This window comes from Dietzia sp. CH92 (genome assembly GCF_032248695.1).
Classification (GTDB): domain Bacteria; phylum Actinomycetota; class Actinomycetes; order Mycobacteriales; family Mycobacteriaceae; genus Dietzia.
In genome coordinates, this window is sequence record NZ_JAVHXC010000002.1 from 170,736 (window position 1) to 398,626 (window position 227,891).

Genomic DNA, 227,891 nt, shown 5'->3' on the forward strand with positions numbered 1-227,891 from the left:
AGGGCCGTGGCCGACTCGGCCTGGTTGAGCGTGCCGATGACGTTGACCATCGCCGTCTCGCGGTTGGCGTGCGCCTTGCCGGTACCGATCGAGGCGCCCTTCCCGAGCCCGGCGTTGAGCACGAAGCGGTCGATTCCCCCGAGTTCGGCGTCGAGCTCGCCGAAGACGCGCTCCACCGCGTCACCGTCGGCGACGTCGAGCTCGCGGACCGCGACCGTGATCGACGGATGGGCGGCGGTGAGCTCCGCGCGCAGCTCCTCGAGTCGATCGAGACGACGCGCGCACAGTGCCAGGTCCCTGCCCTGCGTGGCCCAGCGGCGGGCCATGCCCTCGCCGAGGCCGGAGCTGGCTCCGGTGATCAGGATCGTCTTGCGTTCGGTCACGACTTCTCCTCCGTCTGCGGTGCGCCCAGTGTGGCACGGCGCGGCTGGCAGGAGGGGCAACGATAGGCGATGCGGTCCAGCGAATCCTGCGGGTCGTCGGGGTCCGCTCGTCCGCCCAGACGGAACGTCTCCACCTCGGTCCCGCAGCGGCGACAGGGTTTGCCGTCCCGGCCGTAGACCCACAGTTCGCGGCCGCGCCGGGTGTCTCCGGTAGTCACGCGCACTGCCCGGTCGGCGTTGGCCACCAGCATGCGCCGGGCGAGCGTCACCATCGCGCGCAGGTCGGGCACGGCTTCCACCGGATCGCGTGGGTCCACTCCTCGCACGAAGCACAATTCGGCCCGGTAGACGGTGCCGATGCCGGCGAGGTTCCGTTGGTCGAGTAGCGCCTCGCCGATCGTGCGAGTGGGCCGCTCCCCGATGCGACGCACGATGTCCGCGGTGCTGGAGGACGGATCCCAGTCGTCGCCGAGGAGGTCGGGGCCGAGGTGGGCTATCGCCTCGTCGGCCTCCGCGGGGGACAGTGCGCGGAGGAATCCGAGTTCGGTCCCGACCACCTCGACATCGTCGCCCCGCAGGACGAGTCGGGCGGTGTGTGCGGGGAACCGCCACCGCTCCCCCGCGCGGAGCACGTGGATTCGGCCTTCCATCTTGAGGTGGAGGTGGAGGGTGACGGGGTCACGCCCTCGGTCATCGGGGCCGATCTCGATCAGGAGGTGCTTGCCCCGCGCCCGGGCCGCCTCCACGGTCCGGCCGCGCAGGTCGACCGCGGCGAATCTCGGAACGCGCAGCTCGACGCGGTCGAGGGTCCGCCCGGCGAGCGCAGCGTGGACGCGCGCGGCCGCCCGGTGCACGGTGTCACCCTCGGGCACGGGTCACCACCCCAGTTCGCGGCATCCGCCGACGCCTGCGGTCTCGATCTGCACGGTCACGTGCTCGATCCCGTGGGCGTCGAGCAGGACACGCCGGGCGTCGTCGAGCACCTCGGCGTGGTCGGCATCCGGCTCGACGACCAGGTGGACGGTCCCGACGTCCATCCCGGAGGTGAGGGTCCACAGGTGCAGGTCGTGCACCTCCTTCACGTCGCGGAGTCCGCCGAGTTGCGCCTCGACCTCCGCGGGTTCCACGCCTGCGGGGGCGTGCTGGGCGAGGACGGTCAGCACCTGGCGGCCGAGCGCGATCGCACGCACCACGATGAACACCGCGATGCCCACGGCCACCAGGAGGTCCCAGATCGTCGAGCCGGTGGCCCGCATCATCAGCGCCGCCACGATCACGCCGACCGAGCCGGCGGCGTCGGCGAGGACCTCGAGGTAGGCGCCGCGCACCGCCAGACTCTCGTCGGACCCGTCCCGCAGGAGCACCAGGCAGATCAGGTTCACCACCAGGCCGAGCACGCCCACGAAGAGCATGGTGCCGGTGGCGACCGACGCCTGCGAGCCGAGCCGGCCGAACGCCTCGACCAGCACGTAGACGCCCATCCCGAGCATGATGAGGACGGCCAGGCCGGAGGCGAAGATCTCCACGCGGTAGCGGCCGAAGGTCCGGCGGCCGGTGGAGTCGGGGCGGGTGGCGATGACCGTGGCGAGCAGGGCGGCGCCGAGCGCCACGACGTCCGCCCCCATGTGGCCGGCGTCGGAGAGCAGCGCGAGGGAGCCGGAGACCAGGCCGGCGACCAGTTCGACGACGAAGAACGCCGCCGTCAGGACGAAAGCGATCGCGAGCCGTGCCCGATGCCGTCCTCCGGCATGTCCCGCGGGGCGGGCGTGGGTGTGCCCCGGACCGTGACCGCCGTGCGCCCCGTGGGCGTGACCGACCCCCATCCCGCGCCCCCCTTCACAACATATGCACCAATGCGCATATTCTAACTAATGAACCACCGGGCCTCAAGGTGTCAGCGCCGGATCCGCAGCCCCTTGGGCGTGATGCCGAACCCGGCCTCCTCGAAGGCGGCGGCGTGGCGCGAGCCGTGGACGGGCTCCCCACCGAGCGTGGTGACCGTCAGCGGCCCGACGGCGCCGGACCGCACGGCACCGACCAGCGCGCCCGCCGCGAGGGGCACGGCGCCGGCGCGATCGTCGAACACGAGGATCGTCCGCCCCCCGCGTTCGACGAACAGCACGCAGACGCCGTCGACCAGCACGACGAGGGCGCCCGCCTTACGGCCCGGCCGGTGACCCGACCCGCCGCCCGTCGCGATCCCCGACCCGTCAGCGGCGTCTCCGACGGACGCGACGGCGGGCCACGGCAGGGCGGCGCCGTAGGGGTTGGCGGGATCGGTCGCGGCGAGCACCCGCACGGAGGGCTCGTCGGTGCCGGAGGGCCAGTGGGCCTCGTCGGCCGTGTCGTCGAACGTGCGGAGCCGGTCGATGGTGTTGCCCGCCGCGAACTGCGCCGCGCCGAGACCGTCGACGAAGTACCCGCGACGGCACCGCCCGGAGTCCTCCATCTGCGCCAGCACCTTGTAGACGGCGGCGAACCCGCCGGGGATCTCCTCGGCCTCCACGGCGCCCCGGGTGACGACGCCGTGACGGAGCAGCAGCGTCTCGGCCCACGCGTGCGCCCGCAGAGTGGCGTCGGTGACCGGCTCCGGGACGAGGGACCACCGCCCGGCCAGCACGGGGGGCGTCCTCGTGCCCGCGGCGACCGCGCCGTTCAGTTGCGCCATGGCGGTCCGACCGAAACGGGCGCGGCGCGGTCGGGCGGAGGCGCGGGGCGAGCGGTGCGCGGTGCCCGACCCCGACGAGCCGCCGCCGGCGAGCACCGCGCGCAGCGGAGCGAGCGTGTCGTTGGTGACGACGCCGTCCCACACTAGGTCCCACAGCGCGTCGCGCACCGCGGCCTCGGTCACCGCCGGGGTGTCGCCGGTGGCGGACTCCCCCGGCGCACCGCCGGAGGCCGCGCCAGCGGGGGCGGCGGTAGCGGACACGGCGCCGGTGGCGTCCTTGACCCTGGTCACGATGTCGCGGAAGAACAGGGCGCCGCCGCGCAGGGAGTCGACGACGGCGAGGTGCACCGGCCCGTCCGGCTGCGGTCGCTCCAGCGGCAGGGTGGCGCCGGCGGAGTCGGCCGGGTGCAGTGAGACCCACCCGTCGCGGGATCCGGCACGTCCACGCCCGCTCCAGATGACCTCGCCCCCGGCGAGCAGTTCGTCCAGCATCGCCGGGGAGTAGTCCCGCACCCGCGGCGCCAGCACGAGCGGCTCGAGTGCGGAGGCGGGCAGCGCCAGGCCGTCGAGCTGCTCGATCACCGCCAGGAGACCGTCCACCCCGGACTCGGCGCCGCGCGCCGCGCCGGAGCCGGGGTCACCACCCGAGCCGAGACTCTGCCACCCGGGCAGGAAGCGCCCGAGCGCCGAGTGCGACACCGGTTCGATCTGGGAGCGCAGTGCCGCCAGCGAGCGGCGGCGGATGTGGCGTAGCACCTCGGCGTCGCACCACTCGGGTCCGGTCGCCCCGGGGCGGAACTCGCCGGCCAGGAGCGTGCCGGACGAGGTGAGCCGGTCGAGCACGCCGCGCGCCACCGCCACGCCGAGTCCGAACCGCTCGGCCACGGCCTCGACGGTGAACGGGCCGTGCGTGCGGGCGTAGCGGCGGAGGAGTTCACCCAGCGGGTCCTCGACGTCGCCGAGGAAGGCCGACGGCACGCCGGGGGGAGGCGGCACACCGAGGCCGTCACGCAGCCGCGCCACGTCCTCGACCCCCGCCCACCAGCTGCGGCCGGAGTGCTCCACCGGGACGATCCGCCCCGCCTGTACCAGGCCGTCCACCCAGCCCGGTACGGCGTCGGGTTGGGCCGAGCGCGCGGTGATCTCCTCGACGGTCAGCGGGCCGAGGAGCCTGAGCAGGTCGATCACCGCCTCGGCGTCGCGGGCCGCGCGCTCCGGTTCGAGGTGCTGCAGGCGCCGCTCGACCGCGTCGAGCACATCCACGTCGAGGAGTTCGCGGAGCTCGACGCGGCCGAGGAGCTGGCCGAGCAGGCCGGGATCGATGCTCAGTGCGGCGGCCCGCTTCTCCGCCAGGGGCGAGTCGCCCTCGTAGAGGAAGGCGCCGACGTAGTCGAACAGCAGTGACTGGGCGAACGGGGAGGCACCGGGCGTGTCGACCTCGACGATCCGGACACTCCGCGACTCGATCTCACCGAGCAGCCGCTCGAGCGCGGGCACGTCGTAGACGTCCTGCAGGCACTCGCGCACCGCCTCGAGGATCATCGGGAAGTCCGGGTAGCGGCGGGCCACGTCGAGCAGCTGCGCCGACTTCTGCCGCTGCTGCCACAGCGGGGCCCGCCGGCCCGGGTCCAGCCTGGGGAACAGGAGGGCGCGGGCGGAACACTCGCGGAAGCGGGAGGCGAACAGCGCGGAGCCGCCCACGTGCCGGGTCACGAGGTCGACCGCCTCCTCCGCCCCGATCGCGAACGTCTCCGCTCCCGGGCGGGTGCCCGTCTCGCCGTCGTCACCGGTGTCGGGGACCCGCAGGATGATGCCGTCGTCGGACACCACCGGTACGGCGTCGAACCCGTGCGCGGCGGCCAGCCGCGCGCGCACCGCCTCCGCCCACGGCCAGTGCACGCGCGCGCCGAACGGCGAGTGCAGCACGATCCGCCAGTCCCCGACCTCGTCGCGGAACCGCTCCACGACGAGGGTCGTGTCGCTGGGGACGTGGCCGGTCGCCTCCCGCTGGTCCGCCAGGTAGCGGCGCAGGTTCTCGGCGGCGTAGGTGTCCAGACCGGCGGCGTCCAGGCGCGCGGCGACCTCCCGGTCCGAACCGGCCGAGACCTCACGCAGGAACCCTCCCAGGGCGCGGCCGAGTTCGGCCGGCCTGCCCTGGTCGTCACCCAGCCAGAACGGCAGCCGGCCGGTCCCGCCGGGCGCGGGCGAGACGAGCACGCGGTCGTGGGTGATCTCCTCGACGCGCCAGCTCGACGCCCCCAGGGCGAAGACGTCCCCGACCCGGGACTCGTAGACCATCTCCTCGTCCAGCTCGCCGACGCGGGTGGCCTTCTCGCCCACCATGAACACGCCGAACAGGCCACGGTCGGGGATGGTGCCGCCGGAGGTGACGGCCAGTCGTTGCGCGCCCGGGCGGCCGGTCAGGGTGCCGGCGTCGCGATCCCACACCAGCCTCGGCTTGAGTTCGGCGAAGTCCGCGGACGGGTACTTCCCGGCCAGCATGTCGAGGGTGGCCTCGAACGCCGGGCGCGGCAGCCCGGCGTAGGGGGCGGTGCGTCGGACGGCCGAGAACCACTCCTCCACGTCGATCGGCTCGAGCGCGCACGCGGCCACCGTCTGCTGGGCGAGGACGTCGAGCGGGTTGGCGATCACCCTGAGTTCCTCGATCGCGCCCTCAAGCATCCGCTCGACCGTGACCGCGCTGTGCACGAGGTCCGCGCGGTGCTTGGGGTACACCACGGCGCGCGACACCTCGCCGACCTGGTGACCGGCGCGGCCGACACGCTGCAGGCCGGAGGCGACCGACGGCGGCGATTCGACCTGTACGACCAGGTCCACCGCTCCCATGTCGATGCCCAGCTCGAGCGAGGACGTGGCCACGACCGCGCGCAGCCGACCCGACTTGAGCGCGTCCTCGATCAGCGCCCGCCGTTCCTTGGACACCGACCCGTGATGGGCCATGGCCAGCTCCGCCGGCGCACCCCGCGTCACCTCCGACGGCACCATGACCTGCGCGGGCGGCCGGGCCGGGGGCTCGGGCAGCGAGCCGGGCTCGGTGTCCTCGGCGTAGATCTCGTTGAGCCGGGCGGTGAGCCGTTCCGCCAGGCGCCGGGAGTTGACGAACACGATGGTCGAGCGGTGCGCGGTGACCAGATCCACCACCTGCCGCTCGACGTGCGGCCAGATGGACCCCTGGCCCGGGGTGCCGGGCGGCGCGGTGACCTCGGGAGCGGAGGAGGACAGGTCGGCCATGTCCTCCACCGGCACGCGCACCGACAGCTCGAAGCTCTTGTCCGATCGCGGCGCGACGATCGTCACCGGTCGCTCGCCGGCGAGGAACCGGGCGACCTCGGCGTGCGGCCGCACCGTCGCCGACAACCCCACCCGCTGCGCGGGCGCGTCGAGCAGCTCGTCGAGGCGCTCCAGACTCAGCGCGAGATGCGCGCCGCGCTTACTGCCGGCGACCGCGTGGATCTCGTCGATGATGACCGTGTCCACGGCGGTGAGCGTCTCCCGCGCCGCCGAGGTGAGCAGCAGGAACAGCGACTCCGGGGTGGTCACCAGGACATGTGGTGGCCTGGCGCGCTGGCGGCGCCGCTCGTCCGGCGGGGTGTCGCCTGTCCGGATCCCCACGGTGACGTCGCGGGTCGGCACGCCCTTCTCCGCGGCCGCCCGGGCGATCCCCGCCAGCGGTGCGCGCAGGTTGCGCTCGACGTCCACGGCGAGGGCCTTGAGCGGGGAGATGTAGAGCACGCGTGTGCCGGGGCCGAGTTCGTCGGCGGGACCCGCGTCGGCCGGGGCGGGACCGAGCAGCAGCCGGTCGAGCGCGGCGAGGAAGGCGGAGAGCGTCTTGCCCGAGCCGGTCGGGGCCACGACGAGGGTGTGCGCGCCGCCGGCGAGGGCGGTCCACGCCCCCTCCTGGGCGGCGGTCGGCGCGTCGAACGCGCCTCGGAACCAGGAGGCGGTGGCCGGGTGGAACCTGTCCAAGGCGGCGGGCATGCACTCATGATGGCCTACGCCTACGACACCGTCCCCGCGACGACTCCGTCACACGCCGCCGCGCGCCGGACGACGACCTCCCCGGGCCGGCCGCTCCGTAGAGTGAGGGCATGCGCGAACTCGACGACCACGACCTGGCCTATCACCTCGCCACGGGCATCGGGGACATCGTGCGGGGCACCCGGGCGGGCGGACTGCTCCACGGCCGCTCGCTCGCGCGGGTGGCCAACGAGGTCGCCCAGAGCTGGACCGACGAGGTGCTCGCCGTGCACCGGCCGGAGGACGGCACCCTGTCCGAGGGCGTCGCCGACGACCTGAGCCGCCTCGACAGGTCCCGCGTGTGGATCATCGACGTCATCGACGGCACCAAGGAGTTCTCGACGGGCCGCTCGGACTGGTCGGTCCACGTGGCGCTCGTGGAGGACGGCCGACCCACCGTGGCGTCCGTGGGACTGCCCGACTCGGGGCGGGTGTTCCGCTCGGACCAGGTGGACCACGTCGACGGGCCGTGCTCGGGCACGATGGTCATCAGTCGCAACAACCCCCCGGCCGGGGTGCACCGGATCGCCGAGGAGCTGGGGCTGCACGTGCGGCCGATGGGCTCCGCGGGGGCCAAGATGCTGTCGGTCCTGCTCGGGGACGCCGACGTCTACCTCCACGCGGGCGGGCAGTACGAGTGGGACCAGGCGGCGCCCGTCGCGGTCGCGATGGCCTCGGGGCTGCACGCCTCCCGGCCGGACGGCTCGCCGATCCGCTTCAACAAGGCCGACCCGCACTCCCCCGACATCCTGGTCTGCCGCCCCGATCTCGCCGAGCGGGTGCTGGCCGCCACGGCGGGGTGGGCCGCAGCGGCCGGGTGAGGGCGGCGGCGGCCGGGTGAGGGCGGCGGCGGCCGGGGATTGAGGACGACCGCCGGAAAGTCAGTAGACTCCGCCTCATGACCGTCCCCACCCCGTACGAGGATCTGCTCCGTCTCGTCCTGGACGAGGGCACGCCCAAGGCGGACCGGACGGGTACGGGCACCCGGAGCGTGTTCGGCCACCAGCTGCGCTATGACCTGTCCCGCGGGTTCCCCCTCATCACGACCAAGCGGGTCCACTTCAAGTCCGTCGCCTACGAACTGCTGTGGTTCCTGCGCGGGGACTCCAACGTGCGGTGGCTCCAGGAGCACGGCGTGTCGATCTGGAACGAGTGGGCCGACGAGGCGGGCGAGCTCGGCCCGGTCTACGGGGTGCAGTGGCGGTCGTGGCCGACCCCGGACGGCCGGCACGTCGACCAGATCGCGGCGGCGGTGGACCTGCTGCGCACGGACCCCGACTCGCGACGCAACATCGTCAGCGCGTGGAACGTCGGCGAGCTCTCGGACATGGCGCTGCCGCCGTGCCACCTGCTGTTCCAGTTCTACGTGGCGGACGGCAGGCTGAGCTGCCAGCTCTACCAGCGCAGCGCGGACCTGTTCCTGGGCGTGCCGTTCAACATCGCGTCGTACTCCCTGCTCACCCACATGGTCGCCCAGCAGGTGGGCCTCGAGGTGGGCGAGTTCATCTGGACGGGCGGGGACTGTCACATCTACGACAATCACGTGGAGCAGGTCCGCACCCAGCTGAGCCGGGACCCGTACCCCTACCCGGAGCTGCGGCTGCGTCGGGCGGAGTCGATCTTCGACTACCGTTTCGAGGACTTCGAGGTGGTCGGCTACGAGCACCACCCGGGCATCCCGGCCCCGGTCGCGGTCTGAGCCGGCGCGGCGACGAGAGCGGCGAGCGGACGCGCGGTGGCGGTACGGATGGTGTGGGCGCAGGCCCGTGGCGGGGTGATCGGTGACGGCCGGGACATGCCGTGGCACATCCCGGAGGACCTGGCGTTCTTCAAGCGGGCGACGCTCGGTCGTCCCGTGGTGATGGGCCGGGCGACGTGGGAGTCGCTGCCGGAGCGGTTCCGTCCCCTGCCGGGCCGCCGCAACATCGTGTGCACCCGGGACGACGGGTGGTCGGCCGAGGGTGCCGAGCGCGCCGGGTCTGTGCCCGAGGCGGTGGCGTCCGCGGGTCCGGACGCCGTGGTGATGGGGGGCGGTCAGATCTACGCCGCGGCCCTGGAGGCGGCCGAGGAGTGCCTGGTCACCGAGATCGACGCCGACGCCCCCGGCACGGTGCTGGCGCCGGAGTTGGGCCCCGAGTGGGAGCGGGTGGAGGTCGGCGAGTGGCTCACCGACCCGCGGAGCCGCGTCGACGGGTACGACGACGAGGTGCGGCACCGGCACACCGTGTGGCGCCGCCGGGGGCGCTGAACCGGTGGACCGTGCCGGCTAGAACCACTTCCAGGTCGAGGGGACCTTCTCCCCTGCGGCGAGGATCTTGATCTTCGCGGTGCCCATGAAGCCGTTGATCTCGATGTCCAGGTGCGGCCCGCCGCGGACCTCGTAGCGGCCCTCGTCGATCTTGAGGTCGGTCATGGTGCGGTTGCCGGTGATCGTCACGGAGACGCCCGGCGGGAGCAGGACGCGGGCGTTGGCGGCCCACAGGTCCAGCTGGAGGCGGGTGCGGGGGCGGTCGACGACGGCCTCGCGCGCGTCGAGGAAGATGTCGCCCATCCACGAGGTGAGGCGGTAGTCGTCCGGCAGCATCCACCGGCCCTCGCGCTTGAGGGTGTCGAAGACGGAGGTCTTCTTCTGGCTCTCGTCCACGACGATCGCGGTGCCGGGCCGCGCGGCCGGCGGAGCGGCGTGGCGGGTGGCGGGCGGGGTCGCGGGGGACGCGCCGGTGTCGGCGGGCAGGCCGCTGAGCGCGACCTCGAGCTCGGCGGGGCAGGTGGCCGCCCAGATCTTGGCGGCGCGGTCGGAGAACTCGGAGAGCGAGAGCTCACCGCGCCCGACCATCGCCTCGAGGCGTCGTTGCGCCAGTGTTCTGGGGTCGTTGTCGTGCTCCGCGTCCATGGGCTCAGGGTACCGAGCGCCCCAGAGGCTCAGGTCACCACCGCGCCGGGCGGTCACCCACCTAGCCGGACGGTCGACTACCGAGCCGCCTCATCACCGCGCGCAGGTCGGCGGACAGGTCGTCCGCGAGGTCCTGCAACCCTCCGGAGACCACCTGGGACAGCAGTGCCGGTTCTGCGCCTCGATCACGCAGCCGCCGCCGGATTCGCGGACCACGACGTTGCCGGGGAGCAGCAACGCGACGTCCTCGTTGACGGCGTAGGCCGCGGCGGCGAAACCGGGGGCGCAGGCGCCGAGGATGCGGACCCGCTCGACGTCCCCGCCGGCGCGGTCGCGCACGAGGGCCGTGAGGTCGACCGCGTGCGGGATGTCGAACCCGCGCCCGGTCAGCGCGGCACGGGTCGCCGCGAGGGCCTCGTCGAAGTCCCTCTCGGTGAACGTCCCGCTCCCGACGTCCATCGCCGCCTCCCGCTCGCACCCGGCGGGATCCCGCGGTGCGGCCCGCCCGGGTGGGCCCGGGCGGGTGCGGGTCCGCGGGGTCTCAGTCGTCGTGGACGATGATGCCGCGCACCATGCCCTCGCCGCCGGACTCCATCATCTCGTAGCCCTCGTTGACCTGGTCGAGGGTGAAGCGGTGCGTGACGAGCTCGTCGAGCTTGAGCTGCTTCTCGTCCCACAGGCGCAGGATGTTGGGGATGTCGTGGAACGCGTTGGCGGAACCGAACAGCGATCCCTTGATGACCTTCTCGTACTGGGAGACGAACAGGCCGGTGAGGTTGATGGACTGGTTGTCGAGACCGCCCATCGAGGTGAGGACGACGACACCGCGTTTGCCGACCATGTCGACCGCGTCGGCGGTGACCTTGGCGTCGGCCACCCCGATCGTGATGATGGCCTTCTCGGCCATGAGGCCCCAGGTCATACCCGGCAGTTCGGCCTTGGCCTGCTCGACGTCCGTGTAGACGTGGGTGGCGCCGAACTCCCTGGCCTTGTCGAGCTTGGTCTCGTCGGTGTCGATCGCGAGGATGAACCGCGCGCCGGCGTGCTTGGCGCCCTGGATGGCGTTGATGCCGATGCCGCCGATGCCGAAGACCACGACGGTGTCACCGGCCTTGACGTCGGCCGAGTAGACGGCCGAGCCCCAGCCGGTGGTGACGCCGCAGCCGACGAGAGCGGCCACCTCGAACGGGATCCAGTCCTGGACCTTGACCACCGAGTTCATGTTGGCGACGGTGTACTGCGAGAACGTCCCGAGCGTGCACATGGCCCCGGCGGTCTCGCCGTTCTCCAGCGCGAACGGGTAACGACCGTCGGCCATGACGCCGAACGTGCCGTTCAGGCCGCCGTCGCAGAGATTCGACATGCCGCGCGCGCACGCGGGGCACTTGCCGCACGCGGGGATGAACGAGCCCACCACGTGGTCGCCGGGCTGGACATGCGTCACGCCCTCACCGACGGCCTCGACCACGCCCGCGCCCTCGTGCCCCACCACGATCGGCAGGCGACCGGGCAGGTCCCCGGTCCGCATGTGCAGGTCCGAGTGGCACAGGCCGGCGACCTTCCACTTGACCAGCACCTCACCGAAGTGGGGTCCGTCGAGCTCGGCCTCGACGATCTCGAACGGCTTGCCGAGCTCACGGGCGATTGCGGCTTTGGTCTTCAACTGCGACTCCCTCCGGGCGCGACGGGGTGAGCCCCGTCACTGGAACGTGTTCTCGTCACACTAGCCCCGCGGACGAAGTCTGTGGGGTGCCTACAAGAACGTGTTCTCACTCCCGGAGGGAACGCCGCCATGGGTGCGCGGCGCGAGCGCCGCGCGACCGTCAGGGCTGCGCGTCGCCCTGCTGGGCCTGCGCCTCCTCGACGGCCTTGCGGACCTCGTCCATGTCCAGGCCCTTGATCTGCTCGACCAGGTCGTCCAGGGCCTGCTCCGGGATCGCGCCCGAGTGGCGGAACACGGCGATGCCCTCACGGAAGGCCATGAGGGTGGGGATGGACTGGATCTGCAGCATCGCGCCGAGCTGCTGCTCGGCGTCGGTGTCGACCTTGGCGAAGGTCACCTCGGGGTTCTTGCCCGAGACCTTCTCGAAGACCGGGCCGAAGGCCTTGCACGGGCCACACCACTCGGCCCAGAAGTCCACCAGGACGATGTCGTTCTCCGTGACGGTCTTCTCGAACTCGGCGGTCGTGATGTCGACGGTGCTCATACGAATGCCCTCCTTGCGGGTACGGGGCGACTCTCGACCCGTCTTCTCGCCGACAGCCTACGGATCACGTGGTCCGACGACGAGAGTCCCGGCCGCCCGACCCGGGTGGGTACGGGTGGCCGCTCATCCAGGGCAACGTCGACGCGGCGGGGTTATTCCCCCGCCACCCCCGCGACGGGCCTCAGCGCAGAGGCGGAGAACCCAGCACCTCGTCGAGGAACCACTCGAGCTGGTCCAGGAAGACCGCGTTGTCGTCGCCGGCGACCATGTGCCCGGCGTCGGCGACCTCGGTGGTGTGTGCGTGCGGGAGCAGCTCCAGCAGGTGCTGGACGGACTCGTCGGAGACGATGTCCGAGGCCGATCCGCGGATGAGCAGGGTGGGCTGGGTGATCCTGGGGACGAGTTCGGCGAAGAAGGCGTTGCCGATCTCGGTGTTGTCGGCCGAGGCGTTACCCGCGAATCGGGGGTCCCAGTGCCAGTGCCACCGGCCGTCCTCGCGCAGTCGCAGGTTCTTGCGCAACCCCTCGGGGTTCGGGGGGCGCTTGCGCTGGGGCTGGTAGGCCGCGATCGCGTCGGCCGCCTCCTCGAGGCTCGCGAACCCGTCGAACCCCGAGCGCATGAACTCGCCCACCCGCTCGACGCCCTTCGCCTCGAGCTTCGGGGTGACGTCGACCAGGACGAGCGCACGGGCGACGTCCTTGCCGCTCCCCAGCGAGAGCATCGCGGTCATCCCGCCGAGGGAGGCGCCCACGACGACCGGGCGCCGCTCGGGGAACCGCTCCGCGACGATCGCCTCGAGGTCCGCGGCGAGGCGGTGGATGTCGTAGTCACCCTCCGGGTCCCAGTCGCTGTCGCCGTGGCCGCGGGCGTCCATCGCGGTGACGCGGTAGCCCTCGGCGGCGAGGCGACGGCAGGCCCGGGACCAGGCGTGACGGGTCTGCGCACCCCCGTGGAGCATGAGGATCTCCTCCACCGGGTCGGTGGGTCGCCCGTCGAGTCCGTGCGGTTCCCACACCTCCCCGACCAGCCGGACACCGTCCTCGCGGCGCACCGTGAACTGCTGCGGTTCGAGGGTGGTCTGAGTCTCGGGCATATGCGCGCCTCCGGGGCCGTCGCCCACCGCCTGGGTGGAACGTGTTCTCGTCTCGTTCTACCACGCCCGCTCGGCGGCCATCCGCCCGGCGAGGTACTCGGCCACCGCCAGGACCGTGTAGTAGGGGCCGCACCGCGGCAGTACCGGCAGGACCGAGGCGTCCGCCACGCGCAGGCCCCGCACCCCGTGCACGCGCCCCGAGTCGTCGACGACCTCCCCGATCCGCGCCGAACCCGACAGGTGCTGCGAGGTCGAGGGCGTGACGGCCCCGGGCAGGCCCAGCCGCTCCGCCACGAGCGCCGCCGCCCCGGCCAGGGCGGCCGAGTCCCGGGGGTCATGGGGTAGCCGCACGCTGCCGTCCGCGTGGACACGGCCGCGGCCGAGGGGGTTCATCAGCGCCACGCCGAGCCGCTGCGGCACCTGCCCGAGCCCCGGGATCACGCGGTGCAGCGGGACCGCGTACGGGCGGACCTCGATCTCCGGCACCCACCCCGCCGCCGCGTACGCCGGCAGGTCGAGCCGGACGACGTGGGACAGCAGCGGAGGTGCTCCCGCCCGGGCCGCGTCCTGCGCCGCGGAGGAAGAGGTCTCGGCGACGACGTCCTGCGCCCCGCCGCGTGCGGGCACGTCCAGCAGCAGTTCCGGGTGCTCCTGCACCCCGTGGCCGACCGGGAGTCCGCTCCCCGGCCCGAGCCCGGAGCCCATGAGGAGGGTGGCCGTCCCGATGGTCCCCGCGCACAGCACCACCTGGCGCGCGGTGATCTCCTCGTCGTCGTCGAGCACCACGCCCACACACCGCCGGACCCCGCCGGCTCCCCCGGGGCGCGGGCCACCCGCCCACGCCAGTTCCCGCACCGTCGCGCCGGTACGCACGCGCACGCCGGCGCCGACCGGGTCCCACGCGTCGAAGGCCGTCACCCTCCGCGCGCCGCGACGTGCCTGGGCGACCGCCGACACGCGACCGGGGAACGCGGCGGCGACCCGCGCGGCGACCGGGCCCATCGCGACCGTCACGGGTCGCAGGCGCTCGGCCGCCCGCGCCAACCCCACCGCGTAGCGTCGCGGCCAGCCCGGGCCCCACGCCTCGAGGTCCGAGGGCCGGGCCGGCACGCAGTACCCGCCGTTGACCGCGCCCGAGCCGCCCACCGTCCGCCCCCGCGGCAGCTCCAACCTCGCCTCGCCGAGGGTCGCGCGGTGCCGGGACACGACGCGCGAGCCCGGCCCCACGTCGAGCACCCCAGCGCGCGGGGACGCACCCACCGCCCCCGCCTCGAGCAGCAGGACATCGGCGCCGGCCTCGGCCAGGCGCCGCGCCACCACGGAGCCGGCGGTCCCCGCGCCGACCACCACGACGTCGGCGTCCACGCGGGCGGGGCCGGTTCTCATCGCGTGACGTCCGGACGCAGTGCGGCCGTCGAGCGGGCCCGCCACGCCGAGCGCCACACCCCGACGCCGTATGCCAGGTCGTCCAGGCGGTGGACCACGACGTGCCCGATCGGCTCGTCCACCGGCCATCGCCCCGGCTCGCGCGCGTCCCACCAGTGCCACAGTCCCTCCGCCACGGCCGCGAGCGCCACGCGGCGCCGCACTCCCCTCGCGACGGCCGACCGCGAGCGGGCGGTGAGGAGCAGCGCCATTGCGGTGAGCGGCCAATACGGACGTAGTAACGCCTGAGGGAGCTGCCGGATCGAGGCGCCCGCGCCACGTCCCACGAGCACGGCCGCCGCCCGTCCGTCCCCGGTCAGCGCACGCGTGCGCCACCACGCCCTGGTCACCGCCGCCGCGGTGATCACCGCGCCGACCGGCCCGCCGGACCACGCACCCACCGCCACGGCGAGGGACCACGGGGCGGCGACGGCGGGCGCCACGTCGGCGCCGTGCCGCTCCGCCAGAGGGGCGGCTCCACGCCCGTAGAAGGCCCGGCGCACCAGCACGTCGCGTAGGCCGGTGCGGTGACGGTGCGCGACGCGCGCGGCGGGCTCGTACCGGATCCGCCCGCCCGCCTCGTCGAGCCGCCAGCACAGGTCCACGTCCTCGGCGACGTGCATGCGCTCGTCGAACGGGCCCCGTCCCCCGCCGTCGGGGACGGGCGGCAGGCGGTCGGGGCGGACCGCGAGCGCGGCGCTGGGCACGTACGCCACGCGGGTGCGCGGCCTCACCCGGGCCGGTTCGGGGCCCATGTCAAGGGCGGAGCGTGCGGTCTCGTGACCGCGCACCCAGAACCGGCCGGGCTCGGCGGCGACCACGCGGGGCGCCACCGCCGCGACCTGTGGGTCGTCGAGGCGCGCGAGGAGGACGTCGAGCCACCCCGGCAGCGGGACGACGTCCGCGTCGAGGTACACCACCACCTCCGCCCCGGCCGCGACCGCCGCCGCCGTGCCGGTGTTGCGCGCGGCCGCGGGCCCACGGGAGGTCTCGTTGCGCAGGACGGTGACGGGCGCGTCCGCGCCCCCGGGGGCCGCGGTGGGATCCGGCGCGGTGGGGTGCGGCGCGGTGGGATCCGGTGCGGTGGGGACCGTCGGCGTGTCCAGGGGCACGGTCGAGCCGTCGTCGACGACGACGAGGTGGGCACCCCGGGCGAGTTCGGGCGCTAGGGCGTGCGCGAGGGCCGCGACCCCGTCGGCGTCGTCCCGGACGGGGACCACCACGGCGACCCCGTGCAGCGGGCGGTCCGCGGTCACCGGGCCGGCGGGATGCGCCATCCCCCGGTCGGTGAGGGCGCGGGCCAGCGCGGCGCCGGCGGCCGTGTCCGTGGGGATCACCCGGCCGCCGTCGAGCAGGCCCGCCACGGACGGCGCGGGCGTGATGAGGGTGACCGGGTCACCGCCCAGGACCTTCACGACCCCGCCGCGGCGCAGGATCCGCGTGCGGGGGTCGAGCACCACGTGGGGACGGGTGGACGTCACCGCAGCATCCCGTCGTCTCCCGGCCGCCACCGGTCGACGCGCGAGCGGGCGTCGGCGGTGAGCAGGTCCCACAGCCGTTCCCCCTCCGCGGCCGAGGCGGTGGTGGGGTCGCCGAGCACGCCGGAGGGGCTCACGGCGGCCACGCCGCCCTCCCGCATGGCGGGCAGGATCCGCGGCAGCGGCAGGACACAGCCGCGGGCGGCGAGCTCGGGGCGCACGCGGCCCGGGTGCAGGTGCAGCATCAGCGAGGTCTCGGCGTGGCCGGCGTGGGTGTCGCGGTCGTCCTCGGCCGTCCGGCACGACAGCCAGGCGGCGTCACGCCCCTCGTGGCGCAGTCGCGGGACGGCGCGGCGCAGGGCGTCGACGTTGCCTCCGTGCCCGTTCACCACGAGAAGGCGCCCCGCCCACGACGAAACGGACCTGCCCAACTCGAGGAGCGTCTCGGCGAGCGCCGCCGTCCCGATGGAGACGGTCCCGGGGAACGACTGGTGCTCCCCGCTCGAGCCGTAGGCCAGGGCGGGGAGCACGCGGGCGGGCACGCCGGCCGGCGGGGCGACGACGACGGCGTGTGCCGCGGCCTCGGCGAGGAGGGTGTCCGTCTCCGGCGGCAGGTGCGGGCCGTGTTGCTCCGTCGCCCCGAGCGGCAGCACGGCGAGCACGCCGACACCCGGCCCGCCGTCCGCGCCCGTCATCCCCGGTCAGACCTTGATCGCGCCCATGTCGACGGTGAAGGTCGAGGCCGTGATCGTGCGCGAGGCGTCCGAGGCCAGGAACATCACCGAGTCCGAGATGTCGTCGGTGCTGGCCATGCCCATGCCCAGGATCGGCGTGAAGTGCGGGAGGAACTGCGGCATGTTGTTGAAGACGTCGAGCGCATCGGGGTCCTCGGCGCCCATCGGCGTCTGCACACCGTACGGATGGATCGTGTTGACCCGGATGCCGTGCTCACCGAGCTCCTTGGCGGCGGTCTGCGCGAGCCCCACCACGCCGTACTTGGACGCCGAGTACGGGGACTGCACCGGCATCGCCTTGAGACCGGCCACCGAGCTGACCAGGATGATCGAGCCACCGTTGCCCGCGGCGAGCATGTGCGGGATCGACGCGCGCAGCGTCTTCCAGTACCCGGTCAGGTTGATGTCGATGGTGTCCTGCCACTGCTGCTCGTCGAGCTCCCAGACCCGGCCCCAGTTGCAGATTCCGGCATTGGCGATCACCACGTCCAGGCGGCCACCGAAACGCTCCACGCCCCGCGTGACGAGGTCCTGCTGGAACGCCAGGTCACGCACGTCTCCGACCTCGGCGAGGATCTCGCCGCCCTCGGCCTCGACCCGCTCGACCGTGGCGGCCAGGTCCTCCTCGGTGGCGGTCCGGTACTTCACGTACTCGGACGGGGCGGCACACAGGTCCAGCCCGATGATCTTGGCGCCCTCGCGGGCGAACCGGATGGCGTGCTTGCGACCCTGACCGCGGGCCACGCCGGTGATGTAGACGACCTTGCCGTCGAAATCTCCCATGGAGGAGGTGTCCTTTTCTCTGGGTTCTCGTGAGGTGCTGCGGGGTCAGGCGCCGAGGCGGCGCACGAAGTCGTCGGGGATGACGTAGTCGTCGCGGCCGAGCTCGGAGATCGAGGACTTGCTCAGGCCGATGAGGCTGGAGTCGAGGCCGGAGCGCAGGATGTCCAGGACGTTCTCGACGCCGGCCTGGCCGTTGGCCCCCAGACCCCACAGGTAGGCGCGGCCGATCATCACCGCGCGGGCGCCGAGCGCGAGCGCCTTGGCGACATCCGAGCCGCGGCGGATGCCACCGTCGAGCAGCACCTCCACCTGGTCGCCGACCTCGTCGACGATCGGCGCGAGGCACCGGATCGAGGCCGGGGTCGCGTCGAGGTTGTTGCCGCCGTGGTTGGACACCGAGATCGCGGTGACGCCCGCGTCGACGGCCCGCTTGGCGTCATCGATACGGGTGATGCCCTTGAGCATCACCGGCCCGTCGTAGTTCTCCACGACCCACGCGATGTCCTCCCACGTGGCCGGCGGGGTGTTCATCCAGTCGCCGTAGGCACCGAAGAAGGTCGGCCCCATCTCGCCCTGGTTCACCAGGTTGGGGGTCGTCAGATCCGGGAAGCGCTTGTTGACCACCACGTCACGGGCCCACTCGGCCGCCCACCGCGGACGCACCGCGATCTGCGGCGCGAGCGTGACCATGGCCTTGGCGTTGAGGGCCTCCGGGATGGCGGGGCTGCCCCAGTCGCGCCCCATGGAGAACGACCAGTCGGTGGTGAGGATGACCCCGGCCGCGCCGGCGGCCTTGGCCCGCTCGAGACGGGCGAGGACCTGCTCCTTGCCGCCGAGCCAGTACACCTGGAAGAAGGTCTGCGGGTTGGCCGCGATGACCTCCTCGATGGGCTTGGAGGCGAACGAGCTCAGGCCCATGGCCGTGCCGCGGGCGGCGGCGGCGCGAGCGACGTCGACCTCCCCGTCCGGGGTGACGGCCTGGACCCCGGTCGGCGAGATCATCACCGGCATGCTGATGGGCTGCCCCATGACCGTGGTCGCCATCTCGCGGTCCTGCTTGGCGCCGATCACGTGCGGCTTGGGCTCGAGCTCGGAGAACGCGTCCATGTTGTCGCGGAGCGTCACCCCCGCCTCGCTGCCGCCGACGAGCGCCATGTACACGCTCTTGGGCAGCTTCTTCTTCGCGCGACGCTGGGCCTCGGCGACGGACTCGAACCACGGGTTCTGCCGCCAGGGATTGGCCTCGGCGATCTTGGACAGGCGCGACACGGGCGTGCCTCCTTCTTCAGGGGTCTTGCGCTACGAAAGGTCTCGGTGGCGGCACGGCGGACACGTCGACGGTCGACCGGGCCGGGGTGGTGTGTGTGGACGGGCGGCTCGCGCTCTGATCGGCGAGCGGCCTCGCGGGGGACCGCCTAGATCGGCGACTCGTCGCAGAGGCTGGTGGGCCGCCGCGGCGGCGTCGTGACCAGGGTCAGGGGCACCGGGCCCGTCGGCTGCTTCCGGGCCGCCAGGCCCATGGGCCTGGTGTGGTCCTGCGAGGGTGCCGGGATGTTGCGCTCGGCGGCGAGGAGCCCCTCTCCGAATCCCTGGACGCACTCCGGGTCCGGGCCGTCCATGGGCAGGCCGGTGAAGAACTTGGCGGCCATACAGCCGCCGCGGCAGCTGTCGTAGAAGTTGCACGAGGCGCAGGCCCCGGCCGACTGGGGCTCGCGCAGTTCGCGGAACAGCTCGGAGGTCTGCCAGACGGACTCGAAGCCACCGTCGGCCACGACGTTGCCCGCGAGGAACTCCTCGTGGATCGCGAACGGGCACGCGTACACGTCGCCGATCGGGTCGATCAGGCACACCACCCGGCCCGCCCCGCAGAGGTTGAGCCCCGGGAGCGACCCCTGGCCGTCGCCGAACGCCGAGAGGTGGAAGAAGCTGTCCCCGGTGAGGACGTTCTCGCCGTGCGCGACCAGCCAATCGTAGAGGTCGCGCTGCTGCTCGGGCAGCGGATGAAGGTCGTCCCACACGTCGGCACCCCGACCGGACGGACGGAGCCGGGTGATCCGCAGGGTCGCGTCGTACTTGTCCGCCAGCGCCTTGAACGCGTCCAACTGGCTGACGTTCTCGCGCGTGACCACGACCGAGATCTTGGAGTCGCGGAAGCCCGCGTCCTTGAGGTTCTGCAGCGCGCGGCAGGCCATGTCGAACGAGCCCGGACCGCGGACGGCGTCATTGACCTCGGCGGTGGCGCCGTCGATCGAGATCTGCACGTCCACGTAGTCGCTCGCGGCGAGTCGTCGGGCGACCTCCTCGTCGATGCGGACGCCGTTGGTGGAGAACTTGACCCCCACCTGATGGCTCGTGGCGTAGTCGACCAGCTCCCAGAAATCGGAGCGGACCGTCGGCTCGCCGCCGCCGATGTTGACGTAGAAGACCTGCATCTTCTGCAGCTCGTCGATGATCGCCTTGCACTGCTCGGTGCTGAGCTCGCGCGGGTCACGGCGACCGGAGGAGCTCAGGCAGTGCACGCAGGCGAGGTTGCAGGCGTAGGTGAGTTCCCAGGTCAGGCAGATCGGCGCGTCGAGCCCCCGCTCGAACTGGTCGACGAGGCGGCCGACGGGCGCCGGGGCCGTGGTGGTGGTCGCGGTGGACGCCGTTGCGGGACGGTCGAGCATGCTGGTCATGAGGTCTCCTCGATCATGCGCGAGGCGGCGAGCTGGCCGAGCGCGTGCAGGTACAGCCGCGCTGTCGCCGGATCATCGATCGACACACCGGCGGCGGCACAGGCGGCGCGCGCGGTGGGGTGGTCGGCGAGGGTGCGGACCACCTCGACGATGGTCGGCGACTTGAGGAAGCTGAGCTTGCGGGTGTGGAAGTGGTAGAGCAGTGCCCCGAACGGCTCGGGCCGGAGCGCCACGCCGGGGTGCAGGCGCCAGCCGGCGTCGAGGTCGAACTCCGCCGGGGCGGCTTCCTGCTCGGCGCCGGCCGGCGCTGCTGCGGGAGTCATGGTCAGTAGACCCCACACATGCCGTCGATGGAGACCTCCTCGATGAGGGCCTCCTCCAGCACGACCTCGGTGTTCTGCGTGTTCTCCATTGCGTGTCCTCTCGTCTGCGCATGGCGACCCCACCACATCCGGTGAGACCTGAATCATATTGGCACTAGGTGCCACCCGCAATGGTTTCGCCCTATAAGGTCATTTCGCATGGAGCCGCAGGACCAGCCCCCGGGCAACTCACCGGGCCGCACCCCGGGCCGCGCCCCGGGCCGTCGACCGTCGACGACCCGCGGCTCGATCGTGTCCGTCGCGCTCGAGCTGTTCGACCGGCAGGGCTACGAGGCCACGAGCGTCGACCAGATCGCCGAGGCCGCGCACATCTCACGGCGGACCCTGTTCCGCTACTTCCCCGGCAAGGCCGCGATCGCCTGGGGCGAGTTCGACGAACAGATCCACCTGATGCTCGACTACCTGGACTCGGTGCCCGACGAGGTCCCGCTGCGCGAGGCCCTCGCGGACGCGCTCGTGGAGTTCAACACCTTCCCCGACTCGCAGACCGGGGTGCACCGCACCCGCATGAGGCTCCTGCTGGGCGTGGACGAACTGCGGGCCCATTCGACGTTGGTGTACGCGGACTGGCGCCGGGCGGTCGCCGGCTTCGTGGCCCATCGACGCGGCGAATCCGTGGACGACCTCATCCCCGCGTCCACGGCGCACGCCGCGCTCGGGATCGCCCTGTCGGCCTATCGCATCTGGGTCCACGAGCCGGATGCCGACCAGACCCGCCTCCACGGTCTGCTGCGCGACGGGACCCGCATCCTCGCCTGAGGCGGCCCGGTCGGCACGGACGCCCGGCCCGTCCGGATGCACGGTGACCGGAGGGCGCCCGCGCGCACATCCGGGCCTGTGCATACAACTTACCGACGGGTAACCTCGTCGTCGTGACCGACACCACGCCCCCACCCGCCGCCGACACCTCCACCTACCGCCTGTGGAAGACCGCCACCCGCCTCCCGTTCGGATCCCGCCTGTTCAGCGCGGCGGTGAGCCTCAAGGCCCCCTACTTCCGCACCGCGTACCCGCACGTCACCGAACTGCGCCCGGGGCGCTGCGTCGTGCGCGGGCCGGGCTGGTGGGGCAACCGCAACCACATCGGCACCTTCCACGTGATCGCCGCGTGCAACCTCGCCGAGATGGCGATGGGCATGCTCGCCGAGGCCACGGTGCCCGCCACCCACCGCTGGATCCCCGTCGGCATGAACGTGCGCTACCCCGCCAAGTCGACCGGCGGGATCACCGTCACCGCCGAATGGTCCGAGCTGCCCGACTTCGCGTCGATGACCACGGGGCAGGACGTCGAGGTCCCGCTGCGGTTCGTCGACGACGCGGGGGTCGAGCCCGTGGTCGGCAGCATCACCATCCGGGTGTCGCCGAAGAAGCGCGCGTGACGACCACGCACTGACCCCCGGGCGGCACCCGGCGGACACCCGGACGGGAACGCCGGACGAGGCGCTGATTTTCCCTTGCAGAAACGGAAAGAGAGGCCTACCGTTTCCGCTATGGAAAACAACGCCTCGCCCCCGCGTCCCGAGCCCACCGGCGCCTCCTCCCCCGATCCCGCGGCGCCGTACGACCCCGTCGCCGCCCTCGCCGACGTCGACTCGGCCCGACGCTCCGTGGCCGACAGGCTCATCACCCCCTGGTGGTACCACCCCGCGCTCGGCACGATCCTCGCCGCCATCATGCTCGTCGCCGCCCTCGACCTGCACGACGCCGTCCGCCTGACGGTCTCCCTCGCCGGGGCCGTCGGGATCGGCGCGCTCGTGGGCGCGTACCAGCGCCTCACCGGCCTGTGGGTCGACATGCGCAACCTCGGCCCCGTCTCCCGCCGGTGGTGGCTGGCCTACGCCGCGATCGTGCTCGTCGTGACCGCCACCTCGCTCATCCCCACCGCTGCGGACCGGGCCCTCCCCACGTGGCTCGCTCTCCTGCTCGCCGTGACCGCCGTCGCGGCGACCGTCGTGTTGGGTCGCCGCGTGGACAGCGCCCTGCGCGACGAGATCCGCACGGGCGCCGCCGCCCTCCCGCGGGCGCGCCGATGACGGCCCGACGCGCCACCGCCCGGTTCGACGAGATCATCCACGCCCCGCACCGGCTGCGCATCTGCGCCCTGCTCGCCCCCGTCGAGTCGATGGAGTTCGGCACCGTCCGCGACGAACTCGGCGTGGCCGACTCGGTCCTGTCCAAGCAGTTCAAGGTCCTCGCCGACGCCGGGTACGCCACCACCTCCAAGGCCGCCGCCGCCACCGGCCGCGCGCGGACCTGGCTGGCACTGACCCGCGACGGCCGCAGGGCCTTCGCCGGCCACCTCGAGGCGCTGCGCGAACTCGCCGCCGCCGCGGAGGGCCGACCCCCCGCCTGAACCGGCTCAGTCGCGGGTGCGGGCGTCGAACGCCTTGATCGCGACGGGCGCGATGAGCACGGTCAGGCCGACGATCCACAGCAGGGACGACAGCAGCGGGTGCTGGAGCGGGAGCGCCGCCTCAGGACCGACCGCCGGGGCGTTACCCCACAGCTCGCGCATCGCCTGCACCACCGAGGACAGCGGGTTCCACTCCGCGAACACCCGAAGCCAGTCCGGCATCGACTCCGGCGGGGCGAACGTGTTGGCCAGGAACGTGATGGGGAACGTCGTGGTGAACATGACGCCGTTGACCGCCTCGATCGTCTTGAGCCGCGACCCCACGACGATGCCGATCCAGATCATGACGAACCCGAACCCCACCAACACGACATAACCCAGCAGGGCGTCGAGCAGGTTCGAGCGGATCCGCCATCCCACGACCAGCCCGGTCAGCGACATCACCACCACCCCGATCGACGAGTGGATGAGGCTCGACGCGCTGCGGGCGATGAGGATCGAGGCCCGCTGGATGGGCAGGCTGCGGAACCGGTCGATGATGCCCTTGTTGAGGTCGTTGCACAGGCCCGAGGCCACGACGAACGACGAGAACGCCATGGTCTGCGCCATGATCCCCGGCAGCAGCCACTCCCGGTAGTTCACCCCGCCCGCCACGGCGATCGCGCCGCCGAAGACGTACGCGAACAGCAGCACGAACATCACCGGCTGGATGGTCACGTCCGCGAGGTTCTCCGGTTGGCGCCGGATGTGGAACAGGTTGCGGCGCACCAGAGCGGAGACCTGGCGCCCGAACGACGGGCCGTCCGGGCGGGCGGGGACGGAGAACTGCTCGGGGACCGAGCGTTCCGCGGTGGGGTCGGCGACGGTGCTCATACCCGGTACTCCTCATCCATGGTCTCTGTCGCGGTGTCCTCGGGGCGGGGGTCCTCCGCCTTGCGCCCGGTCAGGGAGAGGAAGACGTCGTCCAGGCTCGGGCGTTGCAGGCCGATGTCGTCGAGTTCGATGCCGGCCTCGGTGAACGCCGCGGCGATGCCCGCGAGGGCGGAGACCCCCTCCGACGGCGCCGTGAGCCGGCGCGCGTCACGGTCCACGTGGAAGTCGGTCAGACGGGTCGTCAGGACCCGCGCGGCCTCCTCGACGTCCTCGGGGCGAGAGACGGTGATCACGAGACTGGCGGCGCCCGAGCGGTCCTTGAGCTGCAGCGGGGTGCCCTCGGCGATCACACGTCCGTGGTCGATCACGATCACCCGGTCGGCGAGCTGGTCCGCCTCGTCGAGGTACTGGGTGGTCAGCAGCAGTGTGGTGCCGTCGCGGACCAGGCCGCGCAGGACGTCCCACAGCTCGTTGCGCGACCGCGGATCCAGCCCGGTCGTCGGCTCGTCGAGGAACAACACGGGCGGGGCCGCGACGAGGCTGGCCGCCAGGTCGAGGCGGCGCCGCATGCCGCCGGAGTAGCTCTTGGTCACGCGGGTGGCCGCCTCGGTGAGGGAGAACTTCTCCAACAGCTCGTCCGCCCGGGCTCTGACCGCCCTCTTCGGCAACCCGTAGAGGTCACCGATCAGGCGGAGGTTCTCCCGCCCGGTGAGGAGCTCGTCGACCGTGGCCGACTGGGCGGTGAGACCCATCTTCTTGCGGACCAGCGCGGGCTCGGCGACCACGTCGTGACCGGCCACCCGCGCGGTGCCGGAGGTCGGCGGACTCAGGGTGGTCATCATCCGGATGGTGGTGGTCTTGCCGGAGCCGTTGGGCCCGAGCAACCCGAGCACCGACCCCCTCGGCACGGTGAACGAGATGTCGTCGACGGCGGTGAAGTCGCCGAAACGCTTGACGAGGTGCTCGGCCTCGATCGCCGGCGCGGACGCGGAACGGGTGCTCACCATCAAAGGGTGGCCCCCGCCCGTGGTGTAGTCAACAGCCCGGCGCCGGTATGCGGACAGGATCTGTCACCATCGTCGTGCCCACACCGCGGAACGGATGCCGACGGCCCGCCACGCGCCTACCGTCGACGCATGCCCCGTATCGCCGTCACCTCCGTGCACGTCGACGACCAGTCGCGTGCGCTGACCTTCTACACCGAGGTTCTGGGGTTCGTCCTCAAACTCGACCTCCCCGCCGGGGACTTCCGCTGGCTCACGGTCGTCGACCCCGGCGATCCCCACGGTCCCCAGCTCCTTCTGGAACCCGACGCCCACCCCGCCGCCCGCGCGTACGCCACCGCTCTCCACGCCGACGGCATCCCGGCCGCCCAGTTCGAGGTGGAGGACATCCACCGGGCGCACGACGAACTGACGGAGAGGGGCGCGCGGATCGTGCAGCCGCCCACCGAGATGGGGCCGGTGTGGACGATGATCATCGACGACACCTGCGGCAACCTCATCCAGCTCGCCACGGCCGCGGACCTCTAGGCACGGCTCTCCCGGGGCGCCGCCCCGCGACCGGACGTATCGTGGTGGGGTCCCCGACGCCGTTCCCGCCCCCGCGACCAAAGGATGACCGGTTCCCGTGAGCCCCCAGTCGACCATCCCTCCGACGATCGCCCGTTCGTGGCTCCTCCTGCCCGCGGACAGGTCCGAGCGTTTCGACGACGCCGTGAACTCCGAGATGGACGTGGTGGTACTCGATGTCGAGGACGGGGTGCGCCGGACGGAGAAGGAGCGGGCGCGCCGCGAGGTACGGCAGTGGCTCGAGGCCGGCAACCACGCATGGATCCGGATCAACGACGTCCGCTCCACCGAGTGGGAGAAGGACCTCATGGCGCTGGGCCACTGCCCCGGTCTGGACGGGGTGATGCTGGCCAAGACCGAGAACGCCGAGCACGTGGCCCTCACCGCGGCCCGCCTCGCCGAGAACACCCCGATCGTCGCCCTGGTGGAGTCCGCGGACGGGTTGGCGCAGGCCGCCGAGATCGCCAAGACCGATCAGGTCGTGCGCCTGGCGTTCGGCGTCGGCGACTTCCGGCGCGACACCGGCATCGGCGCCTCGCAGATCGCGCTCGCGTACGCGCGCTCGCAGTTCGTCGTGGCCAGTCGCATCGCGCGCGTGGCGCCGCCGATCGACGGGCCGACGATCTCCAACGACACCCAGGCCCTGATGCGGGCCGCGGAGCACGCGGTCGAGATGGGCATGACGGGCAAACTCTGCCTCCGGGTCGATCAGGCGCCCTACATCAACGAGGTCCTGTCCCCCTCGGCCTCGGACGTGTCCTGGGCCGAGTCGGTGATCGAGGAGCTGGGCATGGACGGCGAGCGGTGCAGCGACGGTTCGGACCTGCCCCGCCTGGCCCGCGCCCAGAAGATCTTCCAGTTGGCGAAGGCGTACTCCGTCACACGCTGAGGCCACGTCCACGACGAGGGCCCCGACCCACGCGGTCGGGGCCCTCGTCTCCTGCGGCGCTCAGCGCGGCGCGTCGCCGGTGACCAGTGGCAGGTCGGGGTCCCGGGACCACGCGGTCATCGACCCGTCGTACACCGCGACGTCCTCGCGACCGGCCAGGGCGAGCGCCTGCGCGACGCCCGTCGCGGCGATGCCGCCCCCGCAGTAGGTGACCACGGTGGTGTCCTCGTCCAGCAACCCCGCGTCCCGGAACTCGCGGCGCAGCTCCTCGATCGGCCGGAGGGTGCCCGTGGCGGGGTCACGCAGACGGGCCACGGGGAAGTTGATGCTGCCCGGGATGTGGCCGGGGCGGCCGTACGTGTCGACGTCCCCGCGGTAGTTCGCCTCGTCGAGGACGTTGACCAGCACGGTCTTCTCGTCGTCGACAGCCGCCGCCACCTCCTCGGTGGACCGGATCAGCCCGGGTCGGCGGGTGCCGGTGAACGTCCGCGGGGTCGGCTCGGGCACCACGTCGGTCACCTCGTACCCCGCGGCCTTCCACGCCGGGAGCCCGCCGTCGAGGACCGTCACGTCGTCGAACCCCTCGTAGCGCAGGTGCCACCAGAAGCGGGTGGCCCAGTAGGCGCCGCCCTGGTCGTAGACCACGACGGTGGCGCCCTCCCCGATCCCCAGGGCGCCCGCGGCGGCGGCGAAGCGCTCGTGATCCGGCGCGGTCCAGGGCTCGTCGGAGTCGGGGTCCGCGAAGTCACCCAGCAGGTCGGCGAACAGGGCGCCCGGGATGTGTTCGGGACGGTAGGTCTCCAGCCCCGACTCCGGGCCGGAGCGACCGTCCGCCGGCGAGGGTAGGTGGTTGGTGGCGTCGACGACGACGAGGTCGGGTTCCCCGAGGCGGTCGTGAAGCCACTGCGGGGTGACCACGGTGGGCGGAGTCTGAGTCATCGGACTCTCCTTTCGACGGGTACACCTGCCGAGGATAGACAGATCTGTTCAGTTGACGCGCTGGAGGCGGACGTTGGCGAACTCCGTCAGTCCCCATCGGCCCAGTTCGCGGCCGTATCCGGAGCGCTTGACGCCGCCGAAGGGCAGCCCCGGGAGGGTGGTGCCGTGCTCGTTGACGTAGGCCATCCCCACCTCGAGCCGCTCGGCGACCCGCGCGGCGCTCTCGGTGTCCGTGCCCCACACCGAGCCAGACAGGCCGAAGTGGGTGTCGTTGGCGATCCGGACGGCCTCGTCCACCGAGTCGTAGGCGTACACCATGGCGACGGGGCCGAAGATCTCCTCGTGGTAGGCGTCCATCTCCTCGGTGATGTCGGTCAGCACGGTGGGCTGCATGAAGGCACCGGGTCGGTCGAGGGCGGCCCCGCCCGTGACGAGAGTCGCCCCCTGCCGAACGGCGGTCTCGACCTGCTCGACGACGCCGTCGCGGGCGTCCTCGGACGACAGCGGCCCGAGCTCGGTTCCCTCGTCGCCCGCGGGCCCGACCCGGATCTGCTCGTAGAGGTTCGTCAACCGCCCGAGGAAGTCGTCGGCGAGGTGGGCGGGGACGAGGATGCGCTTGGGCGAGTTGCACGCCTGCCCGCAGTTCGACAGCCGCGCCCGGCCCACGGTGTCGGTGAGCTCGTCGAGGTCCGCGGTGACCAGGATGATGAGCGGGTCGGACCCGCCGAGTTCGAGCACGCTGGGCTTGAGGTGCTGCGCCGCGACGGTGGCCACGGCCGCGCCGGCCCCCTCGCTGCCGGTGAGGGAGACGCCCTTGATGCGGGGGTCGGCGATCATCTCCGCGACGGTGTCGCTGGAGGCGTAGACGTTGACGAAGGCGTCCTCGGGCAGCCCGGCGGCGCGCTGGACCTTCTCGATGGCCGCGGACGAGCGCGCGCAGATGCTCGCGTGCTTGAGCACGATGGTGTTGCCGAGCAACAGGTTGGGCGCGGCGAACCGCGCGACCTGGTAGTAGGGGTAGTTCCACGGCATGATGCCCACGAGGGGACCGACGGGTTCGCGGGTGACCCGGTTGAGGCGGGCCCCGGGCACGTCCAGTGTCTCGGGCTCCAGCAGGTCGGGCCCGTGCTCGCCGTACCAGCGGTAGATCGACGCCGCGAGCTCCACCTCACCCTGAGCCTGGTCGGGTAGCTTTCCCATCTCGGTGGTGATGGCCTTGCCGAGCTCGTCCCGGTGCTCGTCGAAGGCGTCGGCGATCGCCACGAGGATGCGCGCCCGCTCGGCCACGTCGGTGGCGCGCCAGGAGTCGAACCCCGCGGTGACGGTGTCGAGGACGCCGTCGACGTCCTCGATCTGCTCGTACTCCCGGTCGGTGCGGCCGGTGGACGGGTCGTGCGTGACGTACATGCGGTCCTCCCTCTCCTCGCGGTGACCGGATGGGGTTCGGTCGTGCCGCGACGGTAGGCGGCGGGTGGCACCGGTGCATCCGGTCCGCGGTCCGCGACCCCGCCACGTCGGTCGCGGGGCGGGGTCGCGCGGGGCGGTGGGCACGGCCGGGTCACGGGCGGTGGACCGGTGTGACCGGGCCGGGGTGATCGGGCCGGGGTGATCAGCCCCAGCCCTGGGCGGCGCGGCGGTCCGCGTCGGCCATGCCCTGATTGCCCTGGGCGGCGGCGCGGGAGATCTCGGCGAGCATCGCCTGGAGCGCGGCCGCCGCCTGGTCCCAGTCGTTCTGGTGCGCCTGGTAGGCGATCGCGGCGTCGCCCTCCCACTCGGCGACCAGCGGGGCGAGGTACGCCTTGAGGTCGTCGAGCGTGGTGCGCAGCCCGGTGGAGGCCTGCGCGACCTGCCCGACGAGGGCCTCGATCGGGCCGTGGTTGTAGGTGATCTGTCCAGAGGTCATGACGGTCCCTTCCGGTGGTGGTGTGAGGCGATCAGAGGTTGAGCGGGCCGGTGCCGCCGGCCCGGGTGATGAGGGCGGCCGAGTCCTGGTCCGCGGCGTCGAAGGACGAGCTGTTGGTCCGCATGGTCTCCGAGATCCCGGCGAGCGCGTTGTTGAGCTTGGTGCTCTGCTGCTGCCACTCGGTCATGATCTGGGTGAAGCGGGCCTGCGCGGCGCCGCGCCACACCGAACCGCCGAGCTGGGACACCGAGTCCCGGACGGTGCCGAGTAGCCGGTCGATCTCGAGGTTCACGTCGTCGACCCTCCTGGCCGCCGTGTCCATGGTCCCGATGTGGGTGTTGAACCCGCTCATCTCGTCCTCCCCTGTGCGTCGCTGCGGACTCCCCTTCTGGGTCCGTCACAGTGTTCGACGCACCCGGGAGGGCGTTCGGTTCCACCGGGTCGGGAAATTGCTCGGCGCGGGGGCGCAGCGGGCGGCGCGGGAGGTGCCGACGGCCCCTCAGCCGGTCGCGTACAGGCGGGCCGCCGCCTCGACCGGCGCGACGGCCGGGACGACGAAGGACAGCAGGCGGGCCCGGTCGCACGCGTCCACGACCTGCTCGGCGACGCGTCCCCGGGCGAGGATCTCCGTGGACCCGGTGGACGCCTCACGCCGACCGCGCCGCAGCCCGGTGATCGCGGCCAGGATGCGCGGGACCTCGTCGTCGACGGCGGTGTCGCGGTGCGGGTCGCGGCGCTGCACGACGACGCGGTCGACCAGGGTCAGCCCACCCCGGGCCCGTTCGACGAGCGAGACGACCGACCGGGTGAGGGACGACTCCACGCTCACCGCCCACCGCGCCGACGAGGACGGCAGCGCCTCCGCGGTGACCAGGGCCGACCGGACCACGCGCGCGGTGACCCCCACTCCGTGGGCGGCCGCCACCAGCCGGGTCGTCCGGATCGTCCCCCAGTCGCTGGGCACCACCAGGACCACGGCGTCCCCGTCGCGGGCACCGGCCCAGCGCAGGGCGCGGGCGACGGGGGCCCCGAGCAGCTCGGTGACGGGCACGGACAGCCCGGCCACCTCGACGCGGTCACGGTGTGCGTGGGCGACGGGGTCCGGGAGGCAGCGGTCCGGGTGCCCGGCCGCGGCCGCGTCGGTGCGCTCCGAGCACTCGAGGCGGTCGCCCCCCGGTGGCAGCGCGGAGCCGTCGAGGGCGGCCAGGACCGAGACGGGCGTGACGACCGGTGACAGCACGGCCGAGGCGGATTCCGCCGCGACGGTCAGCCCCGAGCACGACAGGTCCACGGCCAGCGCCGCCACCCGCTCACCGGTCACGGCTCGGCCAGGGCGGTCTGGACGAGTCGCACGCCACCGTCGCGGGTGACGAGCCTGCCCCGCCCCGCCGGCAGCGGGCCGGGCCGCACGCCGCCGAGCAGCGGCCCCTCCTCGCGGCTGCCGGACATGACGAGACCCGCGCCGCCCAGGTCGCGGATGCGGGCGACGAACGGGTCGAACAACGCCCGCGAGGCGCCGGCGCTGCGCCGCGCCAGGACCACCGACAGGCCGATGTCCCGGGCGTGGGGCAGAAAGCGGGTCAGGGGCTGCAGCGGGTTGCCCCCGCCGGTGACGACGAGGTCGAGATCGTCGACCAGGAGGTGGATCCGCGGGCCGCTCCACCACGAGCGCGCGCGCAGTTCCTCGGCCGTGACGTCCGCGGCGGGCATGCGCTCGTCCAGGACCCGCGCCAGGTGGTCGACCATGGGCGCGAGGGCGGTCTCGGTGGGCGCGTAGCCCGCCAGGTGGTCGCCGGTGATCTCGCCGAGCATCGTGCGCCGGTAGTCGACCACGATGAGCTTGGCGTGCTCCGGGGTGTTCCCGGCCACCAGCCCGCGGGACACGGATCGCAGGAGCGAGGTCTTGCCGCACTCGGAGTCGCCCAGCACCAGCATGAGGGGATCGGCCTCGAGGTCGGCGTAGACCACCGTGAGGTCCGCCTCGTCCACGCCGAGCGGGACGCGGGTGCGCCGACCGTCGGCGTCCGGGCGGGCCAGGCTGGCGATCTGCCCGTAGGGCAGCACCTCGGGCAGCATCCGGACGGGGGCCGCGCCGACGTCGCCCACGCGGGCGCGCCACCGCCGCGCGAGATGTCGCGCCGCCTCCGCCGTCGCGTCCGCCATCCCCTCCGGGTCGACCCGGCCGTCGAGTCGGGGCTGGAGGACGAGCATGTGGTCGCGCTCGCGGGTGAGCCCCCGCCCCGGCGCGGTGGGGACCGTCATCGCCGCCCGTCGATCGATCATCGAGTCGGTCGGGTCGCCGAGCCGCAGTTCGACGCGGGTGCCGAGGGCGTCACGCAGCGCGGGCCGCAGGTCCGCCCAGCGCGAGGCGGACAGCACCACGTGGATGCCGTAGGACAGCCCGTCCGCCGCCAGGCCCAGCACCACCGCCTCGAGGTCCTCGAACTCCGTCCGCAACGCCTGCCAACCGTCGACCACGAGCAGCACGTCGGGGTACTCCGTCACGGGCCGCCCGTCCCGGTCGGCCACGCGGCGGCGCGCCCCGTCGACCGAGGTGATGCCGGCCTCGCGGAACGCGGTCTCGCGACGGCGGCGCTCGGTGTCCACCTCGGCGATCGTCCGCCGGATCCTCTCGTCCTCCCCGCGGCGGGCGACACCGCCCACGTGCGGGAGGTCGGCGACCGACTGCAGCAGCCCGCCCCCGAGGTCCACGACGTACACCCACAGCCGGTCGGGTTCGGTGGTGGCGGCCGCCGACAGCACGAGGGTGCACAGCGTCGTCGACTTGCCGGAGCGGGTGCCGCCGACCACGGCGACGTTCCCGTCGGCGCCGGACAGGTCGACGCACCAGGTGTCGCGGCGCTGCTCGAACGGCAGGTCCACCTCGGCGAGCGGGAACCGTGGGCCCGGCGCGTCGCCCCCGGCCGGCTCGGTGCCCACCGCGGCGTCGAGCGGGGCGCCCTCCCCCAGCGGGGGCAGCCACACCTCGTGGGCGGGGCGGCCGTGCCCGGCCAGGCGGCCGACGAGGACGTCGAGCAGGCTCACCGACTCGTCCGCGTCGTCGGTCTCCGCGGGGTCGGTGGGCGGGGCGAACTCGTCGTCGTCGACCCCGGTCACCACCGGTGGCGTCGGCACCGGCATGTACCAGGAGGTGAAGGGGCGCACGACCGCCCGCGCGGCGGGGGTGGTGACGGTCGAGCCGTCGAGGCGTCGGTCCTGCCGGTAGGGCCCGGAGACGTAGGCGGCGTCGAAGCGCACCGGGTCGCCGGCGTCCACCTTGAGATAGCCCGCGCCCGGGGTGGCGGGCAGGTGGTACGCGTCGGTCACGCCCAGGACGGTGCGGGACTCGGTGGCGGAGAACGTCTTGAGCGCGATCCGGTAGGACAGGTGGCTGTCGAGACCGCGCAGGCGTCCCTCCTCGAGGCGCTGCGAGGCGAGCAGCAGGTGGATGTGCAGGCTGCGACCCAGGCGACCGATCGTGAGGAAGAGCTCGGCGAACTCGGGTTTGGAGGACAGCAGCTCGGAGAACTCGTCGACCACGATCACCAGCGCGGGCAGCGGGTCCAGCGGCGCGCCCCTGGCCCGGGCGGCCTCGTACTCGCCGACGTTCGCGTAGTTCCCGGCGGCGCGCAGCACCTCCTGGCGCCGGTTGAGCTCGCCCTCGAGGGCGTCGCGCATGCGGTCGACCATGGTGATCTCGGCCTGCAGGTTGGTGATGACCGCGGCGACGTGCGCGAGCGGTTCGAGCCCGAGGAACGTGGCGCCGCCCTTGAAGTCCACGAGCACGAGGTTGAGCGAGTCGGGATCGTGGGTGGCCACGAGGCCCAGCACGAGGGTGCGGAGGAACTCGGACTTGCCCGATCCGGTCGCGCCGATGCAGAGCCCGTGTGGGCCCATCCCGCCGTGCGCGGCCTCCTTGAGGTCGAGCTCGACGGGCGCGCCGTCCGGGCTGACCCCCACGGGCACCCGAAGCCGGTCGCGCGCCCCGCGGCGTCGCCACGCGACGGCGGGGTCGACCTGGGTCGCCGCGCCGATGCCGAGCAGGTCGGGCAGCCCGGGCGCGCGTCGGGTGGTGGTGGAGCCGTCGGCGTGGGTGACCGTGTCGGCGGGTCGGTAGCGCGCCAGGGCCATGGCCAGGCGTTCGGCCTCGGGCGGGCTCATCGCGTCGACGCGCGCGACGTCCTCCTCCCCGGCCTCGGTGCGGACGCGGGCCACACGGTCGTCACCCACGCGGATACACAGTCCGCGGCGCAGCGCGAGGTCGCGCAGCTGCCCCGCGCGGCTGCCGGAGACCTCCAGGACGGTGACCCCGTCGAGGCCGTCCTCCGCGAGGAGGCGTTCGGCGCCGGTGACACCGACCCCGTCGACGACGACGACGAGGTGGGCCCGCCCCGGGACGGCGGCCGCGCTCGGGGAGAAGGCGGATCGGTCCGAGATGTCGGATCCGAGCATGGACTCGACCCCGGCGAGCGAGAACTCGGTGAGCCGGACCCGCCCGCCGCCGTCGGTGTAGACGGGGTGTTCGTGGTGCGGGAGCCACTTGAGCCACTCCCAGGCCCGGCGGGCGTCGCCCTCGCTCGCGGCCACCGCGACGCGGACCCGGTCCGGGCCGTGGGCCACCACGAGGCCGCCGATCATGGCGCGCACGGTGGCCCGCACCACGTCGACGTCGCCGTCGAGGGAGAGGGCGGCGAACGCGCGCAGTTCCAGCGCGACGGGCAGCTCGTCGACCACGGAGTGCACGCGGACGAAGCGGCGCATGCTCACCACCGACACCGGCTCGAGGTCGTCGACCGGGCCGGTGTCCGGGGCCTCGAGCCGGGTGGCGAGCGACTGCCGGCCGGGGCCCACCCGGATGGTCAGGTCGTCGGGGTCGGAGGCGTCACGTTCCCACATGCGGGGCGTGCCGACGAGCGCGGGCAGCTCGACGGGGTCCGGGTGACGCCACAGGGCCGCCACGCGCTGCGCGGCGGCGGTCTCGCGGACGGCGTCGCGGGTCTGACCGAGGTAGCGCAGGTAGTCCTTGCGCAGTTCGTCGGTCTCGGCGGTCGTGGTGCCGCCGGTGAGCGTGCCGGCGAGCATGCCGACCGCGGAGACGGCCATCATCACCGGGAAGAGCATGAACATGGGGTTGCGCATCATCCCCGTGCGCATCATCACCACGACCATCCCGAGGACGGCCACGACCAGGACGATCGGGAGCACGATCTGGACGAGCGGACGCGGGGTGGGACGCGGCAGCGCGGGCGGCGGCTGCAGGGCGATCGCGCCACCGGGCGTGGGCGGGGCGTCGAGCTTCTCACCCCGCGTGAAGACGACGTCACCCATCACCGGCACCCGTGTGCGTCACCAGCGATCGCTCCCTCCACTGCCACCGGGCGCGGGGCGCGCCGCCGGGAGATGACGCCCCCACGGGCGCCGGTCCGACCCGACAATGATCGGCGTATCGGGTGGCGATGTTAGGACAGTGCACGTCCTGGCGGGGGCCCCATCCGGGAGCGGGCGGGAGGTCGGCGGGTGTCGGCGGACAGTGAGATCAGGGGCGTCGCCGCGGGCGTGGAGCCCCTCGACCAACGCAGGGTGTCGGTCGTGTGCCGGTCCACCCGCGTGGACCTGACCCTGCCGGCCCACCTCGAGCTGGTCGCGGTGATCCCGGAGGTCGTGGACCTGGTCCGCGAGCACATCCGGGCGGTGGCGGGCCCGGCGTCCGGGGTGGACGTCGACGCGCGGATGGGCGGCGGGGCCGGAGGATCGTGGCAGCTGTCCCGGCTCGCCGGGGGCCCGCTGGCGGTGTCGGAGACCCTCGCCCAGCAGCGCGTGCACGACGGCGAGATCCTCGTGCTCGACCACCGGCCCGTGCCGACGCCGGCGCCGCTGTTCGACGACGTCCTGCAGGGGCTGACCGAGCCGGACGTGGTGCGCTCCCCCTCGTGGGACCGGGGTGATGCCGTCACGGCGGCCACGGCGACGGCGGCGGTGGTCGCGGCCTCCGCGGCGGTGGCGGTGACCCGGCAGTGGTGGGTCGGCGGCGGGCTCACGGCCCCGCTGGTGGCGTCCCTGCTGGCCCTGCTCGCCCTGGCTGCGGTCCTCGGTCTGCGTCGCACGGCCGCGCCCGGGTCCGCCCACGCCGTCGCGGGCGCCTGCGCGGTGGGGTTCACGGTGCTGGCCGGGGCCACGGTCGGCGGGCCGCCCGCGGCTGCCGGGCACCTCGTGGGCGGCCTCACCGCGGGGGCGGTCCTCGCCGGGGTGCTGCGGTCCACCGTCTTCCGGCCGGGAGCGGGCCACGGGTACGCCACCGCCGCCGGGTATCTCGCGGTCGGCCTGACGCTGGCGGTGGGAGCCGCCGGGGCGCTGGTCGCCGCGACCTCCCGCACCCCGGCCCACGCCGTGGGGGCGGGCGCGGTCCTCGTCGGGCTCCTGCTGCTCACGGCGGCGCCGCGGATCGCGGTCTGGGCGGCCCGCATCCCCGTCCCGCCCGTCCCCGCCCCCGGCGAGGACGTCGAGGCCGGCGACCTGGAGGACATCGACCACGACGTCAGCGGCCGCGCCAGCGGTCCCTTGCCCACGCCGGACGTGCTGCGGCACCGTTTCCTCACCTCGCGCTCCTGGCTGACGGGCCTGCTCGCGGCGGCCGGGGCCATCTGCACCGCGGGGTCGCTGACGTCGCTGGCCGGGGACGGCGACGCCACCCGCTGGTCGGCGCCGTTGGCCCTGGTGCTCATCGTCGTGCTGGTCCTGCGCGGCCTCGGGTACGCCGACCGGGTCCACACCGCGGTCCTGCTCGGCTCCGCGCTCGCACTGACCGCCGGCGTGCTGGTCGGGGCGGGCGTGACCGTCGCCTCGCCGGTGGGGGTGGTCGTCCCGGCCGCGGTCGCCGTCGCCGCGGCCGTCGTCGTCGCCGTGTCGGTGCTGCCGCACGTCGACCTCTCGCCCGGCGCGCTGCGGGCCGTGGGGGTGGTCGAGGCCGTCGCCCTCTGCGCGATCGTCCCGCTCGCGGTGGGGGCCATGGAGATCTACTCCCTCGTCCGCCAACGATGATGAGTCTGCGACCGACCGCCGCCCGCGCCGTCGCCGCCGGTGCCGTCGCCGTGATCGCGGCCGGGCAGCTGCTCGTACTGCCGGCCGTCGCCCCCGTGGCGGCCGCGGTAGAGCGCCCGTCGATCGACGGCCCGGTCCCGGAGGGCTCCCCGCTGGACTCCGGCCCACTGCGACTCGACGGGCCGTGCCGCACGACGGCGGCCGTGCTCGACCCGACCGCCCCTCCCGCCTCGGCCACGGCCGCCGAACTCGCCGACGCGTGGATCCACGGCCACGGGGAGGGCCAGGTCGTCGCGGTGATCGACACCGGCGTGAACCCCGGCCCCAGGCTGCCGCGGGTCCGTGGGGCGGGCGACGTCGTGCCCGGCCGTGACGGCACCGAGGACTGCGACGCGCACGGCACGCTCGTGGCCGGGGTGCTCGCCGCCACCGCGGACGCCAGCGGTCATTCGGGTATCGCCCCCGGCGTCGAGATCGTCTCGATCCGCCAGTCCAGCAGCGTCCTGCGGCCCGGGAACCGCGAGCCCGACGGGCCGACGGTCGGCACCGGGGTCGGGACCCTGTCGACGCTCGCCCGGGCCATCCGCGCCGCCGTCGACGCCGGTGCGGGGATCATCAACATCTCCGAGGCCGCCTGCGTCCCCGCGACCACCGTGCTCGCCGACGACACCCTCGGCGGGGCGATCCGCTACGCCGCCGTCGACCACGACGTCGTGGTGGTCGCGGCGGCCGGCAACGTCGGCGACGCGTGCGCCGACCAGAACCCGCCCGCGCCGGACCCCGCGGTGCCCGGGGACGACGGCTGGGACGGCGTGACCACGATCGCCTCCCCCGCCTGGTATGACGACCACGTGCTCACCGTGGGCGGAGTCGACGCGGACGGAGCCCCGGCGGAGTTTTCCCTGCGCGGCCCCTGGGTGGACGTCGCCGCCCCCGCCGTGGGCCTGCGCTCGGTGGGCGCCGACGGCGCGGGCGTGTCCGACTACGTCGTGGCCGGCGACGGCTCGCGCACACCCATCAGCGGCACGAGCTTCGCCGCGCCCTTCGTCGCCGGGACCGCCGCGCTCGTCCGCCAGGCCCACCCCGGGCTCACCGCCCGTCAGGTGATCGCCCGCATCGAGGACACCGCGATCCCCGCCGCCGGCGGGCACGACCACGCGATCGGCCACGGTGTGGTGGACCCGGTGGCCGCCGTGACCGGGGTCCGCAGAGCCGGCCGCCCCGCCGCGTCGACCACCACCATCGCGGCTCCCCCGCCCGATCCCGGCCCACCGGGTGCGGGCACCGGCGCGGGCGTGGCGGCGGGCGCGCTGGCCCTGGGGCTGCTCGCCCTCGTCGTCGTCACCCTCCTCCGGCCCCGCGACGGCCGGGGTGGGCACCCGGACCGACGTCAGCCCACCGCACCGACCTGACCCGCGCCGACCTGACCCGTACCGTCCCGACCCGCGCCGGCCGCACCCGCCGGTTCCAGCTCCGCCCCGTCGCGGGCGACCAGCGCCGACGCCCGGTCCAGTCGCGGCCCGGCGGGGAGGCGGTCGAGGATCCCGCCGTCCACCGGCACCGGCACCCCGCCCAGACCGAGGGCCGCCGCGGTCGGCGCGTCGGGGACGTCGAACCGCACCCCCGTGTCCGCTACGACCGTGGTGACCGCGTTGCGTGTCGTCGTGCCCCGTCCGGTAGCGGTGACGAGGAGGCCGCCGCCCGGCACCCCCACCGCGTCGACGGCCGGGCCACCGCCGTCGGCGCCCGCCACCGCGCGGGCCCGGTCTGAGCCCGGCGCCGACGCCCCGGCCACGACCGACACCCGCCGCCCGGCCGATCCCGGGCCGCCCTCGTCACGCACGCACAACACCGGCGAGGACGCGGTGTCGAGGACGGTCGGGCGCTGGCCGGGGAAGGCCTCGGTGTCCAGCGCGACCGACCGCGGCACACCCATCCGGTCCGGGGCGACCGACACCACGGCGCCCACCGTGGCGGTGGACCGGATCACGTCGGCGAGCACCGGCCCGACCTCCTGCACGCCGTCGGCCAGCGCGACGTGGGTGCGCGTGCCAGTGGCGGTCTCCACGGTGAAGACCTGGCCGATCCGCACCCCGTCGAGCCCGTAGTCGACGGGGTCGCCCGCCATCTCGATGACCGGCCGCCGTACCGGGTCCACCTCCGGCAGGGGGTCCACCAACGCCGCGGTGACCGGGCGCGGGTCCACCCCGCCCAGACCGAGGATCTCCAGCAGGTCCCCGTCGTCCAGATCGATACGCGCGCGGGTGCCGTCGCGCAGCAGCCACCCGGTGCCGTCCTGGTCGGCCAGCACGAGCTCGTCCGGGCCCGTCACGCGGCCCGCGTCGTCCCCGGCATCCGCGCCGTCGCGCGCGACGATGCTCGTGCGCGTCAGGCGCGGGCGGCCCCGGTCGGCGTCGGCCACCTCGTCGCACACCGTCCACGACACGGCGGCGGCCGCCTCCGCGTCACGGTGGCCGGGCAACGCCGAGGGCGCGCCCGGGATGCCGAGCAGTCCCCCGCGCCGGGTACCGGCGACGTCCGCGTCCCGCACCGTCCGCGGCTCGGCCGGTTCGCCCAGCACGAGCCGGGCGGAGGCGAGGTTGAGCACGGGGTGCACCGTGTCCCCGGCGCGCACGTACATCTGCCCCGAGTCCCGCCCGACCATGACCGCGGTGCTGCCGACGTCCGGGGCGGGGTCGAGCAGCGCCAGCACCGCGGCGCCGGCCACGCCGAGGACGGCCGCGACCGCGCCCACGGTCAGCCCCGTGGACTGCCGTCTGAGCGGGTCGTGCAGCATCCGGACGTCCCGCGAGACCACGGCGTGGCGGGCCCGGCGGGCGAGGAAACGGTGGCCGTCCACCTGCGCTCGGGTCGTCGGCTTGAGCGGCACCGGCGCGGCCCCCTTTTTCGATGGATGTGACTCCCCCGCGACCGGGGACACCGGGGGTAGGGTACGCCAGGATCCGGCCCCCGTGGCCGGTCATCCGGGGCGTGCGGCACGCGGCGTCAGACGCGCCCCGGGCGGGTCGCGACGGGGCGGGAAGGGGGCGTGGGGATGACGGCGGTTCCCACCCTGGCCGGGCTCGTCGCCGCGATCGTCGCGACGGTCGCGCTCACGCTGCTCTGCCCGCCCGGGGCGCAGCCGTGGGCCCAGTTCGCGGCCGCCGCACTCGTCGCCGCGGTGATCGCCGCGCGACGGAGCGGACGCCCGCTGTGGGCGCGCCCGGGGACCGCGCGGCGGCGGCCGGTCGACGTGGTGGGCCTGGTCGCCCCCGACCGCTCGGCCGTCGGGTGTGTGGAGGGCGAGCGGGTGGTGACGACCGCGGTGGAGGTCTCCGCCGGCGCGCTCGTGGCCACCGAGGTGGGGCGGGACGATCCGGCGGACCACCGGGGCGTGCGGCTCCCGCTGGCGGTGGTGGCGGGCCAGCTCGACCAGGGCGGGGTGCTGCTCGAGGGGATCGACGTGGTGGTCGACGGGCGCCGCGCGGCACCGGGGGACGACGGCGAGGTGTACGACGCCCTCGTCGGCCCGCTGCCTCTCCTGTCGCACCGTCGCGTCCACCTGCTCCTGCGGTTCGACCTGGCCCGGCTCGCCCTCGGGCCGGCGGGGCGGGCCGGGGGATCGCCGGAGCAGGTCGTGACTGTGGCCACCGAGCGGCTCCGCCGCTCCCTGGTGCACCACGGGCTGCCGTGCCGGGTCCTCGACGCCCCGGAGCTCGCGGCGCTCTACCTGGACGCCGAGTCCGACCCCGGGCCCGGCGTCGGACTGGTCCTGCGGCCGACCGCCGATCCGCGGCGGGTGATCGACGGGCTCACCGCCGTACGGGCCGGGCGCGTGACCGAGGTGGTGCGCCTGCGGCGGGTGGCCGGTCGCGACGACGTGGTGGACGTGGTGACCACCGTGGGCCTGACCGGGGTCACCGGGCGGGCGGTGGCCGAGCGCGTCCTGCCGATCACCGCGGGCACCTGCCATCAGCTGCCGTCGGCTGCGGTCCTGCCCGTCCCCGGCGAGGTGATGCCCGTGACCGTGGCCGGATCGTTGGTCCGGCGCGGTGTCGCCGACCTCGCGGCGCTGGCCCCTCCGGCCCACGGATGCGGTCAGATCCTCGGCGCGACCCGCACCGGGGGCGCCTCGGCTGTCCAGCTGGCCGGCCCGCACCTGCGGTCGGTCCTCCTGGCCGCGCGGCCCGCGGTCTGTCGACAGGTCGCGTTCCGGGCGGTCGCGGCCGGCTACCGGGTCGCCGTGGTCACCGACGTGCCGGACCGGTGGCTCCCGTTGACCGCGATCGGTGACGAGACCCGCTACCGGATCGTCGACCCCGACGCCTCCGACGCGGGCGCCCCGGTCGACGCCGTCATGTGGGATGTGGACGGGCCGCTGACCGAGGGGCGGATCGACGCCCTCGCCGGCCCGGGCGGGCCGGATGTCACCCCTCCCACCGTGATCCGGGTCGACGCCGACTGGGAACTGCGCCGGGGGCGGGCCGCGGACACCGCGGCCCCACCGGATCTCGTCCTGGACGGCCGGATCGACGGGTGGATCTCGGTGGAGCCCCGCGTCGGCGAACCGCATCGCGTGGCGGTGGTCGCCGGGCCCGGCGAGGAGGCGTTCGTCGGGCCCCTGAGCGGGCCGGTCGACCTCACACCCGCAGGTGCTGCACCTTCCGCCAGCCCGGATCATCCGTGACCGTGACGGTCACCTCGCCCTGGTCCCAGCCGGACGCGGCCACCCGGAGCTGCTCGTGCGCGGGGGTGGTGGAGTCGACGTAGAAGTGCAGGAGCCGGCGGCCGTCACAGCTCTCCGCCCCCACGCACTCACCGTTGCCCTCGAGCCGTTCCACGAGATGGTCCTCGAGGTCCCGCAGACCCGGCAGGGACCGCGACCCGGGCAGGCCGCCGTCCTCGACGTCCGTGTACGGCACGTGGACCGCGACGTGACGGTCGAACTCCGGCGCCGACAGCGCGACCAGCGGGACCCGGACGACGGCCACGAGCGGGCCGCGGTCGGTGTCCCCGTGGAGGATCTGCCAGGCCGGGTCCCCCAGCTCGTCGGTGTTGTCGGCCGCGAGCTCGCGCAGGATCCCCGGGAGTTCGGCCAACGGGACGGCGTCCACACCGGGGGCGGTGGCGTTGGCCCGGATGAGACCGACCCACGTCTCGACCTGCTCCTCCCCGCACAGCGCGTCGAGCAGCAGGTAGGCGGCGATCGACGAATCGGCCCCGGTCAGCGCGGTGAACGCCGGGTGGTGCACGGTGACGTCGGCCCGGGACAGCCCCAGGTCCACCACGACCTCGGCGTCGTCGAACCCCAGCCGGTGATCGCGGAAGTACATCGCGCAGCCCCGGACCGGCTCACGCAGGTCGGCGAACGACCACGTCTCGTCCGCCCGCGGCGCGGCGGCCAGCCATCGGCGGGCGGCGCCCCGCAGCTCGGGTACCCCCGCCGCGGTAACGGTCAGCCTGTGGGGCAGGTCCTCGCAGCCCGGGACGAACTCCCACGACAGGCCCGGGTCGATGGCCTCGATGAGCGAGCTGATCTCCGGGACCACCCGCCCGGTGTCACCGGAGTCGATCGCCGCGGTGGCGCGGCGCCTGCCGTCGGCGGACCACCAGCGCCAGAACGTGGTGATGGCCCGGTCCGAACGCAGTCGGGCCGTCTCGATGCGCACGCCGGAGAAGTCCAGCGATCGCGAGAGCTGCCGGGGTCGAGCCGCGCGGATCGCCATGTGTTCTCCTCCCGTGGCCGCGGTCCGTGAGTGCCTGTCTCCCCCAGTATCCGGATAACCCGCCGATCGTGCCCGCGTCGACACACCCGGACAGGTCAGACGGGCCGCGGACCGGGCGCCCGCGCGCGGCGGACATGCAGCGGGTGCGGCGACGCGCCCGCGCTGGCAGGGTCGGGGGTATGACCTCCTCACAGGACCTGGCCGGCTTGTCCTCCGGGGCTCCCGGGGCCCCCCGGGGTGCCGGCGCGCACGACCCGGCGTCGCGGGACCGACCCGGTCGCCGGGTGCTCGTGATCGGCGCGACGGGGTACGTCGGATCGCGGCTCGTGCCCCGGCTGATCGCCGACGGCGCGCAGGTCTCGGTCCTCGCGCGCACGCCCGCCCGGCTCGACGACGTGCCGTGGCGGGACTCGGTGACCGTCCACGCCGGCGGCCTCGGGGACACCGACGCGCTCCTCGCCGCCCTGCGCGGGGTCGACGTCGCGTGCCACCTCGTCCACTCGATGGGCGACTCCGCCGACTTCGAACGCGAGGAGCGCGAGACCACCGAGGCGTTCGTCCGCGCCGTCGAGGAGGCCGGGGTCGAGCGCGTCGTCCACCTCTCCGGCCTGCACCCGGACGGCGACGAGGAGCTGTCCCCGCACCTGCGGTCCCGGGCCGAGGTGGCGCGCATCATGCTGGGCTCGTCGGTGCCGGCGCTGGTCGTCCAGGCCGGGGTGGTCATCGGGTCGGGCTCGGCCTCGTTCGAGATGATCCGCCACCTCACCACCCGCCTGCCCGCCATGGTCACGCCCACGTGGGTGAGCAACCGGATCCAGCCCATCGCCGTGCGGGACGTGGTGCAGTACCTCGCCGCGGCCGTCACGGTCCCCCTGACCGGAGAGGCGGCCCACGGCCGGGCGATCGACGTGGGCTCCCCGGACGTGCTCACCTACGGCGAGATGATGCAGGTCTTCGCCGAGGAGGCCGGTCTGCGCCGACGGCTCATGGTCCCCGTCCCGGTGCTCACCCCCCGGCTGTCCTCGCACTGGCTGGGGCTGGTGACGCCGCTCGAGACCGGCCTGGCCAAACCGCTCGTGGAGTCGCTGCGCTGCGAGGCCGTGGTGGGTGTCGACGACGCCGACGAGGTCCTGGGCCCCCCGCCGGGTGGCCGGACGAGCTACCGGGAGGCGCTGCGCGAGGCCCTGCGCGTGCCGCACGGTCCCGCGCGGCCACCGCTGTGGGAGGGCGCCGACCCGCTCGGTGATCCCGCGCGATTGCTGCCCTCCGACGCCGACTGGGCAGGGGTCCGCCCGCCCACCATCGGGCGCGCGCGTTCCCGGCCATGAGGGCCGGGCGGTACGCGGGCGACTCGCCCGCCGGACGATACCGGCGGGCGCTGCGCACCGGTGAGATGGACACCGCGCCGTCGCACCCGTCCCGGCGGCGGGTCCTCGTCGTCGTCGTCACCCTCGTCGTCGGCGCGGCGGTGAACGCGTGGGCCCTCCGGATCCCCGCCGGGGACGCCCTGTTCTACCCCGCCACGGCACTGCTCGCCGCGGTGTGGCTCACCGGCGCCTTCGCCTCGGGGCCCATCCGGGTCGGGTGCGAACCGTACCGACCGCGCCGACCGGTCCTGTCCTCCGTGCTCACCGCCGCCGCCCTCGCGGTGGTGTTCTGCCTCGGCGCGATCGTGGTGGCGCGGATCGAGCCGCTGCGCGACCCCGTCGACGCCCTGCTCGCCCACGCCACCGTCGGCAACCTCGCGCTGGTCGCGACCCTCACGGCGGTCAACGGGGTCGCCGAGGAGTGTTTCCACCGCGGCGCCGTGTACTCCGCCGCGGCGCGGATCCGCCCGATCCTCACGTCCACCGTCGTCTACGGGGCCGTCACCGCCACCACGGGGATCCCGCTGCTGGTGCTCGCGGCCCTCATCCTGGGGTTCGTCACCGCCCTGCAGCGGCGTGCCACCGGCGGGGTGCTGGGGCCGGCTGTCACCCACGTCGCGTGGTCGATGGTGATGCTGTTCGCGCTCGCGCCGATCCTCGACGCGGCGCGGGCCTGAGCCGCACCCCGCCCGGGCCCGCCGGGCCCGCCGGCGCGTGTCTACCCGCCGCAGCAGCCCGCCGCGCCGCCCGGCCCCGCGCCCGGCCCGGGACGGACCTCACGGGTGACGAGGTTGCGCGCGGCGAGCTCGTGGTCCGCCGGATAGTCCACCCCGATCAACGACAGGCCGCACGCGGGCGCCACCGGCACCGCCGACGACCGCTCGGTCTCCGCGAGCAGGCCGCTGATCCACTCCTGGCTGCGCCGGCCCTCCCCCACGGCCATCACGGCGCCGACGAGGCTGCGGACCATCGACCAGCAGAACGCGTCCGCGCTCACCGACGCGGTCCACACCTCGGCCGCGCCGGGCGCATCCGGGCCGCGCGGGTCGGGCTCGGCGCGCCAGTCGAAGCGCTGCAGCTCACGGATGGTGGTCGCGCCCTCCCGGCGGCGGCAGAACGCCGCGAAGTCGTGCAGACCGAGCAGTCGCTGCGACGCCGCCCGCACCGCCCCGAGGTCCGCGGTGCGCGCCCACGCGGCCGTGTCGCGGGCGCGGGTCGGTTCGGCGCCCCACGGCGCGGTGGTGAGGCGGTACTCGTAATGCCTGCGCAGCGCGGAGAACCGGGCGTCGAACTCGTCCGGCACCCAGCGGGCGTCCATGACGGCGATGTCCGCGGGCAGCAGCCGGGCCAGCCGGCGCACGAGCGCCTCCGGGCGTCCGGAGAGCGAGCGCTGGTCGAGCCACGCCGGGTCCACGTCGACGTGGCAGACCTGGGCGCGGGCGTGCACCCCGGCGTCGGTGCGGCCCGCGACGGTCAGCGTGACCGGGTTGCGCAGCACGGTGCCGAGTTCGGCTTCGAGCACCCCGCACACCGTGCGCAGGCCGGGCTGGCGCGCCCAGCCGGAGAAGTCGGTGCCGTCGTAGGCGACGTCGAGGCGGATCCGGCGGGTGCTCACGGCCTACAGACGCTAGACCACGCCCGCGCGCGTCCGCCACACCAGCCCGCCGCCGCCCGTTCCGGCACGATGGGCCCATGCCGTCGCCGTCGTCCCCCACCCCACCGCCGTCCCCACGCCCCGCGCCCGCGCGCCGGTCCTCGCCGACGCCGCGACCCTCACCCCGGGTGCGGAGCCGGGCGCGCGGCGCCGCGTCACTCGCGGTCGGGGCGACCGTCGCCCTCGCGCTGGGGGCCTGCGCCGGGGGCGACGACGACGAGGTCCCGCCCGCCGCGTCCCCACCCGCGTCCACCGACACCGCGGAACCGGGCCGCGCGGCCGTCGCCCGGTACGTGGCGCTCGGTGACTCCTTCGCCGCGCTGGGGCCCACGGACGCCCCCACGAGCGGGCCGGGACCGTGCCTGCGCTCCACCCGCAACTACCCCGCGCTGCTCGCCCGCGACGTCGGGCCCGGCGGGTTCAGCGACGTCACGTGCGGCGGCGCGAGGACGATCGACATGACCGTCCCACAGATCCCCCAGACCCCGCCCCAGTTCGACGCGCTGACGGCCGAGACCGACCTGGTGACCCTGTCGATCGGCGGCAACGACATCGGATTCGGCGACATCGTGGCCTGCGTGGTCCGCACCCCCCGGGTCGAGACCGCGGCCCCGTGCGCCGACCGGCTGGGGGCGGTGACCTCCCGGGCGCTCGAGGGCCTCCCGGCGCGGCTCGACGGCGTGTACGCCGGGATCCGGGAGCGCTCCCCCTTCGCCCGCATCGTCACCACCGCGTACCTCCCGCTGGTGCCCGACGAGGGTGGCTGCGCCTTCGTGGAGCGGATGAGCCCGGGCGACGTGGGGTGGACGCGGTCCGTCACCGCGGACATCAACCGTGTCGTCACGGAGGCCGCGAGGCGCGCGGGCGCCGACGTCGTCCTTCCCGAGGACGCCTCGGACCGCCACGCCTGCGCGCCTCCCGCGGAGCGCTACACCGACTTCACGGGCGTCGAGACCGGTTCCCACCCGATGCATCCCACGGCGGCCGGCCACCGTGCGATGGCGGAGGCGGTGGCCGGCGTCCTGTGACCCGCCCGGGTGAGCTCCCGCGACCGGGCGGCCGGGCCGCGCGCCCGGTGCAGACGAACCGGGGCCCCGTCTCCGCGTGCGCGGTGACGGGGCCCCGGGGCACCTGCAGAGGGGGTCAGGCCTTGTCGGCGTCGCCCTCGGCGTGGGTGGTGTCCTCGGACACGGCCTCGGCCGTCTCCTCGGCGGCCTCGACCTGGGTGTCGTCGGCGGCCTCGACCTGGTCGGCGACCGGGCTGTTGGCCTCGGCCTCGGCGGTCACGTCGTCGCCCGACGCGGCGGCGGGGGCGGCCGCGGCCTTGGAGGCGGCGGCGCGGGTGGCGCGGGAAGCCTCGGCGGAGGCGAGCTCCTCGGTGACGAGCGCGATCATCGCCATGGGCGCGTTGTCGCCCTTGCGGTTCTCGAGCTTGACGATCCGGGTGTAGCCACCGTCGCGGTTGGCCGCGCGCGGGCCGATCTCGGCGAACAGCTTGTGCAGGACGTCCTTGTCGCGGATGACCTTGGCGGCCTCACGACGGTCGGCCAGCGTACCGCGGCGGGCCTTGGTGATGAGCTTCTCCGCGTACGGGCGCAGCAGCTTCGCCTTGGTCTCCGTGGTGCGGATGGCGTCGTGCTCGAACAGCTGGGTGGCCAGGTTCGAGAGGATGAGCCGCTGGTGGGCGGCGGATCCGCCGAGGCGGGCGCCCTTCTTGGGCTTGGGCATCAGATTCTCCTAGGAATGGTGTTCCGGGCGCTCGTCAGAGCTGCTCGGTCTCGGCGTAATCCTCGCCGCCCTCGTCCGTCCACGTACCGGTCTCGGCGTCGTAGCCGGCGACCGAGGCGGGATCGAATCCGGGGGGCGCGTCCTTGAGCGACAGGCCCAGCTCGACGAGCTTGACCTTGACCTCGTCGATCGACTTCTGGCCGAAGTTGCGGATGTCGAGCAGGTCCGACTCGCTGCGCGCCACGAGCTCGCCCACCGTGTGGACGCCCTCGCGCTTGAGGCAGTTGTAGGACCGGACCGACAGGTCCAGGTCGTCGATGGGCATGCCGTAGGCGGCGATGTGGTCGGCCTCGGCCGGGCTGGGCCCGATCTCGATGCCCTCCGCCTCCTCGTTGAGCTCACGGGCGAGGCCGAAGAGCTCGACGAGGGTCTTGCCGGCGGACGCCAGGGCGTCCCGGGCGGTCATCGAGTTCTTGGTCTCGACGTCCAGGACCAGCCGGTCGAAGTCGGTGCGCTGGTGCACACGGGTGGCCTCGACCTTGTAGGTGACCTTGAGGACGGGCGAGTAGATCGAGTCGACCGGGATCCGGCCGATCTCGTGTCCCGCGTCCTTGTTGAGCCCGGCGGGCACGTAGCCACGGCCACGCTCGACGACCAGCTCGATCTCCAGACGGCCCTTCTCGTTGAGAGTGGCGATGTGCAGGTCCGGGTTGTGCACCTCGACGCCGGCGGGGGGCACGATGTCGCCGGCGGTGACGGCGCCCGGGCCCTGCTTCTTGAGGTACATGGTGACCGGCTCGTCCTCGACGGACGAGACGACCAGGCCCTTGAGGTTCAGGATGATGTCGGTGACATCCTCCTTGACGCCCGGCACGGTGGTGAACTCGTGCAGGACACCCTCGATGCGGATGCTGGTAACGGCCGCGCCCGGGATGGACGACAGCAGCGTGCGCCGCAGCGAGTTGCCGATGGTGTAGCCGAATCCGGGCTCGAGGGGCTCGAGCACGAACCGCGAGCGGTTCTCGGACACGACCTCCTCGGTGAGGGTGGGCCGCTGGGAGATGAGCATGTGCTACCTCTTTCGATTCTCGGCGCCCGCTATTTGACGCCGTGGGAACCCACCGTCGCCGGGCGGGCCGCGGTGTGCGGCCCGCCCGGCGACGAGGGAGGACAGATCACTTCGAGTAGAGCTCGACGATCAGCTGCTCCTGCAGCGGCACCTCGATCTGGGCGCGCTCGGGGAGCTGGTGGACGAGGATCCGCAGGGTCGTGGGGACGACCTGCAGCCACGCCGGGACGGGACGCTCGCCGAGCGTCTCCTGGGCGATCTCGAACCAGTCCATCTTGGTGGACTTGGGACGGACGTCGATGATGTCGTACTGCGAGACGCGGTAGCTCGGGATGGTCACCTTCTGGTCGTTGACCAGGAAGTGGCCGTGCGCCACGAGCTGACGGGCCTGGCGGCGGGTCCGTGCGAGACCCGCGCGGTACACGACGTTGTCCAGCCGCGACTCGAGGATCTGCAGGAGGTTCTCGCCGGTCTTACCCGCGCGGCGGTTGGCCTCCTCGTAGTAACGACGGAACTGCTTCTCCATCACGCCGTAGGTGAAGCGGGCCTTCTGCTTCTCCTGCAGCTGGGTGCGGTACTCGGACTCCTTGATCCGCGCACGGCCGTGATGACCGGGCGGGAAGGGCCGACGCTCGAATGCGGTGTCTCCACCCACGAGGTCCACGCCGAGACGACGGGACTTTCGGGTGGCGGGGCCGGTGTAACGTGCCATGATCTAGTGCGTTCCTTCCGGCTCAGACTCGACGCCGCTTGGGCGGACGACAGCCGTTGTGGGGCTGGGGGGTGACATCGGAGATCGTGCCCACCTCGAGGCCGGCGGCCTGGAGCGAGCGGATCGCGGTCTCACGTCCCGAGCCGGGGCCCTTGACGAACACGTCGACCTTCTTGACGCCGTGCTCCTGCGCCTTGCGGGCCGCGTTCTCGGCGGCGAGCTGGGCGGCGAAGGGCGTCGACTTGCGCGAGCCCTTGAAGCCGACGTGGCCGGAGGACGCCCATGCGAGGACGCCACCGGACGGGTCGGTGATCGAGACGATCGTGTTGTTGAACGTGCTCTTGATGTGGGCCTGGCCCAGGGGCACATTCTTCTTATCCTTGCGACGGCCCGTCTTCTTGGGGCCCGCAGCGCGTGACTTGGGGGGCATTACTTCTTCTTTCCGGCGACGGTCTTCTTCGGACCCTTACGGGTACGAGCATTGGTCTTGGTGCGCTGTCCGCGGACGGGCAGGCCACGGCGGTGGCGCAGCCCCTGGTAGCTACCGATCTCGATCTTCCGGCGGATGTCGCCCTGGATCTCGCGGCGGAGGTCACCCTCCACCTTGTAGTTGCCCTCGATGTCGTCACGGAGGACAGTCAGCTGCTCGTCGGTGAGGTCCTTGGTGCGCAGGTCGGGGCTGATGCCCGTACGCTCCAGGATCTCCAGCGACCGGGTGCGACCGATGCCGAAAATGTAGGTGAGCGCGATCTCCATGCGCTTGTCGCGTGGGAGATCGACGCCGGCAAGGCGTGCCATGTGGCGTATCTCTTTCGTCGTGCGGTAGGTCTGCTCCCCGACCGCCCCCGAGCCGGATGGTCATCTCGCGATGAGCAACCGTTCGAGGCCCCGGCCTCCGCAACCGGGGGTGTCAACCCGCCGTCCCGTTCTCACGGGGTCGGCGGCTGGTACGGGGAGTTGAGCGTCTTTACTTGTAGCGGTAGACGATCCGACCCCGCGTCAGGTCGTAGGGCGACAGCTCCACGACCACGCGGTCCTCCGGGAGGATGCGGATGTAGTGCTGCCGCATCTTCCCGCTGATGTGAGCGAGGACCTTGTGCCCGTTCTCCAGCTCGATGCGGAACATAGCGTTCGGCAACGGCTCAACGACACGGCCCTCGACCTCGATGGCTCCGTCTTTCTTTGCCATGCTGGTTACGGTCCTCCACGATTCCCCGGATGACGTCTACCGGATTGTGGTGCACTGGTGGGCACACCGACGTATCAGCCTACGCGAGGTCACTGGTCAGCGCCAATCGCGACGAACCGGCCCGCCCGGCCACCCGTCAGACGTAGCAGGCGCGACCGGCGGGCGCGCCCTCGAACCGCTGCTGCAGCCAGTTCATGGCCGCCGGGAGCTTCTCCACCGCACCCAACAGGTGCTCGGGCGCCAGGCCGGGTTCCCAGGTGACCGGCGCCCCCTCGCGGCAGTACCGCTTCACCGTCTCCTCCGCGTCCCAGAACGGAACGAGAGGGTCGGTGCCGGAGTGCCACATGAACACCGGCACCCGAGGCACGTCCGGACTGAGGCGGACGCTGTTCTCGGCGAACGCGCGCATGAGCCCCTCCTCCGCCATGAGGTCGCCGCCACGCAGGACCATCGGGACCGACCGGAACGCGCCGAAGGTCAGCAGCGTCGCGGTACACCGGCCCTTCAGCTGGTGGTAGAGATTCCAGCCGTCAGGGGTGAGCTTCTCCTCGAGCCGGATCGCTTCCGGGTACTCACGGGCCATCCCCACCGCGGCGGCGAACGCCAACCCGAACGCCGGGTGCGGCTGGTTGCCGATCATCCGCGCCATCGTGGTCATGTCCGTCGGGACGCCGCCCTGCGCCACGCCCACCAGGTTCACGTCGGGGGCGTAGTCGTCGTGCAGCAGCGAGACCCAGGCACTGGCGATGCCGCCCCCCGAGTACCCCAGCGCACCGAACCGGCTGTTCCGGGAATCGAAGCGAGGGTCGTCCCGCACCGCCCGCATGCCGTCCAGGACGATGCGCCCGGACAACTGTCCCCCCGGGTAGGCGACCTTGGGCCCCAGATGGTCCGGGATGATGACGGTCCAGCCCTGGTCCAGTCGGGACCGGAGGAAGACCATGGCGTTGTCCTGCACGGTCTCGAGGGTGGGGTGCACGAGGGTCTCGGTGGGCGCACACCGCTGCCCCAACGCGTTGAGGTAGTGCTGGTAGCTCAGGACCGGACCGTCGGGGCGGGCGTGATGGGGTCGGACCACGGTCGCGGTGGCCAGCAGCGGCCGGTCCCGGGTGTCCGTGGACCGGTACGCGATCTCGGTGACGCCGTACCCGAGGAAGGCCGGCATCGTCACGGTCCTGGAGTTGATGACCCGGCCCGGTGCCGCATCCGCGAGCACCTGCGGGTCGGCGTTGTAGAAGGGCCCGGGCTGCGGGTCCTCCGCGATCGACCCCGCGCCGCCCTCCGCCACGGACTGTGCGGCGGCTCCCTGCGGTACGAGCAGGGCCTGCACCAGGACGAGGGAGAGCATCACCAGAACCGCGACCGCGGGACGCACTGACGAGGAGAGTTCCCGGGGAACGCGGACGGGTGTGGGCATGCCCTGACCTTTCAGGTCGATCTGAACCGAGAGAACATGCTAACCCGCCCGCGGTCGTCCGTGGCCGGCCCCCCGGGTCGGAGCGACGCCGGCCCGCGGGCCGGCCTGCGCCCTGCGGGGCGCGGGGCGTCCCGCGTCAGCCGAGCGGGCGAGGGGTGAGGATCCGGGGCCCGTCCGCTGTGACGGCCACCGTGTGCTCCCAGTGCGCGGCCGGCGCACCGTCCACGGTGACGACCGTCCAGTCGTCCTCCAGCGTGCGGGTGTCGGTCTCCCCGCCCAGGACGAGCATGGGCTCGATGGCCAGCACGGACCCGACCTGCAGCCGGGGACCGCGGCCGGGCTTGCCCTCGTTGGCGAGGAAGGGCCACTCGTGCATCTCACGACCGATGCCGTGTCCGCCGAAACCGTCGACGATCCCCAGCGTCACGCCGTGCCGCTCCTCGGCCCGCCGCGTCGCCACCTCGAGGGCGTGGGAGACATCGGTCAGCTTGTTCCCCGGGAGCATCGCGAGCATGCCCTCCTCGAGGACCTCGCGCGTCGCCTCGTTGAGGGAGGCGACGTCGGGGGCCAACGTCCCGACCCCGAACGTCCACGCCGAGTCGCCGTGCCAGCCGTCGAGGATGGCCCCGCAGTCGACCGACACGAGGTCCCCCTCGCGCAGGACCGTGTCGGGACCGGGGATCCCGTGCACCACCACCTCGTTGACAGAGGAACAGATGGAACCGGGGAAGCCCTCGTAGCCCTTGAAGGACGGTACCGCGCCGGCATCGCGGATGATCTGCTCCGCCACCGCGTCGAGGTCACCCGTCGTCGCGCCCGGCACCGCCGCCTCTCTCACGGCGACGAGGGTGCGGCCGACGATCCGGCCCGCCGCCTCCATCGCGTCCAGCTCCCCCGCGGTGCGGGCGGTGACGGCGCTCTTGCGCGACCGACCGAACACGGCGGACGTCAGCGCCCCAGCGCGGCGAGCGCGCGTGCGTTGATCTCCTCGACCTCACCGACGGCGTCGATGGTCTTGACGTCGCCGGCGTAGTACTCCAGCAGCGGGGCGGTCTCGGACCGGTAGACGGACATCCGGTTACGGATGACGTCCTCCGTGTCGTCCTCGCGGCCGCGGGCCAGCATGCGCTGGACGACCGTGTCGTCATCGACCCGGAACTCCAACACCGCGTCGAGAGTGCAGCCCGCCTGGGAGAGCATCTCCTTGAGGGCGTCGGCCTGCGCGACGCTGCGCGGGTAACCGTCGAGGAGGAAGCCCTCCGCGGCGTCCGGCTCGGCGATCCTGGCCTCGACCATGCGGTTGGTCACCTCGGCGGGGACGAGGTTGCCGGCGTCGATGTAGCCCTTCGCCTCCTTGCCCAGGTCGGTCCCCTGCGAGATGTTCGCGCGGAAGAGGTCACCGGTCGAGATGTGGGGCACGCCGAGCTTCTCCGACAACAGAGCCGCCTGGGTTCCCTTGCCGGCTCCGGGAGGGCCGAGGAGGACGAGACGCATGGTGGGGACCAGCCTTTCTACAGTGTGGTTGCTCGGACGGTGCCGCGGCTACTTGAGGAAGCCCTCGTAGTTCCGCTGCATCAGCTGGGCTTCGATCTGCTTCACCGTATCGAGGCCCACGGAGACCATGATGAGCACGGCGGTGCCGCCGAACGGCATGTTCTGGAGGTCTCCACCCCCGCTGCCCATGTCGAGGAAGATGTTCGGGAGCACGGCGATGAGGCCGAGGTACAGCGACCCGAACAGCAGGATCCTGTTGAGGACGTAGCCCAGGTACTCGGCGGTGGGCCGCCCGGGACGGATGCCCGGGATGAACCCGCCGTACTTCTTCATGTTCTCGGCCTGCTCCATCGGGTCGAACTGGATGGCCACGTAGAAGTAGGCGAAGAAGATGATGAGGGCGAAGTACAGGACGATGTAGCCCCAGCTCGACGGGTTCTGCAGGTACTGCATGACGTAGCGCTGCCAGAAGCCGTCCCCGGACGGCTCCGGCCCCTGCACCAGCTGGGTGATGAGGATCGGCACGTACATGAGCGACGACGCGAAGATCACCGGGATGACGCCGGCCTGGTTGACCTTGAGCGGCAGGTAGGTGGAGGTGCCGCCGTACTGGCGGCGCCCGACCATCCGCTTGGCGTACTGGACGGGGATCCGGCGCTGACCCTGCTCGACGAAGACGACGGCGACGACGATGAGCACGACCGCCAGCATGACGGCCGCGAACTTCATGGTCGACGAGTTCTGGTAGATGTTCACGCCCTCGGCCGGGATGCGGGACGCGATGCCGGCGAAGATGAGCAGCGACATGCCGTTCCCGACCCCACGGTCGGTGATGAGCTCACCGAACCACATGACGAGGGCCGCGCCGGCGGTCATCACGATGACGATCACGACGAGCGTCAGGATGTCGTCGTCCATGAGGACGGACTGCCCGTTGCCGAGGAGCTGGCCGCGGTCGGCGAGCGCGACGATGCCGGCGGACTGCAGCACGGCCAGCGCGATCGTGAGATAGCGCGTGTACTGCGTCATCTTGGCCTGGCCGGACTGTCCCTCCTTCTTCAACTGCTCGAAGTACGGGATGACCACCGTGAGCAACTGGACGATGATGCTCGCGGTGATGAACGGCATGATGCCGATCGCGAAGACGGACAGCTGCAGCAGCGCGCCACCGGAGAACAGGTTGACCAGCGAGTAGAGCTGGGCGTTGTCACCGGTCATCGCGGTGTCGAGCAGGCCGCGCAGCTTGGGATAGTCGACGCCGGGCGACGGGATCTGCGCGCCGATCCGGTAGAGGATGATGATCCCGAGGGTGAAGAGGATCTTCTTCCTCAGGTCCCGGTCCTTGATCGCGGACGCGAGTGCGGAGAGCACATGTCCTCCTGGTCGTGGTCGGCTGTGGGCCGCCGGTCGTCGTAAGCAGATGCGCCGGGCGCGGGACGGGTCGACCCCACGGCGGATGCCGGGCCCGGAGCGCACAACGGGAAAACTCTATCAAGACGGGCGCAGGGGTCGGATCCGAGACTCTCGGACCCGACCCCTGCGCACCTCAGAGGCCCTTCGGGGGCCTACCGGGGATCAGGCCCCGGCCTCCGACACGGTTCCACCGGCGGCCTCGATCTTGCTCTTGGCCGACGCGGACACCTTGTCGACGGTCAGCGTGACGGCGACGGAGATCTCCCCGTCACCGAGCACCTTGACCGGCTCGTTCTTGCGGACCGCACCCGCGCCGACGAGCTCGGCCACGCCGACCTCGCCACCGTTCGGGAACAGACGCTGGATGTCGGACACGTTGACGACCTGGAAGACGACCTTGTTGCGGTTCTTGAAGCCCTTGAGCTTCGGGAGCCGCATGTGGATCGGCATCTGGCCGCCCTCGAACGCCGCGGGGACGTTCTTGCGGGCCTTGGTGCCCTTGGTACCGCGGCCGGCCGTCTTGCCCCGCTTGCCGCCTTCACCGCGACCGACGCGGATCTTGTCGGCGTGGGCGCCCGGCGCGGGACGCAGATGGTGCAACTTGATGGTCATTCTCACTCCGTCTCTTCGACCACGACGAGGTGGTTCACGACGTTGATGAGACCCCGGGTCTGCGCGTTGTCCTCACGCACCACGGACTTCCGGATGCCCTTGAGGCCGAGAGTACGCAGGGAGTCCCGCTGATTCTGCTTCGTCCCGACGGTCCCGCGGACCTGGGTGATCTTGAGGTTAGCCATGATCAGGCCCCCTGTCCGGCACGCGCACGGAGCATCCCCGCGGGGGCGACGTCCTCGATGGGCAGGCCGCGACGAGCCGCGACCTCCTCCGGACGGTGCAGACCCTTGAGGGCGGCCACGGTCGCGTGAACGACGTTGATGGCGTTGTCCGACCCGAGCGACTTGCACAGGATGTCGTTCACGCCGGCGGCCTCGAGCACGGCGCGCGCGGCGCCACCGGCGATCACACCGGTACCCGGGGAGGCCGGGCGCAGCATGACGACACCGGCGGCGGCCTCACCCTGGATGGGGTGCGGGATGGTGGAGCCGATGAGCGGGACGCGGAAGAAGTTCTTCCGGGCCTCCTCCGATCCCTTCTGGATCGCGGCCGGCACCTCCTTGGCCTTGCCGTAGCCCACGCCGACCATGCCGTTGCCGTCGCCGAGGATCACGAGAGCGGTGAAGCTGAAGCGCCGACCACCCTTGACCACCTTGGAGACGCGGTTGATGGTGACGACGCGCTCGATGTACTGCGACTTCTCGTCGTCGTGGCGCCCACGACGATCGTCGCGGCCCCGCCCGCGGCCGCGGTCGCCGCCGCGCCCCTGGGCGTTGTCGTTGGTGTTCTTGTTGTCTGCGGCGGGCCCGTTGCTTCCGCCGTCACGACGCTGACGTCCCGGCATCAGACGGTCCTTCCATTAGCGGTCAGTGCAGTGGTGTTGATCATCAGAACTCCAGCCCACCCTCGCGGGCGGCGTCGGCGAGCGACGCGATACGGCCGTGGTACTTGTTGCCACCACGGTCGAACACGACGGCGTCGATGCCGGCGGCCTTGGCGCGCTCGGCCAGGAGCTGACCGACCTTGGCGCTGCGGGCCTTCTTGTCGCCCTCGAGCGCGCGCACATCCGACTCGATCGTGGACGCGGCGGCGAGCGTGCGGCCCGCCAGGTCGTCGACGATCTGGGCGTGGATGTGGCGTGAGGACCGGTTGACGACCAACCGCGGGCGCTCCGGCGTGCCGGAGACCTTCTTGCGGAGGCGGTAGTGGCGCCGGGCACGACCCTCGCGACGTGCGGTCGAGGCATCGGTTCCCAGCGGGGAACGCTTCTTGGTGCTGCTCATGATCACTTACCCGTCTTTCCGACCTTGCGACGGACCTGCTCGCCGGCGTAGCGGATGCCCTTGCCCTTGTACGGGTCGTGCTTCCGCAGTCGCTTGATGTTGGCGGCGATCTGGCCCACCTGCTGCTTGTCGATACCGGAGATCGAGAACTTGGTCGCGCCGTCGACGGCGAACGTGATGCCGGCCGGGGCCGCGACCGGCACCGGGTGCGAGTAACCCAGGGCGAACTCGAGGTCCGAGCCCTTGGCCACGACGCGGTAACCGACGCCGAAGATCTCCATGTCCTGCTTGTAGCCCTCGGTGACGCCCACGACCATGTTGTTGACCAACGAGCGGGAGAGGCCGTGCAGGGAGCGGTTGTCGCGGTGGTCGTCGGGACGGTTCACCGTGATGGTGCCCTCCTCGACGGTCACCGTGATGGGCGCGGGCAGCTCCTGGGTGAGCTCACCCTTGGGGCCCTTGACCGTGATGGTCTGGCCGTCGACCTTGATGTCGACACCGGACGGGACTGTGATCGGAGCCTTGCCGATACGTGACATTGCGTCGCCCCCTTACCAGACGTAGGCGAGGACTTCCCCGCCCACCTTCTTGTTGTTCGCCTGACGGTCGGTGAGCAGACCCTGGGACGTCGAGATGATCGCGACGCCCAGCCCGCCGAGGACCTTGGGCAGTTCGGTGGACTTGGCGTACACGCGCAGGCCCGGCTTCGAGATGCGCTTGATGCCCTGGATGCTCCGCTGGCGGGAGGGGCCGTACTTCAGGTCGATGGTGAGCTTCTTGCCCACCTCGGCGTCGGAGACGGCGTAGTCGGCGATGTAACCCTCCTGCTTGAGGATCGCCGCGATGTTGCCCTTGAGCTTGGAATGCGGCATGGACACGGTGTCGTGGAACGCCGAGTTGGCGTTACGCACACGCGTCAGCATGTCCGCGATGGGATCGGTCATCGACATGGATGGACCATGTTCCTTTCTCGTAACGGTTCCCATGCAACGCGTCCGCCCGGCGACCTGTGGGCCGCCACGAACGCCGTGGGCCTATCACGAAGAGTGCGAATGTTCTCTTGTGTGGGTCCGGTCCCCCGTCGGGTGGTCCGGGTGCCCGCCGCTCACGGTGCTCTTCTCACCGCTCGCGACCAGACGACTGGGCCGTCTGCCCGTCGCCGGGGACCCGCGATGCGGTGCCCCGGCGAGGACGGCCGGTCCGGCCGGATCGGAGATCAGTTCTCCTTGAAGGGGAAGCCCAGGTGCTTGAGAAGCGCCCGGCCCTCTTCGTCGTTCGTCGCGGTGGTGACGACGGTGATGTCCATACCACGCGGGCGATCGACCTTGTCCACGTCGATCTCGTAGAACATCGTCTGCTCGTTGAGACCGAAGGTGTAGTTGCCGTGGCCGTCGAACTGCTTGCCCGACAGGCCGCGGAAGTCGCGGATACGCGGCAGCGCGACGGTGGTCAGGCGATCCAGGAACTCCCACATGCGGTCGCCACGAAGGGTGACACGCGCGCCGATGGGCATGCCCTCGCGGAGCTTGAACTGCGCGATGGACTTACGGGCCCGGCGGACCTCCGGCTTCTGGCCGGTGATCAGGGTGAGGTCGTTGATCGCGCCGTTGATGAGCTTCGCGTCACGGGCGGCGTCGCCGACACCCATGTTGACGACGACCTTGACGACGCCGGGGATCTGCATGACGTTCGCGTACTCGAACGTCTCGTTCAGGGCCGGCTTGATCTCGCTGCGGTACTTCGCCTTGAGTCGCGGGGTGTAGCCGGCGGGAAGTGCGGTCTCGGTCATGGTCACAGGTCCTTCCCGGTCTTACGCGAGACACGGACGCGCTTGCCGTTCTCGTCGGTGCGGATTCCCACCCGGGTCGGGTTGCCGTCGGCGTCCACGACCATCACGTTGGACACGTGGATCGGGGCCTCCTGGGTGACGATGCCGCCCGAGGAGGCGCCACGCTCGGCAGCCGAGTTGGAGGTGTGCTTCTTGATGCGGTTGACGCCCTCGACGAGGACCTTCTCCTGCGCGGGGAAGGCCTGGATGACCTTGCCCTTGGCGCCCTTGTCCTTGCCGGCGATGACGAGCACGGTGTCGCCCTTGTGAACCTTCATGTCAGAGCACCTCCGGAGCCAGCGAGACGATGCGCATGAACTTCTTGTCGCGCAGCTCGCGGCCGACGGGCCCGAAGATGCGCGTGCCGCGCGGGTCGTTGTCGTTCTTGATGATGACGGCGGCGTTCTCGTCGAACTTGATGTACGAGCCGTCCGGGCGACGGCGCTCCTTGGCGGTGCGCACGATGACGGCCTTGACGACCTCACCCTTCTTGACGTTGCCACCGGGGATGGCGTCCTTGACGGTGGCGACGATGATGTCGCCCACGCCCGCGTAGCGACGCTTGGACCCGCCGAGAACGCGGATGCAGAGAATCTCCTTGGCACCCGTGTTGTCGGCGACCTTCAGCCGCGACTCCTGCTGGATCATGGTTCTCCTGACCAGGTCTGTTCGATGTGTGCCGGATACCGACCCGACACACGCGGTCATGTCGCCCGGACGCACGGGACACGCGCGCCAGCTCGGGCAACTGTTCCAGTGTAGGGTGCTCGGCCCGCGCACCCCAAATCACGCTCAGCTCCCGACCGACCCCGCGATGGCCGGCGATCCCGCGCCGACCGACCGCGCAGACCCGGAGGAGCCGGCCGGCCCGGCGGATCCGGACGACCCGGCCGAACCGGTCGACCCGCCCGCGCTGTCCGCCGGTCCCCCGGCCGCGGGATCGGCGTTGGGCTCGGCCGCGGGCAGGCCCGCGAGGACGGCATCCATGCCGGGCAGCATCTGGGTGACGAACACCGGCCAGTTGTGGATACCCGTCGGCATGTAGTTCGTCGTCAACGTCACGCCCGGCACGTCCTCCAGCGCCGACGCCAGACGACGGGTGCTCTCGTAGGAGCCCTTCTCCAGTACGTGCCCGTCCAACAGCACGAGCTCGTTGCTACCGAAACGACCGAGCTCGCTGGAGCCGACGAGGCCCGTCGCGGCGCTCAGGTACACGGACTTGCCCGCCAGCCCGGACGGGTCGGCGATCGTGTCATGGGCTACCCAGTCGGCGGAGCCCCGGGGACCCCACATGTTCGTCACGTCCCCGTGGCGGGCGTCGACGGTCAGGCGGGCGTACTGGTACCCCAGCTCGTCGAGGGTCGAATACGCGCCGCTCACTCCGGCCACGGCGTCGAACATGTCGTACGAGTTGGCGAGATGGAGCGCGGCGGAGGCCCCCATCGACAGACCCATGACCCCCCAGCTCCCGTTGTGCGCGAGGGGCCCGGCGACACCGTCGAGGCCGGAGCGGAGAAGCGGCGGGAGCTCCTCGGTGAGGAAGGTCTCCCACTTGTTGGGGCCGAGGACGGGGTCGTCCCGCTGCCAGTCCGACCACATCGAGGCCGGGCCGCCGGTGGGGGCGATCACGTTCACCGCCCGGTCCCGCAGCACGGGATCGCCCCATCCCATACCGGTGCTCCAACCCGACGGGATCTCACTGCCCACGCCGTCGAGGAAGTAGACGTTGGGGGCGTCCACCCCGGCCGGGGCCCGGTAGACCTCGACGCGCACCTCACGCTGCATCGACCGCGAGGCGACCGTCCACACCTCGGCCCGTGAGTCGACGGGATCGGTGGACCCGCGGAACAGCGGCTCTATCCGCCGGACGGCCGTCTCGGTGATGGCGTCGTCCCTCACCGCCACGGGTCCCCCCGGGGGCTGCGAACTGCCGGGGCGCGGGAAGTCCCCGGACCCGATCGCTCCGACCGAGCCGAGCACCGAGGTGAGAGGAACAGGCGCACCGAGCTGGGTGAGAGCGGCGATGCTCAGGGAAGGCGTGCCGACCAGACTGCCCGGAGGGAAACTGGGGACGAGCGACCCGGGGTCGACGGACCCCGTGCCCGCGCTCTGGGCCGTCGCCGGGGCCACCGTGCCCGCCAGCATCGCGGAGACGGCGGCCGCAGCGGTGAGCGCACGTGCTCCCCGCCTCAGCGGGGACGCCGCTCCCCCGGTACTGCCGCGATGTGGATCGACTCCCATGTCATGTCCTGTTCTCTCTGACCGCCACCGGCGGCTGACAGGCTACTCGGTCGGGGCCCGGAAAGGTGAACTCAGCTTTAGAACAGGCTCATCGGTGTGAGGGCGTGACACCCGGCACCGGCGCGTCCGAAGCGGCTCGGCCGGGACTGAAATGAGCGAAGCCCGCCCCCGCACTGCGGGGACGGGCTCAGCGATCGTGGCGGAGGGGGCTTACTTCGCCCGCTCCAGCACCTCCACGAGGCGGTACCGCTTGGAGGCGGACAGCGGGCGGGTCTCCATGATCCGCACGCGGTCGCCGACACCGGCGGTGTTCGTCTCGTCGTGTGCCTTGACGCGCTCGGTACGACGCATGATCTTGCCGTACAGCGGGTGCTTCACGCGGTCCTCGAGCTCGACGACGATGGTCTTCTCCATCTTGTCGGACACGACGTACCCGATCCGCACCTTGCGGCTGTTGCGCTCGGCGTTCTCGTTGGACTCAGTCACAACTGCTTCCTTGTCACTCACTTGGCATCACCCGGCGCCGCCGACAGCCCGAGCTCGCGCTCGCGCATGACGGTGTAGATGCGAGCGATGTCGTGGCGGACGACACGCAGGCGACGGTTGTTGGTCAGCTGCCCGGTGGCCATCTGGAAGCGCAGGTTGAACAGCTCTTCCTTGGCCTCGCGAAGACGCGCGGTCAGCGCGTCGGCGTCGAGCTCACGCAGCTCGGGGGCGGTGGTTCCACTAGCCATCAGAACTGCTCCTCCCGGGTCACGATGCGGGTCTTACAGGGGAGCTTGTGCTGCGCGCGGCGAAGTGCCTCGCGAGCGGTCTCCTCGTTCGGGTAGGACATCTCGAAGAGGATCCGACCCGGCTTGACGTTCGCGACCCACCACTCGACCGAACCCTTACCGGAACCCATGCGGACCTCGGCGGGCTTCTTGGTCAGCGGACGATCCGGGTAGATGTTGATCCACACCTTGCCGCCACGCTTGATGTGGCGGTTGATCGCGATACGCGCCGACTCGATCTGTCGGTTGGTGACGTAGGCCGGCTCGAGAGCCTGGATCCCGTAGTCACCGAAGGTCACCTTGTTCCCGCCCTTGGAGTGACCGCTCCGGGACGGGTGGTGCTGCTTGCGGTGCTTGACGCGCTTGGGGATCAGCACGGTCAGGCCTCCTTGTTCTCTGCGGGCGCCTCGGCGGGGGCGGCCGAACCGGCGCGGCCGGTCTCGGTGCTGGTCGCCGTGGTGCCCTGGGCGCCCGAACGACGCGGACGGCCGGCGCCGCGCTCGCGGCGGGGACCGCGGTCGGCACCGCCACGGTTGCTGGACTGGGCGTACTGGTCGGACTCGCGACGGCCGCCGACGACGTCACCCTTGTAGATCCACACCTTGACGCCGATACGACCGAACGTCGTCTTGGCCTCGTAGGTGCCGTAGTCGATCTCGGCACGCAGGGTGTGGAGGGGGACGCGTCCCTCGTGGTACCGCTCCGAACGGGACATCTCGGCACCGCCGAGTCGACCCGAGCAGACGACCTTGATCCCCTTGACCTGGGGCTGACGCATCGCCGACTGGATGCCCTTCCGCATCGCACGGCGGAAGGCCACACGGTTGGAGAGCTGCTCGGCGATCCCCTGGGCGACGAGCTGCGCGTCGGCCTCGGTGTTCTTGATCTCGAGGATGTTGAGGTGGACCTGCTTGCCGGTGAGCTTCTCGAGCTCGCCACGCAGGCGGTCGGCCTCGGCACCCCGGCGACCGATCACGATGCCCGGACGGGCGGTGTGGATGTCCACGTGGACCCGGTCACGGGTCCGCGAGATGTCCACACCCGAGATCCCGGCGCGCTCCATGCCCTTCGACAGGAGCTGACGGATCTTGATGTCCTCGGACACGTAGTCGGCGTACTGCTTGTCCGCGAACCACTTGGACGTCCAGTCCGAGGTGATGCCCAGACGGAAGCCGTGCGGATGGATCTTCTGTCCCATTTAGCGGGCACCTCCCTGGTTACGACGTCCCCGACCGGAACCGGCCTTCTCGGGCACGCTGGTCACCTCGACGGTGATGTGGCTGGTGCGCTTCCGCACGCGGAAGGCACGGCCCTGGGCGCGCGGGCGGAACCGCTTGAGGGTCGGCCCCTCGTCGGCGTACGCCGCGGACACGACGAGGGTCCGGGGATCCAGGTCGAGATTGTTCTCGGCGTTGGCCATCGCGGAGGCGAGGACCTTGGCGACCGGCTCGCTGGCGGCCTGCGGGGCGAACCGCAGGATGTCCAGCGCGTCGGAGGCGTCCTTGCCCCGGATCAGGTCGATCACGCGGCGCGCCTTCATGGGCGCGACACGGACGAACTTGGCGGTGGCACGGGCGGCGAGCTTCTGCTCGGTCTCCGTGCCGTCGGCGGTCTTCTTCGTATCAGTGCTCATCGACGCTTACTCTTCCGATCGTCCTTGATGTGCCCCTTGAACGTGCGCGTCGGCGCGAACTCGCCGAGCTTGTGACCCACCATCGAGTCGGACACGAACACGGGCACATGCTTCCGGCCGTCATGAACGGCGAAGGTGTGGCCGATGAAATCGGGCAGGATCGTCGAGCGACGCGACCAGGTCTTGATGACCTGATGAGTGCCCTTGTCGTTCTGCGCGTCCACCTTCGCGAGGAGGTGTTCGTCGACGAACGGACCCTTCTTGAGACTACGAGGCATCCTAGTTTCCCTCCTTAGCGCTTCTTACCGGTGCGACGGCGACGGACGATGAGGCTGTCGCTCGCCTTGTTGGGCTTGCGGGTCCGGCCCTCGGGCTGGCCCCACGGGCTGACGGGGTGACGTCCACCGGACGTCTTACCCTCGCCACCACCGTGCGGGTGGTCGATGGGGTTCATGACCACACCACGGACGGTCGGGCGGACGCCCTTCCACCGCATGCGGCCGGCCTTGCCCCAGTTGATGTTGGCCTGCTCGGCGTTGCCGACCTCGCCGATCGTGGCGCGGCAGCGCACGTCGACGCGGCGGATCTCACCGGACGGCATGCGGAGGGACGCGTACGCGCCCTCCTTACCGAGCAGCTGGATGCCGGCACCGGCCGCGCGGGCCATCTTGGCGCCGCCGCCGGGACGCAGCTCCACCGCGTGCACGACCGTGCCGGCGGGGATGTTGCGCAGGGGCAGGTTGTTGCCGACCTTGATGTCGGCGTTCACGCCCGACTCGACCTTCATGCCCTGCTTGAGGTTGCGGGGCGCGAGGATGTACCGCTTCTCGCCGTCCGCGTAGTGCAGCAGGGCGATGTTCGCGGTGCGGTTCGGGTCGTACTCGATGTGGGCGACGGTGGCGAACACGCCGTCCTTGTCGTTCCGACGGAAGTCGATGACACGGTACTGGCGCTTGTGCCCACCGCCCTTGTGGCGGGTGGTGATACGGCCGTGGCCGTTACGACCGCCGGTCTTGCTCAGCGGGCGCAGCAGCGACTTCTCGGGCGTCGAGCGGGTGATCTCGGCGAAGTCCGAGACGCTCGAGCCGCGACGACCGGGGGTCGTGGGCTTGTACTTGCGGATAGCCATGAGGTTCTCTCGTCCTTAACTCTTCCCGCCGTCAGGCGGTCAGACCCGGGATCTCGATGGGCTTGCTGTCGGCCGCGAGGGTCACGATGGCGCGCTTGGTGCTCTTGCGCTGTCCGTACCCGGTGCGGGTGCGCTTGCGCTTGCCCTGACGGTTAGCGGTGTTCACGGACTCCACCGTGACGCCGAAGATCTCCTGGATGGCGATCTTGATCTGCGTCTTGTTGGCGTCCGGGGCCACCAGGAACGTGTACACGCCCTGCTCGAGCAGGCCGTAGGCCTTCTCGGAGACGACCGGGGCGAGGATCACGTCCCGGGGATCGGCGACGGTGCTCACTTGTCGGCCTCCTTCGCAGCCTTGCCGGCGAGCGAACGGCTCGCCTGCGTGACGAACGCGTCCAGAGCCTCGACCGAGAACACGACGTCGTCGGCGTTCAGGACGTCGTAGGTGTTCAGCTGATCCGGAGCGATCGGGTGGACATGATCGAGGTTGGCGACGGAACGCCAGGCGGCGAGATCCTCGCGACCGACCACGATCAGGAACTTCTTCCGGTCGGACAGAGCGCCGAGGAAGTCACGGACACCGGAGGTCGACGGCTTCTGGCCCTCGACGAACTCGGTGACGACGTGGATGCGGTCGCTGGCGGCCCGGTCGGAGAGGGCACCGCGCAGAGCGGCGGCCTTCATCTTCTTAGGGGTGCGCTGCGAGTAGTCCCGCGGCTTGGGGCCGTGGACGGTGCCACCGCCGGTGTAGGCGGGAGCACGGGTCGAACCCTGACGGGCCCGGCCGGTCCCCTTCTGGCGGAACGGCTTGCGACCGCCGCCGCTGACCTCGCCGCGCGTCTTGGTCGAGTGGGTGCCCTGACGAGCAGCGGCGAGCTGGGCCACGACGACCTGATGCATCAGGGGCAGGTTGGGCTCGACACCGAAGATCTCGGCGGGGAGCTCGACTGCACCGTCGGTCTTCCCGGCCGGCGTACGGACGTCGAGCTTGAGGTTCACGGTGTTCTCCGTGGTGGTCATGCGCGCGCACCGCCCTTCACTGCGGAACGGACCATCACGAGACCGCCGTTGCGACCCGGGATGGCTCCCTTGATGAGGAGGACGCCGGCCTCGGCGTCGACCTTGTGGACCTTGAGGTTCATGGTGGTGACCCGCTCGTTGCCCATCCGGCCGGCCATCTTCTTGCCCTTGAAGACGCGGCCCGGCGTCGAGGCGCCACCGATCGAACCCGGCTTACGGTGCACGGCCTGGGTACCGTGCGACGCGCCCTGGCCCGCGAAGCCGTGACGCTTCATGGTGCCGGCGAAGCCCTTGCCCTTCGAGGTGCCGGTGACGTCGACGAACGCGCCGTCCTCGAACACGTCGGCGCCGATCTCCTGGCCGACCTCGAAGCCGGCGGCCTGCTCGGCGTTGTCGAGCCGGATCTCGGCGATATGACGGCGGGGCGTGACCCCGGCCTTCTCGAACTGACCCGCCACCGGCTTGGTGACCTTGCGGGGGTCGATCGCGCCGAACGCGATCTGGACGGCGTTGTAGCCGTCGGTCTCTTCGGTACGGATCCCGGTCACGACGCACGGCCCGGCCTTGACGACGGTCACCGGAACCACCCGGTTGTTCTCGTCGAAGACCTGGGTCATGCCGAGCTTGGCGCCCAGGATGCCTTTGATCTCGGTGTTACTCATCTGTTCACTGTCTCCGCTGCACGTTGCTTGCTGACCGCTACGCGGTCGGAGGTCACTGGATGTTGACGTCGACGCTGGCAGGCAGGTCGATGCGCATGAGCGCGTCCACGGTCTTCGGCGTGGGGTCGAGGATGTCGATCAGCCGCTTGTGGGTACGCATCTCGAAGTGCTCACGCGAATCCTTGTACTTGTGCGGCGAGCGGATGACGCAGTAGACGTTCTTCTCGGTGGGCAGCGGCACCGGGCCGACAACACGAGCACCGGTACGGGTTACCGTCTCGACGATCTTCCGGGCCGAGGCGTCGATGGCCTCGTGGTCATAGGCCTTGAGCCGGATGCGGATCTTTTGTCCCGCCACTTCGTCCTCTTCTCCTCCCGCCCGTGAAGGCGGCTGTCGTGAGCGCCCTCGCCTCGCGGGGGACACTGCTGTGTTCGCTTGTCATACGTGACACCGTCAGACCGTCGAACACCCGGTCTCGTGCATCGGTGCCCGTCGTGGAGGGCTCCACCGTGCACACGCACATGACACGACTACGAGACCTCCAGAGGACGGGAGTACCGCATTCTCGCGCGGGGCGAGGATGACGGCGGACCGATCCGCTGCCGCTGTTGACGTGTCACGACGCGTCCACGTGGTCGGGCGTGTCGCCCTCCCACTTTTCCAGCGGGTGATCTCTCACCCGCCACTGTCGTGCTCGCCCGACCAACCCGACGTTCCGTGCGGGCCCCGAAGGACCACATACGGACGCCGCCTTGTCCGGGCAACTTGACCAGTATGCAGTACGCGGTCGCCGTGGGCAAATTCAGCCCCGGCGTGGCCGGCTCGTACACGGCCCCGCTTCCCCGTGGTGCCCCTGCTGCCCTCGCCGACTTCGGTACCGTCGGGGGAATCGATCGCGCCAGCCGGAGGGATGACATCCGTGAACAGTCGTAGCGAACCCCGAGACCCGGTCGCCTACCGTCGGGACCGGCGACAGGCCGTGCTCCGCCACCACCCCGACAAGGGCGGCGATCCGGACGAGCTGCTGCGCGCTCTCGAGGAGGTCGACCGTCGGCACGGGGTCGGCGGCCCCGGACGTGGTGAGCACGGCGCGAGCGCCGAACAGGTCGCGGCCGTGGCGGTCACCGCCCTCGCGGGCGTCGCCGCGGTGGGCCTGTCGGTGGCGATGAGCTTCCTCGGACGCCGCCGCTGACGTTCGTGCCGGCCCCCCGTTCCGCGGCGGGTGGTGCTCCCCCACCGGACGCACGAAGGGCGTCCCACCGCGAGGTGGGACGCCCTTCGTGTGAGGTGCGGGTGGATCACCCGCGCTTCGAGGTCAGCCGATCACTTGATGATCTTGGTGACCTGGCCGGCGCCGACGGTGCGGCCGCCCTCGCGGATCGCGAAGCGCAGGCCCTCGTCCATGGCGACCGGCTGGATGAGCTCGACGGTCATCTCGGTGTTGTCGCCCGGCATGACCATCTCGGTGCCCTCGGGGAGGGTCACGACGCCGGTCACGTCCGTGGTGCGGAAGTAGAACTGCGGGCGGTAGTTGTTGAAGAACGGCGTGTGGCGGCCGCCCTCGTCCTTGGACAGGATGTACGCCTGGCCCTCGAACGTGGTGTGCGGGGTGTAGGCACCCGGCTTGATGACGACCTGGCCGCGCTCGACGTCCTCACGCTTGAGGCCACGGACCAGCAGACCGACGTTGTCGCCGGCCTCGCCGTAGTCGAGGAGCTTACGGAACATCTCGATGCCCGTGATGGTGGTCTTGGTGGCCTTCTCGCGGATGCCGATGAGCTCGACGTCCTCGTTGACGTTGATCTGGCCACGCTCGATACGACCGGTGACGACGGTGCCACGACCGGTGATCGTGAAGACGTCCTCGACCGGCATGAGGAACGGCTTGTCGGTCTCACGCTCGGGATCCGGGATCGAGTCGTCGCAGGCCTGCATGAGGTCGCGAACGGCCTGGACCCACTTCTCGTCACCCTCGAGCGCCTTCAGCGCCGAGATGTGGACGACGGGGGCGTCCTCGTCGAAGTCCTGCGAGGCCAGCAGCTCGCGGACCTCCATCTCGACGAGCTCGAGGATCTCCTCGTCGTCGACCATGTCGCACTTGTTGAGCGCGACGAGGATGTAGGGCACGCCGACCTGACGCGCGAGCAGCACGTGCTCACGGGTCTGCGGCATCGGGCCGTCGGTGGCCGCCACGACCAGGATCGCGCCGTCCATCTGGGCGGCACCGGTGATCATGTTCTTGATGTAGTCGGCGTGACCGGGGGCGTCGACGTGCGCGTAGTGACGCTTCTCCGTCTGGTACTCGACGTGGGAGATGTTGATCGTGATACCACGAGCCTTCTCCTCCGGCGCCTTGTCGATCTCGTCGAACGCGAACGCGTCGTTGAGGTCGGGGAAGGTGTCCGCCAGGACCTTGGTGATGGCCGCGGTGGTGGTGGTCTTGCCGTGGTCGACGTGACCGATGGTGCCGATGTTAACGTGCGGCTTCGTCCGCTCGAACTTCGCCTTCGCCACTTTTTGTCCTCCTGGACTGGTCTGTCCCCACCCGTCGAGGTGAGCACTGCATTGTGTGGGATCTGATCTTACTCATCGTGCCGTGGGGCACGAACCGGCGGCCACCCGGAGGTTCGACCGTGCGCCGCCGGCATCGGCCCCCGTCCGCGGGGTGCGGACGGGGACCGTACCGGTCACTCGCCGGTCGCCTTGGCGATGATCTCCTTGGCCACGCTCGCCGGAACCTCGGCGTAGTGGGAGAAGACCATCGAGTAGTTGGCTCGGCCCTGCGTCTTCGACCGGAGGTCGCCGACGTAGCCGAACATCTCGGACAGCGGCACGTTGGCCTTCACGACGCGGGCGCCGGAGCGCTCCTCCATCGCGTTGACCTGGCCGCGGCGGGAGTTGAGGTCGCCGATGACGTCGCCCATGTAGTCCTCGGGGGTGACGACCTCGACGGCCATCAGCGGCTCGAGGATCACGGGCTGGCACTTGCGGGCGGCCTCCTTGAAGGCCATGGAGCCCGCGACCTTGAACGCCATCTCGGACGAGTCCACCTCGTGGTACGCACCGTCGACCAGCGTCGCCTTGACGTTGACCATCGGGTACCCGGCGAGGATGCCGTACTGCATCGCGTCCTGGATGCCCGCGTCGACGGAGGGGATGTACTCCTTCGGCACGCGGCCACCGGTCACCTTGTCGGAGAACTCGTAGGTCGAGCCCTCCTCGACGGCCTCCTGCTCGAGCGGCGCCAGCGCGATCTGCACCTTCGCGAACTGACCGGAACCACCGGTCTGCTTCTTGTGGGTGTAGTCGTACTTGTCGATCGAGCCCTTGATGGTCTCGCGGTACGCGACCTGCGGCTTACCGACGTTGGCCTCGACCTTGAACTCGCGCTTCATGCGGTCCACGAGGACGTCCAGGTGCAGCTCGCCCATACCACCGATGACCGTCTGACCGGTCTCCTCGTCCAGACGCACGGAGAAGGTGGGGTCCTCCTCGGCGAGCTTCTGGATGGCGGTCGACAGCTTCTCCTGGTCGGCCTTGGTCTTGGGCTCGATGGAGACGTCGATGACCGGGTCCGGGAACGTCATCGACTCGAGCACGACCTGGTTGTTCAGGTCGCAGAGCGTGTCGCCCGTGGTGGTGTCCTTGAGGCCGATGAACGCGTAGATGTTGCCCGCGACGGCCTCTTCGACCGGGTTCTCCTTGTTGGCGTGCATCTGGAAAAGCTTGCCGACGCGCTCCTTCTTGCCCTTGGTCGAGTTGGCGACCTGGGCACCCGGCTCGACACGACCCGAGTAGACGCGCACGAAGGTGAGCTTGCCGAAGAACGGGTGGACGGCGATCTTGAACGCCAGCGCCGAGAACGGCTCGTCCTTGGACGGCTTGCGCAGGATCTCGGTCTCCTCGTCGCCGACCTTGTGGCCGTGGACCTCGCCGATGTCGAGCGGGGTCGGGAGGAAGTCGATGACCGCGTTGAGCATCGGCTGGACGCCCTTGTTCTTGTACGCGGAACCGCACAGGACGGGGTAGACCTCGGAGTTGACGGTCATCTTGCGGATGGCCGCCTTGATCTCGTCAAGGGTGAGCTCTTCGCCGCCGAAGTACTTCTCCATGAGCTCTTCGCTGCTCTCGGCGACGGTCTCGAGGAGCTTCTCGCGGTACTCCTCGGCCTTCTCCTGGAGCTCGGCCGGGATGTCCTGGATCTGCGCGTCGGCGCCGATCTCGGTCTTGCCCGGCCAGACGTGCGCCTTCATCGTGAGCAGGTCGACGATGCCGTCGAACTGGTCCTCCGCGCCGATCGGCAGCTGCAGGACCAGCGGCTTGGCGCCGAGGCGATCGATGATGGTCTGGACCGTGTAGTAGAAGTCCGCGCCCAGCTTGTCCATCTTGTTGACGAAGCAGATGCGGGGGACGTCGTACTTCTCGGCCTGGCGCCAGACCTGCTCCGACTGGGGCTCGACGCCCTCCTTGCCGTCGAACACGGCGACGGCACCGTCGAGCACGCGGAGCGAACGCTCCACCTCCACGGTGAAGTCGACGTGGCCCGGCGTGTCGATGATGTTGATCTGGTTGTCGTTCCAGAAGCAGGTCACCGCGGCCGAGGTGATCGTGATGCCGCGCTCCTTCTCCTGCTCCATCCAGTCGGTGGTCGACGCGCCGTCGTGGGTCTCGCCGGCCTTGCGGTTGACACCCGTGTAGAACAGGATGCGCTCGGTCGTGGTGGTCTTACCGGCGTCGATGTGCGCCATGATGCCGATATTTCGGACCTTGTTGAGGTCGGTCAGCACGTCCTGTGCCACGGATTCTCCCGATTGTGAGTCGTCGGTGGCCCGTGCGGTCGCTGTCGACCGTCCGAACCGGGTCGGTTTTGCTGCCGGTACCCGCACTCGGTGCGGCCGGTACGGGCCTTGTTCAATGATGCCACCCGGCGGGTGACCGCGGGACCCTGGCCGGGGGGGTCGGCTCCGACGCCGCCCCACCAGGGCCCCACCGGATCACCAGCGGTAGTGCGCGAACGCCCGGTTGGCCTCGGCCATCTTGTGGGTGTCCTCGCGGCGCTTGACCGCGGCACCCAGGCCGTTGGAGGCGTCGAGGATCTCGTTGGCGAGCCGCTCGACCATCGTGTTCTCGCGACGCTGCCGGGAGAACGTCACCAGCCAGCGCATGGCCAGGGTCGTCGACCGTCCGGGGCGGACCTCGACGGGCACCTGGTAGGTGGCGCCGCCGACGCGACGGGAGCGGACCTCGAGGGCCGGCCGGACGTTGTCCAGGGCCTTCTTGAGGGTGATGACCGGGTCGGTCCCGGTCTTCTCGCGGCAGATCTCCAGCGCGGAGTAGACGATGCGCTCGGCGGTCGTCTTCTTGCCGTCCAGGAGGATCTTGTTGACGAGCTGGGTGACCAGCGGCGACCCGTAGACCGGATCGTTGATGAGCTGGCGCTTGGGGGCGGGACCCTTACGAGGCATTACTTCTCCTTCTTGGCGCCGTAGCGGGAGCGGGCCTGCTTGCGGTCCTTCACACCCTGGGTGTCGAGCGAGCCGCGGATGATCTTGTAACGGACACCCGGGAGGTCCTTCACACGACCGCCGCGCACGAGCACCATCGAGTGCTCCTGCAGGTTGTGGCCCTCGCCGGGGATGTAGGCGGAGACCTCGACGCCGCTGGTCAGGCGCACACGGGCGACCTTACGGAGCGCGGAGTTCGGCTTCTTGGGGGTCGTGGTGTACACGCGGGTGCACACCCCGCGACGCTGAGGCGAACCCTTGAGGGCAGCCGTCGACGTCGCCGACTTCTTGTCCTGGCGGCCCTTGCGGACCAGCTGGTTGATGGTTGGCATGAACCGTCTTTCTGTAGCTGGCGGCCTCCGTGCGGGGCGACCACCGGTCTGGCGGGACGTTGCTCGTATCCGGGCTCTCGTGCACCTGTCGCCGCGCACGGGCGACCTCGTCAGCCGCTCTCGCTGGCCTACAGGGCACGATCCTCCAGCTCGCATACTGCGAGCACGATGGTCAAGCCTAACCGCCCACCGGAGCAGCGGTCAAAATGGGCCGTTCTCGGCCTCGCCGCCGGGCACCTCGGGAGTGTCGGCGAGCACGGAGTCGAGGGTCTGCGCCCAGAAGCGGACGATCTTGTCGCGCCGCTCCGAGTCGTCGGACAACACGTCCGCGAGCCCCAGCCCGCGCGCGAGGTCGAGGGTGGTCTGGAGGCTGCGTCGCACGCGGACGTCGCCGGCGTCGCGGCGTAGTGCCGCGGCGGCGATCGCGAGGACCTCGCGGGACATGTGGTTCTCGAGGGGCAGGACGCGGTCTCGCAGCACCGGGTCGCTGGCGGCGGCGGTCCACACGTGGAGCGCGGCCTTGAACAGGTCCGAGGTGTAGTGCTGGACGATGAACCTCACCACGGCGACGGTGCGCTCCGGCCCCGGGTCGGGGAGGTCGAGTCCGCCCCGGCGGACGTCGGAGATCCGTTGCTCGATCATGTGGCCGAGCGCGGCGGTGATGAGGTCCTCCCGCGTCGGGAAGTGGTGCTGGGCGGCGCCCCGTGAGACGCCGGCGGCGGCGGCCACCGCGCCCACGGTGGTCGCCGCCCAGCCCTGCGTGGCGAGGAGATCGATGGAGGCACCGAGCAGCCGTTCCCGCGTGATGCGGCTCCGGTCCTGCTTGGGCACGCGCTGCTCTGGTGCCGTCATCCGTCCTCCTGTTACCAGTCCTGCTCGTCGTAGATGATCACACCGCGGAGGTTCTTGCCGTCCCGCATGTCCTGGTAGCCCTGGTTGATCTCCTCGAGCCGGTACGTCCGGGTGATGAGCTCGTCCAGCTTGAGATTGCCCGCCCGGTACTGGTGCAGCAGGTGGGGGATCTGCTTGCGGGGACCGGTGCCGCCGAAGATAGCGCCCTGGAGGGTCTTCTGTTGCATGGCGAGGTCGAGGATCGAGATCTGGGCGTCGACGGCGTTCATGTCGCCGAGGCCCACCACCACGCAGCGTCGCCCCTTGCCCGTGAGCAGTAACCCCGGGAGGAGGTCCTTGCCCTCGACGACCCCCATGGTGAGGATCACGAGATCGGCCATCCGTCCCCAGCTGATCTCACCGACCAGCGCCATCGCCTCGTCCATCGAGGCACACGTGTGCGTCGCGCCGAACTCCAGGGCCTTCTCGCGCTTGAACTCGACCGGGTCGACCGCGACGATCGCACGGGCGCCGGCCGTCGCCGCACCCTGCACCGAGTTGATGCCGATGCCGCCGACTCCCACCACCACGACGATGTCGCCCTCCTTGGCGCCGCCGATCTCGGTGGCCGACCCCCATCCCGTGCAGACGCCGCATCCGAGCAGGGCGGCCTTGTCCAGCGGGATGTCCTTCTCGATCTTGATGACGGAGGACTGGTGGACGGTGACGTAGGGCGCGAAGGTGCCGAGGACGCACATCGTGGCCACGTCGGTGCCGTCCGCGGTGTGGACACGGAATCCGCCGTCGCTGATCGCCCGCCCGGAGAGCAGGCCCGCGCCGTTGTCACACAGGTTCTGCAGCCCCTCCGAGCAGGGCGGGCAGGTGCCGCAGGCGGGGATGAAGGCCAGGACGACGTGGTCGCCCTCCTCGAGACCGATCACGCCCTCCCCCACCTTGGTGATCACGCCGGCGCCCTCGTGGCCTCCCATGATCGGGTACGACTCGAACTGGAGGTCGCCGGTGAGCAGGTGCTCGTCGGAGTGACACAGGCCCGACGCGGCCAACTTGATCTGGACCTCTCCGGCCCTGGGGTCGTCGATGTCGACGTCGACGATCTCCCAGCCGTCCTGCTTCGGCTCCCGGATGATGGCGGCCTTGGTGCGCATTCGCGTCTCCTCGGATGAAAAAGGGTGATGTGACACCGGTCACCTGACCAGTGTCACATTCCAACCTACTCTGACCGGGCCGCCCACGAGGGTGGTCTCCGCTCCAGGAACGCCGTCATCCCCTCGGCGACCTCGGGGGTCCCGAACAAGCGGGCCGTGATGCCGGCCAGCTCGTCACCCCGGGCGTCCAGCTCGGCGAGCACCGGGCCCGCGAGGAGGGCCTTGTTCTCCCTCAGCCCCTGCGGGGAACAGGGTCGGAACGCCGCGACGAGCTCGCCGACGGCGGCGTCGAGGTCCTCGACCGCCTCGGTGAGCAGTCCGATGGACCGCGCGTGGGCGGCGTCGAACTTCTCGCCCGTGAGCAGAGCCCGGGTGAGGTCCCGGGAGCGCACACGCGCGGCGAGCGGTACCGAGATCATGGCCGCGGCGAGACCGAGTCGGACCTCGGTCAGCGCGAACGTCGACGCCGGCCCCGCCAGCGCGAGGTCACATGCCGCGACCAACCCCATCCCGCCTGCCCGGACGTGTCCGTCGACGGCCGCGATCACCGGCTTGGGGTGGGCGACGATCGCGCGCAGGAGGCCGAGGAAGACGCGCGTCCGTTCGGCCGCCTGCTCCTCCGGGCCGGTCTCCGCACCGGCGGTCGAGGCCTCCGAGAGGTCGGCCCCGGCGCAGAACGTCCCGCCCGCGTGCCCCAGCACCACCACGCGTGCGGCGTCCTCGCCCGCCGCGCGGTCGAGTGCGGCGTGGAGCTGTTCGACGAGCGCGGTGGAGATCGCGTTGCGGTTGTGCTGGGAGTCGAGGGTCAGACGGGCCGCGCCGTCCGCGACCTCGTAGCGCACCAGCGTCCGCGCGTCCGTGGTCGTCCCGCCCGTGGGCTGTTCGGTCATGGCGCGCCCCTTCAGTAGCTCTTGGGCAGCCCGAGCGAGTGCTGGGCCACGTAGTTGAGGATCATCTCCCGGCTGACCGGGGCGATCCGCGGCAGCCGGGACGCGGCCAACATGCCCGCGAGGCCGTACTCGACCGACAGGCCGTTGCCCCCGAGGGTCTGGATGGCCTGGTCGACGGTGCGGGCGGAGACCTCGCCGGAGGCGTACTTGGCCATGTTGGCCGCCTCGCCGGCCAGGTCGTCGCGTCCGGCGTCCACCAGGGCGGCGGCCTTCCGCATCATCAGCCGCGCGAGTTCGAGCTCGATCTTGCACTGCGCGAGCGGGTGCGCCACGCCCTGGTGGGCGCCGATGGGGGTCTTCCACACCGCGCGCTCGTTGGCGTACTTCGTGGCCCGGTCCATCGCGAAGCGGGCGGTGCCGCACGCCATGCCGGAGGCCATGATGCGCTCGGGGTTGAGGCCGGCGAAGAGCATGAGCAACGCGGTGTCGCCGTCCCCGATGAGCGCCTCGGCGGGCACGCGGACGTCGTCGAAGTAGAGCTGGAACTGCCGCTCGGGGGTGCGCACCTCGGTGGGGATGTGGGTCTTCTCCAGTCCCGGTGCGTCGGTGGGCACCATGAACAGCGCCGGCTCGAGCCGACCCGAGGTGGAGCCCTCGAGCCGGGCCACCACGAGGATGGCGTCGGCCTGGTCGACGCCGGAGATGTACGTCTTCTGCCCGGTGATGAGGAAGTCGGACCCGTCGCGGCGGGCGGTGGTGGTGATGGCGTGCGAGTTGGACCCGGCGTCGGGTTCGGTGATCGCGAACGAGGTGATGGTCTCGCCCGAGGCGATGCCGGGCAGCCAGCGCTTCTTCTGTTCCTCGGTGCCGAAGCGCGAGATGATCGTGCCGTTGATGGCGGGCGAGACCACCATCATGAGCAGGCCGGCACCGGCGGCCGAGAGCTCCTCCTCGACGATCGCGAGTTCGGTCATCCCGGCGCCGCCCCCGCCGTACTCCTCGGGCAGGTTCACGCCGAGCAGGCCGAGCCTGCCGGCCTCGGTCCACAGCTCGTCGGTGGTCTCACCGGCGTCGGACTTGGCGCGCATGTACTCGATGCCGTACCGGGAGCCCAGGTCGTAGGCGACCTTCCGCAGCTGGGCCTGCTCGTCGGTGTCGATCACGGGGTTGGGGATCTGTGAGATGTCGGTCATCGTGGTCACTCCTGTTCGGTGTCGGTGTCGGTGCCGGGTTCGGTGACGACGGCGAGGACCGTTCCCGACTCGACCTGTGTGCCGACCTCCACGGGGAGCTCGGTGACGATGCCGTCGACGGCCGCCGAGATGGTGTGTTCCATCTTCATGGCCTCCATCCACAGCAGGGGCTGGCCGGCGGTGACGGCGTCGCCGACGGAGACCGCCACCCGGATGACCGCACCCGGCATGGGGGCGAGCAGCGATCCCGCCGCGACCTCGGCGGCCGGGTCGGTGTAGCGGGGCGGCTCGATGAGCGAGACCGGCCCCAGCGGGGAGTCGACCTCGACGACGGTGTCCGCGCCCGGGGTCTCGTACCGCGCGACGGTGAACGTCCGTCGCACGCCCCGGACGGCGAGGACCGCGGAGTCGACCGAGACCTCCTCGATGTGGACGATGTCCGACAGGTCGGCGTCCGGGCGCGGGCCCGAACGGTCCCGCAGGTAGCTCACCTCGACCTCGTCCTCGGCGGCGCGGTAGGTCCGCTTCTGGAGCGTGCGACCGACGTTGCGGAACCCGGGCTGGGCCAGGGCGACGGGTCCGGCGGCGTGGTCGGCGGTGCCGGAGACGACGGCGGCGGCCAGCGCGGAGATCCGCACCGCCTCGGCGTCGGCGAGGGGTGCGGCCAGTGCCGCGGCGCCGTGGTCGTCGAGGAACGCGGTCGACAGGTTGCCGGCGACGAACTCGGGGTGGCGCAGTACGCGGACGAGTTGCGCGCGGTTGGTGGTCAGGCCGTGGACCCGGGCCCGGGACAGCGCCCCGGCCAGGGCGGCACAGGCCTCGGCGCGGGTACGTCCGTACGAGATCACCTTGGCCAGCATGGGGTCGTAGTGCACTCCGACGAGGGCTCCGTCCGGGCCCGGTTCGACGCCGCTGTCCAGGCGGATGCCCGGGCGGTGCGGTCCTTCGAACCGGGACGAGACACCGGGCACCTCGAGCGTCCACAGCGTCCCCGAGCCGGGCGTGTAGTCGTTGGCCGGGTCCTCGGCGTACAGGCGGGCCTCGAGCGACCACCCGTGTGCGGCCGGGGGCTCGGCGGACGGCAGCGGCAGGCCCGCGGCCACGTCGAACTGGAGCGCGACGAGGTCCAGGCCGGTGGTCGCCTCGGTGACCGGGTGCTCCACCTGGAGGCGGGTGTTCATCTCGAGGAAGAAGAACTCGCCGTCGTCGGTGGCGAGGAACTCGACCGTGCCGGCGCCGGTGTACCCGATCGCGGCGGCGGCGTCGCGCGCCGCCTCGTAGAGCTTCTCCCGCATCCCCGGGGTGCGCTCGACGAGCGGACTGGGGGCCTCTTCGATCACCTTCTGGTGGCGTCGCTGGATGGAGCACTCGCGCTCCCCCACCGCCCACACGGTCCCGTGGGCGTCCGCCATGATCTGGACCTCGATGTGCCTGCCGCGCTCGAGGTAGCGTTCGCAGAACACCGCGTCGTCACCGAAGGCGGATGCGGCCTCGCGCCGGGCGGCTGCGATCTCGTCCCGCAGCGAATCGAGGGTGCGGACGACGCGCATGCCGCGGCCGCCGCCGCCGGCGGATGCCTTGACCAGCACCGGGAGCATTCCCTCGGTGACGTCGTCCGGCTCGAGGTCGGTGAGCATCGGTACGCCGGCGGCGGCCATCATCTTCTTGGCCTCGATCTTGGAGCCCATGGCCTCGATGGCGGCGACCGGCGGGCCGACCCAGGTCAGGCCGGCGTCGATCACGTCGCGGGCGAACCCCGCGTTCTCGGACAGGAAGCCGTACCCGGGGTGGACGGCGTCGGCTCCTGCGGCCCGGGCCGCCTCGATGACGAGATCACCGCGCAGGTAGGTCTCCGCCGGGGTGTTGCCGGGCAGGCGGACGGCGGCGTCGGCCTCGCGGGTGTGGGGTGCGCCCGCGTCGGCGTCGGAGAAGACGGCGACGGTGGTCATGCCGCGCGCGCGGGCGGTGTGGTGGACGCGGCGGGCGATCTCGCCGCGGTTGGCCACCAGGACGGAGGTGATGGGTGACGGGGTCGGGGAAGTATGCATGATCGTGTTCCTCACATCCGGAAGACGCCGAAGCGGTCGGTTCCGGCGACGTCTCCGGAGTGGATCGCGGACAGGCTGAGGCCCAGCACCGTCCGGGTGTCGCGGGGGTCGATGACGCCGTCGTCGTAGAGCATCCCGGACAGGAAGGCCGGCAGGGACTCCTTCTCGATCTGGTCGGCGATCGCGGCCTTGAGTCCCTCGACGGTCTCGGGGTCCATCTCCTCGCCGCGCGCGGCCGAGGCCGCGGCCGCGACCGAGGTGACGACGTCGGCGAGCTGCTGGCCGCCCATGACCGCCGACTTCGCGCTGGGCCAGGTGTAGAGGAACCGGGGGTCGAAGGCCCGACCGCACATGCCGTAGTGGCCGGCCCCGTAGGACGCGGCGGTGATGAGGGACAGGTGCGGGACCTCGGAGTTGGAGACGGCGTTGATCATCATCGCCCCGTGCTTGATGATGCCGCCGCGCTCGTACTCCGACCCGACCATGTAGCCGGTGGTGTTGTGCATGAACAGCAGCGGGGTGTCGTAGCGGTTGGCCAGTTCGATGAACTGGGTGGCCTTCTGCGCCTCCTCGCTGAACAGCACGCCGCGGGCGTTGGCGATGATGCCGATCGGGTATCCGTGGATCTCGGCCCAGCCGGTGCACAGACTCGAACCGTAGAGCGGCTTGAACTCGTCGAAGTCCGAGCCGTCCACGATGCGCGCGATGATCTCCCGCGGGTCGAACGGGATCTTGAGGTCCTCGGGGACGATCCCGAGCAGTTCGTCGGTGGCGTAGAGCGGCTCGACGACGTCGGCGCGCGGGGTGCGCCCCGCCTTGGACCAGTTGAGGCGACGGACGATGCCGCGGGTGATCCGCGCGGCGTCGGCCTCGTCGACGGCGAGGTGGTCGGCCAGTCCGGAGACCCGCGCGTGCATGTCGGCGCCGCCGAGCGTCTCCTCGTCGGCGATCTCCCCGGTGGCGGCCTTGACCAGGGGCGGGCCGGCCAGGAAGACCTTGGACCGCTCCTCGATCATGACCACGTGGTCGCTCATGCCCGGGACGTACGCCCCGCCGGCGGTGGAGTTGCCGTAGACGACGGCGATGGTGGGGATCCCGGCCTTGGACAGGCGGGTGAGGTCGCGGAAGAGTGCGCCGCCGGGGACGAACACCTCCTTCTGCGTGGGCAGATCCGCGCCGCCCGACTCCACGAGGCTGATGACCGGGAGGCGGTTCTTCATGGCGACGTCGTTGAGCCGGAGGATCTTGCGCAGGGTCCACGGGTTGGAGGTGCCGCCCTTGACCGTGGGGTCGTTGGCGATGAGCAGGCACTCGACGCCGGAGACGACACCGATCCCGGCGACCACGGAGGCGCCGGTCTGGAAGTCCGAGCCCCACGCGGCGAGCGCGCACAGTTCGAGGAACGGGGACTCCCGGTCGAGGATCATGTCGATGCGCTCGCGGGCGGTGAACTTGCCGCGCTCGCGGTGGCGGGCGACCTTGCGTTCGCCGCCGCCGGCCAGCGCCGGCTCGAGGTCGGCGGCGAGCTGGTCGAGCTTGCCCTCCATGGCCTTGCTCGCCGCGGTGAACTCGGCGCTCGTGGTGTCCAGTGTGGAACGGAGAATCGTCATGCCGTGTACCCCAAACGTCGTCCGGCGAGGGTGGTCAGGATCTCGGTGGTGCCGCCGCCGATGCCGAGCAGCCGGACATCGCGGTACTGGCGGCTCACCTCGGACTCGGTCATGAAACCGAGCCCGCCGTGGAGCTGCACCGCCTGATTGGCCACCCATTCGGCGCATTCGACGGCGGTGTTCTTGGCGAAGCAGACCTCGGCGATGGCGTCGTGGCCGGCCACGGCGAGGTCGGCGCAGCGACGCGTGTAGGTGCGGGCCACGTCGATGCGCCGGGCCATCTCCGTGACCGTGTTCTGCACGGCCTGGCGCGAGAGCAGGGGTCGCCCGAACGTCTCGCGCTCACGGACCCACGCCAGGGTGAGGTCGAGGCAGCGCTGGGCGTGCGAGTAGCCCTGGGCGGCGAGGGCGATCCGCTCCCCCACGAACCCGATCGCGATCTGCGCGAACCCGTCGTTCTCCGCGCCGACGAGGTTCTCGACGGGGACCCGGCAGTCGGTGAAGGTGAGCTCGGCGGTGTCGGAGGCCCGCCAGCCGAGCTTGTCGAGCGGCGCCGAGCGGTGGAAGCCCTCCGTGTCGGTGGGGATGACCAGGAGGCTGACCCCGGCGGCGCCCCTGAGGTCCTCGCCGCCGGTGCGCACCGCGGTGACGACGAAGTCGGCGCGGGTCCCGGAGGTGATGTACGTCTTGGCCCCGTTGACGACGAAGTGGTCACCGTCCCGGCGGGCGCTGGTGGTCAGTCGCCCGACGTCCGAACCGCCGCCGGGCTCGGTGATGGCCAGCGAGCCGATCAGCTCGCCGGCCAGCGTGGGCCGGACCCAGCGGTCGATCTGGTCCGGCCGCCCCGACTGCGCGAGGTGGGGGGTGGCGATCCCGCAGGTGAACAGTGAGGCGAAGACGCCTCCGGAGACCCCGGCCTCGTGCAGGGCCTCGCACACGATGATCGAGTCGCGCATGTCTCCCCCGCCGCCGCCGACCTCCTCCGGGAAGGAGACCCCCAGCAGGCCGAGGTCCCCTGCCTTGCGGTGCAGCTCGCGCGGGATCGAGCCGGCGGCCTCCCACTCGTCGAGGTGCGGCAGGATCTCCCGCTCGGCGAAGCGGGTCGTGGTCTCGCGCAGCGCGAGACGTTCGTCGGTGTACCAGGGGTCCCCGGGTACATGGGGCGGGACGGTGGGGGCGGTACGGCGTGGGGCGGTGGGGGCGGTACTGCGTGGGATGGTCACGCGTTCTCCTCGGTGGCCGCGGGGGCGGCGTCTGCGGTGGCGGTGGGTGCGCCCGTACCTGCGGCGACGGGGGCGGTGACGGAGTCGGGGATCTCGACGTGGCGGGAGCGGAGCCACTCGGCCAGGCCCTTGGCCTGCGGGTCCCAGCGGTACCCGTGGGCCACGCCCTTGCCGAGCAGGCCGTCGACCACGAAGTTCACCGCGTGCATCCGCGGCAACTCGTAGCGTTCGATCGGTAGCCCGGCGGTCTCGGGGAGCAGGCGGCGGAGCTCGTCCACGGTGAGCGTGTCGAGCATCCACCGGTAGGCCTGCTCGTCGCCGGCCCACAGCCCGATGTTGGCCGTGCCGCCCTTGTCGCCTGAGCGCGCACCGAGCACGTCGCCCAGCGGGCGGCGCCGGGTGGTCCCGGCGGGCGCGGTGTACGCGGGCAGCGGTGCCCCGTCCGCGCCGAGTCCGTCGGAGGCGTGGCCGTCGCCCATCTCCTCGGTCCGGGCGGGGGGCTCGATGTCGACGCGGGTGCCGTCGGGCAGCACGGCGACGTGCGGGACCTCGGTCTGGGGCAGGTAGGCGGGGATGTAAACCCCGTAGGGGCCGCCGCGGCCGGGCGGGCCGCTGGGGGTGGCGCCGGGATAGCTCGACAGGGTCATGGCGACGGCGGCGTCGGAGAACGCGCGGCCGACGACGTCGGCGTCGGGGTCCCAGGCGACGATGGTGAGCATCGCGGTCGCCGCGGCCTGGGTGTCGGCGTCGGGATGGTCGGTCCGGTGCAACCGGAAGTCCAGCTCGGCGGGTTCGCGCTCCAGTCCCGCGCGGAACTGCCGTTCGACCAGCGTGGCCTTGTCGGAGATGTCGAGACCGGTGAGCAGGAACGTGACCTCGTTGCGGAAGCCGCCGAGGCACGTGACCGACACCTTGGTGGTGGGCGGGGCCGGTTCGCCGACGACCCCGGAGATGCGGACGCGGTCGGGGCCCTCCTGGTCGAGGACCGCCGTGTCCAGGCGGGTGACCACGTCGGGGCCGCCGTAGCGCGCGCCGGTGACCTCGTAGAGCAGTTGCGAGGTGACGGTGCCGACGGTCACGGCGCCGCCCGTGCCGGCGTGCTTGGTGATGACCGACGTGCCGTCGGCGGCGATCTCGGCGATCGGGAAGCCCGGCGTGACGGGGTCGGCGATCTCACCCCGGTTGAAGAAGGCGTAGTTGCCGCCGGTGGCCTGCGTGCCGCATTCGATCACGTGCCCGGCGGCCGTGGCGCCGGCGAGCGCGTCGAGGTCGTCGCGGCCCCAGCCGAAGTGGCTGATGGCGGGGCCGACGATCACCGAGGCGTCGGTGACGCGGCCGGTCACGACGATGTCGGCGCCGGCGTCGAGGCAGCGTGCGATGCCGAACGCGCCGAGGTAGGCGTTGGCCGTCACGGGCACCCCGGCGTCGGCCGGGACGGCCAGGTCGGAGACCCGGCTCATGAGGTCGTCGCCCTCCACGTGCGCGACGGCCGGCGACAGCCCGAGCCGCGTCCCGAGCTCGCGGATCGCCCCCGCCAGCCCGGCGGGGTTGAGTCCGCCCGCGTTGGCGACGATCGTCACGTTCTTCTCCAGTGCCAGCGCCATGCAGTCCTCGAGCTGGCGCAGGAAGGTCTTGGCGTAGCCGAGCTCGGCGCTTCTCATCCGGTCACGACCGAGGATGAGCATGGTGAGCTCGGCGAGGTAGTCGCCGGTGAGGACGTCGAGCTCGCCGCCCTCGAGCATCTCGCGCATCGCGGAGATGCGGTCGCCGTAGAACCCCGACATGTTGCCGACGCGGAGCGGAGGCACCGTCGACTCAGGGCCGACGCGCAGCGGCGCCGGCGTGGTGGATCCGGTCATGCCCGTGCTCCCTTCTCGCGGCCGCCGCCCGGCAGTCCGGCGAAGGCCTGGGCGATGCGCAGCCATTCCTCGGCGTCCGCGCCGACCGTCTCGAGGGCGGTGTCGTGGCGGTGGACGCGCTGGGTGACCAGCAGACAGAAGTCGAGAGCCGGCCCGGTGACGCGCTGGTCGGCCTCGGCGGGTCCGAACTCGAGGTCGGTCCCGTCGGGCAGTGTCAGCGCCACGTGTACGTCCGAGGCGGGGGCCTCGCGGCCGTTCATGAGGTAGGCGAACCCGCGCGTCTTGAACCCCAGCCGGGCGACGTGCGGGAGCGCCCCGGTGAAGGCCGGGTCGCCGGAGACGTCGACACCGAGCGCGTCGGCCACGTCGATGCCGTGGGCCCAGGTCTCCATGATCCGCGCGGTGACCATCGACCTGGGTCGCATGGGCGGACCGAACCACGGGATCTGCTCCCCCGGATCCGCGGCCTTGAGCGCGTCGGCGAGCTCACCGCGGGCCAGGCGCCAGCGCGCGAGGACCTCGTCGCGGCCGGTGGCCGCGATCTCGGCCGCGCCGGCGTCGACGAACCCGGTCGGGTCGGCCACGGCCTTCTCGACGACGGTCCCGAAGGCGTCCGCGTCGCGGATGGCGGTGACGGACACCTCGTCGGTCCAGGCCAGGTGGGCGATCTGCATGGCGATGTCCCAGCCCTCGGCGGGGGTGTCGGTGTTCCAGCCCTCGACGCCCGCGGCCTCGACGAGCTCGTCCACCCGGGCGCTGAGCGCGGCGAGAGCCGCGTGCGGATCCTCCGTGACGGAGGTCTCAGGGTTGCTCATGTGATCACGATGACACCCCGCCCCAAATAAAGCAAGCATGATTGCTTGCTTTCTCCCGCACCCTCTGCGAGGCTCACCCTACGGTGATCCGCGTCACACAGCCCCGGATCCCCCACCCCTCCCCCGACCCCTGGAGACACCGTGCGCCTCGATCCCACCGGCATCGACCCGACCGACCACGCCCTGGCCCGCCGCTGCTCTGTCGGCGACATCCCCACCCGCGCCGCCGCCACGTTCTCGGACCGCACCGCCCTCACGGACGACTCCGGCGCGTGGTCCTACCGCGAGCTCGAATCCCTCTCCAACCGGTTCGCGCACGGGCTCGCCGCGCACGGTATCCGCGAGACCGAACCGGTCGCGATCCTGTCGCCGAACTGCCGGGAGTTCGTCGCCACCTACTTCGGGACCGCCAAGGCCGGGATGGTCTCCCTGCCCGTCAACCTGCTGTCCGGGCTGGAGAACATCGCGCACGCCCTGAACGACTCGGGGACCCGCATCGTGGTCGTCCACGGCTCACTCGCCGAACTGGTCCTCGGGGCGAGGGCCGCCCTCCCCGGGATCGAGACCCTCGTCGTCGTCGGCGGGGTCCCGGACGGACTCGACGCCGCACCTGACGGCCCCACGCTGATCGGCTGGGACGACCTGCTGGCCGACGACGACTCGAACCCGGACACCGTGATCGGCGACCGTCAGGTCGTCCAGTGCCTCTACTCCTCCGGGACCACCTCCCGCCCCAAGGGCGTGCTCACCTCCCACCTCGCGGTGACCGTCGCCGCGCTGGGGAACGGCGCGGTGTTCGGCTTGAACTGGGGCGCGGAACCGTCGGTGACGGTGTGCCCCCTGCCCCTGTTCCACACCGCCGGTCTCAACGGCGTCCTGCTGTCCGCGATCACCATGGGCGCGACGGTCCACCTCCTACCGGGATTCGACCCCGTCGGGTACGCCGACACGATCGCCCGCGTCCGCGCCACGCACCTCGTGGGACTGCCCCTCATGCTCGAGGCCCTCGCCGACGGCACCGACCGGGGACTCGACCTGTCCTCGGTGCGGTTCCTCCTCTACGCCATGGCACCGATGTCCGAGGAGATGCGCCGGCGCCTCGAGTCCGCGCTGCCCGACGCGCGGATGGTCCTGGCCTCGGGGATGAGCGAGTGCACGCCCGCCACCGTCATGCAGTGGCCAGAGCTGAACCCGGACAAGTCCGACTCGTGGGGTTACCCGACCCCGATAGCCGAGAACCGGATCGCCGAGCCCGGGTCCGACCTGCTCCTGCCGCCCGGCGAGGACGGCGAGATCGTCTACCGCGGCCCGACCGTCATGGAGGGCTACTGGAACAACCCGCAGGCCAACGCCGAGGCGTTCGTGGGCGGACGCCTCCACTCGGGCGACCTGGGGCGCATCGACGCCGAGGGCGTGGTGTGGTTCTCCGACCGCGTCAAGGACATCGTGAAATCCGGCGGGGAGAACGTCTCGTCACTGCACGTCGAGCGTGTCCTCATGGATCACCCGGACGTCGCGGAGGTGGCCTGCGTCGGGCGACCCGACCCGACGTGGGGCGAGGTGGTCGTGGCGGTGGTCGTGCCCGCCGAGGGCGCCCCGGTCGAGGACGAGCTCAAGGCCTCGGTGAGGGAGTTCGGCGCCGAGCGGCTCCCCTCGTCGCACCGGCCGCGCGACGTCGTGGTGGTGGACTCGATCCCCCGCACCGCGACGGGGAAGATCCGCAAGGTCGAACTGCGCGCGCTGGCCTGACCGGCCGGGGCGGGGCGTGTGGGCCCCTCCTCGGGCGCGCCGCGCTAGGGCCCGACCTCGAGGAGCTCGCCCGGGATCTCCAGGCGCGTGGCGGCGAGGTCGGCGCCCAGACCGGGCCGCAGCGCCTCGCCCCGCGGGGGGCGCGCCACGATGTTGACCGCACGGAGGTTGGGCAGCAGGTACAGCCGCGTGTCCATGCCCTCCAGCCCGGGGATCAGCTCGCGGAACCGCTCCGGGGTGAGCGCACCCGCCAGCCAGGCGAACGCCGAGTCGTCCCACGTCCACACCGCGATGTTCACCCCGCGTCCCACCACGCCGCGGCGCACGCTCGCCACCGACCCCAGGCTGGCGGTGACGGGCTCGCCGCCGGGGACGGCCCCCGCCGACCACGGGACCGGCAGCTCCCCCGGACCGATCGGCGCGGTCTCCGGCGGCACGGGGATCCGCACGCGCGCACCGTCGGGCAGGACGACCGTGTGCCCGGCCTCCTCCTGCGGCAGCGGGCGGGCCACGCGGGCGGGCCGCGCGCCGTCGGCGCCCCCGTGGGCGCGGCGGCTCATCCCGACCACCGCGACGACGGGCGGCGCCGACTCCCCGCGGGCGCCGCTGATGCGGACGCGGTCCGTGCCCTCCTGCGCCAGGCGGAGGGAGTCGAGCCGCAGGACGACGTCGGGCGCGGCGTACCGGGCGCCGGCGACGCCGTCGAGGAGCTGGTCGGTGACGGTGCCGACCGTGACCGAGCCGAACGCCGACGGGTGCCGCGTGATCACCGAGCAGCCGTCGTCGGCGATCTCGGCGATCGGGTAGCCGCCGGTGACGGGGTCGGTCGTCCGGGTGACGTCGGTGGTGGAGTCGACGACGCCGGTGGCGCCGGGCCCGCCGGAGAGCACGTGCCCCACCGCCACGGAACCGGCCAGGGCGTCGAGGGCGGACGGTGTCCACCCGTGGTGGGCCGCCGCGGCGCCGGCGACGAGGGCCTCGCGACTGACGCGCCCGGTGACGACGACGACGGCGCCGGCCGCGAGCGCGCGGGCGATCCCGAAGGCCCCGTGTCGGACGGTGGCGACGTCCACCTCCCCGAGCCCCAGTGCGGCCGCCCGGTCCGTCACCTCACCGGGCTCGAGGTGGGCCACGGCGAGCTCCACCCCCCTCTCGGCGGCGAGGGCCCGCAGGTCGCGGGCGAGCCCGGCCGGGTCGAGGGCACCGGCGTTGGTGACGATCCGCACCCCTGTCGACCCGCCCGCGGCCGCGGCGTCCCCGCCCGCGCCCAGCCGGTCCAGGCACTCACCGATCTGCTCGAGGGCCGCGCGCTCGTACCCGGGCCCGCCCGCGGCCCGCTGCTCCGCGAGGTCCAGCATCGCCTCGTCGGAGAGCATGTCCAGCGCGAGGACGTCCAGGGACGCCGCCGCGAGGAACTCCGCCGCCGCGCTGGCGCGGTCGGTCCGCGACGCGGAGACGTTGCCGATGCGTAGGGGCCTCGCGCTGGTGGTCATCAGTCCTCCGGATGCGTCTGTGGGGGCGGTGCTCCTCTACTCCAGCATGCTTCCCGTCGCGGCGAAACGGGTGTGGAACGAGAACGCCTCCTCGAGCATATGCGGGGTGTTCCCCGCGTCGGGCCGCGCGTTCGCCCGGTCGAGGTAGTCGTGGAGCTGCGGCCGGTACGCCGGGTCCGCGCAGTTGTCCACCACGAGGCGGGCGCGCCTGCGCGGGCTGAGCCCGCGCAGGTCGGCCAGGCCGTGCTCGGTGACGATGACCTGGACGTCGTGCTCGGTGTGGTCGACGTGCGGGATCATCGGGACGATCGCCGACACCGCGCCGCCCTTCGCGGTGGACGGGCTGAGGAACATGGAGACGTACCCGTTGCGGGTGAAGTCGCCGGACCCGCCGATCCCGTTCATGATCCGGGTGCCGCACACGTGGGTGGAGTTGACGTTGCCGTACACGTCCGCCTCCAGCATGCCGTTCATCCCGATGATGCCCAGGCGTCGGACGATCTCCGGGTGGTTGCTGATCTCCTGCGGTCGCAGCGTGATGTGGTCGCGGTACAGGTCGATGTTGGCGACGAGCTCCTCCAGCCCGGCCTGCGACAGCGCGAGCGACGTGGCGGAGGCGTGCGCGACCTTGCCCTCACGGATGAGCCGCAGCATCGAGTCCTGGATGACCTCCGAGTAGCAGGTGAGGTTCTCGAACGGTCCGGCCTCCAACCCGGCGAGCACGGCGTTGGCGACGTTGCCGATGCCCGCCTGCAGCGGCAGCAGGCTGCCCGCCGGCATGCGTCCACGCTCGACCTCGTGACGGAAGAACTCCACGACGTGGCCGGCGATGGCCCGGCTGATCTCGTCGGGCTCGGTCAGCGCGCTCGCCGAGTCCTGCCGGTCGGTCGGCACCACCGCGATCACCTTGGCGGGGTCGACCTCGAGGTGGGCCTGTCCGATCCGGTCGTCGGGGCGCGTGAGCATGATCGGCCGCCGCTCCGGGGGCAGGGCCGTGCCGTAATAGATGTCGTGCATCCCCTCGACGTCCAGCGGGACCCACGAGTTCACCTCGAGGATCACCTTGTCCGCGACGTCGAGCCAGGTCTTGTTGTTGCCCACCGACATCGACGGCACCAGCTTGCCGTCGTCGGTCACCGCGGCCACCTCGACCACGGCGACGTCCACGTTCCCGTAGTAGCCCTCCCACACCTGCTGGGCCACGTGCGAGAGGTGGATGTCGACGTAGTCCATGCGGCCGTCGTTGATCGCCCGGCGGGCGGTCGGCTCGCTCTGGTACGGCATCCGCAGGCCGACTCCGTCGACCTCCGCGAGCATCGCCTCCGCCTCGTTGCTCACCGAGGCGCCCGTGAGGAGGTTGACGCTGAAGTCCTCGCCGGTGGCCCGGACGGAGCGGATGCGTTCGGCGAGCGCCGGCGCGAAGGCCTTGGGGGTGCCCGCGCTGGCGAACCCGCTGATGGCGACCGTGTCCCCGTCGGAGATCCGTGCGACCGCGGTGGCGGCGTCGGTGACCAGGTCCCGGAAATGCGGATGACGGATGCGCGCCGGGTCGAACGTCGTTCCCGACTGATGGACGGCATTTCTCATGCGGTGACCATAGCGCCGGTCACACCGGGAACCGTCCTCGCCGGATCGTCGCCCTCCCCCCATGATGGTGGAGGGGCGCGGGCGCTCCCGCCCGGTGCCGCCTCGCCGAGTCGGCCCTGTACAGGGCCGCCGGCCGGATAGACTCGGTGGATCGCCCCCACAGTCGCGCCCCTCAGGAGTGTGCCCTTGCCCCCCAGGACCACCCCGATCCCCGATCGCATCGACCAGGCGCGTGCCAACTGGGAACGCGAGGGCTGGGTCGACGCCGCGCAGGGGATGACCGTCGTGACCTCGGTGATGCGCGCGCACCAGATCCTGCTCGCCCGCGTCGAGGAGACCCTGCGGCCCTGGAACCTGTCGTTCCCGCGCTATGAACTCCTCCGCCTGCTCGCCTTCTCCCGCTCCGGGGCCCTGCCCATCACCAAGGCCTCCGAGCGGCTCCAGGTCCACGTCACCAGCGTCACCAGCGCCATGAAGCGTCTGCTGGACGCGGGCCTGGTGGAGCGGCGTCCGCACCCGACCGACGGGCGGACCACCCTCGTCGAGATCACCGAGGACGGCCGGCGGGTGGTGGCCGAGGCGACCGCCGCGCTCAACGCCGGCGTGTTCGCCGACCCGGGGATGGACACCGAGGAGCAGGTCGCGCTCATCGACGCCATCTCCTCCCTGCGCCGGTCCGCCGGGGACTTCTGACCCGTTCCCGCCGGAGGGGCGCCGGTCCCACGCCGGCGCACCGCGCTCGCGCGACGGGGGCCGCACACACGACACCGCGCCCGACCCCCCTCTCGGGTGGGGTCGGGCGCGGCTGATCGTGTGGCCGGTTGCGGGGACGGGGCCCCGGATCAGCGGGTGCCGGTCACGGCACCTCGGCGGCGATGACGCGGTCGGCGGTGATCGTCGCGTCGGCGTCCATGTCGTTCTTGCTCGACTCCGTCATGGCGATCACGCAGAGCATCGACATGGCGGACAGGAGCGAGAGCATGATGCCCACTCCCAACGTGTTGCCCGCGGCGACCATCGCGGCGGCGGCCAGCGGCGGCAGCGCGCCACCGAGGATGCCGGCGAGGTTGTAGCCCAGCCCGGCGCCGGTGTAGCGGTAGCGGGCCTGGAACAGCTCGGGCAGGAGCGCGCCGGCCGGACCGTACGCGATGCCGAAGATGACGAGGGTGACGAACAGGACCAGGGCGAACGCGATCGGGGATCCGGTGTCGAGGATCGGGAACACGAACAGCGTCCAGATCACGGCCAGGGCGACCGAGGTGCCGATGACCTTCTTGCGGCCGATGCGGTCGGAGTAGATCGCCGAGACCGCGATCGCGGCACCGAAGATCAGGGCGGCGAGCATGCCCATACCCAGCACGAACGGGCGCGGGTGCTCGAGGTTCTTGGTGGCGTAGTTCGTGAGGAACGAGGTGCCCATGTAGAAGAGGGAGAACAGCGAGGTGAGCGCGCCACCGGCGATGAGGATCTCCTTCCACTGGAAGCGGATCGCATCGGCGAAGGGCAGCGTGCGCGGGGCGGTCTCCGTGGCCGCACGGGCGCGGTCCTGCTTGAAGACGGGGGTCTCCTCGACCGAGATGCGGATCCACAGACCGATGAGGACCAGGACCGCGGACAGCAGGAACGGGATGCGCCAGCCGTACTGCATGAACGGGCTGTCGACGTCCGCGCCGTCGCCGGCGATGAGGGAGAACAGCAGGAAGGTGCCGGAGGAGAGGAAGAAGGCGAAGGCCACGCCGAGCTGCGGCCACATGCCCATGAGCCCGCGCTTGCCCTTGGGCGCGTACTCCGCCGTGAGCAGGGTCGCGCCGGCCCATTCACCGCCGACGGCGAAGCCCTGGAAGAAGCGGCACGCGACGAGCAGGGTCGGGGCGAGGATGCCGATCCCGTTCTCGAACGCCCCGAACGCGCCGGTCTCGTATCCGGGCAGCAGGCCGATGAACACCGTGGCGACACCCATGATCATGAGCGTCCAGACCAGGGTGCGCTTGCGGCCGATCCGATCGCCGAAGTGGCCGAAGACCGCCGCGCCCACGGGGCGCGCGAAGAACGCGACCGCGAACGTCGCGAAGGACGACAGGGTCGCAGTGGCGGGGTTCTGATCCGGGAAGAACAGGGTCGGGAAGACCAGGGCCGCGGCGGTGCCGTAGATGAAGAAGTCGTACCACTCGATCGTCGTACCGATCGAGGAGGCCGCGGCGACCTTGGCGAGCGAGGTCTTCTGCGCGACCGGCGGGTTCGGCGACTGTGCCGAATCCCCCGCGGGGAGGTTCGTGGCTGTCAAGACAACTCCAAGTCCTGTGAGGGGCGGCCGGGCCGAGCCCGGGCTGGGTGATCCCCGACGCATGAACGTCGATTGACGCAGAACTTATGTGATGGCCACCACACGCCGATACACCCGAAAGTGGAGGGTGGGTGATCTGCCTCACGCAGACGGCCGACCCGCCGGCGGTGCACGTCCGCCACGGCGGGTCGCCGCGCGGCGGGCTCCACCGGAAGCGCATCGCGGCGGGCCGCTCTAGGGTGGCGGCGAGACGCCGACCGCGAGTTCCCATCCGAGCACGAAGGAGAGCGCCCATGCCCCGACCCGTCCCCCGGGTGATCCGCGACCAGTCCCTCGATTTCCTGCGATCCGGTTACCTCTTCGCCTCCCGGGTACGCCGGCGTGCGGGGGTCACCCCCGAGTCCCAGACACCGGTCCGGCTGCGGCTGATGGGCCGGAGCACGGTGTTGCTCCGGGGAATCGACGGCGTCCGCGCGTTCTACGACGCCGACAAGGTCGCCCGCGACGGAGCGATGCCGGGGTTCATCCGGTTGCCGCTGTTCGGCCCCGGCTCCGTCCACACGCTCGACGGCCGCGCCCACGCCACACGCAAGAACGCGATGGCCGACATGGCCTACGACGACGACCGCGCCGCCCACTTCGGTGAGCTGGTGGCCGAGGAACTCGAGGAGATGCTCGACCGGTGGGCGCGCAGCGGCCGCGGCACCGTCTACGACGACACCTCGACCGCGTTCGGACGGGCGGCGTTCCGCTGGGCCGGCCTGCCCGTCACCCCCGCGGAGGCCGACCGCCGCGCCCGCCAGATGAGCCGCCTTCTCGACACGTTCGGTCGCGTGTCGACCAACCCGATCGCCCAGCTCGAGCGCGTGCGGCTGGACCGCTGGGCCACCGGAGTGATCCGAGCGGTGCGCTCGGGCGACCTGCGGGCCGAGCCCGGCTCCGTCCTGGCGGCCATGGCCGACCTGCGCGACGAGAACGGCGCGCTCGTCGACGACCGCACCGCGGCGGTGGAGCTCCAGAACCTCACCCGCCCCACCGTGGCGGTGGCCCGGTTCGCGGCGTTCGCCGCGATCGCCCTCACCGAACACCCCGAGTGGGCGCACCGGATCCGGGAGGCCGCGTCCGCCGCCGGCCGGCTCTCCGCGATCCCCGAGGCCGTGGCGTTCGCCCAGGAGGTCCGCCGCGTCTACCCGTTCGTGCCCATGCTGCCCGCCCTGGCCACCACGGACTTCGAGGTCCAGGGCTGCCCCGTACGCAAGGGCCAGCGGGTGCTGCTCGATCTCCTCGGGACCGACACCGATCCCGAGCACTGGCCGGACGCCACCACATTCGACCCCGGCCGGTTCATGGGCGTCGACGACGCCGAGGCTCTCGAGGCGTTCATCCCCCACGGTGGCGCCGACGTGCGCACGGGCCACCGCTGCCCCGGCGAGAAGATCGCGGTGGCCGCGCTGTCCGCCGCCGTGGCCGCGCTGTGCCGCCCCGGGGTCCGGGTCAGTCGCGACCCCGACGACCTGACGTTCCCGTGGACCGAGATGCTGACCCGGCCCGCCACCGGCGTCCGGGTGACCTGGCGGGAACACGAGGCCGCGGCGGCGTAGAACCGCCCCGCCGTCGTGACGGCGGGGCGGGGGGCCGGTGATACGGCGGGGCGGGTCAGGGCAGGAGGCCGAGCAGGCGCGCGCGGGCCACCGACTCCATCCGTGAGCGCGTGCCCAGCTTGGTGCCGATGTTGCGCAGGTAGGCCTTGATCGTCTCCGGCGAGAGCGACAACCGCGCTCCCACCTCCGCGTTGGACAATCCGAGGGCCACCTGGGCGAGGACGTCGATCTCGCGCGGTGAGAGCACCGATTTGGCGGCCACCGGGATGTCTCCGGCGTCCGGCGCGCGCCCGACGCCGGCGAGGGCCGAGCCGGCGGCCAACAACCGGTCGCGGAGCGCCGGGTCGCCCAGCTCGGCCGCGATCGCGCGCAGCTCACCGTGCAGCACCCGCAACTGCTCGCGGTCCGACGCCTCCAGGCCGACGGTGTGCTCGGCGGCGGCGACGTCGGCCATGCGCAGGCGACGATCGACCTCGTCACGGACCCGGAACTCCGAGGCCAGATCGGCGGCGACCGAGTTGAACGTCCGCGTCACGTGATCGCCGAGCTGGGTGGCCACGCGCGCCGAACCGTAGAGGATCGTGCGGGCGACCCCGGAGACCATCACCGGCACCGAGATGATGGCCCGGAGCCCCTCCTGCCCCACCGCCTCCGCGTAGTGCCGGGTGATGCCGGAACAGTCCTCGTAGTCGCGGACCGTCGCCGGTCTCCCGGACGCCATCACGTGGCCTCCCAGCCCGCGGCCCTTGGCGACCTGGAGTCCCTGCATCGAGGTGGTGCGGGCGCCGATGAACCTGCTGAGCTGGGCGGTCTCGCCGTTCCCCTCCCCGGCGAAGACCATGGGGAGCCCGGATTCCTGGCGGGCACGGCGCAGTGCGCCCAGGACGGCGTCCGAATCGCTCGGCCGGAGGGTGGTCATCTCAGCTCTCCTGTTACTGACGGGTCAGCCCCGCGCGGAGTCGCGGATGCTGGTGATGATGGCGGAGAAGTCCTTGTCCCCGTGGTCCTGCGCGAACTCGTCGTACAGGGCCGCGGCGGCGGCACCCAGCGGCGCCACGGTGCCGGTGCTCTCCAGGGCGGACAGCGCCAACCCGAGATCCTTGTTCATCAGCGCGGTCGCGAAGCCGGGCTTGAACTCGTTGTTCGCCGGCGACGTCGGGACCGGACCCGGGACCGGGCAGTTGGTGTGCAGGGCCCAGCTGTTGCCGGTGGCGCCGGTGACGACGTCGAACAGCGCCTGGTGCTCGAGCCCCAGCCTCTCGGCCAGCACGAACGCCTCGCCGATCGCGATCTGGTGCACCGCCAGGACCATGTTGTTGCAGACCTTCGCCGCCTGCCCGGCGCCGGCGGCGCCGCAGTGGATGACCTTCCCCGCCATCGGTTCGAGAACCGGCTCGGCGGCGGCGAACGCCTCCGGCTCGCCCCCGACCATGAACGCGAGGGTGCCGGCCGTGGCACCCTTGACCCCACCCGAGACCGGCGCGTCCACCTGCAGCATCCCGGCGGACACCGCCCGCTCGTGGACCTCGCGGGCGTCGTCGACCGAGATGGTCGACGAGTCGATGAACAGCGTGCCCGCCTCCGCGGAGTCGAGTACCTCGGCGTAGGTGGACTTCACCAGGTCCCCGTTGGGCAGCATCGTGATGACCACCGCGGCGCCCCGCACCGCCTCGGCCGGGGACCCACACACCGTGACACCGGCCTCGCGGGCGGCGTCCTGCGCGGCCGGCACGGGGTCGAAGCCGCGGACCGCGTGACCGGCCCCGGCCAGGTTGGCGGCCATCGGGCCGCCCATGTTGCCCAGCCCGAGGAACGCCACGGTCGGCTTGTCGGTGCTCGTGTCCACGTTGCTCATCTACTACGCTCCCAGTCCGCGCGCGGCGACGGCCCGGCCGACGACGACGCGCATGATCTCGTTCGTGCCCTCAAGGATGCGGTGCACCCGCAGATCCCGCACGATCTTCTCGATTCCGTATTCGGATAGATATCCGTAGCCGCCGAACAGCTGCAGCGAGCGGTCCGCGACGTCGAAGCACCGGTCGGTGACGAACAGCTTGGCCATGGCGCACAGCTCGACGTGGTCGGGCTCCTTGGCGTCCAGCGCCGCGGCGGCCCGCCACAGCATCAACCGGCTCGCCTCCAGCTGCGTGGCCAGCTCCGCGAGGGTGAATCGGATGGTCGGCTCGTCGATGAGCGCGCCACCGAACGCCTCGCGGTCCCGCACGTGGGCCACCGCCCGCGAGTAGGCCTCCTGCGCCCCGCCCAGCGAGCACGCCGCGATGTTGATACGGCCACCGTTGAGACCGCGCATCGCGATGGTGAAGCCCAGCCCCTCGCCCCCGGAGTCGGCCCCACCGATGAGGTTGGCGGCCGGCACGCGCACGCCCTCCATGATCACCTGCGCGGTGGGCTGCGCGTTCCACCCCATCTTCCGCTCGTCGGGGCCGAAACTCAGCCCGTCCGAGTCCGCGGGGACCAGGAACGCCGAGATGCCCTTCGGGCCGGCGTCCCCGGTCCTCGCCATGACCAGATACACGTCCGACTGTCCGCCGCCGGAGATGAACTGCTTGGTCCCGGTGAGCACGTAGTGGTCACCGTCCCGGACCGCCTTCGTCCGCAACGCCGCGGCGTCGGACCCGGCGCCGGGCTCGGTGAGGCAGTAACTCGCGAAGGCCTCCATCGAGGCGAGTCGCGGGATCCACTCGTGCCGCTGCTCGTCGGTGCCGAACTCGTCGACCATCCACACGCACATGTTGTGGATCGACAGGTACGCCGCCACCGACGGGCACCCGCGCGCGAGCTGCTCGAAGATCCGCACCCCGTCCAGGCGACGCATCCCGCTGCCCCCGACGTCCTCGGAGACATAGATCGCGCCCATGCCCATCCCCGCGGCCTCGCGCAGGACGTCCTTGGGGAAGTGATGGGCCTCGTCCCACTCCTGCGCCATGGGACCGATCCGCTTGTCCGAGAAATCGCGAGCGGCGTCGACGATGACCTTGTCGTCGTCATCCAGCGTGAACATACAGTTCCTCTCCTACGCCCGGCAGGCGTCAGTCCATCGTGGGGATGACGAACTCGGCGCCGTCCTTGATCCCGGAGGGCCACCGCTGCGTGACCGTCTTGACCTTGGAGTAGAACTTGATCGACTCCGGGCCGTGCTGGTTGAGGTCGCCGAAGCCGGACTTCTTCCAGCCGCCGAAGGTGTGGTACGCGATCGGCACCGGGATCGGCACGTTGACGCCGACCATGCCGACCTCGACGCGGGAGACGAACTCGCGGGCCGCGTCACCGTCGCGGGTGAAGATGGCCACGCCGTTGCCGTACTCGTGGTCGGTGGGCAGCGCGAGGGCCTCCTCGAAGTCCTTGGCGTGGACGACGGTGAGCACCGGGCCGAAGATCTCGTCGGTGTAGACGCTCATGTCGGTGGTGACCTTGTCCAGCAGCGTCGGCCCGACGTAGTAGCCCCCGGAGATGTCCTCCCCGTCGAAGGTGTCGGTGTACGCCCCCACGCCGCGGCCGTCGACGAGCACCTCCGCGCCCGCCTCGGCGCCCTGGGAGATGTAGTCCAGCACGCGCTCCTTGGACTCCGGGGTCACCAGCGGTCCGTAGTCGGACTGCGGGTCGTGGCTGTGGCCGACCTTCAGCGCCTCGACCTTGGGCAGGAGCTTCTCGATGAGCTTCTCCGCCGTGCCCTCGCCGACCGGCACGGCCACCGAGATGGCCATGCAGCGCTCACCGGCCGAGCCGAAACCGGCTCCGACCAGGGCGTCCGCGACCTGGTCCATGTCCGCGTCCGGCATGATGATCGCGTGGTTCTTGGCGCCGCCGAAGCACTGGGCGCGCTTGCCGGTCCGCGCGGCGTTCTCGTAGATGTACTGGGCGATCGGGGTCGAGCCGACGAAGCCGACCGCCTGGATGGTGTCGTTGTTGAGGATCGCGTCCACGGCCTCCTTGTCGCCGTGCACCACCTGGAAGATGCCGTCCGGCAGACCGGCCTCGGTGAACAGCTCCGCGAGGCGGACCGGCACCGACGGATCGCGCTCGGAGGGCTTGAGGACGAACGCGTTGCCGCAGGCGATCGCCGGGCCGGCCTTCCACAGCGGGATCATGGCCGGGAAGTTGAACGGCGTGATGCCGGCGACGACGCCGAGCGGCTGGCGCATGGAGTAGACGTCCACGCCGGTGCCGGCGTTCTCGGTGTACTCGCCCTTGAGCAGGTGCGGGATGCCGATCGCGAACTCGATGACCTCGAGGCCGCGCTGGATGTCGCCCTTGGCGTCCGGCGTCGTCTTGCCGTGCTCGATCGCCAGCAGCTCGGCGAGCTCCTGCATGTTCTGGTTGACCAGGTCGACGAACCGCATGAGCACGCGGGCGCGCTTCTGCGGGTTCTGCGCGGCCCACCCCTTCTGCGCGGCAGCGGCCTTCGCGATGACCTCGTCGACCTCCGCGGTGGTGGCGAGCGGCACGCACGCCTGCGCCTTTCCGGTGCTCGGGTTGAGCACGTCCTGCATGCGTCCGCCGGTCGCGGCGACCCGCTTGCCGTTGATGTAGTGCTCGACCTGCCTGAGATCCGACATGACCGTCCCTTCGTCAGCGGGGACGCCCCGGCCGGTCGGCCGAGCGCCCCTCTCCCGTGATGCCCATCACCCTATACTTGCAACTCCTAGTAATCCATATCCGGGGCGGACCGACCCGCCACCCTCCCCTTTCGGGTGTACCGCCGCGGCCGACGGCGGCCCTACTGTGAGCTGACTCACTACGCAGGAACGTCCGTCGACAGGAGCACCCATGTCCCCGCTGCCCACCGAGGCCACCGTCCGGTTCCGCGCCGCCCGAGACTTCCTCCAGGCCCACGCGCAGGACTACGACGCCGCCCGGGACGGCTTCGCCTGGCCCGAGCTCGACGAGTGGAACTGGGCGCTGAACTGGTTCGACGTCCAGGCCGAGGGCAACGACGATCCCGCACTGTGGATCGTCGAGGAGCACGACGGCGGCGGCGCCCCGACCGAGGCGAAGTACTCGTTCGACGAGATGCGCGTCCGCTCGGACCGCACGGCCAACTGGCTACGCGATCAGGGCGTGGAGCCCGGCGACCGCATCCTGCTCATGCTGGCCAACCAGGTCGAACTGTGGGACGTCATGCTGGCCGTCATCAAGCTGGGCGCCGTGGTCATCCCCGCGACCACGCTGCTGGCCGAGGGCGACCTGCGCGACCGGATCGCCCGCGGCGGGATCAAGCACGTCATCGCGCGTGCCGAGCTGGCCGAGCGATTCGCCGCGATCCCCGGCGACTATCAGCGCATCTCGGTCGGCGGAGCCGGCGCGGGTGACGCCGGCGGCGGAGCCGGCGCGGGTGGCGCGGTCGGCGGCGCCCCGGACGGGTGGACCGACCTGGCGGGCGCGATGGACGCCTCCCCCGACTTCACCCCGAGCCACACCACCCACGCCGACGACACCCTGCTGCTGTACTTCACCTCCGGGACCACCAGCAAGCCCAAGCTCGTCGAGCACACGCACGCCTCCTACCCGGCCGGCCACCTGTCGACCATGTACTGGATCGGCCTGCAGCCCGGCGACGTCCACCTCAACGTCTCCTCGCCGGGGTGGGCCAAGCACGCCTGGTCCAACGTCTTCACCCCGTGGATCGCGGGCTCGTGCGTGTTCATCTACAACTACTCCCGCTTCGACGCCACGGCGATGATGCGGGAGATGGACCGCTGCGGAGTGACGAGCCTGTGCTGCCCGCCGACGGTGTGGCGCATGCTCATCCAGGCCGACCTCACCCAGCTGCAGGTGCCGCCGCGACTGGCGGTGGGCGCCGGCGAGCCGCTGAACCCCGAGGTGATCGGCCGCGTCCGCGACGCGTGGGGCGTGACCATCCGCGACGGGTTCGGCCAGACCGAGACCACCGTGCAGATCGCCAACACCCCCGGTCAGCCCATCAAGGACGGCTCCATGGGCCGCCCGTGCCCCGGCTTCGACGTGGCGCTGGTCGACCCGGCCACCGGGCAGGAGGTCACCGGCGACGGGGCCGAGGGCGAGATCTGCCTGCGCCTCGACCCGCGTCCGCTCGGCCTCATGGTCGGCTACCACGGCGACCCCGAGCGGACCGCCGCCGCCTACGCGGACGGTTTCTACCACACCGGCGACGTGGGCTCGCGGGACGCGGACGGCTACATCACCTACGTGGGCCGCACCGACGACGTGTTCAAGTCCTCGGACTACCGGATCTCCCCGTTCGAGCTCGAGTCCGTGCTGCTCGAGCACCCGGCCGTGGCCGAGGCGGCCGTCGTCCCCTCCCCCGACCCCGTCCGGCTGAGCGTGCCCAAGGCGTTCGTCGTCCTCGCCGGCGACTGGCAGCCGAACGAGGACACCGCGCGGGAGATCTTCGAGTACTCGCGCACCCACCTGGCCGGCTACAAGCGGATCCGCCGACTGCAGTTCACGGATCTGCCCAAGACGATCTCGGGCAAGATCCGGCGCGTGGAGCTGCGCAGGGCCGAGGTCGACAACGGGCCGTCGGTGGACTTCCCCGGCGAGTTCCGCGAGGAGGCGCTGCGCTGACCACGGCGTGACCGGCGGGCGTCCCCCACGCGGGCGGCGCCCGCCGCGGGCGTGTCAGGCCCGGATGAGGCCGTCGATCTCCTCCGGGGTCCACGGGGGGTTGTCGTGGAAGTCGCGGTACGCGAGGATCTGCGCCTCGGGTGTCGGGAAGCGGCCGATGAACCCGCCGGAGCCGGCGAACACGCCCCCGGTGACCCCCTCGGACAGCTCCGAGACCAGATAGGTGTAGAGGGGCGCGACGTACTCCGGTCCCGCCGGGTCGAGCGCGCCCGCCACGCTGAGCTCGTCGAGCATGCCCCGTCGCCCGAGCTCGCGGATCTGCTCCTCGTACCCGTCACCGCTGGACAGTCGTGTCCGCGCGCCCGGGCAGACGACGTTGGTCCGGATCCCGTACTCGGCCAGCTCCGCGGCCAACGCCATGGTCAGCGACGTCACCGCTCCCTTGCCGGCCGGGTAACCGGTGCCACCGTAGTCACCCTTCCACGCGAACGACGACGTGGTGACGATCGCCCCCGATCCCGCCTCCACGAGGTGGGGGGCGAACACCCGGCACGGGGCGAACACGGTACCCAGGTGGGCGTCCATGAGATCGGCGAACTCGGAGTGGGAGACGGTGAGGATCGAGGAACCGGCGGGTTCGGCCACCCCGGCGCAGGTGATGAGGCCGAGCACGGTCGAGTCGCCCTCGCGGGCCCGCGCGAGCATCTCCTCGGCGACCTCGGGGGCGTGCGCGGGTCCGGTCACTCCTGTGATCCGGCCCGTCGACCGCGCGGCGAGGTCGTCGACCTGTTCTGCCAGCGCTGTCGCATCCCGCCCGTTGAGCACCACGTCCGCGCCGCGGGCGGCGAGGTCCTCGGCCACCGCGGCCCCGATCCCCCGGGACGAGCCGGTGACGGCGACGACCCGTCCGTCCAGCCGGAGTCCCGGGTCCCGACCCTCCCTCGTCATGACCGCGAGCCCACCGGGTCGGCGCGGCGGTCGTGATCGGGGGCCCGGGCGGCGAGGACCCGCTTCGCCCAGCCGTAGTCGGTCTTGCTGCTGGGGTGGCGCTCGACCGTCTCGACCACCCAGTAGGCGACGGGGACCTTGAAACCCGCCAGGGTCCCGCGCAGGTCCTTCTCGAGGGCCTCGAAGTCCCCCACGTGCCCCTCGGCCCACTCGATCACGGCCCCGACCCGGTGCCCGAACCTCTCGTCGGGTACCCCGAGCGCCACCGCGTCCTGCACGCCGTCGGCCGCCTTGAGCGCGGACTCGACCTCCTCGGCGAAGATCTTCTCCCCGCCGGAGTTGATGACCTGGCTGCCGCGTCCGAGCATGATGATGGAATCCGGGCCGTCGTACCTCCCCCGGTCCCCGGTGAACACACGTCGGACGCCCGCGATCTCGCGGAAGGTCTCGGCGGATTTGGCCTCGTCCTTGTAGTAGCCGCTGGGCTGGTAGCCGGACTTGACGATCCACCCGATCTCCGTGGAGTCGTCGGGGAGGAGCTCGTCGAAGTCGTCGACCAGCTGCAGGTGGGCTCCTCGCGGGATGCGGGGACCGCGGTCGGCGAACAGCGAACCGTCGTCGAGGTCGGCCCTGGTGGCGACCCCGAGCCCGCCGAAGCCGCTCTCGGACGACCCGAACGCGTCCATGATCATGAGATCGGGCCGCAGTTCGAGCAGCTCGGCCTTGACCGACGGGGAGAACAGCGCGGCCCCGGAGCTGACCATGAACACGCTCGAGGTGTCCGCGCCGGTCTCGCGCATGTGCGCGAGCATCGGCCGCACCATGGCGTCCCCGGCGACGATCACGATCTGGATCTTCTCGCTGACGATCTCTCCCACGACGTCCGCGGCCCGGAAGTGCGGCAGATAGTGACACGTGCCGCCCGAGAACAGGGCGGTGAAACTGGGCATCAGCCCGGACGTGTGGATGAGCGGCAACAGGACGAGGTATCGCGCCGGGTCACCACCCAGTCCCGAGCGGGACTGGTGGAACTCGTCGGGCACGGGCTCACCGGTGTAGTAGTCGGCGCCTCCGGCCAGGCTCCGCCACAGGTCCTCCTGACGCCACATCACCCCCTTCGGCTTGCCGGTGGTGCCGCCGGTGAAGACCAGGAACAGGTCGTCGGCGCTGCGGTCGGCCGGGACCCGTTCCGGGGAGGCCGCCGCGAGGGCCTCCCCGGCGTCGAGCGCATCGTCGGGCAGGTCCGGAACCCCGGAGCCGTCGTCCACCGCGATGAGGAGCCGCAACGTCTCCAGTCCCTCCGCCGCCGCCGCCACGGCCGGCGCGAACTCGCGGTGGAAGACCAGAGCGCACGCGTCCGAATAGTCGTAGAGGTATCGCAGTTCGGATCCCGCGTAGCGGTAGTTGATGCTGATGGGGACCGCGCGGAGCTTGAGGACGCCGAGGAAGAGCGCGATGCAGTCGACGCCGTTGCGCAGGTGGATCGCGACGTGCGCCCCGGCACCCACCCCGCGGGAGGCGAGGACGTCGGCCCACCGGTTGGCCTCGGCGTCCAGGTCGGCGTAGGTGAGGCGGCGCTCGTCCTCCACCACCGCCAGTCGGTCGCTGCCGTACGCGTCCGCCGCGTGCTCGAACAGGTCTGCGAAGTTGTGTGCCATGACTGGTCCTCCGGAGTGTGACGGCGGGTCGGGCGCTCAGACGGGGGTGATGGGAAGTGCGTTCCGCCTGGGTCCGAAGTCGAAGGCCGCGCCGGTGCTGATGCGGGTCACGGCCACCTCCTCGAACTCCTCTGCGGGCCGGTCCCCCATCCGCAGGACGGCCTCGACTCGTGTGCCGCCGGTGGGGACGCGCTCGACCGTCCAGTGCGGGTCCACCGCCCGGGCCGCGGCGGCGAGCGGCCGGAGTCCGTCGCGGGCGAGCAGGGGTAGCCAGGTGTCGTCGGCGAACCCGTCCGCGGTCGTGTCCCAGTGGACGGTCAGCCCGGTGCCGTCGGCGGACACCTCGGACGAGTACCCGGTGTAGGCGGTGGGGCCGGCGAGCGGGTGCACGTCGAGAACCGCCGCGAGCCCCGGGGCGTCCGCGGCGACACCCAGGACGTCCCGGATCCGGCCCGCGGCGACCCCGGCGATCCCGGTGGCCTGGTAGGCGAGCAGTCGGTCGGCGACCCCGGCATCCGAGCGACGTCGGACCGACTGGTGGAATCCCACGGCGAGCAGGTGCATCTGGAGGTAGACCTCGCGGATGATCCTGATGAGTGCGGCGGAGGTGAACTCCGTGAAGACCAGGTCGCTGAGCAACGGCCCGGCGTAGTCGTCGCGCTCACCCTCCCCCGTGGTGTCGCGGGGTGCCGGCGGGTCGAACCGGAACCCGACCACGCGGCTCGACGCCGACTCGACGGCGGGCTCGGGGAACGGGAACGGCTCCGCGTCGGGATCGATCCGCACCCGCCAGTGGCAGTGCGGCGTCCGGCCCTCGGGGCTGCGGGGCGGCCGATGGATCGGCTCGACCACGGCCAGCGGGTTGGTGGCCAGGGCCGTGGCGGGGAACGTGGGGTCCTCGATGTCGTGACACATCGTCGTGACCAGGCGGTCCCCCATCGGCTCGACGTCCATGAGCGCGCCGCAGTGGTCGAGCCAGAACTCCCCGTTGTCGTGGTCGCTCACGGCATAGCGGAAGTCCATGAACTCGGGCGGGGCACCGACGTCGAGCTGGAACCCCTTGAAGATCTCGGCGACCCCGTCGCCGGTGATGGACAGCGCCTCCTTCATACGCTTCGCGTAGTGCGGGCTGGCGGCCTGCCACTCCTCGATCGCGACGTCACGCATGCCGTCGACGCCGAACTCGCCGAGCAGGGCCGGCATCCCGGCCCGGTCGATGAGCTGCCCGATGAGGAGCAGGTCCGGCAGGAGCCGGGCGAGTGTCGGGTGGGACAGGGACTCGAGAGGATCACGCGGTGACGGGGTGGCCATGGGGATCAGACCTCGTCCGGCGAGGAGACTGGCCACAGCGGGGCCGGGCTGTCCTCGAGGCGGTACCAGCCGGCCGGCTTGCCGCCCGCGCCCTCGAAGCGCTTCTTCATGGACGGGGTCAACGCGTCCGCCTCGTACATGCGCATCATCAGGTCCACGACGTTGCCGAAGTCGAAGAAGTCGCGCTGCCAGGCCCACTGCTGGTTGCCATTGTAGAGGAACCACGAGCCACCCAGACCGTGCACCTCGTAGGGCTTGCCGGTCTTGGGGTCGACGGTGGCACGGGCGATCTGCTTCCACAGGCACAGCACGTCGCCGGTCTCGGGGTCGATGATCGTGCGGATGTAGGGGTACTCCCAGCCGTCCAGCCCCTCCATCTCCTGGCCGAGGGCGATGTCGCGGATCTCGTCGCGACCGACGGCCATGAAGTCGTCCTTGGTGCCGTAGTTCCAGCCGTAGGTCGCGTCCTCGGCGAAGAACTCGGCGAGGGGCTTCCAGTCCCTGTTGCGCTCACATTCGGCGTTGGCCTCGATCCATCGGTCGACGAACTCGGCGATCTCGGCGCGGTCGAAACGGGTCACGTCATTCACTCCTGGGTGTGGGTTCCGGAGGTCCCCGGTCCGGCACGTACCGGCCGGGGGTCACTCCTCCGGGTCTGCAGGTGGGGAATCTGTTCTCGGGACGGTCACTCACCGACCAGGCGCAGGGCCTGGGTCGGGCAGTACTTCACGGCGTCTCTGACCGCGTCGAGCTGGTCGTCGGGGATGTCCCCGCGCTTCGCGCGGGCCTTGGCCTCGGAACCCTTGCCGACGGTGAACCAGTCGGGGGCCTCGGCCTGACATTCGGCGTGGCCCTGACACAGGTCGAAGTCGACCTCGACGCGCATCACAACACCCGCCTCCGGTAGCGGACCTTGCAGGGCTGGGCCAGCTGGACGACCATCTTCGAGTGGTCGTTGTGGTAGCTCTCCTCGGGCTGCGCGAGCTCGAACTCGAACTCCCGGAGCAGGACCGAGAAGATGGCCTTGATCTGCAGCTGGGCGAACGCCGCGCCCACGCAGCGGTGCCGGCCCGCACCGAACGGGATCCACGTCCAGCGGTTGACGATGTCCTCCTGCCTCGGCTCGAAGTAGCGGTCCGGGTCGAAGGAGTCGGCGTCGGGGAAGTCTTCCGGGAGCCGGTTGGACACCGCCGGCGAGGCGGCGACGGTCTGGCCGGCCCGGACCACGAAGTCGTCGATCTTGACGTCCTCCTGCGCGACCCGCATGAGGATGATGAGCGGCGGGTGCAGCCGCAGGGTCTCCTTGAGCGCGTTCTCGACCTTCGGCATCTGGCGGAGCGCGCCGAAGCTGTACTCGGCCCCGTCGGCGTAGATCTCGTCGAGCTCGGCGAGGACCTGCTCCATGTACTCCGGGTGGCGCAGGAGCTCGATGAGCATCCAGGCGCTGGTGCCCGACGTGGTGTGGTGGCCGGCGAACATCATGGAGATGAAGATCCCGGTCACCTCGTTCGGGGTGAACCGGTGGGTGCCGTCCTCGTCCTTGATCGACACCAGCACGTCGAGGAGGTCGCGGTCCTCCTTGTCGGCCGGCGGATTGGCGATCCGCTCGTCCATGATCGCCGAGACGAGCTCCACGAGTCCCTCGCGGGCGGCGTCCCGTCGACGGAAGGATTCGATGTCCGCGTACGGGTCGATGTACGCGTGGGGGTCGGTCCCCTGCTCCAGATCGTGGTACAGGTGCGCGAACCGGGCGTCGAGCTGTTCGCGGAACTTCGGCCCGATGAGACAGGCCGACGAGGTGTAGATGGTCAGCTCGGAGAACCACTCGAGCAGGTCGATTTCGCCCTCGTCGCCCCAGTCCGCGACCATCCGCTCGACCTCGCGCGGGATGGTGACGGCGTGCTGACGCATGTGCTCCCCGCGGAGGGCGGTGTTGTGCAGCATCTCCGACCGCCGCTCCGGGCTGGCGTCGAACACGACGCCCTCCCCGAACACCGGCGTCATGAACGGGTAGGCGGCCGCCTGGTCGAGGGCCTCGTCCGGGGCGCGGAAGAACGCCTCGTTCGCGGCGGCCCCGGACGCGAGGCAGATGTCGCGGTCGGCGATCCGGAAGATCCCCAACTCACCGCATTCCTCCCGGACCCGCCAGAACAGACTGATGGGATCGGTGCGGAGCTCGTCCATGTGGCCGAGGTCGCCCTCGCCCCCGGACACGCGGGTCGGCTCTCTCAGGGACGAGAAGTCGACCGGGTTCTCTGTGCTGGTCACGAGTAGTCCTCCTCGATGGGGGCCTCCGGCTGGATCTCCAGCTCGGTGATCTGGGCGCCTCGGGGCATCGACACCATGGCGGCGACTCCCCGGGCGAGGTCGGCGGGCTTGCACATCCGTGGGTGACGACCGAACCCGTGCCTGACCCATTCGTTGATGACGGCCTCGGCGGTGTCCTGGTCGAACTCGGTGCCCATCTCGGTCATCACCGGGCCCGGGCGGACGACGCCGAGCCGGACGCCCGTGCCCTCGAGCTCCCGGCGGGCCTGGGTGGCCATCGTCTCCAGGCCCGCCTTGGCGGCGACGTACGCACCCGACCGGGGCCGGGCCGTGTAGGCGACGTCGGAGCCGATGAGCACGACGTCCCCGCGGCGGCGTCCGATCATGCCGGGCAGCACCGCGTGCAACAGGCGGTGGACGGCGAGCAGATGGATGTCGATCTGGGCGGCGAAGTCCTCCGGGGACAGCTCCCAGACCCGGGCCATCTTCAGGCTTCCCGCGCTGGACACCAGCACCTCGGGCTCCCCGTAGGCCTCGGTGGCCGCGGTGACGAACCCGGTGACGGAGTCGGCGTCAGTGACGTCGACCGCCCGCGCCGTCGCCTCGCCACCGGCCTCGCGGATGGATCGGACGAGGTCGTCGAGGCGGTCGGCCCGGCGGGCGCCGACGACGACCGGGTGGCCGAGCGCCGCCAGGGCCTCGGCGGACGCACGGCCGATGCCCGAGGAGGCCCCGGTGACCAGCGCGGGCCTGGCCGAGGCCTCGGGATGCGGCGGGAACCTCAGGCTCATCGCGCCGCCACCTCGACGCGCATCGGCAGGTGGGCGAAGCCGCGGACGTTGGAGGAGTGGACGCGCTGGGCACCGGGGAGCAACTTGTACCCCGAGATCGACCGCGAGATCATGTCCAGTGCGATCCGGCCCTCGAGCCGGGCCAGGTGCGCGCCCAGGCAGAAGTGCGGGCCCTGGCCGAAGCTCAGGCTCGCCGAGGTGTCGCGGGTCAGGTCGAAGGTGTCACCGCGGTCGAACACCTCCTCGTCGCGGTTGGCGGAGCCGATGAGCAGCAGCACCTTCTGGTCGGCGGGGATCGTCACGCCGCGGATCGAGGTCTCCTGCGTCGTGGTGCGCAGGACCATCTGGCTGGAGGTGTCGTACCGCAGCGTCTCCTCCACCCAGGCCGGGGCGAGCTCGGGGTCGGCGAGCACCGCGCGCGACTGGTCCGGGTTCTCGTGACCCCAGAACAGCGCGTTGGCCAGCAGCTTGGTGGTGGTCTCGTTGCCGGCGACCACCATGAGGAAGAGGAAGGACAGGATCTCGTCCTCGTCGAGCTTCTCGCCGTCGATCTCGGCGTCCAGCAGCGCGGAGGTGAGGTCCTCGGTCCGGGCCCTCCGACGCTCGGCGACCATGCCCTGGTAGTAGGTGATGAGGTCGAGGGCGGCGACCATCGACTCCTGCGGGACGTCCTCCACGCCCTCCTCGCGGTGCATGACCAGATCGGCCAGGCGGCGCAGCTCGGCACGGTCGGCCTCCGGGACCCCCATGAGATCCGAGATGACGTCCATGGGCAGCTTGCCCGCGTAGTCGTCGACGAAGTCGAACGCCTCGCCGTCGCGGGACCGCTCCAGGCACTCGTCCCAGTACTGGCGGGAGATGGCCGCGATCCCGTCCGACAGCGCGTCGACGCGGCGGGAGGTGAACCCCTTGCTCACGAGCTTGCGCAGCCGCGCGTGCCGTGGGTCGTCCATCGCGAGGAAGGACATCGTCTTGTAGGCGTGGGGTCCGTAGGCCGCCGGATCCAGAGAGACGCCCATGGCGTTGGAGAACACCTCCGGCGCCCGGAACGCCTCCCGCACGTCGGCGTGCCTGCTCAGTGCCCAGAAACCCAGCTCGGGGTTGTGGTAGACGGGCGCCTCGGCGCGCAGACGCGCGTAAAACGGGTACGGGTCCTCGTGCACCGCATAGTCGTACGGGCTGAAGACGAGTGGAGCGGGAGCGCTGGTGGTCATGGCCGGTGTCACCTCAGGATCAGTCGAGCTGCGGATTCGATCGCGTCTGCCATGTCCGAGTAGGAGCCGTAGCCCATCCCCGCCCGGACGAGTGCGCCGGCGTAGACCATCTCCAGCGCACTGACGACCTCGTCGTCGTTCTCCTCCCCCAGCGCCGTCACGAGGCGGCGGCGGATGTCCGCGCCGATCCGGACGCGCAGGTGGGACACCTCCGGGTCGTCACCCAGCAGCGCGGCGGTGACCGCCGACGACAGTTCGGGCTCGTCGGCCAGCAGCAGTGCCACGTCGCGCAGTACGGCGACCACCCTGTCGGCGGTGGAGCCGCCCTCGGGCCGCTCCGTCACGTGCTCGCTCAGCCGCCGCCAGAACACCTCCGCGATGAGATGCCCCTTGGAGGAGAAGTAGGTGTACGCGGTCGCCGGGGCGACCCCCGCCTTGGCGGCGACACCGCGCACGGCCAGGCCCCCCGGGCCCTTCTCGCGCAGCACCTCGACCGCTGCGCTGGTCAGGCGGTCGACGGTCTCGGCCTGCTGGCCGTTGAGCCTGCGCCGCGTCGATTCGAACCGGAGATCACTGGACATGTGTCTGGACATTACACCACCGTCGGACTACCGTCTAGACAGCTGTCCACCCGACCGACGCCCACCCATTCCGACGAAAGGGCCCACCGTGACGACGAGCATCACCGACACCGCCCCCCTGCTCATCGGCGGCGAGCTCCGCCCCGCCACCGGCGGCGCCACGTTCGACGTGCTCAACCCCGCCACCGAGGAGGTCATCGGCCGCGCCTCCGACGCCTCCGCAGAGGACATGGACGCGGCCATCGCCGCCGCACGCGACGCCTTCGACACGACCGACTGGTCGACCGACCACTCGTTCCGCGCTCGGTGCCTCCGCCAGCTGCGCGACGCCCTGCAGGCCGAGATCGAGGAACTGCGGACGCTGACGATCGCCGAGGTCGGCGCACCGCGGATGTTCACCGCCGGCCCGCAGCTCGAGGGCCCGGTGGCGGACCTGGGCTGGCTGGCCGACCTCGTGGACTCGTACCAGTGGGTCACCGAGCTGGGCGAGTCGGAGATCATGGGCGTGCGCTCGAACCGGTCCACCCGCCGTGAGGCGATCGGCGTGGTCGGCGCCATCACCCCGTGGAACTTCCCCAACCAGATCAACCTCGCCAAGATCGGCCCCGCCCTGGCCGCCGGCTGCACGGTCGTCCTCAAGCCCGCACCGGACACCCCGCTCATCGCGGCCGCGGTGGCCCGGATCGCGGCCGAGCGCACCGACATCCCCGCGGGCGTCCTCAACGTGGTGACCGGCACCGATCACAGCCTGGGGGCGCAGCTGGTCGAGGACCCTAGGGTCGACCTCGTCTCGTTCACCGGCTCCACGGCGACCGGCAAGAAGATCATGGCCTCCGCCGCGGAGACGCTGAAGAAGGTCTTCCTCGAACTCGGCGGGAAGTCGGCGGCGGTCGTGCTCGACGACGCCGACCTGGGTACCGCCTGTTTCATGACCGCCCTCAACGCCTGCACCCACGCCGGCCAGGGCTGCGCGCTCACCACCCGGCTCGTGGTGCCGCGGTCCAGGTACGCAGAGGCGGTCGAGGCCGCCAAGGGCGCCATGGCCTCGTTCGCCCCCAAGGACCCGAACGACCCCGGCGCGTTCTGCGGTCCGGTCATCTCCGCGGCCCAGCGCGAGCGCGTCGAGGGGTACATCGAGCTCGCCCGGCAGGAGGGCGGGACCATCGAGACCGGCGGCGGGCGTCCCTCCGACCCCGACAAGGCCCGCGGGTTCTGGGTCGAGCCCACGCTCATCTCCGGCCTCGACAACTCCGCGCGCGTCGCGCAGGAGGAGATCTTCGGCCCCGTCCTGGTGGTGATCCCCCACGACGGCGACGACGACGCGATCCGGATCGCCAACGACTCGCCCTACGGCCTGTCCGGCGCGGTGTGGGGCACCGACCCCGAGCGCGTCGAGAAGGTCGTCGCCGGCATCCGCACCGGCACCCTCGGCGTCAACGGCGGCCAGTGGTACGGCGCGGACGTGCCCTTCGGGGGCTACAAGCAGTCCGGCATCGGGCGCGAGATGGGGCGCGAGGGTTTCGAGGAATACCTCGAGATCAAGTCCGTCGCCACCCCGGCCTGACCGGCGACCACCCGGCATCCACCTACAGGAAGAGACACACGACATGGGACGTTTCGACGGGAAGACCGCCATCGTGACCGGGGCCGCCGGTGGCATCGGCGAGGAGTACGCCAGGGCGCTGGCCGCCGAGGGCGCGAACGTGGTGGTGGCCGACGTCTCGGCCGAGGCCGGGGAGCGCGTGGCGGCCGAGATCTCCGCCGCGGGCGGGAGTGCGCTGTTCCAGCACACGGACGTCTCGGACCCGGACTCGGCGAACGCCTGCGCACAGGTGGCCGTCGACACGTACGGCCGGCTCGACCTGCTGGTCAACAACGCCGCGATCTTCGGCGGGATGAAGCTCGACTTCCTCATCACCGTCCCCTGGGACTACTACGAGAAGTTCATGTCCGTGAATCTCAACGGGCAGCTCCTCATGGTCCGCGCGTGCTGGGAGAAGATGGCCGCGGGCGGCGGCGGCGCGATCGTCAACCAGTCCTCCACCGCGGCCTGGCTGTACTCGGGCTTCTACGGCCTGGCCAAGGTCGGGGTCAACGGCCTGACCCAGCAGCTGGCCACCGAGCTGGGCGGGTCCAACATCCGGATCAACGCGATCGCGCCCGGCCCCATCGACACCGAGGCCAACCGCACGTCGACCCCGCAGTCGATCGTCGAGGAGATGGTCGGCAGGCTCCCCCTCAAGCGCATGGGGCAGCCGGAGGACCTGGTGGGGATGCTGCTGTTCCTGCTCTCGGATGAGGCGTCGTGGGTGACGGGGCAGATCTTCAACGTCGACGGCGGACAGATCATCCGCTCATGACCGCCGACGCCTCCCCCCACACCGCCGGCGCCCCGATCGGCCCCGGATCGCCCGACGACTCCCCCGCCCCGGTCGGCTTCATCGGCCTGGGCAACATGGGCGCGCCCATCGCGCGCCGCCTCCTGGCCTGGCCCGGCGGGCTGGTGGTGTGCGACGTGCGCGCCGAGGCCACCGAGCCCTTCGTCGCCGAGGGCGCGACGGCCGTGGTCACCGGCGCCGAGGTCGCGCGGACCGCCCGGCTGGTGTCGGTGACGGTCCTCGACGACGCGCAGGTCCGCGAGGTCGTCGACGGGCCCGACGGGATCCTGCGCACGGCCTCCCCCGGCACGGTGATCGCCGTCCACTCGACGATCTCGGACTCCACGGCCGTGGAGCTGGCCGAGGTCTGCGCGGCCTCCGGTGTGCACCTGGTGGACGCGCCGGTCTCCGGTGGCGCGCAGGGCGCGGAGTCCGGTCAGCTGGCGGTGATGGTCGGCGGGCCGCGCGAGGTCTACGAGGCGTGCAAGCCGGTCTTCGCGCTGTGGGCGGGGATGCCCGTCCACGCCGGCGAGGTGGGCGCGGGCACGCGGATGAAGCTGGCGCGAAACCTGCTGCACTTCATCTCCTTCACCGCGACCGCCGAGGCGTCCCGACTGGCCGAGGCCGCGGGGATCGACATCGCCAAGCTGGGACGCGTGGTGCGCCACACCGACGCCATCACCGGGGGCGCCGGCGCGGTGATGTTGCGGGAGACGACCGCGCCGATCGCCCCCGACGACTTCTGGCACGGCGTGTTCACCCACGTGCGGGCGCTGGGCGAGAAGGACCTGTCCCTGGCGTTGGCGTTGGGTGACCGCCTGGGGGTGGACCTGCCGCTCGGCGACATCGCGCTACGGGACCTGGGCGCCGGGTTCGGCGTGGGACCGGGTGAGATCGCGCGCGCCGCGGCGGGTGGCGCCGCCGCCGGGGCCGGCACCCGTGGGCGCGCCGGACGCCCCGGGGATGACGACGACGACGAGGAGGAGCAGTAGATGAGCGGGACCGCTGACTCCGGGATGAGCCCGGAACGTGCCCACGGACTGTCGATGATGTCCGAGGTCTACGGCTTCGATATGACCGACGGGCCGGGTGACTACTTCGCGGAGACGGCCGATCACCTGTTCGGCCGGATCTGGTCCCGCCCGGGCCTGACCCACCGCGACCGCCGGCTGCTGCTGCTCGGCGCGCTCACGGCGCAGGGCAACACGGACGTCGCGGACATCCAGGTGGGGGCCGCCCTGGGCAACGGGGAGCTGACCCCGGAGGAGCTCGAGGAGATCGTGCTGTTCCTGTGCTACTACGCGGGGTGGCCCAACGGGACCAAGCTCGGCAACGTGGTGGGTCCGCACGTGGCGCGCGCCCGCAAGGCCGCCCGCCGGGCCGAGGGGTGAGAGGTGGACGCTAGGTTGACTGTCATGACCGCACCCGAGATCGAACCCTCGCTGCTCGCCGTGGCGCTCGCCGCCCCCGGCTTCATGCCTCTGGAGGAGGGCACGACCCTCTACGAGATCGCCTGCGAGTACCTGGGCGACGGCGTGGGCGTGGAGATCGGCACCTACTGTGGCCGCTCGACCGTGTTCCTCGGCGCGGCCGCCCGCGTGACCGGGGGCAGCATCGTCACCGTCGACCATCACCGCGGCTCCGAAGAACACCAGCCGGGCTGGGAGTACCACGACACCTCGCTCGTCGACCCGCACACCGGGCGACTGGAGACCCTGGTCGCCTTCCGTCACACGATGTGGGACGCGGGTCTGGACGACGTGGTGACCGCCGCGGTGGGCACGTCCCGGCAGGTCGCCCGGGTATGGGGCACACCCGCGTCGTTCGTCTTCATCGACGGCGGCCACTCCTCCGAGGCCGCGCAGGCGGACTACGAGGGCTGGGCCCCGTGGGTGGAGATCGGCGGGGCGCTGCTCATCCACGACGTGTTCCCGGATCCCGAGGACGGCGGCCGCCCGCCGTACGAGATCTACTGCCGCGCCCTGGAGTCCGGGCAGTTCACCGAGGTGGCCGCCGTGGACTCGCTGAGGGTGCTGCGGCGCGACTCCGGCGAGGTCGGCGCGCCGATGCCCTGAGAGAGGTCACACGGCCCAGCGGCCGCCCGCGCTCCACGCGTCACCGGAGCCCGGGCGGCCGCGTCGTGTATGCAGGAACCGGCCCACCACGGCCGCCCCGAGATCGTCGACCTCCGGTGCCACCACGGTGCCCTCGACCCGCCGCGCCAGCGCGTCGAGGAACCGCGAGAGGCCGGGGTCCGAGCCCAGTCGGAAGAACGTCGTCTGCGCGCCGAACCGGGCGACACGGTCGAGCTCGTCGACGGTCGTGCGGATGGTGTCCGGGTCCGGCGGATAGGCGAACCAGGGCTCGCCGCCGCTGAGCAGGTGCGCGGTGGGTTCACCGTCGGTGACGACGAGCAGGACCGGCTGCATGGTCGGGTGCTCGCGGAAGAAGCGCCCCGCGAGCAGCAGCGCGTGGTGCAGGTTCGTGCCGGCCTCGTACTGCGCATCTAGAGACAGCAGTGAGTCGATCGTGCGCGTCTGGGCGAACCGCCCGAACGAGATGAGCTGGAGCCGGTCCTGCCGGAAGCGGGTGCTCACCAGGTGATGCAGGGCGAGCGCGGTGCGCTTCATCGGCACCCAGCGGCCCTCCATGGCCATGGAGAACGAGGTGTCCACCAGCAGCGCCACCGCGGCCTGCGTGCGGGCCTCGGTCTCGCGGACCTCGATGTCCTCGGGCAGGAGCCGGACGCCGGCGGCGGGCTCGCCGCCCTCGGCGGCGACGCGGGAGATCGCGTTGCCGATCGTCCGGGGCACGTCCCAGGACTCGACGTCACCGAACTCCCACGCCCGACTCGACCCCGTCTGGTCGCCCGCCGCCCCCGACGCCCGGGTCTCCCGCGCGCCCGAGCGACCGGACAGCCGACGGGCGGCGTCCCGCAGGAGCGACCTGCCCAGTTTGCGGAGCGCGGCCGGGGACAGTCGCAGGTCCCCGTCGGACCGGCGGCTGAGGTAGCCCGAGTCCCGCATGGCCTGCTCGAGGCGCGCCAGGGTCTGGACGGACACCGCCGCCTCGCGACCGAGCGTCCGGGCGACGGCCTCGAGGTCCAGCTCGGACAGCGGCGACCGGTCACTGCGGGACAACTGCTCGGCCAGGCGGTCGAGGTCGCCGAGCTCGGCCATCGCGGCCGTCCCCTCGGACACGCCCAGACCCTCGGAGCCCTCGAAGTCCTCGGAGCCGTCCCAGTTCTCCCCCGGCCGCAGTGCCTGCAGCAAGCCGTCGAGCCTGCCGAGCTGTTCGGAGAGTTCGGGAGAGCCGAACGCCTGCTGTGACAGGGCCATGAGCTCCTCCCGCTGCTCCGGGGTCATCGACCGCATCATCCGCTGCGCGGCCGCCGCGCGCGCGGCGAGGGTGTCGATGAGCTCGTCGATGTCGCGCGGCTGCTCGGGGAAGGCGTCGCCGTGCTTGTCCATGAACTCGCGGAAGTCGTCGTCGGTGTCCTCCCCGCGGGCGTGCTTGTCCAGCAGGTCGGTGAGGTCGGAGAGCATCTCGGACACCGCCGCCCGGTCGGCGTCGGTGGTGTTCTCCAGAGCCTGCTTCATGCCGGCGAACCGCGCGTCCAGCGCCTCGGCGCCCAGCAGGTCCTGGATCCGCTTGTACGCCTCGCGGGCATCGGACGACGCCCAGTCGTAGTCCTTCAGCTCCCCCACCGCGGCGGCCGGGCTGTCGGGGAGGTTCTCGATGGTCATCTCCCGCAGCGTGCGGTCCATGGGGTCCATCTCGGTGTCGCGGGCGAGTTGCCCGCGTTCGGCGAGCAACGCCTCCTCGAGGAGCTTCGAGACCTCGTCGAGCGTGCCGCCCAACCGGTGACGCTGGAGCAGCTCGCGGCGCCGGCGCTGGACGCGCCCGGCGAGTTCGTCGAGCCCGGTGTGGACGCGGCCGCCGGTGCGGAGGAACTCCCGCATCGACTGCTCGGGCGAGTAGCCGGCCATGACGCCCTCGGACACCGCGTCGAGGGCCTCGGACAGGTCGAGCGGGGGCGCGAGCGGGTCCGGCCCGCCGACGTAGCGCCCGTAGCGGGCGCGGGGTTCCGGTCGCGACATCGCGCACCTCCTGCTCCGGCGGCCGGGCGGCCGCCGTGGGATTCTCAGCCGTAGACGGCGGCGCCGTCCCCGGTCTCCTTGGACAGGCGCCGCGAGAGGTACAGCCCCTCCAGCGCCAGTTCGATGGCGCCGGCTCGCTGGCCGGCGTTCGTCGCGCCGACCCGGTCGGCGATCTCGTCGTACAGCCCCGGCACGGACAGCTCGGGCAGGGCGGCCAGGAACTCGGCGGCGGTGACGCTCGCCCCCGTGGTCAAGGTCACCGAGCCGTCGAACGCCTCGACGAGCGGGGCCATGTCGAGGCCGCGGAACAGCCCGCGCACCACATCGACGGTCGCGGTACGCAGCAGGTATCGCAGGATCTCGGATTCGCGGCCCTCCTCGCCGGGCTCGAACTCGATCTTGCCGCGCAGGACCTCGACCGCGGCGTCCACGTCGACCAGCCGCGCGACCGCCTCCCCGGGGTCGTCGGCCCCGCGGACGGCCGCGCGCCGTCGGGCCGCGGCGGCGACGGTCTCGGCACCGGCGATCGCGAAGCGTGCCGAGACCCCCGAGGCCTGGTTGATCGCGTCGGAGGTGCGCAGTTCGCGGGTGAACCGGGCGAGCAACTCCATGAGGGGGTCGGGCACCTCGGCGGTGAGCTCGGCCTCCTGCCGCACGACCTCGATCTCGTCGGCCAGGTCGAGCGGGTAGTGGGTGCGGATCTCCGCGCCGAACCGGTCCTTGAGCGGGGTGATGATCCGTCCGCGGTTCGTGTAGTCCTCGGGGTTCGCCGAGGCCACGACCAGCACGTCCAGCGGCAGCCGGAGCACGTACCCGCGGATCTGGACGTCCCGCTCCTCCATGACGTTGAGCAGCGCCACCTGGATCCGCTCGGCCAGGTCGGGCAGCTCGTTGAGGGCCACGATCCCGCGGTTGGCGCGGGGGACGAGCCCGTAGTGGATGGTCTCCGGGTCGCCCAGGCGGCGACCCTCCGCCACGCGCATCGGGTCGACGTCGCCGATCATGTCGGCCACGGACGTGTCCGGGGTGGAGAGCTTCTCGACGTACCGCTCGGTGCGGTGACGCCACTCGACGGGCAGCGCGTCGCCCTCGCGGGCGATCCGCTCGCGGGTAGGGTCGGTGATGGGGGCGAGCGGGTCCTCCCCCAGCTCGGAGCCCGCGACGACGGGCGACCACTCGTCGAGCAGCCCGACGAGGGTACGCAGCAACCGGGTCTTGCCCTGCCCGCGCTCACCGAGCAGCACGATGTCGTGTCCGGCGATGATCGCGCGTTCGACCTGCGGGATCACGGTGGTGTCGAAGCCGTGCATCCCGGGCCACGGATCACGCCCCGCGGCCAGGGCCGCGAGCAGGTTCTCGCGCAGCTCCTCACGGAGGGTGCGGCTGGTGTAACCGGCGGCGCGCAGCTCGCCGAGGGTCCTGACGTCCGGCTTGTCGCTCACATCGCCCACCGTAGCCCCGTCACGCGACTTCCGCTTCCGACCTACAGTGACGGCATGCGTTCCGTGCTGACCGTGGTCCTCAACATCGTCTGGCTGCTCACCGCGGGCGTGTGGTTGTTCCTCGGCTATGTGCTCGCCGGGATACTCGCGTGCCTCCTCGTCATCACGATCCCGTTCGGGGTCGCGAGCTTCCGGATCGCCGCCTACGTGCTGTGGCCGTTCGGCCGCGAGGTCGTCGACCGGGGTCGGCCCGGCGGGGTGAGCACGGTCGGCAACGTCCTCTGGTTCCTGGTGGCCGGGCTGTGGCTGGCGATCGGCCACGTGGCCACGGCGCTCGCGCAGGCGGTGACGATCATCGGCCTGCCGTTGGCGTGGGCGAATCTCAAGCTCATCCCCGTGACGTGCTTCCCGTTCGGCAAGGAGATCGTGCGCTCCGACCGGGCGGCGATGGTCCCGGTCGCGTCCCGCTGACCGTGTGCGGGGCGGGCCGGCCCGGGGTCAGCGGCCCGCGCGCGGTCCCCGTTGTCAGTCCTCGATCCGAGGCTGGTGGTGACTGGCGATCGAGACCCGGTTGAAGGCGTTGATGAGCACGATCGTCCACTCCAACGCCGAGAGCTGCTCCTCCGAGAAGTGGTCGGCCGCGGCCGCCGTCGCGGCAGCGCGTTCGTCGCCGTCGTCCAGGCGTGTCAACGTCTCGGCCAGCCGCAACGCCGCCCGCTCGGGGTCGCCGAACGCGTCCAGTTCGCGCCACGCGGGCAAGAGGTCGAGTCGCTGCTGCGACACCCCGGCGTCGCGGGCGGCCGGCACGTGGGTGGCCAGGCACGCCGCGCACCCGTTGATCTGCGACACCCGCACGTTGACCAGCTCGAGTAGCGCGTCCTCTAGCCCGGCCTCGCGGGAGGCCTCCCGCGACGCGACGGCGGTGCGGACGAGCTGCTTGTAGACCTCGCGCTGGGTCCGGTCGAGCTGAGGGGCGCCCACGTCAGCCCTCCTCCGCGCCGACGCGGGCGCGGTCGGCGGCGGTGGCGTCGCGGTACGCCCCTGCGAACTCGTCGGCGTTCTTGCCGAGGAACCCCTCCACCATCGAGCAGACGGGGACGATCGTCACGCCGTCGGCGCGGGTCGCCTCGACCGCACCGCGCACGAGCGCCGTGCCGATCCCCCGTCCCCCGAACTCCTCGCCGACCACGGTGTGGTGGAAGATTCGCTCCCCGTCGATCTCGCGGAAGTCGGCGTGGCCGGCGAGCTCCCCGGAGGCGTCGCGGATCTCGAACGCCTCGCGCGATCCGGAGCGCTCCACGGTCACGGTGGCGCCGGTCTTGTCGGTGTACTCGGTCATCGGTGTCTCCCTACTCGACGGTACGGGCGCGTGGGTCGGGGTTGACCCGCGGTCTGAGCGTGGTGGTGGGCAGCGTGGGCGCGGGTAGTCGGGTCAGGCCCTGCGGGTCGTGGCCGATGTAGCCGTCCACGCGGCCGAAGCGGTCGGAGCCGGCCTCCCACTGTTCGCGGTAGAGGGCAATCTCCTCGTGCGTGCGCCCGATGAAGTTCCACCACATGATGATCTCCTCGGCGAACGGCGTGCCGCCGATGAGGATCGCGCGCCCGGCGGTGGTGCCGGTGTTGCGGAGGGTCAGGGTGGTTTCGCCGACGCCCGTGTAGGCGAGTTCGGTCACCGCCACGCGCACCCCCTCGAGCGTGAGCTCGCCGGCGTCGGCGAGCAGCCCGTGTTCGAACTCCGGGTCCACGTCGAGCGTCAGTTCGGCGCCGGGGTCGAGCCGGATCTCCGCGGCGACGAGGGGGGTGTAGGTGGGGACCGACGACGACGAGCCCATCAGTGATCCCATGAAGACCTGCATGGATCCGCCCGGGAAACCGGTGGTCGGGGGCACGAAGTGGTCGAACCTGCGGCCTCCCGTGTCCCGATGGGATTCGGGGAGCACGGTCCAGAGCTGCACTCCGTGCAGCACGGTGGTGTCCTGGGTCGACACCTCGGTGTGGCAGATGCCGGACCCGGCGGTCATGAGGTTGACCTCGCCGGGGCGCACGACGGCGTGGTTGTCCCCCGAGTCGTGGTGGGTGATGTTGCCCTCGAACAGCCAGCTCACGGTCTGCAGGCCGGTGTGCGGGTGGGAGGGGACGTCCATGCCGCCGCTCACGGAGACGTCGTCCGGTCCGTAGTGGTCGACAAAGCAGAAGGCACCGATGAGGGAGCGCTGGCGTTGGGGCAGAGTGCGGCGGACGGTCATCGCGCGGGGCCCGCCGAGCGGGACGCCGCGCGAGGTGATGATCTCCACCGCCGCGCCGCCGGGCCGGGGGCCGCCGGGTGCGCCGCCGGCCTCGCACCCGATCTCCTCGGGCCGGGGGTCGAGGTTGGTCATTCGGCCACCTCCCTCATCTGCTCACGGGCGTCGGCGGTCTGGCGCCGCATCTCGAGCTTACGGGCGTTGATCTTCCCGCCCAGCGCGAGCGTGAGAGCCGTGTCGACCAGCGGCACGGGCAGGTGGTCCAGCAGACGTCGTCCGAGGTCCCACCGCACGGCGTACCGGTGGCGCGGCCGGGCGGTGGTGCCGGCCCGCCACACGGCCTCGGCGAGCACGGTGGGGTCGGTGGCCTTGTCGTCCTCCCCCGCGGCCATCTCGCCCATCACCGCGGCCATCGCGGCGAACGGCGATCCGGGGACGGTCGATTCCTGGAAGCGCCGCCGGATGGAGGCGGTCATGCCGGTGCGGAACGGGCCGGGCTGGACGAGGACGACGTCCATCCCGAGGAACATCAGTTCCCGCCGCAGGGCGTCGCCGTAGGCCTCGATCGCGTGCTTGCTCATGGCGTAGGCGCCGTTCATCGGCATCCCGTGCTGCGGGCCGGTCTCGGAGCTGATGAGCACGACCCGTCCGCCCGTCTCGCGTAGCAGGTCCCACAGGGCGTGGACGGTTCGGACGGTGCCCATGACGTTGACGTCGAGCACGTGCTGCACCCGCTCCGGGTCGGTCTCGGCGAGCGGGCCGATACCGAGGACCCCCGCGAAGGTGACGACGAGGTCGAGTCGACCGTGCTCAGTCCGGACGTGGTCGGCGACCGCGGCCAGCGAGGCGGAATCGGTGACGTCCGCGGCCAGGGAGGAGATGCCGGTGCCCCCGGGTGGTGCGGTCAGGTCGACCGCGACCACCCGCCAACCGCGGTCGGCGTAGAGCGCGGCGGTGGCGGCGCCGAGGCCACCACCCGCCCCGGTGATGACGACGACGGGGGCGGCGGGATCACTGTGTTCCATGCCACGACGGTACCGGCGGAACCGACCCGGATGGGGCCCTACCGATCGCGGCCGGCCCCGGCCCGCGGCCGGCCGCTCAGACCGTGGCCCCGAGGCCGAGCTTGCCGGCCAGGCGGTCGATGTAGGCCAGTACCTCCTCCTCGGACCGGTCCGGGGTGCCGTACACGAGCTCGTGCACGCCGAGTTCGCGGTAGGCCTCGATCTTCTCGGGGACCGGCTTGCCGTCGAGTACGACGATGTACGGCTCGCCCTCGCGTCCGGCCTCCGCCCACAGCTCGCGCAGCCGCCGCACGCTGCCGGAGATGTCCTGGGAGATCGGGGTGGTCATCCAGCCGTCGGCGCTCCGGCAGATCCACTTGAGGTTCTTCTCGTTCCCCGCCGCGCCGACCAGGGTGAGCGGTCCGGGCGTGCGGGCGGTCTTGGGCCACGCCCAGCTCGGACCGAAGTCCACGAACTCACCGTGGTACTCGGCCTCCTCGTGCGTCCACAGCTCCCGCATGGCCTCGAGGTACTCGCGCAGCATCGTGCGTCGTCGAGCCGGCGGGACGTTGTGGTCCGCCATCTCGTCGAGGTTCCAGCCGTAGCCCACGCCCAGGACGGTGCGGCCGTCGGAGAGGTGGTCGACGGAGGCGATGGTCTTGGCCAGCGTGATGGGGTCGCTCTCCACCGGGATCGACACCGCGGTGCCGAGACGGATGGTGGAGGTGACGGCCGCGGCCGCCCCCAGGGCGACCCACGGATCCAGGGTCCGGCTGTAGCGCTCGTCGGGCAGCTCCGCTCCCCCGGTGCCGGGGTGCGCCGCCTCGCGCCGCACGGGGATGTGCGTGTGCTCGGGGACGTAGAAGGCGGAGAACCCGGCCCGCTCGGCGGCGAGCGCGGCCGTGTGGGGCCGGATACCCCGATCGCTCGTGAACAGTGTCAGGCCGAATTCCATGCGCGCTCCCTCGTCTGCGTCCGCCACCTGCACCGACACCTGATCAGACAGGTGTCCAGCGCGGGCGTGCGGTCAGACTAGCGCACGGAGACGGCTGGCGGGCAGGCCTCGCCCGGCACGCAGTTCGCCGGGTCGCCCGGCTGCGCCCGCAGACGCTGCACGGTGTGGTCGGAGACGTACCGGAAGATCTCGTTGCCCGGCGTGGTGCGCGACAGGGCGTCCGCCGCCAGCAGCATCACCGCCGCGGTCCACGTGCTCAGCTCGACGGGCCACCGCTTGCCGTCCGCGAAGACGAGGCCGGTCCAGTACGAACCGTCGTCGTCCCGCAGGTGCTGCATGGCGGTGAACTGCCGCAGGGCCTGGTCGTGCCGACCCGCGGCCTCGAGCGCGAGCACGAGCTCGCAGGTCTCGGCCCCCGTCACCCACGGTCGGTGGTCGACGCAGCGGATGCCGAGGCCCTCCACCACGAAGTCCTCCCACCGCGAGTCGAGCCGCGCCTGGGCCTGCTCCCCCACCATGACGCCGGCCAGGACCGGGTAGTACCAGTCCATGGAGAACTCGTCCTTGGGCGTGAACAGTTCCGGATGCGCCCGCAGGGCGTGACCCAGCCGATCGGCGGCGGCGTCCCAGTCCGGCGCCGTCAGGCCCAGCTCCTCCGCGATCGCGACACCGCAGCGCAGCGAGTGGTGGACGCTCGAGGACCCCGTGACCAGGGCCTCCTCGCAGAAGCCCTCGGGGCCGGCGCCCCACCACATCTGCCCCTCCGGGCCCTGGAACGTCAGCACCAGGTCGAGCGCGCGCCGTACGGTCGGCCACATCGACTCCAGGAACCCCGGGGTGCCGGTGACCAGGTGGTGGTGCCAGACCCCGACCGCGACGTAGGCGCAGAAGTTCGAGTCGACGTCGCCGTCCACGATCCGGCCGTCCTGCCACTTCACCGGCCACGACCCGTCGGCGCGCTGGGTGTCGCGGAGGAACCCGTAGGCCCGCTCGGCGGCCTCCCACTGGCCGGCGACGGACAGGCCCATCGCCGACTCGACGTGGTCCCACGGGTCGGTGTGCCCACCGGTGAACCACGGGATCTCACCGTTCGGCTTCTGGACCGAGGCGATCCACTCCCCGGTGGCCCGGACCGCGTCGGCGTCGAGCACGCCCGGCACGCTGGGCACCGGCCGGTCACCGGCCACCACGGTCACCGGCCCCGGGCGGGACACGCCGTTGTTGTGTGACTGCACGGACGATCAGGCCTCCACGGGCTTGCGCAGGTAGAACACGATCGACTTGCCCATGACCGGGTTGAGCAGCTTCTCGGCGGTGCGTGTGACCCACGGGCCCTTCATGAGGTCCCACACGAGCAGCTTGTGGTACGCCTTCGGCAGAGGATGATCCTCGTTCTCCGTCCCGACCGCGCACTTGAGCCACCAGTACGGCGCGTGCAGCGCGTGCGCGTATCCGGTGCCCGTCACCTCGAGGCCCGCGGCGCGCAGCTTGTAGCCGAGTTCCTCGGCCGTGTAGATCCGGCAGTGCCCGCCCGGGTTGGAGTGGTAGGCGTCCGACAGCTTCCAGCACAGCTTCTCCGGCCACTCCCGCGGCACGGTCACCGCGGCGACCCCGCCCGGCTTGAGGATCCGGACCAGCTCCGCGATGGCCTTCGTGTCCTCCGGCACGTGCTCGAGGACCTCGGAGATGAGCACCAGGTCGAACGTCGCGTCCTCGTACGGCATGGCCAGGGCGTCCCCTGTGACGGCCTCGCCCTTCGACGTGGGCAGGCCCTCGCCCTCGGCCTCCATGGCCGCCAGCATGTCCGCGACCTGCTGCATCTCGTCGGCGTTCTGGTCGAACGCCGTGACGTCGGCCCCACGCCGGTAGAGCTCGAACGTGTGACGGCCGAGCCCGGCCCCCACGTCGATGGCTCGCATGCCCGGGGTGACCCCCAGACGGTCGAAGTCAGCGGTCAGCATGCGGCGTCCTCCTGCTCACGGATGTCGTACTCACCGGATTCCGGGAGCACCTCGGGCGCGTCGTCGGTGACGTGCTCGTCGATCTCGGTCTGATCCGGCCCGAGGACCGGCCCCGCCGACAGGTCCGGCAGCGTCTCGCCGCGGACCCGGGCGATCGCCGCCTCGTAGACCTCGACGGTCCGGCGGGCGACGGCCGCCCAACTGTAGCGCTCCATCACCCTCTGGCGGCCACCCTTCGACAGCCGGTCCCGCTCGGCGGGATCGGCCAGCAGCGCGCTGATCGCCCCGGCCAATGCGTCGACGTCACCGGGCTCCACCAGGCGGGCCGCCGAGTCGTCCGTGCCCACGACCTCCGGCAACGCCCCGGCCCGCGTCGCGACGAGCGCGCATCCGCTCGACATCGCCTCGACCGCCGGGAGGGAGAACCCCTCGTACATACTCGGCACGACCGCGATCTCGGCAGACCCCACGAGGCGGGCGAGCTCGTCGTCGTCGACCCCGGACACCAGGTCCACCGCATCGTGTAACCCCAACCGGTCCAGCAGTCGCGCGGCCTCGCCCTTCGGCTTGAGCTTGGAGATCAGCGTCAGCCGGACGCCCGGGTGCTCCTCGCGGACGCGGGCCAGCGCACGCAGCAGGACCGGCACGCCCTTGAGCGGCTGGTCGGCGCTGGCCACGCACACCAGACGACCGGCCTCGCGCTCGCGGCGGTCGTGGAACCGGTCCGTGTCCACCCCCAGCGGGATGGTGACGATGCGGTCCGGGTCGACGCCGAAGTCGGAGGCGATGTCGTCGGCGGAGTTGCTGGAGACGGTGATGATCTCCTCCAGCCTGCGCGCGACCCGCATCTGCATGCCGAGGAACCCGAACCACCGCCACGTGGTGATCTTCTTGCGCAGCGGCGCCTCGCGCATCGCGAGCGTCCGGTCCCGGGTGATCGGGTGGTGCACCGTCGCCACCACCGGGAACCCGGCCTTCTCCAACTGCAGGAGGCCCGAACCCAGGCACTGGTTGTCGTGGACCACGTCGAAGTCGCCGAGTCGCCGCTCGAGCGTGCGGGCGGCCCGGAGGCTGAACGTCCGCGGTTCCGGGAACCCGGCGGTCCACATGGTGACCACCTCGAGCACGTCGATGAGGTCCCGGATCTCGCGGGGGCGCGGCGTGCGGAACGGGTTCGCGTCGTTGTACAGGTCCAGGCTCGGGACCTTGGTCAGGGTGGGCCCGGGGTCGAGCTCGGGGTACGGCTGACCGGAGAACACCTCGACCGTGTGGCCGAGCGCCGCGAGCTCCCGGCTGAGGTGGCGTACGTACACGCCCTGACCTCCGCCGTGGGGCTTGCTCCGGTACGAGAGCAACGCGATCCGCACGATCGATCGCCTCCTTCTACGGTCATCGGCCCCGACGCCGGCGGTTGCCGGGAAGTGGCGCCGGGCACATCGGGCAAGTCTAGAACACGTTCTCCACGGGTCCGGACGCGGCCGGACCCGGGCCCCGCAGAGCACCGGACCCCCGGCACGCGGGGTGCTCGGGGGTCCGGTGAGGGCTGCTGCGCGCGACCAGGTGCCGGTCGCGCGCCGCCTGTCAGTAGCCCAGGTCGTCCAGACGGACGGAGGCTCCGGTGGCGTCGCCGAAGCCGTCCTCGGGGCCGTAGAAGCCGTCGCCGTAGTCCGGGATGGAGTACGCGGCGGCGCGGGCCTCCTCGGTGGGCTCGACCGTGGAGTTCCGGTAGCGGTTGATACCGGTACCCGCGGGGATGAGCTTACCGATGATGACGTTCTCCTTGAGGCCCACGAGCTTGTCCGACCGCTTGTTGATGGCGGCGTCGGTGAGCACGCGGGTGGTCTCCTGGAAGGAGGCCGCCGACAGCCACGAGTCCGTGGCGAGCGAGGCCTTGGTGATACCCATGAGGACCGGGCGCGCCGAGGCCGGCGACCCGCCCTCGGTGAGCACGCGACGGTTCTCCGCCGTGAGCTCGGCACGCTCCACCAGGGCACCGGGCAGGAACTCGGTGCTGTTGGACTCGTTGATCGCGACGCGGCGCATCATCTGGCGGACGATGACCTCGATGTGCTTGTCGTGGATCGACACACCCTGGGAGCGGTAGACCTTCTGCACCTCGTCGACGAGATGCTTCTGGACACCGTTCGGCCCGAGGATCGCCAGCACCTCGTGCGGGTCGGCCGGGCCCTCCAGGAGGGCCTGACCGCGCTCGAGGTGGTCGCCGTCGGCGATCGGCCGCGAGGAGCCGTCGTCGAGGGTGACGTGAGCGAGACCCTGACGCTTGGACAGCTTCTCGTACACGATCTCGTCCGCACCGTTGTCCGGCACGATCGTGATGGTGTAGAAGCGCTCCTCCTCGTCGATACGGATCCGGCCCGCCTCCTCGGCGATCGGCGCCTTGCCCTTCGGCACGCGGGCCTCGAACAGCTCCTGCACACGCGGCAGACCACCGGTGATGTCGTCACCGACGCCACCCTGGTGGAACGTACGCATCGTGAGCTGGGTACCCGGCTCACCGATCGACTGGGCGGCGACGATGCCGACGGCCTCGCCGATGTCCACCAGCTGGCCGGTGGCCATCGAGCGGCCGTAGCAGGTCGCGCACACGCCGGTGCCGGTGGTGCAGGTCAGGACCGAACGGACCTTGACCTTCTCCACGCCGGCGGCGATGAGCGCCTCGATCGTCGGGTCGCCCAGGTCGGTGCCCGCGGACACGATGACCGTGCCGTTGGCGTCGACGGCGTCCTCCGCGAGCGTCCGGGCGAACGTCGAGGTCTCGACGTGCTCGTCGCGCTCGAGGACACCGGTGGAGTTGCCATGGGCGTCCATGATCGGGCGGGCGATGGTCGTCTCCACGCCCTTGCTCGTGCCACAGTCGGTCTCGCGGACGATGACGTCCTGGGAGACGTCGACCAGACGACGGGTGAGGTAGCCCGAGTCGGCGGTACGCAGGGCGGTGTCGGCCAGACCCTTACGGGCACCGTGCGTGTTCATGAAGTACTCGAGCACCGTCAGGCCCTCGCGGAACGAGGACTTGATGGGCTGCGGGATGAACTCGCCGTTCGGACGGGTCACCAGGCCCTTCATGCCGGCCAGCGACCGGATCTGGGTCATGTTGCCCGCCGCGCCCGACTTGACGATCGTCGGGATCGGGTTGTCGTCCGGGTAGTTGGCCTCCATGGCCTGGCCGATCTCGTCGGTGGCCTCCTGCCAGAGCTTGACCAGGTCGCTCTTGCGCTCCTCGTCGGTGATCTTGCCGAGGTCGTACTGCGACTCCAGGCGGGCCGCCTTGGCGTCGTACGAGGCGAGGATCTCCTTCTTGGCCGGCGGGACGAGCACGTCGGACATGGCGATGGTGACACCCGAGCGGGTGGCCCAGTAGAAGCCGGTGTCCTTGAGCTTGTCCACCGTCTGCGCCACGACGATCATCGGGTAGCGCTCGGCGAGGTCGTTGATGATCACGGCCTGACGCTTCTTCGGCATCTGCTCGTTGACGAACGGGTAGTCCGCCGGGAGCAGCTCGTTGAACATCACACGGCCGAGGGTCGTCTCGGCGATCCACTCCTGGCCGGCGGTCCAGCCCTCGGGGAACTGCTCCGCCTCGACCTCGGCGGTGGGACGCTGCGTCGTCATCCGGACCCGGATCGGGGCGTGGATGTCGAGCACACCCAGGTCGACGGCCATGATGGCCTCGGCCGGGGTCGAGTACACACCGGTCGCCGGGGCGTCGTCGGTGGCGGGCGCGTAGGCGCCGGTGGCGTCCTCGTCCAGACGGGTCAGGTAGTACAGCCCCGTGACCATGTCCAGACGCGGCATGGCGAGCGGGCGGCCCGACGCCGGCGACAGGATGTTGTTCGACGCCAGCATCAGGATGCGCGCCTCGGCCTGCGCCTCCGCGGACAGCGGCAGGTGCACGGCCATCTGGTCACCGTCGAAGTCGGCGTTGAAGGCCTCACACACGAGCGGGTGCAGCTGGATCGCCTTACCCTCGACGAGCTGCGGCTCGAACGCCTGGATACCGAGGCGGTGCAGGGTGGGCGCACGGTTGAGCATCACCGGGTGCTCGGCGATGACCTCTTCGAGCACGTCCCACACCTGGTCGCGCTGACGCTCGACCATCCGCTTGGCGGACTTGATGTTCTGCGCGTGGTTGAGGTCCACGAGGCGCTTCATGACGAACGGCTTGAACAGCTCGAGAGCCATGAGCTTCGGCAGACCACACTGGTGCAGCTGGAGCTGCGGGCCGACCACGATGACCGAACGGCCCGAGTAGTCGACGCGCTTGCCCAGGAGGTTCTGACGGAACCGGCCCTGCTTGCCCTTGAGCAGATCCGACAGGGACTTCAGCGGGCGGTTGCCCGGCCCGGTGACGGGGCGGCCGCGACGGCCGTTGTCGAACAGCGCGTCGACGGACTCCTGCAGCATCCGCTTCTCGTTGTTGACGATGATCTCGGGCGCACCGAGGTCCATCAGTCGCTTGAGGCGGTTGTTGCGGTTGATGACGCGACGGTAGAGGTCGTTCAGGTCCGAGGTGGCGAAGCGGCCACCGTCGAGCTGGACCATGGGACGCAGCTCCGGCGGGATCACCGGGACGGCGCCGAGCACCATCGCGGCCGGGTGGTTGCCCGACTGCAGGAACGCGGAGACGACCTTGAGCCGCTTGAGGGCACGGATCTTCTTCTGGCCCTTGCCGTTGCGGATGATCTCGCGCAGCGACTCGGCCTCGGCCTCGAGGTCGAAGTTCAGCAGCAGCTGCTGGATCGCCTCGGCGCCCATGCCGCCCTCGAAGTACTCGCCGAAGCGGTCCTCGAGCTCACGGTAGATGCCCTCGTCGACGATGATCTGGTTGATGTCGAGCTTGACGAAGGTGTTCCAGATCTCCTCGAGGCGGTCCAGCTCACGCTGGGCGGCCTCGCGGATCTTCTTCATCTCCTTCTCGCCGCCGTCCTTCACCTTGCGGCGCTGGTCGGCCTTGGCACCCTCGGCCTCGAGCTCGGCGAGGTCGGCCTCGAGCTTGCGGGCGCGGGCCTCGATGTCCGAGTCGCGCTCGTCCTCGATGATCTTGCGCTCCTCGAGGACCTGGGCCTCGAGGGTGCTGAGCTCGTTGTGCCGCAGCTCGGTGTCGACGCCGGTGATGACGTACGCGGCGAAGTAGATGATCTTGTCGAGGTCCTTGGGCGCGAGGTCCAGGAGGTAACCCAGACGCGACGGGACGCCCTTGAAGTACCAGATGTGCGTGACCGGCGCGGCGAGCTCGATGTGGCCCATCCGCTCACGACGCACCTTGGCGCGGGTCACCTCGACGCCGCAGCGCTCACAGATGATGCCCTTGAAGCGCACGCGCTTGTACTTGCCGCAGTAGCACTCCCAGTCCCGGGTGGGGCCGAAGATCTTCTCGCAGAACAGGCCCTCCTTCTCCGGCTTGAGGGTGCGGTAGTTGATGGTCTCCGGCTTCTTGACCTCGCCGTAGGACCAGTTACGGATGTCCTCGGCGGTCGCGAGGCTGATGACCAGCTCGTCGAAGTAGTTGACGTCCTGCACGTAGGCGTCCTTTCCCGGGTGGGATGATGGCGGGCCCTCGCGGGGTCGGGCCGGGGGCCCGCCGTGGTGGAACTGAATTCTTCGGGTGCGGGGCGGACGGCAGATTCTGCCGCCCGCCCGCCTACTTACTGCGCCAGCTCGTCGGCCGCCGAGGACTCGTCGCGTGAGAGGTTGATCCCGAGGTTCGCGGCGGTGCGGTCGAGGTCGTCGTCGTCACCCTCGCCCAGGGAGACCGCCTGCCCGTCGCTGGAGAGCACCTCGACGTTGAGGCACAGCGACTGCAGCTCCTTGAGGAGGACCTTGAAGGACTCCGGGATGCCCGGCTCGGGGATGTTCTCGCCCTTGACGATCGCCTCGTACACCTTCACGCGGCCCACGACGTCATCCGACTTGATCGTGAGCAGCTCCTGCAGCGTGTACGCCGCACCGTAGGCCTGCATCGCCCAGCACTCCATCTCACCGAAGCGCTGGCCACCGAACTGGGCCTTACCGCCCAGCGGCTGCTGGGTGATCATCGAGTACGGGCCCGTGGAGCGGGCGTGGATCTTGTCGTCCACCAGGTGGTGCAGCTTGAGGATGTACATGTAGCCCACGGCGACGGGGTACGGGAACGGCTCGCCGGAGCGGCCGTCGAACAGGGTCGCCTTGCCGTCGCCCTTGACCATCCGCTCACCGTCACGGTTCGGCAGCGTGCAGTCGAGCAGACCGGTGATCTCGGTGTCGGCCGCGCCGTCGAAGACGGGGGTGGCGGTGTTGGTGCCGGGCTCGACGCTGTGGATCTCCTCCGGCAGCTTGGACGCCCACTCGGGCAGGGAACCGTCCGCCTCGCGCGGCACCTCCCAGCCCGCCTTGGCCAGCCAGCCGAGGTGGGTCTCCATGATCTGACCGATGTTCATACGACGCGGGACGCCGTGCGTGTTGAGGATGATGTCCACGGGCGTGCCGTCGGGCAGGAACGGCATGTCCTCGGCGGGCAGGATCTTGCCGATGACGCCCTTGTTGCCGTGGCGGCCGGCGAGCTTGTCGCCGTCCTGGATCTTGCGCTTCTGCGCCACGTACACGCGGACCAGCTCGTTGACGCCCGGGGGCAGGTCGTCGTCGTCGTCACGCGAGAACACGCGCACGCCGATGACCTTGCCCGACTCACCGTGGGGCACCTTCAGCGAGGTGTCGCGCACCTCGCGCGCCTTCTCACCGAAGATCGCGCGGAGGAGACGCTCCTCGGGCGTCAGCTCGGTCTCGCCCTTCGGGGTGACCTTGCCGACGAGGATGTCACCGTCACGGACCTCGGCGCCGATGCGCACGATGCCGCGGTCGTCGAGGTCCGCGAGGACCTCGTCGGAGACGTTGGGGATGTCCCGGGTGATCTCCTCGGCGCCCAGCTTGGTGTCGCGGGCGTCGATCTCGTGCTCCTCGATGTGGATGGACGTGAGCACGTCCTCCTCCACCAGGCGCTGCGAGAGGATGATCGCGTCCTCGTAGTTGTGGCCCTCCCACGGCATGATCGCCACGAGCAGGTTCTTGCCGAGCGCCATCTCACCGTTCTCGGTGCAGGGGCCGTCCGCGAGGACCTGGCCGGCCTCGACGCGGTCACCCTCGTCGACGATCGGCTTCTGGTTGGAGCAGGTGCCCTGGTTGGAGCGCGCGAACTTGGACAGGCGGTAGGTCTGGCGACCCCCGTCGTCGTCCATGACGGTGATGAAGTCGGCCGAGACCTCCTCCACCACGCCCGGGTTCGAGTTGACGATGACGTCGCCGGCGTCGACCGCCGCACGCAGCTCCATGCCGGTGCCGACGAGCGGCGCCTCGGAACGCACGAGCGGGACGGACTGACGCTGCATGTTCGCGCCCATGAGCGCACGGTTGGCGTCGTCGTGCTCGAGGAACGGGATCATCGCGGTGGCGACGGAGACCATCTGGCGCGGCGAGACGTCCATGTAGTTGACGTCACCGGGCTCGACCATCTCGACGTCACCGTGCTTCTTGCGCACGAGGACGCGGTCCTCGACGAAGCGGCCCTCGGCGTCGATCTCCGAGTTGGCCTGGGCGACGACGTAGCGGTCCTCCTCGTCGGCCGTCAGGTAGTCGACCTGATCGGTGACGACGCCGTCGACGACGCGACGGTACGGGGTCTCGATGAATCCGAACGGGTTGACCCGGGCGTACACCGAGAGCGAACCGATGAGACCGATGTTCGGACCCTCGGGGGTCTCGATCGGGCACATGCGGCCGTAGTGCGAGGCGTGGACGTCGCGGACCTCGAGGCCGGCGCGCTCACGCGAGAGGCCGCCGGGACCGAGCGCCGACAGGCGACGCTTGTGCGTCAGGCCCGACAGCGGGTTGTTCTGGTCCATGAACTGCGACATCTGGGAGGTTCCGAAGAACTCCTTGAGCGCCGCGGTGATGGGCCGGATGTTGATCAGCGACTGCGGGGTGATCGCCTCGGAGTCCTGCGTGGTCATGCGCTCGCGCACGACGCGCTCCATCCGGGACAGGCCGACGCGGACCTGGTTCTGGATGAGCTCGCCGACGGTGCGCAGACGACGGTTGCCGAAGTGGTCGATGTCGTCGACCTCGACCGGGACCTCGCGGCCGCCGGCGACCTGCATGCTGCTCTCGCCGGCGTGGAGCCGGACGAGGTATTCGATGGTCGCGGCGATGTCCTCCCGGGTGAGCGTGGTGGTCGCGTCGCCCTCGGGATCCGGCAGGCCGAGCTTGCGGTTGACCTTGTAGCGGCCGACGCGGGCCAGGTCGTAGCGCTTCTCCTTGAAGAAGAGGTTCTCCAGGAGGGCCTCGGCGGACTCGCGGGTGGGCGGCTCGCCCGGACGCAGCTTGCGGTAGATCTCCAGCAGGGCCTGGTCGGTGTCCTCGACCGTGTCCTTCTCGAGCGTGGACATCATGATCTCGGAGAAGCCGTAGCGCTCCTTGATCTCGGTGGTGGTCCAGCCGAGGGCCTTGAGCAGCACGGTGACGGACTGGCGACGCTTGCGGTCGATGCGCACGCCGACCGTGTCGCGCTTGTCGACGTCGAACTCGAGCCACGCACCGCGCGACGGGATGACCTTGACGGAGTGGACGTCCTTCTCCGTCGACTTGTCGCGGGACCGGTCGAAGTACACGCCCGGCGAGCGGACGAGCTGGGAGACGACGACCCGCTCGGTGCCGTTGATGATGAACGTGCCCTTGTCTGTCATCATGGGGAAGTCACCCATGAAGACGGTCTGGGACTTGATCTCGCCGGTCTCGGTGTTCTCGAACTCCGCGGTGACGAACAGGGGCGCCTCGTAGGTGCGGTCCTTCTCGCGGCAGTCCTCGAGAGAGGCCTTGACCTCTTCGAAGTAGGGCTCCGAGAACGAGAGCGACATGGATCCGGAGAAGTCCTCGATCGGGGAGATCTCCTTGAGGATGGACTCCAGGCCTCCCTCGAGGTTGGTGGTACCGCGCGAGGCGGCCCTCTTCTGCCACTCCTCCGAACCGATGAACCACTCGAACGACTCCGTCTGGAGGTCGAGCAGCCCCGGGACCGGCAACGGCTCGGTGAGCTTCGCGAACGAGACTCTCCGGGGCGCACCGGGAACGGTGGAGACTGACGTGGTCTGGCGGGAGACTGCCAAGATGGGTCCTTCCAGCACCTCACGTGATCACCACGGGCGGTGACCACAGATGTATCTGCGAGCGGTCCGCCGACGGTTATCCCCCCAGGTCCGCGGCCGGATCGAAGGCTCGGGAACCACCCGGTGGAACCGGGGACGAGCCGTCACGGACGAACGAGTGGGCAAATAGCAGCCAGCGCAACGACCTAATCTAGCGGAAGGCGGCGACAAAGTCCAGCCTTCGACGGGAGACCCCCGGAGGCTGCTCATATCCGTGGCGCGGCGTCCGTCTCTGCGCTGGTTGCCCTCGTGGCTCTCGCCTCATCGGCCCCCGGTCGGGACGTCGCACCCGGGCGGTGTGGATCACGCCCGATGCTTCTAAAGGGTGACGGGTGAAACCCCGTTCGTCAAGGATCCGACTCGGTCAGGTCCCGGATCGGTGCTGCCACAGCCCCCGTCAGGAGGGCAGATCCGGGATCCTCGACAGCTTCCACACCCCGTCCACCTTGTCCAGACCGACGAGGTAGGTCCCGCTGGTGCTGCCCGCGGCCACGCCGTCACGACTCATCGACACGTCCTGGACCAGCAGCACCTCGGCCTTGTCGCCCTGCAGGTACGACAGGCCGGCCTCGCGGACGACCGCGTCGACGGTGGTGGCGGTCTGCTCGTAGCTGTCGCGCAGCGCCGGCCAGTTCCGGTCGAGCTCCTCCACGAGCTCCGGGGTGAGGAACTCCCCCAGCGAGTCGTGGTACTGGTCGAGCTCGCGGTGGTCGATCGCGACGAGTCGCTGCACGCTGGTCGTGGCGGCGGCGAGGACCTCGTCGGTCCCCTGCTGGTCGACGAACGCGCGGTTCTCCACCGTCACGCCGGGGCCGGTCGCCAGGAAGGCCCCCGCGCCGCCGGCGATCAGGCCGACCGCCACCGCGGCCGTGGCGAGGGCGACACCCGAGGGACGACGACGAGGGACGCGCCCGCCCGGGTCGTCGCCCGTCACCGCGTCGTCCGCGCGGTCCTCGCCTGGTCCGGCGTCGAACGCGCGGTCCTCGCCTGGTCCGGTGTCTTCGGGGCCGGCGTCTTCGGGGCCGGGCGCGGGCCGGGTCGGCCCACCGTGGCCGGCGAGGCGTCGCCTGGCCTGCGGGGTGGCCTGCTTCTGGGTTCTCTTGATGGGTGGCATCAGCTCGTCCCGCCCTTCGTCATCGTCCGGCGGTCGTGGTCGGCGCCGGTGTGGTCTGGCCCGCCGCCGGCGCGTCGTCGGACTCCTCCGCCGCGCCTGCGCCCTGCTCCCCGGTCCCCCGACCCTCGGTCTCCTGGCCGGCGGACCCCTCCTCGGGCACCGCGAGTTCCTGCACCGAGCGGCTGGACTGTCCGACGGGCACGGTCACCCCGACCTGGTTGACCGCGTCGGCCTTCCACCGGCCGTCCACGCGGGTGAGGTCGACCCGCATGGCCTGACGGCCGGTGATGTCGTCCTGACCCTCGCGCTCGGAGTGGGCCGTGAACACGACCAGCACCGCGGCGTCCCCGGCGTCCCGGTCGAGGGACTTCACCGCGGTGTGGGAGACGGTGGCCGTGGTGACCGCCTTCTGCTCGAGGACGCGCGTGCGTACGTCCTCGGCCCACTGCTCCTGCTCGGCGAGGAAGTCGCCCGTGGACGCCTCGGCCAGCTGCGCCAGCGAGTCGTCGACGTCGCGGTGGTCGAAGCTGAAGGCGTTGATGATCACCTGCGCTGCCGCCTCGGCGACCTCCTCGCGGTCCTGCGCCACCTGGTGCGCGGCCCGCGCCTGCAGGTAGCGCGTCCCTCCGACCCCCAGCACCGCGAGGCCGGCCACCAGCACGATGACGGCCACGACGGCCAGCCACCTGGGGACGCCGCCCCGGGTGCCCTCGACCGCGGGCTCCGTGTCCCCGTTCGTCTCCTGCGAACTCATGGCGGCGACGGTACCGGACGGGCGTCCTGACGGGTGATCGCCCGGTCTGCCCGTCACCGTGGGATCAGCCCCTGCAGGACCGCCAGCTGCTCGGCGGCCACGGACAGGTTGAGGCGGTCCGGGTCGATCTTCGGCGTGGCGTCCCACGGCTGCGGGACGTCGGGGTGCGCGTACTCGACCCGGTCGGCGCCGCGGACCGCCGTGGGGCTGCCGAACGGCACCGTGCAGCGGGCCTCGTAGTTGGGCGGGAAGTTCTGCTCCTGCGGGTCGAAGGACGGGTCCTGGGCCTTGAGCTGCTCGATGATCTCGTAGGTCCCCTCGTAGCCCTGGGTGCACGGTGTGGGGTTGTCCATCTCCAGCACCAGACCGAAGTGGATGGTGCCGTCGCCGGGCGCCACCGACAGGCCACCCGCGGACAGCGCGGGCAGCAGCTGCAGCAGGACGACGAACGACGGAGCCAGGGGGTCGACGGTCTTCATCGTGGTGGACAGGTTGCCCACCGCCCGCGTGAGTGGCTCGCCGGAGTTCTCGACCAACGCGCGGGTCTCGTCGGCGAACTCGGGCGCGGTGGTGATGAGTCGCTCGAGGTCGGAGTCGGAGTCGCGCAACGCCTCGGCCACGGTGCGCAGGTCCCGGGAGAAGCTCACGATCTCGCCGGACTGGTCGGCCTGGGTGTCGAGGACGGTCGCCCCGTCCCGGATCAGCGCCTGCAGCTGCGGCATGGTGCGGATCCCCTCCTCGGAGAGGCGGATGAGCGAGTCGGACAGCTTCTGGAGCTGCGGGCCGCGCCCCTCGAACGCGTCGCCGAGTTCGTCGACCATCACCTCGAGGTCGTCCAGCGGGACCGAGCGCGTGAGATCGTCGACCGAGGCCAGGAGGTCCTCGACACGCACGGGCAGCGCCTCGCGACCGCCGGAGATCACGTCCCCGTCCTGCAGGTGGGGTTCGGTGTAGCTGTTGGGCCTCAGGTCGACGTACTGCTCGCCGATCGCCGAACGGTTGGCGACCACGGCCACCGTGTCCGCGGGGATCGACGGGGCACCCGAGTCCAGGTCGAGCTCCACGCGCACCCCCTGCTCGGTGAGGGTCAGCTCCCCCACCCGACCGACGGGCGTGCCGCGGTAGTTGACGGCCGCGTTGGTGAACACGCCGCCGGTGTCGGGCAGCTCGAGATACACCTTGTACTGCCCGATCCCCAGCAGGGAGGGGAGCCGGACGTAGTTGGCGCCGACGTAGGTGATGCCGAGTGCGGCGATCACGCAGAAGGCGATGAGCTGGGTTCTCAGTGTCTTGCTCATCGGTATCCCGGCTCCCCTGGTTCAGGCAGGTAGTTCTCGGAGAACTCCGAGGTCCCCGGCGCGGGCCGGGGCACGACGGCCCGGTCCATGACGGGCGGGACCGGGAGGAGCGGCAGGACGATGGTCGTCCGCCGGTCGGGACCGTTGTCGCCCTCCCACGGGTTACCCGGGTCGACGTTGTAGGGACCCCGGGTGGTGGTGGGCCGCAGCGGCACCGGGTCGCCCTGGTTGGCGCCGAGGTTGCGGAGGGTCTCCGAGATGGTCGCGTCGATGGACAGGAAGACGTTGGCCGAGCCGCCGATGGTCGAGCGGATCGACGAGTCGGGGAACGGGAACGTGGGCACGAACCCGGTGAGCTCGATGAGGTCGGGGGTGGACTCCCCGAGGTACTGCAGCACCGGGCGCAGGGCCCGCAGGTCGGCGATGAGATCCTCCCGGCTGGTGAGCAGGATGTCGGAACCGACCTCGCCGAGGGCGTCGATCCGCCGCAGCATCTCGACGAACTGGGGGCGCTGCTCCTCGAGGACCGCCACCCCGGCGGGGAGTTCGTCGAGCGCGGCCTGGATCTGTTGACGCTGGTCGTTGGCGCGCGCGGTCATGAGGTTGACGCCCTCGAGCGCGGCGGTGATGCTGTCGCGTTGTCGGTTGAGCCCGGCGATGAGTTCGTCCGCCGATCGGAGCGTCTCGGTGAGTCCGTCCTCGCGGCCGTCGGTGGCCTTGCGCAGTTCGGCCACGATCGGCTGGAGCTGGTCCACCCCGCCGCCGTTGAGCAGCAACGACAGGGCGCCGAGGACCTGTTCGATGTCGGTGGCGGTGCGGGTGTTGGACGTGGCGATGACGTCGCCGTCCGCGAGCCGGCCGGTGGGCGGCTCGTCCTCCGGCGGGGTGAGCTGCACGAACTTCTCCCCCAGCAGGTTGGTCTGCTGGATCGACGCCTCCGCGTTGGCCGGTATCTCCAGGTCGTCGCGCAGGACGACGTCCACCTGCGCGGTCCACCCGTCCTCGGCCAGCGAGATGCCGGTGACGCGACCGGCGTCGAGCCCGTTGACCTTGACGGTCGACTGCAGCACGAGGTCGAGAACGTCGTCGAACCGGATCGAGACCTCCATGGGGTCCTCGCCGACGTCGGCGCCGCCCGGCAGGGTGTAGTCCTCCAGGTTCATGGAACAGCCGGCGGCCACGGCCACGACGAGCGCGGTGGCGCCCAGCGCCCGGGCGGCGCGGACGGCGCGGGCCGTCCCGGCCACGGCGGTGGTGTGTCGCCTCATCCCCGTCCCCCTTCCGAGGCGGGGGTCATGGGCCACCCGCGGTTGCCCTCGACCGTCCCGGGCACCGGGATGGACTGCTTCATCTCCCCCTCGAGGATCCCGAGCGGCAGGTCGGGGTTCGACGTGCGCAGTTCCTGGTTGCGCTGCGGGGCGAGCGCCTCGCACGCCTCGATGTCGGCGCGCCGCATGTTGTCGAGCTCCTGGAAGAGCTCGTTGCCCGGGTTGAGCCGGCCCAACCGCATGATCGTGCACAAGATCCCGGCGGGGTTCTGCTTCTCGGGGATGTTCGGGCGCATCGACAGGGTGCCGGACTCCGCGTCGTAGGCGTTGATGAGGTTGGCCAGCGCCAGTGGCGCGGTCTTGAGGATCTCCTCGAGGTCGTCGCGCTGGTCGGCGGTGATCTGGCTGAGTGTCACGAGGCGGTCGGCGTTGCTGCGGATGACGTCCTGGTTGTCCCGGACGAGTCGCGCGACGTCGGCGAGGGCGTAGCTCAGCTCGCCGAGCGCGCCCTGGAGGTCCTCGCGCTGCCCGGCGACGGTCTGGTTGAACGAGGCCATCTGGGAGTTGAACTCGCGGACCTGGGCGTCGTTCTCGGCGAGCATGGTGACGAAGGACTGCAGGTTGATGACGGTCTCGCTGATGTCCTGGCTGGAGTCGGCCAGGGTCGTGGCGGCGCGGGACAGTTCGTCGATCGAGCGTCCGAGGGCGGCGCCGTTGTCGGCGAGGGTGTCCGCGGAGGTGGTGACGAACCGGTCGAGCGCGCCGTCCCGGTTCGCCCCGTCCGGGCCGAGGGCTTCGGTGAGGTCCCGGACCGACGCGTACAGCCGGTCCACTTCGACGGGGGTCGCCGTGCGTTCGATCGGGATGTGCGCGCCGGACTCCATCGTCGGTCCGCCGGAGTACGCGGGGACGAGTTGGATGTTGCGGTCCGGGATGACGGACGGCGTGACCTGGACGGCCTTGGCGTCGGCGGGGACGTCGACGCCGCGGTTCACGTACAGACGCACCTCGACCGTGTCCCCCATGGGCGTGACCTCCTCGACGGATCCGACGGTGACGCCGAGGATCCGGACGTCGGTGCCCTCGGAGACCCCGACCGCGGACGGGAAGGTGGCGGTGATGGTGGTCCGACCGAGTCGGGTCACGGCGAGGTAGGTGACGGCCACGACCGCGACGACGACGACGAGGAGCAGCGCCACCAACCAGTACGGCAGCTTCTTGTGCATCACTTGATCCCACTCTGTCGGGCCGGCGTCCGGGCGCCCGGGTAGAAGGGCGGTTCCGGCGCTCCCGGCGGGATGAGGTTGGTGACCACGGAGTCGAACCAGCGTCCGGTGCCGAGCATGTTGGCGTACAGCCGGTAGAAGGGCGCCAGGTTGTGGATGGACGTCTTGAGTTCCTCCTCGTGGTCGGTGAGGATCTCGAGGGCGGAGTCGAGGCTGTCCAGCGTCGGCCCGAACTTCGCCTCGTTGTCCGCCACCAGCAGTCGGAGTTCAGCGGACAGGCCCCTCGTCGACGCCAGGACCAGCTTGAGGGTCTCGGCGCGGTCGTTGAGCTCGCCGAGCAGCTGGCCGGTGCCGATGATGAGTCGACGGAAGTCGTCGTTGCGCTCGGCGAGGATCTCGGAGCTCGTCCGCGTCGCCTCGAGCAGTTGGCGCAGCTCGGTGTCGCGGCTCGAGATGGTCTGGGACAGTCGCGCGACACCGTCGACCGCGCTGCGGAACTCCTCGGGCGAGGCCTGCATGGCCTCGGTGAGGGTGTCCAGGCTCCGCGCGAGGGCGACGTCGTCGATCTCGTCCAGCGTCTCGGCCGCCGAGGAGAACGCGGTGACGACGTCGTAGGGGGCGACCGTGCGGTCCAGCGGGATCGGCTCCGACCGGTCGAGCTCGCCCGTGCCCGCGGGGTCGAGCGCGAGGTACTTCTGCCCCAGGACGGTCTTGACCTGGATGCTCGCGCGCGTGTCGTCCCCGAGCCAGGCGTCCTTGGCGCGGAAGCCGACGAGGACCTTGTCGCCGTCGAGCTCGACGTCCGTGACAACGCCCACCTTGATCCCGGCGACGCGGACCTCGTTGCCCCCGGTGAGACCGGCGGCCTCGGAGAAGTACGCCTCGTACTTCGGACCCGCACCCACGACGGGCAGGGCGTCCAACCGGAAGGAGCCGAGCGTGAGCACGAGGATCGTGATCACGCCGATCGCCCCGATGGTGGCGTTCCCGAATCGTGGCTCACCCGGCCTGCGCCTGCTCACGGGATCCCTCCTTCATGGCATCGCGGTGCGACGTTGGTGTAGAGCACGTGGTTGAGCGTGGCTCCTCCGCTCGGGAGCAGGTTGGGCACGTTGTTGCCCGGGCCGTGGACGATGTCGGCGCCGCAGAGATAGAACTGGAACCACGAGCCGAACGAGCCCATCCGGATGAGGTTGTCGGTCTTGAGGGGCATGTTCGTCAGGACGTCGCTGAGTTTCTCCTCGTTGTCGGCGAGATTGTCGGTGACGAGTTTGAGGTGGTCGAGCGATTCGGTGACGGCCGGACGCGTCGCCGTGACGACGTTCTCCGCTGAGGACGTCAGGTCCGCCATCGAGTCGAGCGAGCTGCCGACGGCGTCGCGCTCCGCGGCCAGACCCTCGACGAGTTGCCGGGTGGTCACCACGAGTTGCTGGAACTGCACGTCCCGCTCGTTGATGGTCTGCAGGACCCGGGTGAGGTTGTCGATGACCTCCCCGATGACCCGGTCGCGGTCGGCGAGGTGGTTGGTGAGCTGCCCGGTCTGGCGGACGAGGCTCGTCACGGTTCCGCCCTCACCCTGCAGGACGCGGACGAGCGAGTCGGCGAGGGCGTTGACGTCCTCCGGCTGCAGGGTGGTGAACAGCGGGCGGAACCCGTTGAACAGGGCCGTGAGGTCGACGGCGGGTGAGGTCTTCTCGATCGGGATCGTGGTCCCCTCGGGGAGGGTGGGCTGCACGGGACCAGGCTCGCGCGCGATGTTCATGTACCGCTGGCCGATCATGTTGCGGAACCGGAGGCTGAGGTGCACGTTCGCGGGCAGGGTCCGGTCCCCGGAAAGCGTGAAGTACACCTTCGCCTGGTCACGCTCGTGGATCTCGAAGTCGGTCACGTGGCCCACGACCACGCCCGCGATCCGGACGTCGTCGCCCTTCTCCACCATCGTGGCGTCGGAGAAGATCGCCGAGTACTCGGTGCCCTCCTCGCGGGTGCCGCCGCGGATGGTGGTGGCGAGGATCGTGGACAACAGGCCGGTGACGACGATGAAGATGACGAGCTTGACGAACGAGGACAGCAGCCCCCCGCGGAACAGCGCCCTGAGTCGGGTCCTCACCTGAACTCCACCTCCGTCCCGCGCAGTGCCGGCGCACCGATGGCCCCGATCCAGGCCGGGATCTCGGCCGCGTCACGGGAGGTGGCGACACCGTAGACCGTGCGCACGGTGTCGGTCTCGAGCGGCGACCCGGCGTAGGCCATGGCCATGACGCCCGCGTCGCGGCCCGCGGTGACGGTCGACGGGAACGGCAGGTTGGGCTGCTCGGGGACCGCGCGCCCGGGCGCCGCGGGGACGGAGCCACGGACCCGCAACGGCGGCACGGGGCCGTCGAGGTCCAGCGGGTTGGGCAGCGTGGGCATGCTCTGCGGGCCGGGGTTACGGGACGGCGGCTGGAAGGAGCCGTCGGCGATCGCCCCGCCCGGCGCCATCGGGAAGATGTCGGGCTCCTGGACGGGTTCGTAGCAGCGGGGCCCGCGCGTGTCGAAGAAGCGGGGTTCGTCCTGGTTGGGCACGTACCGTCCCTTGGGGTTGACCACCTCGATGGTCACGCGGATACCGGGGTGCGGGTCGCCGACGCCGAGGATCGCATCGGAGCGGTCCAGGGCGAGCATGAAGTTCTCCACCGTGCACGGCAGAGCCGGCGAGTACTCGGCGAGGTACTCCAGCGAGGTGCGCGAGTCGGCCGCCAGGGCGATGAGATCCGCGCGGTTGTCGGCGAGGAACCCGGTGACCACGTCGGCCGAGCTGCTGATGCGCTGCAGCCCGTCGGCGATGTCGGTGCGGCGCTGGATCACCGTGTCGCCGGTGGTCCGCAGGGCGTCGAGGGCGTGGATGAGGTCGGGCAGCGCCTCGGAGTAGGTCTGGGAGAAGGTCGCCAGGTCCTCGAGGCCGGCCTCGAGCGCGGGCATCTCCTGCGTGATGCCCTCGAAGACCTGCCCGATCTCCACGAGGCTCGCTCCGATCTCGTCGCCGCGGCCGGCCAGTGCCTGGTTGAGGGCGCCGAGGGTGCCGGCCAGCTTCTCCGGGGGCACGGCCTCGAGCACGGGCAGCAGCCCGTCGAGGACCCGGCCGAGCTCGACGGCGTTGCCGCGGGTGTCCTGCTGGATCGTCGCCCCCGGTTCGAGCGCGCCCGCGGGCGCGTCGGGGAAGCCGAGGTCGACGTACCGCTCGCCGAAGAGGGTCTTGGGAAGGAGGCGGCCGCTGATGTTCCCGGGCAGCTGGCCCATGAAGTCCGGGTCGAACTCCATGTTGACGCGGACCTGTTCACCGTCGGGCTCGACGCCCGAGACGCGACCGACGAGGACTCCCCGCGCCTTGACATCGGCGTCCACGGGCAGGGAGTAGGCCATGTCGTCGGTGACCATGGTGACGGTGTCGGAGGAGGTGAACGCCCGGTTGTAGACGGCGATGGTGGTGGCGACGAACGCGACCGCGATGACGATGAACAGGGCCGCCAGGAGCCGCTTCCGGGTCGGTGACAGGTCGTTCATCCGGCCACCCGCACCGTCGTGGTGGTGCCCCAGAGGGCGAGTCCGACGAAGAAGTTGAGGATGGCCACGACCACGATCGTGGTGCGGACCGCGCGGCCGACCGCGACGCCGACGCCCGCGGGACCGCCGGTGGCGGTGAACCCGTAGTAGCAGTGGATCATCACGAGCACGAAGGCGAAGATGATCACCTTGACGAAGGAGTAGATCACGTCCTCCGGTGGGAGGAAGAGGTGGAAGTAGTGGTCGAACGAGCCCGTGGACTGCCCCTGGACGAGCGTGTTCACCCCCCTCGTGGCGAGGTAGGACGACAGCAGGCCGACCACGTACAGCGGGATGACCGCGATGAACCCGGCGATGATCCGGGTGGTGACGAGGTAGGGCACGCTGGGGATCGCCATCACCTCGAGCGCGTCGATCTCCTCGGAGATCCGCATGGCGCCCAGCTGCGCGGTGAATCCGCATCCGACCGTGGCCGACAGGGCGAGAGAGGCGACCAGCGGCGCGACCTCACGGGTGTTGACGTAGGCGGAGAGGAAGCCGGTGAGCACCGAGCTGCCGATCTGGTCGAGCGCGGCGTATCCCTGCAGGCCCACGACCACGCCGGTGAAGCCGCTCATCATGACGATGACGCCGATCGTCCCGCCGAGGACGGCGAGCACGCCCACGCCGAAGGTCACCTCGGCGATGAGCCGCAGGACCTCCTTGCGGTAGTGGACGATCGTCTGCGGGATCCACCGGATCGCGCGGAGGTGGAAGGCGAGTTGGTCGCCGAGGGAGTCGAACGCGGCGACCGGGCCGCCGATCATCGCCCGGATACGGGCGCGGGTGGGGCCGACGTCGGTGTGGATCGCCATCTACGACCCCTTCGGCGGGACGATCTGCAGGTACATCGCCGTGAGGATGAGGTTGGCGAAGAACAGCAGGAGGAAGGTGAGGACCACGCCGAGGTTGACGGCGTCGCCGACACCCTTCGGGCCGCCCTTGGGGTTCATGCCGCAGTAGGAGGAGACGACTCCGGCGATGAGGCCGAAGACGAGGGCCTTGAGCGAGGACATGATGAAGTCCGGCAACTGCGCGAGCGCCCCGAACGACATCAGGTAGGCGCCCGGCGTACCGCCCTGCAGGAGGATGTTGAACACGTAGCCGCCGGCGATGCCGACGATCGAGACGAGCCCGTTGAGCAGGACGGCGATGAGCATCATGCCCAGGACGCGGGGCACCACGAGCCGCTGGACCGGGTCGATGCCCAGCACCCTCATGGCGTCGAGCTCCTCCCGGATGGTGCGGGCGCCGAGGTCGGCCGCGACCGCGGAGCCCGCGGCACCGGCGATGAGCAGGGAGGTCACCAGCGGCGCCCCCTGCTGCACGACGGCGAGGACGCCGGTGGCCCCGGTGTACGCCTCCGCGCCGAGCTGCTGGACGAGCGACCCCGTCTGCATCGCGACCACCGCGCCGAACGGGATCGCCACCAGCGCCGACGGCAGGATCGTCACCGACGCGATGAACCAGGACTGCCCGATGAACTCACGGAACTGGAACGGCCGCCTGAATATGCCCCGCAACACCTCGAGGAACAACCGGAACACCTTGCCGGCCTCGCCGAACGCGGTGCGGACGCCACCGCCGACGTCCGACGGCGACACCCCGGTCCTCTCCTCAGGCTGCTGGGTCGCACCCTCCGCCATCTACTCTCCCCCGGCCTCTCCCGCCTTCAGCTCTGGTCAGAACCGTAGTGGTCGTCGAGTCCTGACGGGCTCGCGCCTCCCGGCGTGGCGGCCGGAGCGGGGGTCGTGGCGGGCTGCGCGGTGGCGGCAGCGGGGGTCGTGGCGGGCTCTGCGGCCGGTGCGGACTCGTTCCGCGCCGACCCCGGGACCCCGGACGCGGCGGCCGGGGCCGGGGCGGACCGCCCGTTCCCGTGCCCGCGGGCAGCCCACTCTGCTCGGATCGCCTCCTGCGCCTCGGGCGGAAGGGTGTCGAGCATCTCGGCCACCCGCTTCTCGCGGCGCAGCTCGCCCTGACGCTCCGGGCCACCGGGGGTGGGCTGCATCTGCGGCGGAACGCCACGCAGTTCGTCCTCGCCGGGGGAACCGTCGTTGTGGCCGGCCTCGGCCTGCTCCATCTCCGCGCGCATCTGCGCGTCGTCCTTCTCCTCGGACATGCCGATGGGGCCGAGCTTCGATCCGCGCAGGAACTGACGGACCGACGGTTCCTCGCTCGTGAGCAGCACCTCCCGCGGGCCGAACATCACGAGGTTCTTGCGGTAGAGCATGCCCAGGTTGTCGGGCACCGTCCGGGCGAGGTTGATGTTGTGCGTCACGATGAGGATGGTGGCGTCGATCTGCGCGTTGATGTCGATCAACAGCTGCGCGAGGTAGGTGGTGCGGACGGGGTCCAGGCCCGAGTCCGGCTCGTCGACGAGGATGATCTCGGGGTCGAGGACCAACGCGCGGGCGAGGCCGGCCCTCTTGCGCATACCGCCGGAGATCTCGCCGGGCAGCTTGCCCTCCGCGCCCATCAGACCGGTCAGTTCCAGCTTCTCCATGACGATGTCACGGATCTCGGATTCCGACTTACGGGTGTGCTCCCGCAACGGGAACGCCACGTTGTCGTAGAGGTCCATCGACCCGAACAGGGCGCCGTCCTGGAAGAGGACGCCGAACAGCTTCCGGATCTCGTAGAGCTCCTTGGCGGTGCACTGCAGGATGTCCGTGCCGTCGATGATGATCTTGCCGCGCTCGGGGCGCAGCAGTCCGATGAGCGACTTGAGGAAGACGGACTTGCCGGTACCCGACGGGCCGAGGAGCGCACTGACCTCACCCTCGGGAAGGGTGAACGTGACGTCCTCCCAGATCTTCTGCGAACCGAAGGACTTGGTCAGACCCTCGACGGAAACCTCGACACCCACGTCAACCACTCCTCACTGCAGCCATCATCTGTGGCCACGGTCACTGTAAACTACCGTCTCCCGCGCATGCTTTGTTACATGCCCGGGAAAAGTGTTCCGCCGGGGTCGCCCGGAGCGCGTGTGGGCGTGCAGGACCGGCGGCCGGTGAGCGGGTCGGGAAATGACCGCAGGGGCGGCCCGGCGGTGTGCCGGGCCGCCCCTGTGGAGCGGTGGTGCGTCAGGTCACTTGAGGGTGACGGTGGCACCGGCCTCTTCGAGCTTGGTCTTGGCGGCCTCGGCGGCCTCCTTGTCGACCTTCTCGACGATCGCCTTGGGGGCGGACTCGACGAGGTCCTTGGCCTCCTTGAGGCCCAGGCCCGACACGATCTCGCGCACGACCTTGATCACGCCGATCTTCTTGTCGCCGGCCGACTCGAGGACGACGTCGAACTCGTCCTGCTCGGCGGCGGCCTCGCCACCGGCAGCCGGGGCGCCGGCAGCGGCGACGGCGACCGGAGCGGCCGCGGTGACCTCGAAGGTGTCCTCGAACAGCTTCACGAACTCGGAGAGCTCGAGAAGAGTCATCTCCTTGAAGGCCTCGAGCAGCTCGTCGTTGCTGAGCTTCGCCATGGTGGCGTCCTTTCTGTTGGTCCCGGTGCCGTCAGACGGCCCGGAAGCATGTGGGGTGTGTCAGTTCTTCTTGTCCTGGAGCGCCGCGAACAGACGTGCCAGCTGCGAGGCGGGCGCGTTGAACAGGCCGGCGGCCTTGGCCTGGTTGCCCTTGAGGGCACCGGCCATCTTCGCGAGCAGGACCTCGCGGGACTCGAGCTCGGCGATCTTGTCGAGCTCGTCGGCGGACAGCGGGGCGCCGTCCATGACGCCGCCCTTGATGACGAGCGCCTTGTTGTCCTTGGCGAAGTTCTTGAGCGCCTTGGCGGCGTCCACGACCTCACCGGTGACGAACGCGATGGCGGTGGGGCCGGACAGGAGATCGTCGAGACCCTCGACTCCGGCTTCCTCGGCCGCGCGCTTGACCAGGGTGTTCTTGGCCACGGTGTACGTGGCCGCGCCACCCAGCGTCTTGCGCAGCTCGGTCACCTGGGGAACGGAGAGTCCGCGGTACTCGGTGACCACGGCGGTGGAGGAGTTCTGGAAGTGCTGCTTGATCTCCTCGACGGCCTGGACCTTTGCGGGCTTTGCCATGTTTCGCCTCCTTTCTGCATCATCTCGCCCGGGAGAGACACGAACGCCCCGTGCGCAGGCGGCACGGGGCGTGGAGGAGGCGGCCCGAGGGCACGCCGTCTACGCTGACCGGTGTTCTCCTGCGCGGGCCGTCCGGGCGCTCCCGGACCCTTCGACCACTCCCGGCGGGAATGGCGACCTGCGGTCTTCGGTGAAACTTGATCAGGCGCCCGGGGGCCTGGACCTCCGGGCGTTCAAACTTCGGCCCCAAGGGTATAGGCGGCGGACCCCGCTCACCAAATCGCCCCGGCCGGCGAATGGCGGCAGGATCGGCTTTCTGACAGATTGGTCCCGTGTCCCCAGCCTCCTCCCGCCTCGCCGTCGTCTACAACCCCACCAAGGTCGGCATCGACGAGGTGCGCCGGCGCGCCACCGCGCGGGCCTCCCGGCACGGGTGGACCGATCCCCTCTTCTACGAGACCACGGAGGACGATCCGGGCACCGGTCAGGCCGCCGAGGCGGCGGCGCAGGGCGTCGGTCTGGTGATCGCGTGCGGCGGCGACGGTACGGTCCGCTCGGTCGCGCAGGGACTGCTCGGCACCTCCGTGCCCATGGGCGTGGTCCCGCTCGGCACGGGCAACCTCCTGGCCCGCAACCTCGACATCCCCCTCGACGACGTCGACCGCGCGCTCCGGGTGGCCATGACCGGCCGCTCCCGCGGCATCGACCTGGGCGAGGTCCGCTACACCGACGGCGAGGGCGTGTCCCACGACGACGTGTTCCTCGTGATGCTCGGCGCGGGGATGGACGCCGACATGATCGCCGGGACCGACGACGACCTCAAGGCACGTGTCGGGTGGTTCGCCTACGTCGGCGCGTTCGCCTCCACCCTGCTGCGCGGCCACCGGATCCGGGTGGACTACTCCCTCGACGACGGCCCGCGGGTCCAGACCCGGGCCCGGACCCTGCTCGTGGCGAACTGCGGGATGCTGCAGGCGGGGATGGTGTTGTTGCCGGACGCCGTGATCGACGACGGGCTGCTCGACGTGATGGCACTGCGGGCGAAGGGCGCGATCGGGTGGGTGCAGGCGGGCGCGGTGCTCGCGCAGCACACCGTCCGCCACCGCGTCAGCGCCCTGCGGCGCAGCGGCGGGGCCGCCCCGGAGCCCGAGCGTCACGAGACCCGCCCCGTGGACTTCCGTCAGGGGGTGGGCGTGTCCGCACGCATCCTCGAGAAGCCCGCGGCGTTCCAGATCGACGGCGAGGACTGCGGGAGCGTGACCGAGTTCTCCGCCCGGATCAAGCGGAGGGGTCTGACCGTCCGGGTCGCGCACTGATCCCGCCCGACGGGGGTGCTGCCGCGCGTCAGGCGTCGCGGCGGACCAGGAGCGCGAGCACGTCGTGGATCTCCTCCACGGTCGGCACCGGCAGCGCCGAGCGTCCGTAGACGAAGCCGATCCCCGCGTACACCAGGACGCCCGCCCGGATCCTCGCCTCGCGCTCGGAGAACCCGAGTTCGACGAACGCGTCGTGGACGACCCGGAGGATTCGCCGGTCCAGCTCCGCCACGGCCTCGGCGACGGTCTCGTCGGCGCGGGCCCACTCGCGCACCGCCGCCTCGCCCTCCCAGGCGCGCGACTCGACCAACATGGCGCTCATCGTCTCCAGGCGCTGGTCGGGCGGCATCTCCTCCATGGAGACCAGTCCGCGCGCGGCGTCCATCTCCTGGGAGAAGTAGAGCCGGGCGATGGCGGCCATCAGGGCGTCGAAGTCGGAGAAGTGCCAGTAGAAGCTGCCCTTGGTGACGCCGAAATCCGCGCACAGTCGGCTGATCTTGACGGCGGACCGGCCCTCGGTCATGAGCAGGTCCAGGCCGGCGCGGGCCCAGTCCTCGGCGGAGAGGCGCCCGGTGCGCGGCGCGCTCGGGCGGGCCGACCAGGTCGATCCCTGGGTCATCCGTGCGTCCTGCCGTGTCGCGTCATCATCTCGGCCAGCCTACGTCGGACCGAGGGCGTCCACGACGAGACGGCGCGACCCGGGGTCGCGGCCGAGTTCACCGTGCCACACGGCGGGTCCGTGGTCGGCCGTCCCGAGGACGTGCACCCGCGTGCCCGGCGGGGACTGCCCGAGCGGCGGATGGATCAGCAGGTCGCCGGGAGAGACGATGTCGGTGTACGTCACGCCCGGCGTGCGGACGCCGTCGGCATGGAGGCGGGTCAGGAGCTCCGAGCCGCGGACGGCCTCCCGACAGCCCTCGCAGAGCGGATCCATCCACGTCCGCTCCCAGGCCAGGATCGCGTCGAACGTCCCCAGCGCCCGGCTGAGGTCCTCGATGTCGGCGAGGCCGAGCACGTTGGTCCCGTTCCACACCGGGCCGATCGTCACCAGCGCGCCGACCGGGGACGGACCGGGCTCCGCGAGGTGGATCGCGCGCTGGACCACGAGGCCGCCGACCCCCTTCGCCACGACCGGCACCGGCTCCGCGCCGGTCCCCCACCCCGCGACGCGGGAGAGCTCGGCCGCGCCCGTCTCCACGCCGGTCAGGCCGCCGAGCGGCAGGGGCACGTCCCGCGGACGCGGTCGCCCCCACTCGAACGCGACGGGACACCACCCCGCGGCCCGCAGGTCGGCGGCGAGCGGCTCCCAGTCGGCGGCCGTGCCGGCCAGATCGTGGACGAGTACGACCTCCGCGCCCCGGCACCGCCGCGGGTCACCCGGGTCCGCGGCGGCGAGACCGGCCGGTCCCGCCAGGACCGCGGCAACTGTGACCCCGGCCAGAACGCGCCGGACGACTGCTCGGAACACGTGCCCTCCCCGATCGGTCGACGAACCCCACCGTCCAGACCATACCGTAGGGTATTGTGACTCGCGTCATAGTCCAAGGAGGTCTCGATGCCCCAGTCCGAGGTCCCCGGGCGCGGGCCGGTACTCAACCGGCGCCGCCTGCTCGGCACCGCCGCCGGCGTCGCGGGAGCGGCCCTGGTCGGCGCCGCCGCGACCCGCGCCCAGAGCGGCCCGGGCTCGCTCGGCCCCAGTCCCCTTCTCTTCCACTCCCCCGATCTCGAGCCGTACGTCGACGAGCTCCCCCGCCCGGACGTCATGCGTGGCGAGAGCCTCGAGTTGGCCGCGCGCACGGGCACGCATCGTTTCCACCGGGACCTGCCCCCGGCGATGACCCTGGGTTACGGAGCGGCGGGCTACCTGGGGCCGGTGATCGAGGCACACTCCGGGGTACGCACCACCCTGACGTTCCGCAACGAGATCACCACGCACCCGCACGCCGCGGACATAGACACGAGCCTGCACGGGCTCTCGGAGTCCGTGCGGACCCGGGTCCCCACCTCCCTGCACCTGCACGGCGGCGTCACCGAACCGGCGAGCGACGGCCACCCCGAGCAGCTGTCCCTGCCCGGACAGGGTCATGTGCACCACTTCGACAACCGCCAGGACGCGGCCGGGCTCTGGTACCACGACCACGCCATGGCCATCACCCGGCTCAACGTGTACGGCGGCCTCGCGGGCGGCTACCTGCTACGCGACCGGTACGACACCGGCCGGGCCGACAACCCCCTCGGCCTGCCCGCCGGCGACTTCGAGATCCCCCTCGTCCTGCAGGAGAAGATCGTCCGACCCGACGGCTCGGCCTCCATGCGCTCGACCCCGATCGTGCCGGAGGGCCACTGGGAGGGCGGCGCGGTGGGGGACGTGGGCCTGGTCAACGGGGTCATCTGGCCGACCGCGGACGTCGCGCGCGGCCTGTACCGACTCCGGATGGTCAACGCCGCGTCGTTCAGCAACTGGATGCTGCACCTGTCCCGCCCCCTGGACATGTGGGTCATCGGGATGGAGGGCGGCCTGCTGCCCGCGCCGGCGAAGGTGGACCGCTTCCGGCTCGGCCCCGGTGAGCGGGCGGACGTCCTCGTGGACTTCTCGGCTCTCGCCCCCGGCGAGACCGTCGAACTGCTCAACGCCGAGGAGGCGGCCCCGCAGGCCGCTCAGATCGGCGCCGTGCGGCTGGAGCGCCTGATGCGCTTCCGCGCCCTCGCCGCCCGTGGGCACTCCGGTCCCGTGCCGGAGACGCTCCGCGGCGGGGCCGGGCAGCCGGCCGCGCTGCCCCCGATCGTCGCGGCCCCGGCGGTGCGCAACGTCTCGCTGAGCCAACCCAGCGACATCCGGATCCCGCCGTCCATGATGAGCCTGAACAACCTGCGCTGGTCGAGTGAGCAGATCGAGATGCCCCGCCAGGGCTCGGTGGAGATGTGGAACATCGTCAACGCCACGCCGGACCCGCACCCGATCCACCTCCACCTGGTGCACTTCCGGGTGCTGTCGCGCCAGGCGATCGACACGATCGCGATGTGCCTGCGGCAGCCGCAACCACCGACGGGTATCAAGTGGACCCCCGATCCGGACCCGTACGTCGTGGGCCCGGTGCGCGCGCCGGAGCCGTGGGAGACGGGGATGAAGGACACCGTCATCGCCGACCCCAACTCCGTCACCCGGGTGCTGGTCCGGTTCCCCACCGCCGACGAACTCGGCTTCGACCCCGACGGGACCTTCTCCGCGACGGTCTCACTGCCCGGTGGCCCCGCCGGCGGAGACGGCGGCCAGGGCGGCCACGGTCTCACGGGCCACGGCCACGGCCTCGGCCACGGCCACGGCCACGGGCACGGCGGAGGGCATGGCGCAGCGACGCACGGTGGCCCCCACGGCGGCACCCACGACCTCGCCCAGAAGACGCCCCACGACGCCCACGACGGCGCGCCGACGATCGACCGCCTCGGCGGGGACTACATCGGCTCCGTCGCTCCCCCCGCCGCCCATCACCGCAGCGGAACGCTGCAGGGATACGTGTGGCACTGCCACATCCTCGACCACGAGGACCACGACATGATGCTCCGCTACAGGACGGTGATCTGATGCCCGGCGCGCCCACCCCGGTCGACCACTTCCAACGCATCCCCTACGAGCCGGCCACCGACGGCCGGATCGAGATGCACTCCGGTCTGTCCCGCCACTACCCCACGCTGCACGCCAACCTCGTGGAACTCCCCGGGTCCTCCCGCCGACGCGGCGTGATCATGTGCCACCCCGCGTCCAACTTCCTCAGCCACTTCCTCCTGGGCGCCCTCGCACGGGCGGGCCAACCCGCGATGGGGCTGAACACCCGGTACGCCAACAACGAACCGGCGCTGCTCATGGAGCGGGCGGCGGCCGATCTCGGCACGGGGATCCGGTGGATGCGGGAGGAGCTCGGCTTCGACCAGGTCGTGCTCCTCGGATTCTCCGGCGGGGGTTCCCTGGCGACGTTCCACCAGTCGCGCGCCGAGGGCGCCGAGGCCGCCGACGCCCTCATGCTCGTGGGTGCGCACCCGGGCCGGGCGCGGGTCCTGCGCCACTGGATCGACCCGTCGGTCACGGACGAGGACGACCCCTGGTCGGTCGACCCCCGCCTCGACCTCTACGCCCGGGGACGCACCGCGCCCTTCGACCCGGACTGGGTCACCGAGTACCGGACGGCGCAGGCGGAACGGATGCGGCGGATCGACCTCCGGGCGTTGGACGCGCTCGAGCGACTCGAGGCCGAGGGCGGGTCCGACCGGGGGTTCGTGGTGCACCGGACCACCGCCGACCCGCGCTTCCTCGACCTCACCCTCGATCCCAGTGACCGCGAGGTCGGATCGATGTACGGCGATCCCCGCGCCGCCAACACCGCCGCCGGGGGTCTGGCCCGCTTCGTCACGGCCCGCAGCTGGCTGAGCACGTGGAGCCCCGACCACACCTCCGCCGACGCGCTCACCGACCTGCCCCGCATCACCGACCCGACGCTGGTGATGAGCCTGCTCGGGGACCAGGCCGCGTTCGCGGAGGACTCCCGGCTCATGGCCGGCCGCTCGGGCGACCCCGGGGTCGAACTGGTGGAGATGCGCCACCTCAACCACTACCTCGTCGACCAACCCGCCGGGCTCGATCAGGTGATCGGTGGGCTCGTCGACTGGATGGACCGGCGCCTCGACGGCGCGGGCGCGGCCACATCCCACGCACCGCAGGCCGAGAAAGGACTGTCATGACCCGCACCACCGATTCCGTGACCATCGAGGTGGGTGACGACGTCGGCATCCGCACCGACCGGCCCGCCGTCCCCGAGGGCGTTCGCTGCCCGACACGGTTCGCCTACTGGGAGGGACGCGAGAACCCCGCGTTCCGACGGATCCGCTCGGCCCTGCTCCGGTTGACCGGATTCGACCTGCTGCCCACCGACGAGCAGGCCGCCGCTGTCTGCGCCGACCTGTTCTCCGGTGATCCCGTCGCCGAGCGGTTCGTCGACGAGGTCTACCACGGCGAGACCGGGCCGGTCCGCGCCCGCCAGATGCTCGACACGGCGCTCACGGAGGGCATCGACGCACTCGACGAGGTCCCCGACTCGATGCGCGAGTTGTTCGCCGAGTTCGAGACCGTGCCCGACTGGGTCGATCCCGAGCTGATCGAGGAGGGCGCCAGGATCTGGCGACGCTGGGGCACCATGCTGTTCAGCTTCGCCGGCGCCGAGACTCTGGAGATCTACACCGAGTCCGCGGTCGCCACGCCGCTCTCCCTGGCCGGCGGGTACGCGGGGGACAACGCCCTGCGCCGCTTCCTCGAGACGTGCAGGTTCTGGATCGACGTCTCCGAGCCCGGCGCCCTGCTGCGGCCCGGTTCGCAGGGGCGCGCCACGGCGATGAAGGTCCGGGTCATGCACGTCTCCGTCCGCTCGCGCGTCGCCTCCCACGGCGAGTGGGACATCGAGAAGTGGGGCCTGCCGATCAGCCAGACCTACATGGTCCTCACCCTCATCGCCGGATCCGTTACCCCGGGGATCGCGCTGTGGGCCCTCGGATACCAGACCAGCCCGCGCGAGATCCGGGCCCTGATCCACTTCCAGAAGTACATGGGCCACCTCCTCGGCGTCCGGATGCAGTGGTACCCCGAGACCATCGCCGACAGCGTCCGGATGCTGCTCATGACCGTGCTGTCCCGCTCCCACGACTCGGGCGAGCACGGTCGCGAGCTCATCGAGTCCTACCCGCAGGCGTTCGCGCCGCGCGACGGCCACAGCGGGCTGCAGCGGCTACGCGAGCACTACAACTTCCGCATCAACTCGGTCTACTCCGCGATGTTCATGGCCCCGGGCACCCGCCGGAGGTACCGGATGCCCGCCGCCCTGCCGTGGGCGCTGATCCCCGTGGCGCGTTTCCCGCTCATCACCGCCATGGAGATCGCCCGACGGGTCCCGCCGGTCGGGCGGGTACACGAGCGCGTCATGTGCTGGCACCGCGAGAACTGGTACCGGGCACAGATGGCCGGCCGCGAGGCCGCGTTCGACGCCTCGGGGGCGCTGCGCCGCTGAGCGCCGCGCCCGCCCCACCACACCTACGCCCGCACCGGGCGGCCGACAGAATCGAGGAACGATGACCCTCCTGCAAGGACCGTCCCTGAACATCGTCGAGGCCTGGAACGGCCCCGGGCGGAGGGACGGCGTGATCACCGAGGTCACCCCGGCCGACAACGCCGCCCACCTGGACCACGACAAGCAGGCGTTCGAACACTGGTACTTCGACGCCCACCTCGACGACGGCCGGATCGTCGTGGTGATGCTGCAGAGCCGCGAACTGGTCCGCCGCAGGCCCGGCGTGGAGATCCACCTGTACACACCGGACGGCCGCCGGCGCGAGTCCAACCGCCACCACACCGACGCCGAGCTCACCGTCTCGACCGAGAAGGTGGACGTGACGATCGCCCACCACAGCGCCGTGCTGATCGACGAGGTGGACGGGCTGCCCGTCTACCGGGTGCAGGCCGACCAGGACGGCCTCGGTGTGGACCTGACGTTCCACGCCGAGGTGCCGCCGTGGATGCCCGGGCGCGGCCAGACCCGCTACACCAGCCGCGAGTACTTCGCCTGGTGCGTCGGCGCACCCCGCGCCCGGGTCGAGGGCACCGTGACCGTCGACGGTGAGACCGCCCGGGTCACCGGCCGCGGGTACCACGACCACAACTGGGGCGTCGGCGACATGAAACGCATCATCGCCAAGTGGTACTGGGGCCGCCTCTACACGGACGAGATCTCGCTGATCTACGCGATGGTCGAGACCACCGAACGCTACGGCTCCCACTGGTCCCAGCCGATCATGGTGGCCCGGGGCCGCGAGGTGCTCCTGTCCGAGGGCGAGGTGGAGATCACCGAAGGGCCCACGGTGTTCAACCCGATCGCCGACCGGTCCTACCCGTCCTTCCTCCGGCTGCAGGTCCCCGGCACGATCGACCTCACGCTGACCCCGAAGGAGATCGTCCACGCCCACGACCTGCTCTCCGACATCCCGGTGGCCGGCAGGCCCCCGCTGAACAGGCTGGTCAAGAAGCTGGTCGGGCACCCCGGTTACTTCCGGTTCCGCTCCGACTTCGAGCTCACCCTCACCCTCGACGGGCGGGAAGAGAGGCACACCGGCGAGACCCTCCACGAGATGGTGGCTCTGTCGTGAGTGGCGCCGCCGTGAACGACCCCGCCGTGAACGACGCCGCCCCCGACCGGCCGTCCGGGGCCGCGGGCGTCCCGCGGCTCAACTACCTCCACGGGTTCGCCGGCCACCACCAGACGGAGGCCGAACCCGGGGCGCTGCCCCGTCGGCAGAACTCCCCACAACACGCCCCGCTGGGCCTGTACGCCGAACAGCACTCCGGTTCGGCGTTCACCGAACCCCGTGAGAGCACCCGCCGCACCTGGAGCTACCGGATCCGGCCCTCCGTCACGCACACCGCTTTCCGCGAACGGCCCGAACAGGTCGGCTGGGAATCGGCGCCCCTGCGGGGCGGCGTCACCAGTCCCAACAGGCTGCGGTGGAACCCGCCGCCCGCCCCCGCCGCCGGGGTCGACTTCCTCGACGGGGTCCGCACCTACGCCACCTGCGGGGACGTCTCCCAGCGCACCGGGGTGGGTATCCATTGGTACACCGCGACCGCGTCCATGACCGACCGCTACATGGTGGACGCGGACGGGGAGCTGCTCGTCGTGCCCCACCAGGGGCCGCTCCTGCTCCTCACCGAATTCGGCCGGCTGGTCGTTACCCCCGGGGAGTTCGCCGTCATCTGCCGGGGGGTGCGCTTCCGCGTGGAACTGCTCGCCGACGCGGCCTCCGGCTATCTCCTGGAGAACTACGGCGCCACCCTCACGCTGCCCGAACTCGGCCCGATCGGCGCGAACGGCCTGGCCGACGCCCGGCACTTCCGCTACCCCACCGCCTGGTACGAGGACCGCGAGGAACCCGTCGAGCTGTGGCAGCGCTTCGGCGGACGCTGGTGGTCCACCGAACTCGACCACTCACCCCTCGACGTGGTCGCCTGGCACGGCAACCACGCCGCGTATGTGTTCGACCTCGACGACTTCTGCCCCCTCAACACCGCCCTGTGGGACCACCCGGACCCGTCGGTGTTCACCGTCCTCACCTCCCCCGGCCCGGTCGCGGGCCAGGCGAACGTCGACTTCGCCGTCTTCGGCGACCGCTGGGTGGTGGCCGAGGACACCTACCGGCCGCCCCACTTCCACCGCAACCAGATGTCCGAGTTCATGGGCCTGGTGCGGGGCTCGCACGACTCCAAAGCCGAGGGGTTCGTGCCCGGCGGGGCGTCCCTGCACAACCAGTGGTCCGCGCACGGAGCCGACCGCGAGACGTTCGACCTCGCGACCGGCGCCGACCTGCGGCCGCAGAAACTCACCGGCTCGTTGCCGTTCATGTTCGAGACCCGCCTGGCCCTGGCGGTGACCGACTCCGCCATGACCGCGGGCCACCGCCAACCCGACTACGACTCCTCGTGGACCGGGATCGAGCGCCGGTTCCGCCCCTGACCGACCTCGTCGTCGTCGCCCCCACACCCACGTCGGCCCGGGCCGACGCCACGACACCCGCACCACCTCATCACCCTCGTCCGACAGGAGACCCCACCATGACCGCAACGTTCCCCGAGGTAGCGCCGCTGATCCTGCCCGACACCGGGCTGCGCATCGGCGGCCGGACCGTCGCACCCGCGTCCGGGCAGGCGATCGACGCCCTCAACCCGGCCACCGAGGAGCGGATCACCGAGCTCGCCGCCGGCGGCCCCGAGGACGTCGACCGGGCCGTCGCGGCCGCGCGGGAGGCGTTCGAGTCGGGCGTGTGGTCGCGGATGCCCGGCGCCGAACGCGGCCGGATCCTCATGCGGGCCGCCGACCTCATCGAGGCCCACGCCGCCGAGCTGTCCACCCTCGAGACCACCGAGATGGGCAAGCTCTACCTCCACACCGTGGGCGGGGACGTGCCCGCCGCGGCCGCGGTGTTCCGGCACTACGCCGGCTCGGCCGACAAGATCTACGGCCAGAGCGCCCAGCTGCCGAACGTCGGCGACCAGCGGCGTTTCGGCTTCACCCTGCGCCAACCGCTCGGCGTCGTGGGTGCCATCACCCCGTGGAACAACCCCACCGTGGTGGCCTCGTGGAAGGTCGCCCCCGCGCTGGCCGCGGGCTGCTCGGTGGTGCTCAAGCCCGCCGAGGACGCCTCGCTCGCTCCCCTGCGCCTGGCGGACCTGCTCGCCGAGGCGGGCGTGCCGGACGGTGTGTTCAACGTCGTCACCGGCCTCGGCGCGACCGCCGGCGCCGCCCTGGCCCAGCATCCGGGTATCGACAAGATCACCTTCACCGGCAGCCCCCGCGTCGGCCGGCAGATCCAGTCGCTGGCCGGAGAGAAGTTCCGCAAGGTGACCCTCGAACTCGGCGGCAAGGCGCCGCAGCTGGTGTTCGGCGACGCCGATCTGGAATCCGCGATGCCCTGGATCGCGATGGGCAACTTCTACCACCAGGGCCAGGTCTGCGCCGCCGGCACGCGCGTGGTGGTGCACGAGTCGATCGCCGACCGGGTGGTCGACGGGCTGGTCGACTTCGCGCGTTCCTCGGTGGTCGGCGACCCGTTCGACCCGGCCAGCACCCAGGGCACGATCGTCAACGCCCGGCAGTTCGACCGGATCATGGGCTACATCGAGAAGGGCCGCGCGGAGGGCGCCGAGCTCGTCACCGGCGGCGGCCGGGTCGGCGATCGCGGCTACTTCGTCGAGCCGACGGTGTTCCGCGGCGACAATTCGCTGACCATCGCGCGCGAGGAGATCTTCGGCCCCGTCGCCACCGTCATCACGTTCTCGGACTCCGACGAGGCGATCCGCATCGCCAACGACACCCCGTACGGGCTCAACGCGTTCATCTTCTCGCGCGACCTGTCCACCGTGCACTCGGTGATCCCGCAGCTCAGGGTGGGTACGGTCTGGGTCAACGGGTGGGGCGTTCCGGATCCGTCGCTGCCGTGGGGCGGCCGCGAGGCCAGCGGGATCGGGCGCGAGCTCGGGGTGAGCGGACTCGAGGCCTTCACCGAGGAGAAGACCGTCCACCTAGGGTTCTAGGGGATCGGACCGAGAAGAACGAGTCAGACGAGGCCGCGCGGCCCGGCGCCGGAAGGCGACCCGGGCCGCGCGCCGCCGGAAGGGAGCCGGGCGTGGCGGCGACGACGGAGGAGCACCGGGCGACCGGGCCGCTGGCCGGGATGCTGGTGCTGGAACTGGGCACCCTCATCGCCGGGCCGTTCGCCGGCCGCCTCCTCGGCGACATGGGCGCGCGCGTGGTCAAGATCGAGGACCCCGGCCGCCCGGACCCGCTGCGCACGTGGGGGCAGGGTGAGCGCGACGGCCGGCGCCACTTCTGGACCGTCCACGCCCGCAACAAGGAGTCCGTCACGCTCGACCTGCGCAGCGAGGACGGCGGAGCGCTCTTCCTGGACCTGGTGGCCCGGGCCGACGTCGTGGTGGAGAACTTCCGCCCCGGCACCCTGGAGAAGTGGGGGCTGGGCCCGGACCGCCTGCACGAGGTCAACCCGGGCCTGGTGATCGGCCGCGTCTCGGGCTACGGCCAGACCGGGCCGCAGGCCACCCGCGCCGGGTACGCCTCCGTCGCCGAGGGCGTGTCGGGCCTGCGCCACCTCAACGGCTTCCCCGACCAGCCGCCGCCGCGCATGGCCCTGTCGATCGGCGACACGCTCGGCGGGATGTTCGCCGTGCAGGGGATCCTCGCCGCGCTGCTGGCCCGCACCACCACGGGGCGAGGTCAGGTGGTGGACGTGGCGCTCACCGAATCGTGCCTGGCGGTGCAGGAGTCGGTGATCCCCGACTATGACGCCGCCGGCGTGGTGCGCGGCCCGTCCGGCACGCGGCTGGAGGGGATCGCGCCGTCGAACCTCTACCGCGCCGCCGACGGGCCGTGGGTGATCATCGCCGCCAACCAGGACACCGTGTTCCGGCGGCTCTGCGCCGCGATGGGTCGGCCGGAGCTGGCGGAGGACCCGCGCTTCGTGGACCACTCCGCCCGCGGGATCCACCAGGACGAGATCGATGCGATCATCGCCGACTGGGCCGCCGAGCGCACCGCCGAGCAGATCCGCGAGACCCTCGACGCCGCCGGCGTGGTGGTGGGCCCGGTCAACACCGTCGCCGACGTGGTGCGCGACGAGCAGTTCCTGGCGCGCGAGATGATCGTGCCGCACACGGTGCCGGGGGTCGACGACACCGTCCTGGGGCCGGGCGTGGTGCCCGTGCTCGCGGACACCCCCGGCGCGGTGCGTCGCGGCGGGACGCCCGAGCCGGGGTTCGACAACGTCGCCGTCTACCGCGACCTGCTCGGCCTGGACGCCGCGCGCCTGGCCGAGCTGTCCGACCGTGGCGTCATCTGACCCGCCGGGAGGGCGGTGGGGCGGGAAGCGGTCCGGAGGCCGGCGCGGGCGGCGGGCCGGGCGGCGGGGCGCGTGGCTCACCGTCGCGCTCGTGCTGGCGGCGGTGGTGGCCGCCGGGGCGGCCGTGACGCCCGCGACGTCGCTGTGGGCGCGCCGCACCGCGGACGCCGACCGCGAGCGCCTGACCGCCGTGGCCACCGAGGTCGCGGTCCTGTTGTCGTCCCTGTCGGGCCCCGACGCCGAGGCGTCCCTGGACCGGCTCGCCGCGCTGAGCACCGGTCCGCTGCGCGAGGAGGTCACCGCGCGGCGGGCGGAGGTCCTGCGCCTGGTCGACGCGCGCGACGGCGACGCGGGTGACGGCGACGCAGGTGACGGCGACGCGGGTGACGGGGGCGACGACGACGAGGTGCACCCGCGCGCGTCCGTGGTCGCCTCCGGGATCGAGCAGGAGGACCTCCCCCGCGGGCTCGGCCGCGGGGACGGACCCGCCCGTGCCCGCCTGCTGGTGGCCGTGAGATCCGGTGCCGGGGAGGGCACCGGGGAACGCCTGTGGCGGTGGCGGATCGAGGCCGGGCTCCACGGCGACCGGGCGCTGGCGTCGTCCGCCGAGGTGGCGGTGTGAGCGGCTCAGTCCCGCGGCAGGGTCCAGGCGAACCGTCGGCCGTTGCCGTGCGCCCCGGCGGACGCACGCGACCGCGAGGCCTCCCCCAGCTCGGAGAGCATCCGGTCCGAGGCGGCGACCAGCTCGTGGAAGCCCTGCGGCCCCAGCCACCCGGGCCGCAGCGCGAACAGGACGTCCTCGGTGGCGGTGTTGCCCGAGGCGCCGGGGGCGAACGGGCAGCCACCGAGCCCGCCGAGCGCCGCGTCCACCATCTGCGCACCGGCGTCGACCGCGGCCAGGGTGTTGGCGACCCCCATCCCCCACGTGTCGTGCCCGTGGAAGACGATCCGTCGCTCCCCCGCCGGCTCCGCGGCGGCGGCGACGAGGTCGCGCACCTGCCCCGGGTGCGCCTGCCCGAGCGTGTCGGCGAGTACCACGTCGACCGTGCCCGCACCGCGCGGGTCGGCGACCAGACGCAGCACCCGCTCCGGGTCGACGGGCCCGGTGATCGGGCAGGTGAACGTGGTCGCCAGGCACAACTGGACGGTCCCGCCGACCGCCGCCGCGGCCTCGAGCGCGTCGGGCAGCGCCGCCATGCTGGTCTCGGTGTCACGCCCGATGTTGGCCGTGTTGTGCTCGTCGGTGACCGACAGGCAGTACTGGAAGCGGCGGACGCCCGCGTCGGCGGCGCGGCGCACGTGGCCCGGAGTCGCCACCCACACCCAGCAGCGGTCGCGCTCGTCCTCGTCGAGTGCGGCGATGACGTCGAGGGTGTCCGCGAGCGCCGGGACCAGGTCCGGCCGGGCCATGGAGCCCACCTCGAGCTCCGGCACGCCGAGCCCGAGCAGCGTCCTCACGAGCGTCACCTTGGACGCCGTGGACAGGCGGCCGTCGGTGAGCTGCAGGCCGTCGCGCAGGGCCACGTCGCGGACCGCGACCGTGCTCGTCGGGCGTTCGGTGGAGGGGCGCGCTGGTGTCGGCGTCGTGCTCATGGGGCCATCCTCCCGCATCCGGACGCTGTCAGGGGGCGGGCGTGACCGGTATCGACGGGGACGGCGAGCACCGGACGGGCGCGGCACCGGGCTCACGGCGCGGAGCGCGGCGGCTCCGGGTCCTGCTCGTGCTGGTCGTCGTGCTGCTGGCGGTGTCCGCCGCGGTTCTCACGCTTCTCGAGCGGCGCGTCGACGAGAGGGACCACCGCGCGGCGCACGCGGTGGTCGCCGCCGAGACCGCGGCGCTCGCCGTCCTCGACTACCGGCCCGGGACGGTGGCCGAGGACCTGGCGGCCGCGGAGGAGCTCCTCGCGCCCCCGTTCCTCGACCGGTTCCGGCAGCAGAGTCGCGAGGTCACCGTGCCGCGGAGCAGGTCCGGGCAGGTGGCGTCGTCGGCCCGTTCCGCCGGCTCGGCATTGGCCGGGCTGGACGGGGACGAGGCCCTCGTCGTCGTCTACCTCGACCGCCACACCGTGGGCGCCGACGGCATCCCCCACGTGCTCCAGACCGTCGTCGAGGTGGGCCTGGTCCGTGACGGCGACCGCTGGCTGGTCGCCGAGTTCACGCCCCGGTGACCGGCCCGCGATCGTCGGGGGGGCTACCCGAGTGGATACTCCCGGCTGACGCCCACACCCTCGACGCGGACGACCAACGGGGCGGTGCCGTCCCAGGTGCTCGCAGCGACCGAGGCCGACGCACCGACGGGTATCGTCACCGGCCCGGGAGTGCGGACGAGGTGGTCGCGCTCGACATCCCGGCGCAGGACGACGATCTCCGTCGACCCGTCCGGGCCCTCGCCGTCGAGTGCGAACACGAAATCCCCGTCGAGCTGCCGCTGCACGGAGGCGCCTGTTCCGGGTGCCAACGACAGACCTCGGGCCACAGCTGACACCGACCAGTCCGCCTGCTCCTCCGCGATGGCGAGCACCGGTTCCAGTCGGGCGGTGCTCCGCAGCCCGAGCCGGCGCTGGTCCGCCGAGACCGAGATGGTCGCCGAGTCGCCGGAGCCCAGTGAGATGCCGTCGACCTCGTTCGTCCAGCCGTCACCGAAGAGGGTGACATCCCAGACGGCCGCGGGCCCGGAGCCCGCGTTGCCCAGCGTGATGTCGAACGCGGCGTCCTCGGGGACCACGGCCGCGACACTGTCCATGGTGCTGATGAACTCGAGCGGCGTGAGACCCGGGACGGGCCCGCCGGCCGGGGTCGTCAGGCGGATGGCGGGCTGGTCCGAGGTCTCGTCGCCCGTGCCCGGCGCCCGCTTGACCAGGACCGTGACGGAATCGTCGCCGGCATCGGCACAGACGGGACACTCGTGGATCTGCGTGGTCGCACGCAGCGGGGTGAGGTGGAGCCGGTTGGCCCGCGATCCGACGTAGAGATGGGCGGGCTCGGACGGGGTGGTGGCGGTGGTGTAGTACCACGAGTCGGTGACGGGGTCGGTGACGAAGATCTTCTCCACGCCGGGGAAGTTGTTGTCATAGACGACGATTCCGATCCGCCCCGCCCCCAGGTCGCGCAGGGCGATAGGGGTGACCGCGTGGCCGCCCGCACCCTCGGCGTCGAAGAACGAGAGGATGAAGTTGTCGCCGCGAGCCCACGCCGAGATCAGCGTCCGCACCGTCTGGGCGACCGAGTTCTGGGTGGTCGCGGTGCTGCTGGGACTCGAGATCTGGGCCGCCCAGTAGCGGGAGATCAGTCGGTCGAGCGCGTCGGAGGGCTGGGCCTCGAACACGGTCTGGCCGGGCGGCAGGTAGTCGGCCTTGTCGAGACCGCCGGTGTGGAAGAGCCCCGCCAGAGCGGCCATCCCGTAGCAGTGGCCACCGGCGGCCATCTCGTTCGCCGCCGATTCGAGCGCGGCGCCGGGAGCGCTCAGCACACACTCGCCGTTGACTATCCGCGCGCAGATGCCGTCGCCGAACAGCGACTGCATGGCCGCGGGGGTCAGGCTGCGCCGGTGCTCGTCGCTGCCGGGGCCCCAGTTGTCGAAGGAGAATCCGTCACGCGTCACGTCGAAGCCACTGGAGGCGATCAGTCTTCCGCTGCCGGGATCGACCGGGTCGTAGTTCGGCTCCGGTGTAAGCGAATCTGAACCTGACGACAGCGACACGCTCCCGGACGCGAGCGAACCGCCCGGCAGGCCCGCCAGCGGCGACGCCCCGGCGGCTGCCGGGGACGCGGCGAGCAGCAGTAGGACCAGCATCGATAGGAACCGCGCGAGCATGTCGCCTCCCGGTGGTCGCGGACGCGAGGGGGCGGCCGCTGGAGAAGATGACGATACTCGGGACTTTGACAATTCTCAGAAATTACGGCGGAGAGAGGAGATCCCCCACGTCGACCGGGCCGGTCGGGCGGTCGAGGACGGACACGCCCGCGTCGCCGACCGCAGGCGGACCGGTCGGGTACGCGCCGGTGCCGGGATCATAGGTGCGCGGCGCCGCGACCATCGCGACCCCCGCCGCGCCGGCCTTCTCGCGGCACAGCGCCACCGTCGCCGCGCGCAGGCCCGGGTATTCCATGCACGGCATGTTGCGGGCACCGCGCACCGCCACGGGTGAGTCCTCGGGAACCTTGCAGTACAGGTCCGGCGGGGTGTCGGGAACGTCGAGCTCGGTGGGCGAGCGCCGCTGCTCCGGCGGCAGGAATCCCGTGGTGCACGGTGGCGGATCGTTGTAGCTGTTGACGAAGAAGGTGTTCTGCGCGGGCATCGCGTCGCCGGCGTTGGGCAACGCCGCCGACTGCGTGGAGTCCATGATCGCCGGGAACAACACGAGGATCTGCTCGAGCGACGGCGTATAGACGGCCGCCACCTGCTCCACGGTCACCAGGTTCGCCAGGAGGAGCGGCCACGTCGGCGAGAGTTCGCGGAACAGCAGGATCGTCTCGGCGGCGGCCGCCGGCGCACCCTCGATGACCCCGCGCAGCGCGGGGTCGGCCGCCGCCACCTCGGCCGCCACCCGGTTCGTGGCCCCGGCCCACTCGCGCAGGTCCGCCGAGGACGCGGCCTGCGCCTCCAGCAGGGGCGCGGACCGCCGCAGCAGCGACGCCCACTGTTCGCGGTCCCGGCCCATCTCCCGGGCGAGCCCGGTGAGCGCGTCCACCGAGGCGGCCAGGTCGTCGCCCGCCCCGCCGACCGCGCGGGCGGACTCGTCGACGAGCGTGGTCAGGCGTTCCGGTCCGACCGAGTCGAGGGTGGCCTCGAGCATGTCGACCGTCTCGGCGACCGGCACCGGCGGGCGGACGCGGTCGGCGCCGATGACGTCGCCGTCGGCGAGGAACGGGCCGGTGGGCTCGGCCGCCGGGGATGCCGGGGCGGGTCCGGAGCCGGGTGCCGCGGCGACGCCGGGCGTCTCGGGCACGAGGTCGACGATCAGCTCCCCCACCGCCGACATCGCGCCGACGTACGCAGTCGGGTCGGCGGGGATCCGCGCCTCGCGGTCGAGCAGGAGCGTGGCGCGGGCACCCGAGGGGGTCATCTCGACGTGGCGCACCCGGCCGACCTCGACCCCGCGGTACAGGACGTTGGCGCGTGGATACAGACCCGAGGCGTCGCGCATCTCCAGGGCGACCTCCATGCGGCCCCACCCGAGGTGCTGCGGGATGCGGGCGAACGAGAACACCACGAGGACGAACGCGATGGTGCCGACCAGCACGAACGCCGCGAGCTTCAGCGCGATGCCGCGGGTGGCCTCGCTCGTCTCCCGCCACCGCCGCCTCATGCGCCGCCTCCTGCGGCCGGGGGCGCGAGGGTGTCGCCGAGTCCCACGCGGGCGGGTTCGACGGGCGGTGCGGGCACCCCGAGGATCGTGTCGAGCGAGGCCAGCGACCCCTCGAGGGGCGTGCCGATGAGCAGGGCGGTGTCCAGGACGGGCAGTCGCAGATCGAGGATCACCGTGCCGTTGGCGTAGTCGCCGCGCACCGCGTTGCGGTAGGTGTCCAGCGGGAACGGGAACGTCGCGAGGTAGCGCAGGGATTCGGTGAGCGCGTCCCCCGACTCCGCGAGACCCTGCAGGACCGGGTCGAGCGCGGCGAGGTCCGCGCGGATGTCACCGCCGGATACCTCGACGACGCGGCCGGCGGTCGCGGTGACCGTGTCCACGGCGCGGGTGGCCTCGATCAGCCGCTCCCGGCGCTGCGCGAGCACCTCGAGTGCGGGACCGAGGTCGGCGACTCCGCCCTCGACCTCCTCGCTGCGGACCGCGAGCTCGGCCGACAGCCGCTCGAGTGCCTCCAGGGCCACGACGATGTCCTCCTTCTGGGTCTCCAACCCGGCCAGGAGCTCGCTGACCCGGCCGACCACCGCGCGGGTCCGGTCGGTGCGGCCGGTCATGGCGGTGTCGAGTTCGCCGAAGACCTCCGCGGCCTGCGCGAGGCCGCTGCCGCCCAGCGCCGCGGCGAGCGTCGCGAGGGTCTGCTCGGTGGTCGGGTACCCGCCGTTGCGTTCGAGCGGGATGAGGTCGCCGGCCGAGAGCGTGCCCTCGGCCCGCTCCTCGACCGGTGCCGCCAGCTCGAGGTGGGAGGCGCCCAGCAGGCTGCTCTGCCCCACCCGCGCGACGGCGTTGCGGGGCAGGGCGACGTCGCCGTCGAGCTCGACCGTCACCTCGGCGCAGCCCGGGCCCACGGCGATGTCGGCGATCCGGCCGACGGTCACGTCGCCGACCCGGACACGGGCGTTCCGGTCCAGGGTGGTGACGTCCGCCAGCTGCACCGTCACCGAGTAGCCGCCCGGCCCGCCGCCTGCCGTCCCGGGCAGCGGGAGACTGTTCAGCCCCTTCCAGTCGCAGCCGGTCATCGTCGTCGTCGACACCAGGACCAGCGCGGTCGCCACCGCGCGGCGCCGCATCACCGCACCCCCTCGGTGAGCAGGTCCGTCACATCGGGCGCGGCCGCCGGTCGCAGGTGGTCGTGGGTGTAGTCGAGCTGGTGCGGCAGCGCGCCGACCCCGCGGCTGGGGTTGATGGCGACGGGCGGATAGTCCACGGCCATCGCGGACAGGGTCGGCCCGAGGAGGCGCACGCATTCCTCGGAGGCGGTGTGCACGTCGGTCTCCTCGGCGGCGGCCAGGGCCGAGCAGATGAACTGCATCGGGTTGGCGAAGTTGGTCAGCGCGAGCGCGGAGATCACCGCGTTCTGCGACGGCTGGTAGATGCCCTGAAGATTGGACAGGGCCGTGGGCGCGACGTGCAGGATCTGTGCGATGTCGTCACGCTGCTCGGCCAGCACCCGCACGAGCTCGGCGGTGGTGCGGGCGGTCCCGGTGCTCACCTCGCGGTTGTCGCGGACGAAGTCGCGGACCTCGTCCACCGCCGCGTCGAGCTCGGTCAGCGCCGGCCCGATCTCGCCCCGTCCGCGGTCCACCGAGACGGTCACCGCCGCCATGACCTCGTTGAACGAGGTGATCTGTTCGCCGGATCCCTCCATCGCCGCGGTGAACGCCTCGAGGTTGCGGACGGTGGCGAAGAGATCGTCGCGGCCGTCGGAGACCGTCTGCAGCGCCGAGCGCAGCTGCCGCACGGTGTCGCGGACGTCGTCGCCGCGTCCGGACAACACGGCGTCCGCGGCGGCCACCGCCCGGCCCGCGGGACCGGTCTCATCGCCGGGGCCCGGCCCGAGTGTGCCTGACAGGCGGTGCAGCTGGGTGACGAGTTCGTTCCACTCCACGGGCACCGCGGTGTGGTCGAGGCCGATCGTGGCGCCGGGCTCGGTGACCGGCCCGCCGGTGTACGGCGGGCTGAGCTGCAGGAAGCGCGCCGCCACCAGGGTCGGGGCCATCACGACGGCGTCGACCCCCGCGGGCAGGGGTTGGTCGCGCTCGACGAGGAAGTCGACGACCACGCGGTCGCCCCGCGGCTCCACCGCCGTGACCCGCCCGACCGGCACGCCCATCACCCGGACGTCGTCACCCACGTAGAGGCCGCGGGCCGAGACGAACTCGGCCGTGTAGCTCTCGTACGGACGCCACGGCACCCGCAGGTCCACGAGCCCGGCGGCGAGCAGGAGCACGAGCAGCCCCGCCACCCAGGGGGCGACGGCAGTGAGGACCCGGCGCGTCATCGCGGGCCCCCGGCGAGCGGCTCGGGGCCGGCCGCGGGCGCTGCGGCGGCGGGCGGCGCCGCGGGCGGGGCCGCCACCGGTGGGGCCGCGGGTGGGCCCGCGGGTGGGGCCGCGGCGGGCGGGACGCCGACCCCCGCGCGGGTCAGGGCGTCGTTGAGGGCCGGCTCGATGACCTCCGCCGGCAGCAGGTTCTGGATGTAGGAGTTGAAGAACGGCCCCGACGCCACGGCCTCGCCGAGTTCGGTGGCGTACGGCCCCAGCCGCTGGATCGCCAGGGCCAGCCCCTCGCGGTGCTCCAGCACCAGCTCCTGCAGCCCCTCGACCCGCTCCAGGGTCGGGGTGAGAGTCCGGTCGTGGTCGCTGATGAGCCCGCGGATCTGGACGGTGAACGCCCGGAGCGTGCCGGCCAGCGTCTCGAGCGACTCCTGTTCCTCGCGCAGCGCCGCGAGCAGCACGCGGGCGTCGCGCAGGAGGGTGTCGATCTCGTCCCCGCGGCGGGCCAGCAACTCCGAGAGGACCTCGGCGTCGGCGAACAACTCGCGCAGGGCGGCGTCCCGTTCGGCGATCGACGTCGACAGCCGGCCGACCCCGTCGAGGGCCGCGTCGACGTGCTCCGGGGCCTCGTCGAGGGTCGAGGAGACCGTCTCCAGCGCGACCGCGAGTTGCTCCATGTCGATCTCCTCGCCGGTCCGCCCGAGCCGGCCCAGGGTCTCGGCGAGGTTGTACGGCGCGGTGGTGCGGTCCAGGTCGAGGACCGCGCCGGGGTCGAGCCGTCCCGGGCCGGCGGGCAGGACGCGCAGTTCGCGGGCCCCGAGTGCGGTCGCGGTCGCGATCTCCGCGCGGGTGTCGGACCCGAGCCCGATCCGGCCGTCCACGGTGAAGTCGATGCGCACGGCGTCTCCGTCGATCCGGATGTCGGTGACGCGGCCGGCGTCCTTCCCGGCGATCCGCACCGGGTCCCCCACGCCCAGACCGCCGGTGTCGACGAACCGGGCGGTGTAGCCCTCGGTACGGTCCACCCCCGGCAGGGACCGCAGGTTGAGCGCGCCCAGCACCACCAGGGCGATGACGATCGTGCCGATGACGCCCACGACGAGGGGGTTGCGCTCGCGCAGGCGCACGGCTCGACGCGGCCGCACGGGGCGCCGCCGGCGCACGGGATCGCTCATGCCGGCGCACACCTCCCGCCCTGCTGGGTGAACAACGGACTCGTGGTGGACCCGCCCCGCAGGTCGGAGACCCGGATCTGCAGACCGCACAGGTAGTAGTTGAAGAACCCGCCGTACGCGCCGAGTCGGGTGAGCGAGCGATACGTCTCCGGGAGCTCGGTGAGCAACTGCGTGAGCGTGTCCCGGCGGGAGTCCACCTGGCGGGCGACCGCGTCGACGCCGTCCATGTCCGCACGCAGGTCCGGCCGGACGTCCGCGGCGAGCAGTGCCAGCTCCGCGGCGGTGTCGTCGAGATGACGGGTCGCCGACGCGACCGTCTCGGCGTCCGCGGCGAGCGCCGAGGTCAGCTCCCGGGCGTGGACGAGGGACCGCTCCAGCGCCGGTTGCTGCCGCTCGAGAGTGTCGAGCACCCGCCCCAGGTGGGTGATGACCGACCCGATCACCCGGTCCCGGTCCGCCAGGTGACCGGTCACCTCGCCGATCGAACGGACGATCACCCCGACGTCGTCCTGCTGTCCCTGCAGGACCGCGATGAGCTCCCCGCTGAGCCGGTTGACCTGCCCCGGCTCCAGAACCCGGAACAGCGGCTGGAAGGAGCCCACGAGCGCGTCCAGGTCGAGGGCCGGGGTGGTGCGGTCGAGGCCGATCGTCGCGCCGGCGGGCAACTCGGCGGCTGCGGGCGTGGCGGCGGACGAACCCGCGTCGGCCGCAGGGGCGTCGGTGAGCTCCAGGTAACGGTCGCCGACGAGGTTGAGGTACCGGACCGTGGCGCCGGTGCCGGCGCGGGGCCGGTAGGCGTCGTGCACGCTGAACCGCACCGTCACGGTCGGCGCGCCCGTCGCGGCCCCGCCCGTGGCGGGATCGGGGTCGGGAACGTGGAACTCGACCGCGTCGACCCGCCCCACCTCCACCCCGTGGACGCGGACGGTCTCGCCGGCCTCGAGACCGGAGACGTCGGTGAACTCGGCGGAGTACGAGACCGACTCGCCGAACCGCACCTGCGCGAACACCACCCAGAGGCCCGCCAACACGAGCAGCATGACGACCGTGTAGACCGCCGCCGGCAGCGCCGCGCGTGTCCGCCGCCGATGCGGCCGCGGCGCCCGGTGCGCAGCGGCGCGCGGGGCGGGCGTGGACGCCGGGTGCCGGCTCATCCCATCCCCTCCGTGAGCAGTACCCACAGCGGGGCGGCGTCGAACTCCGGCGAGGTGTTGCCCCGCTCGAAGGGGTTCATCCCGACGTCGGCCACGAGATACGAGGCGTTGCCGTCCTCCGGCGTGCGCACGGGCAGCTCCCCGCAGCGCGGCCCCCCGCCGGCGCGCACGACCGGCAGGTCCTCCGGGTAGCGGTACGGGTCCACCCCCAGCAGCAGGGTCGAGTTGAGCACCATCGAGTACCCGTTGGCCCCCGACGCCGGCTCGGCCAACCGCCGCGCCCGGTCGGCCCCCTGCAAGAAGCACGGGATGGCCGGTGAGTACCGATCGAGCAGTTCCGCGGTGGGCCGGAGCAGGCCGAACACGTCCGCGAGTTCCTGCTCGTGCGGCTCGAGCAGGGCGTTACCCTCCACCGCCACCCCGGCGATGGCCGGCAGCAGCACGTCGAGGGTGGCAGCCTGCTCGGTCACCGTCCGCGCCGGCACCCGCAGTCCCGACAGCGCCGACACCAGATCCGGTGACGCCGCCGCCAGCCCGTCCGCCGCCGCGGCCCCCGCCCGCAGGTCCTGCCGCAGCATCCCGAGTTCCGGGTTGACCGCCCCGGTGAACTCCGAGACCGCCACGGTGGCCCGCCCGATCTCCTCGCCACGCCCACGCACGCCGCGCGCGAGAGCCCCCGTCACCGCGGCCGCCTTCTCCGGCTGTACGGCCGTCATGACCTCGGTCAGCGACTGGAACACCGTCTGCGTCTCGGTCGTCACCGACTGCGCGCCGAGCGCATCCCCCGAGGCCAGCACGCCCGTGGAGCCGCCGACCTCGTCGTCGTCGCCCCCGGACAGCACCACGCGCTTGGCGCCGAACAGGGTGCTCGCGGTGATGTCCGCGGTGGTGTCGGCCGGCAGCGCCGACGAGTACTCCCGGTCCAGTTCCAGCTCGATGCGCGCGCCGTCGCCGTGGGGGTGGACCGACGCCACGCGTCCGATCTGGACGCCGTGCCGCATGACCATCGCGCCCGGCTCCAACACCAACCCCGACCGGTCCGCGTGGAGGGTGAGGTCCATCGTGCGCGCCCACCCGCCCCGGAACGAGATGGTGACGACGACGAGGGCCGCCACCGCCAGGAGCACCGCCACCAGCACGGCCAGCCGACCCTTCCCCGTCGCCGTCACGTCAGCCCGCCAGCCTCACGGTCGGCGCGTCCCCGTACAGGGCGAGCGAGATGAGCAGCGTCACCAGGACCACCGCCGTGAGCGACATCCGGACCGCCCGGCCCGTCGCCATCCCGACCCCCGCCGGTCCGCCGGCGGCCGTGAACCCGTAGTAGGTGTGGATGATCATCACCGTGAGCGCCATCGCGACGGCCTGCGCGAACGACCACACCACGTCCACCGGGTTGAGGAACGTGGAGAAGTAGTGGTCGTACACGCCCGGCGACTGGCCCAGCACCGCCACCGTCGCGACTCGGCTGGCCAGGAACGACGCGAGCACGGACAACGAGTACAGCGGGATGACCGTGAGCAGTCCCGCGACGATTCGCGTGCCCACGAGATAGCGGACCGGGTCCACGGCCATCACCTCGAGGGCGTCGATCTCCTCGCTGATGCGCATCGCGCCCAGCTGCGCCGTGGTGCCGGCGCCGATCGTCGCGGCCAGACCCACCCCGGCGGTGACCGGCGCGACGACACGGATGTTGACGTACGCGGCCAGGAAGCCGGTGAGCGCCTCCACGCCGATGTCGCCGAGGGAGTTGTAGCCCTGGACGGCCACCGTGGCGCCCGCGAAGAGGGTGATGAAGCCGAGGATGGCCAGGCTGCCGCCGAACATCGCGAGCACGCCCGTGCCCAGGCCCACCTCGGTGGTGACGCGTAGCGTCTCGCGGCCCTGGCGCACGGGCGCGGTCGCGGCGGCCCGCAGGGCGTGCGCGACGAAGAGCAGGGCAGTCCCGAGCTCGTCCACGGCATCGAGCACACCCCGCCGCCGCGCACCGGGCGCCGCGCCCCACCGCCTCGCACCGGACGCCGCGCCCCACCGCCGCGCACCGGACGCCGCGCCCCACCGCCGCGCACCGGACGCCGCGCCCCGCGTCTGCAGGCCCCGGCCGCTCATCCGCCCGTCACCTGGATGCCGATCGCGGTGAGGACGAGGTTGGCCAGGAACAGGGCGACGAACGAGAACACCACGGTCTCGTTGACCGCGTCGCCGACGCTCTTCGGCCCGCCCGTGACGGCGAGGCCCCGATAGCAAGCGACCAGCCCGGCGATGAGCCCGAACAGCGCGGCCTTGACCTCGGAGAGGACGAGTTCCGCGGGGCCCACGAGAAGAGTCACGCCCGCGGCGAACGCCCCGGGGTCGACGTTGCCCAGGTAGACGGAGAAGACGAACCCGCCGGCCAGCCCGATCGCGCAGACCGCTGCGTTGAGCGTGGCGGCCACGAGCGCCGAGGCCAGTGCGCGGGGCAGGACGAGATGCGTTGCCGGATCCAACCCCAGGACCTCGAGCGCCGAGATCTCGTCCCGGATCGTGCGGGAGCCCAGGTCGGCGGCCACGGCGGTCGCACCCGTGCCTGCCACGACGAGGACGGTCACGAGCGGACCGATCTGGGTGACCGCACCCAGTCCCGCGCCGGCGCCTGCCATGTCGCTGGCGCCGATCTCGCCGAGGAGGGAGTTGAGGGTGAACACCACCAGGACCGTGAACGGCAACGCCATGAGCACGGTCGGGACCAGCGAGACGCGGGCGATGAACCAGTACTGTTCGACGAATTCGCGCCAGCGCCACGGGCCGGTGAACAGCCCGGCCATCGCGTCGACGGAGAGGGCGTAGAGGTCGCCGACGGATCGGACCGCGGTCGTCACCCGACTCGCCATCTCCCGCCCCCTCCCCCTGTGCGACTGCTGAGCGCTGGCCGAACCATACCCCAGGGTACTGTCCTCATGGTGACCTAGAGCACAGTGTGCGCCGGGCGGGCGCGCCCGGGGTCGGGTTCGCCGGGATGGGTGGGCCTCGCCCGCGTGGGGCGGTCCGGCATCATGCGCCCCACAGCCGCACGCCAACATGGCGTCTCGCGCGCCCCGAAGTGAGGGCGAGACGCCACCCCGGGGAGCGGCTGCGGGCTGGACGGGCAGGCCGGGGAGCGAGACGCCTTCACCGAGAGCGTATGCAGCCCCGGGCGCGCCCGGGGACGGGTTCGCCGGGCTGGGTGGGCTTCTCCGGCGTGGGCGGTCCCGCCTCAGTTCCCCCCACAGCCGCACGCGAACAGGGCGTCTCGCGCGCCCCGAAGTGTGGGCGAGACGCCATCGCCGGGAGCGGCTGCGAGACCGGCGGGCAGGCCGGGGAGCGAGACGCCATCACCGAGAGCGGATGCAGCCCCGGGCGCGCCCGGGGACGGGTTCGCCGGGATGGGTGGGCTTCTCCGGCGTGGGCGGTCCCGCCTCAGTTCCCCCCACAGCCGCACGCGAACAGGGCGTCTCGCGCGCCCCGACGTGCGGGCGAGACGCCATCGCCGGGAGCGGCTGCGCGACCGGCGGGCAGGCCGGGGAGCGAGCCGCCCACACCGCGCGGGGATGCAGCCCCGGGCGCGCCCGGGGCCGGGTTCGCCGGGATGGGTGGGCGTCTCCGGCGTGGGCGCTCCCGCATCAGTTCCCCCCACAGCCGCACGCGAACAGGGCGTCTCGCGCGCCCCGAAGTGAGGGCGAGACGCCATCGCCGGGAGCGGCTGCGAGACCGGCGGGCAGGCCGGGGAGCGAGACGCCATCACCGAGAGCGGCTGCAGGCCCGGGCGCGCCCTGGGTGGGTTCGCCGGGATGGGTGGGCCTCGCCCGCGTGGGGCGGACCGGCATCATGCGCCCCACAGCCGCACGCCAACAGGGCGTCTCGCGCGCCCCGACGTGCGGGCGAGACGCCATCGCCGGGAGCGGCTGCGAGACCGGCGGGCTGGCCGGGGAGCGAGACGCCACCACCGAGAGCGGATGCAGCCCCGGGCGCGCCCGGGGACGGGTTCGCCGGGATGGGTGGGCTTCTCCGGCGTGGGCGGTCCCGCATCAGTTCCCCCCACAGCCGCACGCGAACATGGCGTCTCGCGCGCCCCGACGTGAGGGCGAGACGCCATCGCCGGGAGCGGCTGCGGGCCCGGGCGGCCAGGCCGGGGGCCGAGACGCCAACGCCGGGGGCGGCTGCGGGCCCGGGCGCGCCCGGGGTGGGTTCGCCGGGATGGGGGGGCATCGCCGGCGTGGGCGGCCCGGCATCAGGCGCCCCCCAGCCGCACGCGAACATGGCGTCTCGCGCGCCCCGAAGTGAGGGCGAGACGCCATCGCCGGGAGCGGCTGCGGGCCCGGGCGGACAGGCCGGGGAGCGAGACGCCATCGCCGAGAGCGGCTGCAGGCCCGGGCGCGCCCTGGGTGGGTTCGCCGGGATGGGTGGGCCTCGCCGGCGTGGGCGGCCCGGCATCAGGCGCCCCACAGCCGCACGCGAACATGGCGTCTCGCGCGCCCCGAAGGGTGGGCGTGACGCCATCGCCGGGCGCGGCTGCGGGCCCGGGCGGACAGGCCGGGGAGCGAGACGCCATCGCCGTGAGCGGCTGCAGGCCCGGGCGCGCCCGGGGTGGGTTCGCCGGGATGGGGGGGCATCGCCGGCGTGGGCGGCCCGGCATCAGGCGCCCCCCCGCCGCACGCGAACATGGCGTCTCGCGCGCCCCGAAGTGAGGGCGAGACGCCACCCCGGGGAGCGGCTGCGGGCTGGACGGGCAGGCCGGGGAGCGAGACGCCATCACCGAGAGCGGCTGCGGGCTGGACGGGCCGGCCGGGGAGCGAGACGCCATCACCGAGAGCGGCTGCGGGCTGGACGGGCCGGCCGGGGAGCGAGACGCCATCACCGAGAGCGGCTGCGGGCCCGGACGGGCGGGCGCGGGCTGGACGGGCGGGCGCGGGCTGGACGGGCGGATGCGGGTGGCGCGGGCGGGTGGCTGGCGGGCGGGCGCGGGCGGGCCCGGAAATGCACGAGGCCCCGCGCCCGGATGTCCGGACGCGGGGCCTTGCCGTTGCTGGCTTCTCAGGCCAGCCGGCTGCTCAGCCCAGCGGGCGTCTCAGCCCAGCCGGCTGCTCAGCCGAGTGGGGCGGCTCACTCGGAGTCGGTGCCCGCCTCGAGCAGCTTGGAGATCGCCGACGAGTCGACCGGGATGCCCGGGCCGGTCGTGGTGGAGATGGTGACCTTCTGCAGGTAGCGGCCCTTGGAGGAGGACGGCTTGAGACGCATGATCTCGTCGATCGCGGCCTGGTAGTTCTCCGTGAGCTGCTCCGCCGTGAACGACGCCTTGCCCACGATGAAGTGCAGGTTGTTCGCCTTGTCGGTGCGGAAGGTGATCTTGCCGCCCTTGATGTCGTTGACGGCCTTGGTCACGTCCATGGTGACGGTGCCCGTCTTGGGGTTGGGCATGAGACCACGCGGGCCGAGCACGCGGGCCACGCGGCCGACCTTGGCCATCTGGTCCGGGGTGGCGATCGCGGCGTCGAAGTCGAGCCAGCCGCCCTGGATGCGCTCGATGAGGTCCTCGGAGCCCACGGCGTCCGCGCCGGCGGCCTCGGCCTCGGTGGCCTTCTCGCCCGCGGCGAAGACGATCACGCGGGCGGTCTTACCGGTACCGTGCGGAAGGTTCACGGTGCCACGGACCATCTGGTCCGCCTTGCGGGAGTCGACGCCAAGTCGCATGGCGACCTCGACGGTGGCATCCATCTTCGTCGAGGACGTCTCCTTGGCCAGGGCCAGGGCGTCCAGAGGCGAGTACAGCTTGGTGCGGTCGACCTTTTCAGCGGCGGCCTTGAAGGCCTTGCTGTTCTTGCTCATGAGATGTCCATTCCTGCCGCGTCATCCACGCGGCGGTCGGGTGTGGTCCGGGCCTGAGCTGCCCTCCCACAGGTGTTTCTGGGAAGTGGAGGTCAGCCCTCGACCGTGATGCCCATGGAACGGGCGGTGCCGGCGATGATCTTCGCGGCCTGGTCGATGTCGCTGGCGTTGAGGTCCTCCAGCTTGGTCTGCGCGATCTCACGGACCTGGTCCATGGAGACCTTGCCGACCTTGGCGGAGTGCGGGGTGCCGGAGCCCTTCTGCAGGCCGGCGGCCTTGAGCAGGAGCTTGGCGGCCGGCGGCGTCTTCAGCTTGAAGTCGAACGACCGGTCCTCGTAGACCGTGATCTCGACCGGCACGACGTTTCCGCGCTGGTTCTCGGTGGCGGCGTTGTAGGCCTTGCAGAACTCCATGATGTTGACACCATGGGCACCCAGAGCCGGACCGACCGGCGGGGCCGGGTTGGCAGCGCCGGCCTGGATCTGGAGCTTGATGAGCCCTGAGACCTTCTTCTTCTTCGGAGGCATCGTCTTCCTGATTCTTCGACTGGATCTCGGCTCCGCGCTGTACACGCGGGAGGCCGACTGTCGTGTGCGCCCGCCCCCGCCGCCCCACCGTGAGGCGGGCATGCGGCGGCACAAGCGCAACCTGGGAGAGTTTACGTGCTCGGCGCACCCAACGACTAATCGTGGGCGCGGACCGCCCCCCGCACCGCCCGCGGACCGGCGACGGTGCACAGACGACGAACCCGCCCCACGCCGGGCGCGGGACGGGTCGGTCGGGGACGCGTGCGGGTCAGTCGATCTTCTCGACCTGGTTGAAGCCGAGCTCGACGGGGGTCTCGCGGCCGAAGATCGACACGAGCACCTTGAGCTTCTGCGCGGCCGGGTCGACCTCGGAGATCGACGCGGGCAGGGTGGCGAACGGGCCGTCCATGACGGTGACCGACTCGCCCACCTCGAAGTCGACCTCGACGTTCTGCGGGACCAAACCGGCCTCGCCGTCGGCGGCGGCCGCGGCCGCGGACTTCTTCTCCGGCTTGGGCGCGAGGAACTTGGCCACGTCGCTCAGGGAGAGCGGGGTGGGGGTGCCGCCCTGGCCGCCGGTGGCGCTGACGAACCCGGTGACGCCGGGCGTGTTGCGCACGACGCCCCACGACTCGTCGTCCAGCTCCATGCGCACCAGGACGTAACCGGGCAGGACCTTGCGGTTGGCGGTCTTCTTCTGGCCGTTCTTGACCTCGGTGTACTCCTCGACCGGGACCTCGACCTGGAAGATCTTGTCCTCCGCGCCGAGGGTGACGGCGCGGGTCTCGAGGTTGGCCTTCACCTTGTTCTCGTACCCGGCGTAGGAGTGGATGACGAACCAGTCGCCGGGCAGCTTGCGCAGCTGCCGCTTGAACGCGATGACCGGGTCGATCGCGGGCGCGGCGGGCGCCTCCTCGGCGGGGGCGTCCTCGGCGGCGGTCTCGTCGATCACGTCGTCGGTCTCGGGGGCCGACTCGTCGAGCTCGGCCTCGGCGACGTCCTCGTCACCCTCCTCGACGATCTCGCCCTCGACGTCCTCGTCGAGCTCGGTCTCCTCGGCGTCGGTGGCCGCGTCCGCGTCGAGCTCGGCGCCGGCGGCGAGGGTCTCCTCCTCGGCCGCGGCCTGCTCGGCGGCGGCCTGCTCGGCGTCCTCGGCCCCGGGGCTCTGATCGATGTCGCTCACGGAAATGCGGTCCTCTCGAAGTCGGCGGTCCGGGTCTCACCCCGGACCTTCAGGCGGCAGGTCTCTAGCGGTCGAAGACGAGCTCGACGAGCTTGCCCGCGCCGAAGTCGACGCCCGAGACGAGCGCGGTCATGAAGATGAGGAACAGGAACACCACGATGGTGTAGGTGACCATCTGGTTGCGCGTGGGCCAGATGACCTTGCGCAGCTCCTCGGCGACCTGCTTGAGGTACTGGAAGGGATTCGCGCGGGTGGTCCGCGTGTCCTCCGGCGTGTCCGCGTCCGTGCGGACCCGGCCCGCGAGGGCCGTGTCGCCACGACCCGCCTTACCCGTGGGAACGGCGGCGGCCTCGGAGTCGCGGGCGCCGCGGGTGTCGACGTCGTCGTCGCGATCCTGGCTCACGCGGCTACCTCCGGGTCGTCTGGCTTGCGGGGAAGTGCAGGGGCGACAGGACTTGAACCTGCAACCTGCGGTTTTGGAGACCGCTGCTCTGCCAGTTGAGCTACGCCCCTTCGGCCGGTTTCCCGACCACCCGTACCGTCTCGCGTAGCGGACCGCACGAACGCCTCGACTCTACAGTGTCGGCGACTGCCCGGGGGCAGCGCGGGTCGCGACCACGTTCGGTCGGGCATCCCAGTGTACGTCAGCGACCCCGGCGCCCTGAAATCGCCTGCAGAGGGCGCCCGCCGCGGGCGGTCATCCCGACAGTGCGACCGTGACGATCGCCTTGCCGAACACCTTCGCCCCGTCGCAGGTCACGGCGAGTGCGATGTCGGCGCTCGAGCCGTCCTCGGCCACCTTCTTCACCGTCCCCGCCACCTCCAGCAGCGCGGGCCCGTCGGCCGGCACCACGACGGGTGCGGCGAAGCGGAACGAGGTGGCCAGGACGCGGTCCGCTCCCCCGGCCCACTCGGCGGCGACCCCTATCGCGAGCGCCGACGTCAGCATCCCGTGCGCCACGACCCCCGGCAGGCCGAGGGCGCGGGCGGCGTCGTCGTCGAGGTGGATGGGGTTGTGGTCGCCGGAGGCCTCCGCGTAGCGACGCACGTCCTCCCGCCGGATCGGCAGGGTCCGCGGCGGCAGGACGTCCCCGGCCGCGGGACTCGTCGTCGTCGTCATCTCCGTCCTCTCCCCCGACTCCCCGGGCCCGGTCACCGCGCCACCTCGGCGGTGAGCAGCGCGGTGGTCAGGGTCTGGACCGGCTCGCCGGCGGCGTCGCGCAGCACGGTGTCGAAGCCGATCATGCGCCCGCCGCGTGCCGACCGCACGCCGGTGACCGTCGCGGTGGCGGTGAGGACGTCGCCCACCCGGATCGGCCGGTGGTGCTTGCTCGACTGGGCGGTGTGGAGGGTCCGCGCGAGGTCGATGCGCAGCGTCGGGTGCTCCATCACCGCGCGTTGCACCGGCGCGGTGAGGGCGGCGGCCAGCGTCGCGGGGACCTGACCGGCGGGCGCGCCGACGGCCTCGGCGAAGCGTGACACCACGGCGTCGGTCACGGTGACGGGATCTCCGACGACGACGAGGTCATCAGCGTTGTCTGTGCTCACAGCCCTCGACGCTACCCGAGGGCGCGTGCGCGGAACCGCCCCTGCGAGCGGGTGTGGCCTCCTACGGTGAGGGCAGTCCAGCAGGAGGTGCGGCGTGAGCCATGACGAGTCGAGCGAGCGGACCGGACGGGTGCCCGGTGCGCCCACGCCGGTGGAGGGTCACGGTGGCTCGCACGCCACGGCCGTCGCCGCAGCCCACGGGGTGCGCACGATGTTCACCCTCTCGGGCGCGCACGTGTTCCCCATGTACGACGCGGCGGAGAAGGAGGACCACGGCGTCGCCCTGCTGGACGTGCGACACGAGCAGACCGCCGCGTTCGCCGCCGAGGCCACCGGCAAGCTCACCCGCTCCCCCGGGCTGGCCGTGCTCACCGCCGGGCCGGGCGTCACCAACGGGGTCTCCGCGCTGGCGCAGGCGTCGTTCTCCGGCGCCCCCATGGTGGTGATCGGCGGGCGGGCCCCGGCCGGGCGCTGGGGCACCGGCAGCCTCCAGGAGTTCGACCACGTGCCGGTCGTCGCGCCGGTGACCGTGTCCGCGGAGACGGCACGCGACACCGCCGACATCGCCGCGGCTACGCACCGCGCGTTCACCGCCGCCCGCACCGCGCACCGCGGGCCGGCGTTCCTCGACGTGCACATGGACCACTTCTTCGACCGCAGTGCCTCGGTGCGGCCCGGGCCCGGGTACGCGGACGACGGCACGCCGCTCGGCCCGCCGCTCGGCTCGACCGGTGACTCGGAGGGCGCCTGGCCGGGCCGCCCCGCCGGCGCCGACCGCCTCCCCGACACCGACGCGGTCGACAGGATCGCCGACCTGCTGGTCCGGGCCGCGCGGCCGGTGCTCGTGCTGGGCTCGGACGTGTGGGCCGACGGCGCCGAGGACGCCGCGCTGCGGTGCGTGGAGACGCTCGGGCTGCCGGTGATCCCCAACGGGATGGGCCGCGGGATCGTGCCGGCCGGCCACCCGCTGCTCGTGGGCAAGGCCCGCGGCATGGCGTTCGGTACGGCCGACGTGGTGATCGTCGTGGGCACGCCCCTCGACTTCCGGCTCGGCTACGGGATGTTCGGCGGCAAGGAGGGCGCCACGCCCGCGACCGTGGTGCACATCGCCGACTCCCCCGCCCAGCTCAGCCATCACGCCTCGCCCGCCGTCGCGACCGCGGGGGACCTGGAGCTCGTGCTGGACGCGCTGATCGACTCCGTCGAACGCAGGCTCCGGACAGGCGCCGGCCGACCGGACTGGAGCGGGTGGGCGACGTCGCTGCGGGAGAAGGCCGAGGCCGCCCACGCCGCGGACCTCGAGCTGTTCTCCGCCGCCGCCGACCCGATCCACCCCGCGCGGATCTACGGCGAACTGCTGCCGCGGCTGGCCGAGGACGCGGTCGTGGTCGGCGACGGCGGCGATTTCGTCTCCTACGCCGGGAAGTTCATCGAACCCGCCCGCCCGGGAAACTGGCTCGACCCGGGGCCGTTCGGCTGCCTCGGGGCGGGACTGGGGGCGGCGATCGCGGCCCGGATCGCCCGTCCGTCCAGCCAGGTCGTGCTGCTGCTCGGCGACGGCGCCGCGGGGTTCTCGCTCATCGACGTGGACACCCTCGTCCGGCACCGGCTCCCGGTGGTGATGGTGATGGGCAACAACGGCGCCTGGGGTCTGGAGAAGGGGCCGATGCAGATGCTGTACGGCTACGACGTGATCGCCGACCTCGCGCCACGGACCCGCTACGACGAGGTGGTGCGCGCGCTCGGTGGCGCGGGCGAGATGGTCACCGACCCCGCGCAGATCGGCCCCGCCCTGGACCGCGCGTTCGCCAGCGGCGTGCCGTACCTCGTGAACGTGGTGACCGACGTGGAGGCGATGTACCCGCGGTCGACGTTCGGGGTGTGAGCTTGGGGGGGTCCGCGCCGGGAGAGGCTCCAGCCCGGGGTGTGGGCCCGGCTGGCCCTTCAGAACACGACGAGTCGGTAGAGCAGCTCCGGGCGGCCCCGGCCCCCGTAGCGGTGCGAGACGTCGACGGCGCCGCTGCGGTGCAGGTGGTCCAGGTAGCGGCGCACGGTGGCGCGCGAGGCACCGCTGGCGCGCGCCACCTCCACCGCCGTGTGGCCGGCGCCGTCCTCGAGGGCTCCAAGCACCGCCGCCAGCGTGGGCTCGGCCAGCCCCTTGGGCAGGGGCGTCGGGGCGGGACCGGCCGGCTCCAGCCCGGTAGGGGCGGGCCGGGATCCGCGCCGGAGCAGGGCATCGATCTCGCCCTGGCCGAACGTGTCCAGCTCCTCCGGTGGCCCGGCGGCGATCTCGGCGCGGAAGCGCTCCAAGCGGTCGATCATCGCCGCCCGCGTGAACGGCTTGACCAGGTACCCCACGACCTGGCCGGACAGGGCCTGCCGCACGGTGACGCGGTCCCGCAGGGAGCTGACGACTATCACGCTGACCTGGCGCCGGGCCACGGTCCTGATCCGGTGCAGCACCTCGATGCCGCTGAACCCCGGCAAGCCGATGTCCAGGAGAACCAGGTCGATCCCGCCGCCGGCGACCCAGCCGACGGCCGCGTGTCCGTCGCCCACCGCGGCGGCGACGCTGAACCCGGGGACGGCCTCGACGTACCGGCTGTGCAGCCGCCGCGCGACCGGGTCGTCGTCGACGATCAGCGTCCGGATGCTGCGCTCACCCCGGCCCCCGTCGGGGCCCCGACTCGGTGTGGTCACGACCTGTCCTGTCCGCCCGGGCCGACGCGGGAGGCGGGCAGCCGCACGGTGAACAGCGCCCCGCCCCTCGAGGAGCGCCCGAGCTCGATCTCCCCGCCCCGGTCCCGCACGATCTGCCGGACCACCGCCAGGCCCACCCCGCGCGGCGCCGTCGCCCCGGACGTCTTGGTCGAGTACCCGTGCTCCATCACCGCCGCCATCATCTCCGCCTCCAGCCCGGGACCGTCGTCACCGACCGCCACCTCCGTCCCGAACTCGTCCGCGTGCACCAGAACCACGACGTGCCCGCCGGGGCCGGCCGCCTCCGTCGCGTTCCGGACGAGGTTCGCGACCAGCGAGAGGTCGTCGTCGCCCAGCGTTCCGGCGCTCGTCGAGGTGAGCGGGTCGATCTCCACCCGCCCACCCTGCGAGCGGTACTCGGCACCGATCTCGCCCAGGACCGCCCGCAGTCGTGGATCCTCGACGGCGCCGTCGTCGCCACCACCCGCCGAGCCGGTGATCGGGGCGAGCTCGCCGAGGTAGTCCAGCGCGGCGTCGATCTCGCCGCCCTCCACCAGCCCGTACACCGCGTGGATCCGGGTCCTGAACTCGTGCGTCTGCTCCCGCAGAGCCCTGGTGAGCCGGCGCTGCTCGTCCAGCTCGGCGTTCTCCGCCTCCAACCTGCGCACCCGGAACCCGATCGCCCCGGACACCCCTGCGGCCCCGACCAGCCCCACCACCACCGCCAGCAGAACCCACGGGACCATGGCGTCGAGGCTGGACCGCAGGTCCTCGGTGATCTCGGACTCGAGCACCCCGACCGACGCCGCGCCGATCACCACGCCGTCGCGGTAGACCGGCACCTTGGCCCGCAGGGTCCGGCCGAGGGTCCCCTCCTCGGTACCGACGAACGTCTCGCCCGCCAGGACGCCCTCCGGGTCGGTGGAGACCGGCAGACCGCGCCTGTCCGGCTCCGGGTGGGTGATCCGGATGCCTTCGGCATCGCTGATCACCACGTAGTCGACACCCGAGGCCTGACGGATCAGCTCGGCCACCGGCTGCAGCTGCTCCTCCGCGTCGCCCTCGCCGATCGAGTCGCGGACCTGGTCGAGTTCGGCGAGGCTGGTGGCCACGGCGAGCACCCGCTCGGTCATGGCGTCCCGCACCTGCCGCTCCTGGACGCGGGACGCGGCGTAGACCGTCAGACCCACGCAGGTCAGCACCAGGGCGCACTGGATGAGCAGGACCACCACCAGGCGGAACCGCCTCCTGAGCAGCCACTCCGAGTACCGCGCCATCTCCCCTCCGTCCCGTCCGACGCGCCCACCGCGGTGAGCATCAATGAGCACAAGCCGAGATTGTGCCCCACCTCACAGGAATCGGTTCCATGCTGGGCCGATCCCCGGGCCGACCATGTGCACCGGGCACCCGACATAAGGACCATCGATGCGACAACACCTCTCCCGCGTCGTGACCCTGGTACTCGCCGCCGCGCTCGCCACGGTCGCGGCGGTCGACGCCAGCGGATCAGGCGGTGGAGACAATCCACGAACACAACTGAACATCGTCGCACCCGCCGCCCCGGGCGGCGGGTGGGACACCTTCGGCAGGGAGGCGCAGCAGGCCCTCATCTCGGGCGACATCGTCAACGCCGTTCGGGTCCGCAACGTCCCCGGCGCGGCCGGGACCATCGGCCTGACCCAGTTCGCCCAGCTCGCCGGGCGGACCGACTCGCTCCTCGTCACAGGCGGCGTGATGGTGGGCGGGGTGATCCTGCAGGACTCGGACGTCACGCTCCGCGACACCACGCCGATCGCCCGCCTCGCCGACGACTACAACGCGCTCGTCGTGCCCGCGAACTCCCCCTTCCGGACCCTGGACGACTTCATGGCGGCGTGGGCGGACCATCCGGGGATGGCGATCGCCGGCGGCTCGCTGGGCAGTATCGACCATCTGCTGACCGGCATGCTGTCGGATGCGGCCGGGATCGACCCCGCCCAGACCAACTACATCGCCTACGCCGGGGGTGGCGAGGTCGTCCGCGCCATGATCAGCGGGTCCGCGGTGGGCGCGATCTCCAGCTACAACGACTTCGCCGCCCAGATCGAGGCGGGCGAGCTGCGTGCCCTCGGCATCTCCTCCGCCACGCCGCTCGAGGAGATCCCCACCCCGACGTTCGTCGAGCAGGGCGTGGAGGTGTCCATGTCGAACTGGCGGGGGCTTGTCGCCCCACCCGAGATACCGGACGAGGTGCGGGACGAACTGATCGCGATCGTCACCGAGATGCGTGACACCGAGCAGTGGCGCAGCACCCTCGACCGCAACGACTGGACCGACGAGTTCATAGCCGGCGAGGAGTTCGAGGCATTCCTCGACACCGAGATCACCTCCACCGAAGAGATCATCAGGGAGTTGGGTCAATGAGTATCTCCACCACACCGGGGCGCACGGCGGACAGTCCCGCGCCGCCCGCGCACCGCGCGTCCGCGCGGGCCTGGTGGCGCGCGCGGACCGAACTGGGCTTCGCCGCCGGCATCCTGGCGATCGCGGTCTTCATGACGGTCCAGACCCTCCGGATGGAGGTCCCCGAGGGAGCGGGTACCCCGGGGCCACAGTTCTTCCCCGGCCTGGTCGCCGGGTTCCTGCTGGTGGTCGGGGTGGCGCTGGCGATCAGCGTCATCCGCTCCCCACGACACACCACCAGCGCGACATCGGGTCAGGTCTCGACCGACATGCTCGAGGACCTGGGCGCGATCGACCACGCGCAGCACGCCTCGCCTGAGGCCGGAGGCGGTGCGGACCCCGCGGTGGCGGGCGGGCCCGCCACGGACGGCGACGCCGATCCCGACTCCGCTCCCGCCCAGACCCACGTGTCCCCCGACCCGGGGTACGTCCCCGTCGACTACCGCACGACCGGGATCGTGCTGGCCGGCCTCGTGGGGTTCGCCCTGCTGCTGCAGCCCGTCGGATGGCTGGTCACCGCCAGCGCGCTGTTCTGGGTGGTCAGCCACGCGCTCGGCAGCAAGCGCCCCCTGTTCGATGTCGCCGTGTCGGTGATCGTCGCCTCCGTCATCCAGATCGCCTTCTCCGCCGGGCTCGGTCTGGGTCTTCCCCCCGGCATCCTGGAAGGAGTCCTGCCGTGGAACAACTGAGCCTTCTGGGCGAGGGCATGGCCGGGGTGCTGACCCCGATGAACCTCGCACTGCTGGTGATCGGCGCCGTTCTCGGCACCGCCGTGGGCGTCCTGCCCGGGCTCGGGTCCGCGATGGCGGTCGCCCTGCTCCTGCCCGTCACCTTCACCCTGGACCCGACCGGCGCGTTCATCATGTTCGCCAGCATCTACTTCGGAGGTCTGTTCGGCGACTCGACCTCCGGGATCCTGCTCAACACCCCCGGGAACTCCTCGGCCATAGCCACGACGTTCGAGGGCCACAGGATGGCCCAGAACGGCCGCGCGGCCAAAGCCTTGGGGATCTCGGCGCTCGGCGCGTTCACCGGCGGCATGATCGCCTGCGCCTGCGTGGTCATGTTCTCCCCGTACCTGATCCTGCTGGCCCGGGCGTTCTCCTCGCCGGAGTACTTCGCGCTCGCCGTGTTCGCGTTCGTCGCCATCTCGGCGGTCGTGGCCGAGTCCGTCGTCCGGGGGCTCACCGCCCTCGGGTTGGGGCTCGCGTTCGCGCTGGTGGGCACGGATTCGATGACCGGCACCGAACGCTTCACCATGGACAATCCTGCCCTGTTCGAGGGGATCTCGATCGTCGTCATCACCGTCGGCCTGCTCGCCCTCGGCGAGGTCCTGCACCAGGCCTCGCGGATCCACCGCGAGACCCGGACCGGCGGACCGGTGAAGACCGAGGGCTCGCCGTTCCCCTCGCGCAAGGAGCTCCGGGAAGCCGTCCCCGCGTTCCTGCGCGGCACCGGGTTCGGCCTACCGTTCGGCGCCATCCCCGTGGGCGGGTCCGAGGTCCCGACCTTCCTCGCCTACGGCACGGAGAAGACGTTGGCCAAGCGGCGTCACGACCCGGACTTCGGGACCCGCGGCTCGATCCGGGGTGTGGCCGCGCCCGAGGCCGCCGGCAACGCCACCGCGGGCAGCGCCATGGGCGCCCTGCTCGCGCTGGGGCTGCCCACCTCCGCGACCGCCGCGATGATGCTAGCCGCGTTCCAGCAATACGGGATGCAGCCCGGCCCCCTCCTGTTCGAGACGAGCGCCGCGCTGGTGTGGCCGCTGCTGGCCAGCCTGTTCGTCGGCCTGGTGATCCTGCTCGTCATCAACCTGCCGTTCGCGGCCGTCTGGGCGAAGCTGCTGCTGATACCCCGGCACTACCTCTACGCCGGGGTGACCGTCATCGCGATGCTCGGAACCTACGCGATCTCGTCCTCGACGCTGGACCTGTGGCTCGTGATCGCGATCGGCGTCCTGGGATTCCTCATGCGCTGGTTCTCGATCCCGCTCGCGCCGATCCTCATCGCGGCGATCCTTGGGCCGCTGGCGGAGATCGAGCTGCGCCGCTCGCTCGCCCAGTCCGAGGGCGATGTGACGATCCTGTTCTCCTCGACCATCACGATCGTGCTGTACGCGCTGCTGGCAGCGGCGGTGGCCGTGAGCATCATCCAGCACACCCGGCACCGTCGGCGCGCGAAGGAGAGCGTGTACGCATAACGCTCACCCCCCACGGCCTCGGGCTGTGGGGGGTGACGTCCCCACAACCTCCGGCCGGGAATGACCCCCCGGAGACCCTGGGGGAACGAACGACGAAAGCCGCCCGCGGAATCCGCGGGCGGCTTTCTCGGTGTACCGGTGGGGGGACTCGATCCCCCGACCTCACGATTATGAGTCGTGCGCTCTAACCAGCTGAGCTACACCGGCATGCTCTGCTAGTCGGACGATCAGGTCGCCCGCACAGTGCGAGCCCCCTGTCGGAATCGAACCGACGACCTTTTCCTTACCATGGAAACGCTCTGCCGACTGAGCTAAGGGGGCGGGCTGCGTAGGACTTCCGGTTTCCCGGCCGCTCTGCGCTGAAGCCTTTAGCAGATTACACACACGGCGGAACGCCGCACAAATCGGCCGGTGAGGGGGCTGATTTCCGGCGCCGCTGGCAGGATGGTCGGGTGCGCATCTCCGTGGTGATCCCCGTGCTCGACGACGCCCGTGAGCTCGAGGGCTGCCTGGCCGCTCTCACCGAGCAGACGCGAACCCCGGACGAGGTCGTGGTGGTGGACAACGGCTGCTCGGACGACAGCGTCGCGGTGGCGCGGTCCGCAGGCGCCCGCGTGGTCGACGAGCCCGTGCGCGGGATCCCCGCCGCCGCGGCCGCCGGGTACGACGCCGCGACGGGTGATGTCATCGCCCGCCTCGACGCCGACTCCCGACCCGGCCCGGACTGGGTGGCCCGTATCGAGTTCGCGTTCGCCGCCGACCCCGAGCTGGTCGCGGTCTCGGGGCCGGGCGAGTTCATCGGCCTGTCCGGCTGGCGGGCCCGGGCGGCGAAGCTGCTCTACATGGACGCGTTCTTCCTGTCCGTCGGCTCCGCGATGGCCCACCCGGTGTTGTTCGGCTCGAACCTGGCGATGCGCCGCAGCGCGTGGGAGCGGGTCCGTGATGGGATCGACCGCACCGACCCCGAACTGCACGACGACATCGACCTGTCGTTCCAGTTCGGCGCCCGCGATCGGCTGTGGGTGGACCGGTCGCTCGCCGTGGGGATCTCGGCCCGGCCGTTCGACGACCCCGCGGCGATGCGTCGACGTTTCTCGCGGGCGTTCCGGACGATCTTCCGGAACTGGCGCACGAGCCCGCCGTCGCAGCGGTGGCTGGAGCGCGTCCAGCGCTGAGCTTATGCGCCGGGCGATCAGCGGACGCGCCGGGCGATCGGCGGGGCACCCGGACCGGCGGGAGCGAGCATCGAGCCAGCGCGACCCCCTCCGGTTACGCTGGCGCCCTGACCCGCGCTGGCTCAGTGCCCGCTCGAGCCGGGGTTGCGCTGCCGATATGGACCACAGCCGCAGCGCGAGCCGCCGAGCCAGCGCATCTGGCGGCCGATACGCTGGCCCGCTGCTCGCCCGCCCCGCGGAGACGGCGATTCAACCGCAGCCAGCCCGCCCCGGCGCCGGAGTCAGCCGCAGCCCCGCCGAGGCGCCGGGCCCGGCCTCAGCCAGCCCGACGCCGAGCCCGCCGAACGCCGCGACGGCGCGGGCTCGCGGGCTCGCGGGCTCGCGGGCTCGCGGGCTCAGGGCTCAGGTCCAGACGAGCACCGACCACAGGATCAGCTGCGTCACGCAGAAACCCGCCAGCATGTTGAGCACCAGGAAACGCTTCCAACCCTCGTTGGTCGCCTCGGCCGTGGCGTCCGTGACCCGCACGTATGCGGCCACGGTCGCGAGGTACGGCAGGATCGCGAACGCCGCCCCCGAGGCCGGCCACGGCGCGGCGACCAGAAGCACCAGCACGGCGGCCGCGTAGCACGCCAACGCGAACCACACGGCCGACCGCGCCCCGAGCACCGTGGCGACCGACTTCAGCCCCGCCTCCCGGTCGAAGCGCACGTCCTGTACCGCGCCGAACGCCTGCGACGCCGCACCCCACAGCATGAACGCGATAAGGCACGCCCACACCCCGCCCGTGAGGTCCGAGCCGGCGATGGTCCACCCGACGATCGCCGGGGAGACGAAGTGGAACGCCGACGTCACGGAGTCCAGGAACGGGATCTCCTTGAACCGCAGCCCCTTGGCGCTGTAGGCGATCACCGCGAACGCGCTCGCCGTCAGCCACAGCGACGACTCGAGCGTCCCGACCACCGCGAGGTAGACCAGGAACGGGACGGTCGTCACGGCCGACGCCACCAGGGTCGGCCTGTGCAGCGACCGGTCGAGCACCGCCCCCTCGACCCCGCCCTTGCGGGGGTTGCGCAGGTCGGACTCGTAGTCGAAGACGTCGTTGATCCCGTACATCGCGAGGTTGTACGGCACCAGGAAGAAGATCGTCCCGATCACGCCCACCACGTCGAACCCGCCGGTGGCCAGGAAGTACGCGAGCGCGAACGGGGCGGCGGTGTTCACCCACGAGACCGGGCGGGACGACCAGAAGAGGGTCGTGAGCAGACCCGGCGGTGCGGGCCGGTCGGGGCTGTGGACCTCGTCGTCGTCGCCCCCGGACCCCGGGGCACCACCCGCCGACGCCGCACCCACCGGGGCGCCACCCCCCGGCCCGCCCCCGGACCCCGGGGCACCGCCCACCGGTGCGCGACCGGTCGGCGCAGCGCCGACCGGCCCGCCACCCACCGACGCGCCCCGCGCGCGCTCCGCGGCCACCGACCCGTCACCGCGCCCCGACACCGTCGGGTTGGCGCTCGCGGCGGCCTCGCCCACGGCCACCGCGCGCGGCCGGGCGGTGAGCGTGAACCACACCGACGGCACGAACACGGCCGCGGCGACCGCGTAGGAGAAGTCCTCGATCGGCGCCACGCCCAGGCGGATGCCGCTGGTGAGGGCGTCATCGTAGGCCACGAGGCCGGCGGCGATCATGACGTTGTCGAAGATCGCCGTGAGCACGAGCAGCACCACGAGCGAGCCGCCGACCCCGATGAGCCAGCGCCGTCGGTCGTCGCCGCGCAGACGCCACAGCGCGATGAGGGCCGCCGCCACCACCGGGATGGCCATCGTGAAGTTGATGGTCGAGTAGATGCTCACGGTCGCTGCTCCGTCCGCCGGGCCGAGAGATGCTCGACCGCCGCCGCCACGCCCGTCGCGCACACCAGCGCGAGGTGCGACAGGAACGCCAGGAACACGACCTCCTCGAGCGGGATCTCCGGGGCCACGAGCAGCCCGGTCATGAAGTCGGTCTGTCCGCGGAAGAACACGCCGCTGCGCACGCCCAGCACGTCCCAGGTCAGCAGCAGCGCCACGGACGCGGTCACGGCGAGCGCGGTGGCCGCCGGGGCGCGGAACGCCGCGAGCTTCCAGCGGTGGTCGATCACCAGGATCCCCGCGAACGAGACCGCCTGGACCGCGAGATACGCCAGCCCGATCACCGGTCGAACACCGTGCCCCCGCCGGGCTCGGCGACCGGCGCCGTGCTCGTGTCCCCCCGCACGTGCTTGAGCACCAGCTCGGCGCTGATGAGGCACATCGGCAGCCCGATGCCGGGGATGGTCGAGGCGCCCGCGTAGTACAGGCCGTCGACGTGCTTGCTCACGTTGCGGGTGCGGAAGAACGCGCTCTGGGCCAGCGTGTGGGCGGGCCCCAGGGCGGTGCCGCGCCACGCGCCGAGGTCGGCCTCGAGGTCGGCGGGCGCGATGGTGCGCCGCACGACGATCCGCTCGGCCAGGTCGGGGGTGCCCGTCCAGTCGGCGATCTGGGCGATCGCGCGGTCGGCGGCGGCCTCGATCGCCGCGTCCCCGGCCCCGTCCACGCCGCCGTGCCCGAGGGTGGGGTCGGCGGGGATGGGCACCAGGACGAAGAGGTTCTCGTGGCCCTCGGGGGCGATCCCGGCGGCCGGGTCGGTGTCGGTGGCGCTGGGTCGGCACACGTAGAGCGAGGCCGGGTCGGGGATGTGCGGGTCGTCGCCGAAGATCGCGTCGAACCCCTCCTCCCAGCGGTCGGTGAACAGCAGCGTGTGGTGCGCGAGCCGCGGCAGCTCGCCGCGCACGCCGAGCAGGAGGAGCAGCGCGCCCGGCCCGGGGGTCTTGGAGTCCCAGTAGGACTGTGGGTAGGTGCGTAGGTGTTCGGGGAGCCACCGGGTCTCGAGGTGGTGGAGGTCCGCGGCGCCGACGACGAGGCCGGCCGGCAGCGTCCGCTCGGCCCCCGCCCGGTCGCGCACCCTGAGCCCCTCGACGCGGGCCCTGCCCGGGGCGGACCCGCTGCCGCCGGGCCCGTCGGATGTGGTGACGAGTGCGATCGCCTCGGTGCCCGTGTGGATGCGCACCCCCTGCTCCTCGGCCACCCTGCGCACGGCGGCGATCACCTCGGTGAACCCCCCGCGCGGGTAGAGGACGCCGTCGGTGAGGTCGAGGTGGCTCATGAGGTGGTAGATCGACGGCGCCAGGTACGGCGAGGACCCCAGGAACACCGCGGGGTAGCCGAGGATCTGCTGGATGCGCCGGTCCTTGAAGCGCTGCGAGACGTACGAGTGCAGCGGCTGGACGAGCCGGGCCACCAGGCTGCCGGCGCGGGCCACCACGTCGGGGCGGACGATCGGCAGGTACGAGGTGAAGTTGGTGTACAGGAAGCGCGTGAGCGCCAGGTCGTACGTCGTGCGGGCCGAGTCGAGGTATTTGCCCAGGACCCGCCCGGCGCCGGGTTCGAGGGACTCGAACAGGGCCGTGGACGCCGCCCGGTCGGACCGGATGTCGACGGGGTCGGGGCGGTTCTCGAAGTACACGCGGTACCCGGGGTCCAGGCGCACCAGGTCGAGCTGCTCGTCCGCGGAGGTGCCGCACAGGCGGAAGAAGTGGTCGAACACCTCGGGCATGAGGTACCACGAGGGCCCGGTGTCGAAGCGGAACCCGCCTGCGGACCAGCTGCCCGCCCGGCCGCCGACGGTGTCGGTGGCCTCGACCAGGGTGACGTCGCGTCCCTCACGGGCGAGCAACGCGGCGGTCGCCAGGCCGGCGATGCCGCCGCCCACCACCACGACGGGCCCGTCCGGGGCGTGCCGGGGGCTCATCGCGCCACCGCCCCACCGCGGGCCGGACCGCCGTGCGCGGCGCCGCCACGCCCGGCACCGGCCCGGCCGCGACCGGCGGCCGCCCGCCCGAACACCATGAGTTTCACCGGGTCCGGCACCCGCACCCGGCCCGCGCTCACCCCCGCCGCGCCCGCCGCGCGGATGCGGTCGTTGAGCTCGGCGAACAGGTCGTGCGCCGCCGCCACCGCCAGGCGGTCGCGGCCCGGGATCCGGTCGATCGCCGCCCGCGCGAGGCGCAGGTCGGCGTCCACGTCATCGGCCAATTCGCGCACGTCCTCCTCCGTCAGTGCCCGCGGGTCACGGCCCGGCAGGTAGTTGCGACCGAGTTCCAGCGAGTCCTCCCGGATGTCCCGCAGGAAGTTCACCTTCTGGAACGCCGCACCGAGTGCACGCGCTCCCGCCGCCATCTCGTCGTCGTCCCCCAGTCCCCCACCGGCGAACGTGCGCAGGCACATCTCCCCGATCACTTCCGCCGATCCGTGGATGTACCGGCGCAGCGACTCCTCGGTGTGCTCGGTGACCTCCAGGTCGGCCTCCATCGAATCGTAGAACGGGTCCACCAGACGCGCGTCGATCCCGTACCGGCGCGCGGTGTCCGCGAACGCGTGGGTCACCGGATCCGGGTCCAGGCCCCGGTCGATCGCGCGGTGCGTGCGGCGCCGCGCCTCGGCGATGAGCTCCCGCGCGGCGACCGGGTCGTCCATCGCCCCGTCGACGACCTCGTCGCCCACCCGCGCCCACGCGTAGATGGCGGCGACGTGCGGGCGGGTCGCGGGCGCGAGCAACCGGCAGGCCAGCGCGAACGACGTCGAGTACCGGCGCAGGATCACCTCGCTGCAGCGGCGTGCCGCCTCGGTGAACTCCGCGTGCGGGCTCTGCTGGGTCATCGGGTCCTCTCCAGGGCGGTGGCCAGGTGGGGTTCGAGTGCGGCGCGGACGGCCGCGGGTATCGCGGGCGAGTCCAGGGCCGCGCGGGCGGCGGTGACGAGGTCCTGGGCGATGCCCAGGGCGTACTCGCGGGCCCCGCACTCACGCAACGCCTCGCGGGCGGTGTCCGAGTCGGGGTCGGTGCGGTTCAGCGCGGCGTCGATCCGCGGCCACGCGTCGGTGGTGCGGGCGTGGGCCAGCAGGACGGTCGGCGCCCGGCGGATGAGGTCGCCCGAGTTGGACTTGCCCGTCACGGCCGGGTCCCCGAACACCCCCAGCACGTCGTCGACCACCTGGAACGCGGTGCCGAGGTGGCGGCCGGTCTCCCGCAGCGGGTCGATCATCTCCTCGGGCGCCCCGGCGAGGATCGCGCCCAGGACGAACGGCAGGCACACGGAGTAGGCCGACGTCTTGGCCGCGCCGATCGCCAGCGCCCGCTCGCACCCGACGGGGGCGTCCTCGGTCGAGCCGTGCACGTCGGCGTACTCCCCGGCCACGGACGCGACGACCGCGCGGTGCACCTCGTCCACCACCCGGTGCAGGACCGGCGCCGGCACGGGCAGGCGCGCGAACTCCGACATCGCCGCCACCAGCAGCAGGTCCCCGCCGAGGAGCCCGCCGACCATGCCGAGGTGCCCGGCGGGCCCGGGGGGCAGGCCCCGCTCGGCGGCCCGGGCGGTGGTGCGTCCCTGCAGGTTGGGGTGGCCGCGGCGGTGATCGTCCCCGTCGGCGAGGTCGTCGTGCACGAGGAACGCCTCGTGCAGCAGCTCCAGGGCCTGGCAGGCGGCGGTCCGCAGGGCCTCGTCGCGGCCCCCGGCGGTGGTGTACACGGCGTCGAACAGGGTGGACCTCATACCCTTGCCGGACCGGGTGGTGCGGCCCAGGTCCCCGAGCCAGTCGTCCACCCCCTGCCCCAGGCCGGGGGGCAGTGCGCGCGCGGTGATCCGATGGGCTGAGGTCATCGAAACGAGTGTCATGTCCGGTGGTTCGGAGCCGGGGGCCTCGTGGATACGTCTCACCTCGATTCTTGTCGACGAGATGCGGCGTGACAGGTCGGGCGGGACATGACACTGGGTGCCGCGCGTGCCCACATTTTCACGCATGGCGGCGTCAGGTGCCCAGAAATGCACGAAGACCCCCGCTTGTGGCAGGGGTCTCCGAGTGCCAGATGATGGATTCGAACCAACGTAGGCTAAGCCGACGGATTTACAATCCGCTCCCTTTGGCCGCTCGGGCAATCTGGCGTGCACCCTTGTGGGCGCTACGACACGATACAACGCCCCCGCCCCCCGGTGCCAAATCGGGGTGGTCAGGGGTGGTCCGACGGGGCGGGTAGCCTGGGCTGGTCGGTTCACCACCCCCTACGTCAGGAGTGCGCCCATGGCCTCGGAGTCCTCGTTCGACATCGTCTCGGAGTTCGACCGCCAGGAGGTGGACAACGCCCTCAACCAGGCCGCCAAGGAGCTGGGCACCCGCTACGACTTCCGCGGTACCGACGCGGCGATCGAGTGGAAGGGCGAGGACGCGGTGGAGATCACCGCGAACTCGGAGGACCGGGTGTTGGCCGCCAAGGACGTGTTCATCGAGAAGCTGGTGCGCCGCGGGCTGAGCATGAAGGCCCTCGAGGTGGGCGAGCCGATGGCGTCCGGCAAGGGGTACCGCCTGGTCGGTTCGCTCAAGCAGGGCATCGACAAGGAGAACGCCAAGAAGATCACCAAGCTGCTGCGCGACGAGGGCCCCAAGGGGGTCAAGGCGCAGATCCAGGGCGAGGAGATCCGGGTGTCGTCCAAGAAGCGTGACGACCTGCAGGAGTGCATCTCGCTGCTCAAGGGCGCCGATTTCGACGTGGCGCTGCAGTTCACCAACTACCGCTGATCCGCCGACGGTGACCGCAGCTCCGCGCGGCGGGCGCGTGGGCGGGCGCCGCGGGCGCGTGGGTGGGCGCCGCGGGCGCGTGGGTGGGCGCCGCGGGCGCGTGGGCGGGCGCCGGCTCCGCGCCGCCGCGGTGGTCGCCGTGGTGGGCCTGTCCCCGCTCGCGGGATGCGCGTCCGGGGGCGACGACGACGAGGGCCGCCGCGTCCTGACGGTGTTCGCGGCCGCGTCGTTGAGCGGAGCTTTCTCGGAGATCGCGGCGGATTTCGAGGCCGCGACGCCGGGGGTGTCCGTCCGGCTGAGTGTCGACGGCTCCCGCGGCCTCGTCGACCAGATCGTCGGCGGCGCACCGGCGGACGTGTTCGCGTCGGCGGATGTGCGCACGATGGACCGCGTCGCCTCCGCGGGGCTGCTCGTCAGCGAGCCGGTCCCCTTCGCGACCAACGTCCTCACCCTCATCACCCCTCCGGGCAATCCGGCGGGCGTCACCGGGCTCGACTCGTCCCTGGACGGGGTCCGGCTCGTGACCTGCGCGGACGGCGTACCGTGCGGGTCGGCCGCCCGCGAGCTCGCCGGGGCAGCCGGTGTCGAGCTGCGGCCCGTGAGCGAGGAGTCCGCCGTGACCGACGTGCGCGGGAAGGTCACCTCCGGGGAGGCCGATGCGGGGATCGTCTACGTCACCGACGCACTCGCGGTCGCCGACGCGGTCGAGCAGATCCCTATCGCCGGTGCCGACACCGCGGCCACCGTCTACCCGATCGGTGTCCTCGACCGCGCCACCGATCCCGGGCTCTCGCAGCGCTTCGTCGACGCGGTCACCGGGCCGGCGGGGCGCGAGGTCCTGGCCGCGTACGGGTTCGGCGCGCCATGACCCGGCCACCCCTGCCACGCTGGCTGATCGTCGCGGCCGTGATCGCGGTGCTGCTCGCGGCCCTGCCGCTGGCCGGGATGGCGGTGCGGGTCCCCTGGTCTCAGGTGCCGGAGTTGTTGGCCTCCGAGTCCGCCCGCGACGCCGCGTGGCTCAGCCTGCGTACGTGTGCGGTCTCCACCCTGCTGTGCGTCGTGCTCGGGACCCCGCTGGCCGTGGTGTTGTCCCGCGGTCGCGGCCCGCTGGCGGCGGCGGCCCGCACGGTCACGGCGTTGCCGATGGTCCTGCCGCCGGTCGTGGCGGGCCTGGCCCTGCTCATCACGTTCGGCCGCGCCGGCGTCCTCGGCCGGCACCTGTCCGTGCTGGGCGTCGAGGTCGGCTTCACGACCGCGGCGGTGGTGATCGCCCAGACCTTCGTCGCGATGCCTTTCCTGGTGGTGGCGCTCGAGGGCGCGCTGCGGTCGGTGGACGCGCGGCTCGAGCGGACGGCGGCGTCGTTGGGCGCCTCACCCTCCCGCGTCCTGACGACCGTGACCCTGCCTCTCGTCCTGCCCGCCCTGGTGGCCGGTGCGACGATGTCGTTCGCCCGGGCGCTCGGCGAGTTCGGCGCGACGCTGACCTTCGCCGGCTCGCTGCAGGGCACCACCCGGACGCTCCCGCTGGAGATCTACCTGAGCCGCGAGACCGACACCGAGGCCGCCCTCGCCCTGGCCGTCCTGCTCATCGCGGTGGCGGCCGTCCTCATGGCGGCGTCGGCGCTCGTGGCCCGCCGGGCGGTGGCGGGCCGTGACTGACCGCTCGCCCGCTGCCGGGCCGTCCCCCGCTGCCGGTCCGTCCCCCGCTGACGGTCCGTCCCCCACTGACGGCGTTCTCCCGCCTGTGGCGCCCGCCGCCGAGCTCGACTGCCGGGTCACCGCCCGCGACGTCGACCTCCGCCTCGGCGTCCCCGCCGGCCGCCGACTGGCGATCGTGGGCCCCAACGGCGCGGGCAAGTCCACGGCCCTGGCCCTGCTCGCCGGGCATCTGCGTCCCGACTCGGGCGAGGTCCGCCTCGACGGGCGCGTCGTCAGTTCGCCCCGCACGCACATGCCCGCGTACCGCCGCCGCGTCGTCGCGCTCGAACAGCGGCCGGGCCTGCTGCCGCACCTCACCGCCCTGGACAACGTCGCCTACGGCCCGCGTGCCCGGGGCGAGCGCAGGCGGGACGCTCTCGCCCGTGCCCGCACCGAGCTGGAGGCCGTGGGCTGCGCCGACCTCGCCGGCCGTCGACCGCACGAGTTGTCCGGCGGCCAGGCTCAGCGGGTCGCGCTCGCCCGCGCGCTGGCCGTGGACCCGGACCTGGTCCTGCTCGACGAACCGCTGGCCGCGCTGGATATGGAAGTCGCCCCCGCGATCCGCCGACTCCTGGCCGATCGGCTCACCGGCCGGACGGTGGTCCTGGTGACCCACGATCCGCTGGACCTGTGGGCGTTGGCCGACGATGTCGTCGTCGTCCTCTCCGGCCGCGCCACCCAGGCCGGCACGGTCGAGGAGGTCTTGTCCCGCCCCGCGTCGGACTTCGCCGCGCGGTTGGCGGGCGTCTCACTGCTGGAGGGGATCGTCGACGACGACGAGGTGCGCACCCCCGCAGGCGATGCCGTGGCCGGGATCCGCGCAGACGCCGCCGCGGGCTGGCGGAGCGGGGTGCGGGCGGTGGCGACGGTCGATCCGCGGGCGGTGGCCGTGCACGCCGCCCCCGCAGACCCCGCGTCCTCGTCCCCGGACCCGCGCTCCGCCCACGCGCCGAGCCCGGAATCCGCACGTGCGCCGGCCGCGAGCCCGCGCAACGCGTGGCCCGCGCGCGTCGTCGCACTGGCACCTGCAGGAGCGCTGACCCGCGTCACCGCGGAGCTCCGCGACGGGCAGCGGGTCGATGCCGAGATCACGACTCGATCGGCGGCCGAACTCGCGCTGGCGCCGGGCGTGCCCGTCACGTTGGTCGTCAAGGCCACCCAGGTGGTGCTCTACCCGCGGGGCTGACCCGGCCCGCCCCTGCCGCAGCGCTCCCGCAGCCGCCCTGGCCCCAGCCCATTCGCAGCCGCCCCGCCGCCCGGGGCCCGGCCCTTTCGCAGCCGCCCCCGCAGTAGCCGCCCTGGCCCCATCCCTTTCGCAGCCGCCCCTCGCGATGGCGTCTCGCGCGCACCGCGGGGCGGGCCAGACGCCATGTTCGCGCGCGGCTGTCTGCGGGGACGTGCATCAGCGAGAGCGAGACGCCAGGCACAGGAGCGGCTGGCCGGGGACGGCTGCCGGGGGCCGGGGCCGCGACACGGAGTCGCCGGCCGCAGGCGCTCAGCCGACGCGGTCGACCGTGAAGCGCACGAGCCGGCGCAGCGCCTCGTTGGCGGGACCGGAGGGCAGTGCGTCGAGCTCGGCCATGGCGTCGTCGACGTACTTCTCCAGCGTGGCCCGCGCGCGCCGCATACCGTCGGAGGCCCGGAGCAGATCGAGGGCCTCCGCGACTTCGGCGTCGTCCGTCAGCGGCTCGGCCAGCAGTTCGCGCAGCCGCGCGCTGTCGGGCGACCCGGCCTCCATCGCGTAGATCATCGGCAGGGTGTGCACGCCTTCGCGCAGGTCCGTGCCGGGGGTCTTGCCGGAGTCGGCGGACGGCGACGCGATGTCGATGATGTCGTCGGCGATCTGGAACGCGATCCCCACGGCGTCTCCGAACCGGCGCAGTCGCGCGACCTGCTCGTCGGTCGCGCCGGAGTACTCGCCACCGAACTGGGCGGCGGCGGCGATGAGCGATCCGGTCTTCTCCCAGATGACGCGAAGGTAGTGCTGGGCGGCGTCGTCGTCGCGCCCGCCGACGCCGGGGCCGACGGTCTCGCGCATCTGGCCGGTGACGAGTTCGGCGAAGGTCTGGGCGATGAGCTGCACGGCGGCGGGACCGAGATCGGCCAGCAGCATCGAGGAGTGGGCGAAGAGGAAGTCGCCGGCGAGGATGGCGGTGGAGTTGTCCCACTTGCTGTTCGCGGACTCGACGCCGCGGCGCATGCTGGCCTCGTCCATGACGTCGTCGTGGTACAGGGTGGCGAGGTGGATCATCTCGCAGACGACGGCGGCCTTGACGAGGCGCTCGTGGTCGGGCCGGGGCCCGAGTTCGCCGGCGAGCAGGGTGACGATGGGCCGGAAGCGCTTGCCGCCGGCGGTGACGAGGTGCAGGGCGACCTCGGAGAGGAAGTCCTCGCCGCTCTCGAGACGGCTGACCAGCAGCTTCTCGACCTCGTCGAGGCGCCCGCGGAGGGCGGAGGCGAGGTCTGCGTCACCGACGTCCACGCCGGCCACCACGTGGTCGGTCGCCGTGTCCGCGGTGCCGGTCGTCACTGATTCGCTCGACATCCCCACTCGTCCTCGTCGCCTGTGCGGTCCGGCATCGACCGGCCCTCCCGACAGACTACGGTCCCGGCTCGGCGGCTGCGGCACCCCACCCCGCCCGAGGTGCCGGCGACCGTCGCGCCGCCGACCTGCCACCATGGTGCGTATGGAGTCCCGGCGGCGTCTTCCCTCTTCGACCGATGTCCTCGTGGTGGGCTGTGGCCCGGCGGGGGCGGCGACGGCGACGTGGTTGGCGCGGGCGGGCCGCGAGGTGACGGTGCTGGACGCGGCGGAGTTCCCGCGGGACAAGACGTGCGGGGACGGCCTGACGCCGCGGGCGATGCTCGAGGTGGATCGGCTGGGCCTGGGCGGGTGGGCGCGGGAGCGCATCACGATCGAGGGCCTGGACCTGCGCGGGTTCGGGCACCGGCGGCGGGTGCCGTGGCCGGCGGGTGAGCACGGCGGGACGGGGTCGGCGGTGCGGCGCACGGTGTTCGACGACCGGCTGCGTCGGACGGCGGTCGAGGCGGGCGCGGTGGTGCTCGACGGCGTGCGGGTGACGGGCGTGGAGAGGGGCGACGACGACGAGGTGTCCGCCGTCCGGGTCGGGGACGATCGCATCGCGTGCCGAACCGTCGTGGTGGCCGATGGCGTGCGGTCGCCGGTGGGCCGACTGCTGGGTCGCACCTGGCATCGCGACACGGTCTACGCGGTGGCGGCGCGGTCGTATGTCAGATCGTCTCGGCATGATCATCCGTGGATCGGCTCCGATCTCGAGCTGCGCGACGAGGCGGGCGCGATCCAGCCGGGTTACGGGTGGGTGTTCCCGCTCGGGGACGGCGAGGTCAATCTCGGGGTGGGGGCGTTGGCGACGTCGGCGCGGCCGGCGAACGTGGCGGTGAAGGAGCTGCTCCAGCACTACGCCCGTAGTGTGCGCGGCGACTGGGCGTTGGAGGGTGAGCCGCGGGCGGTGACGTCGGCGCTGCTGCCGATGGGTGGTGCGGTGTCGGGGGTGGCGGGTCGCAACTGGGCGGCGGTGGGTGATGCCGCGGCGTGCGTGAACCCGCTCAACGGCGAGGGCATCGACTACGCGCTCGAGGGCGGTCGGCTGCTCGCCGAGTTGATCCTGGCCGGCCACGGCACCGGGCCCCGCGTCCGCCCCGAGCCGCTCACGCACGCGTGGCCGGAGGTGTTGCGCAGGACGTATGGCGAGGCGTTCACGGTCGCCCGCGACGCCGCGCGGTTGCTGACCTACCCGCGGTTCCTGCCGATGGCCGGGCCCGTCGGGATGCGCTCGCAGGTGCTGATGACGGCGGCGGTGCGCTGCATGTCCAACACGGTGGCGGACTCGGACCGCGACGTGGTGGCGCGGGCGTGGCGTGCGGCGGGGGCGGTGGCCCGCAGGCTCGACCGGCGCCCGCTGTTCGCCGACTGACGGCGCACCCCGCTCCCCTGCCGGCGTGCAGAGACGCAGCGCGAGTGGCCCGAGGTGCGCTGCCGAAACGCCAGGCACCGCCGGAATCTGACAAAGAGCCAGCGCGACCCTCCCCGCTTACGCTGCCCCTTTGACCCGCGCTGCCGCTCTGTACGGAGAACCGCGGGTTGCGCTGGCGGAATGGACCCGTCACGCATCACAAGCCGAAGACGCAGCGCGCCTGGCCCGAGGTGCGCTGTCGGAACGCCCGCCATCCCGGATTCTCACGACAAGCCAGCGCACCTCGGGCGAGCGACCTCGGCAGCACGCCGCGCCTCGGGCGGGCCGACCCGGCGGCGGGCCGAGTGCGCGGGCGCGTCAGGCGGGGCGGCGGGCCATGTGGATCGCGGCGATCCCGCCCGTGAGGTTCGTGACGCTGCAGCGCTCCCAGCCGCTGGCCTCGACCATCTCGAGCAGCGCCTGCTGGTCCGGCCAGTCGCGGATCGACTCCGCCAGGTAGACGTACGCGTCCGGGTTCGAGGACACGCTCGTCGCGATCTTCGGCAGCGCCCGCATGAGGTAGTTCATGTACAGCGCGCGGAACGGCGGGAACACGGGCGTGGAGAACTCCACCACGGCCAGCCGCCCGCCGGGCTTGACCACGCGCGCCATCTCCCGCAGACCGGCCGCGGTGTCCTGGACGTTGCGCAGCCCGAAGCTGATGGTGGCGGCGTCGAAGGAGGCGTCGGCGAACGGCAGTTTCATGGCGTCGCCCGCGACCTTGGGCACGTCCCGCCCCGCTCCGGCCCGCAGCATGCCGAGCGAGAAGTCTGCGGCCACGCACCACGCGCCGGACTTGGCGAGCTCGACCGTCGACACGGCGGTACCGGCGGCGAGGTCGAGGATCCGCTCCCCGGGCCGCGGCGCGAGCAGTGACCGGGCCCGGCGCCGCCACACGTGGTCCATGCCTCCGGACAGGATCGTGTTGGTCAGGTCGTAGCGCTTGGCGACGCCGTCGAACATCGACGCGACGTCGCGGGGCTGCTTGTCGAGATTGGCGCGGGACACGCCCCCGACGCTACCCGGCCCGCCGGACACCCACGCCGACCCGGCCCGCGGAGGAGGCCGTTCGACCCGTCGACGAGCGGGCGCCGGCGGCGATGTAGTGGTCGAACAGCTGCCCGCAGACGGCGTCCCAGGTGCGGCCCGCGACGGTGGCGCGGGCCCCGGCGGCCAGCCGTTCGCGGTCGGCGAGCACGGCGTCGACCGCGCGCGAGACCTCGGCGGCGTATCGGCGGGGGTCGAGGAGGATCCCGTTGACGCCGGCCCGGACGAGGTCGCGGGGGCCGCCGGCGTCGGGGCCGATCACGGGCACCCCGGACGCGTGGGCCTCCTGGACGGACTGGCAGAACGTCTCGAACTCGCCGGCGTGACAGAACACGTCGAGCGTGGCGTAGGCCCGGGCGAGGGCCTCGCCGTGGAGCTCGCCGGTGAAGATCGCGTGGGGCATGGCCGCCCCGAGTGCGGGGCGTTCGGGTCCGTCGCCGACGACGACGAGCTGCACGTCCCCGTCCGGGCCGGAACGGTCGGCCAGTGACCGGAGGCGCTCGACGTGCTTCTCCGGGGCGAGCCGGCCGACGAATCCGACGACGGGCCGCCCGTCCGGGGACCACAGTCGGTGCAGGGCGGCGCTGCGCCGGGTGGGCGAGAAGCGTTCGGCGTCGACGCCCCGCCCCCACCGGTACAGGCGCGGGATGCCGTGGGCGGCGAGGTCGGCCATCGCGGCCGTCGAGGGGGCGAGGGTGCGGTCGCAGGTCGCGTGGATCGCCCGCGTCCAGGCCCAGGCGGCGTCGGACAACACGCCGATCCCGTAGGCGTCGGCGAATCCGGCGACGTCGGTCTGGTACACCGCCACCGACGGAACCCCCAGGGCGCGGGCGGCGGCGGCCCCGGCGGCGCCGAGCACGAACGGCGACGCGAGGTGGACGACGTCGGGGGCGAAATCGCGCAGCGCGTTGTACACGCTCGGACTGGGGGCCCCGACGGGCAGGGACGACACGACCGGCACGCGTACGGCCGTGACCCGGTGGACGGGGTAGCCGAGGTGGTGGTCGGGGCCCTCGGCCGGGTCGGCACCGAGCAGGTGCCCGCCCGCGAGCGGGGCGACCGCGCTGACGAGCGGGTGCGCCCGGACGGCGTCGGCCGCCCCCTGCCAGAGCCCGACCTGCCCGGAGGGCGCCACGACGAGGCAGTCGTGACCGTGCCGTCGCGCGTACTCCAGCACGCGCAGGACCGAGTTGGTGACGCCGTTGACGTTCGGCAGGAACGATTCGGTGACGATGGCTACGCGCACGCCTTCACTGTCGCCCGCCTGGGCGACGCGCCGGTGATCAGCGTGAGACGGTCCGGGCAAATCGTGGTGCCGCCCGGTGAACCCGGGGTGACGCCGCGGCATAGGCGAGCGCGGCCAACGGCACCACCACCGCCGGGACGGAGAGGGCGGGCACCACGGCGACCGTCCAGCTGCGGCCGGAGACCCGTACGAGATCGGGGTTGGCGCGGCGGAACTCGACCTGCACCCGCTGCCCCTCGACCAGCCCCGTCGGGTAGAACACCCCGGTCACCGGCCGAACCGTACGCCCGCCCCCGGCGTCGAACTCCACCGCGGCCCGCCGGTCGGTGACCTCGGTGACGGTGGCCGTGGCGCTGCCCATGTCCCGGTCGATGCGCTGGTCGTTGACCACGCACGCCAGCAGGATGAGCACCGCCGTGAGCGCGGAGAACACGGCCGCGAGGACGGCGACGGCCCGCACGACCCGCCGGGTCAGGGCCGCGCGCCGGGCCCGCCGCGCGGCGACCGTGGGCGCGGTCATCCGCGGTCCGGGGCCCCGGGCGCTGCGGTCCCGGACCGGACGGCCTGCGACCGCAGCGCCGCGTGCAGGTCGCGCAACCCCTGCCGGTCGGTGCCCACCCGCACCACGCGCAGGCCCTCGGGCACGATGTCGTGATGCGCGACGGGCACCGACGGCTGCGCGAGGATCGCCTCCAACCCGGCGGGATCGGTGTCGGTGAACGGCACTCCGGCCCCCGCGCAGAGCGCACCGAGGTTGGCGCCGTGCGGGGTGCCGAAGACCCGCTCGAAGTCGGCCGCCAACCGCGGGTCCCCCTGCTCGAGCAGGGAGAAGATGCCGCCGCCGTCGTCGTCGGCCACCACGATGAGCAGGTCGGAGGGGTGCCGCTCGCGGGGCCCGAGCAGCAGGCCCGAGAGGTCGTGCAGGAACGTCAGGTCACCCAGCAGCGCCACCGTGCGCCCGGGCGCCGACAGCGCCACCCCGATCGCCGTCGACACCGTGCCGTCGATCCCCGACGCCCCGCGGTTGGCGTACATCGCCACGTCCGGGTCGATCGGCCCCACGAACGACAGGTCCCGCACGGCGTTGGAGGCGCCCACCACGAGGTTGTCCCCGGCCCGGACGCCGCGGGCCACGGCGCGGGCCACGTGCAGTCCCGTCGGGGCGCCGGTGGTCAGGTGCTCGTCGAGCAGCCGGTCGACGGCCGCCCGGGCGTGGGCGTCGGCGCGGGCGGTGGTCTCGATCCACTCCTGCTCCACCCCCCACCCGGTCAGGACGGAGTCGGCGAGCTCGGCGGCACTACCCGTCGGGTTGGGCGAGCGCGGACCGGCGTCGAGGATCACCAGGTCCACCTCCGGATCGGCGAGCAACCGGGTCACCGCACGGTGCAGCGTCGGCCGGCCGGTCACCACCACCTGCTCGGGCCGCAGCGACGGGATCGCCAACGGGTGCACCGGATGCAGCGGCACCGGCGCGCCCGGCTCCGCCACGGTCGGCACGCCCACCAGACCCGACACCGGGGCCGCCCCCACGCCCGAGACGACCAGCGTCGGGCGCGTGAGGTCCACCGCCACCGCCGAGGCCGCGGGCGCCGAGTCGACCCCCGCGCCCGCCCGCTGCACCCACGGACGACCGCCCGGGCGGCCCTCCGGCAGACCGCCGGACCCGTCGCCCGGGCCCACCTCGTCGTCGTCGTACCCCCCTGGGCCGCCACCGAGGACGAACTCCTCGTCGCCCTCGCCCGGCACCAGCGGCTCGCGGAACGCGATGTCGACCTGCACCGGGCCCGGGTCGGCCGGCGCCGTGGCGGTGAGGATCGCCCGACCGATCGCCGACCGCCAGTGACGGTGCTCCGCAGCGGCGTCCCCGGCCGCGCCCAGCTCCACCACCGCACGCGCGTGCGGGCCGAAGATCCCCACCTGGTCGATGGTCTGGTTGGCGCCCGTGCCCCGCAGCTCCGGCGGGCGGTTCGCCGTCAGCGCCAGCACCGGCACGCCCGAGTGCGCGGCCTCGACCATCGCCGGATGGAGATTGGCCACCGCGGTGCCGGAGGTGACGACCACGGGGACCGGCCGCTTCGACCCCAGCGCCAGCCCCAGTGCCGTGAACCCGGCACCGCGCTCGTCGATCCGCACGTGCAACGCGATCCGCCCCGCCCGCTCCGCCGCGGCCAGCGCCAGGGCCAGCGGCGCGCTGCGCGAACCGGGGCACAGGACCGCGTCGGTGATCCCGTGGCGGACCATCTCGTCCACCAGGACGCGCGCCTGCGCGGTGCTGGGATTGCTCGGCGCGGTACCGGCGTCGCTCGACGACGCGGCGCTGGGAGTGCTCGGCGTGGGATTCATCGACCCCAGCCTAGTCGCGCGCCGCCGACCGCCCCGCCGCATCCGTGAGCCGCCCACCCATCGCCGCCAGGCGATCGCGCAGCGCCTCCGGCGACTCCACCTCGAACCGGCCCGGCAACCGCGCGAGGAACCACGCCAACACGTCCAGGTCCGCCGCCCCCGTCTCCAACCGGCACGCCGGCCCGTCCACGTGGCCCGCCCCGCGCAACTCGGTGACCGCCCCGAACGTGGGCGGGAACAACTCCACCACCTCCTCCGCCGGCGAGAACACCAGCACCCGCGCCACGTGCTCGTACGGCGCGGCGGTGACCGCGTGCTGGACGTGCGACGCGGGATCCGGGACGTCCGCCCTCGGGGTGAAGCGCCACCGGCTGCGGTGCACCGCCCGGATCCGGTCCAGACGGAACGTGCGCCAGTCCGAACGCTCCAGGTCGAAGCACAGCAGGTACCAGCGGCGACCCAGCACCACGATCCGGTACGGCTCCACCCGACGCTCCGTCTCCCTCCCCGCGCGGTCCCGGTACTCCAGACGCACCTGCTCCGTGCCGCGCACCGCGTGCCCCAGGTCGAGCAGCAGCTCCGGCTCCACCGCGGCGTCCGCCCCGGCGACCGCGACCATCGACTCGGTCACGTCGGCCACCCGCTCCCGCAGGCGACCCGGCATCACCTGGTCCAGCTTCGTCAGCGCGCGCAGGGCGTGCTCGCCCACGCCGGCCACCGCACCGCCCGCCGCCAGGCGCAGGGCGATCGCCACGGCCACCGCCTCCCTGTCGTCCAGCAGCAGCGGCGGCAGACGCCGACCCGAACCCAGGCGGTAACCACCGCCCGCACCGCGCTCGGACTCCACCGGGTACCCCAGATCGCGCAGCCGGTCCACGTCACGGCGGACCGAGCGGGTCGTCACGCCCAGCTCCGCCGCCAGCTCCTCACCCGTCCACACCGACCGCCGCTGCAGCAGGTCCAGCAGGCACAGCACGCGCTGCGTCGTGGGCATCCGGTCGTCGCTCATCTCACGCCCCCGTTCGTGGCCGGTCATCCCTCTGGGCGGAAGTGTTCCACGTCCAGCGGACCGATCCTGTCCGCATGCGGTGCGAGGCTGTCCGCAGTCGACCTCAGAGGAGAGAACCATGACCGCCACCCACACCCTCGACTGGACCGCCCAGCTCGTCGAGCAACTCGACCACCACTGGACCACCCAGCTCCGCCCCCGCCTCGAGGGGCTCACCGACGCCGAGTACCACTACTCCCCCGCACCCGAGGCGCGCACCTGGGACGTACGACCGCGGGGCACCAGCCGGGCCCAGATGCAGGGCGGGGCCGGGGACCACACCATCGACTTCGCCTACCCCGAACCCGTGCCCGCGCCGCTGACGACCATCGCGTGGCGGATCGGCCACGTCGTCGTCGCCGTCCTCGGGGCCCGGTGGCACTCCCACTTCGGCGGACCCGCGCACGACTACATGAGCCACACCTACGCCGGCGACGCCGCCGGCGGGCTCGCCCAACTCGACCGCGTCTACGCCGGATGGATGGACGGCGTGCGGGGGCTCGACCCCGACGCGCTGGGCCGACCGATCGGCGAGGCCGAGGGCCCGTGGGCCGACCACCCCATGGCCGCCCTGATCCTGCACATCAACCGCGAGGTCATCCACCACGGCGCCGAGATGTGCCTCCTGCGCGACCTCTACGCCACCACGCACTGATCCGCTCGTTTCGCCGCCTGAACCCGCGGCCCCGCCGCGTCGGTCCACCGTCTCGACCCACCGCCCCACCTCACCGCCCCATCTCACCGAGGAGTCGTCATGCCGCTGTTCCCCGCCACCTGTCCCACCGAGCGCGAGAACCTGCTCGAGTGGATCGACACCGCGCTCGTCAACGCCCGGTCGATCGTCCACGGCCTCACCGCCGATCAGCTCCGTGCCCGACCACTGCCGTCCAGCGAGCTGACGCTCGGATGGCTCCTGCTCCACATCGGGGAGGTCGCCGAGGGCTGGCTCGGCCGCGCCGCCGCCGCGCCGCACGCACCCGAGACCGGACGGTCGCTGCCCGAACAGTTCGCCTGGGCCGAGGAGGTCAACCGCGTCGACCCCGACGCCACCGCCGAGGACATCCTCGCCGAATACGACCGCCGGTGCGCGGCCGCGCTCGACCACCTGCGCGGGGCCGACCTCGACGCCGAGGTCCCCGTGCCCACCGAGATGCCGTGGTTCCCCCTCGGCATGCCGGCGTTCAACGGGCGGTGGGCCGCCCTGCACACGCTCAACGAGATCGCGCGGCACTCCGGGCACGCCGACATCCTGCGCGAGGCGATCGACGGGCGGACGATGTACGAGCTCATCGCCGAGGCGCAGAGCATCGACATGTCCTACATCGGTCAGTGGTTCGCCGCGCATCCGGAGGTGCCCGCGCCGCAGTGGTGAGCGGGGTCGCGGCGGTCGGTGCCGGGGGCGGTCAGGCCGGCGGGGCTGGGCCGCGGCTGGCGGCTCGGGCGGAGGGTCACTCCGGCAGGGCGTCCTCCGCCCATCCCTCGAAGACCTCGAACTGCTCCTCGATCCGTCCCGCGACCTCGCCCGGGTCGGGGATGAGTTCGGCGTCGGTGGCGATCCCGACCGTCACCGTGCCGTCGTAGCTGAAGATGCAGATCCCCAACGCCTGGTCGCCGCTCATCGGCACCCACCCCAGCATGCCGTCGACCGTCGCCCCGCCCAGGGTCACCGGCCCGGACGGCCCGGGCACCGAGGTGAGCTGACCGACCGTCTTGTTGGCGAACAGGTCGATCACCGCGCGCGCCACCGGGCCGGGCGCCGCGGCCACGGTGAGAATCGTCGCGAACGTCACGTGGGGCTCCAGCGAATACCGCACCCGCGTCATCGAGGTGGTGATGGCGTCGAGCAACTCCCCCGGGTCGTCGATCCCCAGCGGCAACCGCATGAGCACCAGGGTGATGTGGTTGCCCAGCTCACCCGCCTCGTCGTCACCCGATCCCACCGACACCGGGACCATGAGGTTGATGTCCGAGACACGGCGGTCACCGTGCGCGTCCAGATAGCCGGTCAGCGCCTTGGACACCGCCGCGATCATCACGGGTGTCACCGTGCTGTCGTGCGCCTTCGCGACCCGCTTGATCGCCGCGAGGTCCAGTCCCGAGACCCACGCGACCTTCTTCTCGCGGTGGACCTTCCCGCTCCACGGCAGCCCCGTCGACCGCGGTTCGAACAGCAGACGGAACACCGAGCGGTAGGTGTTGGCGGTGAGATTGGTCGGACTGATGTCCTCGGTGAGGGACTCGACGGCCCGCGTGGGCACGCGCGACAGGGCGTGCCCCGGCGCGAGCACGTCCCGGGTGAGCCTGGAGAGGGTCTCCGGAAATCTCAGGGCGGCGCCGGTCAACCCGCGTGCGATCCCGAACGAGTCCTTGACCACCTCGGCACCGGCCTCCCCGGCCGCCTCCACCGCGCCGAGCACGCCCGTCGTCCTCCCGGACAGGTCGCGGCCCACCGACGGCGGCGGCACGTCGTCCTCGTGGTCGCACAGGTCCAACACCAGCCGGGTGAGCCGGACACCGTCCACGATCCCGTGCTGGACGCGGAACAGCAGGAGCGCCCCCTCCTCCTCCGCGCCGTCGCGGTGATACCCCTCGATGAACTCGGCGCGCCACAACGGGCGTCCCCCGGGCAGCGGTACACCCATCTGCTCGGCGACGTGCGCCTCGGCCTCCGCGCGCCCGCCCGGCGCGGGCAGGCGCCGGTAGATCAGGTGGTTCGAAAGGTCGAAATCGGGATCGTCGACCCAGTACCACCGCCGGCCCCTCCGCTCGGGGACCCGACGGAACACCGGGTATGGCTCCACCATCCGGGTGCCGATCGCCTCGGTCACGGCATCCCAGTCCGGGACGCGGGAGAACCACAGCAGAGAGTTGATGTACATGAGGTTGTCCGGACGGTCCATGAGCAACCAGAGCTGGTCCCGCAGCGGGATCCGTACCCGGTCCGCCGTCGCGCCCGTCGCGTCGCCTGTAGCCGCCATGACCTCGCCCCTCCCGCCCGCCGCCCCGCAGGTGGTGTGCCGCGCGCTTCTCGGCCCAGGCTAGAACAGTGCTGACATCCGCCACCGCGCAATGCGCGGACCCGGCGGCACAATGGACCGATGCGCATCGTGCACACCCCGGACGACCCGCCCGCGAAGGGCTTCTACGCCCTGCTCACCGCGTCGATCACGCCCCGACCGATCGCGTGGGTCTCGACGATTTCCGCCGACGGCGTGCTCAATCTCGCGCCGTACTCCTTCTTCACCGTCGCGTGCGCGGATCCGGCGATCCTGTCCGTGACCTCGGTGGGCCGCAAGGACACGTACCGCAACGTGATGGACACCGGCGAGTTCGTGGTGAACATCGGCACCGAGTCGCTCATGGAGACGATGAACGCCACGTCGGCGCCCGTCGGGCCGGAAGTCGACGAGTTCGAGATGCAGGGACTGACCCCCGACCCCTCGGATGTCGTCTCGCCGCCACGCGTGGCTGAGGCGCCGATCGCGTTCGAGTGCGTGCGGCACGACGTGATCGACCTGGGCACCAGCGCGATGCTGCTCGGCCGCGTGGTGAGCGTGACCGTCGACGAGGAGATCATGGCCGACGACGGGCTCCCCGACTTCGACATCCTCCTACCGCCCTCGCGACTCGGCCGGCACCAGTGGGGTTACGCCCCGCGCACGCGAGAGCTGCCGCGGCCACGGAAGTAACCGGCACCGCCTCGGCCCCTCGGCCGGCCTGCTCCCAGCCGCCCGCTCCCGCGGCAGCCGACCGTTCAGCGTCCGCCCCCTTCAGCACCCGCCCCCTTCCGCGACCGCCCGCTCAGTAGCCGCCCCCTCCAGCACCCGCCTTCAGCAACCGCCCCTGCCGATGGCGTCTCGCGTGCACCGGGGGATGGGCGAGACGCCATGGCGGCGCGCGGCTGTCAGAACTCGCGCGTCCGGGCCCCTGCCCGCCACGGATTCCACAGCCCCGGCCCTCTCCACAGGCCCCGTCGGAATCGGTCTCCGACCCGGTGATCCCCGCCTCCTGCGCCGCAATACTGCCTGGGCATGAGCATCGATCACTCCCGCCCGGTCATCATCAGCGCACAGGAACTCCTCGCCCGCGGCTACAGTCGCCGCGCCCGGGAACACGCGGAACGCACGGGTCAGCTCTACCGCGTGCGCCACGGCGTCTACGCGCTCGCCTCAGATCTGCCCACCGGCCCGAACCAGGCCGAGGCGATGCTGGAGATACGGTCGAGGGCCGCCGCGGGAAGCATCAGCCCCGGCACCGCGCTGTCCCACACGTCCGCTCTCGTGCTGCACGGCCTCCCCGTCCACGACCTGGACACCCGACGGGTCACCACCACCCGGCACCGGCCCGGCAGCGGGAGCAGACGCGGCAGGTCGTCGATATGCCACAACCTCGATCTCGCGGACGCCGTGACCGAGGTGGACGGGATACCGGTGACGACCCCGGCGCGGACGATCGTCGACGTCGCGCGGTCGAGCCCGTTCACCGGAGCCGTCTGCGCTGCCGACGAAGCGCTGCGTCGCGAACTGTGCAGCCCGGCTGAACTGGCCGACGAGCTCGACGCCGCCGCCGGCCGGGTGGGGATCGCCAGGGCCCGGGCGGTGGTGGCGTTCGCGGATGCGGGTGCGCAGTCGGTCCTCGAGTCGGTCAGCAGGGTCGTGATCAGCCGCGCCGGCCTGCCGATGCCGCAACTGCAGCGGGAGTTCATCCTGCCGGACGGGACGTCGGTGTTCGTGGACATGTATTGGGAGGAATGGGGTCTCGTCGGTGAGGCCGACGGCACGGGCAAGTACGGAATCGACGACGGCGAGGAGTCCGTCCGCCAGAAACTCCGCGACGAGAAGAAGCGGCAGAACGACATCGAGTCCTTGGGCAACATCGTCCGACGGTGGCAGTGGGAGGACTATCAGCGCGGCCGGATCGTGCCCGTCATCCGCGAGGCGATGAGAATTCAGGAGTCCCTCGGTCGGGGGCCGGGCCGCGCCGCGTGACCTCGACAGGCGGCCGCTGCGGGCGGCGCACCCGCAACCGCGCCCGCAACCCCCACAGCCGCTCCCGGCCATGGCGTCTCGCCTCCCGCCATGGCGCCTCGCCCCAGACCGCGCCACGCAACCGCGCCCGCCACCCCCACAGCCGCTCCCGGCCCTGGCGTCTCGCCACCCGACATGGCGCCTCGCCCCAGACCGCGCCGCGCAACCGCGCCCGCAACCCCCACAGCCGCTCCCGGCCATGGCGTCTCGCCTCCCGACATGGCGCCTCGCCCCAGACCGCGCCACGCAACCGCGCCCGCAACCCCCACAGCCGCTCCCGGCCATGGCGTCTCGCCTCCCGCCATGGCGCCTCGCCCCAGACCGCGCCACGCAACCGCGCCCGCCACCCCCACAGCCGCTCCCGGCCCTGGCGTCTCGCCACCCGACATGGCGCCTCGCCCCAGACCGCGCCGCGCAACCGCGCCCGCAACCCCCACAGCCGCTCCCGGCCATGGCGTCTCGCCTCCCGACATGGCGTCTCGCTCCCGCGGATGCCCTGCGATTTCTACAGCCGCTCCTCGCCATGGCGTCTCGCCCGCCCCGCGGTGCGCGCGAGACGCCATGCCCGGGAGCGGCTGTGGGCGGGGCCCGTCAGAGCAGCCCGTGGCAGCGGCGGATCCGGTCGAGCCACCACCCGCGGCGAGCGCCGTCCACCTCCAGCCCCTCGAGCCGCGCCGGGTCCGGAGCCACCGGGCGGACCGGGAGATAGCCGTCCTCCAGCGCGAACGTCCCCGGTTCGACCACGTCCTCGACGAAGAACCCGCCGGTGCCCAGGCCGGCGGCGGGGACCTCGTCGTCGTCGCCCCCGGACCCACCATGCCCACCCGCACCGCCGGACACGCCCCCGGACCCGCCAGGCCCACCCGCGCCCCCGGGCCCGCCATGCGCACCCGCACCGCCGGACACCCCACCGGCCGCTCCCCCACCCCCGCGCACCGGCGGCAGCGCGGCCGCCGTCGCGACACCGGCGGCGACCCCCACCGCCGAGTCCAACGCGCTCGACACCGTCACCGGCACGCCGAGCTCGGCGGCCACCGCCAGCAGACGCCGCGGCCCGCCGAGCGGGGCGACCTTGACCACCGCCCGGTCGGCGCCACCGGCGCGCACCACGCGCAGGGGGTCGTCAGCGCGGCGGATCGACTCGTCGGCGGCCACGTCCACGGACACGCCGTCCGCGGCGAGGCGTTCGCGCAGCTCCACCAACTCCTCCACGGTCGCGCAGGGCTGCTCCACGTACTCCAACCCCGGCCCGTCCAACGACACCGGCCCGGTGCGGGACACATCCGCGGCGCGCACCGCCTGGTCGAGGACCCGCACGGCATGCGCGGCCTCGGCGACCGACCACGCCCCGTTGGCGTCGACCCGCACCCGCGCCCCCGGGCGGGCCTGCAGGACGGCGGCGACGCGGGCGACGTCGTCGACGAGCTGCTGCCCGCGCTCGGCGACCTTGACCTTGACGGTCGTGCAGCCCGGGAAGCGGTCCAGGATCGCGGCGACCTCACCGGCCGGGACCGCCGGGACCGTGGCGTTGACGGCCACGCGCGACCGGAGGGGCGCCGGCGGACCCTGCCACGCCATCTCGATCGCGGAGGCGAGCCAGTGCGCGGCCTCGGGATCGTGGTACTCGCCGAACGGCCCGAACTCGCCCCACCCGGCCGGCCCCTCGAACAGCACCACCTCCCGCTCGGTGATCCCGCGGAACCGCACCCGCATCGGCAGCGCCACCACGCGCGCACGGCCGAGCAGATCGTCGATCGACTCGGGGCCCGGTACGGATGTCATGGGTCCACGCTAACGTCGACGCCATGACCGAGCAGAGCAACGCCCCTTCCAGCAGTGCCGCGCAGGACCAGGCCGCCGGCCCCTTCGATCCGTCGCAGTGGCGCGAGGTGGAGGGGTTCCGCAGCGGTGTGGACCTGACCGACCTGACGTACCACCGGCACGTCGGCGAGGGCCGGGCCAACGGGATCGTGCGGATCGCGTTCGACCGCCCCGAGGTGCGCAACGCGTTCCGCCCGCACACGGTGGACGAGCTCTACCGGGTGTTCGACCACGCGCGTCGCTCCCCCGACGTGGGCACCGTCCTGTTCACCGGCAACGGGCCCAGCCCCAAGGACGGCGGCTGGGCGTTCTGCTCGGGCGGCGACCAGCGCATCCGCGGCCGCTCGGGATACCAGTACTCCACAGAGCATGACTCGGACGTCGCCGGCGCCACCGCGGACAAGGTGGACGAGGCGCGCGTGAAGGCCGAGGGCGGACGCCTGCACATCCTCGAGGTGCAGCGGCTGATCCGCACCATGCCGAAGGTCGTGATCTGCCTGGTCAACGGCTGGGCGGCCGGCGGCGGGCACTCCCTGCACGTGGTGAGCGACCTGACCCTGGCCTCCCGCGAGCACGCCCGGTTCAAGCAGACCGACGCCGACGTGGGCTCGTTCGACGCCGGATACGGCAGCGCATACCTGGCCAAGCAGGTCGGCCAGAAGTTCGCCCGCGAGATCTTCTTCCTCGGCCAGCCCTACACCGCCGAGGAGATGTTCCAGATGGGCGCGGTCAACCGGGTGGTGGACCACGCCGAGCTGGAGAACACGGCCATCGAGTGGGCGCGGCTCATCAACACCAAGTCCCCCACCGCGCAGCGCATGCTGAAGTTCGCGTTCAACCTCACCGACGACGGCCTCATGGGCCAGCAGGTCTTCGCCGGTGAGGCCACGCGCCTGGCGTACATGACCGACGAGGCCGTGGAGGGCCGCGACGCGTTCCTGGAGAAGCGCGAGCCGAACTGGGACGACTTCCCCTACTACTACTGACACGCGCGGACCGTCGACATGGCCGACTCCCGCGAACTGCGCATCCTGCCCGTCCCCGGAGGCGCGGCGGTCGGCGAGATCTTCCCCGCCCTGGAGGAGATGCTCGCCGACCGGGGGCCCGCCCTGCTGCCGGTGCCGGCCGACGACCCCGCGCGCACCCGGATCCTCGTCGACAGTCAGCGTCCGGGTGAGCCGATCGCCGAGCGCGTCGCCCTGGTGGTGAGCACGTCCGGGTCCACGGGCACCCCCAAGGGCGCGATGCTCTCCGCCGGGGCGCTCGCTGCCTCGGCCGCTGCGACCGACGACGTGCTCGGTGGGCCGGGCCGGTGGCTGCTGGCGTTGCCCGCGCACCACATCGCGGGACTTCAGGTGATCCTGCGGTCCCTGCGCTCCGGGTTCGAGCCGGTGGTGGTGGACGTGACGCGCGGGTTCGACCCCGAGGAGCTGCCCGCGGCGGTGGACGCGTGCCGGTCGGGCGGAGCCGGCGGGGGCGCGGCGACGAGCGCGGCCGGCGCGGCAGGGGTCGCGGGAGGCGCGGCGGCGCGGGCGTACACCTCACTCGTACCGGGCCAGCTGGCCAAGGTCCTCGACGAGGGCTCCCCCGCCGCGGTGGCCGCCCTCGCCGCGCTGGACGCCGTGCTGCTCGGCGGCGCGGCGGCCGCGCCGGAGCTGCTCGCCCGCGCCGCCGACGCCGGCGTCCGCGTGGTCCGCACGTACGGGATGAGCGAGACGGCGGGCGGCTGCGTGTACGACGGCGCGCCGCTGCCGGGGGTGAGGATCGAGGTCGACGACGACGAGGGCCGCGTCTGGCTGGCGGGGCCGCAGCTCGCCGAGGGATACCGCAACGCCCCCGATCATCCGGCGTTCGCGAGGGCGGGATGGTTCCGCACCGACGATGCCGGGCAGGTCGGCCCGGACGGCAGGCTCCGGATCCTGGGCCGGCTCGACGAGGCGTTGAGCGTGGGCGGGCTGACGCTCCTGCCGCAGACCGTGGAGGACGCCCTGCGTGGGCATCCCGCTGTCGTCGACGTCGTCGTCGTCGGGATCCCCGACGCCCGGCTGGGGACCCGGCCGGTCGCGGCGGTGACCCTGCGCGCGGCGGCCACCGCCGACGAGCTGCGGCAGCACGTGACCGGCGAGCTCGGCGAGCACGCCGCTCCTGCCCGGGTGGCGGTGCTCGACGCGCTGCCGCAACTGCCCGGCGGCAAGGTCGACCGGCGCGGCGTCGCGGCGGGCTTCGTCGATGGGACAATCGGGGAATGAGCCGCGAGACCGATCCCGCACCCTTCGCCGCCGACCGCGCCGAGCCCACCGCCACCGGAAAGGGCGGCGCCACGCTCGCCCACTGGCTGGAGGGGGCACGCCCCCGGACCTGGCCCAACGCGTTCGCACCGGTCCTCGTCGGATCGGCGGCCGCGGCGCTGGCGGGCGGGTTCGTGTGGTGGCAGGCGCTGCTCGCGCTGGTGGTGGCGTGGTCGTTCATCATCGGCGTCAACTACGCCAACGACTACTCCGACGGCATCCGGGGCACGGACGAGGACCGCGTCGGCCCCCTTCGGCTGGTGGGCTCGGGGCTGGCCCGCCCCGCGTCGGTGAAGCGGGCCGCGTTCGGCTTCCTCGGCCTGGGAGGCCTGGCGGGCCTGGTCCTCAGCGCGACCTCCCAGCCGTGGCTCATCCTCGTGGGCGTCGCGTGCGTGCTCGCCGCCTGGTTCTACACGGGCGGAAAATCGCCGTACGGGTACCGCGGCCTCGGCGAGGTGGCCGTGTTCGTGTTCTTCGGCCTGGTCGCGGTGATCGGCACGCAGTACACGCAGCTCGGGTCGGTCACCTGGTACGCGGTCGTCGCCGCGGTCGCGGTGGGCAGCTTCTCGTGCGCGGTCAACGTCACCAACAACCTGCGGGACATCCCCTCGGACACCGAGGCCGGCAAGATCACGCTCGCCGTCCGCCTGGGTGAGTCGCGGACCCGCGGCCTGCACGCGCTGCTCGAACTGCTGGTCCCGCTGCTGGCGACCCTCGCGCTCATCCCGGCCACCTGGTGGGCGCTGCTCGGGATGCTCGCCCTGCCCGTGGCGTGGAAGGCCAACGGTCCGGTTCGCGCTCGGGCCACGGGGGCCGACCTCATCCCCGCGCTCGCGACGGCCGGGCTGGCGATGCTCGCGTGGAGCGTCCTGGTGAGCGCGGGTTTCGTGATCGCCTCGCTGTAGACGCCCCTCCCGCACGGACGGCGACGGCGGCCGGCCCCCTCAGGGACCGGCCGCCGTCGCCGTGTGTGCCGGTGTACGACCGGCGGCCGGTTACTTGCCGAGCGAACCCTCGGGCACGGCGCTCCAGGCGTTCTGGATGCCGTCGTTGATCGCCAGAGCGGCCCCGCGGAGGGCGTCCTTGACGGGCTCGGGCAGCGGCAGACCGTCGATGTCCGCGATGGCGATGGTCCCCGGCGCGGGCGGGACCGACGGGGCGACCGGCGCGGGGGCCGGGCGCGGGGCCGGAGCAGGCGCGGGTGCGGGTGCGGGTGCGGGCGCGGCGCCGCCTCCACCGCCGGTGACGGTGACGGTGGTCGTCTCGGTGCGGACCGGGACGCCGAAGATGAAGGCGGTGGCGACGGGCTGGTAGACGCCCGCGGTCGTCGGCGTGCCCTTGATCGCGGTGGTGACCGGGTCGTAGGTCAGCCCGGGGGGCAGGCCCTGGAACTGGATCGAGGCGCCGGGGGGCGGGGTGACGTAGTCGCTGACACGCCGCTCCATGTACTCACCGACCCGCAGGGTCAGGGACGGGAGCGCGGCGGGCGCGACGTCGGTGGCCTCCACCACGACCGGCGCCCGGTCGGGTGCCTCCACCTGTCCTGACGCGACCCCGACCGCGGCCATGGCGGCGAGTGCGACAGCGGAGGCGATGACGGGACGGGAGATACGCATACAACCCTTTCGTGGGATACCGTCGCGGACCCGCGACCGCCCCACGGTATCCCACCAAATCACGTCACCCCGGCGGCATCTCACGATGTGAGAGGCCCACCGGGGTGGACGTGGTCACCGACGGCCTACGCGACCGCCGGGAGTACTGCGGTCAGCCGCGGCCGTTCGCGACCGTCGGGCCGGGGGCCTGAGCGGTACGCGGGGCACCGGCGGCCACGGTCGGGGCGACCGAGCCGGACGACCCGCCGTTGGTGGTGGCGCCCGTGGTGGTGGAGCCGGGCAGCGCGGGCAGCGCCATCGTGGAACCCGGGGTCGAGGACCCGCCGTTCAGGGCCATGGTCAGCCCCGCCAGGCCCAGCATGGCCGCGCCGGTGAGCGCGATCCCCGGCGCCAGGGCGCCGAGCGAGCCGGTGTCGGCAGGGAAGGACGAGCCGGGGACGGTGATCTCGCCGCCGCCGGTCAGCTCCGCGGCGGTGGTCAGCCCGCCCTCGGTGGTGGTGCCGCCCGTGGTCGTGGAGCCGGTGGGCTGGGTGCCGCCGTCGGTGGTCGACCCGGTCTCGGCGCCGCCGTCGACGAGCGAACCGAGCGGGGCCAGGGGGCCCAGGCTCTGGGTGTCCAGGCCGCCGTCGGCGCCGCCGGTCACCTCGCCGGTGGCCGAGGAGCCCGGGAGGCCGAGCGAGCCGGTCTCGGGCGCGGGGTTCTCCGGCTGGTCCGGCGTGCCGGGGGTCTCCGGGGTGGCGCCGGTGCTGCCGAGGCCGAGTTCGCCGCCCGCGAGGCTGCCGAGCGGGCCGGTCGGGTTCTCCGGGGCGTCGGGGTTGACGGGGGTGGGCCCGCCCTGGCCGGTGGAGCCGGTCGCGAGCTCGGTGACCGAACCCGCGTCGCCGCCGAGGGCGGAGACGATGCCCGCCACCACGCCGAGGATCGCGTCGGTGCCGTCGGAACCGGTGGTGACCTGGCCGCCGGCCTCCGCCTGGCCGCTGAGGCTGCCCTCGACCCCGGCGGTGGACCCGCCCGAGACACCGGCGGGCGCGGTGCCGTCGGCGTTGGCCACCACGAGCGTGGCGGGGATGCTCACGGGGGCGCCGTTGACCGTGCCGATGACGGTGACGGTGTAGCTCCCGCCGACCGTCGGCTGGCCGGAGATCACGCCGTCGGCGTACGTCAACCCGTCGGGTAGCCCCGCGACCTCCGTGATGACGATCCCGGCCTGCACGGCGTTGGCCGCGCCCTGGATGTCGAACGAGAAGTCCGCGCCGGCGGTGAAGCCGGCCACGGTCAGCGGGGTCGCGGAGGACGACGAGCCGGCGACCGTCTGGACGTCACCGTCGACGGTCGGGGCGTCGGGAGCGGCGACGACCACCCCGCCCACGAGCGCCACGGCGGCGGCGGCTGCGACGGGGGCGACGAGGCGACCCCGGACGATACGACGAGGGCGGGCGAGGCGAGCACGCATCGGCTGGTTCCTTCCGGAGGGGTTCACGATCGCTCACTCCCCGGAACGGGAGCGCAGACCATTACGAGGTGCCACTCTAACCACATGCACACCAGTTGTCTACTGGTGTCACATGCATCACTTACGTACCACTAGTCACACCAGTCACACGGTTCCCGGCGCCCTCCCCGCGCGATGGGCGAACGCTTATCTCCAACGCCGGATCGCCAGCGGGACACGGCAAATGACGAGCGGCCCGACCCCCGGGAGGGGTCGGGCCGCCGTGGACCGAGCGGGGGTCGGTCCTGACGTCAGGGCGTCGGCACCGAGGTCGGGGCGGGCACGTCACCGTCAGCGTCGGCGTCACCGTCAGCCTCGGCGCCGAGAGCGCCGCCGGAGGCCTGACCCTCGGAGTCCCCCGACCCGGACCCGTCACCGGTGTCCGCGGCGGTCGTCAGCGTGGAGGTGATGGCCGAGCTGCGCGGGGTGGCGGTCCCGGTGACGGTGCTGACCGGGACCCCGTCCTCGTCGACGATCACGGTGACGGGCGGCAGGACCAGCTCGCCGCCGAGGAAGGTGTCGCACAGGCCGTCGGCCAACGAGCCGGCCTGCTCGAGCGACGCCGCTCCGCCGCCCTCGCCACCGACGATGTCGAGGAGGTTGGGGAAGGAGTCCAGCGCGGTGGTGATGAGATCGAGGACGCCCGTGGGGACCCCGTCGATCCCGAGCAGCGGGTAGAACTTGGCCACCGAACCCCCCAGGCCGGGCAGCTCGCAGACGGCACCGGACTCCGGGGTCAGTTCACCGAGGCTCGACTCCTCTCCGGTGACCGCACCGAGGCTGCCGAGCGAGCCGCCGTCGAGCGAGCCGGCGTCGCCGCCCCCACCGTCGCCGTCGACATCTCCGTCAGCGGAGTCGTCCCCTGCCCCGTCGGCGGATCCACCGGGCAGGCTGCCGGCGCCGAGGCCGTCGGCCTCGAGGCTTCCGAGCGACAGGCTGCCCGCGCCCGGGTCGCCGGGGTCCGTGGCGCCGTCCTGGGCGTTGACGACCGGGACGGAGAGCGCGACGAGCGCGAGCGCGGCGGCGGAGGCGGTGACGACTGTGCGGGTGAACATGTGTGGTGAACCCTCTTCGACGACGACGGACGGGGTCGAGCCACCGCACCCCGCACGAGGGGTCGCCGGACGTCGACGGGAGAACTCTAACGCGGTCGGCCGCGCGCGGGGTGGAGATTCCCCCGCGCGCGGCGGGGGCTCACCGCCCCGGAGCGCCGGCCGCGGCGGGGCTCACTGCCCGAGGCTGCCGGCCCCGGTGGTGAGCAGCCCGAGCAGGGCCGCCGGATCGCCGGCGAGGCCGGCCGCCCCGGCCGGGGCGGTGGTGGTCGCGCCACCCGTCGCGCCCCCGGTGGTGGCGTCGACGCCGGTGGTGGCCTCGGCGCCGGCGGCCTGGCCGCCGAGCAGCGTCGGGGAGATCGTGCACAGGAGCTGACCGGCCGAGCCGATGCTCTCGAGCGAACCGCTGTCGCCGAGGACGGACGGAAGGAGCCCCACGACCGCGTTGACCAGCATCATCACCAGGCCCGACGAGGCGCCGTCCTCGCCACCGGTCACCAGCGGCAGCAACTGCGTCAGCGAGGCACCGTCCAGGTCGCCCTCGCCGAGGACCGAACACAGGTCCGGGCCGGTGCCGACCTCGTCGTCGTCGCCCTCGTCGCCCTCACCCGGCGCGGCGTCGCCACCGGACTCGGCGTCGTCACCCGGCGCGGCGTCGGCCAGGCCCGGGTCGCCGGGGGCCGCGGAGAGGGTGGGGTCGGGCTGGCGGTCGGTCGCGGAGGGCTCGGTGGCGGAGGTCTCGGTGGCGGAGGGCTCGGTGGCGGAGGGCTCGGTGTCACCCCCGGCGCCCGCGCCGTCGACGACGGTGATGGCGACCTTCTGCGACTGCGAGAGGGCGCCGTTGGACACGGTCACGAGGACCTCGTACTCGCCGGCGCGGGTGGGCGTGCCGGAGATGACCCAGCCGTCCTGGGTGAGGCCGTCGGGCAGGCCGGTGACCTGGATGGAGGTGCCCGGCGGGATGGTGCCGCCGGCGGCGCGGGCCACGACGGGCTCGAGGTCGAGGTTCACGGGCGTGCCGAGCGGCATCTCCTGCGCGGCGGCCTGGTCGGCGGCGTTCTGGGTGAGGGCGATGTCGCCGGCGTCGACGGCGCCGGGGTCGGTCACGGCCACCACGGTGCCGCCGCCGACCACGGCGAGCGCGGCGAGGGCGCCACCGAGAGTGAGCGTGCGGGAGCGGGGGGCGGTGCGGTGCGAGCGTCGCTGGAACATGAGGTCACCTTGTCGTCCGGGAGGCGGGAGGCTGGAGCCGGGAGGGAGCTGGCACGACCGGGCGCAGCCCAGTCACACCGGCATCGTACGTCACACCAGTCACACGAGCCACAGTCGTTCTCGGCGCGCCCCGGTGATCCCTACACTCACCTCTCGGACGCCACGCCCCGACGGAAGGACCCCCGTGACCCCACCCCCCGAGATCGCGATCCGGGCCAAGGGCCTGCGCAAGACCTACTCCCACGGGCGGGTGACGGTGCGGGCGCTGGACGGCGTCGACGTGGCGATCGACAAGGGGCGCTGGACCGCGGTCATGGGCCCGTCCGGCAGCGGCAAGTCCACCCTCATGCACTGCCTGGCCGGCCTCGACACCCCCGACCACGGCACCGTGACCATCGGGTCCACCGAGGTCACCCGCCTGCGCGACGCCGGCCGCACCCGCCTGCGCCGCACCCGCGTGGGCTTCGTGTTCCAGTCCTTCAACCTCGTCCCGTCGCTGTCGGTGCGGGAGAACATCGTGCTGCCCGTGCGGATGGCGTTCCGCCGGCCCGACCGCGCGCGCCTGGACGCCCTCGTCGGCGAACTGGGCATCGGGGACCTCCTGCGGCGCCGTCCGCACGAGCTGTCGGGCGGCCAGCAGCAGCGGGTGGCGATCGCGCGCGCCCTGCTGCCGCGCCCCGACGTCGTGTTCGCCGACGAACCCACCGGCAACCTCGACTCCGAGTCCGGTGAGGCCGTACTCGGCCTGCTCGGCGCGTGCGCACGCGAGACCGGGCAGACGGTCGTCATGGTCACCCACGACGCGCACGCCGCCGCGCACACGGACTCGGTCCTGGTCCTGGCCGACGGCCGGATCGCCGACGAGGTGGACTCCCCCACCGTCGAGGCCGTGGACGCCGCCATGCGCGCGATCGCCGCCCGCCGGTCGGCCACCGCGTGAGCGCCCGACTGGTCCTGGGCCAGCTGCGCGCCCACGCTGGCCGCTACCTGGGCACCGTGCTGGCGATCGCCGTGGCCGTGGCGTTCGTGCTGGCCTCGGTGGGCGTCCTGCGGACGATGTCCGCCAGCGCCGACGCCTCCTTCGGCATGCGGTACGCCGACACCGCCGTGCTCGTGCAGCACCTCGGGGACCGGACCTCCGCGGGCACCGGGGCCGCGCGCGAGGAGGCGGCCGAGGCGCAGCGGCTCGGCCTGGAGGCCATCGCCGCCACACCGGGCGTGCGGGCGGTGACGGTCGACGCGCAGACGTGGGTGCGGGTCCGGGTGGACGGACGCGCCCAACGGATGACGACGACGACGACCCTGGCCACCGATGACGGCCTGCGGTGGCAACCCCTGGCGGACGGGCGGCTCCCCGCGGGCCCCGGTGAGGTCGCGGTGCGCGCGGACGCCGACCTCCCGGTGGGCGCCACGTTCGAGGTGCAGCCGAGCAGCGACGCCGATCCCGTGCCCGTGACGGTGGTGGGGCTGTTCGACCTGGCGGGGCAGCCGGACATGACGACCGCGTTCCCGCTGTACGCGACCGACGAGCAGGTGCAGCAGTGGGCCGACTCCGGCGCCGGCGGGGACGTGCGCGTGGCCTCCGACGGCACCGTGTCCGACACGGCGCTCGCCGAGGAGATCGGACGCCGGCTGGCCGAGGTGCCCGGCACGTCGGCGGTCGAGGTGTCCACCGGCGCGGCCGAGGCCGACGCCCTCGCCGAGTCCTTCATGGGCGGCCGCGAGGTCTACACGCGCGCCCTGCTGGCGTTCACCGTGCTGGCGGTGGCGGTGGCGGCCCTGGTGATCGGGACGACGTTCGCGGTGGTGTTCGCGGCCCGCGTGCGCGAGACGGCACTGCTGCGGTGCCTGGGCGCCTCCCGGCTGCAGCTGCGGGTGTCGGGGATCGCCGAGGCCCTGGTGGTGGGCGCGCTGGCCACGGCGGCCGGCCTGGCGCTGGGCCGGTTCGCGGTCTCCCTCGCGTCCCGGGAGGCGCCCCGCCTCGGGGTGACCCTGCCCCTGCAGGAGGTGAGCGTGCCCGGCCGCGCCTACCTGCTCGCCGCCGCGGTCGGCCTGGGCGTCACCCTGCTCACGGCCCTGCCGTCCCTGTGGCGCGCCACCTCGGGCAGCCCCCTCGAGGCGATGCGCCCCGCGGATGTGCGGCCCGACCCGTGGTGGCGGCGCCTGACGATGGTCGTGGTGGGCGCCGCGGTCGCGGCGTTCGGCTGGCACTCGATGTCGGCCGCGGTGGCCGCTCGGGACGTGGTCTCCGCCGGCGCGTGGGGGGTGCTGGCGTTCACGGGCCTGCTCGCCGTGGCCGCCGGGGCGCTGCCCACCCTGCTCGGCGCCCTCGGCACGGTCGTCGGCGCGGCACTCGGACCGGTGGGGCTGCTCGGCGCGCGCAACACCGCCCGCAGCCCGCGGCGGACCGCCGCGACGTCGTCCGCGGTCCTGGTGGGCGTGACGCTCACCGCGACGATGGTCACCGGCATCGCGCTGCTCGGCCCCGCGATCCAGAACCGCCTCGTCGACCGCGTCCCCCTGGACGTCGCCGTGACCGGAGCGAACGGCGTGCTGCCCGCCGGGCTGCCCGAGACGCTCGCCGGTACCCCGGGCGTGGCCGCCTCGCTCGTCGTCACGGACATGTACGCCGAGGACCCGCAGGGCAGGCGGACGGTCCTGCGGGTCGCCGAGCCGGACCGCGTCCGCGACGTCATGCGCCGCGACGTGGTCCTGCCGGGGCCGGGCGAGATCGTGCTGCCCGAGTCCTCCCCCGTCGCCGCGGACGCCCGCGACGGCGACGTGGTCCGGTTCACCTTCTTCTCCGAGGACGACGGCCGCGACCTCGTGGTGCGGCGGACGGCCGACCAGTGGGCCCTGGCGGCCCCGGGCAGCGTTCCCGCCTGGCCGGTGGCCGAGCTGCCCGACGGCTCGCCGTGGCCCGAGGGTGTGGAGGTGCCTCGCCAGTTCGTCCCCCGCGCCGAGCTGTGGCTGCGCATGGACGCCGCCCTCGAGGGTGAGCGGCTCGACGCCGCGCTGCAGGACGTGCGCTCGGCGGTCGTGGACGCCGCCCCGGACCTGGCGGTGACCGAGAGCTTCGCCTCCCGGGAGCAGATCGCCACGTCCGTCCGCACGGTCCTCACGTCGAGCTCACTGCTGCTCGCCGTGGCCGTCGCCCTGGCGCTGGTCGGGGTGGCCAACACGCTGACGCTGGCGGTCCGCGAGCGCACGCGGGAGATCTCGCTGCTGCGGGGCGTGGGCGTGACCCGCACCGGCGTGTGGCTCATGCTGGTGCTGGAGACGCTGCTGGTGGCGGCGTGCGCCGCCGCCCTGGGTGTCCTCCTGGGCTCGGCCTTCGGGACGGCGGGCGCGGAGGCGCTGACCGGCGCGGGCGCATCCGGCGCGAGCAGTGGCGTGGGCGGCGGTGTGGGCGGCATCTTCGCCGACCTGACCGGGGCCGGGGCCGAGGGCGGTAACGGCGGCCCGCCCGTGGCCGATCTGGTGATGGTGGGCGTCGGCGGGGCCCTCGCCGCCGTCCTCGCGGCGGGGATCGCCGGCATCGGTGCGGTGCGCACGCGGGTGACGACGAGCTGACTACCAGCGGATTCGATCCCCTCGAAATCATTCGGTGGCCATCCTTTGACAGAACTGAGACACTATCGTTATGCGAAATCGGGTGCTCCTCTCCGCCGGCGCGTTCGCGCTGGTGGCCGCGTCGTGCGCGCAGCCGGAGCCGCAGGTGCTCTCCGAGGCGCCGCGCTCCGCGTCCTCCGCTGCGCTGGCGTCGCCCACCGCGACCACCGAGCGTGAGGAACAGCAGGGCAAGTTCATCGCCCGGTGCGCGACCGAGGCCGACGGGGGCACCCCGGGGATGACCATCTTCACGGACGGCTCCCAGAACGTCACCGACCACTGCCTGAGCCGGTATTACATCGGGGTGCAGCCCGCGCCCGGGGCGTTGTACGTCCCCGACGAGGAGGCGGGCACCTACGCGCCGCCGGCCGAGACGACGACCGTCCAGCCGACGGGCGAGCAGTGGACCCCCGCCCAGCCGCGCACCGACATCGACCCGCGCGAGCCCGGGCTCACCGGTGACGACGAGACCCTCGCCGACGAGACGACCACGGACCGGCCCGACGAGCCGGGCGGGGACGACACGGACCCCTCCACCCCGGGGTCCGGCGAGCCCGGCAGCACGACACCCGGGACGACCCCCGGCGAGACCACCCCCACCTCGCCGTCGCCGACCACCCCCGGCGGCGAACCGGGTCAGACCGAGCCCGGACTGCCGGGCCTCGACGACCCGAGCACGTCCACCCCGTCGCCGGCGGGGTCGACCGAGGCGACCTCCGTCCCCACGGGCGCGGACACGCGGCAGCTGCCGGCGCCCGCCCCGCAGGCCACCGCCACGCCCACCCAGGACGCCGGGTCGTTGGGATCGGCGGGACCGGACGCGTCCGGGGAGTCGCAGACCTCCGTGCGGATACCGGCGTTCCGCTGGCCGGCCTCGTTCTGGCCGGGCGGCCCGCCGGCGAGCTGACCGACGCGGTCAGATCGCGGCCGCCGTCATCGGCCCCGCGCCCCCGACACCACGACAGCCGCGCGCCCCGGTGACCTCCCCGCGGACCCCTTCCGGTCCGGGACGTCACCGGGGCGCGCGGCTGTGGCGCCTCCCCGTGGGAGTGTTCAGGCCTCGTTCATCCGGCGGCGCAGGTCGTCCCGCTTCTCGCGCCGCCCGGAGTCGACCGCGGCGATGTCGGAGTTGATCTGCGCCCGCATCCGGCTGAACAACACCATCGACAGCGGGAGCGCGATCACCACGGAGATGATGGCCGCGACCAGCACCGGTACCTGCACCCCCGCGAGGCTGCCGATCCCGATGATGACCAGCGTCAGCGCCAGCACCAGCAGCAGGCGGACGATCGTGTAGAAGACCATGTTCCGGGCCAGACGTGCGCCGGGCGAGCCCGCTCTCGGCGTGGTCGCCGGGAGGGTGGACCCGTCCGTGGGGTGTGTTGATTCGTCTCGCTCGCTCATGGTCCCCAGGATACGTATCGTGGTGGAAAGGAGGTTCGAGTGATCTGGCTCTTCGCACTCATCGGGGTGGTGACGGTGGCGATCCTGCTGTGGCGGGCATTCGGCCCCGGCTCACGACCGGCGCCGCCGCGCGTCATCGCCCCCGACGACGATCCGGAGTTCCTGCGGGAGCTGGACCGTCGTAAACCGCTGGACCCCTGACCCGCGGGCGCGGGCGGGCGTTCGGTCCTCCCGGTCCCCCGCGGCCGAGAGGGCGGGGCGGCTCAGCTGCGCGCTCCGTGAGGGCGGGTCGGCTCAGCTGCGCGCCAGCAGGCGGACGACGGAGTCCACGGCGTCGCTGATCTGCGCCCCCGTGCGGTCGAACACCTCGGGCTCGCGCCCGATCGGGTCCTCCACGTCGAGTGCGGGATCGTCGGTGTCGATGTCCAGCCGCGCGCGGGACAGGCCCGCCAGGGTGACGGCCGGGTCCGCATCGGCCAGCGCCGCCGCCTCGAGGAGCGTGTAGGTCTTCTTCCACAGCAGCGGCGCCAGCTCCTGGACGGCGTCCCGGTGCGCGCGGGTCGCGGTGAGCACCAGATCCTTGCCCGCGAGCAGTCTGGCGGTGAGCAGCCGCGAGGCGAACCCGCCGCCGTCCCCGCCGTAACCCTGCAGCACCCGCAGGGTCTCGCGATGGATCTCCACGCCGTTGGCGGCGCGGGTCCCGGCGGAGTCCACCGTCACGTCGAGACCAGCCTCGGCGGCTCGCGCGGCGAGCAGCCGCTCCGCGAGCGGTGAGCGACACATGTTGCCTGTACAGACCGTCATCACGGAGAGCGCCATGCCCCGATCCTAGTCAGCGGCCGGGCCGGCCCCGAGCTCCCCCGACCGGGCGGGCGGCAGTCCACGGCAGCCGCTCCCGCCGACAGCGTCTCGCCCGCCCTCCCTCCACAGCCGCTCCCGCCGATGGCGTCTCGCCCTCCCTCCCTCCACAGCCGCTCCCGCCGATGGCGTCTCGCCCTCCCCGCGGAGCGCGCGAGACGCCATCCCGAGGGGCGGCTGCAGGCGCGGTGCGCATCGAGACGGGCGAGACGCCATCGCGACGAGCGGCTGCACGGATCCGCAGCGGCCGGACGGGCCCGCGGGGCAGGACGGGCTGCAGCGGCCGGACGGACCGCCGCGGCGAGTTGACCCGCCGGGCGCGGACGCCTCGGGGGCACGGCCGCTACGGGCTCACTCTCCGCGCCACTGCGGGGTGCGCTTCTCCAGGAACGCGCTCATCCCCTCCTGGGCGTCGCACGTCACGGCGTTGGTGGCCATGGTCTCGGCCATCTCCCGGTAGGCCTCTGCCTGCGGCAGGTCGATCTGCCGGTAGAAGGCCTGCTTGCCGATCTCCAGCGTCAGCGGGCTCGCGTCGGCGATCTGCGTGGCCAACTCGTTCACCCGGGCGCGCAGCCGGTCGGCGGGGACCGCCTCGTTGATCAGGCCCCACTCGACGGCGGTGGCCGTGTCGATGGTCTCGCCGGTCAGGAGCATCTGCATGGCCCTCTTCCGACCGATGTTGCGGGAGACCGCCACCATCGGTGTCGAGCAGAACAGTCCGATCTTCACGCCGGGGGTGCCGAAGCGAGCGGTGTCGACGGCCACGGCCAGGTCGCAGGTCGCGACGAGTTGGCAGCCCGCGGCCACGGCGTGCCCCTGGACCTCGGCGATCACGGGCTGGCCGATGGCCTGGATGCTCTCCATCAGCTCCACGCAGGTCGTGAAGACCTCACGCTCCTGCTCGAGGGTGCGTTCGACCATCTCGCCGATCTCGTGTCCGGCCGACAGCGCCGGTCCGGAGCCGGTGAGGACGACGACCCGGCAGTCGGGGTCGTCCCCGAGTGACCGGATCGCGGCGGTGGCCTCGCGCATCATCTGCAGGGACAGCGGGTTGCGGCGCTCGGGCCGGTCGAGGGTGACGCGGGCGATCGGGCCGGTGCGCTCGACGAGGACGTACGGGGTGGTCACTGGGGCCTCCGGGAGGGATGAGGGGTAGCCTCCCCTGGTTCTACCGTCCGCGGGGCCCGCCCGGGGCCGGACGCGCGCTGCTGCCCCCGCGTGAAGTCCCCGACGCCGCGCTGCTGCCCCCGCGTGAAGTCCCGACGCCGCGCTGCTGCCCGGCGTCAGTTCGCGGCGGCGCGGTGCTGGCCGTCGCACCACTGCTCGGCGGGCACGGCGGCCTTGACCTGGTCGACGTGCTCGCCGCAGCCCTCCCAGGTGGTCTTGCCGCAGACGGGGCAGGTGACGGGGTAACACATGGGGATCTCCTCGGGTGTCGGATGGATGTCGGTACGCCGCGCCGGCGGCCGCGGCCGGCTCGCCGGGCACGGGCGGGCGACGTTCGGCGGGCAGGTCGCCGAGGGTAGGTCAGCCCTGCGCGGGGCGCCACTCGGCGTCGACCCGGGGGGTGGCCTCCCGCAGCCGGTCGGTGTGCGACCGGCACGCGTCCCACTGCGGCAACCGGCCGGCGGCGGCCACGTCGAGCAGGCTGGGGGCGTCCCGGTCGCGCTCGCTCATGACGTGCTCGATCGCGGTGCCGTCGAGGGCCACGTGCGGCCAGTCGATGGCGATCTTGGGGTCGAAGGCGTCGATGACGTGCTCGGCCCCGGGCCGCCAGCCCTCGGAGCAGAAGTACATCACGGTGGACTGCGGTTCGAGCGCGAGGAAACCGTGGGCCACGCCCTCGGGGATGTACACGGCGCGCTGTTCGACGGAGTCGAGGATGACGCCGGCCCACTCGCCGAAGGTCGGCGAGCCCACGCGGACGTCCACGACCACGTCAAAGACCGTGCCGGAGGGGCACAGCACGTACTTGGCCTGCCCGGGCGGAACCTCGGCGTAGTGCAGGCCGCGCAGCACGCCCTCTCCGGAGACGGACACGTTGACCTGGGCGAGGTCGAAGCGGTGGCCGGTCATCTCGCGGAAGGCGGGGTCGGTGAACGCCTCGTGGAAGACCCCGCGGTCGTCGGAGATCTGGCGCGGGGTGATCTCCCACGCCCCCGTCACACTGAGCTCGCGCAGCTGCACGCTCGTCCCGCCTTCCTGAGAGTCCGTTCCCGGCCCCCGCGGGCCGCCGCCCGCCGGCGGCGGGTGCCCGTCCCGGGGCGCCGACAACACTAGCCGCGCATCGCGTCGACGATCTGCCCGGCCGTCCACTCGCCGATGAGCAGGCAGCTCATCGCGTCGTCGTGGACGGAGGTGTCCTCCCGCCACCCGGTGACGACGAACTGGAAGACGTAGGTGGCCTGGTCGTCACTCCATCCCACGATGAGGCTCGAGGTGGCCATCGCGCCGGGTTCGGCGGTGTAGGTGCCCCGCAGGTAGCGGTAGATGCTGGTGACGGCGCCGGCGTCCTCGTCGCCCTCGCCGGCCACCTGGTCCTGCAGGGTCCAGTCGGCGAGCGCGTCGGCGGTGGCGACGATCATCTCCACCGCCTGTTCGGTGTCCATCGCGGGGGCGACGCGCGCGCAGGTGGCCACGGCGTTGGGCGAGAACCCGTCGCGGTGGGCGCCGGGGTCGACGTAGATCACCGCGGACGGCTCGGGCGATTCGATGCGCTGCCACGGCGGGCTGTCCACCCACGTGAGCGGCTGGGCGGCCACGGCCATCGGCGGGGTCGCCTCGAGGGCGCGGCCGGTGGAGGCGCAGTACTCCTGGATCGAGGTCACGTCTGCGGTCCCCCTCAGCCCTGCAGTCCGGCGCCGACGATGTGGGCGCCACCGTCCACGACGAGGGTCTGGCCGGTGATCCAGTGCGCGTCGTCGGACAGCAGGAACGCCACGGGGCCGGCGATATCGTCGGGCACGCCGAGCCGGCCGGCGGGCAGGGCCGCGCCCATGGCCTCCTCACGGCCGGAGTAGAGCGCCTCGGCGAAGCGGGTCTTGACCACGCCCGGGGCGACGGCGTTGACGCGCACCGCGGGGCCCACCTCCACGGCGAGTTCCTGGGTCAGGCGCATGACGAGTGCCTTCGTGGCGCCGTACCAGCCGATCCCGGGTGAGGGCGCGAGGCCGGCGATGGAGGCGATGTTGACCACCGCGCCGCCGCACTCGCCGAGGCCCGAGTGGTAGACCTTCTGCGTCCACGAGAGCGTGCCCAGGGCGTTGACCTCGGTGATCTTGCGGGCGGCCGCCAGGTCGATGTCGACGGTGCGGCCGTAGGCGGGGTTGATACCGGTGTTGTTGACCAGCAGATCGATGGGCCCGAACGCCTGCTCGGCGCGGGCGACGACCTCGCGTTGGTGGTCCTCGTCGTCGCTCTTGCCCGCCACCGCGAGGACCCGGTCGGGCGCGTCGAGCTCGGTGAGGGCGGCGTCCAGGCCCTCCTGCCCGCGCGCGGTGATGACCACCGAGGCCCCCTCCGCGAGGAGCCTCCGGGCGATGCCCAGGCCGATCCCCCGGCTCGCGCCGGTGACGAGGGCGGTGCGGCCGGCGAAACGCTCGGGCACGACGGGGCCGGTGCGGGGGGCGGTGTGGGGGGTGGCGGTCACGGCCGTCTCCTTGGGGTTCGGGAAGCGTCTGGCGTGCTCGGCCCAGCCTAGAGGCACCGGCGGTGTCGGACGTTCATGGGATTTCCTCAGCGATCACTCCGTCTTTTCTTCACCGGGGCGCGGCCGCGCGATAGAGTCTGCGACAGGTCCCATCCGGCCGCCCCCTCAGGCGGCGTCACTACCCCGGGGTGTGTGCATGTCACCACTAGTTCCACGCGGTACGGCGGACTCGCCGGTGTGCTCGATCCTCGACATCCCCGGCCCCCGCTGGTTCCAGCCCGGTGACCCCGTCTGGCGGGTCCACGGCGACGCGTCCACGCCGATCGGCATCACGACCGGCCTGCTCATGCTGGCCGCCGACCCCGCGTACGCCTCGATTATGACCGCGTGTGGGGCGGACGAGGACCCGTGGACGATGGACAATTACCTGCACGATCTGGTGGAGATCTCGACGTTCGGCACGGTCGACGACGCGATGGTGACGATCGAGCACGCGCACCGCGACCGCGGGTCGTTCACCGGCACCACCGAGCACGGGAACTACTACTACGGTTCGGACCCGGCGTTGGTGGAGTGGGCGCAGGCCGCGCTGGCGTGGGCGTTGCTCGCGGCGTTCCAGCGGTTCTCGGGTCGGCCGCTCACCTCCGCCGAGTCGGATCGGTACGTGTGCCAGTGGGCGGGTCTCGCCCGGTTGCAGGGTGCCCGCACCTTTCCCACCACCGTCCGTGAGCTCGAGCAGCTGCTGCGGGGTGCCCGCGGGCGGGCGCGGGTGACGGCGGCGGGGCGTCAGGCGGCGCGTCGGCTGCGGGAGACCGCCCGAGCGTGCCGGGGCGTGTCGGAGAACTCGGTCACCGCGCACCGGTCGTGCACGACGGTGGTCGACGCGGCCGCGAGTCTGGTGCCGTCGGACGTGCGGCGGGCGCTGGACCTGCCGCACCGGCCGATGGACCGGACCGCCGTGTTCGGCCGGATCGCCCGCGCGCACGAGGGGCTGACCTCGCCGCGGCTCACCACGCGCGCCCCGATCGCGGTGCCGTCGGCGATGCGGACTCAGTCGGCCTGACCTCCCGTCCGGGCGGCCACCTGCGCTACGCGGACCCCGCCCGGCGGGCCGCCTGGCCCCGCGTCACCAGTGGCCGTTGACGCGGCCCTTGATCCAGCCGGCGATCTCCCACACCAGGTGCACGGGCAGCATCACGCGGTCGACCCGGTCGATGGGCGTCATCCGCACGTCGAGGTCCGTGGCGTTGCGCATCCACGTCCCCGCCCGCAGCGTGTGGGGGCGGTTGGTCACCACCAGCACCCGCTCCCAGCCGCGCGCGCGGGCGATGGCGTCCACCGCGAGCGCCTCGCCCCAGGTGGTGCGCGGGTCGGGTGAGAAGCACACGACCTCGGCGTCTGCGGGCCGGGCGATGCCGGTGCACAGGCGCCGCGCCACGAGTTCGGAGGTGCCGCCGGGGTTGCTGACGAGGAGCGTGTCGGCGTACCCGGCCTCGACGAGGTCGCGGGCGTGCAGGTGTCGGCCGTCGTCGGCGCCGGCGAGCATGACGACCGCGTCAGCGCGTACCGGTTCGTCGCCGTGCGGACGGAGGAGGAAGGCGCCCCAGGCGGTGAGCCCGAGGGCGGCGACCAGTACCGCCGCACCGAGGCCCGTCGCAACCCGGCGCAGCGCGGTCCCGCCGGGGGCGGACCGGCGGGAGGCGCTCCGGGTTCGGCGCGGCGAGGCCGGGGTCACCGGGGCGAGCGGGACGACGACGACGAGGTGTCCACTCCCCCGGCGCCCGTTCCCGTGTCGAGTGCCGCGCGCAGGCTGTCGTCCCAGTCCGGCAGCGGCGTCAGTCCGGCGTCGGCCCAGGCCCGCCCGGACAGCACGGAGAACGCGGGTCGCGGGGCGGGCCGGGGGAAGTCGGCGGTGGTGCAGGGACGGACACGGGCCGGGTCGGCGCCCAGGTACGCGAACGTGCGGCGGGCCACCTCGTACCAGGTGGCACGGCCGGAACCGGCGACGTGCAGGACGAGGCCACGGGTGTCGACGGCGGCCGCGGCAGCGTCCCGGGTGGCACCGTCGAGCGCGGCGGCCTCGCGGGCGAGCATCTCGAGGATCGCCGCGGCCAGTGTCGGCGCGTGCGT

Annotated in this window: 217 protein-coding genes and 4 tRNA genes (2 of these 221 cut by a window edge); 58 read left to right on the forward strand and 163 right to left on the reverse strand. The window is 72.3% G+C overall.

The features are described from left to right. The 4 genes from RWK90_RS04160 to RWK90_RS04175 form a co-directional block, all read right to left on the reverse strand. Positions 1-383, reverse strand: the 5' portion of a protein-coding gene (locus RWK90_RS04160) for an SDR family oxidoreductase (RefSeq protein WP_314035043.1). The gene continues 373 nt to the left of window position 1, outside the view; 383 of the gene's 756 nt are visible here — the first part of the coding sequence; it begins with the start codon at positions 381-383; its stop codon lies off the left edge, out of view. Further along, positions 380-1,255, reverse strand: a complete 876-nt coding sequence (locus tag RWK90_RS04165) for a DNA-formamidopyrimidine glycosylase family protein (RefSeq protein WP_314035045.1) — start codon at positions 1,253-1,255, stop codon at positions 380-382. Before RWK90_RS04165 ends, RWK90_RS04160 begins: the two co-directional genes overlap by 4 nt. A 3-nt stretch (positions 1,256-1,258) precedes the next feature. Further along, entirely contained in the window at positions 1,259-2,206 is a 948-nt protein-coding gene (locus tag RWK90_RS04170) for a cation diffusion facilitator family transporter (protein WP_314035046.1), read from the reverse strand. Between the two features lie 71 nt (positions 2,207-2,277). After that, a complete protein-coding gene (locus RWK90_RS04175) occupies positions 2,278-7,050 on the reverse strand; it encodes an ATP-dependent helicase (protein WP_314035048.1) in 4,773 nt (1,590 codons plus the stop codon). Positions 7,051-7,160: 110 nt separating this feature from the next. Between RWK90_RS04175 and RWK90_RS04180 the strand changes: the two genes are divergently transcribed. The 3 genes from RWK90_RS04180 (at position 7,161) to RWK90_RS04190 (ending at position 9,337) form a co-directional block, all read left to right on the forward strand. After that, complete coding sequence (locus RWK90_RS04180; protein ID WP_314035050.1) at positions 7,161-7,910, forward strand: 3'(2'),5'-bisphosphate nucleotidase CysQ; 750 nt, start codon at positions 7,161-7,163, stop codon at positions 7,908-7,910. Between the two features lie 77 nt (positions 7,911-7,987). Further along, the gene (locus RWK90_RS04185) at positions 7,988-8,788 is read left to right on the forward strand and encodes a thymidylate synthase (RefSeq protein WP_314035052.1); all 801 of its coding nucleotides are present in this window, start codon (positions 7,988-7,990) and stop codon (positions 8,786-8,788) included. 36 nt (positions 8,789-8,824) lie between these two features. Further along, the gene (locus RWK90_RS04190) at positions 8,825-9,337 is read left to right on the forward strand and encodes a dihydrofolate reductase (RefSeq protein ID WP_314035054.1); all 513 of its coding nucleotides are present in this window, start codon (positions 8,825-8,827) and stop codon (positions 9,335-9,337) included. An 18-nt stretch (positions 9,338-9,355) separates the two neighbouring features. Here the strand turns inward: RWK90_RS04190 and RWK90_RS04195 are convergent, their stop codons facing one another. From RWK90_RS04195 to mftA, 13 genes are all read right to left on the reverse strand, one after another. Then, complete coding sequence (locus RWK90_RS04195; RefSeq protein ID WP_314035056.1) at positions 9,356-9,982, reverse strand: DUF1707 domain-containing protein; 627 nt, start codon at positions 9,980-9,982, stop codon at positions 9,356-9,358. A 93-nt stretch (positions 9,983-10,075) separates the two neighbouring features. Continuing rightward, positions 10,076-10,441 (reverse strand): DUF302 domain-containing protein, encoded by a 366-nt coding sequence (locus RWK90_RS04200; protein WP_314035058.1) that lies wholly within the window; start codon positions 10,439-10,441, stop codon positions 10,076-10,078. Between the two features lie 82 nt (positions 10,442-10,523). Beyond that, a complete protein-coding gene (locus tag RWK90_RS04205) occupies positions 10,524-11,645 on the reverse strand; it encodes an NDMA-dependent alcohol dehydrogenase (protein ID WP_314035060.1) in 1,122 nt (373 codons plus the stop codon). A gap of 160 nt (positions 11,646-11,805) precedes the next feature. Next, entirely contained in the window at positions 11,806-12,189 is a 384-nt protein-coding gene (gene trxA / locus RWK90_RS04210; protein ID WP_314035062.1) for a thioredoxin, read from the reverse strand. A 181-nt stretch (positions 12,190-12,370) separates the two neighbouring features. Further along, on the reverse strand, positions 12,371-13,282 hold the full coding sequence (locus RWK90_RS04215) for an alpha/beta hydrolase (RefSeq protein ID WP_314035064.1): 912 nt from the start codon (positions 13,280-13,282) through the stop codon (positions 12,371-12,373). A 57-nt stretch (positions 13,283-13,339) separates the two neighbouring features. After that, positions 13,340-14,668 carry a mycofactocin system GMC family oxidoreductase MftG gene (gene mftG, locus RWK90_RS04220; protein WP_314035066.1) on the reverse strand — a complete coding sequence of 443 codons (1,329 nt, stop codon included), beginning with the start codon at positions 14,666-14,668 and terminating at the stop codon, positions 13,340-13,342. Beyond that, a complete protein-coding gene (gene mftF / locus RWK90_RS04225) occupies positions 14,665-16,188 on the reverse strand; it encodes a mycofactocin biosynthesis glycosyltransferase MftF (protein WP_314035069.1) in 1,524 nt (507 codons plus the stop codon). The genes mftG and mftF overlap by 4 nt, the downstream gene beginning before the upstream one ends. Further along, positions 16,185-16,880 (reverse strand): mycofactocin biosynthesis peptidyl-dipeptidase MftE, encoded by a 696-nt coding sequence (gene mftE, locus RWK90_RS04230; RefSeq protein WP_314035071.1) that lies wholly within the window; start codon positions 16,878-16,880, stop codon positions 16,185-16,187. Before mftE ends, mftF begins: the two co-directional genes overlap by 4 nt. Before the next feature lie 6 nt (positions 16,881-16,886). After that, positions 16,887-17,702 carry a mycofactocin-coupled SDR family oxidoreductase gene (locus tag RWK90_RS04235; RefSeq protein WP_314035073.1) on the reverse strand — a complete coding sequence of 272 codons (816 nt, stop codon included), beginning with the start codon at positions 17,700-17,702 and terminating at the stop codon, positions 16,887-16,889. Between the two features lie 45 nt (positions 17,703-17,747). Then, positions 17,748-18,971, reverse strand: coding sequence for a pre-mycofactocin synthase MftD (gene mftD, locus RWK90_RS04240; RefSeq protein WP_314035075.1), 1,224 nt, complete (start codon positions 18,969-18,971; stop codon positions 17,748-17,750). A 146-nt stretch (positions 18,972-19,117) separates the two neighbouring features. Continuing rightward, on the reverse strand, positions 19,118-20,377 hold the full coding sequence (gene mftC, locus RWK90_RS04245) for a mycofactocin radical SAM maturase (protein ID WP_314035077.1): 1,260 nt from the start codon (positions 20,375-20,377) through the stop codon (positions 19,118-19,120). Next, the gene (gene mftB, locus RWK90_RS04250; RefSeq protein ID WP_314035079.1) at positions 20,374-20,700 is read right to left on the reverse strand and encodes a mycofactocin biosynthesis chaperone MftB; all 327 of its coding nucleotides are present in this window, start codon (positions 20,698-20,700) and stop codon (positions 20,374-20,376) included. Before mftB ends, mftC begins: the two co-directional genes overlap by 4 nt. Before the next feature lie 2 nt (positions 20,701-20,702). Beyond that, positions 20,703-20,789, reverse strand: a complete 87-nt coding sequence (mftA, locus tag RWK90_RS04255; RefSeq protein ID WP_067716580.1) for a mycofactocin precursor MftA — start codon at positions 20,787-20,789, stop codon at positions 20,703-20,705. A 109-nt stretch (positions 20,790-20,898) separates the two neighbouring features. Here mftA and RWK90_RS04260 point away from each other — a divergent pair, with 109 nt between their 5' ends. The 4 genes from RWK90_RS04260 (at position 20,899) to RWK90_RS04275 (ending at position 23,113) form a co-directional block, all read left to right on the forward strand. Then, the gene (locus tag RWK90_RS04260; protein ID WP_314035081.1) at positions 20,899-21,519 is read left to right on the forward strand and encodes a TetR family transcriptional regulator; all 621 of its coding nucleotides are present in this window, start codon (positions 20,899-20,901) and stop codon (positions 21,517-21,519) included. Between the two features lie 113 nt (positions 21,520-21,632). After that, positions 21,633-22,139, forward strand: a complete 507-nt coding sequence (locus RWK90_RS04265) for a hotdog fold domain-containing protein (RefSeq protein WP_314035083.1) — start codon at positions 21,633-21,635, stop codon at positions 22,137-22,139. A gap of 111 nt (positions 22,140-22,250) precedes the next feature. Continuing rightward, positions 22,251-22,793 (forward strand): hypothetical protein, encoded by a 543-nt coding sequence (locus RWK90_RS04270; protein WP_314035085.1) that lies wholly within the window; start codon positions 22,251-22,253, stop codon positions 22,791-22,793. Continuing rightward, a complete protein-coding gene (locus tag RWK90_RS04275; RefSeq protein ID WP_314035087.1) occupies positions 22,790-23,113 on the forward strand; it encodes a transcriptional regulator in 324 nt (107 codons plus the stop codon). Before RWK90_RS04270 ends, RWK90_RS04275 begins: the two co-directional genes overlap by 4 nt. Positions 23,114-23,119: 6 nt before the next feature. On the opposite strand, the gene RWK90_RS04280 is transcribed toward RWK90_RS04275, so the two are convergent. Continuing rightward, the gene (locus RWK90_RS04280; RefSeq protein ID WP_314035089.1) at positions 23,120-23,986 is read right to left on the reverse strand and encodes an ABC transporter permease; all 867 of its coding nucleotides are present in this window, start codon (positions 23,984-23,986) and stop codon (positions 23,120-23,122) included. After that, a complete protein-coding gene (locus tag RWK90_RS04285) occupies positions 23,983-24,993 on the reverse strand; it encodes an ATP-binding cassette domain-containing protein (protein WP_396230265.1) in 1,011 nt (336 codons plus the stop codon). Before RWK90_RS04285 ends, RWK90_RS04280 begins: the two co-directional genes overlap by 4 nt. A gap of 129 nt (positions 24,994-25,122) precedes the next feature. On the opposite strand from RWK90_RS04285, the gene RWK90_RS04290 reads away from it, so the two are divergent. Next, positions 25,123-25,518, forward strand: coding sequence for a VOC family protein (locus RWK90_RS04290; RefSeq protein ID WP_314035093.1), 396 nt, complete (start codon positions 25,123-25,125; stop codon positions 25,516-25,518). Positions 25,519-25,615: 97 nt separating this feature from the next. Then, positions 25,616-26,446, forward strand: coding sequence for a CoA ester lyase (locus RWK90_RS04295; RefSeq protein WP_314035095.1), 831 nt, complete (start codon positions 25,616-25,618; stop codon positions 26,444-26,446). A gap of 60 nt (positions 26,447-26,506) precedes the next feature. On the opposite strand, the gene RWK90_RS04300 is transcribed toward RWK90_RS04295, so the two are convergent. From RWK90_RS04300 to eccCa, 6 genes are all read right to left on the reverse strand, one after another. Beyond that, on the reverse strand, positions 26,507-27,385 hold the full coding sequence (locus RWK90_RS04300; RefSeq protein ID WP_314035097.1) for a sulfurtransferase: 879 nt from the start codon (positions 27,383-27,385) through the stop codon (positions 26,507-26,509). Between the two features lie 48 nt (positions 27,386-27,433). Further along, positions 27,434-28,792 (reverse strand): NAD-dependent succinate-semialdehyde dehydrogenase, encoded by a 1,359-nt coding sequence (locus RWK90_RS04305; RefSeq protein WP_314035099.1) that lies wholly within the window; start codon positions 28,790-28,792, stop codon positions 27,434-27,436. A 202-nt stretch (positions 28,793-28,994) separates the two neighbouring features. Beyond that, complete coding sequence (locus tag RWK90_RS04310) at positions 28,995-29,288, reverse strand: WXG100 family type VII secretion target (protein ID WP_314035101.1); 294 nt, start codon at positions 29,286-29,288, stop codon at positions 28,995-28,997. A gap of 31 nt (positions 29,289-29,319) precedes the next feature. Further along, positions 29,320-29,640: a WXG100 family type VII secretion target gene (locus RWK90_RS04315; RefSeq protein ID WP_314035103.1), complete on the reverse strand. Its 321-nt coding sequence runs from the start codon at positions 29,638-29,640 to the stop codon at positions 29,320-29,322. Positions 29,641-29,787: 147 nt separating this feature from the next. After that, on the reverse strand, positions 29,788-30,609 hold the full coding sequence (locus RWK90_RS04320; protein WP_314035105.1) for a hypothetical protein: 822 nt from the start codon (positions 30,607-30,609) through the stop codon (positions 29,788-29,790). Beyond that, entirely contained in the window at positions 30,606-34,616 is a 4,011-nt protein-coding gene (gene eccCa, locus RWK90_RS04325) for a type VII secretion protein EccCa (protein WP_314035107.1), read from the reverse strand. Before eccCa ends, RWK90_RS04320 begins: the two co-directional genes overlap by 4 nt. 189 nt (positions 34,617-34,805) lie before the next feature. On the opposite strand from eccCa, the gene eccD reads away from it, so the two are divergent. Together eccD and mycP are read left to right on the forward strand one after the other, a co-directional pair. After that, the gene (eccD, locus tag RWK90_RS04330) at positions 34,806-36,326 is read left to right on the forward strand and encodes a type VII secretion integral membrane protein EccD (protein ID WP_314035109.1); all 1,521 of its coding nucleotides are present in this window, start codon (positions 34,806-34,808) and stop codon (positions 36,324-36,326) included. Next, positions 36,326-37,738, forward strand: coding sequence for a type VII secretion-associated serine protease mycosin (mycP, locus tag RWK90_RS04335; protein ID WP_314035111.1), 1,413 nt, complete (start codon positions 36,326-36,328; stop codon positions 37,736-37,738). The genes eccD and mycP overlap by 1 nt, the downstream gene beginning before the upstream one ends. Here mycP and eccB read toward each other — a convergent pair. Continuing rightward, positions 37,717-39,216 carry a type VII secretion protein EccB gene (gene eccB, locus RWK90_RS04340; RefSeq protein WP_314035113.1) on the reverse strand — a complete coding sequence of 500 codons (1,500 nt, stop codon included), beginning with the start codon at positions 39,214-39,216 and terminating at the stop codon, positions 37,717-37,719. The two genes, mycP and eccB, sit on opposite strands and share 22 nt — an antisense overlap. A 165-nt stretch (positions 39,217-39,381) precedes the next feature. Here eccB and RWK90_RS04345 point away from each other — a divergent pair, with 165 nt between their 5' ends. Beyond that, positions 39,382-41,013 (forward strand): type VII secretion protein EccE, encoded by a 1,632-nt coding sequence (locus tag RWK90_RS04345; RefSeq protein ID WP_314035114.1) that lies wholly within the window; start codon positions 39,382-39,384, stop codon positions 41,011-41,013. Here the strand turns inward: RWK90_RS04345 and RWK90_RS04350 are convergent. After that, complete coding sequence (locus RWK90_RS04350) at positions 40,967-42,052, reverse strand: DUF695 domain-containing protein (RefSeq protein ID WP_314035116.1); 1,086 nt, start codon at positions 42,050-42,052, stop codon at positions 40,967-40,969. The genes RWK90_RS04345 and RWK90_RS04350 overlap by 47 nt on opposite strands. Positions 42,053-42,231: 179 nt before the next feature. Here RWK90_RS04350 and RWK90_RS04355 point away from each other — a divergent pair, with 179 nt between their 5' ends. Both RWK90_RS04355 and RWK90_RS04360 read left to right on the forward strand, forming a co-directional pair. After that, on the forward strand, positions 42,232-43,380 hold the full coding sequence (locus RWK90_RS04355) for an NAD(P)H-binding protein (protein WP_314035117.1): 1,149 nt from the start codon (positions 42,232-42,234) through the stop codon (positions 43,378-43,380). Then, a complete protein-coding gene (locus tag RWK90_RS04360) occupies positions 43,377-44,096 on the forward strand; it encodes a CPBP family intramembrane glutamic endopeptidase (protein ID WP_314035119.1) in 720 nt (239 codons plus the stop codon). Before RWK90_RS04355 ends, RWK90_RS04360 begins: the two co-directional genes overlap by 4 nt. Before the next feature lie 41 nt (positions 44,097-44,137). Here the strand turns inward: RWK90_RS04360 and truA are convergent, their stop codons facing one another. Then, positions 44,138-45,034, reverse strand: coding sequence for a tRNA pseudouridine(38-40) synthase TruA (gene truA, locus RWK90_RS04365; RefSeq protein WP_314035121.1), 897 nt, complete (start codon positions 45,032-45,034; stop codon positions 44,138-44,140). A gap of 167 nt (positions 45,035-45,201) precedes the next feature. Here truA and RWK90_RS04370 point away from each other — a divergent pair, with 167 nt between their 5' ends. After that, positions 45,202-46,101 (forward strand): SGNH/GDSL hydrolase family protein, encoded by a 900-nt coding sequence (locus tag RWK90_RS04370; protein WP_314035123.1) that lies wholly within the window; start codon positions 45,202-45,204, stop codon positions 46,099-46,101. 115 nt (positions 46,102-46,216) lie between these two features. Here the strand turns inward: RWK90_RS04370 and rplQ are convergent, their stop codons facing one another. The 31 genes from rplQ to rpsJ form a co-directional block, all read right to left on the reverse strand. After that, entirely contained in the window at positions 46,217-46,801 is a 585-nt protein-coding gene (rplQ, locus tag RWK90_RS04375; protein ID WP_314035125.1) for a 50S ribosomal protein L17, read from the reverse strand. Positions 46,802-46,835: 34 nt separating this feature from the next. Beyond that, the gene (locus RWK90_RS04380) at positions 46,836-47,870 is read right to left on the reverse strand and encodes a DNA-directed RNA polymerase subunit alpha (RefSeq protein WP_007628082.1); all 1,035 of its coding nucleotides are present in this window, start codon (positions 47,868-47,870) and stop codon (positions 46,836-46,838) included. A 106-nt stretch (positions 47,871-47,976) separates the two neighbouring features. Next, positions 47,977-48,582: a 30S ribosomal protein S4 gene (rpsD, locus tag RWK90_RS04385; protein WP_314035128.1), complete on the reverse strand. Its 606-nt coding sequence runs from the start codon at positions 48,580-48,582 to the stop codon at positions 47,977-47,979. A 22-nt stretch (positions 48,583-48,604) separates the two neighbouring features. Next, the gene (gene rpsK, locus RWK90_RS04390; protein ID WP_043566757.1) at positions 48,605-49,012 is read right to left on the reverse strand and encodes a 30S ribosomal protein S11; all 408 of its coding nucleotides are present in this window, start codon (positions 49,010-49,012) and stop codon (positions 48,605-48,607) included. Continuing rightward, positions 49,012-49,380 (reverse strand): 30S ribosomal protein S13, encoded by a 369-nt coding sequence (gene rpsM / locus RWK90_RS04395; protein ID WP_007628088.1) that lies wholly within the window; start codon positions 49,378-49,380, stop codon positions 49,012-49,014. Before rpsM ends, rpsK begins: the two co-directional genes overlap by 1 nt. Positions 49,381-49,549: 169 nt before the next feature. Beyond that, positions 49,550-49,771, reverse strand: coding sequence for a translation initiation factor IF-1 (gene infA, locus RWK90_RS04400; RefSeq protein ID WP_005140011.1), 222 nt, complete (start codon positions 49,769-49,771; stop codon positions 49,550-49,552). Between the two features lie 136 nt (positions 49,772-49,907). Then, positions 49,908-51,188: a lipase family protein gene (locus RWK90_RS04405; RefSeq protein WP_314035152.1), complete on the reverse strand. Its 1,281-nt coding sequence runs from the start codon at positions 51,186-51,188 to the stop codon at positions 49,908-49,910. A 136-nt stretch (positions 51,189-51,324) separates the two neighbouring features. Beyond that, a complete protein-coding gene (gene map / locus RWK90_RS04410) occupies positions 51,325-52,128 on the reverse strand; it encodes a type I methionyl aminopeptidase (protein WP_314035154.1) in 804 nt (267 codons plus the stop codon). Between the two features lie 8 nt (positions 52,129-52,136). Continuing rightward, entirely contained in the window at positions 52,137-52,682 is a 546-nt protein-coding gene (locus tag RWK90_RS04415) for an adenylate kinase (RefSeq protein WP_314035156.1), read from the reverse strand. 48 nt (positions 52,683-52,730) lie between these two features. Then, a complete protein-coding gene (gene secY, locus RWK90_RS04420; protein WP_314035157.1) occupies positions 52,731-54,053 on the reverse strand; it encodes a preprotein translocase subunit SecY in 1,323 nt (440 codons plus the stop codon). A 204-nt stretch (positions 54,054-54,257) separates the two neighbouring features. After that, the gene (rplO, locus tag RWK90_RS04425; protein WP_314035159.1) at positions 54,258-54,707 is read right to left on the reverse strand and encodes a 50S ribosomal protein L15; all 450 of its coding nucleotides are present in this window, start codon (positions 54,705-54,707) and stop codon (positions 54,258-54,260) included. A 2-nt stretch (positions 54,708-54,709) separates the two neighbouring features. Further along, complete coding sequence (gene rpmD / locus RWK90_RS04430) at positions 54,710-54,892, reverse strand: 50S ribosomal protein L30 (RefSeq protein WP_314035162.1); 183 nt, start codon at positions 54,890-54,892, stop codon at positions 54,710-54,712. Positions 54,893-54,894: 2 nt separating this feature from the next. Then, entirely contained in the window at positions 54,895-55,554 is a 660-nt protein-coding gene (rpsE, locus tag RWK90_RS04435) for a 30S ribosomal protein S5 (protein WP_063971886.1), read from the reverse strand. A gap of 43 nt (positions 55,555-55,597) precedes the next feature. After that, positions 55,598-55,993 (reverse strand): 50S ribosomal protein L18, encoded by a 396-nt coding sequence (rplR, locus tag RWK90_RS04440; protein WP_314035165.1) that lies wholly within the window; start codon positions 55,991-55,993, stop codon positions 55,598-55,600. 2 nt (positions 55,994-55,995) lie between these two features. Next, complete coding sequence (rplF, locus tag RWK90_RS04445) at positions 55,996-56,532, reverse strand: 50S ribosomal protein L6 (RefSeq protein WP_314035167.1); 537 nt, start codon at positions 56,530-56,532, stop codon at positions 55,996-55,998. 12 nt (positions 56,533-56,544) lie between these two features. Further along, positions 56,545-56,943 carry a 30S ribosomal protein S8 gene (rpsH, locus tag RWK90_RS04450; RefSeq protein WP_007628106.1) on the reverse strand — a complete coding sequence of 133 codons (399 nt, stop codon included), beginning with the start codon at positions 56,941-56,943 and terminating at the stop codon, positions 56,545-56,547. 266 nt (positions 56,944-57,209) lie between these two features. Next, positions 57,210-57,782 (reverse strand): 50S ribosomal protein L5, encoded by a 573-nt coding sequence (gene rplE / locus RWK90_RS04455; protein WP_314035170.1) that lies wholly within the window; start codon positions 57,780-57,782, stop codon positions 57,210-57,212. A gap of 2 nt (positions 57,783-57,784) precedes the next feature. Further along, positions 57,785-58,099 (reverse strand): 50S ribosomal protein L24, encoded by a 315-nt coding sequence (rplX, locus tag RWK90_RS04460; RefSeq protein ID WP_314035172.1) that lies wholly within the window; start codon positions 58,097-58,099, stop codon positions 57,785-57,787. A 1-nt stretch (position 58,100) separates the two neighbouring features. Continuing rightward, complete coding sequence (gene rplN, locus RWK90_RS04465; protein WP_007628112.1) at positions 58,101-58,469, reverse strand: 50S ribosomal protein L14; 369 nt, start codon at positions 58,467-58,469, stop codon at positions 58,101-58,103. Between the two features lie 144 nt (positions 58,470-58,613). After that, positions 58,614-60,062, reverse strand: coding sequence for an alpha/beta hydrolase-fold protein (locus RWK90_RS04470; protein ID WP_314035174.1), 1,449 nt, complete (start codon positions 60,060-60,062; stop codon positions 58,614-58,616). Between the two features lie 210 nt (positions 60,063-60,272). Then, positions 60,273-60,569, reverse strand: coding sequence for a 30S ribosomal protein S17 (gene rpsQ, locus RWK90_RS04475; RefSeq protein ID WP_314035181.1), 297 nt, complete (start codon positions 60,567-60,569; stop codon positions 60,273-60,275). After that, the gene (rpmC, locus tag RWK90_RS04480; protein ID WP_314035185.1) at positions 60,566-60,796 is read right to left on the reverse strand and encodes a 50S ribosomal protein L29; all 231 of its coding nucleotides are present in this window, start codon (positions 60,794-60,796) and stop codon (positions 60,566-60,568) included. The genes rpsQ and rpmC overlap by 4 nt, the downstream gene beginning before the upstream one ends. Further along, a complete protein-coding gene (gene rplP / locus RWK90_RS04485) occupies positions 60,796-61,212 on the reverse strand; it encodes a 50S ribosomal protein L16 (RefSeq protein ID WP_314035186.1) in 417 nt (138 codons plus the stop codon). Before rplP ends, rpmC begins: the two co-directional genes overlap by 1 nt. Positions 61,213-61,214: 2 nt before the next feature. Beyond that, positions 61,215-62,033, reverse strand: a complete 819-nt coding sequence (gene rpsC / locus RWK90_RS04490; protein ID WP_007628122.1) for a 30S ribosomal protein S3 — start codon at positions 62,031-62,033, stop codon at positions 61,215-61,217. Beyond that, the gene (rplV, locus tag RWK90_RS04495; protein WP_314035189.1) at positions 62,034-62,468 is read right to left on the reverse strand and encodes a 50S ribosomal protein L22; all 435 of its coding nucleotides are present in this window, start codon (positions 62,466-62,468) and stop codon (positions 62,034-62,036) included. Continuing rightward, complete coding sequence (rpsS, locus tag RWK90_RS04500; protein ID WP_017838195.1) at positions 62,465-62,746, reverse strand: 30S ribosomal protein S19; 282 nt, start codon at positions 62,744-62,746, stop codon at positions 62,465-62,467. Before rpsS ends, rplV begins: the two co-directional genes overlap by 4 nt. A gap of 14 nt (positions 62,747-62,760) precedes the next feature. After that, a complete protein-coding gene (gene rplB, locus RWK90_RS04505) occupies positions 62,761-63,597 on the reverse strand; it encodes a 50S ribosomal protein L2 (RefSeq protein ID WP_314035192.1) in 837 nt (278 codons plus the stop codon). Between the two features lie 31 nt (positions 63,598-63,628). After that, entirely contained in the window at positions 63,629-63,931 is a 303-nt protein-coding gene (gene rplW / locus RWK90_RS04510) for a 50S ribosomal protein L23 (protein WP_007628130.1), read from the reverse strand. Further along, on the reverse strand, positions 63,928-64,617 hold the full coding sequence (rplD, locus tag RWK90_RS04515; RefSeq protein ID WP_314035195.1) for a 50S ribosomal protein L4: 690 nt from the start codon (positions 64,615-64,617) through the stop codon (positions 63,928-63,930). The genes rplW and rplD overlap by 4 nt, the downstream gene beginning before the upstream one ends. Beyond that, on the reverse strand, positions 64,614-65,279 hold the full coding sequence (gene rplC / locus RWK90_RS04520; RefSeq protein ID WP_314035197.1) for a 50S ribosomal protein L3: 666 nt from the start codon (positions 65,277-65,279) through the stop codon (positions 64,614-64,616). Before rplC ends, rplD begins: the two co-directional genes overlap by 4 nt. A gap of 52 nt (positions 65,280-65,331) precedes the next feature. Further along, a complete protein-coding gene (rpsJ, locus tag RWK90_RS04525) occupies positions 65,332-65,637 on the reverse strand; it encodes a 30S ribosomal protein S10 (RefSeq protein WP_003938093.1) in 306 nt (101 codons plus the stop codon). Positions 65,638-66,190: 553 nt separating this feature from the next. Between rpsJ and RWK90_RS04530 the strand changes: the two genes are divergently transcribed. Beyond that, positions 66,191-66,472, forward strand: coding sequence for a hypothetical protein (locus RWK90_RS04530; protein ID WP_314035216.1), 282 nt, complete (start codon positions 66,191-66,193; stop codon positions 66,470-66,472). A gap of 131 nt (positions 66,473-66,603) precedes the next feature. Here RWK90_RS04530 and tuf read toward each other — a convergent pair whose 3' ends face one another. From tuf to RWK90_RS04595, 13 genes are all read right to left on the reverse strand, one after another. After that, a complete protein-coding gene (gene tuf, locus RWK90_RS04535; RefSeq protein ID WP_314035218.1) occupies positions 66,604-67,794 on the reverse strand; it encodes an elongation factor Tu in 1,191 nt (396 codons plus the stop codon). Positions 67,795-67,967: 173 nt separating this feature from the next. Continuing rightward, complete coding sequence (fusA, locus tag RWK90_RS04540; RefSeq protein ID WP_314035220.1) at positions 67,968-70,079, reverse strand: elongation factor G; 2,112 nt, start codon at positions 70,077-70,079, stop codon at positions 67,968-67,970. Positions 70,080-70,274: 195 nt separating this feature from the next. Further along, entirely contained in the window at positions 70,275-70,745 is a 471-nt protein-coding gene (rpsG, locus tag RWK90_RS04545) for a 30S ribosomal protein S7 (protein WP_007628146.1), read from the reverse strand. Further along, on the reverse strand, positions 70,745-71,116 hold the full coding sequence (gene rpsL, locus RWK90_RS04550; protein WP_007628148.1) for a 30S ribosomal protein S12: 372 nt from the start codon (positions 71,114-71,116) through the stop codon (positions 70,745-70,747). Before rpsL ends, rpsG begins: the two co-directional genes overlap by 1 nt. Before the next feature lie 201 nt (positions 71,117-71,317). Continuing rightward, on the reverse strand, positions 71,318-71,968 hold the full coding sequence (locus RWK90_RS04555; protein WP_314035223.1) for a TetR/AcrR family transcriptional regulator: 651 nt from the start codon (positions 71,966-71,968) through the stop codon (positions 71,318-71,320). 11 nt (positions 71,969-71,979) lie between these two features. After that, complete coding sequence (locus tag RWK90_RS04560) at positions 71,980-73,113, reverse strand: NDMA-dependent alcohol dehydrogenase (RefSeq protein WP_314035225.1); 1,134 nt, start codon at positions 73,111-73,113, stop codon at positions 71,980-71,982. Between the two features lie 65 nt (positions 73,114-73,178). Further along, positions 73,179-74,003, reverse strand: a complete 825-nt coding sequence (locus RWK90_RS04565; protein WP_314035227.1) for an enoyl-CoA hydratase family protein — start codon at positions 74,001-74,003, stop codon at positions 73,179-73,181. 11 nt (positions 74,004-74,014) lie between these two features. Continuing rightward, entirely contained in the window at positions 74,015-75,196 is a 1,182-nt protein-coding gene (locus RWK90_RS04570) for an acyl-CoA dehydrogenase family protein (RefSeq protein ID WP_314035229.1), read from the reverse strand. Between the two features lie 5 nt (positions 75,197-75,201). After that, positions 75,202-77,244 (reverse strand): biotin carboxylase N-terminal domain-containing protein, encoded by a 2,043-nt coding sequence (locus RWK90_RS04575; RefSeq protein ID WP_314035231.1) that lies wholly within the window; start codon positions 77,242-77,244, stop codon positions 75,202-75,204. A gap of 11 nt (positions 77,245-77,255) precedes the next feature. Further along, on the reverse strand, positions 77,256-78,854 hold the full coding sequence (locus RWK90_RS04580; RefSeq protein ID WP_314035233.1) for a carboxyl transferase domain-containing protein: 1,599 nt from the start codon (positions 78,852-78,854) through the stop codon (positions 77,256-77,258). Beyond that, positions 78,851-80,077, reverse strand: coding sequence for an acyl-CoA dehydrogenase family protein (locus RWK90_RS04585; protein WP_396230266.1), 1,227 nt, complete (start codon positions 80,075-80,077; stop codon positions 78,851-78,853). The genes RWK90_RS04580 and RWK90_RS04585 overlap by 4 nt, the downstream gene beginning before the upstream one ends. Next, positions 80,074-81,936 (reverse strand): acyclic terpene utilization AtuA family protein, encoded by a 1,863-nt coding sequence (locus tag RWK90_RS04590; RefSeq protein ID WP_314035235.1) that lies wholly within the window; start codon positions 81,934-81,936, stop codon positions 80,074-80,076. Before RWK90_RS04590 ends, RWK90_RS04585 begins: the two co-directional genes overlap by 4 nt. After that, positions 81,933-82,751, reverse strand: coding sequence for a TIGR03084 family metal-binding protein (locus RWK90_RS04595; RefSeq protein ID WP_314035237.1), 819 nt, complete (start codon positions 82,749-82,751; stop codon positions 81,933-81,935). The genes RWK90_RS04590 and RWK90_RS04595 overlap by 4 nt, the downstream gene beginning before the upstream one ends. Before the next feature lie 141 nt (positions 82,752-82,892). Here RWK90_RS04595 and RWK90_RS04600 point away from each other — a divergent pair, with 141 nt between their 5' ends. Beyond that, positions 82,893-84,500, forward strand: a complete 1,608-nt coding sequence (locus tag RWK90_RS04600; protein WP_314035239.1) for a class I adenylate-forming enzyme family protein — start codon at positions 82,893-82,895, stop codon at positions 84,498-84,500. A 44-nt stretch (positions 84,501-84,544) separates the two neighbouring features. On the opposite strand, the gene RWK90_RS04605 is transcribed toward RWK90_RS04600, so the two are convergent. Further along, positions 84,545-85,993 carry an acyclic terpene utilization AtuA family protein gene (locus RWK90_RS04605; protein WP_314035241.1) on the reverse strand — a complete coding sequence of 483 codons (1,449 nt, stop codon included), beginning with the start codon at positions 85,991-85,993 and terminating at the stop codon, positions 84,545-84,547. Positions 85,994-86,029: 36 nt separating this feature from the next. Next, complete coding sequence (locus RWK90_RS04610) at positions 86,030-87,580, reverse strand: succinate CoA transferase (protein ID WP_314035243.1); 1,551 nt, start codon at positions 87,578-87,580, stop codon at positions 86,030-86,032. Between the two features lie 186 nt (positions 87,581-87,766). On the opposite strand from RWK90_RS04610, the gene RWK90_RS04615 reads away from it, so the two are divergent. Further along, positions 87,767-88,273: a MarR family transcriptional regulator gene (locus RWK90_RS04615; RefSeq protein ID WP_314035245.1), complete on the forward strand. Its 507-nt coding sequence runs from the start codon at positions 87,767-87,769 to the stop codon at positions 88,271-88,273. Between the two features lie 163 nt (positions 88,274-88,436). Here the strand turns inward: RWK90_RS04615 and RWK90_RS04620 are convergent, their stop codons facing one another. Beyond that, entirely contained in the window at positions 88,437-89,864 is a 1,428-nt protein-coding gene (locus RWK90_RS04620) for an MFS transporter (protein ID WP_314035247.1), read from the reverse strand. A gap of 293 nt (positions 89,865-90,157) precedes the next feature. Between RWK90_RS04620 and RWK90_RS04625 the strand changes: the two genes are divergently transcribed. Beyond that, entirely contained in the window at positions 90,158-91,465 is a 1,308-nt protein-coding gene (locus RWK90_RS04625; RefSeq protein WP_314035249.1) for a cytochrome P450, read from the forward strand. A gap of 55 nt (positions 91,466-91,520) precedes the next feature. On the opposite strand, the gene RWK90_RS04630 is transcribed toward RWK90_RS04625, so the two are convergent. The 4 genes from RWK90_RS04630 to RWK90_RS04645 are packed head-to-tail and all read right to left on the reverse strand — an operon-like array spanning position 91,521 to position 96,042. Next, on the reverse strand, positions 91,521-92,384 hold the full coding sequence (locus RWK90_RS04630) for a LuxR C-terminal-related transcriptional regulator (RefSeq protein WP_314035251.1): 864 nt from the start codon (positions 92,382-92,384) through the stop codon (positions 91,521-91,523). Positions 92,385-92,408: 24 nt separating this feature from the next. Next, the gene (gene mmsB / locus RWK90_RS04635) at positions 92,409-93,320 is read right to left on the reverse strand and encodes a 3-hydroxyisobutyrate dehydrogenase (RefSeq protein ID WP_314035253.1); all 912 of its coding nucleotides are present in this window, start codon (positions 93,318-93,320) and stop codon (positions 92,409-92,411) included. A 3-nt stretch (positions 93,321-93,323) separates the two neighbouring features. Continuing rightward, a complete protein-coding gene (locus RWK90_RS04640; RefSeq protein ID WP_314035255.1) occupies positions 93,324-94,487 on the reverse strand; it encodes an acyl-CoA dehydrogenase family protein in 1,164 nt (387 codons plus the stop codon). 28 nt (positions 94,488-94,515) lie between these two features. Beyond that, complete coding sequence (locus tag RWK90_RS04645; RefSeq protein WP_314035257.1) at positions 94,516-96,042, reverse strand: CoA-acylating methylmalonate-semialdehyde dehydrogenase; 1,527 nt, start codon at positions 96,040-96,042, stop codon at positions 94,516-94,518. A gap of 211 nt (positions 96,043-96,253) precedes the next feature. Between RWK90_RS04645 and RWK90_RS04650 the strand changes: the two genes are divergently transcribed. Continuing rightward, the gene (locus RWK90_RS04650) at positions 96,254-98,029 is read left to right on the forward strand and encodes an AMP-binding protein (RefSeq protein WP_314035259.1); all 1,776 of its coding nucleotides are present in this window, start codon (positions 96,254-96,256) and stop codon (positions 98,027-98,029) included. A gap of 54 nt (positions 98,030-98,083) precedes the next feature. Here RWK90_RS04650 and RWK90_RS04655 read toward each other — a convergent pair whose 3' ends face one another. The 9 genes from RWK90_RS04655 to RWK90_RS04695 form a co-directional block, all read right to left on the reverse strand. After that, positions 98,084-98,977 carry an SDR family oxidoreductase gene (locus RWK90_RS04655; protein WP_314035261.1) on the reverse strand — a complete coding sequence of 298 codons (894 nt, stop codon included), beginning with the start codon at positions 98,975-98,977 and terminating at the stop codon, positions 98,084-98,086. Beyond that, positions 98,974-100,635: an AMP-binding protein gene (locus RWK90_RS04660; RefSeq protein ID WP_314035263.1), complete on the reverse strand. Its 1,662-nt coding sequence runs from the start codon at positions 100,633-100,635 to the stop codon at positions 98,974-98,976. The genes RWK90_RS04655 and RWK90_RS04660 overlap by 4 nt, the downstream gene beginning before the upstream one ends. Before the next feature lie 36 nt (positions 100,636-100,671). Next, entirely contained in the window at positions 100,672-101,946 is a 1,275-nt protein-coding gene (locus tag RWK90_RS04665; protein WP_314035265.1) for a hypothetical protein, read from the reverse strand. A 5-nt stretch (positions 101,947-101,951) separates the two neighbouring features. Next, on the reverse strand, positions 101,952-102,527 hold the full coding sequence (locus RWK90_RS04670; RefSeq protein WP_314035266.1) for a nuclear transport factor 2 family protein: 576 nt from the start codon (positions 102,525-102,527) through the stop codon (positions 101,952-101,954). Between the two features lie 104 nt (positions 102,528-102,631). Next, entirely contained in the window at positions 102,632-102,832 is a 201-nt protein-coding gene (locus RWK90_RS04675; protein ID WP_314035268.1) for a ferredoxin, read from the reverse strand. Beyond that, on the reverse strand, positions 102,832-104,130 hold the full coding sequence (locus RWK90_RS04680; RefSeq protein ID WP_314035922.1) for a cytochrome P450: 1,299 nt from the start codon (positions 104,128-104,130) through the stop codon (positions 102,832-102,834). Before RWK90_RS04680 ends, RWK90_RS04675 begins: the two co-directional genes overlap by 1 nt. Before the next feature lie 80 nt (positions 104,131-104,210). Next, the gene (locus RWK90_RS04685) at positions 104,211-105,005 is read right to left on the reverse strand and encodes an SDR family oxidoreductase (protein WP_314035270.1); all 795 of its coding nucleotides are present in this window, start codon (positions 105,003-105,005) and stop codon (positions 104,211-104,213) included. After that, the gene (locus RWK90_RS04690) at positions 105,002-106,219 is read right to left on the reverse strand and encodes a cytochrome P450 (protein ID WP_314035272.1); all 1,218 of its coding nucleotides are present in this window, start codon (positions 106,217-106,219) and stop codon (positions 105,002-105,004) included. Before RWK90_RS04690 ends, RWK90_RS04685 begins: the two co-directional genes overlap by 4 nt. A gap of 8 nt (positions 106,220-106,227) precedes the next feature. After that, positions 106,228-106,800, reverse strand: a complete 573-nt coding sequence (locus RWK90_RS04695) for a TetR family transcriptional regulator (RefSeq protein ID WP_314035275.1) — start codon at positions 106,798-106,800, stop codon at positions 106,228-106,230. Between the two features lie 88 nt (positions 106,801-106,888). Here RWK90_RS04695 and RWK90_RS04700 point away from each other — a divergent pair, with 88 nt between their 5' ends. From RWK90_RS04700 to RWK90_RS04720, 5 genes are read left to right on the forward strand one after another with little or no spacing between them, the layout of a single operon-like run. Then, the gene (locus RWK90_RS04700) at positions 106,889-108,364 is read left to right on the forward strand and encodes an aldehyde dehydrogenase (protein WP_314035277.1); all 1,476 of its coding nucleotides are present in this window, start codon (positions 106,889-106,891) and stop codon (positions 108,362-108,364) included. Positions 108,365-108,407: 43 nt separating this feature from the next. Beyond that, on the forward strand, positions 108,408-109,160 hold the full coding sequence (locus tag RWK90_RS04705; RefSeq protein WP_314035279.1) for an SDR family oxidoreductase: 753 nt from the start codon (positions 108,408-108,410) through the stop codon (positions 109,158-109,160). Next, positions 109,157-110,170, forward strand: coding sequence for an NAD(P)-dependent oxidoreductase (locus tag RWK90_RS04710; protein WP_314035281.1), 1,014 nt, complete (start codon positions 109,157-109,159; stop codon positions 110,168-110,170). Before RWK90_RS04705 ends, RWK90_RS04710 begins: the two co-directional genes overlap by 4 nt. After that, complete coding sequence (locus RWK90_RS04715; RefSeq protein WP_314035283.1) at positions 110,171-110,569, forward strand: carboxymuconolactone decarboxylase family protein; 399 nt, start codon at positions 110,171-110,173, stop codon at positions 110,567-110,569. 24 nt (positions 110,570-110,593) lie between these two features. Next, a complete protein-coding gene (locus RWK90_RS04720; RefSeq protein ID WP_314035285.1) occupies positions 110,594-111,253 on the forward strand; it encodes a class I SAM-dependent methyltransferase in 660 nt (219 codons plus the stop codon). A 6-nt stretch (positions 111,254-111,259) separates the two neighbouring features. On the opposite strand, the gene RWK90_RS04725 is transcribed toward RWK90_RS04720, so the two are convergent. Together RWK90_RS04725 and RWK90_RS04730 are read right to left on the reverse strand one after the other, a co-directional pair. Continuing rightward, entirely contained in the window at positions 111,260-113,278 is a 2,019-nt protein-coding gene (locus RWK90_RS04725) for a VWA domain-containing protein (RefSeq protein WP_314035287.1), read from the reverse strand. 44 nt (positions 113,279-113,322) lie between these two features. Further along, positions 113,323-114,729 carry a sigma 54-interacting transcriptional regulator gene (locus tag RWK90_RS04730; protein WP_396230267.1) on the reverse strand — a complete coding sequence of 469 codons (1,407 nt, stop codon included), beginning with the start codon at positions 114,727-114,729 and terminating at the stop codon, positions 113,323-113,325. 45 nt (positions 114,730-114,774) lie between these two features. On the opposite strand from RWK90_RS04730, the gene RWK90_RS04735 reads away from it, so the two are divergent. Then, entirely contained in the window at positions 114,775-115,191 is a 417-nt protein-coding gene (locus RWK90_RS04735; protein ID WP_314035292.1) for a YccF domain-containing protein, read from the forward strand. Positions 115,192-115,245: 54 nt separating this feature from the next. Here RWK90_RS04735 and RWK90_RS04740 read toward each other — a convergent pair whose 3' ends face one another. The 23 genes from RWK90_RS04740 to rplJ form a co-directional block, all read right to left on the reverse strand. Beyond that, entirely contained in the window at positions 115,246-115,701 is a 456-nt protein-coding gene (locus tag RWK90_RS04740; RefSeq protein WP_314035293.1) for a carboxymuconolactone decarboxylase family protein, read from the reverse strand. Between the two features lies 1 nt (position 115,702). Further along, the gene (locus RWK90_RS04745) at positions 115,703-116,059 is read right to left on the reverse strand and encodes a GNAT family N-acetyltransferase (protein ID WP_314035295.1); all 357 of its coding nucleotides are present in this window, start codon (positions 116,057-116,059) and stop codon (positions 115,703-115,705) included. 10 nt (positions 116,060-116,069) lie between these two features. Continuing rightward, a complete protein-coding gene (locus RWK90_RS04750; protein WP_314035297.1) occupies positions 116,070-117,098 on the reverse strand; it encodes a pirin family protein in 1,029 nt (342 codons plus the stop codon). Further along, positions 117,095-117,988, reverse strand: a complete 894-nt coding sequence (locus RWK90_RS04755; protein ID WP_314035299.1) for an SDR family NAD(P)-dependent oxidoreductase — start codon at positions 117,986-117,988, stop codon at positions 117,095-117,097. The genes RWK90_RS04750 and RWK90_RS04755 overlap by 4 nt, the downstream gene beginning before the upstream one ends. Positions 117,989-118,064: 76 nt before the next feature. Then, complete coding sequence (locus tag RWK90_RS04760; protein ID WP_314035301.1) at positions 118,065-118,922, reverse strand: LLM class F420-dependent oxidoreductase; 858 nt, start codon at positions 118,920-118,922, stop codon at positions 118,065-118,067. 77 nt (positions 118,923-118,999) lie between these two features. Beyond that, positions 119,000-120,118 (reverse strand): prenyltransferase, encoded by a 1,119-nt coding sequence (locus RWK90_RS04765; RefSeq protein WP_396230272.1) that lies wholly within the window; start codon positions 120,116-120,118, stop codon positions 119,000-119,002. 45 nt (positions 120,119-120,163) lie between these two features. Beyond that, positions 120,164-120,883 (reverse strand): class I SAM-dependent methyltransferase, encoded by a 720-nt coding sequence (locus RWK90_RS04770; RefSeq protein WP_314035303.1) that lies wholly within the window; start codon positions 120,881-120,883, stop codon positions 120,164-120,166. After that, positions 120,877-122,250 (reverse strand): glycosyltransferase family 4 protein, encoded by a 1,374-nt coding sequence (locus RWK90_RS04775; RefSeq protein ID WP_314035304.1) that lies wholly within the window; start codon positions 122,248-122,250, stop codon positions 120,877-120,879. Before RWK90_RS04775 ends, RWK90_RS04770 begins: the two co-directional genes overlap by 7 nt. A 214-nt stretch (positions 122,251-122,464) precedes the next feature. Then, complete coding sequence (locus RWK90_RS04780; RefSeq protein ID WP_314035306.1) at positions 122,465-126,424, reverse strand: DNA-directed RNA polymerase subunit beta'; 3,960 nt, start codon at positions 126,422-126,424, stop codon at positions 122,465-122,467. A gap of 125 nt (positions 126,425-126,549) precedes the next feature. Further along, a complete protein-coding gene (locus RWK90_RS04785; RefSeq protein WP_314035308.1) occupies positions 126,550-130,038 on the reverse strand; it encodes a DNA-directed RNA polymerase subunit beta in 3,489 nt (1,162 codons plus the stop codon). 436 nt (positions 130,039-130,474) lie between these two features. Next, positions 130,475-131,191, reverse strand: coding sequence for a hypothetical protein (locus RWK90_RS04790; RefSeq protein ID WP_314035310.1), 717 nt, complete (start codon positions 131,189-131,191; stop codon positions 130,475-130,477). A gap of 19 nt (positions 131,192-131,210) precedes the next feature. Then, positions 131,211-131,945, reverse strand: coding sequence for a hypothetical protein (locus RWK90_RS04795; protein ID WP_314035312.1), 735 nt, complete (start codon positions 131,943-131,945; stop codon positions 131,211-131,213). Between the two features lie 53 nt (positions 131,946-131,998). Beyond that, positions 131,999-133,243 (reverse strand): MCE family protein, encoded by a 1,245-nt coding sequence (locus RWK90_RS04800; protein WP_314035314.1) that lies wholly within the window; start codon positions 133,241-133,243, stop codon positions 131,999-132,001. Continuing rightward, positions 133,240-134,511 (reverse strand): MCE family protein, encoded by a 1,272-nt coding sequence (locus RWK90_RS04805; protein ID WP_314035316.1) that lies wholly within the window; start codon positions 134,509-134,511, stop codon positions 133,240-133,242. The genes RWK90_RS04800 and RWK90_RS04805 overlap by 4 nt, the downstream gene beginning before the upstream one ends. Further along, the gene (locus tag RWK90_RS04810) at positions 134,508-135,737 is read right to left on the reverse strand and encodes an MCE family protein (RefSeq protein WP_314035926.1); all 1,230 of its coding nucleotides are present in this window, start codon (positions 135,735-135,737) and stop codon (positions 134,508-134,510) included. The genes RWK90_RS04805 and RWK90_RS04810 overlap by 4 nt, the downstream gene beginning before the upstream one ends. Further along, positions 135,737-136,759, reverse strand: coding sequence for an MCE family protein (locus tag RWK90_RS04815; RefSeq protein WP_314035318.1), 1,023 nt, complete (start codon positions 136,757-136,759; stop codon positions 135,737-135,739). The genes RWK90_RS04810 and RWK90_RS04815 overlap by 1 nt, the downstream gene beginning before the upstream one ends. Beyond that, a complete protein-coding gene (locus RWK90_RS04820) occupies positions 136,756-137,847 on the reverse strand; it encodes an MCE family protein (RefSeq protein WP_314035320.1) in 1,092 nt (363 codons plus the stop codon). The genes RWK90_RS04815 and RWK90_RS04820 overlap by 4 nt, the downstream gene beginning before the upstream one ends. Then, positions 137,844-139,280, reverse strand: coding sequence for an MCE family protein (locus tag RWK90_RS04825; protein WP_314035322.1), 1,437 nt, complete (start codon positions 139,278-139,280; stop codon positions 137,844-137,846). The genes RWK90_RS04820 and RWK90_RS04825 overlap by 4 nt, the downstream gene beginning before the upstream one ends. Beyond that, positions 139,277-140,086: an ABC transporter permease gene (locus tag RWK90_RS04830; protein ID WP_314035928.1), complete on the reverse strand. Its 810-nt coding sequence runs from the start codon at positions 140,084-140,086 to the stop codon at positions 139,277-139,279. The genes RWK90_RS04825 and RWK90_RS04830 overlap by 4 nt, the downstream gene beginning before the upstream one ends. Before the next feature lie 48 nt (positions 140,087-140,134). Continuing rightward, positions 140,135-140,965, reverse strand: a complete 831-nt coding sequence (locus tag RWK90_RS04835; RefSeq protein ID WP_314035324.1) for an ABC transporter permease — start codon at positions 140,963-140,965, stop codon at positions 140,135-140,137. 26 nt (positions 140,966-140,991) lie between these two features. Then, positions 140,992-142,185 carry an ATP-binding cassette domain-containing protein gene (locus tag RWK90_RS04840; RefSeq protein WP_314035326.1) on the reverse strand — a complete coding sequence of 398 codons (1,194 nt, stop codon included), beginning with the start codon at positions 142,183-142,185 and terminating at the stop codon, positions 140,992-140,994. 222 nt (positions 142,186-142,407) lie between these two features. Further along, entirely contained in the window at positions 142,408-142,794 is a 387-nt protein-coding gene (gene rplL, locus RWK90_RS04845) for a 50S ribosomal protein L7/L12 (RefSeq protein ID WP_314035328.1), read from the reverse strand. Positions 142,795-142,854: 60 nt separating this feature from the next. Next, entirely contained in the window at positions 142,855-143,367 is a 513-nt protein-coding gene (gene rplJ, locus RWK90_RS04850; RefSeq protein ID WP_314035330.1) for a 50S ribosomal protein L10, read from the reverse strand. A 332-nt stretch (positions 143,368-143,699) separates the two neighbouring features. Between rplJ and RWK90_RS04855 the strand changes: the two genes are divergently transcribed. Next, entirely contained in the window at positions 143,700-144,683 is a 984-nt protein-coding gene (locus RWK90_RS04855) for a diacylglycerol kinase family protein (protein WP_314035332.1), read from the forward strand. Positions 144,684-144,711: 28 nt separating this feature from the next. On the opposite strand, the gene RWK90_RS04860 is transcribed toward RWK90_RS04855, so the two are convergent. Both RWK90_RS04860 and RWK90_RS04865 read right to left on the reverse strand, forming a co-directional pair. After that, positions 144,712-145,302: a TetR/AcrR family transcriptional regulator gene (locus RWK90_RS04860; RefSeq protein WP_314035334.1), complete on the reverse strand. Its 591-nt coding sequence runs from the start codon at positions 145,300-145,302 to the stop codon at positions 144,712-144,714. A 39-nt stretch (positions 145,303-145,341) separates the two neighbouring features. Beyond that, on the reverse strand, positions 145,342-146,151 hold the full coding sequence (locus tag RWK90_RS04865) for a lipase (RefSeq protein WP_314035336.1): 810 nt from the start codon (positions 146,149-146,151) through the stop codon (positions 145,342-145,344). A gap of 87 nt (positions 146,152-146,238) precedes the next feature. On the opposite strand from RWK90_RS04865, the gene RWK90_RS04870 reads away from it, so the two are divergent. From RWK90_RS04870 to RWK90_RS04905, 8 genes are all read left to right on the forward strand, one after another. Beyond that, on the forward strand, positions 146,239-148,266 hold the full coding sequence (locus RWK90_RS04870; protein WP_314035338.1) for a multicopper oxidase domain-containing protein: 2,028 nt from the start codon (positions 146,239-146,241) through the stop codon (positions 148,264-148,266). After that, complete coding sequence (locus RWK90_RS04875) at positions 148,266-149,417, forward strand: alpha/beta hydrolase (RefSeq protein ID WP_314035340.1); 1,152 nt, start codon at positions 148,266-148,268, stop codon at positions 149,415-149,417. The genes RWK90_RS04870 and RWK90_RS04875 overlap by 1 nt, the downstream gene beginning before the upstream one ends. Continuing rightward, on the forward strand, positions 149,414-150,733 hold the full coding sequence (locus tag RWK90_RS04880) for an oxygenase MpaB family protein (protein WP_314035342.1): 1,320 nt from the start codon (positions 149,414-149,416) through the stop codon (positions 150,731-150,733). The genes RWK90_RS04875 and RWK90_RS04880 overlap by 4 nt, the downstream gene beginning before the upstream one ends. Before the next feature lie 61 nt (positions 150,734-150,794). Further along, entirely contained in the window at positions 150,795-151,865 is a 1,071-nt protein-coding gene (locus tag RWK90_RS04885) for a lipocalin-like domain-containing protein (RefSeq protein WP_314035344.1), read from the forward strand. Continuing rightward, positions 151,862-153,226, forward strand: coding sequence for a homogentisate 1,2-dioxygenase (gene hmgA / locus RWK90_RS04890; RefSeq protein ID WP_314035346.1), 1,365 nt, complete (start codon positions 151,862-151,864; stop codon positions 153,224-153,226). The genes RWK90_RS04885 and hmgA overlap by 4 nt, the downstream gene beginning before the upstream one ends. A 98-nt stretch (positions 153,227-153,324) precedes the next feature. Continuing rightward, the gene (locus tag RWK90_RS04895; RefSeq protein WP_314035348.1) at positions 153,325-154,803 is read left to right on the forward strand and encodes an aldehyde dehydrogenase family protein; all 1,479 of its coding nucleotides are present in this window, start codon (positions 153,325-153,327) and stop codon (positions 154,801-154,803) included. Positions 154,804-154,943: 140 nt separating this feature from the next. After that, positions 154,944-156,122 carry a CoA transferase gene (locus RWK90_RS04900; RefSeq protein ID WP_314035930.1) on the forward strand — a complete coding sequence of 393 codons (1,179 nt, stop codon included), beginning with the start codon at positions 154,944-154,946 and terminating at the stop codon, positions 156,120-156,122. Between the two features lie 91 nt (positions 156,123-156,213). Next, the gene (locus tag RWK90_RS04905; protein WP_314035350.1) at positions 156,214-156,744 is read left to right on the forward strand and encodes a hypothetical protein; all 531 of its coding nucleotides are present in this window, start codon (positions 156,214-156,216) and stop codon (positions 156,742-156,744) included. A 5-nt stretch (positions 156,745-156,749) separates the two neighbouring features. On the opposite strand, the gene RWK90_RS04910 is transcribed toward RWK90_RS04905, so the two are convergent. After that, entirely contained in the window at positions 156,750-157,715 is a 966-nt protein-coding gene (locus RWK90_RS04910; protein ID WP_314035351.1) for a hydroxymethylglutaryl-CoA lyase, read from the reverse strand. A gap of 41 nt (positions 157,716-157,756) precedes the next feature. On the opposite strand from RWK90_RS04910, the gene RWK90_RS04915 reads away from it, so the two are divergent. Next, complete coding sequence (locus RWK90_RS04915; RefSeq protein ID WP_314035353.1) at positions 157,757-158,290, forward strand: hypothetical protein; 534 nt, start codon at positions 157,757-157,759, stop codon at positions 158,288-158,290. A gap of 23 nt (positions 158,291-158,313) precedes the next feature. Here the strand turns inward: RWK90_RS04915 and RWK90_RS04920 are convergent, their stop codons facing one another. The 16 genes from RWK90_RS04920 to hadA form a co-directional block, all read right to left on the reverse strand. Next, positions 158,314-159,936 carry a hypothetical protein gene (locus RWK90_RS04920; protein WP_314035355.1) on the reverse strand — a complete coding sequence of 541 codons (1,623 nt, stop codon included), beginning with the start codon at positions 159,934-159,936 and terminating at the stop codon, positions 158,314-158,316. Positions 159,937-160,018: 82 nt separating this feature from the next. Continuing rightward, positions 160,019-161,431: an MlaD family protein gene (locus RWK90_RS04925; protein ID WP_314035357.1), complete on the reverse strand. Its 1,413-nt coding sequence runs from the start codon at positions 161,429-161,431 to the stop codon at positions 160,019-160,021. Next, complete coding sequence (locus tag RWK90_RS04930; protein WP_314035359.1) at positions 161,428-162,555, reverse strand: MCE family protein; 1,128 nt, start codon at positions 162,553-162,555, stop codon at positions 161,428-161,430. The genes RWK90_RS04925 and RWK90_RS04930 overlap by 4 nt, the downstream gene beginning before the upstream one ends. Then, positions 162,555-163,766 carry an MCE family protein gene (locus RWK90_RS04935; RefSeq protein WP_314035361.1) on the reverse strand — a complete coding sequence of 404 codons (1,212 nt, stop codon included), beginning with the start codon at positions 163,764-163,766 and terminating at the stop codon, positions 162,555-162,557. The genes RWK90_RS04930 and RWK90_RS04935 overlap by 1 nt, the downstream gene beginning before the upstream one ends. Then, entirely contained in the window at positions 163,763-164,935 is a 1,173-nt protein-coding gene (locus RWK90_RS04940) for an MlaD family protein (RefSeq protein ID WP_314035362.1), read from the reverse strand. The genes RWK90_RS04935 and RWK90_RS04940 overlap by 4 nt, the downstream gene beginning before the upstream one ends. Next, positions 164,932-166,002, reverse strand: a complete 1,071-nt coding sequence (locus RWK90_RS04945; RefSeq protein ID WP_314035932.1) for an MCE family protein — start codon at positions 166,000-166,002, stop codon at positions 164,932-164,934. Before RWK90_RS04945 ends, RWK90_RS04940 begins: the two co-directional genes overlap by 4 nt. Positions 166,003-166,085: 83 nt before the next feature. Further along, positions 166,086-167,258 carry an MCE family protein gene (locus RWK90_RS04950; protein WP_314035364.1) on the reverse strand — a complete coding sequence of 391 codons (1,173 nt, stop codon included), beginning with the start codon at positions 167,256-167,258 and terminating at the stop codon, positions 166,086-166,088. 1 nt (position 167,259) lies between these two features. Then, entirely contained in the window at positions 167,260-168,195 is a 936-nt protein-coding gene (locus RWK90_RS04955; RefSeq protein WP_314035367.1) for an ABC transporter permease, read from the reverse strand. Further along, positions 168,192-168,956: an ABC transporter permease gene (locus RWK90_RS04960; protein ID WP_314035369.1), complete on the reverse strand. Its 765-nt coding sequence runs from the start codon at positions 168,954-168,956 to the stop codon at positions 168,192-168,194. The genes RWK90_RS04955 and RWK90_RS04960 overlap by 4 nt, the downstream gene beginning before the upstream one ends. Positions 168,957-171,204: 2,248 nt before the next feature. Beyond that, positions 171,205-171,927 carry a 50S ribosomal protein L1 gene (rplA, locus tag RWK90_RS04965; RefSeq protein WP_314035371.1) on the reverse strand — a complete coding sequence of 241 codons (723 nt, stop codon included), beginning with the start codon at positions 171,925-171,927 and terminating at the stop codon, positions 171,205-171,207. Between the two features lie 92 nt (positions 171,928-172,019). Then, the gene (gene rplK, locus RWK90_RS04970; RefSeq protein WP_314035373.1) at positions 172,020-172,454 is read right to left on the reverse strand and encodes a 50S ribosomal protein L11; all 435 of its coding nucleotides are present in this window, start codon (positions 172,452-172,454) and stop codon (positions 172,020-172,022) included. 268 nt (positions 172,455-172,722) lie between these two features. Next, complete coding sequence (gene nusG, locus RWK90_RS04975; RefSeq protein ID WP_314035375.1) at positions 172,723-173,637, reverse strand: transcription termination/antitermination protein NusG; 915 nt, start codon at positions 173,635-173,637, stop codon at positions 172,723-172,725. Positions 173,638-173,701: 64 nt separating this feature from the next. Then, entirely contained in the window at positions 173,702-174,040 is a 339-nt protein-coding gene (gene secE / locus RWK90_RS04980) for a preprotein translocase subunit SecE (RefSeq protein WP_314035377.1), read from the reverse strand. A 37-nt stretch (positions 174,041-174,077) separates the two neighbouring features. Further along, positions 174,078-174,150 (reverse strand) — tRNA-Trp (locus tag RWK90_RS04985). Positions 174,151-174,334: 184 nt separating this feature from the next. Further along, entirely contained in the window at positions 174,335-174,757 is a 423-nt protein-coding gene (locus tag RWK90_RS04990; protein WP_314035379.1) for a MaoC/PaaZ C-terminal domain-containing protein, read from the reverse strand. Between the two features lie 32 nt (positions 174,758-174,789). Continuing rightward, positions 174,790-175,185 (reverse strand): (3R)-hydroxyacyl-ACP dehydratase subunit HadA, encoded by a 396-nt coding sequence (gene hadA, locus RWK90_RS04995; protein WP_314035381.1) that lies wholly within the window; start codon positions 175,183-175,185, stop codon positions 174,790-174,792. A 151-nt stretch (positions 175,186-175,336) separates the two neighbouring features. Between hadA and RWK90_RS05000 the strand changes: the two genes are divergently transcribed. After that, positions 175,337-177,070 (forward strand): acetolactate synthase, encoded by a 1,734-nt coding sequence (locus tag RWK90_RS05000; RefSeq protein WP_396230273.1) that lies wholly within the window; start codon positions 175,337-175,339, stop codon positions 177,068-177,070. A 59-nt stretch (positions 177,071-177,129) separates the two neighbouring features. Here the strand turns inward: RWK90_RS05000 and RWK90_RS05005 are convergent, their stop codons facing one another. Both RWK90_RS05005 and RWK90_RS05010 read right to left on the reverse strand, forming a co-directional pair. After that, entirely contained in the window at positions 177,130-177,885 is a 756-nt protein-coding gene (locus tag RWK90_RS05005) for a response regulator (RefSeq protein WP_314035385.1), read from the reverse strand. Then, positions 177,882-179,162, reverse strand: coding sequence for an ATP-binding protein (locus RWK90_RS05010; protein ID WP_314035387.1), 1,281 nt, complete (start codon positions 179,160-179,162; stop codon positions 177,882-177,884). The genes RWK90_RS05005 and RWK90_RS05010 overlap by 4 nt, the downstream gene beginning before the upstream one ends. A gap of 148 nt (positions 179,163-179,310) precedes the next feature. Here RWK90_RS05010 and RWK90_RS05015 point away from each other — a divergent pair, with 148 nt between their 5' ends. From RWK90_RS05015 to RWK90_RS05025, 3 genes are read left to right on the forward strand one after another with little or no spacing between them, the layout of a single operon-like run. Continuing rightward, positions 179,311-180,288 (forward strand): tripartite tricarboxylate transporter substrate-binding protein, encoded by a 978-nt coding sequence (locus RWK90_RS05015; protein ID WP_314035389.1) that lies wholly within the window; start codon positions 179,311-179,313, stop codon positions 180,286-180,288. Continuing rightward, complete coding sequence (locus tag RWK90_RS05020; RefSeq protein ID WP_314035391.1) at positions 180,285-181,016, forward strand: tripartite tricarboxylate transporter TctB family protein; 732 nt, start codon at positions 180,285-180,287, stop codon at positions 181,014-181,016. The genes RWK90_RS05015 and RWK90_RS05020 overlap by 4 nt, the downstream gene beginning before the upstream one ends. After that, positions 181,004-182,527, forward strand: a complete 1,524-nt coding sequence (locus RWK90_RS05025; protein ID WP_314035393.1) for a tripartite tricarboxylate transporter permease — start codon at positions 181,004-181,006, stop codon at positions 182,525-182,527. The genes RWK90_RS05020 and RWK90_RS05025 overlap by 13 nt, the downstream gene beginning before the upstream one ends. Positions 182,528-182,660: 133 nt before the next feature. Here the strand turns inward: RWK90_RS05025 and RWK90_RS05030 are convergent. Continuing rightward, a tRNA-Met gene (locus RWK90_RS05030) sits at positions 182,661-182,734 on the reverse strand. 41 nt (positions 182,735-182,775) lie between these two features. Further along, a tRNA-Thr gene (locus RWK90_RS05035) sits at positions 182,776-182,848 on the reverse strand. A 131-nt stretch (positions 182,849-182,979) separates the two neighbouring features. On the opposite strand from RWK90_RS05035, the gene RWK90_RS05040 reads away from it, so the two are divergent. Continuing rightward, positions 182,980-183,702 (forward strand): glycosyltransferase, encoded by a 723-nt coding sequence (locus RWK90_RS05040; protein WP_314035395.1) that lies wholly within the window; start codon positions 182,980-182,982, stop codon positions 183,700-183,702. Positions 183,703-184,104: 402 nt separating this feature from the next. Here RWK90_RS05040 and RWK90_RS05045 read toward each other — a convergent pair whose 3' ends face one another. From RWK90_RS05045 to RWK90_RS05070, 6 genes are all read right to left on the reverse strand, one after another. After that, a complete protein-coding gene (locus tag RWK90_RS05045) occupies positions 184,105-185,556 on the reverse strand; it encodes a prenyltransferase (RefSeq protein ID WP_314035397.1) in 1,452 nt (483 codons plus the stop codon). After that, on the reverse strand, positions 185,553-185,897 hold the full coding sequence (locus tag RWK90_RS05050; RefSeq protein ID WP_314035399.1) for a lycopene cyclase domain-containing protein: 345 nt from the start codon (positions 185,895-185,897) through the stop codon (positions 185,553-185,555). Before RWK90_RS05050 ends, RWK90_RS05045 begins: the two co-directional genes overlap by 4 nt. Next, positions 185,894-187,531 carry a phytoene desaturase family protein gene (crtI, locus tag RWK90_RS05055; protein ID WP_314035401.1) on the reverse strand — a complete coding sequence of 546 codons (1,638 nt, stop codon included), beginning with the start codon at positions 187,529-187,531 and terminating at the stop codon, positions 185,894-185,896. The genes RWK90_RS05050 and crtI overlap by 4 nt, the downstream gene beginning before the upstream one ends. After that, positions 187,528-188,439: a squalene/phytoene synthase family protein gene (locus RWK90_RS05060; protein WP_063971819.1), complete on the reverse strand. Its 912-nt coding sequence runs from the start codon at positions 188,437-188,439 to the stop codon at positions 187,528-187,530. Before RWK90_RS05060 ends, crtI begins: the two co-directional genes overlap by 4 nt. Continuing rightward, the gene (locus RWK90_RS05065) at positions 188,436-189,440 is read right to left on the reverse strand and encodes a polyprenyl synthetase family protein (RefSeq protein WP_314035404.1); all 1,005 of its coding nucleotides are present in this window, start codon (positions 189,438-189,440) and stop codon (positions 188,436-188,438) included. Before RWK90_RS05065 ends, RWK90_RS05060 begins: the two co-directional genes overlap by 4 nt. Positions 189,441-189,640: 200 nt before the next feature. After that, positions 189,641-189,722: transfer RNA gene (locus RWK90_RS05070), tRNA-Tyr, on the reverse strand. 136 nt (positions 189,723-189,858) lie between these two features. On the opposite strand from RWK90_RS05070, the gene RWK90_RS05075 reads away from it, so the two are divergent. From RWK90_RS05075 to RWK90_RS05090, 4 genes are all read left to right on the forward strand, one after another. Further along, complete coding sequence (locus RWK90_RS05075; RefSeq protein WP_314035406.1) at positions 189,859-190,353, forward strand: YajQ family cyclic di-GMP-binding protein; 495 nt, start codon at positions 189,859-189,861, stop codon at positions 190,351-190,353. A 100-nt stretch (positions 190,354-190,453) separates the two neighbouring features. Further along, positions 190,454-191,221: a molybdate ABC transporter substrate-binding protein gene (gene modA / locus RWK90_RS05080; RefSeq protein WP_396230274.1), complete on the forward strand. Its 768-nt coding sequence runs from the start codon at positions 190,454-190,456 to the stop codon at positions 191,219-191,221. Continuing rightward, positions 191,218-192,012: an ABC transporter permease gene (locus RWK90_RS05085; protein WP_314035408.1), complete on the forward strand. Its 795-nt coding sequence runs from the start codon at positions 191,218-191,220 to the stop codon at positions 192,010-192,012. Before modA ends, RWK90_RS05085 begins: the two co-directional genes overlap by 4 nt. Before the next feature lie 85 nt (positions 192,013-192,097). Next, positions 192,098-193,237 carry an ABC transporter ATP-binding protein gene (locus RWK90_RS05090; RefSeq protein WP_314035410.1) on the forward strand — a complete coding sequence of 380 codons (1,140 nt, stop codon included), beginning with the start codon at positions 192,098-192,100 and terminating at the stop codon, positions 193,235-193,237. 309 nt (positions 193,238-193,546) lie between these two features. On the opposite strand, the gene RWK90_RS05095 is transcribed toward RWK90_RS05090, so the two are convergent. Then, entirely contained in the window at positions 193,547-194,596 is a 1,050-nt protein-coding gene (locus RWK90_RS05095; protein WP_314035412.1) for a polyprenyl synthetase family protein, read from the reverse strand. Between the two features lie 142 nt (positions 194,597-194,738). On the opposite strand from RWK90_RS05095, the gene RWK90_RS05100 reads away from it, so the two are divergent. Next, complete coding sequence (locus tag RWK90_RS05100) at positions 194,739-196,007, forward strand: geranylgeranyl reductase family protein (protein WP_314035414.1); 1,269 nt, start codon at positions 194,739-194,741, stop codon at positions 196,005-196,007. Positions 196,008-196,364: 357 nt separating this feature from the next. Here the strand turns inward: RWK90_RS05100 and RWK90_RS05105 are convergent, their stop codons facing one another. From RWK90_RS05105 to RWK90_RS05125, 5 genes are read right to left on the reverse strand one after another with little or no spacing between them, the layout of a single operon-like run. After that, positions 196,365-197,054 carry a demethylmenaquinone methyltransferase gene (locus RWK90_RS05105; protein ID WP_314035416.1) on the reverse strand — a complete coding sequence of 230 codons (690 nt, stop codon included), beginning with the start codon at positions 197,052-197,054 and terminating at the stop codon, positions 196,365-196,367. A gap of 10 nt (positions 197,055-197,064) precedes the next feature. Beyond that, on the reverse strand, positions 197,065-198,339 hold the full coding sequence (locus tag RWK90_RS05110) for a glycosyltransferase family 1 protein (protein ID WP_314035418.1): 1,275 nt from the start codon (positions 198,337-198,339) through the stop codon (positions 197,065-197,067). A 37-nt stretch (positions 198,340-198,376) separates the two neighbouring features. Further along, positions 198,377-198,859 carry a DUF3592 domain-containing protein gene (locus RWK90_RS05115; RefSeq protein WP_314035419.1) on the reverse strand — a complete coding sequence of 161 codons (483 nt, stop codon included), beginning with the start codon at positions 198,857-198,859 and terminating at the stop codon, positions 198,377-198,379. Beyond that, positions 198,856-200,682: a 2-succinyl-5-enolpyruvyl-6-hydroxy-3-cyclohexene-1-carboxylic-acid synthase gene (gene menD, locus RWK90_RS05120; protein ID WP_314035421.1), complete on the reverse strand. Its 1,827-nt coding sequence runs from the start codon at positions 200,680-200,682 to the stop codon at positions 198,856-198,858. The genes RWK90_RS05115 and menD overlap by 4 nt, the downstream gene beginning before the upstream one ends. A 10-nt stretch (positions 200,683-200,692) precedes the next feature. Beyond that, the gene (locus tag RWK90_RS05125; RefSeq protein ID WP_314035424.1) at positions 200,693-201,691 is read right to left on the reverse strand and encodes a YafY family protein; all 999 of its coding nucleotides are present in this window, start codon (positions 201,689-201,691) and stop codon (positions 200,693-200,695) included. Positions 201,692-201,809: 118 nt separating this feature from the next. Here RWK90_RS05125 and RWK90_RS05130 point away from each other — a divergent pair, with 118 nt between their 5' ends. Both RWK90_RS05130 and RWK90_RS05135 read left to right on the forward strand, forming a co-directional pair. After that, positions 201,810-202,385, forward strand: coding sequence for a DinB family protein (locus tag RWK90_RS05130; RefSeq protein ID WP_314035426.1), 576 nt, complete (start codon positions 201,810-201,812; stop codon positions 202,383-202,385). Between the two features lie 99 nt (positions 202,386-202,484). Next, positions 202,485-203,102, forward strand: a complete 618-nt coding sequence (locus RWK90_RS05135; protein ID WP_314035428.1) for a DUF664 domain-containing protein — start codon at positions 202,485-202,487, stop codon at positions 203,100-203,102. A 76-nt stretch (positions 203,103-203,178) separates the two neighbouring features. Here the strand turns inward: RWK90_RS05135 and RWK90_RS05140 are convergent, their stop codons facing one another. After that, positions 203,179-204,708 carry a WS/DGAT domain-containing protein gene (locus RWK90_RS05140; RefSeq protein WP_314035431.1) on the reverse strand — a complete coding sequence of 510 codons (1,530 nt, stop codon included), beginning with the start codon at positions 204,706-204,708 and terminating at the stop codon, positions 203,179-203,181. 120 nt (positions 204,709-204,828) lie between these two features. On the opposite strand from RWK90_RS05140, the gene RWK90_RS05145 reads away from it, so the two are divergent. Together RWK90_RS05145 and RWK90_RS05150 are read left to right on the forward strand one after the other, a co-directional pair. Continuing rightward, positions 204,829-205,419, forward strand: a complete 591-nt coding sequence (locus RWK90_RS05145) for a flavin reductase family protein (protein ID WP_314035433.1) — start codon at positions 204,829-204,831, stop codon at positions 205,417-205,419. A 342-nt stretch (positions 205,420-205,761) separates the two neighbouring features. Then, entirely contained in the window at positions 205,762-206,718 is a 957-nt protein-coding gene (locus RWK90_RS05150; RefSeq protein ID WP_314035436.1) for a type IV toxin-antitoxin system AbiEi family antitoxin domain-containing protein, read from the forward strand. A gap of 630 nt (positions 206,719-207,348) precedes the next feature. Here the strand turns inward: RWK90_RS05150 and RWK90_RS05155 are convergent. Further along, a complete protein-coding gene (locus RWK90_RS05155; RefSeq protein ID WP_314035438.1) occupies positions 207,349-208,539 on the reverse strand; it encodes an o-succinylbenzoate synthase in 1,191 nt (396 codons plus the stop codon). A gap of 23 nt (positions 208,540-208,562) precedes the next feature. Between RWK90_RS05155 and RWK90_RS05160 the strand changes: the two genes are divergently transcribed. Genes RWK90_RS05160 through RWK90_RS05170 form a run of 3 tightly spaced genes read left to right on the forward strand, consistent with a single transcriptional unit; the run spans position 208,563 to position 211,771 of the window. Further along, on the forward strand, positions 208,563-209,564 hold the full coding sequence (locus RWK90_RS05160) for a 1,4-dihydroxy-2-naphthoyl-CoA synthase (RefSeq protein WP_314035440.1): 1,002 nt from the start codon (positions 208,563-208,565) through the stop codon (positions 209,562-209,564). 18 nt (positions 209,565-209,582) lie between these two features. Further along, positions 209,583-210,827, forward strand: coding sequence for an o-succinylbenzoate--CoA ligase (gene menE, locus RWK90_RS05165; protein WP_314035442.1), 1,245 nt, complete (start codon positions 209,583-209,585; stop codon positions 210,825-210,827). Further along, positions 210,824-211,771, forward strand: coding sequence for a 1,4-dihydroxy-2-naphthoate polyprenyltransferase (locus tag RWK90_RS05170; protein ID WP_314035444.1), 948 nt, complete (start codon positions 210,824-210,826; stop codon positions 211,769-211,771). Before menE ends, RWK90_RS05170 begins: the two co-directional genes overlap by 4 nt. 90 nt (positions 211,772-211,861) lie before the next feature. Here RWK90_RS05170 and RWK90_RS05175 read toward each other — a convergent pair whose 3' ends face one another. The 4 genes from RWK90_RS05175 to RWK90_RS05190 all read right to left on the reverse strand — a co-directional run bounded on the left by RWK90_RS05175 (position 211,862) and on the right by RWK90_RS05190 (position 216,238). Next, positions 211,862-212,482 (reverse strand): hypothetical protein, encoded by a 621-nt coding sequence (locus RWK90_RS05175; RefSeq protein ID WP_314035447.1) that lies wholly within the window; start codon positions 212,480-212,482, stop codon positions 211,862-211,864. A gap of 151 nt (positions 212,483-212,633) precedes the next feature. After that, positions 212,634-213,935, reverse strand: coding sequence for a hypothetical protein (locus tag RWK90_RS05180; protein WP_314035449.1), 1,302 nt, complete (start codon positions 213,933-213,935; stop codon positions 212,634-212,636). Positions 213,936-214,225: 290 nt separating this feature from the next. Further along, positions 214,226-215,029, reverse strand: a complete 804-nt coding sequence (locus RWK90_RS05185; RefSeq protein ID WP_314035451.1) for a hypothetical protein — start codon at positions 215,027-215,029, stop codon at positions 214,226-214,228. A gap of 171 nt (positions 215,030-215,200) precedes the next feature. Then, positions 215,201-216,238 (reverse strand): hypothetical protein, encoded by a 1,038-nt coding sequence (locus RWK90_RS05190; protein WP_314035453.1) that lies wholly within the window; start codon positions 216,236-216,238, stop codon positions 215,201-215,203. A gap of 184 nt (positions 216,239-216,422) precedes the next feature. Between RWK90_RS05190 and RWK90_RS05195 the strand changes: the two genes are divergently transcribed. The 3 genes from RWK90_RS05195 (at position 216,423) to RWK90_RS05205 (ending at position 220,757) form a co-directional block, all read left to right on the forward strand. Further along, positions 216,423-217,178, forward strand: a complete 756-nt coding sequence (locus RWK90_RS05195; protein WP_314035455.1) for an ABC transporter ATP-binding protein — start codon at positions 216,423-216,425, stop codon at positions 217,176-217,178. Continuing rightward, complete coding sequence (locus RWK90_RS05200) at positions 217,175-219,811, forward strand: FtsX-like permease family protein (protein ID WP_314035457.1); 2,637 nt, start codon at positions 217,175-217,177, stop codon at positions 219,809-219,811. The genes RWK90_RS05195 and RWK90_RS05200 overlap by 4 nt, the downstream gene beginning before the upstream one ends. Before the next feature lie 70 nt (positions 219,812-219,881). Beyond that, positions 219,882-220,757, forward strand: a complete 876-nt coding sequence (locus RWK90_RS05205; protein ID WP_314035459.1) for a hypothetical protein — start codon at positions 219,882-219,884, stop codon at positions 220,755-220,757. Positions 220,758-220,903: 146 nt separating this feature from the next. Here the strand turns inward: RWK90_RS05205 and RWK90_RS05210 are convergent, their stop codons facing one another. Then, entirely contained in the window at positions 220,904-221,254 is a 351-nt protein-coding gene (locus RWK90_RS05210) for a DUF4229 domain-containing protein (protein WP_314035461.1), read from the reverse strand. A gap of 39 nt (positions 221,255-221,293) precedes the next feature. Here RWK90_RS05210 and RWK90_RS05215 point away from each other — a divergent pair, with 39 nt between their 5' ends. Beyond that, positions 221,294-221,455 carry a hypothetical protein gene (locus RWK90_RS05215; protein ID WP_007632330.1) on the forward strand — a complete coding sequence of 54 codons (162 nt, stop codon included), beginning with the start codon at positions 221,294-221,296 and terminating at the stop codon, positions 221,453-221,455. A gap of 93 nt (positions 221,456-221,548) precedes the next feature. Here RWK90_RS05215 and RWK90_RS05220 read toward each other — a convergent pair whose 3' ends face one another. From RWK90_RS05220 to RWK90_RS05245, 6 genes are all read right to left on the reverse strand, one after another. Beyond that, positions 221,549-222,073 carry a protein-tyrosine-phosphatase gene (locus RWK90_RS05220; RefSeq protein WP_314035464.1) on the reverse strand — a complete coding sequence of 175 codons (525 nt, stop codon included), beginning with the start codon at positions 222,071-222,073 and terminating at the stop codon, positions 221,549-221,551. Positions 222,074-222,463: 390 nt separating this feature from the next. After that, the gene (locus RWK90_RS05225) at positions 222,464-223,240 is read right to left on the reverse strand and encodes an enoyl-CoA hydratase (protein WP_314035466.1); all 777 of its coding nucleotides are present in this window, start codon (positions 223,238-223,240) and stop codon (positions 222,464-222,466) included. Positions 223,241-223,395: 155 nt separating this feature from the next. Next, positions 223,396-223,530, reverse strand: a complete 135-nt coding sequence (locus tag RWK90_RS05230; protein WP_007632323.1) for a hypothetical protein — start codon at positions 223,528-223,530, stop codon at positions 223,396-223,398. Positions 223,531-223,639: 109 nt separating this feature from the next. Next, positions 223,640-224,299, reverse strand: a complete 660-nt coding sequence (gene rfbC / locus RWK90_RS05235; RefSeq protein ID WP_314035469.1) for a dTDP-4-dehydrorhamnose 3,5-epimerase — start codon at positions 224,297-224,299, stop codon at positions 223,640-223,642. Positions 224,300-224,388: 89 nt separating this feature from the next. Beyond that, positions 224,389-224,940 (reverse strand): LpqN/LpqT family lipoprotein, encoded by a 552-nt coding sequence (locus RWK90_RS05240; protein WP_314035471.1) that lies wholly within the window; start codon positions 224,938-224,940, stop codon positions 224,389-224,391. 14 nt (positions 224,941-224,954) lie between these two features. Then, positions 224,955-225,761, reverse strand: a complete 807-nt coding sequence (locus tag RWK90_RS05245; protein ID WP_314035473.1) for an SDR family oxidoreductase — start codon at positions 225,759-225,761, stop codon at positions 224,955-224,957. Between the two features lie 196 nt (positions 225,762-225,957). Here RWK90_RS05245 and RWK90_RS05250 point away from each other — a divergent pair, with 196 nt between their 5' ends. Continuing rightward, a complete protein-coding gene (locus RWK90_RS05250) occupies positions 225,958-226,824 on the forward strand; it encodes an oxygenase MpaB family protein (RefSeq protein ID WP_314035475.1) in 867 nt (288 codons plus the stop codon). Between the two features lie 63 nt (positions 226,825-226,887). Here RWK90_RS05250 and RWK90_RS05255 read toward each other — a convergent pair whose 3' ends face one another. Together RWK90_RS05255 and rfbD are read right to left on the reverse strand one after the other, a co-directional pair. Then, positions 226,888-227,496 (reverse strand): YdcF family protein, encoded by a 609-nt coding sequence (locus RWK90_RS05255; protein WP_314035477.1) that lies wholly within the window; start codon positions 227,494-227,496, stop codon positions 226,888-226,890. Next, positions 227,493-227,891: the final stretch of a dTDP-4-dehydrorhamnose reductase gene (gene rfbD, locus RWK90_RS05260; RefSeq protein WP_314035479.1), read on the reverse strand. Its footprint extends 660 nt past the window's final position; 399 of the gene's 1,059 nt are visible here — the last part of the coding sequence; its start codon lies off the right edge, out of view — the gene reads right to left on this strand; the stop codon is at positions 227,493-227,495. Before rfbD ends, RWK90_RS05255 begins: the two co-directional genes overlap by 4 nt.

Coding starts and splice junctions, on each gene's coding strand:
- RWK90_RS04170 (WP_314035046.1), bottom strand. CDS start 2,206: ATGGGGGTCGGTCACGCCCACGGGGCGCACGGCGGTCACGGTCCGGGG.
- RWK90_RS04175 (WP_314035048.1), bottom strand. CDS start 7,050: ATGCCCGCCGCCTTGGACAGGTTCCACCCGGCCACCGCCTCCTGGTTC.
- RWK90_RS04180 (WP_314035050.1), top strand. CDS start 7,161: ATGCGCGAACTCGACGACCACGACCTGGCCTATCACCTCGCCACGGGC.
- RWK90_RS04185 (WP_314035052.1), top strand. CDS start 7,988: ATGACCGTCCCCACCCCGTACGAGGATCTGCTCCGTCTCGTCCTGGAC.
- RWK90_RS04195 (WP_314035056.1), bottom strand. CDS start 9,982: ATGGACGCGGAGCACGACAACGACCCCAGAACACTGGCGCAACGACGC.
- RWK90_RS04200 (WP_314035058.1), bottom strand. CDS start 10,441: ATGGACGTCGGGAGCGGGACGTTCACCGAGAGGGACTTCGACGAGGCC.
- trxA (WP_314035062.1), bottom strand. CDS start 12,189: ATGAGCACCGTCGACATCACGACCGCCGAGTTCGAGAAGACCGTCACG.
- RWK90_RS04215 (WP_314035064.1), bottom strand. CDS start 13,282: ATGCCCGAGACTCAGACCACCCTCGAACCGCAGCAGTTCACGGTGCGC.
- mftG (WP_314035066.1), bottom strand. CDS start 14,668: ATGAGAACCGGCCCCGCCCGCGTGGACGCCGACGTCGTGGTGGTCGGC.
- mftE (WP_314035071.1), bottom strand. CDS start 16,880: ATGACGGGCGCGGACGGCGGGCCGGGTGTCGGCGTGCTCGCCGTGCTG.
- RWK90_RS04235 (WP_314035073.1), bottom strand. CDS start 17,702: ATGGGAGATTTCGACGGCAAGGTCGTCTACATCACCGGCGTGGCCCGC.
- mftC (WP_314035077.1), bottom strand. CDS start 20,377: ATGACCAGCATGCTCGACCGTCCCGCAACGGCGTCCACCGCGACCACC.
- mftB (WP_314035079.1), bottom strand. CDS start 20,700: ATGACTCCCGCAGCAGCGCCGGCCGGCGCCGAGCAGGAAGCCGCCCCG.
- mftA (WP_067716580.1), bottom strand. CDS start 20,789: ATGGAGAACACGCAGAACACCGAGGTCGTGCTGGAGGAGGCCCTCATC.
- RWK90_RS04260 (WP_314035081.1), top strand. CDS start 20,899: ATGGAGCCGCAGGACCAGCCCCCGGGCAACTCACCGGGCCGCACCCCG.
- RWK90_RS04270 (WP_314035085.1), top strand. CDS start 22,251: ATGGAAAACAACGCCTCGCCCCCGCGTCCCGAGCCCACCGGCGCCTCC.
- RWK90_RS04275 (WP_314035087.1), top strand. CDS start 22,790: ATGACGGCCCGACGCGCCACCGCCCGGTTCGACGAGATCATCCACGCC.
- RWK90_RS04280 (WP_314035089.1), bottom strand. CDS start 23,986: ATGAGCACCGTCGCCGACCCCACCGCGGAACGCTCGGTCCCCGAGCAG.
- RWK90_RS04285 (WP_396230265.1), bottom strand. CDS start 24,993: ATGGTGAGCACCCGTTCCGCGTCCGCGCCGGCGATCGAGGCCGAGCAC.
- RWK90_RS04290 (WP_314035093.1), top strand. CDS start 25,123: ATGCCCCGTATCGCCGTCACCTCCGTGCACGTCGACGACCAGTCGCGT.
- RWK90_RS04300 (WP_314035097.1), bottom strand. CDS start 27,385: ATGACTCAGACTCCGCCCACCGTGGTCACCCCGCAGTGGCTTCACGAC.
- RWK90_RS04305 (WP_314035099.1), bottom strand. CDS start 28,792: ATGTACGTCACGCACGACCCGTCCACCGGCCGCACCGACCGGGAGTAC.
- RWK90_RS04310 (WP_314035101.1), bottom strand. CDS start 29,288: ATGACCTCTGGACAGATCACCTACAACCACGGCCCGATCGAGGCCCTC.
- RWK90_RS04315 (WP_314035103.1), bottom strand. CDS start 29,640: ATGAGCGGGTTCAACACCCACATCGGGACCATGGACACGGCGGCCAGG.
- eccCa (WP_314035107.1), bottom strand. CDS start 34,616: ATGGGTGACGTCGTCTTCACGCGGGGTGAGAAGCTCGACGCCCCGCCC.
- mycP (WP_314035111.1), top strand. CDS start 36,326: ATGAGTCTGCGACCGACCGCCGCCCGCGCCGTCGCCGCCGGTGCCGTC.
- RWK90_RS04345 (WP_314035114.1), top strand. CDS start 39,382: ATGACGGCGGTTCCCACCCTGGCCGGGCTCGTCGCCGCGATCGTCGCG.
- RWK90_RS04350 (WP_314035116.1), bottom strand. CDS start 42,052: ATGGCGATCCGCGCGGCTCGACCCCGGCAGCTCTCGCGATCGCTGGAC.
- RWK90_RS04355 (WP_314035117.1), top strand. CDS start 42,232: ATGACCTCCTCACAGGACCTGGCCGGCTTGTCCTCCGGGGCTCCCGGG.
- RWK90_RS04360 (WP_314035119.1), top strand. CDS start 43,377: ATGAGGGCCGGGCGGTACGCGGGCGACTCGCCCGCCGGACGATACCGG.
- rplQ (WP_314035125.1), bottom strand. CDS start 46,801: ATGCCCAAGCCCAAGAAGGGCGCCCGCCTCGGCGGATCCGCCGCCCAC.
- RWK90_RS04380 (WP_007628082.1), bottom strand. CDS start 47,870: ATGCTCATCTCCCAGCGGCCCACCCTCACCGAGGAGGTCGTGTCCGAG.
- rpsD (WP_314035128.1), bottom strand. CDS start 48,582: ATGGCACGTTACACCGGCCCCGCCACCCGAAAGTCCCGTCGTCTCGGC.
- rpsK (WP_043566757.1), bottom strand. CDS start 49,012: ATGCCCCCCAAGTCACGCGCTGCGGGCCCCAAGAAGACGGGCCGTCGC.
- rpsM (WP_007628088.1), bottom strand. CDS start 49,380: ATGGCACGCCTTGCCGGCGTCGATCTCCCACGCGACAAGCGCATGGAG.
- infA (WP_005140011.1), bottom strand. CDS start 49,771: ATGGCAAAGAAAGACGGAGCCATCGAGGTCGAGGGCCGTGTCGTTGAG.
- RWK90_RS04405 (WP_314035152.1), bottom strand. CDS start 51,188: ATGCCCACACCCGTCCGCGTTCCCCGGGAACTCTCCTCGTCAGTGCGT.
- RWK90_RS04415 (WP_314035156.1), bottom strand. CDS start 52,682: ATGCGTCTCGTCCTCCTCGGCCCTCCCGGAGCCGGCAAGGGAACCCAG.
- rplO (WP_314035159.1), bottom strand. CDS start 54,707: ATGACCATCAAGTTGCACCATCTGCGTCCCGCGCCGGGCGCCCACGCC.
- rpmD (WP_314035162.1), bottom strand. CDS start 54,892: ATGGCTAACCTCAAGATCACCCAGGTCCGCGGGACCGTCGGGACGAAG.
- rpsE (WP_063971886.1), bottom strand. CDS start 55,554: ATGCCGGGACGTCAGCGTCGTGACGGCGGAAGCAACGGGCCCGCCGCA.
- rplR (WP_314035165.1), bottom strand. CDS start 55,993: ATGAGCAGCACCAAGAAGCGTTCCCCGCTGGGAACCGATGCCTCGACC.
- rplF (WP_314035167.1), bottom strand. CDS start 56,532: ATGTCACGTATCGGCAAGGCTCCGATCACAGTCCCGTCCGGTGTCGAC.
- rpsH (WP_007628106.1), bottom strand. CDS start 56,943: ATGTCGATGACCGATCCCATCGCGGACATGCTGACGCGTGTGCGTAAC.
- rplE (WP_314035170.1), bottom strand. CDS start 57,782: ATGACCGAGACCGCACTTCCCGCCGGCTACACCCCGCGACTCAAGGCG.
- rplX (WP_314035172.1), bottom strand. CDS start 58,099: ATGAAGGTTCACAAGGGCGACACCGTGCTCGTCATCGCCGGCAAGGAC.
- rplN (WP_007628112.1), bottom strand. CDS start 58,469: ATGATCCAGCAGGAGTCGCGGCTGAAGGTCGCCGACAACACGGGTGCC.
- RWK90_RS04470 (WP_314035174.1), bottom strand. CDS start 60,062: ATGGGAGTCGATCCACATCGCGGCAGTACCGGGGGAGCGGCGTCCCCG.
- rpmC (WP_314035185.1), bottom strand. CDS start 60,796: ATGGCTAGTGGAACCACCGCCCCCGAGCTGCGTGAGCTCGACGCCGAC.
- rpsC (WP_007628122.1), bottom strand. CDS start 62,033: ATGGGACAGAAGATCCATCCGCACGGCTTCCGTCTGGGCATCACCTCG.
- rplV (WP_314035189.1), bottom strand. CDS start 62,468: ATGAGCACTGATACGAAGAAGACCGCCGACGGCACGGAGACCGAGCAG.
- rpsS (WP_017838195.1), bottom strand. CDS start 62,746: ATGCCTCGTAGTCTCAAGAAGGGTCCGTTCGTCGACGAACACCTCCTC.
- rplB (WP_314035192.1), bottom strand. CDS start 63,597: ATGGCTATCCGCAAGTACAAGCCCACGACCCCCGGTCGTCGCGGCTCG.
- rplD (WP_314035195.1), bottom strand. CDS start 64,617: ATGACCACCACGGAGAACACCGTGAACCTCAAGCTCGACGTCCGTACG.
- rplC (WP_314035197.1), bottom strand. CDS start 65,279: ATGAGTAACACCGAGATCAAAGGCATCCTGGGCGCCAAGCTCGGCATG.
- RWK90_RS04530 (WP_314035216.1), top strand. CDS start 66,191: ATGACATCCGTGAACAGTCGTAGCGAACCCCGAGACCCGGTCGCCTAC.
- rpsG (WP_007628146.1), bottom strand. CDS start 70,745: ATGCCTCGTAAGGGTCCCGCCCCCAAGCGCCAGCTCATCAACGATCCG.
- rpsL (WP_007628148.1), bottom strand. CDS start 71,116: ATGCCAACCATCAACCAGCTGGTCCGCAAGGGCCGCCAGGACAAGAAG.
- RWK90_RS04555 (WP_314035223.1), bottom strand. CDS start 71,968: ATGACGGCACCAGAGCAGCGCGTGCCCAAGCAGGACCGGAGCCGCATC.
- RWK90_RS04560 (WP_314035225.1), bottom strand. CDS start 73,113: ATGCGCACCAAGGCCGCCATCATCCGGGAGCCGAAGCAGGACGGCTGG.
- RWK90_RS04565 (WP_314035227.1), bottom strand. CDS start 74,003: ATGACCGAACAGCCCACGGGCGGGACGACCACGGACGCGCGGACGCTG.
- RWK90_RS04570 (WP_314035229.1), bottom strand. CDS start 75,196: ATGACCGACATCTCACAGATCCCCAACCCCGTGATCGACACCGACGAG.
- RWK90_RS04575 (WP_314035231.1), bottom strand. CDS start 77,244: ATGCATACTTCCCCGACCCCGTCACCCATCACCTCCGTCCTGGTGGCC.
- RWK90_RS04580 (WP_314035233.1), bottom strand. CDS start 78,854: ATGACGATTCTCCGTTCCACACTGGACACCACGAGCGCCGAGTTCACC.
- RWK90_RS04590 (WP_314035235.1), bottom strand. CDS start 81,936: ATGACCGGATCCACCACGCCGGCGCCGCTGCGCGTCGGCCCTGAGTCG.
- RWK90_RS04595 (WP_314035237.1), bottom strand. CDS start 82,751: ATGAGCAACCCTGAGACCTCCGTCACGGAGGATCCGCACGCGGCTCTC.
- RWK90_RS04605 (WP_314035241.1), bottom strand. CDS start 85,993: ATGACCACCAGCGCGAGGCCCCTACGCATCGGCAACGTCTCCGCGTCG.
- RWK90_RS04610 (WP_314035243.1), bottom strand. CDS start 87,580: ATGAGAAATGCCGTCCATCAGTCGGGAACGACGTTCGACCCGGCGCGC.
- RWK90_RS04625 (WP_314035249.1), top strand. CDS start 90,158: ATGCCCCGACCCGTCCCCCGGGTGATCCGCGACCAGTCCCTCGATTTC.
- RWK90_RS04630 (WP_314035251.1), bottom strand. CDS start 92,384: ATGACCACCCTCCGGCCGAGCGATTCGGACGCCGTCCTGGGCGCACTG.
- mmsB (WP_314035253.1), bottom strand. CDS start 93,320: ATGAGCAACGTGGACACGAGCACCGACAAGCCGACCGTGGCGTTCCTC.
- RWK90_RS04640 (WP_314035255.1), bottom strand. CDS start 94,487: ATGTTCACGCTGGATGACGACGACAAGGTCATCGTCGACGCCGCTCGC.
- RWK90_RS04645 (WP_314035257.1), bottom strand. CDS start 96,042: ATGTCGGATCTCAGGCAGGTCGAGCACTACATCAACGGCAAGCGGGTC.
- RWK90_RS04650 (WP_314035259.1), top strand. CDS start 96,254: ATGTCCCCGCTGCCCACCGAGGCCACCGTCCGGTTCCGCGCCGCCCGA.
- RWK90_RS04655 (WP_314035261.1), bottom strand. CDS start 98,977: ATGACGAGGGAGGGTCGGGACCCGGGACTCCGGCTGGACGGACGGGTC.
- RWK90_RS04660 (WP_314035263.1), bottom strand. CDS start 100,635: ATGGCACACAACTTCGCAGACCTGTTCGAGCACGCGGCGGACGCGTAC.
- RWK90_RS04665 (WP_314035265.1), bottom strand. CDS start 101,946: ATGGCCACCCCGTCACCGCGTGATCCTCTCGAGTCCCTGTCCCACCCG.
- RWK90_RS04675 (WP_314035268.1), bottom strand. CDS start 102,832: ATGCGCGTCGAGGTCGACTTCGACCTGTGTCAGGGCCACGCCGAATGT.
- RWK90_RS04680 (WP_314035922.1), bottom strand. CDS start 104,130: ATGGACGAGCTCCGCACCGATCCCATCAGTCTGTTCTGGCGGGTCCGG.
- RWK90_RS04685 (WP_314035270.1), bottom strand. CDS start 105,005: ATGAGCCTGAGGTTCCCGCCGCATCCCGAGGCCTCGGCCAGGCCCGCG.
- RWK90_RS04690 (WP_314035272.1), bottom strand. CDS start 106,219: ATGACCACCAGCGCTCCCGCTCCACTCGTCTTCAGCCCGTACGACTAT.
- RWK90_RS04695 (WP_314035275.1), bottom strand. CDS start 106,800: ATGTCCAGTGATCTCCGGTTCGAATCGACGCGGCGCAGGCTCAACGGC.
- RWK90_RS04705 (WP_314035279.1), top strand. CDS start 108,408: ATGGGACGTTTCGACGGGAAGACCGCCATCGTGACCGGGGCCGCCGGT.
- RWK90_RS04710 (WP_314035281.1), top strand. CDS start 109,157: ATGACCGCCGACGCCTCCCCCCACACCGCCGGCGCCCCGATCGGCCCC.
- RWK90_RS04715 (WP_314035283.1), top strand. CDS start 110,171: ATGAGCGGGACCGCTGACTCCGGGATGAGCCCGGAACGTGCCCACGGA.
- RWK90_RS04720 (WP_314035285.1), top strand. CDS start 110,594: ATGACCGCACCCGAGATCGAACCCTCGCTGCTCGCCGTGGCGCTCGCC.
- RWK90_RS04725 (WP_314035287.1), bottom strand. CDS start 113,278: ATGTCGCGACCGGAACCCCGCGCCCGCTACGGGCGCTACGTCGGCGGG.
- RWK90_RS04735 (WP_314035292.1), top strand. CDS start 114,775: ATGCGTTCCGTGCTGACCGTGGTCCTCAACATCGTCTGGCTGCTCACC.
- RWK90_RS04745 (WP_314035295.1), bottom strand. CDS start 116,059: ATGACCGAGTACACCGACAAGACCGGCGCCACCGTGACCGTGGAGCGC.
- RWK90_RS04750 (WP_314035297.1), bottom strand. CDS start 117,098: ATGACCAACCTCGACCCCCGGCCCGAGGAGATCGGGTGCGAGGCCGGC.
- RWK90_RS04755 (WP_314035299.1), bottom strand. CDS start 117,988: ATGGAACACAGTGATCCCGCCGCCCCCGTCGTCGTCATCACCGGGGCG.
- RWK90_RS04760 (WP_314035301.1), bottom strand. CDS start 118,922: ATGGAATTCGGCCTGACACTGTTCACGAGCGATCGGGGTATCCGGCCC.
- RWK90_RS04770 (WP_314035303.1), bottom strand. CDS start 120,883: ATGCTGACCGCTGACTTCGACCGTCTGGGGGTCACCCCGGGCATGCGA.
- RWK90_RS04790 (WP_314035310.1), bottom strand. CDS start 131,191: ATGCCACCCATCAAGAGAACCCAGAAGCAGGCCACCCCGCAGGCCAGG.
- RWK90_RS04795 (WP_314035312.1), bottom strand. CDS start 131,945: ATGAGTTCGCAGGAGACGAACGGGGACACGGAGCCCGCGGTCGAGGGC.
- RWK90_RS04800 (WP_314035314.1), bottom strand. CDS start 133,243: ATGAGCAAGACACTGAGAACCCAGCTCATCGCCTTCTGCGTGATCGCC.
- RWK90_RS04805 (WP_314035316.1), bottom strand. CDS start 134,511: ATGAGGCGACACACCACCGCCGTGGCCGGGACGGCCCGCGCCGTCCGC.
- RWK90_RS04810 (WP_314035926.1), bottom strand. CDS start 135,737: ATGCACAAGAAGCTGCCGTACTGGTTGGTGGCGCTGCTCCTCGTCGTC.
- RWK90_RS04825 (WP_314035322.1), bottom strand. CDS start 139,280: ATGAACGACCTGTCACCGACCCGGAAGCGGCTCCTGGCGGCCCTGTTC.
- RWK90_RS04830 (WP_314035928.1), bottom strand. CDS start 140,086: ATGATCGGCGGCCCGGTCGCCGCGTTCGACTCCCTCGGCGACCAACTC.
- RWK90_RS04835 (WP_314035324.1), bottom strand. CDS start 140,965: ATGGCGGAGGGTGCGACCCAGCAGCCTGAGGAGAGGACCGGGGTGTCG.
- rplL (WP_314035328.1), bottom strand. CDS start 142,794: ATGGCGAAGCTCAGCAACGACGAGCTGCTCGAGGCCTTCAAGGAGATG.
- rplJ (WP_314035330.1), bottom strand. CDS start 143,367: ATGGCAAAGCCCGCAAAGGTCCAGGCCGTCGAGGAGATCAAGCAGCAC.
- RWK90_RS04860 (WP_314035334.1), bottom strand. CDS start 145,302: ATGACCCAGGGATCGACCTGGTCGGCCCGCCCGAGCGCGCCGCGCACC.
- RWK90_RS04870 (WP_314035338.1), top strand. CDS start 146,239: ATGCCCCAGTCCGAGGTCCCCGGGCGCGGGCCGGTACTCAACCGGCGC.
- RWK90_RS04875 (WP_314035340.1), top strand. CDS start 148,266: ATGCCCGGCGCGCCCACCCCGGTCGACCACTTCCAACGCATCCCCTAC.
- RWK90_RS04880 (WP_314035342.1), top strand. CDS start 149,414: ATGACCCGCACCACCGATTCCGTGACCATCGAGGTGGGTGACGACGTC.
- RWK90_RS04885 (WP_314035344.1), top strand. CDS start 150,795: ATGACCCTCCTGCAAGGACCGTCCCTGAACATCGTCGAGGCCTGGAAC.
- RWK90_RS04895 (WP_314035348.1), top strand. CDS start 153,325: ATGACCGCAACGTTCCCCGAGGTAGCGCCGCTGATCCTGCCCGACACC.
- RWK90_RS04900 (WP_314035930.1), top strand. CDS start 154,944: ATGCTGGTGCTGGAACTGGGCACCCTCATCGCCGGGCCGTTCGCCGGC.
- RWK90_RS04910 (WP_314035351.1), bottom strand. CDS start 157,715: ATGAGCACGACGCCGACACCAGCGCGCCCCTCCACCGAACGCCCGACG.
- RWK90_RS04920 (WP_314035355.1), bottom strand. CDS start 159,936: ATGCTCGCGCGGTTCCTATCGATGCTGGTCCTACTGCTGCTCGCCGCG.
- RWK90_RS04925 (WP_314035357.1), bottom strand. CDS start 161,431: ATGAGGCGGCGGTGGCGGGAGACGAGCGAGGCCACCCGCGGCATCGCG.
- RWK90_RS04930 (WP_314035359.1), bottom strand. CDS start 162,555: ATGCGGCGCCGCGCGGTGGCGACCGCGCTGGTCCTGGTGTCGACGACG.
- RWK90_RS04935 (WP_314035361.1), bottom strand. CDS start 163,766: ATGACGCGCCGGGTCCTCACTGCCGTCGCCCCCTGGGTGGCGGGGCTG.
- RWK90_RS04940 (WP_314035362.1), bottom strand. CDS start 164,935: ATGAGCGATCCCGTGCGCCGGCGGCGCCCCGTGCGGCCGCGTCGAGCC.
- RWK90_RS04955 (WP_314035367.1), bottom strand. CDS start 168,195: ATGAGCGGCCGGGGCCTGCAGACGCGGGGCGCGGCGTCCGGTGCGCGG.
- RWK90_RS04960 (WP_314035369.1), bottom strand. CDS start 168,956: ATGGCGAGTCGGGTGACGACCGCGGTCCGATCCGTCGGCGACCTCTAC.
- rplA (WP_314035371.1), bottom strand. CDS start 171,927: ATGAGCAAGAACAGCAAGGCCTTCAAGGCCGCCGCTGAAAAGGTCGAC.
- rplK (WP_314035373.1), bottom strand. CDS start 172,454: ATGCCTCCGAAGAAGAAGAAGGTCTCAGGGCTCATCAAGCTCCAGATC.
- RWK90_RS04990 (WP_314035379.1), bottom strand. CDS start 174,757: ATGACGACGACGACGAGTCCCGCGGCCGGGGACGTCCTGCCGCCGCGG.
- RWK90_RS05010 (WP_314035387.1), bottom strand. CDS start 179,162: ATGGCGCGGTACTCGGAGTGGCTGCTCAGGAGGCGGTTCCGCCTGGTG.
- RWK90_RS05015 (WP_314035389.1), top strand. CDS start 179,311: ATGCGACAACACCTCTCCCGCGTCGTGACCCTGGTACTCGCCGCCGCG.
- RWK90_RS05020 (WP_314035391.1), top strand. CDS start 180,285: ATGAGTATCTCCACCACACCGGGGCGCACGGCGGACAGTCCCGCGCCG.
- crtI (WP_314035401.1), bottom strand. CDS start 187,531: ATGAGCCCCCGGCACGCCCCGGACGGGCCCGTCGTGGTGGTGGGCGGC.
- RWK90_RS05060 (WP_063971819.1), bottom strand. CDS start 188,439: ATGACCCAGCAGAGCCCGCACGCGGAGTTCACCGAGGCGGCACGCCGC.
- RWK90_RS05065 (WP_314035404.1), bottom strand. CDS start 189,440: ATGACCTCAGCCCATCGGATCACCGCGCGCGCACTGCCCCCCGGCCTG.
- RWK90_RS05075 (WP_314035406.1), top strand. CDS start 189,859: ATGGCCTCGGAGTCCTCGTTCGACATCGTCTCGGAGTTCGACCGCCAG.
- RWK90_RS05085 (WP_314035408.1), top strand. CDS start 191,218: ATGACCCGGCCACCCCTGCCACGCTGGCTGATCGTCGCGGCCGTGATC.
- RWK90_RS05095 (WP_314035412.1), bottom strand. CDS start 194,596: ATGTCGAGCGAATCAGTGACGACCGGCACCGCGGACACGGCGACCGAC.
- RWK90_RS05100 (WP_314035414.1), top strand. CDS start 194,739: ATGGAGTCCCGGCGGCGTCTTCCCTCTTCGACCGATGTCCTCGTGGTG.
- RWK90_RS05115 (WP_314035419.1), bottom strand. CDS start 198,859: ATGACCGCGCCCACGGTCGCCGCGCGGCGGGCCCGGCGCGCGGCCCTG.
- menD (WP_314035421.1), bottom strand. CDS start 200,682: ATGAATCCCACGCCGAGCACTCCCAGCGCCGCGTCGTCGAGCGACGCC.
- RWK90_RS05125 (WP_314035424.1), bottom strand. CDS start 201,691: ATGAGCGACGACCGGATGCCCACGACGCAGCGCGTGCTGTGCCTGCTG.
- RWK90_RS05130 (WP_314035426.1), top strand. CDS start 201,810: ATGACCGCCACCCACACCCTCGACTGGACCGCCCAGCTCGTCGAGCAA.
- RWK90_RS05135 (WP_314035428.1), top strand. CDS start 202,485: ATGCCGCTGTTCCCCGCCACCTGTCCCACCGAGCGCGAGAACCTGCTC.
- RWK90_RS05140 (WP_314035431.1), bottom strand. CDS start 204,708: ATGGCGGCTACAGGCGACGCGACGGGCGCGACGGCGGACCGGGTACGG.
- RWK90_RS05145 (WP_314035433.1), top strand. CDS start 204,829: ATGCGCATCGTGCACACCCCGGACGACCCGCCCGCGAAGGGCTTCTAC.
- RWK90_RS05150 (WP_314035436.1), top strand. CDS start 205,762: ATGAGCATCGATCACTCCCGCCCGGTCATCATCAGCGCACAGGAACTC.
- RWK90_RS05155 (WP_314035438.1), bottom strand. CDS start 208,539: ATGACATCCGTACCGGGCCCCGAGTCGATCGACGATCTGCTCGGCCGT.
- RWK90_RS05160 (WP_314035440.1), top strand. CDS start 208,563: ATGACCGAGCAGAGCAACGCCCCTTCCAGCAGTGCCGCGCAGGACCAG.
- menE (WP_314035442.1), top strand. CDS start 209,583: ATGGCCGACTCCCGCGAACTGCGCATCCTGCCCGTCCCCGGAGGCGCG.
- RWK90_RS05170 (WP_314035444.1), top strand. CDS start 210,824: ATGAGCCGCGAGACCGATCCCGCACCCTTCGCCGCCGACCGCGCCGAG.
- RWK90_RS05175 (WP_314035447.1), bottom strand. CDS start 212,482: ATGCGTATCTCCCGTCCCGTCATCGCCTCCGCTGTCGCACTCGCCGCC.
- RWK90_RS05180 (WP_314035449.1), bottom strand. CDS start 213,935: ATGCGTGCTCGCCTCGCCCGCCCTCGTCGTATCGTCCGGGGTCGCCTC.
- RWK90_RS05185 (WP_314035451.1), bottom strand. CDS start 215,029: ATGTTCACCCGCACAGTCGTCACCGCCTCCGCCGCCGCGCTCGCGCTC.
- RWK90_RS05190 (WP_314035453.1), bottom strand. CDS start 216,238: ATGTTCCAGCGACGCTCGCACCGCACCGCCCCCCGCTCCCGCACGCTC.
- RWK90_RS05205 (WP_314035459.1), top strand. CDS start 219,882: ATGCGAAATCGGGTGCTCCTCTCCGCCGGCGCGTTCGCGCTGGTGGCC.
- RWK90_RS05210 (WP_314035461.1), bottom strand. CDS start 221,254: ATGAGCGAGCGAGACGAATCAACACACCCCACGGACGGGTCCACCCTC.
- RWK90_RS05220 (WP_314035464.1), bottom strand. CDS start 222,073: ATGGCGCTCTCCGTGATGACGGTCTGTACAGGCAACATGTGTCGCTCA.
- RWK90_RS05230 (WP_007632323.1), bottom strand. CDS start 223,530: ATGTGTTACCCCGTCACCTGCCCCGTCTGCGGCAAGACCACCTGGGAG.
- RWK90_RS05250 (WP_314035475.1), top strand. CDS start 225,958: ATGTCACCACTAGTTCCACGCGGTACGGCGGACTCGCCGGTGTGCTCG.